Origin of the sequence: Actinoplanes italicus (assembly GCF_003001815.1) — a bacterium.
GTDB lineage: Bacteria > Actinomycetota > Actinomycetes > Mycobacteriales > Micromonosporaceae > Actinoplanes > Actinoplanes italicus.
The window spans coordinates 170,287-399,589 of record NZ_PVMZ01000001.1; the positions used below are offsets into that span (position 1 = coordinate 170,287).

Consider the following 229,303-nt stretch of genomic DNA (forward strand, 5'->3'; position numbering starts at 1 on the left):
AGATCGCGTCCGCACCCTTGGTCGCGCCGATGGACGGGAGGCACTCCGCGCCACCGCCACCGCCGAGCTCGTCGGTGAAGACCACCTTGGTGGCGTCGTTGTTGAACGTCGCCGAGTGCCAGAACGCGAAGTTCTCCGCGTCCCGGACCGTGGTGATCACCTTGGGGGCGTACGGCTTCGAGATGTCGATCAGAACGCCGTCGCCCATGCAGGCACCGGCGGCGATGTTCTTCTCCGGGTACGCGGTGATGTCGTGGCAGCCGGACGTCGTACGGCTGTCGGCGTCACCGGGGAAGCCGCCGTCCGGGAAGAGGACCGGAGCCGAGATGAGCTTGGCCTCGGCCGGCTTCTTCAGCGGAACGCGGACGATCGAGATCTTGTCGTGCGGCTGCTTGCAGTTCGGCAGGTCGACGACATCGAGGTTGTACGACGAGACGTAGGCGTAGACCGAACGGTCCCAGCCCTTGCCCGGCACCAGCGTCAGCGTGTGCGAGCCGCAGTCGGTCTTGACGGCCGAGACGTACTGCGGGTTGCGCGGGTCGCTGATGTCGAAAATCTTGATGCCCTCCCACCGCGGCGTCTCAGCCGGGGCGGAGTTCGGCACGGCGACACTGTTGCAGGAGTTGTCGCTGCGAATCGAATCGGTACCGAGGAACAGGAGGTTGCCGTAGACCGAGACGTCGTTCTGCGCACCGGGGCAGAGAACCTGCGAGATCTCCACCGGGTCACGCGGGTTCTTGAGGTCGTAGACGGTGAACCCGTTGTAGTTGCCCGCGTAGGCGTACCTGCCCTGGAATGCCAGGTCGGTGTTGAACGAGTTCTCCGCGGCGAACGCCCCGGACTTCGGGTCATTGTTGATCAGCTTGATGTTCGGGCTGCTGCGGATCTCGTCCACACCTGGGATGTCCGCCGGGTCGGCCTGGGCCGGGGCGGAGATCAGGAAGGTGGACAGAACCGCCGCCGCTCCGATGGCTGCCAGGCGCTTGAACCGCCCTTGTGGGGCAGGGTGCCTCATGAAGCTCCTTCCGGCTGCTTCCGGCTTGTTGCGGCACCGGTGACGCATGGCGAGTCGTGTCACCCGCACCCCCGGTGATAGCGATGTCGATCGTTACGATAACTGTCGCGGGCCGATCGTGGGGGCCGCCTGCCGGAAAGGAAATACATGCAACACCGACGCGCATGGGCCCTGACCGCCGCAACATTGGTCCTTCTCGGAACCATCGGGCTAACCATCGCCTCTCGGTCGGACGACGATCCCGAACCGGTGAGCGCGCCGTCCGCATCCTCCTCCCCGGCCCGGGTCATCGTGCCTGGTAAACCCGGTGAATCAGCGACCGTCACCGACTCCGACAAGGTGCAGGCTCCGAACGGCACGCCGTACAACGCGGCCGATGTCACCTACGCCCAGATGATGATCGCCCACCACGCCCAGGCGCTGGTCATGGCCGATCTTGCACCCGACCGGGCGGCTGCGGCCGGGGTCAAGAACATCGCGGGGCGCATCACCGCGGCACAGGGCCCGGAGATCTCGGTACTGCGAACCTGGCTGAGTGAGCGCGGGCAGCCGGAGTCGGACCCGGCCCACGATCACGCCACCATGCCGGGGATGCAGTCCACCGCCGCCGTCACCGAACTGACCGCGGCCCGCGGAGCCGACTTCGACCGCCGGTTCGTCGCGATGATGACCGAGCACCACCGTGGCGCGCTCACGATGGTCAGGGACCTCTTCAAGAGCGGCTCCGACGAGCGGCTCGCCAAAATGGCCAAGGAGACCGCCATCGAGCAGGACATCGAGATCCGGCGGATGGCCGACCTCGGGGTGAGCTGACCCGCGGCTCAGAGCAACATGCCGCCGGAGGCCTCGATCCGCTGGCCGGTGACCCAGCCCGTCCCCGGTCCGAGCAGGGCCGCGATCAGACCGGACACGTCGGACGGCTCGCCGACCCGGCCCATCGCGGTCAGCGCGCCGAGGTGTGCCCGGACCCGCTCGTCGTCACGTAGCTGACCACCGCCGAACTCGGTGGCGACCGGGCCGGGCGCCACCACGTTCGCGGTGATGCCACGCGGGGCGACCTCCTTGGCCAGGTACCTGGTGAAGACCTCGACGGCACCCTTCATCGAGGCGTACGCGGCGTAGCCGTCGCTGGTGAAGCGGGCCAGTCCCGTGGAGAAGTTGAGGATCCGGCCGCCGTCGGCGATCAGCGGGAGCAGCTTCTGGGTCAGGAAGAACACGCCGCGGAAGTGCACGTCGAGCATCTCGTCGAAGGCCTCGACCGGGGTCTCGGCGATGGAACCGGCCCGGCCCACGCCGGCGTTGTTGATCAGGAAGTCGAGGTCGGTCCGGTCGTACCGGTCGGCGAGCACCCGGCGCAGAGCGGTCTCGAATTCGTCGTACGACCCGAGGTCGCCGACGTGCAGCGGCAGCGCGACCGCGTCGATCTTCTCGCCCGGGTCGTTCCGGTACGTGTAGATCACCTCGATGCCGTTCTCGATCAGGGCCAGCGCGGCGGCCCGGCCGAGTCCGCGGTTCCCGCCGGTGATCAGGGCGATTCTGGGCATGGTGATGCCTTCCTTCGTCGAAAGGGTGGTGTCAGGCGCCGACGGCGGCGAGCAGCTGGAGCTTCTCGTGGCTCGGTGAGCCGGGCACCGCGGTGAAGACCAGCAACGTCTGGAGCTGGTCCGGGTCGTGCAGGGTCTGGCAGTACAGATCGAGCGGGCCGAGCTCGGGGTGCAGCAGCGTCTTGCGGCCGGTGTGGGCCAGGCCGATCTCGTGCCCGGCCCAGATGCCGGCGAACTCCTCGCTCGCCGTCAGCAGGGCGTCGACGATCTCCCCGGCCCGGCCGTCCGGCGCGCCTGCGTAGACCCCGCGCAGCTGGGCCGCGAAGATCCGGCCCTGCCGGTCGTGGTGCTCGGCCGGGTAGAGCCCACGCGACGCCGGGTCGGTGAACCAGCGGTACCAGGCGCTGCGGGCCAGGCCGGTGAACCGGGTCTCGTCACCGAGCAGGGCCCGTCCCGGCATGGTCTGCAGCAGCGTCTCGGCGTACCGGGAGAGGACTACGGCGGGGGTGTCGCCGAGCCGGTCGACGATCCGCATCATGCCGGGGGCGATGTGTTCGTCACGGGAGACCCGCTGCGGCGCCGCGTGCCCGCCGAGGGTGAACAGGTGGTCCCGTTCGGCGAGGCTCAGGTGCAGCGCCCGGGCGATCGCGGCGAGCATCTGCTCGGACGGCTGCGGCCCGCGCTGCTGCTCGATCCGCCCGTAGTAGTCGGCCGACATCCCGGCCAGCGCCGCCACCTCCTCGCGGCGCAGGCCGCCGGTCCGCCGCCGCGGCCCACGCGGCAGTCCGACGTCCTCCGGCCCCAGCGCCTCGCGCCGGGTCCGGAGAAAGTCCGCGAGTTGTGCCCGGTCCATGTCGTGCCTCTCCCGTCCCCGTCTCCGGCTGCTGCAACCAGCTTGGCCCGCCGGCACGGGCGGAGGAAGGACACGGGTATCCCGGGACCGGCGATCCCTGGACAGGGGTCAACCGCGCGGCAGCACCGCCCGGATCTGCTCGGCGCCCTCGCGGAGCAGCCCGAAGGCATCGGCGCTGAGCTCGTCGTCCTTGCGCAGGTCACGCAGCTTGTCCTCGAACTCCTTGATCTTGCGGGCGGCCTCCTTGGCCTTGCCGCGTTCGAGCCGGTCGGCGGCCTGCTCCAGACGGCGGGTCAGCGCGTCGGCGACGTCGTCGTCCAGCTCGCCCTCGTCCTCCAGGACGCCGATGACGGCGGCCAGGCCGGTGATCAGCTCGGCGGGCTGCGCCGGACGATCAGGCGGTGCGGTGGTCGGGGCCGCCTCGGGCTCGGGCTCGGTCTCCGGTGGAGACGACTCGGCGGCCTCCGAGGGCACCTCGGCCGGCGCGGAGCTCGGCGTGGGCGCCGCGACGGGCGCGGCCGGAGCGGGGTCGTCGTCGCCGGTGAACAACCAGACCACCAGTGCCAGCAGCACGACCGCCGACCCGGCGGCGATCAGAGCGGTCCGCCGGTGGTCGGCCGCCCGATACACGCCGCGCGGCTCCACCACCGGCATCTGGGCGGTGGGCTGGTGAAGATCGTGAGGCTCCGGCACGGCCGACATCATGCCAGGCCGCGGCCGAGGTGTCCCGGGTCCGTGCTCACAGGTGGACGGGCAGGGTGTACAGCCCGCGCAGCAGGGTGCCGGGCCGCCACGGCAACTCGTCGGGGTCGGCCGCCAGCCTCAGGTCGGGGAAGCGGTCGAGCAGCTCGGTGAAGGCGATCTGCGCCTCCAGCCGGGCCAGTGGGGCGCCGAGGCAGTAGTGGATGCCGTGCCCGAAGGCCAGGTGCGGGTTGCCGGTACGGTCCAGCCGCAGCTCACCGGCGTCCGCGAAACGGTCCTCGTCGCGGTTGGCGGAGAGCAGGACGACCACGACCGGCTCGCCGGCCTCGATCGTGACGCCACCGATCTCCAGGCGCTCGGTGGCGATCCGGAACGTCGACGTCTCCACCGGGCCTTCGAACCGCAGGAATTCCTCGATCGCGGTCGGCAGCAGGGTGCGGTCGGCGCGCAGCCGCTCCCAGCGCTCCCGGTCGCGCAGCAGGAGCCAGACGCCGTTCCCGATCAGGTTGACGGTGGTTTCGTGACCGGCGATGAGCAGCAGGAACACCATCGAGGAGAGTTCCTCGGCGGAGAGGCGGTCGCCCTCCTCGCGCACCTGGATGAGCCCGGCGAGCAGGTCGTCGCCGCCGTGCTCGCGACGGTCGGCGAGCAGTGTGCCGATGTAACCGACCATCGCCTGGATCGCCGGGCCGAGCCGGTCGCCGGCCAGCGCGCCGGCCACGATCACGTTCGACCACTCGCGGAAGGCGTCACGGTCGGCGGCCGGCACCCCGAGCAGCTCACAGATCACCTGGATCGGCAGCGGGAAGGCGAAGGCGTCGATCAGGTCGGCCTCCTTCTCATCCTGCAGCGCGTCCAGCAGCTCGGTGGTGATCTCCTCGATCCGCGGGCGCAGGCTCTCGATGCGCCGGGCGGTGAACGCGGCCGAGACGAGACGGCGCAGGCGGGTGTGGTCCGGCGGGTCGGCGGCGAGCATGTGCCGGGAGATCGGCGCGGTGATGCTCGACGAACTGGAACTCGCCGCGCCCACCGCCTGGAACGACTTGGACAACCGCGGGTCGGCCAGCGCCCGGCGGGCGTCGTCGTAGCGGGTGACGAGCCAGGCGTGCAGGCCGCTGGGCAGCTTCACCCGGCGGACCGGTCCGGTGCGGCGCATCCTGGCGTACACCGGATGGGGGTTGTTCTGGAACGCCGGGTCGGTGAAATCGATCTGGAGATCCTGCGTCATGACGCCCTCCGGGGCCGCCGGGAACCGGATTACGACGATACCCGTCGATACCGCTCCCTGGGGGCCGTGTCACTCAGAACGGGCGTCGGCAGACCGCCCGGGGAGCGCGCGGCGGGCGGATCGGCAGGCGGGGGCGGCGAGCGGCCGGCCGCCGCAGGCGGCGCGGTCGCGGTTCCGGCGACGCGACGACGATCACGACGTACGCCCGGGACTGTTCGGCATCGGCCACTGGTACAGATCACCTCCGGTAAGGCGTCCACTATCCGCCGTCCGGGCCGCGGGACCGCGCCGGTTCAGCCTTTCTTAATGATCATCTGTGCGAGAGGAAAGCAACCTCCGAATCCGCGGGACACCTCCGCCGACTACCCTCCTGGCAACCTCTCTCGCAGATGGAGTCACCGCGCCGCCATGTCCTTCCGCACCCTCGGATACCTCACCGTCGTCGCGTCGTTGCTGACGGCGGCCGGATGCGCCACGAGTCCCGAGCCCCGCAGCGGCGCCCGGCCCGCGACGAGTGCCTCGCCGCCGGCCCTGGTCGCGCCGCCGAACGCCGACGCCGGCGCCGGGACCGGCACCGAGTCGCTGTCACCCGTTCGGCCGAACATCGTGTTCGTCCTGGTCGACGACCTGTCGATGAGCCTCGTGCCGTACATGCCGAACGTGCGGAAGCTGCAGCGGGAGGGCACGACGTTCACCAACTACACGGTGACCGACTCCCTCTGCTGCCCGTCCCGCGCCTCGATCCTCAAGGGCCAGTTCCCGCACAACACCGGGATCGTCAAGAACCACGGATCGGACGGCGGGTTCCGGCTCTTCCACAGCCGCGGTCAGGAGAAGTCCACCTTCGCGACCGATCTGCAGGCAGCGGGATACCGGACGGCGTTCCTCGGCAAGTACCTGAACCAGTACTTCCCCGACCTGACCATGGGCACCGGCAAGCCGTACGTCCCGCCGGGCTGGGACCAGTGGTTCGCCGGCGGCAACGCCTACGGCAACTTCGACTACAAGCTCAACGAGAACGGCAAGGTCGTCCAGTACGGCTCGAAGCCGAAGGACTACATGACCGACGTCCTGTCGGCCAAGGCGAACGACTTCGTCGCCACCACGGCCGCGACCGGGCAGCCGTTCATGATCGAGGTGTCGACCTACACGCCGCACCACCCGTTCACTCCGGCGCCGCGCGACGCCGCCCTCTTCCCCGGACTGAAGGCGCCACGCACCCCGGCGTACGACCGGGTGCCGAAGAACTCGGCGTGGATCGCCCCCACCGCGAAGCTCACGAAGGTTCAGGTCGACCGGATCGACGGTGACCACCGCAAGCGGGCGCAGTCGGTGCAGGCGATCGACCGCATGATCGGCTCGCTGCGGGCCACCCTGTCCAGGGCCGGTGTGGCGGACAAGACCGTGATCGTCTTCAGTTCGGACAACGGCTACCACATGGGCGAGTACGCCATCCCGGCCGGCAAGCAGACCGCCTTCGACACCGACGTCAACGTGCCCCTCGTGGTGGCCGGGGCCGGGGTCGGCGCCGGGCGTCAGGTCGACCTGCTGGTGGAGAACATCGACCTGCGGCCCACCTTCAACGAATGGGCCGGCCTGCCCGCGCCGCAGGAGTCGGATGGGCAGAGCTTCAAACCGCTGTTGTCCGGGCCCGTCCCGGCCGAGTGGCGGACCTCGGCGCTCATCGAGCACCACGACCCGGCCACCGACCCGAAGGACCCGGACTTCCAGAAGGACTCGGCGAGCATTCCGCCGTCCTACGACGCGCTGCGCACCGCGACGTTCACCTATGTCGAGTACGTGGACGGCGCCGTCGAGTACTTCGACCGCAAGGCCGACCCGTACATGCTGAACAACATCGCCGGGACACTCAGCCAGGAACGGCTCACCGAGCTGCGCTCCGCGTTGCGCACTCTGGCCACCTGTGTCGGAGCTGATGCCTGCTGGAAGGCGTCCCGGGCGGTCAGCTGAACGCGGATCCCGGCCAGATCACGGGCTGCTGGCCGGGCATGTCCCGGCGGTTCACCACCGGGTAGACGCTGGAGTGCGCCTGCCACGTCGGCTGCGGGCGCGGGCGGCTCTCGGCGACGGCCCGGACCAGCGCCCGCAACACGTCCTGCAGGGCGACGTGCAGCCGGTCGTCGGTGACCACACCGGTCTCGTCGACCGCGGTCATCTCCAGCGGGATCCGGATGCAGGCGGGCCGCAGCAGCCGGGCGTTGCCGTGGCCGAGCACCGATTCGAGTGCGGCTCGGGCGCCGTCGTCGCGGCCGGGGCCGACCACGGAGAGCCAGGCGGCCGGTTTACGGTCCAGGTCGCCGCCGTCGACCAGCCAGTCGAGCAGGTTCTTCAGGCTGCCGGGCAGGGAGCCGGCGTACTCCGGGGTGCTGAACAGGACGGCGTCGGCCTCGACCACCCGGGCCCGCAGGTCGGCGACCGGGCCGGGCGGCTGCTCACCGGGGGCGAAGGCCGGAAGGTCACGCAGCCCGTCGTACAGGATCGTGGTGATCTCCGGCGGCGCGAACCGGGCCGCCGTACGCAGCGCCGCGGTTTGCAGGGACCCCTCCCGGGTGCTCCCCGAGATCAGCAGGACGCAGGTCATGTCGCCGACGATACGACCCCGAGGGGTCTGTTCCGGACGCCCGGAAGGGTGGTCGAGTGGCCGGTTTCCGACCCGCGTAACAAAGGTCACAGAAAGCATCAAAGGCCCCACCTGGATCAGGTGGGGCCTTTGAACCGTTGTGCGCCGCGTAGGACTCGAACCTACAACCCGCGGATTAAGAGTCCGCTGCTCTGCCAGTTGAGCTAGCAGCGCGTTTCGACGGGCAGAACACTAACACAAGCCCATCAGTCGTTAGCCGGAAGAGTGCGCCGCGTAGGACTCGAACCTACAACCCGCGGATTAAGAGTCCGCTGCTCTGCCAGTTGAGCTAGCAGCGCTCTGCCGTGCAACGAGGAAAACGGTAGCACGGCCTGTGAAGATCCTTGAAATCGGCCGGATACCACCGCAAGGGGGGTTCGTGACTTGCGTACATGCGTCAGTATGTCTGCGCTGAGAACTCAAGAACGGGGCCCCCACGATGGTTGACCTCCGCCGCTCACTGGCGGCGATCATGGCGATTGGCCTGATCGCTCCCCTCGCCGCGTGCAGCGACGACGAAAAGCCGACCCTCTCCGACCCGGCCGCGGCCGCGAGCGCCGGCCCCGGCGCCTCGGGCGCGCCGGTCACCGAGAGCACCACCGCGGCCGGGCCGGTCACTCTGGCCGTCACGCCGGCCGCGAACAAGAAGGACGTGCCGGTCAGCGCCGAGATCGGCGTCAAGGTCAGCGGCGGTGAGGTCACCTCGGTCACACTCACCGACGCCAAGGGCAAGGCGGTCTCCGGCAAGCTGCGCGAGGACAAGTCGGCGTGGGTGCCGGACAAACCTCTCAAGACCAAGCAGAAGTACGCCGCCAAGGTCGTCGCCACCGGTGCGGACGGCCAGAGCACCACCGCCAGCACGTCGTTCACGACGATGGGCGCGCCCGGCCGGGAGACCGGCACGGGCCTCTACCTCTTCGACGGCAACACCTACGGCGTGGCCATGCCGGTGGTCGTCGAGTTCAACCCCGGCATCAAGAAGGCCGACCGCGCCGCCGTGCAGAAGCGGATGTTCGTGGAGACCTCCCCGGCGCAGGAGGGCGTCTGGTCGTGGACCGCGGCCGGCACGCAGGCCTACTACCGTGCGGCGGAGTACTGGCAGACCGGCACCACGCTCAAGGTGCGGATCGGCGTCGGCGGTCACCCTACCGGCGGCGGACGGTACGGCGACCAGGACCGCTCGGCGACCGTGAAGATCGGCCGCAAGTTCGAGATGAGGGTCGACAACGCGACCAAGAAGATGACCGTCCTGCAGAACGGCCAGACGGTCAAGACGTTCCCGGTGAGCCTGGGCAAGAAGAGCACCCCGTCGTCGAGCGGTCACATGGTGGTGATGGAGAAGAAGGCAGCGACGGTCTTCGACACCACCGACACCGACGGCGCCGCCGGTTACCGCACCGACATCCAGTACGCCCAGCGCCTGACCTGGAGTGGCCAGTACATCCACTCCGCTCCCTGGTCCGTCGGCGACCAGGGCCGCCGCAACGTCTCGCACGGCTGCGTGAACCTGGCACCGTCGGCGGCCCGATGGGTGTTCGAGAAGTCCCTGATCGGTGACCCCGTCGTGGTGAAGGGCACCGGGGACAAGCTCGACTACGGCAACGGCTGGACGCCGTGGGACGTGAGCTGGGAGAAGTTCAAGGAGGGCAGCGCTCTCTGAGTCGCCCACGCGTGTTCGTTCTCCCCGGCGGGTACATCGATGGCGTTACACCGGTCACGGCACGAAACCGGGATTGGTGCGACGCTGAATTAGGAGCACTATTGGGCGCCGGGGAGAACGACGCCGTGAGGGGACCATGGAGATGGATGGAATTCGGTCGGCAGAGCGACCCGCCCGGGTCGGCCGTCGCGGCCGGCGACCGTGGCGTCTCGCCGTGGCCACGGTGCTCGCGAGCACGCTGCTGTTCACCGCCGCGTGCACGGGCGACGGCGACAAGGCCTCCTGGGAGGGCGGCGGCAGCCCCGAGAGCGGCACCAACTCGCAGTCGGCGGCGCCCGACCCCACGCTGAGCACCGTCGCGGTGACGTCCCCCGCGGCGGACGCCAAGAGTGTCGAGCTGTGGTCCGAGGTGAAGTTCACCAGCGAGGACGCGCAGAACACCGAGGTCACCGTCACCAACGCCAAGGGCGACGAGGTCAAGGGCACGGTCGACAAGGACGCCAACCTGTGGCGCCCGGCCGAGGGCCTGGCCTGGAACACGAAGTACACCGTGAACGTCAGCACGCCCGCTGCGGACGGCAAGACCAACACCGCCACCAGCTCCTTCACGACGATGAAGGAGCCGTCGAAGCTGGTCCGGGTGTCGAGCTTCCTGGCCGACGGGCAGAAGGTCGGCGTCGGCATGCCACTGATCATGAAGTTCGGCCGGGCCGTCCCTGAGAAGTACCGCGGTGAGGTCGAGCGCCGGATGGTCGTCACCGCGACTCCGGCTCAGGAGGGCACCTGGCGCTGGATCAGCGCCACCGAGGTGCACTACCGGCCGAAGGTGTATTGGAAGGCCAACTCGAAGGTCTTCTACGCGGTCAACCTCAAGGGCGTGAAGCTGGGCGACGGCTGGTACGGCCGGTCCAACCTGACCGTTGACCTGAACATCGGCCGCGAGATGATCATGACGGTCTCCAACAAGACCAAGAAGATGACCGTCAAGCAGGACGGCAAGGTCATCAAGACCATCCCGGTCAGCCTCGGCAAGTCCAGCACCCCGTCCTCCAGCGGCACCATGGTGGTGATGGAGAAGGCGGCCCACACCGTCTTCGACACCACCGACGAGGACCCGGTGAACGGCTACAAGACCCCGATCGACTGGGCGCAGCGGATCACCTACAGCGGTCAGTTCATCCACGCCGCACCGTGGTCCGAGGGCGTGCAGGGTCGCCGCAACGTCTCGCACGGGTGCGTCAACGTCTCCGAGGCGCTCGGCGAGTGGCTCTTCAACCGGACCCTGATGGGCGACGTGATCACGGTCTCCGGCACCGAGGAGAAGCTGAAGAACGGCAACGGCTGGACCAACTGGAACATGAGCTGGGAAGAGTACAAGAAGGGCAGCTACCTGAACTGACGTCTCTCCCCGGCGTGGACAGCGAGAAGGGCCCGGTCGATCCCGAGACCGGGCCCTTCTCGCTGTCCACGAGCCGCCGTCAACGAGCCGCTGTCAACGAGCCGGGAAGGCGCCCGTCACCGTGACCCGTCTCGTTCCCGCGGTGGCCAGCGCCCCGTAGGTGTCCGTGGCCGGATCACGCTCCCCCGCGGCGTGCTGGTACTGGGCGGCGAAGACGTAGCTGCCCGGCGCGAGGGTGCCCTGCTTGAGGCTGAAGCGGTACACCAGCCGGTTCTTCTCCTCCGTCACCGTCGACGTGATCATCGTCTCCGGTACCGTGCTCCATCGGCCGGCGTCCTTGACCCCTGCGGACTTCGCCACGTTGATCACCACCTCGAGGGCGCTGATCGTCTCCGATGCGGTGAGGGTCACGTTGCCCTGCGCCCAGGTGCCGACCGAGTGCCCGTCGACGACGGCCACCGAGCTGAGGAAGCCGTTGACCGGCTGCCAGCCCGGGGTGACCGCGGTGTTCCCGGGGGCCGGTGGATCCGGTTTTCTCACCCCGCCGTCGCCCTTGTCGAGGGGCGTTCTGCCGGACGGCGACGGTGTGGCGGTGGCGCTCGGTGTGGACGCGGACGAGCCCTCGGTCGCGGCCGGCGTCCGCTCCGGCTCCGGCCGGTCGCCGACCAGCCTGATCCCGGCGAACCCGGCGACCAGCGTCGCGACCACCGAAGCGGCGGCCGCCACCGGGCGCAGCGTCAGGGTCCACCGGCCGCGGGCTGGCTCGGAGCGGCGCTGGACGATCCGCGTCAGCATCGCGTCCCGGTCCGCCACATGCCGCTCGGCCTCGTGGCGCAGCACCGAGCCCAGATCGGGCTGGGGGCGCTCAGCCATGGTGGCCTCCCATCATCAGCGGCATCCCGCGCAGGAATTCACTCAGCTGGGCCGCGCCCCGTGAGGTGTGACTCTTCACCGCGCCGACCGAGATCCCGAGGATCGAGGCGACCTCACGCTCGGGCACGTCGAACGCGTAACGCAGGATCACGCACTCACGACGCCGCTGCGGAAGCCGTTGCAGGGCCGCGCGCACGTCCAGGACCGCGGGGGTGTCGCTCTCACCGCGGTCGCGGCGCAACAGGCCGAGCCGCAGCAGTCCGGTCCGTTCCCTGGTCTGCTTCTTGATCCATTGACGGGCCAGGTTCGTCACGATGCCGCGAGCGTACGCGGTCGGACTGTCCGCGGTCTGGACCCGCTCCCAGTGCCGCCACACCTCCACGAACGCGTCGGCCGCCAGGTCGTCGGCGGCCTGCGAGTCACCGGTCACCAGGTAGGCGAGCCGGGACAGGTCGGTGTGATGGTCGTCGAAGAACCGCCGGAAGGCGTATTCGGTGCCAAGGTCGGACAACTCACCGTTCCTGACCGTCAGGGGATACGGAGGGGACTCCGGGGACGACGTTTGATCCACTCCCCTGTGGCTCGAGAGGCTCGAAAGGTTGCGCGCTCCCACGAAAAAATTTCCGGCTTTCCAGCATGTGGGAGCGAGCCCACGAAAAACCTGGCAGCGCCTGGGCAAACGAAAAAGGCCCCGTCCGAAGACGGAGCCTTTCGCATGGGGTGATCGACGGGACTTGAACCCGCGACCCCCGGGACCACAACCCGGTGCTCTACCAGCTGAGCTACGACCACCATGCCATCACGGGCAATGAACTCCCGCGGTGCTGCCCAATCATAACGACTGCCCCCGGGGCCCCGTCGAGCGGGTTACCTACAGTTCGGCGGCGATGGCCTTGGCCGCCTCCACGTCGGGGCCGGGCTGCGGGACGAAGATGGTGCGGCGGTAGTACTCCAGCTCACGGATGCTCTCGCGGATGTCGGCGAGTGCGCGGTGCGACAGGCCCTTGGCCGGCTGGCCGAAGTAAACCCGCGGATACCACCGGCGGCACAGCTCCTTGATCGAGGAGACGTCGATCATCCGGTAGTGCAGGTGGGCGTCGAGCGCTGGCATGTCACGGGCCAGGAAGCCGCGGTCGGTGGCGATCGAGTTGCCGCAGAGCGGTGCGGTGCGCGGATTCGGCACGTACTCCCTGATGTATGCCAGGACCGCCTCCTCCGCCTCGGCCATGGTGATCGCCGACCGGCGCACCTCCTCGGTGAGGCCGGACTTGGCGTGCATGTCGCGCACCACCGGCGGCATGGCGTCCAGCGCCTCGTCATCGGCGTGGATGACCAGATCGACGCCTTCACCCAACACGTTCAGCTCCGGATCGGTGACAAGAGCCGCGACTTCGATGAGCTTGTCCTTGCCCAGGTCGAGACCGGTCATCTCACAGTCGATCCACACCAGAAGATCCGCCACGCCGACAGCCTACGCCCGGCAGGACGCCGCTGTTCGGCACGTACGGTGCCGCAGTCGCTCAACGTGCTGTTTGTCCGGTTTGTTGCCCTGACTTCCCACTTCGCCGATTGCCGGGTAAAGTGTACTTAACGGACGAAGCCCCCCTTCGGTTACTCCGTTCCCCCCGGTAATGGGCCCTCCGTGTCGGCAGCGCGGAGGGCTCATTCATGCCCAGACGATCTCCGGCTCCGAGCCCGGTGCCACGAAACCGATCAGCCGGGCCGCCTCCGCCTCCACTTCCGAGCGGTCCGCGGACGCCACCGGCCGGAACGACGAGATCTCGATCCGGGCTCCCTTGCGCTCCCAGGTGGCCGCCGCGAACCCGTCCACCAGGACCGTCGGGCGCACGATCGACCAGCCCGGCATCACAAGGCGCCGATCGTCCGGGTGCAGAATCCGCGACCGGTCCGCGTGACCCAGCACCGCGTTGTCGAACTCCGGCAGGAACACCACCGGCGCCGGACGATCCTCGTCGTCGATCGGGGCGTCCGGCAGGTCGTACAACTCGATGCCCTTCTCGTCCCTGAAGACCCGCAGCCGGGGGCGAAGCTCCTTCATCAGCGCGGCCAGACGCGTCAAACCGGACCAGACCTGGACGTCCTTGACCGACGCCGGCCCGAAGGCCGCCAGATAGCGCAACACCAGCGTCTCCGCGTCGGCCTCGGCGAGCGGCCCGCCGAGCCAGTCCTCCGCGAGAACGCATCCGATCCTCCCGCGATGCCCCCAGGTCCCGGCGGGCGGCGGATGAAGAAGAGCAAATCTGAGGTGTACGACGAAATGCAGCTCGCCGAGGTCGGCCTCGGGAAACCGCGCCGCCAGCCGACGCGCGATCTCCGGCCGGGTCAGCACCCCCTCGGCGATGATCTCCCGCCCCGCCTTCTCGAACGCGTCCGGATCACACCCGCCCAGCCGCCCGGCCCGGCCCGCCATCCGTTCCAGGGCCGGCTGCAGCGTCGGCCGCAGCCATCGGTAGTCCGCGCCGGAACTCAGATGCTGGGTGCCGCGGAGCAGTCCACTGCGCACCACGGTCCGGTCGTGCAGCAGGCCGGTCAGCTCCTCCATGCGGAAGTCCGACGACCGCGCCCACAACCCCAGGTAGGGCGAGTCCGACTCCTGTCCCTGCACCGCCACGAGATGCTCGACGATCTCCGCCGCCGGGCGCGGGATCCGCTCGGCGAGCAGCTGCCGCCGCAGATAGGTCCGATTCAGCACACGCGTCGAGAGCACCGTCATGCCTCTCACGCTATGGCGCTTTGCGGCCACTTCCTGACCGCAAAGCAAAGGGCCGCCCCTTCCGGGACGGCCCTGTTCTGCTCTCGGTCTAGCGCCCGGTGTCGTCCCCGCCCGGGTCGGGCTTCGGACGGTTGCGGCCGGAAACCGTCCGGCGGCGCCGGCGTTCGCCGCCCCCGAGCAGCTCGGCCGCCTCCTCGCGGTAGCTGAGCGGCCGGGCCGCCTCGCCGCTCTTCGCTCCGGCCGCTTCCGGTTTCCCGGTGGTCTCGCCCTTCTCCGGTACGGCCGGAGCGGTCCCGTCACCGGCCTGGCCGGTCCGGGCGGCCATCGACTCGGCCGCCTTGATCCATGCGGCGGGCACCCGTCGCGCGGCCGGAGCCGGCCGTGCGGTCGTGGGCTTCCCGCTGGCCCGGTTCTGAGCCCGCGCCAGCAGCTGATCGTCACCGGGCTTCCGTCCGGCCGCCTTCCGCGGCCGCCCGGGCGCCTTGTCCGCGTCCGGCCGCCGGTCACGATCGGCGTCAGTCACCGTCTCAGCCTCGCCCGGCGCGACGGCGTCCGTCACCGTATCTGCCTGCACCGGCTCCGCCGCGGTGGTCTCGGCAGTCGGGGCGTTCAGCGCCTTTGTCCCGGACGCCGCCACGACCGCCTTCTCCGCGGCGGCCCCGGGCTTCCCGCGGCCGGCTGAGGTCTGCGCCGCGATCTCAGGCTTCATGTTGCCGGCTGAGGTCTGCGCCGCGATCCCAGGCTTCATGTTGCCGGCCGAGGTCTGCGCTGCGATCCCAGGCTTCATGTTGCCGGCCGAGGTCTGCGCTGCGATCTCGGGCTTTACGTCGACGGCTGGGGTCTGGGCCGCGATCCCCGGCTTTCCTCGGTCGGCGGCCGTGGTTCCCTGCGTCGGAACCGGGGCGGGCTTCTTCGGCAGCGCCCCGAGACCGTCGGCTTCGACCGTGTGCATGGAGCGCCGTTCGCCGCCCGGCCGGGGCAGCGGCCGTGTCGGCTCCGGGCGAGCGGTTTGCGGCCGGTTCTCGGTGATCGTGGACACCTCGCGAGCCGTGACAGCCCGTTCCGGGGTCGCGGCGTTCCGATCGTCACCGGAACCTTCACGCTCGGCGGACGATCCGGACTGGTCTGGGATCAGGTCTCCGGCCTCCTCGGCGTGCAGCGACGCACGGGGGCCGGCCTGCCGCACGTTGGTCGTCGATCCGGTCGTGGCGCTGCCCGCCCTGCGGTCTCCCGGGCGAGGCGAAGCCGGACCGGCCGGAAGCGGAACGATGGGCTGCTGGGCCGGCTCTGATCCGCCTTCGGCCACGGCGGTCCCGGGCCGGGTGCCGCCTTCGGGCGCCGGCTGGGGTTCGGCCTTGCCCTCCGACAATTCCGACACGGATCCGCCTTCAGCCGGCCGCGCCGTCGCCGGGTCGTGGCCCGCCTCGCCTGAGCCGGTGGTGGAGGCCGTGACGGACGTTGGGTCGGCCGCGGCCTTGTCGTCGCGAGCGGCGACACCGCTCGTGGGGTTGCTGATCAACGGCCATTCCGGCGGTGAGCCGATCGTGCCGGGGACCGGCCCCGGGGTCTGCTGGTCACGCGGCGGGTGCTGGTCGGCGGTCCGTTCCGGTGGTGAAGCGTCGGCCGTGCTGACCAGGCCGGTCGCTTCGACGGCTGCGGTCCGATCCGCGCTGGTCGCCGGAGCCGGGTTCGCGGGCCGTTCGGCGGCGGGCTTCGGGGATGGCCGTGGGCTTGGACGGGGAGCAGGGCTCGGGACGATATCGGTGATGCCGGTGGCGATCCAGTCGGTCGCTGCCGGGCCGGTCCACAGTGCGATCCGCGAAGCGACAGGTGCCGTCTGTGCCGGGACCTGCTGCCCCGAGGCGGCGTCCCGGTCGGCAACGGTGCTGGTGCCGGCGGGGTTGTCGGCGCTGGCCGCGGTAACGTCACCGGCCGAGGTGCCGGTGTCGGCCGAGGTGCCGGTGTCGGCCGAGGTGCCGGTGTCGGCCGAGGTGCCGGTGTCGGCCGAGGTGCCGGTGTCGGCCGAGGTGCCGGTGTCGGCCGAGGTGCCGGTGTCGGCCGAGGTGCCGGTGTCGGCCGAGGTGCCGGTGTCGGCCGAGGTGCCGGTGTCGGCATTGGCGGCGGAAGCCGCCGAGCCGTCCTGGCGTGCCGCATCGGGAGTGGCATCGACGCGGCTGGTGGCCGAGTCCGGCTGCTGGATCTCTTGGAACGCCTTCTTCGCTGGGTGGCCCGATTCCGCGGTGGTGTCTCTCGCGGGGGTGGCGACCGGGGCAGCGGCGGCATGGACCCGGCCGGCGACTTCCGTGGGTGCCGTCGTGCCGCTACCGGCGGGTTTGGCAGTGGCCGGCTGATCGCCGGTGTCGCTGACCTCCGCGTCGTTCCCCTGACCGGCGGTTGCGTCGAGAATCGCGCCAACCGCCTGATCGACGGACCCGCTCAGCTCGGCGACGTTCGCCTTGTCGTCCGCATCTTCACGGGCGGGGGTGGTCGTGCGGCCGGTGAGGGTCGGTGTGTCCTCGAGGGTTTCCGGGCGGGTGTGGCCCGTGGCCGGGATCTCGCCGGTGTCGCGGCGGGGGGCGGCGATCGGGATGCGGGCGTTCGCCGACATGTTGCGGTTGCCGGGCTGGGTGGGTGTGAACTTGCCGGCGTTGCGGCGGGCGGCCTCGGCGAGGCGGGCGGCGGCCCGGGCTTCGGTCTGGCGGGCGCGTTCGGGCGCGGTCGCGGCCACCCAGGCGCCGACCGCTGTGGCCTGGAACTGCGGCAGATCAGCGGCGGTGGGGCGGCGCTCGCCGCGGCGGGACGGGACGGTGCCGGGCTGCAGTCCGGCGATGGCCGGGGTGTCGCCGAGCAGGTTGAGCGGCTGGCCCGGGGCCGGAGTGTGCGCACCTGCCGGTCCGGCGGGGGCCGAGCCTCCAGCGAAGGCGGCGGCCGAGCCTCCAGCGAGCGCGGCAGCAGAGCCTCCGGTGAGGGCGGCGGCCGAGCCTCCGGTGAAGGCCGAACCCGCGGCGAACCCGGCGGCCGCACCCACGCGACCGGCAGCGGAACCGGCTGGACCCGCGGAACCGGTAGGACCCACGGAACCGACAGGACCCGCGGCGGAACCCGCGGAAGCCCCAACAGAACCCGCGGGAGCCCCAACGGAATCGGCGGGACTGGCGGAAGCGGCCGGGCTCGCGAGCGAACCGGGGGAACCGGCAGGACCGGGAAAACCGGAGGCGGCGATCGCGGCGGATCCGCTGGCGGCCGGGGAACCGGACACCGGCCCGGCGGAGACGCCGTCGGCCGCATGGGTCAGGGTCGCGGCCCGGGCGGGTGTCGCGTCGAACGGGACGTCGGTGGGCGTACCGCTGGGAAGGGGGTTGGTGAGGGTTGCGGCGTTGAGCGGGACCGCCCGGCCGGAAGGGAGCTCCGGCGCGTTGGGTGGCCAGGCGAACTGCGGCAGCGCCGGAGGCCGGGGGCGGGAGTCGGCGAGGGTTCGGGGGCGGTGTGCGCCACCGGAGCGGCCGCCCGCGAAGTAGGCGAGGCCGCCGGGGAGCGGGAGCGGGGCGCCGATGGCGTGCATGAGTTCGGGGACCTGGCTGGGTTCGACGACGTAGACGACCTCGCGGCGGCGGCCGGGCCAGACCAGTACGGTCACGCCGAGCATGACCAGCAGGGTGCCGAGGGTGAGCAGCCCCCAGGTGCTGGGGCCGAGCCAGCCGGGGCGGATCTCGGCGATGGTGGCGAGGCGCATGACGGGGCCGCCGTCAGCATTCATCAATACCAGGCTGTACGGGCGATCGCCCAGCTCAGCGGGGGTGAGGCTGATCTGGCCGACGCCGCTGGCGGTCCAGAATCCCTGTTGTCCGGGTGGTCCGGCGGGCGCCTGGCGTCCACCAGCACGGGTCGTGGTGACGGGCAGGGCGCCGGTGCCGATGTCGACGGCGTCGATCTGGCTGAACGGGACCCCGGTCAGGTAACGCGCGACCTCGTCGGAGGGGGCGAGGCCGAGGAAGGCCCGGCCCTCGACGGTGGCGGCGGAGAGCCGCAGCTGAGTGTCGCCGATACGGGCGAACGGCACGTCGTCGCGCAGCAACTGGTCGATGTCGGGGACGATCACGGCGTACCCGGGGACGGTGAGCCGTTGCAGCTCGCCACTGAACGCGCCGCCGGGATCGCGGTGCTGCATGACCGCCCAGAGGCCGCCACCGGCCAGCAGTGCCGGCAGTCCGGTGGTCAGTAACAACATGCCGAGGATCGTGCGGAACACCCGCATCTGTGTCTCCCCCTTCCCGGGCGGTACTGCGGAGACCATACAGATGCAAATAACCCCAAAGTGGTCAAATGGGCACGCGTGCCCCCGATAGATATGAAACGCGGTCGTACGTCAGGAGATCTTGGCGGTCATGGTCAGGTTGCTCTGATCGATCTCGGTCGTCCGGGCGGTGAACTTGAACGTCCACTCCCCCGCCTGCGGCAGCGCGATGTCACCGATGGCGTGGAAGTCGGTGATCCGCAGCAGCGGGATCTCGATCGCCTCGATGCCCTTGGCCGGCAGCGACGCGGTCGCCTTCCACTCGACGACCGGCAGCGGCTTGCTGTCGAGCGTGTAGGCGTACAGATGAATCGAATTGTTTCCGACCTTGGCCGGGAAGACGCTGACCTGCAGCGACATGTTCTGGCTGGTGAGCGTCTCGGAGATCGTGCTCGGGGTGCTGGTGCCGACCTCGGCGGCCTGCACGGTCCTCGGCGGCGGCTCCTGGACCAGGAACGACGTCACCCCGAGGATCACCGCGATGATCGCCAGCTCGGCCATCACGATCTTGCGCAGCGGGCCGGGCGAATCCTCGGCCGCACGCGAGTTGACCAGCTTGCGGGAGAAGGCCGCGATGCCGATCACCACGGCCGCGAGACCGATCTTGGCGAGGATCATCCGGCCGTACGTGCTGTTGATCAGGCCATCGATGTTGGACACCTCGATCAGCGACTGCACCACGCCCGCGAAGATCAGCGCGCCGACCGCGGCCATCGCCCAGCGCGACCAGATCGGCAGGATCGCGCCGAGTTCGCGGCCGTTGGCGCGGGGCAGCAGGAAGCCGAGCAGCATCACCAGACCACCCACCCAGACGGCCACCGCGCCCAGGTGCAGGGCATCGATCACGACCGACACCCCGGCCACCGGGGAGGCCGTCGGGTGACCGGTCAGCGGCCACGTCGCCAGGGCCGCCACGCCCAGCACGCCGAGCAGCGCCAGGTCGAGCCGTGACTCGCCGCCGCCGGGACCGGTGAGCAGCGGGCGCAGCAGGAAGGCGGCGGCCGTGACCACGCCGAGACGGACCAGCATGACCGCCCCGAAGGTGCTGCCGAGCACCGTCCGGATGTCGTCCACGGTCACGTCGAACAGGCCGGAGCCGAGCGTGTACGGCGCCTGCAGCCACAGCCCGAGCAGGGTGCTGCCGACGACCAGTCCGATGCCGGTCCAGATCAGCCGGCCGGGTCCGCGCCGGTCCAGCCGGTGCGGCCACAGCAGCGCCAGGACCAGCACCGGGCCGACCAGGAGGATGAGTCCGGCGTACCCCAGATATTTTCCGACCGGGATCAGCGCCTTGACCACCGGGTCGACCGTGACGTCGGCCTCGGAGTCCGCCGACGGCGGCGTCGACGCCGCACCGACCGAGTACGTGATCGTGCCGGCCACCGGGTGGCTGTCCGCCGAGGTGACCCGGTAGCTGACCAGGTAGGTCCCGCGACCGCCGCCGGTGCGCAGCGGGATCGTCACCTCGGAGCCGCTGACCGTCGGCTCGCCCTGATCGGCACGGGAGCCGTCGGGCGCCAGCACGCGAATCTTGCCGGCGATGAGCTGGACCGACTCGCTGAAGGTCAGGGTCACCCGGTTCGGGGCGTCCGGCACCACCGAGCCGTTGGCCGGGTCGCTGGCCGTCAGGGCGGCGTGTGCACTGGCAGGAGCCGAGGTCAGCAGCGACCCGAAAACTCCGAACAGCAGCGCGACCAGCACAGTTGTCACCCGGCGGCGGTCCACGGTCATGACTGGCATCCCGCCATGGTTCCAGATCCTCGATCGAGGCGGCTGAGCGCGTACCATAACGCCTCGTGACGGCAGGTGACGGAGAAACGGACGAGACCACCGCACTGGCCTTGGCGGCCCGCGACGGTGACCGGGCGGCACAGGCCGCGTTCGTGCGCGCCACCCAGACGGAGGTCTGGCGGTTCACCGCCGCGCTGGTCGACCCGGGCGCTGCCGACGACCTGACCCAGGAGACCTTCCTGCGGGCGTTCCGGGCACTCGACACCTTCGCGGGACGCTCGAGCGTACGCACCTGGCTGCTCGGCATCGCCCGTCGCACCTGCGCCGACCACCTGCGCTCGGTGGTGCGCCGCCGGCGGCTCGACACCCGGCTCGCCGTGCAGGCCCTCACCGAGGCGCCCGTTCCCGATCCGGCACATCGGCTCAGCAGCGCCGACCTGCTCGGCCGGCTCAGTGAGGAGCGGCGCACCGCGTTCCTGCTGACCCAGGTGCTCGGGCTGTCTTACGCGGAGGCCGCCGAGGTCGAGGAGGTCCCGGTCGGCACGATCCGCTCCCGGGTGGCCCGTGCCCGCGACGAACTCATCACCGCGGTGGCACAGGCCCGGGCGAGTTAGGACTTCCGGCCCTTTCCTCCTCACACCCACGAGTCAGAATTGTCGGGAACCGGAACACGACGGACGCCGACCAACAAGGTGTGACCATGGAAACCGCACGGCAGAGCCGGATGCCGGCCGCCTGGCCGTGGATCTCCACGGTGGCCCGGCTCGGCCTGGCCGCGGTCTGGCTGATCGCCGGCGGCCTCAAGGTCGGTGACCTCGCCGCGTCAGCCCGCGCCGTCAACGCCTATCAGCTGATGTCCTACGACACCGCCAAGGTCGTCGGGGCCGTTCAGCCGTTCCTGGAGATCGCGATCGGACTGCTCCTGCTGTCCGGCCTCGCGACCCGGCTGACCGCCGCCATCTCCGCGATCCTCATGGTGATCTTCATCGCCGGCATCTCCTGGGCGTGGGCCGAGGGACTGCGGATCGACTGCGGCTGCTTCAGCGACGGCGGCGAACTGGGCGCCGGCGAGACCACCGCGTACGGCGTCGACATCCTGCGTGACGTGGTGTTCGTGGCACTCTCCGGACTCCTGGTGTGGCGGCCCCGGACCCGGTTCTCACTCGACGGTCTTCTCCTGGGGGAACGATGAGCAAGGGCAAGGACCGCGCCGCCCTGGCGCGGCAGGTCGTCGCCGACCAGAAGGCGGCCGAACGGCGCCGCGCCGTGACGCTGTGGACCTCCGTGGCGGTGGTCCTGGTCCTCTTCGTGGCCGGCCTGATCGGCTACACCACCCTTACCGGGCAGGACGAGGGCGAACTCGTCGTCCCGAGCGCGGCCGTCGACGACGGCTCAGCGTTCGCCGTCGGCAGCGGACCGGTCACGGTCGACGTCTACGAGGACTTCATGTGCCCGGCGTGCGGCAACTTCGAGCAGACCACCGGGCCTGCCCTCAAGCAGCTCGCCGGCGAGGGCCGGATCACCCTACGATTCCATCCCGTGGCGATCCTGGACCGGTTCTCGAAGGGCGCCGAGTACTCCACCCGGGCCGCCGCCGCATCCGCGGCCGCCGGACAGGCCGGCAAGTTCACCGAGTTCCACGACGCCCTCTACGCCAACCGGCCCGAGGAGAACACCACCGGCCTCACCGACGCGAAGATGATCGAGCTGGCCGCCTCGGCCGGGCTGACCGACGCCACTTTCGTCGACGCGGTCAACGAGGGAACGTACAAGGCATGGGCGACACAGGTCACCGAGAAGTTCTCCGCGAAGGGCTTCAGCGGCACACCGACCATCACGGTGAACGGCGAGCAGGTCACCGATCCCACGGCCGAGACCGTCACCCAGGCCATCGAAAAGGCCACCGGGTGAGACGGCTCCTCAACGCGCTCCTCGCGGTGGCCGGCGCGATCCTCGTGCCGGCCACCCCCGCGTTCGCGCACGCCGGGGACACCACCTCGGTCAGCGACTACCGGGTTACCGTCACCGGGCTAAGCAACCCGATGGACGGCGTCACCGTCCGGGTCGTCGAGGGCGGCGCGCGCCTCGAACTGCGCAACGACAGCGGACGGGCCGTCGAGATCCTCGGCTACTCCGGCGAGCCCTATCTCGAGGTACGTCCGGACGGCACCTACGAGAACACCGCCTCGCCCGCGACGTACCTCAATGAGACCCTGACCGGCGAGGCCACCGTCCCACCCGCCGCCGATCCGACCACCGCGCCCACCTGGCGCAAGATCTCCGGCGACACCGGGGTCCGCTGGCACGACCAGCGCACCCGATGGACCGAGGCCGCCCTGCCCGCCGAAGTCACCGCCGCACCCGACCGGCCGCACCGCCTCCGCGAATGGAGCGTGCCGCTGCGCGACCAGGTGCGCACGTTCGAGATCCAGGGCACGCTCGACTACGAGCCGCCCCCGGCGGCCTGGGCCTGGTGGTCCGGCGCGGCGCTGCTGGGCCTCGCCGTCGTCTTTCTCGCACGGCGGTGGTCCCGGTCGGCCGGTCCGCTCGCGCTCTTCGGCGGCCTCATGACCATGGCGTACGTGGTGACGAGCGCCCTGGACGGCGCGGGCTGGGCCGGCGTCCCGATTCTGGCGGCGCTGCTCGCCTGCGCGGCCGCCTGGCGCCACCCGCCGTTCTATCTGACGCTGGCCGGGTTCGTGCTGGCCGCCTTCGCCGGATTCGGAGGCGCCGACGTGTTCTTCGCCTCCGTGGTCCCCTCCGCCGGCCCCGGATGGTTCCCCCGGGCCGCGGTCGCGGTCGCCGTCGGAGTGGGCAGCGGCCTGGCGGTCACCGGAGTTCTCCGGCTCCGCGCCGCCCTGCCCGACCCCGTTCCGGCCTGAAATTCTCTTCAGACTCCCGCGATGTCGTCCACGTTCACGTTGACGGCCAGCACGTTCAGGCCGTAACCCTGAAGGGCCGCGGTGACCGCCTGCTGGACCGCGGCGGTGACCTCGGCCACCACCCGGCCGGCCTCCAGGACCAGCACCACGCTGACCGTCACATCGCTGCCGGTCACCTTCGCCGACACGCCGCGGCTCGCGTCGCCGACCGTGTCGAGGCCGACCTTGTCGAGAACGCTGTTGAAGAAGCGGGCCACGTCACCGCCCAGCTCCGCGACACCCGGCACGGCCTTCGCTGCCGCAACGGTGATCTTCTCGACGACCTCGCTGGAGACGGTGGTGGTGCCCGCCTGGGTCGTGGGGTCCGTAGCCTCGCTCATCGCGCTGATCTCCACTCTCGACGCCTGTGCCGCGCAGCGTACTTCCGCACGGTGCGACCGTGCCATCCCGGTCCGGGCCGGGAGAATCACGCGGAGGCTGGTACTCGGTGCGCAGAACGTCCTGCCGAATGGTGCCGTTTCCGTTCCCGACCGGCATTCCGGGATTCACTTCCGCCCCACCGGAATGGCCACGGAAACGGATTCCACAGGTGTCAATAATTGGCACAGCCGACCCCGGCCACGCATCGTCACCAATTGCTAACGTTCAGTCATTGCAATTGTTCGAGGAGGAGCGATGGACCATTACGGCGACGAACTCACCCTCCGGCTCTCCGGGATAGCCGACACCAGGCTCCTCGACGACGACGCCGCCCTCACCCGCTTCATGCGCGACCTGGTCACCCGCATCGGCATGACCGTCATCGCCGGGCCCCTGGTCGCCACCGAGCACGGCCCGCCCCAGAAAGCGGGGAAATCCGCCGTCGTCATCCTCGCCGAATCGCACGCCGCCATGCACACGTACCCACACCTACGGGAGATCTTCGTCAACATCTTCTCCTGCAAACCGTTCCGCGAAGAGGACGTGCTCAGCGAATTCCACCGCCTCGTCGGCGACTACGAGATCACCGAACGCACCTTCACCAGGCGCGGCGAGGAATGGCCCCGCGACCTCACCGCGGCACGACGCCTGTGGAGCGCGCAACGGATTCCCGGCTGATCCGCACTAGGGTCGGTTCCATGACAGACAACGTGCGTCTCAGCGCCGGCGACGCCGCGCCCGACTTCACCCTGCCCACCGACACCGGCGACAGCCTCACCCTCTCCGACCTGCGCGGGCGCAAGGTCGTGCTGTACGCATACCCGGCCGCCATGACGCCCGGCTGCACCAAGCAGGCCTGCGACTTCCGCGACTCGCTCGCCTCACTGCAGGCCGCCGGATACGAGGTCGTCGGCATCTCCCCCGACAAGCCGGCCAAGCTCGCCAAGTTCCGCGAGCACGACGCCATCACGTTCCCGCTGGTCAGCGACGAGGACAAGAGCACACTCACGACCTACGGCGCCTTCGGCGAGAAGCAGCTGTACGGCAAGACCGTCACCGGCGTGATCCGCTCCACCTTCGTCATCGACGAGAAGGGCGTCATCGAGCGCGCCCTCTACAACGTCAAGGCCACCGGGCACGTCGCCAAACTGCGCCGCGACCTCGGTCTCGACTGAGTTCCCGTCCCGCTGATCGGAAAAGTCAGCGGAAAAGCCCTAACTCCGGGCGACACCGGCCGATGGTGAGGACGATTCGCAATCCTTTCCGGCCCGGCGAATCCCGGATCTCACGGCGGCCGTCATGCGGTACCAACCCGCAAGGCGGCCGCCGTGCACGGTTTCCGGCTCTCCTTGCGCACACCCGCAACCCGGCAGGGGCAATCGACGGCCACCGAGAGACCATCAAAGGCACCGACCGTTTAGACTGCTGCCAACGAGTTGCCCCGACGGGCAAACGGGCGGAAGTGGCGTAACGGCAGCCGCGCCGGGTTTAGGTCCCGGTGTCCGAGAGGGCGTAGGGGTTCGAATCCCCTCTTCCGCACCACACTCTTCACCCTCGAGCGTGGTGACTTGCGGCCCGCATACGGGCACAGATCACCACATCCAGCGGGGCGCACTCTTGCGTGGCGACCTACGCCCACCCGCGAACCGCAACTCACCACACGCAGGCGCGAACCCGGCTGCGTGGCGACCTACGCCCACCCACGAACCGCAACTCACCACACGCAGGCGCGAACCCGGCTGCGTGGCGACCTACACCCACCCGCGAACCGCAACTCACCACACGCAGGCGCGAACCCGGCTGCGTGGCGACCTACACCCATCCGCGAACCGCAACTCACCACACGCAGGCGCGAACCCGCCTACGTGGTGACCTACGCCAACCCACGAACCGCAACTCACCACACGCGATGGCGGGTCGGCGTCAGCAGGAGGGGGCGGCCGGTTCGGCGGCGGCCAGGTCGACGGCAGGCTGATCGGCCGGGGTGTCGGCGGTGGCCGCGGTGGTCGACTCGGTCAGTGGGGCCGCCGTGGAGGCCGAGGGGGACGGCGCGGAGGGCTTGGCCTTGGCGGCGGCAGAGGTGCTGGGCTTGGCGGCGGGGTTCTTGGCCTTCTGGGTGGTGGTGACGGTCGTGGAGCCGCCGGTCATGCGGGTGCCGGTCTTCTGGACGGTGCCGGGGGACATCTTGATGCCGGTGACGGTGGTCGTGTTGCCGTACACATCGGTGATTTTGATCTTGTAAGGTCCCGGGCCCGCACCGGCGTCGATGAGCCAGTAGTTGTAGTCGGTGCGGTTGGCGGTCTTGAAGCTGCCGCTGCCGCTGGCCACCTTCACGGAGGAGAGCAGGTTCGCGTGGTTGTCGATGCGGGCCGCGAACCAGTACCGCGACGCGCCCTCCTTGATGCGCACGCTGATGGGCGCGGGGGTGGCGGGGTTGGTGACCAGCTTGTACTTGATCGGGATGATGCCGTCGATCTCGTTGCCGATCTTCTTGAACGCGGTACGGCTCAGATCGAGGTGGCCGGCGGGGCATTCGGGGCAGGAGTCGAAGACCTTGACGCGGACCTTGCCCTTGGGGCCGGTGACGTCGAGGTAGGCGCCGCAGGAAGCGCCTGACGAGTACTGCGACGGGCCGAGGGCGACGTAGAGGTCGTCGGCGGGAACCTCGAACGAGCAGTTGCCGGAAGTTCCGGCCAGGTCGTAGAAGGTGGCCTTGCCGGTTTTCTGGGTGGTGCTCGGTGGCGCGGCGCAGGCCGCCCCGCTGTCGTGCAGGAGCATGGCGACGCCGAGGATGCCGGCGATGACGGCGGCGCCGCCGGCGGCGAGCCATCGGACACTGAAGCGGGGTCGATGAGCACTCACGACCTGGCATCCTGCTCGCCGGGGGTCGCCGGGGGCAAATCTTCTAAGACACTCCTAAGGCGCTGTCACTCCTGCGTGTGGTCCAGGAGGGTGACGGGGTCGTCGATGCGGATGCGGGCGTTCTGGCCGGCGGGCAGTTCGGGGAGCAGGTTGACGGCGAACAGGAGCTTGTTGCCGATTCGGCGGTGACGGCCGAGGACGTGCAGCGGCTGGCGGCCGGTCTCGCCGGTCTCCTGGTCGATGGTGGTGACGAGGCATCGGCCGCAGGGCTGGGCGACGTGGAAGGTGACGTCGCCGATGCGGAGGCGGTGGCCGAGCCAGTCGTCCTCGGCCCAGGCGGGTGCGCCGGTGAGGACGAGGTTGGGGCGGAAGCGGTGGATGGGTACGGGTTCGTCGCCGCTTTCGGCGAGCCAGTCGTTGACGGCGTCGAGGGAGGCGGCGCCGGCGAGGGAGACCGGGTAGCCGTCGGCGAGGTTGCCGCCGTCGTCGGGCCGCCGGGTTCCGCTGATGGGGCGGGTGGTGGGATCGGGCTGCCAGATCAGGCGTGCGTCGCGGCCGAGGAGGGCGGACACCCAGGCGGTGTCGGCGATGCGGACGGGCAACGGTCCGAAGGAGCGGAAGATCCGTACCTGGATCTCGGGGCCGTCTACCGGCTCGGGCAGATCTATCTCGGACATTCCCGGGGCGCTGAGGCGGAGGCCACCGGGGCGTGGCCGGGCGGTGAGGCGGGTGAGTCCGGTGGCTTCGCGCTGGGTGATGCCGATGCCGTCGGAGTCGACGATCATCCAGCGGCGGTCGCCGGTGAGGCCCCACGGCTCGACCGTGACCTCGCTGTGGTCGAGGCGGTGGCAGCCCTTGACCGGGTAGGTGTGCAGCGAGGTGATCCGCATCCGGTAAGCGTTGCACACGGGGTATCGGCTGGCACTGACGATCGACTACGCTCACGCCCTCCACTTGATCAATTGCGCTCCTCAGGAGAGTTCATATGACCCAGACGGCCCACGGCGTGGCCCTGAAGCAGACCGGCGTCACCTATCTGCTGTGGTTCTTCTTCGGCTGGCTGGGCGTGCACCAGTTCTACCTGGGCAAGACCGGCCGCGGCATTCTGTACCTGCTGACGGTCGGCGTGTTCGGCATCGGCGTGCTGATCGACCTGTTCACCATTCCGGCGCAGGTACGCGCGGTGAACGCGCAGCGCGTGGCCGGCGTGGCCTGATTCCACAGCCGACTTCCCGACGGCCCGGACCTCTTTGGTCCGGGCCGTCTGCTGTGTACGGACCTAGCCTGGACGGATGATCGCGAGGATGTGGCGAGGCTGGGTGGCGACCGATCGGGTCGCGGAGTACGTGGCGTACATCGAGCGGACGGGGCTGGCCGGTTACCGGGCGACGCCGGGGAACCTGGGTGCGCAGATGTGGACCCGGGATCTGGGTGACGGCCGGGCCGAGGTGACGACTCTGAGCTGGTGGGAATCGCTGGAGGTGATTCGCGGTTTCGCCGGTGACGACATCGGGCGGGCGGTGTTCTATCCGGAGGACGACGATTTCCTGCTCGACCGGGAGACTACGGTGACCCATCACGAGGTGGTGGCCCGATAGCCCGCAGAGATGGCATGCTGGCTTTCTGAAAGATTTTATGCATAAGCTGCTGTAGTGAATGACGGAGCGGTCAAAGCGGCCGGCCACGTCCTGGATCTCTTTCAGGGCGCGCGCCTCACCCCCACGCAGCGGCGCATCGCGCACAGCCTGGTCGAACACGCGGCGAAGGCGGCCTATCTGTCCGCCGCCGAGGTGGCCGAGCTGGCGGGGGTGAGCCAGCCGTCGGTGACGCGGTTCGCGATGGCGCTCGGCTACGCGGGCTATCCGGCGCTGCGGCGGGAGCTGCGGGCGCTCACCGCGGACGCGCCGGCCGAGCCGGCCGAACAGAACGCGATGCAGAGTGCGGTGCACGGTGAAACGGAGCACCTGCGGCGCCTCGAGGATCAACTTCAAGATCTTGATGCGGTACGCCGGGCCGCCGCGCTGTTGAGCGGCGGTCGCCCGCTTCCGGTCCTGGGCCTGCGCGCCGCGGCTCCGCTCGCGGCGTACTTCGGGTATTTCGCCGCCAAGGTGTTCCCGGACGTGCGGGTGCTCGACGGTGGCGGGACGAGTCTGCTGGACCGGCTCGATCAGGCCCACGCGGACGGCGCCGGTGCGATGCTGGCCATCGTGCTCCCCCGTTATCCGCGCGAGTCGGTGGAGGCCGTCCGCGAGGCGAAGGCGGCCGGCCTGTCGGTGGTCGCGATCACCGACTCGGCGGTCAGCCCGGTGGCCGAGCACGCCGACGTGGTGCTGCCCGCCGCGGTGGGTACACAGCTCGTCTTCGACCTGCACACCGGCCCGATGGCGATGGCCATGGTGCTGCTGCAGGCGATGTGTGACGCGGCCCCGGAACCGGTGCAGCGGCGTCTCGAGGAGTTCGAGGCCACCGCCGCCCGCCGGCACATTTTCATGGCCTGAGGGAGGAACGATGTCGGAGATCCGGGCGCCGCGCGGTACGGCGTACACCGCGAAGGGGTGGCCGCAGGAGGCCGCCAAGCGGATGCTGATGAACAACCTGGACCCGGACGTGGCCGAGCGGCCGCAGGACCTGGTGGTCTACGGCGGGACGGGCAAGGCGGCGCGGGACTGGCGGTCGTTCCACGCGATCGTGCGCGAGCTGGACGAGCTGAAGGACGACGAGACGCTGCTGGTGCAGTCCGGCAAGCCGGTCGGTGTGCTGCGCACCCACGAGTGGGCGCCGCGCGTGCTGATCGCTAACTCGAACCTGGTCGGCGACTGGGCGACCTGGCCGGAGTTCCGGCGGCTGGAGCAGCTGGGACTGACCATGTACGGCCAGATGACGGCCGGTTCGTGGATCTACATCGGCACGCAGGGCATCCTGCAGGGCACCTACGAGACGTTCGCCGCGGTGGCCGCGAAGAAGTACGGCGGTGACCTGGCCGGAACCCTGACTCTGACCGGCGGCTGCGGCGGCATGGGCGGCGCGCAGCCGCTGGCTGTGACGATGAACGGCGGCGTCTGCCTGATCGTGGACGTGGACCGGACCCGGCTGCAGCGCCGCGTCGACACCCGCTACCTCGACGTGATCGCCGCCGACCTCGACGACGCCGTCGCGCGGGCGCTCCAGGCGAAGTCCGACCGGTCGGCGATCTCCATCGGTGTGGTCGGCAACGCGGCCGAGGTCTTCCCGGAGCTGCTGCGCCGCGGCGTCGCGATCGACATCGTCACCGACCAGACCAGCGCGCACGACCCGCTCAGCTACCTGCCGGTCGGCGTCGAACTGGACGACATGGCCGAGTACGCGCGGACCAAGCCGGAGGAGTTCACCGACCGGTCCCGCGACAGCATGGCCCGGCAGGTCGAGGCGATGGTCGGGTTCCAGGACGCGGGCGCCGAGGTGTTCGACTACGGCAATTCGATCCGTGGCGAGGCGAAACTGGCCGGCTACGAGCGGGCGTTCGACTTCCCGGGGTTCGTCCCGGCGTACATCCGCCCTCTCTTCGCCGAAGGCAAGGGCCCGTTCCGGTGGGCCGCGCTCTCCGGTGATCCGGCCGACATCGCCGCCACCGACCGGGCCGTGCTCGACCTGTTCCCGGAGAACGAGCCGCTGGCCCGGTGGATCCGGATGGCCGGGGAGCGGGTCGCGTTCCAGGGCCTGCCGTCGCGGATCTGCTGGCTCGGGTACGGCGAGCGGGACAAGGCCGGGGTCCGGTTCAACGACATGGTGGCGCGTGGGGAGGTGTCCGCGCCGATCGTGATCGGCCGGGACCATCTGGACGCCGGTTCGGTGGCGTCGCCGTACCGGGAGACCGAGGCGATGCTCGACGGCTCCGATGCGATCGCCGACTGGCCGCTGCTGAACGCGCTGGTCAACACCGCGTCCGGGGCGAGCTGGGTGTCGATCCACCACGGTGGCGGGGTGGGCATCGGGCGCAGCATCCACGCCGGCCAGGTGTGTGTGGCCGACGGGACGGCGCTGGCCGGGCAGAAGATCGAGCGGGTGCTCACCAACGACCCGGCGATGGGTGTGCTGCGGCACGTCGACGCCGGGTACGAGTCGCACTCGGCCGGCGGCGTCCAGATCCCGATGAACCGATGACTCTCGATGCGGGCATGACCGAGTTCGCCAAGCTGTGGGCCGAGATCGCACCGATCGGGCGGGCGGACAGCGGGGGCTACCTGCGGTTCGCCCTGACCGAGCCGGAGCTGACGCTGCGGGACTGGTTCCGGGCGCAGGCGTCGGCGCGGGACATGCTCGTGACCGAGGACGGCAACGGCAACCTGTTCGCTTGGCGGGGTGAGCCGTGGGCGCCGGGGACCGTGCTGACCGGGTCGCATTTCGACTCAGTGCCGCACGGGGGCGGTTACGACGGGCCGCTGGGCATCGTGAGTGCCTTTCTGGCGGCGGATCGTCTTGAGAAAAGCCGGAGGATCGGTATCGCGGCCTTCGTTGAGGAAGAGGGCGGTCGTTTCGGCGTACCCTGCCTCGGATCCAGGCTTTTGACCGGTTTCATCAAGCCAGACCAGGCCGCCGCGCTCAGGGACCGGGACGGGATCTCGTTCGAGGAAGCACTGGGTGCGCGGCCGGCCGGCCCCGAGCCGCGAATCGAACAAATCGCCGCGCTCGTGGAGCTGCATATCGAGCAGGGCCGCGCACTGGAGACGCCGGTCGGGGTGGCGAGCGCGATCTGGCCGCACGGCCGCTGGCGGATGGACTTCACCGGCGTCGGCGACCACGCGGGCACGACCCGGATGACCGACCGGCGTGACCCGATGCTGACGTTCGCGTTCACCGTGCTGGCCGCCAACAAGGAGGCCCGGCTGAGCGGCGCGCACGCCACCATGGGACGCGTCCAGGTCGAGCCGAACGCCACCAACGCCATCCCGTCGCTGGTCCGCGGCTGGCTCGACGCGCGGGCGGCGGACACCGCCACCCTCGATCGGGTCGTCGACGAGATCGTGCGTAAATCCACCGAGCGAGCCGGCCGCGACGGCACCGCGCTGGCCGTGACCGCCGAGTCGGTGACCGGGGAGGTCGCCTTCCACGAGGAGCTGGCCCGGCGGATCTCGAGCCTGCTCGGTGACGCGCCGATCCTGCCGACCGGGGCCGGTCACGACGCGGGGGTGATGTCCGCGCACGTGCCGACCGCGATGCTGTTCGTCCGCAACCCGACCGGCGTCTCGCACTCCCCCGCCGAGCACGCCTCCGACGCCGACTGCGAGGCCGGGATCGAAGCCCTGGCCAAGGTGCTGGAGGACCTCACATGAGGTCCGTCTTCCACGCGCGGCACGCCTGGCTCTCCTCTTCTCCCGGCTCTCCCGGCTCTCCCGGCTCTCCCGGCGTGACCGCTTCCTCCGGCGAAATCGCCGAGAATGTTCGGATCGAGATCGAGAACGGGCGGTTCGCGGCGATCATTCCGGATGCTCCGGCCGACGGCGAGTCGCTGCCGGGGCTGGTGCTGCCCGGACTGGCGAACGCGCACTCGCACGCCTTCCACCGGGCGCTGCGCGGCCGTACGCACAGCGGGCGGGGCAGCTTCTGGACGTGGCGCGACCAGATGTACGAAAAAGCGGCGACCCTCGACCCCGACGGGTACCAGGCGCTGGCGCGGGCCGTCTACGCCGAGATGGCGCTGGCCGGGATCACCTGCGTCGGCGAGTTCCACTACCTGCACCACGCGCCCGGCGGCGTCCGGTACGACGACCCGAACGCGATGGGCGCGGCGCTCATCCAGGCCGCCGACGAGGCCGGTATCCGCATCACGCTGCTGGACGCGGTCTACCTGACCGCCGGCGTCGACGGGGCACCGCTGCAGGGCGTGCAGGAACGGTTCGGTGACGGCGACGTGCTGCGCTGGGCCGACCGGGTGGCGTCGCTGCGCGCGGCACCGCACGCCGTAGTAGGAGCTGCCATTCATTCGGTACGCGCGGTGCCCGCCGGCCAGCTCGCGGCGCTGGCCGGCCGTGACCCGCTGCACGTACACCTCTCGGAACAGCGCGCCGAGAACGAGCAGTGCCGGGCCGTGCACGGCTGCACCCCTGCCGAGCTGCTCGAACGACACGGCATTCTCGGGCCCGGCACGACCGCCGTACACGCCACCCACCTCACCGACGGTGACGTGAAACTGCTCGGCGACAGCCGTACCGGGGTGTGCTTCTGCCCGACCACCGAACGCGACCTGGCCGACGGCATCGGACCGGCCCGGCGGCTCGCCGACGCGGGCTCCCCGCTCAGCCTGGGCAGCGACAGCAACGCGGTGATCGACCCGTTCGAGGAACTCCGCGGCCTGGAGATGAACGAGCGGCTGGCCAGCGAGACCCGCGGCCACTTCCCGGCCGCCTCGCTCGTCGCGGCGGCGGCCAACCACGCCGCCCTGGGCTGGGACGACGCCGGTGCGATCGCCGTCGGCAAGCGCGCCGACCTGGTCGCGGTGTCGCTCTCCAGCGTGCGGACCATCGGCGTACACCCCGGCCAGGCCGTTTTCGCGGCCACCGGCGCCGACGTCACACATGTCATCTCCGGCGGCCGGCGGATCGTCGCCGACGGCCGGCACACCCTGGTCGACGTTCCCCGCGAACTGGCGAAGGTCCTGTCATGAGCCTCCTTGTCACCAACATCGGTGAGCTGTTCACGAACGATCCCGGACTCGGGATCGTGCACGACGTGGCGCTCGTCGTCGACGACGACCGGATCGCCTGGATCGGGCCCGCCTCGACCGCGCCCGACGCCGACTCGCTGCTCGACGCCGACGGGGCGGCCGTGCTGCCCGGCTTCGTCGACAGCCACGCCCACCTGATCTTCGCGGGCGACCGGGCGGCCGAGTTCGGGGCGCGGATGGCCGGTCAGCCCTACACGGGCGGCGGCATCCGGACCACGGTCGCCGCGACGCGGGCCGCCTCCGACGAGGAGCTGCGCCGCAATGCGCGGCGCCTGGTGGGCGAGGCGCTGCGGCAGGGCACGACCACGATCGAGATCAAATCGGGGTACGGCCTGAGCGTCGCCGAAGAGGCCCGGTCCCTGCGGATCGCCGCCGAGATCGTCGAGGAGACCACCTTCCTCGGGGCGCACGTCGTGCCCGGCGAGTATTCGGATCGGCCCGACGACTACGTGGACCTGGTCTGCGGCGAGATGCTGGAGGCCGCCGCCCCGCACGCCCGATGGGTCGACGTGTTCTGTGAACGCGGCGCCTTCGACGGCGAGCAGGCCCGCGCCATCCTCACGGCCGGCGCCAAGCGCGGGCTCGGTCTGCGGTTGCACGCCAACCAGCTCGGTCACGGGCCCGGCGTGCGGCTCGCGGTCGAACTCGGTGCGGCCAGCGCCGACCACTGCACCCACCTCGACGACGCCGACGTGGACGCGCTCGCCTCGTCCGACACCGTCGCCACGCTCCTGCCCGGCGCCGAGTTCTCCACCCGGTCGCCGTATCCGGACGCGCGGCGGCTCCTGGACGCCGGAGTCAGCGTGGCGCTCGCCACCGACTGCAACCCGGGGTCGTCGTACACGTCGTCCATGCCGTTCTGTATCGCGCTGGCCGTACGCGAGATGGGTCTGACCCCGAGCGAAGCGGTCGCGGCAGCGACCGTGGGGGGCGCGACCGCCCTGCGCCGCACCGACCTGGGCCGGGTCTCGATCGGCGCCCGCGCCGACCTGATCGTCCTCGACGCGCCTTCCCACCTGCACCTGGCCTACCGGCCGGGCGTCCCCCTGATCCGTTCCGTCCTGCACAACGGGGTGCTGCAATGATCGTCACCGTCCAATCCACAGGTATCTCCGCCGCGGACGTGATCGCCGTCGCCCGCGCCGACGCTCACGTCGAGATCTCCCCCGAGGCGCTGGAGGCGATGGCCACGAGCCGGGCCATCGTCGACGGCATCGAGGCGTCCGGCCGGCCCGTTTACGGCGTGTCCACCGGCTTCGGTGCGCTCGCCAACACGTCGATCGAGCCGTCGCGCCGGGCCGAACTCCAGCACGCACTGATCCGCTCGCACGCCGCCGGCATCGGTGCGCCCATGCCGCGGGAGGTGGTGCGGGCAATGATGCTGCTGCGGGTCCGGTCGCTGGCGCTGGGCCGCTCCGGGGTCCGGCCGATCCTGGCCCAGGGCCTGGTCGACCTGCTCAACCACGACATCACGCCGTGGGTGCCGGAACACGGCTCGCTCGGCGCCTCCGGCGACCTGGCACCGCTGGCACACTGCGCGCTCGTGCTGCTCGGCGAAGGCTGGGTGCTCGCCAAGGACGGCTCCCGGATCGCCGGGTCCGAGGCGCTGCGCGGGGCTGGGCTGCGGCCGCTCGAACTGGCCGCCAAGGAGGGCCTCGCCCTGATCAACGGCACCGATGGCATGCTCGGCATGCTGCTGCTCGCGATCGCCGACGCCGGGCACCTGTTCGCCATGGCCGACGTGACCGCGGCCCTCGCCATCGAGGCGATGCTCGGCTCCGAACGGCCGTTCCTGCCCGAACTGCACGACATCCGCCCGCACCCCGGCCAGGCCGCGTCGGCCGCCAACATCCATCGGCTCCTGCAGAACTCGGCGGTCATGGACTCGCATCGGGACGACCTGGCCCACGCGGTGCAGGACGCCTACTCGATGCGTTGCGCCCCGCAGGTCGCCGGCGCCGCCCGGGACACCCTCGACTTCGTCGTCACCGTCTCCGGCCGGGAGCTCGTCTCGGTCGTCGACAACCCGGTCGTGCTGCCGGACGGCCGCGTCGAGTCGACCGGCAACTTCCACGGGGCGCCCCTCGGATTCGCCGCCGATTACCTCGCCATCGCGGCCGCCGAGGTGGGGGCGATCGCTGAACGCCGTGTCGACCGTCTGCTCGACGTGACCCGCTCCCGCGAGCTGCCGCCGTTCCTGTCGCCCGACGCCGGCGTCAACTCGGGCCTGATGATCGCCCAATACACGGCCGCCGGAATCGTCGCCGAGAACCGCCGGCTGGCCTCGCCGGCGTCGGTCGACTCGCTGCCCACCAGCGGCATGCAGGAGGACCACGTATCGATGGGCTGGGCCGCCGCCAAGAAGCTGCGCATCGTCCTGGACAACCTGACCAGCCTCCTCGCCGTCGAACTGCTCTCCGCCGTCCGGGGCCTGCAGCTGCGTGCTCCGCTCGTGCCGTCCCCGGCGGGCCGGGCGGCGGTGGCCGCCGTCGAACCGTTCGCCGGGGCACCGGGCCCGGACCTGTTCCTGGCCCCGGTCCTGGAGCAGGCTCGCTCGGTGGTCGCCGGCCCCTCGCTGCGAGCCGAGATCGAGAAAGCGGTGGGTCCGCTGCGCTGACGGCCCCAGCCCCGCTCCGCCAAGGGCCACTCCCCTCGTTCGTGCTGGCTGAACCAGCCGTCCGGTACGGCGGCGTGGCCCGACCGAGGGATCAGGGATGGCCAGCCGAAGCCGGCGGATCAGAGCAGGCGGCCCGGCCAGGCTGACTAGGCCGGGCCGGACAGGGCAGAGCAGGTCAGGCTGACTAGGCCAGGCCGGGCCGGGCCGGGCCGGGCAGGCAGGGCCGGGCAGGCAGGGCCGGGCAGGCAGGGCCGGGCAGGGCCGGGCAGAGCAGGTCAGGCTGACTAGGCCAGGCCAGGCCAGGCCGGGCCGGGCAGGCAGGGCCGGGCAGGGCAGGCAGGGCCGGGCAGGGCAGGCAGGGCCGGGCAGGGCAGGCAGGGCCGGGCAGGGCAGGGCAGGCAGGGCCGGGCAGGCATTCCGCCAACCTCAGCAGATCGGCAGGTGTGCGCCCTCGTCGCCCTTGGCCACCGCGCACCCGCCGCCAAACCGAAGAGCCGACGGCGATCTTGGGAGGTTATGGTCGCTGGGGCGGCGTAACCGCACAAGATCCCCCGCCGCTTCGCCGCTTCGCCTTCTTGGCAGCAGATCTAGTGAGATTCAGGGCGGGATGGCGGCCGAACCCCACAACATCCGCCGCACATAAGCGTCGGCGGGCGACGGCGCGGCGTGGCGACGGGCCACCGGCCAGCGACCCTCACAGATCTTGTGAGGTTTGGGCGGGACGCTTCGCCCAAACCTCACAAGATCTGTCGCTTCGGACGCGAACAGCGGGACTAACCGAGGCGAAATCCAATAAGTCTCTCTGCGACGAGCATCCGTGACGCAAGACTCCGAGAATGCCCCGTAGCCCGCCCGGGACAGCGGGGCCAGCTCGCGAGGGTATCGAGACAGACTCGGAGAGCGCCAAACCAACTCACCGAGCGCCAAGCCCAGCCGAGAGAGCGACGAGACCAGCTCGAGAAGCGTTGAGAGCAGCTCAAGAGGCGTTGAGACCAGCTCAAGAGGCGTTGAGACCAGCTCGAGAAGCCTTGAGACCAGCCCGAAAAGCGGCGAGACCAGCCCGAAAAGCGGCGAGACCAGCCCGAAAAGCGGCGAGACCCAGCTCGGGAAGCCGCGAGACCAGCGCGGAGAGCGCCAAGATGAGCCAGCAGCGCGTCGAGACCAGCGCGGAGCGCGTCGAGTGCCGACCATCTCAGGCGGGTCGGCGGCACTCGGGCTGCCTCCGCAGACAGAGTCACCAGCACATACCGCGAACCGCGAGGAATCAGGTGGCTTCCAGCGTGCGCAGCGCTGGGGACACTCGCAGCACCGCCGCTACCACCGCCACCGTGAGCAGGCCGCCACGATGATCACCGGGCGTGGACCGATCAGGGCGCCCGCGATGCCGTGGAGCAGGTTCGCTAGTTGTGGGCCGCCGAACAGCACCACCGTGAGTACCCCTTGGACGCGGCCACGGACGGCGTCGTCGGTGTGTGCCTGGGTGATCGCGTTGCGATGAGTGCTCAGGACGAAGTTGACGGCACCGCCCAGCACCAACGCCGTCAGCGCCAACGCGATGTGACTCGCCAAGCCGAGCAGGACCACCGCGAACCCCCAGGCGATCGCCGCCGCGGCCATCGTCCGGCCAGGATGGCGAGCCCGGGTGAAGGTGCCGGAGAAGAAGCCGGCCAGGAACACCCCGACCGGGTAGGCGGCGTAGAGCAGCCCGAGCATCGGACCACCACCGGCCGCGTCGCCGTAGGTGTGCCGGGCCAGCTCCGGAAAGAGCGCCACCGGCATACCGAACACCATGGCCGCTAGATCCACCGCCAGCACCGCCACCAACAGCGGACTCGCCGACAGGTAACGGAACCCGCCTACGCGCAACGCCGGACTCCGGGCTAGGCCCGACGACGCCGGATCGACAGCCCTCGGTCCTGCAGAAGCCGCCCGAGACCGGGATTTTGCAGAATCCCCGACCGGGACGACGAGTTTCACCGGGCTCCCGGCCAGAACGCTGGATTCCGCCGGACCCCCGACCGGGGCGAGGGGCTTCGTCGGACTCCCTACCGGAACGCCAGGTTCCACCACACCCACGACCGACTCAACAGATTGCGCTGGACCCCTGACCAGAACGCCAGGTTCCGCCACACCCTCGACCAAGCCGACGGGTCGCGCTGGACCCCTGACCAGGACGCTGGACTCCGCCGGACCGTCGGCTGGGGTGTGGGAACCTGGCGGCACCGCCGGCAGGCGGAACACCGCCCACAGGACCGCGAGCAGGGCGACCGCGTCGCAGAGGTAGAGCGTCTCCACGCCGGCCACCGGGATGAGCAAGCCGGCCAGGATCGGGCCGAGGATCGAGCCTCCGTAGCGGACCAGTGAGTTGAGACTGTTCGCGGCGGCCAGCAGCGAGGCTGGGACCAGGCGGGGCAGGACCGCTCCGGTGACGGTCGAGATCGCACCGAAGGTGAGGCCCTGGCCGGCCACCAGCAGTAACAGCACCGCAAGGGGACCGCCGACGGTCGCGTGCGCCCACAGGCCCAGATAAACGGCGGCCAAGGCAAGCTGGGCAGCCAGCAGGACACCACGCCGGTCACGCCGGTCGGCGAGGGCACCCGCACTGAGGGCGCCGGTGATCAGGCCGGCGAACGACGCCACGGCCGACCAGCCGATCGCGGCCGAGGAGCCGGTCGTCGCATACAGCTGGGCGGGAACCGCGACCACGCTGAGCGAGCCGCCGACCGCGGTCACCAGCGATGCAACCCACCAGCGGCGATAGGCGGGGATGCGCAGCGGGCGACGGTCGGCGAGTGCCGCCCTCACGCCGGCACCACGTCGGCCACCACCGCGGCGACGTTGTCGTCCGCCCCGGCGGCGTAGGCCAGGGCGATCAGCTCGTCGAGCACCTGCCTCGGGTCATCCGGTCCGGACAGCACCGACCACAGGTCGCCTGCCGACACGGCCGCCGCCAGGCCGTCGGAGCAGAGCAGGTAGCGGTCTCCGGCCGCCGCCTCGTGGAGGGACAGGTCGGGCTCGGCCGTCTCGGCTCCGGTCAGTGCCCGGACCAGCAGGGACCGCTGGGGATGGGCCACCGCCTCGTCCTCGGTCAGCTGCCCCTGCTCGACGAGCGACCGCACGTAGGTGTGGTCGGCGGTGATCTGACTCAGCATGCCGTCGCGCAACCGGTATGCCCGGGTGTCGCCGATGTGCGCCAGCGCCAGGCGAGAACCCGACCAGTAGAGCGCCGTCAGGGTGGTGGCCGCCTCGCCGCCCTCGATTTCACCGACCGCCCGGCCCGCGTCGCGCACCGCCTCGGCCAGGGCGCCGAGCAGGTCCTCGGCCGGCACCGGCACCGTCTCCAGTGGTTTGAGCGCCTCGACCGCGGCCGCGCTGGCCAGGTCACCGGCCCCGCCCCGCACCCCGTCGGCCACTGCCATCAGCCGTGGACCCGCATAGGCCGTGTCCTCGTTGCTGTCACGCACCGGCCCGGCCTCGGACCGTGCCGCGAACCGGATCCCCAGAGTCCCCATTGCGCTGCCCCTGCCTGAGAGATAGTCGACGAGGAAGGTGGCCAGTCGGCCGCGCTCCGCGGTCTCCGCCAGCACCCGATCCCAGTAGGCGCCGATCTGGGCCGCCTGCTCGGCCGCCGGCAGCTCGCAGACCCGCCGGATCTCGGCCAGTGGCATGCCGAGCCGACGCAACCAGGCGATCAGCCGGGCCTGTTCGAGTTGCTCCGGCGCGTAGAGGCGGTAACCGGAGGCGTCCTCGACCACGGCCGGTCTGAGCAGCCCGAGCTCGTCGTAGAGCCGCAGTGCCTTCGGCGACAGCCGGGCCGCCCGGGCGAACGCCCCGATCGTCAGCAGTGGCCGCACCGTATCTCCTCGTCCTTGTAACCGACGATGTCCCTGGAATCGACGATGTCCCTGGAACCGACGATGTCCCTGGAATCGACGATGTCCCTGGAACCGACGATCCCCCGAACCCGACGATGCCCCTGGAATCGACGATGCCCATCGGTCCCCGTGACCAGTACCGACGATGCTGGGCCTTCCCCCAGGGGCAAGGTCAACCCATCCCACCGACCGGTACGGCACGCATCCGGTAACCGAACGGCAGGGTGGTGGATCCGGTGTAGAGGACGACGCCCGCGATCAGGTCGTCGCCGAGCGGGTCGGCGATCCGGCGGATCCCGGAGAAGTAAGGCGTTCGTTCGCGACGGGTGTGCTTTCGACATGCGGCGCGGCGGGCTTACGCGAACCGAGCGGTGTCGATACGGGAGGCTGGGCTGATGATCCGACGTCACTCCGGGCTCGTCTTCGTCGAGCACTCGTTGTCCGTACCGCTGAATCATGATTTTCCGCAAGGACCGCACATCGAGATCTTCGCGCGGGAGGTGAGGGAGAACGATCCATCGGCCGAAGGCCGTCCGTTTCTGCTCTATCTGCAGGGTGGGCCGGGTAACCGGTCGCCGCGCGACCTGCCGGTGTGGCTGCGCCGGGCGACGCGGGACTATCGCGTGGTACTGCTCGACCAGCGCGGCACCGGGCTCAGCAGCCCGCTCTCCCGGCAGACCCTGGCCCGGGTAGCCGATCCGGCCGGGCACCTCACGCATTTCCGGGCCGACAGCATCGTCGCCGACGCCGAACTGCTGCGCGCGCACCTGGCCGGCGATCGGCCGTGGAGTGTGCTGGGGCAGAGCTTCGGCGGGTTCTGCGCGGTCACGTACCTCAGTTTCGCGCCGCACGGGCTCCGCGAGGTGATCATCACGGGTGGGCTGCCCGGGCTGACCGCGACGGCCGACGACGTCTACCGGGCGGCCTATCCGCGGGTGCTGGCGCACAACGAGCGGTACTTCGCGCGCTATCCGGACGACGAGGCGCTCGCCCGGCGGGTCGTCGACGCGCTGCGTGAGCAGGACGCCCGGTTGCCCGCCGGCGACCGGCTCACTCCGCGGCGGTTCCAGACGCTCGGCATCCATCTCGGCTCGAACGCCCGCTTCGATCTGTTGCACCATCTGCTCGAGGAGGCGTTCGTCGGGGACGAATTGTCGGAGATCTTCCTGCGCCGGGTGGACGCCGCGATCTCGTTCGCCGAACAGCCACTGTTCGCGGTCGTGCACGAGGCGATCTACGGGCAGGGCGCGGCCACCGGGTGGGCGGCGCACCGGGTCCGTGACGAGTTCCCGGCCTTCGACCTGGACTCCGGAGGTCCGGTCCGGTTCACCGGGGAGATGATCTATCCCTGGCTGTTCGAGGAGGATCCGGCCCTGATTCCGCTCGCCGCGGCGGCCGACCGGCTGGCCACCAAGAGCGATTGGAAGCCGTTGTACGACCCGGAGCGGCTCGCCGCCAACGAGGTGCCGGTGGCCGCCGCGATCTATTTCGGCGACATGTACGTGGACCGGGACATGTCGCTGGCCACCGCGGCCGCGATCGGCAACGTGCGGCCGTGGGTGACCAGCGAGTACGCCCACGACGGCCTGGGACGCGAGGAACGAGTCCTGGACCGTCTCCTGACGATGGTGCGGGACTAGCGGGGCAGTTCCTTGGCGATCACCTTGGCCAGCTCGCGGAACGCCTTGCCGCGGTGGCTGATGGCGTCCTTCTCGGAGGGGCTGAGCTCGGCGTTCGTACGATCTTGGCCGTCCCCGACGAAGATCGGGTCGTAACCGAAACCGCCCTCACCGCGCCGGTTGCGCAGCACCCGGCCGGTCTGACGGCCCTCGACCAGGTGCTCACGCCCGTTCGGCAGCACGAGAGCCGCCGCGCAGACGAACGCCGCACCACGGTGCTCGTCGGCCACGTCGGAGATCTGCGCCAGCATCAGGTCAAGATTGGCGTCGTCCTTGTCGTCGCCGGTCGTGCCGGACCAGCGGGCGCTGAACACGCCGGGCATGCCGTTCAGCGCGTTCACCGCGAGGCCGGAGTCGTCGGCAACCGTCGGCAGACCGGTCCGTTTGGCACCCTCACGGGCTTTGATCAGCGCGTTCTCACCGAAGGTGAGGCCGGTCTCGGGCACGTCCGGGTAACCCGGGAAGTCACCGAGGCCGACCAGCTCGATCTGGGCCACACCGAGGGCCGCGTCGAGAATGCGCTGCAGTTCGACCAACTTCTTCTTGTTGCCGGTGGCGAGAAGGAGACGGGCGCTCACGCGGCGAGGGCCTTCTGCTGCAGAGTGGCCAGTTCGGCGCATCCGAGCACACCCAGGTCGAGCATCGCGTCCAGCTGGGCCCGGCGGAACACGCCATTTTCGCCGGTGCCCTGCACCTCGACGAAGTCGCCCGCGCCGGTGCAGACCACGTTCATGTCGACCTCGGCGGTGACGTCCTCGTCGTAGTCGAGATCCAGCCGCGCCTCACCGCCGATCATGCCGACGCTGATCGCCTGGATCGAGGTGTGCAGCACCTTGTCGATCTTGCCGGCGAGCGCCTTGCGGTCGGCCAGCCAGGTGACCGCGTCGTGCAGCGCCACATAGGCACCGGTGATCGCGGCCGTGCGGGTGCCGCCGTCGGCCTGCAGGACATCACAGTCCAGGACGATCGAGTTCTCCCCGAGCGCCTTCAGGTCGATGCAGGCACGCAGGCTGCGCCCGATCAACCGGGAGATCTCCTGGGTACGCCCACCGACCTTGCCTTTGACACTCTCGCGGTCACCACGGGTGTTCGTGGCGCGCGGAAGCATCGCGTACTCGGCGGTGAGCCAGCCCAGCCCGGAGCCCTTGCGCCAGCGTGGCACCCCCTCGGTGACGCTCGCGGTGCAGAGCACGCGGGTGTTTCCGAACTCCACCAGCACCGAACCTTCGGGGTGCATGCTCCAGCGCCGGGTCAGCGTCACCGGTCGCAGCTGGTCGGCCGTACGGCCGTCGGGTCGCGCCATGCTACGTACCTTATGCGTAGCGTGCCGCGCCCGCTTCGTCCGCCCCGGATTCCCGTGCCGGGAAAGCGGTCCGCCGAGGCGCGGGCAATCCGTTGAGATACGCCGTGGACGGCACCGCCGGCCTGATCAGACCGGCGGCCGGAGCCGGATGCGCCTCGTGGGCCTGCAGGAAGCCGTCGACCGATTTCGGCCATCCATACTGCTCGGCCTGGGCTCGCGCGGAGGCCCTGCGCTCCACCCGGGGCCGTTCCAGCAGGCCGCTGACCGCGTCGGCGAACGCCTCGGGGGTGCCGGGCACGGCCACGCCACCGTTGCCGACCACCTCGGGCAGGGCGCTCTGCTCGTTCACCACCACGGGTGTACCGCAGGCCATCGCCTCCAGTGTGGCCAGGCCGAAAGTCTCGACCGGGCCCGGCGACAGTACGACGTCGGCGCTGGCCAGCAGCGCGGCGACGGCCGGCCGCTCGGAGATGTGCCCGGCGAACCGGACCGGCAGACGGGCCGCGCGGTACGCCAGCGCGGTACGCCGGGTGCCGTCACCGGCCATCACCAGTACCGCCGGCACCTTGCCGTTGCGCAGCGACGCCACCGTGTCCACGGCCAGCTCGGGCCGCTTGGCCGCGGAGAGCCGGCTGCAGTAGACCAGCAGCAGCTCGTCGGGACGCGCATACCGCGCCCGGACCGCCACGTCCATCTTGTTCGGGTTGAAGAGCTCGAGGTCGACGCCGAGCGGCACCTCGACCAGGTTCGGCGCGCCGATCCGGCGGAATTCCTCGGCGGCGAACGCGGTGGTGCAGACGATCGTGTCGAACGCCTCCGCGGTGCGCCGGTTGAACCGGTCGGCGAGGGCGTCACGTTTCGGCATGCCCCAGACGCCGAGCAGGCCGGCCAGGCTCTCGTGCGACACCATCATCGACCGGACGCCACGCTGCCTGGCCCAGTCACCGGTCCAGCGCAGAGTGGTGCGGTCGGAGACTTCGATCCGGTCGGGCTCCAGGCTGTCCAGCAGCTTGATCAGCTCGCGGCGGCCGGCGAGGACGCGGTATCCGCCGGTCCGTGGAAGCGGAGCGCTGGGCAGCGTGATGACACGGCCCTGCCTGGTCATCTTGTCCGAGTAGCGGCGGCCCGGGATGACGAGCACGGCCTCATGACCCGCGTCCTGGTAGCCGCGGCCGATGTGTCGCAGCGCGGTTCGCAGGCCACCGGTGTGAACCGTGACGAAGTTGGCCAGGCGAACGATACGCATGCAACAACTCCAAGGTCACGACTGCCGGTCTTGGCCCCCCGTACCGACTTATAGATCGTAACTGGCACCGGGGCGCACGACTTCCACCGGTCCCGCATAGGCAGCCGTGGCCGCCTCCACAATAGACGCTTCACTGGCCCAGGCAGGCACCAGATGGGTAAGGAGCAGTTTGCCGACGTCGGCTTTCGTCGCCGCTTCGCCGGCCTCACCGCCGGTCAGGTGCAGATCGGGCGGATTGACCACTCCGTCCTGATAACTGGCCTCGCACAGGAACATGTCGGCGCCGGCGGCCAGTCGCAGCAGCGCCTCGCACGGTGCGGTGTCCGACGAGTAGGCGAGCACGCGGCCGTTGTGCTCGACGCGTACGCCGTACGTCTCGACAGGATGGTTGACGCGGTCGACCGTGACCTGCAGCGGACCGATCGGGAACGTGCTCGGCTGAAGGCCGTAGAAGGTGTAGACGTCGTCGACCGGTTCGCCCTCGGTGCTGTAGGCGGCGGCGATGCGCTCGGCCGCACCGAGCGGGGCGTAGACCGGCACGGCCGGGAGCGGGCCGGCGGGGTCGTAACGGCGCACCACCACATAGGTGCACGCGTCCAGCATGTGGTCGCAGTGCAGGTGGGTGAGGAGGATGGCGTCGACGCGCCGCATGTCCGAGTAGCGCTGCAGAGCGGAGAGCGACCCGGAACCGAAGTCGATCAGGAGCCGGAATCCGTCGGCTTCCACGAGGTAGGCCGAACACGCCGACTCGGGGCCGGGGAAACTGCCGGCACAACCGAGAACGGTTAGTCGCATCCGGATCCCTTTGGCTCACACCGGGTTGCCCCACCCGACCGGCCTGCGCCCGACCTGAACCTCGTAGTACCGGACTTCGTAGACCAGTCAATCACGGAGCGAAGCGTACGCCGGGACCAGCGCTCGACGTTAACAACTGATCGATTTGTCGCTAAATCGACAACGCACATCACAGCACCCGTGACCTCGCTCATCACCTTTGCACCGTCACGTCCGGTGATCCACCCGCGTTGCTCAGGGTGAACGCTTCGGAAGATCATCCGCTGGAGGCGACGTGACCGCGGTCGACCAGAGTCGCACCACCCGTGTCGTGGTGCCCGCACAGCCGAATTCCGGGGTGTGGACCGCCGAAGAACCGGCGATCTTCCGCTTCCCGGCTCCCGACGACCCGCCGCCCGGCTCGGGGCGAATGCTCGCGATCGCCGTCTACGGCACCGTGCTCGGGCTCTGCGGTGTGGGTGTCGGGCTTTACGCGGTGATGGCGGTCTTCAGCGGGGCGCCCGCGTGGTACCTGCCGCTGCTGGCAGTGCTCACGATGCTGAGCGTGGCGCCGGTGGTGGCCGCGTTCCTTGCCATCCACCAGCGCACCCTGCCCTGGTTCCTGCTGCTCGGCGGGGCTCCGCCGATGGCGGTGGCCGTCTCGGTGGCCCTCGCGTACTAGCTCTCTAGGCCCAGAGCTGGCCCTCGAGGGCCTCCTCGGCCTCGTTCAGTGTGCCGCCGTAGGCACCGGTCGACAGGTATTTCCAGCCGGCGTCCGGCACCACGAAGGCCACGTCGGCGCGGTTGCCCGCCTTGACCGCCTCGTGCGCCACCGCAAGGGCGGCGTGCAGCACCGCCCCGGTGGAGAAGCCCGCGAAGATGCCTTCGACTTCGATCATTTGGCGGGTACGCAGAACCGCATCCCGAGTGCCCACGGAGAAACGCCGGGTCAGCACCGAGGCGTCATACAGCTCCGGAACGTAGCCCTCGTCGATGTTGCGCAGGCCGTAGACGAGTTCGCCGTACCGCGGCTCGGCGGCGATGATCTGGATGCCGTCGACCTTCTCCCGCAGGAACCGCCCGGTGCCCATGAGCGTGCCGGTGGTGCCCAGCCCGGCCACGAAGTGCGTGATCGTGGGCAGGTCGTGCAGCAGCTCCGGACCGGTCGTCTCGTAGTGCGCGCGGGCGTTCGCCGGGTTGCCGTACTGGAACAGCATCTTCCAGTCGGGGTGCTCGGCCGCGATCTGCTTGGCAGTCGCGACGGCCTGGTTCGACCCGCCGGCGGCCGGCGAGAAAATGATCTCCGCGCCGTACATCCGGAGGATCTGGGTCCGCTCGGCCGACACGTTCTCCGGCATCACGCAGACCAGCCGGTAACCCCGCAGCTTCGCCACCATGGCCAGGGCGATCCCGGTGTTGCCGCTGGTCGGCTCGAGGATGGTGTCGCCCGGGCGCAGGTGCCCGGACTCCTCGGCCTCGCGCACCATGAAGAGCGCGGCACGGTCCTTGATGCTGCCGGTCGGGTTGCGGTCCTCCAGCTTGGCCCAGAGCCGCACCGGCGGCGCCCCCTCGGGCACCGCCGGGGAGAGGCGGGGCAGGCCGACGAGCGGCGTGCCCCCGCACGCGTCCAGCAGGCTCTCGTAACGAGCCATCGGAGACAGCCTTCAGTCCGCTTTAGGGGCGGGGGCCGGGGTGGTCGGACGGGACAGACCGCCGAGCAGCGCCGCGGCCGCAGCGAAGCCGAGAGCGCCACCGGCCACTGCCGGGAGGATGGTGATCGAGTCGCCGTCCTTGACCTTGGCGTCGAGCGCGCCGAGGAAGCGGACGTCCTCGTCGTTGACGTAGATGTTCACGAACCGGTGCAGGCCACCCTCGGGCGTGATCAGCCGGCCCTTGAGGCCGTTGAACTTGGCGTCCAGGTCGTCGATCAGCTCGGTGAGGGTGTCACCGGCGCCCTCGACGATCTTGGCGCCGCCGGTGTAGCTGCGCAGGATGGTGGGAACGCGAACTTCGATAGCCATGGCTGTATCTCTCCTAGAGGAGTCGGACTTGAAAGGGCGAAAGGGTCGGTCGGGACGCTGTCAACGACAGCGACACTCATAGAAGACCGACGCCGGGCTCTGCCCGAACATGAACGACTGCACCGCTGCGGAAATCACGCCTTCACCGTCGCATCCACGATGTTGACCTCTTCTTCGGTCACCACACCGTCCACGATACGGAACGACCGAATCTCCTCGGAGTCCGGCTCGCGGGTCGAGACCAGGAGGTAGTGCGCGTTCGGCTCACCGGCGAACGACACGTCGGTCCGCGATGGGTATGCCTCTGTGGCGGTGTGCGAGTGGTAGATCACCACCGGCTCCTCGTCGAGGTCGTCCATCTCGCGCCAGACCCGGAGGTGCTCCATCGAGTCGAACTCGTAGAACGTCATCGAGCGCGCGGCGTTGTCCATCGGGATGTGCCGGGTGGGCACGTCACTGCCGATCGGGCCCGCGACGACGCCACAGGCCTCGTCGGGGTGGTCCCGGCGGGCGTGGGCGACGATCGCTTCGACGATCGCACGGTCGATGGTCAGCACGGTGTTCACATTACCGTGAGATTTCCCCGAACCCAGCGTGGCGGTTCCCACACCCGCCGACGCTCAGTCGATCTCCGGCAGCGCGTTCAGCAGGGATTCCTGCAGGTAGCCGAGGTACGCGTACACCGAGAGCTGGAACACCCGGCTCGAGCCGGCGTCCTCCAGCACGGCCTGGTCCAGCTCGTCGCTCAGATCGGTGTCGGCCTGGATCTCCAGCCGGGTGCCCATGGCGAGCCGGGCGTCGTTGATCGCGCGCAGCCAGGCCTCGGCGGCCTCGCCGTCCAGCCGGACCTCGCCCTCGCCCTCGTCCGGCAGGGCGGCCAGGATCGCGCCCGCCTGGTCGATCTTGCTGCTCTTGAGATCGCCCTCGGTGTAGAGGCGGAACTCCTGCGAGTCCTCCGGGAGATCGGGATAGATGTCCGGGAAGAGGCGGGACACCACCGGATCGGTGTGGTCCATCCCATCGGTCAGCAGGCCGACCACCTCAGCGGCCACCTTGCGCAGGACCCGCACCTCGTCGTGCGCGAACGTGGCGACACAGTGGCCGCCGCTGCGTCGGAACATCTTTCTACCCCACCCGCTTGTCGGGACCGGTCATCTCCTCAACCCCGGTCGACCGTGGCCCAGAGACCGTATCCGTGCAGTTGGTTGGCGTCCATCTCCATGCGCTCGCGCGCGCCGATCGAGACCACCGCCTTGCCCTTCGTGTGCACATCCATCATCAGCCTCTCGGCCTTTTCCTTGCTGTAGCCGAAGAGCTTCTGGAAGACCCAGGTCACATACGACATGAGATTGACCGGGTCGTCCCAGACGATGGTCACCCACGGCCGGTCCTCGGCCGGTACTTCCTGGATCTCCGGCGTCTCGACGGGAGCAACCTGAGGCAACGCCATGCCCACCATGGTGCCACCGGATCCGGCGAACCGGTGAACCAGGCATCCAACCGCTGCTCAACGGCCGCGTCGCGCCCCCTGCTCTCCCCCACAGGGGACAGCGGGGCCACGGGCGCAATAGGGTGGGACCCGTGGAGACGATCGCGCCGGCCCTGATGACCGATCAGTACGAGCTGACCATGGTCAGCGCCGCGCTGCGCGACGGCACAGCCGACCGGCAGTGCGTCTTCGAGGTGTTCGCGCGCCGGCTTCCCACCGGACGGCGCTACGGCGTGGTCGCCGGCACCGGCCGCCTCATCGAGCTCATCCGCGACTTCCGGTTCGAGCCGGGCGAGGTCGAATTCCTGCGTACGGCCGGAATTGTCGACGACACGGCGGCGAAATGGCTCGCCGACTACCGGTTCACCGGTGACATCGAGGGCTACAGCGAGGGTGAGCTGTTCTTCCCCGGATCGCCGATCCTGACCGTTTCCGGCAAGTTCGCCGAGTGCGTGGTGCTGGAGACGCTGATCCTCTCGGTGCTCAACCACGACTGCGCGATCGCGGCCGCAGCGGCCCGCATGGTCACCGCCGCCCGCGGGCGCCCGATCATCGAGATGGGCTCCCGGCGCACCCACGAGCACGCCGCCGTGGCCGCCGCCCGGGCCGCCTACCTGGCCGGGTTCGCCTCGACGTCGAACCTCGCGGCGGGTCGCGCCTACGGCATCCCCACCACGGGCACCTCGGCGCACGCGTTCACGCTCCTGCACGACGACGAGCCGGCCGCGTTCGCGTCGCAGGTGGCCGCTCTGGGCAAGAACACCACGCTGCTCGTGGACACGTACGACATCAGCCAGGGTATTCGCAACGCGATCGCGGTCGCCGGTCCCGATCTGCGAGCCGTCCGCATCGACTCCGGTGACCTGTCCGTACTGGCACAGCAGTCCCGGGAACTCCTCGATTCACTGGGCGCCACCGAGACGAAGATCATCGTTTCCGGCGACATGGACGAGTACTCGATCGCCACCCTGGCCGCCGAGCCGGTCGACATCTACGGCGCCGGCACGGCCGTGGTCACCGGTTCCGGCGCGCCCACCGCCAGCCTGGTCTACAAGCTCGTCGAAGTCGACGGCCGCCCGGTGGTCAAGCGCTCCGAGAACAAGGCGACCGTCGGCGGCCGCAAGACCGCGATCCGCCGGCACAAGCCCACCGGCACCGCCACCGAGGAGATCATCTACTCCCAGGGCGTGCCCGACCACCAGGCCAACGACCGGCTGCTGCAACGCACCTACGTCGAGGCCGGCGAGGTGCTCGACGCACCAGGTCTGCCGGAGGCGCGCGACCATCTCCGGCAGAATCTGATCTCCATCCCGTGGGAGGGTCTCAAGCTCTCCGCGGGTGACCCGGCCATCCCGGTCGTCATCGTTCCCACCGCCTAGGGGGTCACCGTGTCACGCGCTTTGATCATCGTGGACGTGCAGAACGACTTCTGCGAGGGCGGCTCCCTGCCTGTCGGCGGGGGCGCGGCCGTCGCCAAGGGCATCTCGCTGGTGCTCGACAAGGCCGGCGACCGCTGGGACCACGTCGTCGCCACGAAGGACTACCACATCGACCCGGGCTCGCACTTCAGCGAGCACCCCGACTACGCCGACACCTGGCCGGTCCACTGCGTCGCCGGCTCCACCGGCTCCGACTTCCACCCGGAGCTGGACACCGGACGCATCGAGGCGATCTTCCACAAGGGTGCGCACAAGGCCGCGTACTCGGGCTTCGAGGGCGCCACGGAAGCCGGCGAAACCCTCGCCGGGTGGCTGCGGGGCAAAGGGGTCACCGAGGTCGAGGTGGTCGGCATCGCAACAGACCATTGCGTACGGGCGACCGCGCTCGACGCCGCAGCGGAGGGTTTCGCCACCACCGTCCTGCTGGAACTCACCGCCGGAGTGGCCCGGGCCAGCACTGACGCCGCCCTCGAACAGTTCCGTGCCGCGTCCGTCGCGACGACCGGGAGCGCGATCGTTGACGCCTGAGATCCGGCCGATCGCCGACGCCGACTGGCCGGCGGTGTGGAAGATCGTCCACGAGGTGATCCAGGCCGAGGAGACGTTCCCGTTCGACCCGGCGATGCCCGAGACCGTGGCGCGGGAGGTGTGGGTCGAGAAGCCACCCGGCCTGACCGTCGTCGCCACCGACGGGCCTGAGGTCCTGGGCACCGCCAAGATGGGCACCAACCGGCCGGGGCCCGGCGCGCACGTGTCCACCGCCAGCTTCATGGTCGCGGCGTCGGCGCGCGGACGCGGCGTCGGTACCGCCCTGTGCCGCTACGCCGTGGACTGGGCGCGGCAGCGGGGCTACGCGGGCATGCAGTTCAACGCCGTCGTGGAATCCAACACGTCGGCAGTCGCGCTCTACCGCCGTGAGGGCTTCGAGGTCATCGGCACCGTCTCGAGGTCCTTCCAGCACCCGGTCCACGGCCGGGTCGGCCTGCACGTCATGTACCTCGAGTTCGATCCACCGGCATGAGTTTCCTGCTGCTGCACGGGTGGCAGAACCGGCGTCCGCCGGGTCACTGGCATCACTGGCTGGCCGCCGAACTCGCCGCGGCCGGACACGACGTCACCTATCCGCAGCTGCCCGAGCCCGACGAGCCGGTCCTTGCCGACTGGCTGGCCGAATTGCGTACCCACGTCGCCGCCATGCCCGGCGACGACCGGACCGTGGTGTGCCACAGCCTCGGCTGCCTGTTGTGGCTGCACGCCGCGGCCGCCGGTGAGGTGCCGCTGCTCGTCGACCGTGTCCTGCTGGTCGCACCGCCCGGACCGGACGTCGTCGCCGGTATCCCGGAGATCGCCGGCTTCCTCCCACCCTCGATGCCCGCCGGACGGCTCGACGCGGCGGCCCGCCACACCCGCCTGGTCTGCTCCGACAACGACCCCTACTGCCCGGCAGGGGCGTCGGCTGACTTCGGCGTACCCCTCGGCATCCCCACGATGGTCCTGCCCGGTGCCGCCCACCTGGACATGGAGGCCGGGTACGGCTCGTGGCCCTCGATCCGCGACTGGTGCCTGAGCGGCTCCCCCGACACACCGATCACCCGGCGGCCGGACTGACCCCGCGATAGTCGTTGATCGATACCATGGCCTGATGCTGAGACGAGGCCGGTGGTCCGACAGTCGCTACCGGTTGTCGTACCTGTACGCGGGAATCGGCGTCCTGCTGCTCGTCGCCGCCTTCGCGCTGCTCTACCCGGTACGCCACACCGAGGGGTTCGCGACCGAACTGCGAGTGGGCATCGGGGCCAACCTGATCGACCTGACGCTCGCGGTGCTCGTCCTTCAGCCGCTCGTCCTCTATCTGAGCCGCAACGCCGTGCGGTGGCGCAACCGGCTCGACTACCGGGGCGTCATCCGCCGGATCGAACGCGCCGACGACCGAGTCGACCTGTGGAAACACTGGACCGGCCTGCTGGAGCCACCCCACGAGGCCCGCTTCACCGCAGCGGTCCGGGCCGCCCTCGACCGCGACGTCCGCTTTCGGATCATGCTGACCGACCCGTCGTCACCCGACGCCGCCGCACGCGCCCGCCAGGTCGCACCGACCGACGCCATCGGGGCGATCAGGCAGAACATCGAACGCCTGGAACGGTTCGTCACCGAACTCCCGGCCCGGCACCGTTCGCACTTCGAGGTCCGGATCAGCGCGGCCGGCCCGGCGCACGCGTTCTACCGGGTGGACGACTGGCTGTCGTACGGCGTCTTCCGCGACCGCAGGGTCAGCGAGAGTTCCCAGCGCGAGGTCCGGGTGCACGGTGACCTGGGGGAGCTGGCACTGGAGGCGTTCGAGAACCGCTGGAACGGCACCGGACTGCTGAGCATCGCCGAGCACTACCGCATGCGCCTGCGGCTCACCGTGAACGAGACCACCGAGGAGTACGACCTCCCCTACGTCCTGCACGACGGCGCCCAGTGGGTGAACGTCAATCCGGCCGCGCTCCCCCACGCCTTCCACCCCGACCACCGGGTGTCGATACCGGGCGAAGGCCCGGACCGTTACGTGCTGGCAGCCGCCACCCAGGAGACCGTGGACCGGATAGCAGCCCTGTACACGGCGAAGTACGGCCCCGGAGACGGCCCCGTCCTCCTCCGTCTGACGGCCCACTGACCCGGCCACCTCCGCGGGCCGGCTCTCGCGCACCGGCTCACCGCCCGATCGCCATGCTGAAGCGGCGACGTGACAGCCGCCCGGGATCACCGGCGGTAGATGGTCTCCTGCTCACACGACGGGATCAGCATCCAGCGTCCCTCGTTGGAGCGGGTCATGGTGCTCTCTATTGATTCCGCTGGCATTGACCTACTCAGCTCCGGCTCGCGGGCCCGGCGGACACCGGCAATCCTGATGGAATCAGGGCCTCTGGAATCAGGTCGCGCCTTCCGCAGCGGTCACGTCGGGCAGGGAAGCCGCATGCCCGCTATTCGATCGGCCATCCATGCCTCGCGCACCCTTCACTGCCCGGAAGCAGCCGTAGAACACAGCCCGCCTCCGCCTCCGCCTCCGATCTTGTGGCGTTCGGCCGCCAATTCGACCCGAACCTCACAAGATCTGGTGGTCGCTGAGGCAACCTGCAGCGACCACCAGAGTCCCGGGTCCGCGGCGTCGGCGGAGGCTGGACAACCGCTGGCGCCGGGGCCCGTGATCGCGGCACAAGATCTGAAGCCGCGACGCCTGCCGCAAAATCAACTCCAGCGGCGGCATGCGATGCACAGGATCCAGCGAGATCAGAGAGCTTCCGAGGCAGGAGAGGCCGGAACGGACGAAGGCCCAGCCCCCGAGGCAGACGAGACCGGATCGGACGAGGGCTCGGCCTTCGAGGCAGACGAGACCGGAACTGACGAGGGCTCGGCCCCCGAGGCAGACAAGAGCGGATCGGACGAGGGCTCGGCCTTCGAGGCAGACGAGACCGGAACTGACGAGGACTCGGCCCCCGAGGCAGACGAGACCGAAACGGACGAGGACTCGGCCCCCGAGGCAGACGAGGCCCGGCGGCGGTGACGCAATTCGGTGGGGAGGACCAGTAGTGCCACCACGACGCCGACCGCGCCGACGGCGACGAACCCCCACTCCGGGCCCCACCGGTCGATGGCCAGGCCGGCCAGTGGGGCTCCGCAGGCGACGCCGACGGTCAGGGCCGAGTTGTGCAGGCCCATGGCTTCGCCTCGGGCGCCTGCGGGGATCATGCGGCTGATGGCGTCGCTGCTGGCGGTGATGGTCGGGGCGCAGAGGGAGCCCGCCGGGATCAGCAGGAGGGCGAGCAGGGCCCAGTGGTCGCCGCCGAGGCCGACCGGGATGGTGAGGATGGCCATCGGCGTGAAGAGCAGCAGGATCGGCAGGCCGCGGCGGACCAGGCCGTAGGCGAAGCCGCCGATCAGCGAGAAGAGTGCCCACAACGACAGGACCAGGCCGGCCCACTGGGTCTGGCCGGAGTCTCGCAGAATGGCGACGACGGCCACGTCGGTGCCCGACAGCACCAGGGTGGCGGCCATCGTGACGGCGAGGATGGCGACGAATCGGGGCTTGAGCCAAGTACGCCGGGGCACCCGCGCGGCGGAACCGGAGACCGGCGCCTCGTGGGCGGCACGGACCGGTGGGTCGAGCAGCCACAGCCCGATGCCTGCCAGCAGGATGCCGACCGCCAGGGAGAGCATTGCGGGCCGGGAGCCGGCGGTGGTGACGATCAGGACGCCGAGTGCGGGACCGGCCATGAACGACAACTCGGTGGTCATCGAGTCGAGCGCGAAAGCCGGCAGGCGATGCGACTCGGGAGTCAGCGCGGCGATCGCCTGGCGGGCAACCGAGAAGGCGGGCAGGGCCAGGAAACCGCCGACGGCGGCGACCGGAAGCAGAACCCAATACGGCAGGGCCTGTGCCACCAGCCAGTAGATGACCTCGGCGACCGTGGTGAGGACGAGAACGGGTCGCAGGCCCCACCGGTCGATCAGCCGGCCCATGACGGGCGCGCCGACCGAGCCACCGATCGTGGAGGCCGCTCCGACCAGGCCCGCCGCACCATATGACAGGTGAAGCCCTTCGACGACGTGCAGGGTGAGCACCACGGTGGCCGCCGCGATCGGGACGCGTGCGAGGGTGGCGACCACCAGCAGCGAGACGATCTTCGGCAGCGCGAGTGTTTCGCGGTAAGGCGTGAGTGACATGTTGGATCCTGACCTCCACCGCTCATCCTGCCGTGGGGGTACGACACAACGCCAACCCGTTATCGGCTGGATCCGCAGCTCAAGTCCCCGATGTGACGAGAGACGCACCCGGAACGGCGAACGGCCCGTACTCCGAGGAGTACGGGCCGTTCAGCGGAGGATCAACGGTCGGTCGACACGTCTTCCTGGTAGGTCGCACCGCCGTCGGACTCGGAGGTCAGCGGCCGGGCGCCGCCCTCGGGCGGGCCGGCGAGCGAGTGGCCGGCCGCCAGCTCCGGGAACTTCAGGTCGAAGGCGGGCCGCTCGGAGCGGATCCGCGGCATCCGGTCGAAGTTGCGCAGCGGGGGCGGGCTGCTGGTGGCCCACTCGAGCGAGTTGCCGTGGCCCCACGGGTCGTCGACGTTCACGACCTGGCCGACCTTGTACGACTTCCACACGTTGTAGATGAACGGCAGCGTCGACAGGCCGAGGATGAACGAGCCGATCGTGGAGAAGGTGTTCAGGAACGCGAACCCGTCTTCCGGCAGGTAGTCGGCGTACCGCCGGGGCATGCCCTTGGTGCCGAGCCAGTGCTGCACCAGGAACGTGCCGTGGAAGCCGATCATCGTGAGCCAGAAGTGGATCCGGCCCAGCTTCTCGTCGAGCATCCGGCCGAACATCTTCGGGAACCAGAAGTAGATGCCGGCGAACACCGCGAACACGATCGTGCCGAACAGCACGTAGTGGAAGTGCGCGATCACGAAGTACGAGTCGGAGACGTGGAAGTCGATCGGCGGCGAGGCGAGCAGGACGCCGGAGAGACCACCGAAGAGGAACGTCACCATGAAGCCGATCGCGAAGAGCATCGGCGACTCGAAGCTGATCTGGCCGCGCCACATGGTGCCGATCCAGACGAAGAACTTCATGCCGGTCGGGACCGCGATCAGGAAGCTCAGGAAGCTGAAGAACGGCAGCAGCACCTGGCCGGTGGCGAACATGTGGTGCGCCCACACGCTCATCGACAGCGCGCCGATCAGCAGGGTCGCGGCCACCAGACCCTTGTAGCCGAAGACCGGCTTGCGGCTGAAGACCGGGATGACCTCGGTGATGATGCCGAAGAACGGCAGCGCGATGATGTAGACCTCGGGGTGGCCGAAGAACCAGAACAGGTGCTGCCACAGCATCGGGCCGCCGGTCTCCACGTCGAAGACGTGGGCGCCGAGGACACGGTCGGCGGCGAGAGCGAACAGCGCGGCCGCCAGGAACGGGAAGACCATGACCGCTAGCAGCGCGGTGACCAGCATGTTCCACGTCATGATCGGCATCCGGAACATGGTCATGCCCGGGGCGCGCAGGGTCAGGATCGTGGTGATCAGGTTGACCGAGCCGAGGATCGTGCCGAGACCCGAGATCGCCAGGCCGACGACCCACATGTTGCCGCCGACGCCCGGCGAGTGCAGCGAGTTGCTCAGCGGGGTGTAGGCGAACCAGCCGAAGTCGGCGGCGCCACCCGGCGTCAGGAACCCGCCGATGGTGATCAGGCCACCGAACAGGTAGAGCCAGTACGCGAACGAGTTCAGCCGGGGGAACGCTACGTCCGGCGCCCCGATCTGGATCGGCACCACGAAGTTGCCGAACGCGAACACGATCGGCGTCGCGAAGAACAGCAGCATGATCGTGCCGTGCATGGTGAACAGCTGGTTGAACTGCTCGGGCGAGAGCATCTGCATGCCCGGCCGGGCCAGCTCGGCGCGCATCAGGAGTGCCATCAGGCCACCCAGCAGGAAGAACACGAAGGACGTGATCATGTACATGATCCCGATCTGCTTCGCGTCCGTCGTGCGCAGGATCCGAGCAAATGCCGAACCCTTGACCTGCCGCCGCACCGGGTATGGTCGGGTCGCGATCGGCGACGGCGCAACGGTCGTCACGAATTGCCTCCGTTGTCTCGTTCGTCCCTCTCGGGTTTCCCCGATGATCGGGCGTACCTCGGTGGCAGAATAGTCCCCCGTGGTCGTTCGGCCGTCGCGGGGTGACCAAACGTCAGACCGGTGACACCAATGCCCGATAGTGATCGGTGAACATGCGGGTGCCACGACGGCGGAGCATCGGGTCGCGCAGGGCCGGAGGGACGTCCCGGGCACGGTCGCGTTCCCGGGTGCGCTCGCGGACCTCCACACAGCGCGGCCGGCGACGATCCTCGTAGGCGCGCAGGGCCGCCGGGATGTCCTCTGCCGAGGCCCGCAACTCCTGACCGAGCACCCAGCCGTCCTCGAAGGACAGGGCGGCACCCTGCGCCAGGGTCGGCGCGGTCGCGTGCGCGGCATCGCCGACCAGCACGACCGGGCCGCGGGACCAGGACGGCAGGACGACCTCGTCGGTACGGGCGACCTGCACCTTCTCGATCTTGTCGAGGATCGCGGGGACGGGGCCGCCCCAGTCCCCGAACAGCTCCCGCAGCCGTTTCCCGGGATCCTCCGGGTTCGGTGCGTCCGGCGCGGTCTCGTCGGCGTGGCAATACAGCTTGCGCCCGCCCATCGGCATGACCACGAAGGACGAACGCCGGCCGAGCACCGCGGTCCAGTCGGTGAGCGGAGGGCCGCCGCTGACGACCGAGCGGTAGACGATCTGTCCGGTCGGCACGGCCGGACCACCGAGCCCGGCCTTGTCGCGGATCATCGAGCGGCGGCCGTCGGCACCGACGACCAGGTCGTATTCCGCGATGGCTCCGGTGGCGAACTCGACCTTGGCGGCACCCTCGACGATCTGGAGATCGCGCACCTCGGTCTCGAACCGCACCTCGCCACCGACACCGGTGAGCAGGACCTGCTGGAGGTCGGCGCGGGACAGTGCACGCGACTCGCCGACGCCGGCCCAGAGGGCGGCGACGTCCATCTCGAACAGATCGCGGCCCCGGGTGTCGAGGAAGGCCTGCCGGAAGATCAGATCGCCGAGAGGACGCAGCGGGATGTCGAGGCCGAGCAGTCGCAGCGCCCGCGAGGCGTTGCCGGGCAGATAGATGCCGGCACCCGGGACGACGCTGGCGGGCAGAGCCTCCACCACCTCCGGCCGGAAACCGGCGACGCGCAGCCCTCGGGCCGCAGCCAGGCCGGCGATGCCGGCACCCACCACGAGGATGCGCAAGCTCATCACACCAACGCTTTCTTGTCGATCTTGTCGATGGATACGCGTGGGAGCCAGAACATTACCGCCCGCAACCGCCTCGGGGAACACCTGCGACTAGGACGGGGTCCAGAATGGGCGCGTCGTCAGGTTGCGCGTCCTGTGGGGACAGCGCTGCGAAGGCACGACCCGCCCTGGCCAGGGCAACGGCACGGCGACGACGGTAGAAGCGGTGCACGGCACGCGGCGGGCGGTTCATGGCGACACCCAACCACCGGGGTACGACACTTTCGGTTGACCCGGCGAATCACATCGGTGTATTTCTCCCGGGCGCCGGGCAGACAATGGGGTATGACCGACCGCCTCGACGAGTACCGGCGCAAGCGGGACGCCCGCCGCACCCCCGAGCCGGTCCCGCGGACGTGGCGGCCGAGCACCGGACAGCGGTTCGTCATCCAGCAGCACCACGCCAGCAGCCTCCACTGGGACGTCCGGCTGGAACGCGACGGTGTGCTCGTGTCGTTCGCCGTCCCCCGCGGCCTGCCCCGCGATCGGGCCCGCAACCACCTGGCCAAGCACACCGAGGACCACCCGCTGGAATACCTCACCTTCGCCGGCGAGATCCCGGCAGGCGAGTACGGCGGCGGCCGGATGACGATCTTCGACACCGGTACGTACGAGGCCGACAAATGGCGTGACGACGAGATCGGCGTCACCTTCCACGGGGAGCGCACCAACGGACGCTATGTCTTCTTCCAGACCGGCGGACAGGACTGGATGGTGCGCCGGATGGATCCGGCCGAGCCCGGATGGGAGCCCATGCCCGAGGTGGCCGCGCCGATGCAGGCGACCGCGGCAGCGGGACTTCCCGCCGATGACGAGGACTGGGGATATGAGATGTCGTGGGGCGGGCGCCGCGTCCTCGCGTACGTCTCAGGAGGAAGATTGCGTCTCATCGACGGTGACGGAACCGACGTGACCAGATGGTTTCCGGAGATCCGGCCGTTGGGGCCGGCGCTCGCGCCGGTCGAGGCCGTGCTCGACGGTGAGATCGTCGCCTTCGACGGCATCCGTCCGGACCCGGATCTGCTGGCCCGGCGTGACGCGCCGAAGGATCCGGCGGCGGCGAGACGTGCCGCGGAGCGCACGCCGGTGCACCTTCTGCTGTACGACCTGCTGTGGCTGGAGGGTCACTCGACGGTCGAGTTCGTCCGTTACGCCGAGCGCCGCGAGCTGCTGGACGGGCTGTCGCAGGCCGGCCCCAACTGGCAGACACCGCCGTTCTTCTCCGGGGGCGGCGAGTTCGCCCTGGAGGCCGCCCGCGCCCAGGGCCTGCCGGGTGTCGTCGCGAAACGCCTGGACTCGCCCTATCTGCCGGGCCGCCGAAGCAGGCTGTGGCGCACTGTCCGAGCGTGAGCCCACCCCCGGTTGCCGGGGCGAACGGCGGCGGCGCAAAATGCGTGCGCCCGCTTTTCTGGAGTCCGGCACACACCGGCCGATGAGCCGGGCGGCCCAGTGAAAGGCGCGTTGTCAGCATGCACCCGGACCCGTCCCCGACCGCGCCCGTCGTGCGTGAGATGAGCGCCGAACTGTGGCGCTCGGCCGTCCGCGTGCTCGACACGAACTGGACGGGCGGGCACACCGTGCCGTCACGGACCCTCAACCCGCATCAGTGGAGCTGGGACACCGCGTTCACGGCGATCGGGCTGGCCTATGTGAACCCGGCACGCGCCTGGCGTGATCTGCGCACGCTGTTCCAGACGCAGTGGCCGGACGGCCGGGTGCCGCACATCGTCTTCGACCCGGACGTTCCGGAGGACGCCTACTTCCCCGGCCCGGCGTTCTGGAACATGCCGGCCTACGCCGGTCGGCCGGCTCAGGGCAGCACCGCGCTCGTCCAGCCACCGGTGCACGCGCTCGCCGCGTGGGAGGTGTACCGGCATGCGGCCGCGCACGGCGCCGACGCGGTGCAGCAGGCCCGTACCGAGCTGGGATGGCTCTATCCGCGTCTGGTGGCGCAGCAGGAATACCTCGGCGACCGGCGGGACGCCGGCGGTGGCGGGCTCGCCTCGATCGTGCACCCGTGGGAGTCGGGCATGGGCAACAGCCCGGCCTGGGACGACGCGCTGTCGGCAGCGCCGGCCGACCTCACGTTGCTGCCCGCCGGCCGCCGCGACCCGAACCTCTCGGACGAGGAGTACGCCCGGTATCTGGGCCTGGTCCGCGACTACCGGGACGGCGGCTGGTCGGACACCGACCTGATCGGGCGGCACCTGTTCGTCGTCGAGTGCCCGGGTTTCAACGCGATCCTCGCCACCGCCGAGCTGGCCCTGGCACAGATCGCCGGGGTGCTGGGCCGCTCCGGCGAGGCGAGCCGGCACCGCAAACGCGCGCAGGTCATCACGGCCGCCATCACGGACCGGCTCTGGGATCCGGACACCGGTTTCTTTCATGCCAGGGATGTACGGACCGGACGGCTCAGCCCGGCCCGCAGCGTCAGCGGCCTGTTGCCGCTGATGCTGCCCGACCTGGCGGCGCCGCAGGTGGCGGCCCTGCTGGAGGAGCTGTCCTCGCCCCGGTTCGGACTGCCGGCGCCCAGTTACGAGAGGACCGGGCCGGCCTTCGACACCCGTGGGTACTGGCGCGGCCCGGTCTGGATCAACGTCAACTGGCTGCTGCGCCGTGGCCTGCTGGTGCACGGCCGGCGACGCGAGGCCGAGGAGCTGAGCCGGCGGCTGGTCCGTCTCGTGCACCACCACGGCCACTACGAGAACTTCCAGCCGGAGGACGGCAGCGGCCTCGGCTCACCGGCCTTCAGCTGGACTGCCGCCCTCTGTCTGGATCTGCTGGCGGACCGGTCGGCACCGGCCTACGCCCGCGGAAGCCGCGGCTAGAAGATCACCACAGAGCGCAGCACGTCGCCGGTGTGCATCTTGGCGAACGCCTGCTCGACCTCGTCCAGCGCGATCTCCTCGGTGACGAACGCGTCCAGGTCGAGCCGGCCCTGCTTGTAGAGCTCGGTGAGCAGCGGGAAGTCACGCGTGGGCAGGCAGTCGCCGTACCAGCTGGACTTCAGGGCGCCACCGCGGCCGAAGACGTCGAGCAGCGGCAGCTCGATGGTCATCTCGGGCGTGGGCACGCCGACCAGCACCACGGTGCCGGCCAGGTCGCGGGCGTAGAAGGCCTGCCGGTACGTCTCCGGCCGGCCCACCGCCTCGATCACCACGTCGGCGCCGTTGCCGCCGGTCAGCTCGCGGACCGCCTCGATCACGTCGGACTCGCGGGCGTTGATCGTGTGGGTCGCGCCAAAGCCGCGCGCCCATTCAAGTTTCCGCTCGTCGGTGTCGATCGCGATGATCGTGGTGGCCCCGGCCAGGGCCGCACCGGCCACCGCGCCGTCACCCACACCACCGCAACCGATCACCGCGACCGAGTCGCCGCGGGTCACGCCGCCGGTGTTGATCGCCGCGCCGATGCCGGCCATCACGCCGCAGCCGAGCAGGCCGACCGCGGCCGCGCGCGCCGACGGGTCGACCTTGGTGCACTGCCCCGCGTGGACCAGCGTCTTCTCGACGAACGCGCCGATACCGAGCGCCGGTGACAGCTCGGTGCCGTCCTCCAGCGTCATCTTCTGCGCGGCGTTGTGGGTGGCGAAGCAGTACCACGGCTTGCCCTTGTTGCAGGCCCGGCAGTTGCCGCAGACGGCCCGCCAGTTCAGCACCACGAAGTCGCCGGGCGCCACGTCGGTGACGCCGTCGCCGACCGCCTCGACCACCCCGGCCGCCTCGTGCCCGAGCAGGAACGGGAAGTCGTCGTTGATCCCGCCCTCGCGATAGTGCAGGTCGGTGTGGCAGACCCCGCAGGCCTGCACCTTGACCACCGCCTCACCCGGTCCTGGGTCGGGGACCACGACGGTGGTCACCTCGACCGGTTTGCCCTTGCCCCGGGCGATGACGCCCCGAACCCGCTGACTCATCCCGCACGCACCTTCGACGTTGACTGGTCCGATCAGGACAGCCTTCCAGATCTCACCGGGAAACGGGACGGCTTCGCACCTCGAGCGGGCTCTCCAGCAACGCCTCGGCGACCTTGGCGAGCTGGCGCATCTGAGCCGTGCTCAACCGGTCGAAGATGAGCTGGTGGACGGCCTCGGCGTGGCCGGGCGCCGATGTCACGACCTTGTCCCAGCCCTCGTCGGTGAGCACGGCGATCTGCACCCGGCCGTCATCGGTGTCCCGTTCGCGGCGCACCCAGCCCTTCTCCTCCAGGCGGGCCACCACGTGGGAGAGCCGGGAGAGTGACGCGCTGGCCCGCTTGGCCAGCTTGCTCATGGCCAGACGCCGGTCGGGTCGCTCGGAGAGGGTCATCAGGACGAGGTAGCCCATGTGGGTCAGACCGGCGTCGCGCTGCAGTTGCGCGTCGAGCGCGGCGGGGACCCGTACGAGCACTTCGACGACCTGCCGCCACGCGCGTTGTTGCTCATCGGTCAACCAGCGAGGCTCGTCCATGGTGGCAGGTTAGTGGCGTTCGAACGTTACGGTAGTGCCCGGACAGCCGAGATCCAGCCAAGGCGTTACGGATGGCCCATCGATTCGATCGACTTCCGTGAACTTTGGCGGGTAGGCTGTCCGGGGACTTTAACCCCGACACGGCGCCGGAACCGGCTGGCTGGGGGGCCTCGGCCGGTTCCGGCGTCGTGTACCTAGGGCCTCATTCGGTGGGCGGTTCGTCCTTGCCCGCCTCCTCGAGAGCGTCCGCCTCTTCCTTGGTCTTGTGCACGGCGCCGTCAGCGTGCTCCGGCGGGCCGTAAACGGTGTACAGGACCAGCGGGTTGGGGCCCTCGTTGAGGAAGTTGTGCTTGCGGCCGGCCGGCACCACGACGAGGTCACCCTGCGCGACCTTGCGGGTCTCGCCGGAGATGACGGCCTTGCCGACACCGCTGACGAAGGTGAGGATCTGGTCCACCTCGTGGACCTCCTCACCGATCTCGCCGCCCGGCGGGACGGTCATGATGACGAGTTGCGTGTGTTTCCCGGTCCAGAGCACGCGGCGGAAGTCGGGGCTCTGCTCAGCGACGGTGGCGATCGTGAAGTGCTCCATGCCGCTGACGTTACCCGCGTCAGGTCCTCCGCAATCGGCCCGGAATCACCGGCGCCGGGCGTCCGATCAGATACCCCTGCACGTAGTCGACGCCCAGTTCACGCAGCATCCGCAGGGTGGCCTCGTCCTGCACGAACTCGGCGACGGTGTGTATGCCGTACGCCTGGCAGACCTGCACCAGCGCCCGCACCAGCACCTGGTCCTGTGGATTGTCGACCAGATCGACGACGTACTCCCCGTCGATCTTGACCAGGTCGATCGGGAAGAGCCGCAGGTAGCGGAAGGACGCATAGCCCGACCCGAAGTCGTCGAGAGCCAGGCCGCAGCCCAGGTCACGGACCCGGTCGGCGAACCGGCGGGCCTCGCTGAGGTTGCCGATCAGCGCGGTCTCGGTGATCTCGAAGGTGAGCTGCGCCGGGTCGACCCGGTAGCGGTCCAGCAGCTTCTCCACCTCGTTGGTGAGGCGGGGATCACCGACCGAGCGGCCGGAGAGGTTGACCTGCAGGCACAGTCCAGGCTGCTCGGCGGCAAGGCGCATGGCCCGCTCCACCACCCACAGGTCGATGTCGAAAATCGCGTCGAGCCGTTCGGCGGTGTCCAGCACCTGGATCGGCGACTGCGGGCCGTCGGTCTCGTCGAGCACGCGTAACAGCAGCTCGTGGCGGGTGACCTTGTTGCTCTGCAGCTCCAGGATCGGCTGCGAATAGAGCGTGAACCGGTCGGTGCCGAGCGCGTCGGCGACCCTGGTGCGGTAGGAGCCCTGCCGGTCGCGGACCGGCACCGGGTGCGCGACCAGGGTGAGCGCGCGGTCCGCCTCCCGGGACTGCCGCCAGGCCTGCTCGGCGTCGATCAGCAGGCCGTGGCTGCCGGCTTCGGCGTCGCGCTCGAACCTGACCAGACCGCCCCAGCAGTGGGCCTGCTCACCCAGCGCCGCGACCAGATCGCGCGCCTGCTCGCGGGCGGCGCGCCAGGTGGTACGGGCGAGCAGCACGGCGATCTCGTTCGGCCCGACCCGCCCGACCAGGTGCTCGGGGCGCGCCTTCTCCTCGACCAGCCGGGCCGCGCGGTGCAGCAGGTCGGCGTTGTGGTCGGGGCGGACCCCCTCGGCGGTGTCACCGGACTGGACCCGGACCACCAGCAGGGCCCCGCCTGCGCCGCGCAGCGCCCGGTCGACCTCGTCGGCGAACCGGGCCCGGATCAGCAGGCCGGTCGCCGGGTCGGGCTCGACCAGGGAGGCCTGCACGGTCTCGCCTCGCCGGGTGAGCCGGGCCGACTCGCGGCGGGCCCGCTCGCGCGCCGAGACGTCGCGGACCGTGCCGCGGATCCCGCGGACCGCGCCGTCCGGGCCGGCCATCGGCTCGATGCTGCAGTCGACGTCGAACCAGCCTCCGTCCGCACGCATCAGCCGTACCGTGGTGTGCACGGTGTTCTGGCTGGTCCAGGCCTCGGTGATGGCGCCGAGCGCCTTGGCGTGGTCGTCGCGGTGCACATGGCGGGCGAGGATCTGCCGGGTCTTGCCCTTCTCGGCGGGCAGGCGGCCGACCATCGCGGAGAACGCGGGCGACCAGACGAGCTGATCACCGGCCGCGGTGTAGGTGAACCACGCCGTCCGTTCGTCGGCGGGCTGCCGGGGCTCCGGGAGTGCGTGCGGCGGCGCGGGAGTCAGGCGCTCCCGTTCTTCGGGCACCGTCATATGCCGCCACCTCCCCCCTTGCGCACGGTCGCTCCCCCCGCCACCAGACCCCTCACCTATTACGACCTGTCACCGGGCCGTAGTAACAGTGGACGCAAGCGTCAAACTTTTGCCGAATCCGTAAGCAAGGCCAGGAGCTGCGAATTATCGCCCATCCAGAGGGACGAAACAACCGAATGGACGACCTCGTTCCCTTACATTTCCGTCGAAATACCCTTCGTTGCTCCATGACAGACAGTCACTACGTGTATTTGCGGTGGAACCTTACGCATTTCCCTACCCCGTTGCCACCGTCCACATGCACTCAACGCATCCGTCGATGCGCTTTGCGTGACGCTCCGACCGGCTAGACGGGAGTGATCTCCAGCTCATCGAGCCGCTGCCAGACCGGGCGCATCGCCACCTCCGGCTCCCGGGCGAAGACGCTGCCCCGGATGCGCACGAACACGCAGTTGCCGACCCGCTCCAGCACCGACTGCCGTCGCATGTCACTCTCCCACTGTTCCGGGCCCTGGTAGGCGTCGCCGTCGCACTCGATCGCGAGCCGCCGGCCGTCCGGTGCGTTCAGCACGAAATCGATGCGATATCCGCCGATCCGAAACTGCGGAACCGGCCGATAACCCCGGCCCACCAGCAACTTCAAAACCTCACGCTCGAAGTCGCTCTCGCAATGCGCGGAGGGATCGGTCGCCGCGGTCTCGGCGGGCAGATCTATGGCGTACGAGAGAAGCCGCCCCCTGGCATCATCGGCGAGAAGCGCCCCCGGCCGGACCGAGTGGAAGATCCAGAGCTGGTCGCGGGCACGGGACGCCGCCACGTTGATCCGCCGGTGGTAGTCGCGCTTGGTGAACGCCGCGATCCGCGGATCGTTCTCCGACACGACCATCGACACCAGCACCACGTCGCGCTCGTCACCCTGGAACGTGTACGCGTCACCGACCCGCAGCCGGCGGGCCTGGATCTCGTCCTCGCCGATCGCCTCCCGCAGCTGCTCCAGCAGCCACCCGGCCTGCCCGCTGCTGCTCAGCAGACTGATCACGCCAAGCGTCCGCCCGTCGTACCGGGGATCCGCCACGATCTTGGTGACCCGCTCGACCAGGGCGGCGGCCTCCTCCAGGTTCACGTCGCCGTACCCGGCCAGCGGCTTGCGCACGCCGTCCGCGCAGTGCACGGTCTGGATCGGGGGCAGCGCCGGCCGGTCCGCCCGCAACGGCCGGATCTTGCCGTCGTAGTAGTGCCGCGACGAGAACTCGATGATCTGCGGCACGCACCGGAAGTGCTCGGTCAGCAGGATCCGCTCGGGCGAACGGCGGACCGCGTGGTCGTACAGCGACGACTCCGGGTCGAAGTGCTCGGCCGACGGTACGCCGGTCAGATGCCGCTTGATCAGCCCGTTGACCGCGCCCACGAAGCCAAGCTGCGGGCCGATCTGCTGGTCGTCGCCGACCACCACGGCCCGTTCGGCCAGCGACAGCACCGGCAGAGCGAACAGGTCCGCCTGCGACGCCTCATCGACGATCACCACGTCGAACCGGGCGCCACCGGCGAACTGCTCGATCGCCCGGTCCACCGACATGACCCAGACCGGCACCGCGGTGACCGCCGACTCCATCGCCCGCTGCGCGTGGGCCTGCCAGGTCGCCGCGTTCCGCCCGGTCCCCTTGCCGATCTTGCGCAGAGCCGTGGTCCAGTCGGCCAGCGCGGCCCGCCGCCGGTCGTCGAGCGCCCGGGACACCTCCAGCCACGCCGAGGCCACCACCAGTTCGCTGGTCAGCCGGCGGATCCGATCACGTGCCCGCTCGACCCGGCGGGCCAGCACGGCCGGGTCGACGTCACCGACGACCCCGTCGAACCAGGTCTGTGCGCGCCGCCACTCCCACGCCTCGAGGCACGCCTGACCTGACACCACCGGGTGCTCGCCACCGCCGATCTGCGCGGCCCACTCCGGCGCCGCCACGGCCAGCCGACGGAAGGCCGCGTCGAATCGCATCACGTCCGGTTGCAGCAGCACCAGCCGGCGGACCTCGGCGATCGCGGCGTCCCAGTCGTCGAGCGTCTTCCACGCCTCGGCCAGGTGCGGCCACGCGGCCACCCGATCGGCGACCGCCTTCTCCACGGCCACCGTCTTCTCCAGGCCGAACACCTCGGCCACCGCCTCCAGCACCTCGGCCACCCCGGCCAGGCGTTCGGCGTCCACCGTCAGCTCCCGCTGCGGCATCAGCACCGAGATCCGGCGGGCCAGCGGCGGCCAGCGGTTCAGGTCGAAGTCGAGCGACTGGTTGGCGTCGGCGAGCAGGGTGCCCGCCCAGATCTCCGGGTCACCCCAGCCTCCGGCGGGCTCGGGTACGGCCAGCCGCTGCACCCACTCGAACCAGGCCTCGCCCAGCCGTTGACGGGCCTGCGCACGGCGTACCGCCTTCTGTGCCACATCGACGTCGGCGACGGTGCGCAGCGGCTCTCCGTCCACCCGCACCTCGTCGGCCATCCGGTACAGCCCGGCCTGCAGGATCCGATTCAGACCGCGGCCCGCCTCGAACCGCTGACGGATCTCGGCCAGCCGGGTGAGCAGCAGCTTCGGCTCGGCCAGGATCGGCTCCGGCACCACGATCCGATGCCCGGACACCTCCCTGGTCAGGGCGGCCAGCTCGGCGAACAGCGTCTCGGTGACGACCACCTGGTCGTTCCAGAGCGTGCGCCAATGCCCGTCGTCGAGCAGCCGGCCCAGCCGGTCGGTCCAGGTGCCCTCGCGCCGACGCAGCCACGACACGGCCTCGCGGAGCTCATTGAGCAGGCTCGCCATGCCGGCACGGCCCTCTACCCGTACCGCCGCCATGTCGACGCCCTGATCCGCCAACCGGGACAGGCTCTCCTCGGTCCGGGCCATCCTCTCCCGCCCTGCCGCCGCCGTGGCGGCATCCGGAAGATCGGAGATCTCCGGGAGGGGCCGCATCGCCGCGGCCCGATCCTCCGGCGCCAGCCGGGAGGCCAGTTTCAGAAGGGTCGCGAACTCCTCGATGGTCAGCGGCGCCGGGCTTGCGATCGGGTCCGGAATGCCACCGTGGGCCGCCGCGCGCTCCCGCAACCAGGCGCCGACCTCGGCGGGAAGAAGGGCAACCCCACCTATCTGGTACGTCTGAGCTTCGCTTTCGGCGATCAGCCGCAGTCCCGCCATCGCGGCGGTCAGCTCGCGCTCCGCCTCCTCGAGGTTGCGGGTGAGCCGGTCCACCCGGCGCTCCTCGGCGTCGGCGTCCAGCGTCGCCGCCCGGTCGGAGAGCTCACGTGCCGCCAGCTGCAGCTGCACCAGCTGGTCCGTGGTCCGTCCGAGCACCGCGAGACAGAGCGGCTGCACCTCCTCGGGCAGGCCGTCGCGCAGCACCCGGAGCGGCTCCTCCTTCTGCGCGACCACCAGCACCCGCTTGCCGTTCGCCATCAGATGGCAGATCAGGTTGCGGATCGTGTGCGTCTTGCCGGTGCCGGGCGGGCCCTGCACGGCCACGTTGCGGTGGTGCGCCAGACGCCGGGCGATCGACTCCTGCGCCTCGTTGGTCGGCAGCGGCATGAGCAGTCGCTCGCCCACCCGCTCCCAGGTCTCCGGCTTGTCGTCGGGCATCAGCAGGCGACTCGGCTCGTGCGCCACGATCGCGGCCAGCGAGCCGACACCGCCGAGCTCGCCGCCGTTCAGCCGGTCACGCATGCTCTCCAGGAAGCCACGCAGCTGGCGCTGCCGGGGGCGGGCGAAGAGGACCGCGACATCCCTGATGAACGTCTCGGCGACCGGCTTCCCGGCGGCCGCCTGCCCGGTGCCCGGCTTCTCAGCGCCCGCCTTCTCAGCGCCCGGCTTCTCGGTGCCCGGCTTCTCGGTGCCCGGCTTCTCGTCATCGGCGGCGATCACGTTCCGGTCGAAACCGAGCCGGGTCAGGGCACGCTCGAACAGCTCACGGCGGTCGACGTCGTTCCACAGATCGACCTCGACCGAGCCACCCGGACCGGTCAGCGCGGACAACTGGGCGAGATGACGCTCGTCCAGCCCGGCGAGCGCCTCGGCCTGCAGCCGGGACGGACCGGCCGGGGAGACCGAGATCAGCGCGCGGTCGGCGTCGTACTCGATCAGCACCGGGGTCGCGACCAGGGGATACCGGACGCGGACGCCGTCGATCGACGTCTCCAGGATCCCGTGCCCCCAGACCAGCTCCGTCGTGGCGGCGGCCATGTCGATCTGGTGCATCCGGTCGAAGAGCCGTCGGTGCAGCTCGCGGGTCTGCTCGGTGACAGTGCTCAGCCGCGACCAGGGCCGCCAGACCTCGTCCCGCCAGGTCGCGAAGTCCTCCCCCGTCTCACTCCCCGCCTCGGCCTCCGGCTGCGGCTCCGCGTCGGCCGTCACCTCGCCGCGCAGGCGGCGGCGCAGAGCGGCGGGCACCGGCGCCGGGCCGGGCATCTCCGGCCGGCCGACCCGCAACCAGGACGAGCCGTCGGCACCCGGACCGGCCTGGCAGTCCGGATGTGCGGGCAGCGCATGCAGCCAGTGGGCGTCGGCGGGCACGACGCGGGCCGGGCGCTCCATCTGGGCCCGGACGGCGAGCAGATAGTCGGCGACCGCCACGGCCCGGTCCCGGATCGTCGTGGGCGATTCCCGCTGCTCGGCCATCTTCCGGAGTGTAGGGCCTGTCTCGTCGATCTCGTGCAGGCCAGGCGTGGTCCGGACGTCCTCTCCGCTCGGGGCGGCGCATCCGCCCGGGATACCGCTATGGTGTCGCCGCTGATCTTGCATCGATGATCCTGGGGCTATACGTGACACAAGGCTGGGCGGAGATGGACGGAAACGGGAACTACTGGCCCGCGCAGCCACCGGGACTGCCGCCGGCGTTCTATCCCACGCCGGCTGATCCGCTGGTCAGCCCGGACTTCGCGGGATGGTGGCGGCGATCCTTCGCGCTGGTCCGGCGCATCTGGAAACCCGCGCTGACCCTGCAGGCGATCCTCGTCGTGCCGATGGCCGCCCTGCTCATCCCCTCCCAGCTGATGCTCGCCGAACAGCAGGAGAACCTGCAGGAGGCGGCCGTCGCGCGGCCCGGCGACATCGCGCCCCTGGCCGACGCGCTGACGGTCGGGTTCGCCTCCCTCGGCATGACCTTCGCCGTGCTCCTCATCTCCACGGTCGCCACCTCGATCACCGCCCGGATGGTCGTGCGCGCCGCCACCGGTCAGCCGGTCGGCCTCAAGGCCGCCGCCGCGTCGGCGCTGCGCCGGGTCCACGCCGTGATCGGCTGGCAGATCGTCGGCCTTCTCCTGGCCGGCCTCTCCGTACTGGCCTGTGTGCTGCCGGTGATCTACGTCGCCGCGGTGATCGCGATCCTCCCGGTCGTGGCCACCCTGGAACGCGGCACCGGGGTCGGGCGGTGCTTCGCCCTCTTCAACGCCGACCTGGGTACGTCAGTGTCCCGCGTCGCCACGATCCTCGGCCTCAACATCGGTGCCTCCCTGGCACTCGGCGTCGTCAGCGTCGCCCTGGAGATCATCGTCGGCGGAACCGCCGGCAACGTGGCGGGGAGCGTGCTCAACGCCCTGTACTACCTTCCGGCAGGGGTGATCCTCCCGCCACTGCTCGTCACCGCCTACGCCGACATGCGTGCCCGGCGCGAACCCTTCTCCACCGCCTACCTCGCCCCGGCCCCTGCCCCGACCCCTCAGCAGACCTGAAACCGCCCCTGCCCGACCCCTCAGCAGGCCCGGCCCGCCCCGAACCCCTCAGCAGGCCCGGCCCGCCCCCAACCCTCAGCAGGCCCGGCCCGCCCCCAACCCTCAGCAGGCCCGGCCCGCCCCCAACCCTCAGCCGGCCCGGCCCGCCCCCAACCCGACGCCTCAGCAGGCCTGATCCGCCCCCAACCCGACGCCTCAGCAGGCCTGATCCGCCCCCGCCCCCAACGCCTCAGCAGGCCCGGTCCTGCCCCGACGCCTCAGCAGGCCTGATCCGCCCCCGCCCCCAACGCCTCAGCAGGTTCGATCCGTCCCCGCCCCCTCAGCAGGCCCAATCCGGCCCCGGCCTTGGTCCCAGCCGCCCGGAAAATCCGGGGCCGGAGCGCAAGTTCGTCACCAGCACCACAACCACGGAATTCCACCGCGACCACCTGGTTCAGGCACGGCTCGCGAATCTGGTCCAGGAGCGCCTCCGGGGCCAGGTTCCCGGCTACCTAAGTGCCTCCACTCGCACACACCCACAGATCTCGGACGATCGTCGCCGCCAGCCAGATCTTGTGAGGTTGTGGTCGCTGGAACGGCGTAACCGCACAAGATCGCCCGCCGCTTCGCCGCTCCGCCTTCTTGGCGGCAGATCTAGTGAGGTTCAGGTCGAGATGGCGGCCGAACCCCACAAGATCTGCCCCACCGATGGCGGCCCGGCGCGGGGCGGCCCGGCGCGGGGCGGCCCGGCGCGGGGCGGCCCGGCGCGGGGCGGCCCGGCGCGGGGCGGCGGGGTGGCAGGTCGGGTCGGGGGCGGGCACCCGGCCACCCCGCGCCGCAACCATTTGACAGCGACCCACACAGATCTCGTGCGCGGCTCGTCGCCCTCTTCGGTTCTCCAGCCAGCCTCCCCGGCGACCATCAGCATCCAAGGTCCGCGGCGGCATCGCAGTAGGCCAGCCCTTTGGCGCGTCGCCGCACACCACGAGCGCCGCCACGCGGAAGGGCACCACCTCCTGGCACGCCGCCACACCATGGGCGCCGCCACGCCGGAGGACACCACCCCTTGGCACGCCGCCACACCATGGGCGCCGCCACGCCGGAGGACACCACCCCTTGGCACGCCGCCACACCACGAGCGCCGCCACGCCGGAGGACACCACCCCTTGGCACGCCGCCACACCACGAGCGCCGCCACGCCGCCGAAGGGCACCGCTTCCTGGCGCGCCGGCGGCCCCTCGACAGCACCATGCCCGCTCGCGCCGTTGCGAGCGGGCATGGTGCTGTCGAGGGCTTCCCGGCCTGCGGCCACTCAGGGAAGTCGAGCGTCTTCCTGCCAGCCGGTTCTCACGGGAACTGCATGCGACGCGGGCGCGGGATCACCGGCGGCGGCAGCGGCAGGTCGTCCAGATGACTCCAGCTCAGCGTGCCGTTGTCAGTGGACTTGATCTCTCCGAGGCAGGCGCGGAGCAGGCCCAGGTTGGGCGCACCCGCGTAGCCCGCGATGATCACCTCGGGTTTCGGTGCGATTCTCGCGACGGCGGCGCAGATCTTGGCGACCTCCCGCTCGTCGACCGCGTCCAGGGGCAGCGGCGCCTCCACCGGGGAGCGGCGCCACGGCGGCCCGAACCGGCGCAGCAACTCGCGGGCGAGACGGCCGAACGAGCGGCCGACCTCGGCGTCGCGCATGGAGACCCGGGCGGACTGGCCGTAACACCAGGGCACCACCACATGGCCGTTGATCAGAACCAGCTGATAGACCGACCGCGGAACGCTGATGATCTCGGCGCCCGGGAGCGTACCCAGGAAGAGCACGAGCTCCTCGTATGGAAGTGCCCACCGGGGATTCGCCAGTACCCGCTCCATGGTCTGGGTCATGGCCGGATGAGCGTGAACTTCACGGTCGATCGCCGTGCTCAACGCCTCCGGCACCCGTGTCCACAGTTCGTCGGCGACCTTGTCGCCGAACTGCTCGATAAGCCAATCACTCGGACCGACGAGAACGTCTGGACGCATTCCCCACCACCACCGTCCGTGATGCCGACGTCACTGCTGGCTAGAAGAGTTGCACTTCCAATGATCGACTGGAAGAGGGAAGAACGAGATCACAACAACAACCATGAATGAAATCGAACATGTCGATCAATGCGCAGCCACAACGGCGGAGCAGCGGGGCAGCGAGAGCCAAAAGATGCAACTTGCGCGCCCGGCCACAGGCGCAACTTGCACGACCGATTCGCTATTCGCGGGTACTCCATATTGAAGCCGAGAGTTATTTCCAAGTGGTGACAGGCGGGCAAACAACGCTTCACAGACCGTGATCAAATACCACGTCACCTGCGGCTCCGGCTGTCGCCGGGGCGACTCTCAGAGGGCCTGGCGTCACATGAGAGAGCTGAAATGAATTACAGTACGCGCGTCCCTTTTCATCTCCGCGACCCAAGAGGGCCTCCGCACGAGGACCTGACCCCACAGAGACGCCAGTCAAGTGTCAGATACCCGTCAGATCAATCCGAGAGATGCCGAGGTCGTCAGGCAAACGCTCTCCTGGGAGGAGGCTGAGGGTGGACTCTTCAGGACTAATCGGATCCGACGGTTTTTGCCTGCTTTGGTGGTATTCACGCTGGCTTCCCAATCTGGAGCGTTTCAAACCTCGCGTGGGGTAGATTTTCGGCCGCCTCAAGAATCAGAGGATCGATTTCGGCCGCACTATTTGACGCGTCGCCAATTAAGGTTGAAATGGCAACCACATCTGCTGATCCTCGGCGTAGGGCGTGATGTTCTCCGGAAACCACACCGGGCCCTTACCGCCTTCAGCGACGCCGAGCAGGAAGTCGTAACCGCGCACGAGCGCGACCGGCACCGGCGACGCCCGGGCCAGCTCGGTGAACAGTGTTCGAGCTTCGGCCAGCTGTCTCCCGCGGTCACCGATGGTGATGCCCAGGTCGAGCACCAGCGGGAAGACGTCGAGGAAGGACGGCTCGCCGGGACCGGCCAGTTCGTTGGCGCGCAGCTCCCCGCCTACCGCCCCGCCGCCCGGCAGCGGCCGGGACAGGAAGGTCTCACCCCGCCCGCCCCGGATGACCGCCATGCCGATCGCCGGAGCGATCGCGGCGGCGAACTCAGGCGGACTGTGCCGGGAATGGAAGTAGACGTGTTCTTGAGTGGACATCAGACATTGATCCTCTCCGCTGGGGCGCCTGTGCCGAAGTGGGGTTAGGGGCAAAGTGCTCCAGGCGTCGTCCGACCGAACGCCGTCTGGACTCGAAGCAAGGCAGCGCACGCCGGCTGAGCTCGTCCGGCACGTGAGCGGCTGGGATCGGAGTGAGGCAAGGACCGGGCGTCGTCCGGCCTCACCCGCCTGGACCACGTCCGTCCGCGGCTCGGCTGGACCACGTCCCTCCGGCCGCACCCGGCTGGACCACATCCGTCTGGCCGCACCCGGCTGGACCACATCCGTCTGGCCGCACCCGGCTGGACCACATCCGTCCGGCCGCGTCCCGGCTGGGCCACGCCGGCGCCCCGTCTACCACAGCGATGCAGAAACTAGCGATGCACCACGTCGTTCCGCCGCCGGGCCTGAAGCAGACCCGCCAGCCTCTCGCTCCTTGCCAGCAGCTGCCGCAGGCTGCTGATGAGGGCCTTCAACCATCGACTGATCCGAGCCGCCCAGAAGGCGCAGAGCGTCGCGACCCGCACCACCACCGCGGGAGCGCCCACGCCGCCCGTGGCGACCAGTTCGGCGGCACTCGTGATCAACCGGCCCACCACCGTTTCGACGGCGTCACGGATCATCAGCCGCACCGCGCCGGCCAGTCCGCCGCCCTCCTCGGTGATGGAGGCCGACGTACCGGCGGCGACACCGAGGGTCCGCAGCTCGCCGGTCCGGCGAGCGATCCACGCCCGGTACGCCTCCTCGGCCACCCCGTTCCAGCCGGGCACCTCCGCACCGACGGCCCGGGCCAGTTCCTCGGCCTCGGCCGAGAGCCGGCCGGCCACGTCACGCAGGCTCCAAGCGTGGGCGGCGATCCCGGCCGGGTCGCCGGCCAGCCAGTCGAGCGGCTCGGAAAGCGGCCGGACGTGCTCGATCAACCAGTCCACGCCGAGTCGCCCCAGGTCGCCGAGCGGGTCAGCCGTCAAGGACAGTCCGTCGAGCGCACCGGCCGCGTCGGCCAGCGCGCCGTCGATCCACTCGCGCCCCCGCACGCCGTCGGCGATCCCGCCCACATCCCCCGCGATCGCGATCTCGGCCCAGGCCTCCGAGATCATGGCGAGTCCCGACCGGCCCAAGAGGCGGCGGTGAGGCCGTCCCGTAAGACGGCGGTCCGGCCGTCGTCGGCGGTCTGGAAGGCGGCAGCACGTCGTTCGTCGGCGGCACGGTAGTCCCGGGCGGTCGTCCGCAGGCGGTCCCCGGTGTCGTACAGCCCCTCCGCGGCGGCGACGATGCCGGCGGCCAATGCGTCCTGGAGGTCACCGAGCCCTGGCGGAACCATCGAGCAGAGCCGGCCGTAGGCTCCCGGCCCGGCACGGACGGCCTGACCCCGCCTGCCCGCGGCGGCCACCCGGCCGGCGATCTCGTCGACGGTCCGGGCGTGTGCCGTCAGCTCGGCGTGATCGACCCGGACGACCTCAGACACGGCCGTCACCACCCGGGGCCAGGCGGTCGGTGAACGACTCGACGACCGCTCGGCCGGTGGCCGTGCCCGGCCCCATCGCCTCGGTGGTCGCGGCCGTCACCGCGGTGAGCAGAGCGCCACGCGCGATCCGCACGGTGGCCAGGATCTCCCGTGCGGTGACCGCGGCGGGCCGCTGCCGCACGGCTTCGGCGAGGTCGAGTCCGGTCAGGTCGCCACGCGCCCCGACCGTGACGGTGACCAGCCCGTCGGGGCTGCGGGCGGTCTCGCTGAGCCGTGCCAGCCGTGACTCCAGGGCGCGTGCCCGGGCGGCTCGCTCCTCGATCGCGCCACGCCACTCGTCGATCAGCCGCTCGGCGTCGCCCAGGCTTCCTCCGTCGAACATGCCCGCCTCCTCCATCCACCGTGATGACTTCGCGGCAGACGGTAGCGAGAACGACGGCAGCCTGGGGAAGGCCTGTGGATAACTACTCTCCGTGTACGCCCAACGTGTCCCAGGAGGAGCGGAAACGGTCCGGCGGCAGGTGCCATTCCCGCAGCACAGCAAGCAGTTCGGCCTCGTCGGCAGCCAGTGCGCGACGAAGGCGTACCGCTCCCAGATCGTGATCGTGGCCTTCCAAGCGGTCGGCTTCGAACTCCCAGTGCGCCACCACGAATCCGGCTCCTCCGGGGACGATGTGCACGAACGACCAGCGGTCGGGGCGAGAAGCCGGGACGCGTACGCCCAGCCGCCGGCCCACCCGGAGCGCGGTCAGCTCCGCGACCGGCCAATCCCATTCGCGCTCGCCCATGATTCCACCGACGCTACCGTCCGCGGTGTCGGAACGGATTCGGTCAGGGGCGGGCGCTACCGTGCCGGGGTGAGTTCCCACGCGCTCGTCAGCCCGGCCGAGGAGGCCGCGACCGTCATCGCCGCCGTCCTCCACGACCTCACCCACGGTGATCATCGCGGGGTGGTGGTCGATTCACCGCCCGGCGCGGGCAAGTCGACGCTGGTGGTACGCGCTGCCGGCGAACTGGCCGCCACCGGCGAGCCGCTGATGATCGTGGCGCAAACCAACGAGCAGGTGGACGACCTGATCGAGCGCCTGGGCACGCGCTCACCGGAGATCGGGGTGGGCCGGCTGTCGGCCGTCGACTACGAGCCGACGCCGCGGGTCCGGGCGCATCCGGCGTGCCGGGTGGCGGCCAAGGTCGCCGATCTGGGATCACCCCCCGTCACCATCGGTACGGCGGCCAAGTGGGCCACGGTCACCGAGGGCACCTGGCCGTGGGCGATCGTCGACGAGGCGTACCAGATGAGGTCCGATGCCCTGTTGCGTGTCGCCCCGCGCTTCGCGCGCGCCCTGTTCGTCGGTGATCCCGGCCAGCTGGATCCGTTCTCCACCGTGGAGGTCGAGCGGTGGATCGGGCTGTCCTGGGATCCGATGCTGAGCGCGGTGGCGGTGCTGTTGCGGCACAACCCGGAGCTGCCGGTGCACCGGCTGCCGGTGTCCTGGCGGCTGCCCGCGTCGGCGGCTCCCGTGGTGGCCGCGGCGTTCTACCCGTTCACCGGGTTCCGGTCCGGCACCGGCCCGGGCGACCGGACGCTGGCCTTCGAGCGGCCGGCGCGCGACGCGTTCGACGCCGTCCTGGACACCGCCGCCGCCACCGGCTGGGGTCTGCACGAGCTGGCGGAGCGGTTCACCGTACGGACCGACGCGGAGGCCGCCGCGGCCTGCGCCACCCTGGCCGCCCGCGCGCTGACCAGGGACGGAACAGCCGTCTCGGAAGCCGGGACCGGACCGCTCACCGCGGATCGGATCGCCATCGGCGCCGCGCACCGGGATCAGGTCGCGGTGATCCGCTCGATGCTGCCACCGGAGGCCGCCGATGTCACCGTGGACACCGCCAACCGGCTGCAGGGCCGGGAGTACGACCTGACCGTGGTGCTGCACCCGCTCTCCGGCCGCCGCGACGCGACCGCCTTCCACCTGGAGTCGGGCCGGCTCTGCGTGCTGACCTCCCGCCACCGGCACTCCTGTGTGGTGGTGGCGCGAGCCGGGATCGCCGACTTGCTGGACGCGCACCCGTCCACCGAGCCGGTGCACCTCAACGTGCCGGTGAAGTTCCCGGACGGCTGGGAGGCGAATCAATCGATGCTCGCCCATTTATACCGACAGTGACGTTACCGTTGACGGATGATGCGCGGCCGGGTCTACCACCCGATCCTGCGGCCCCGGCGGGGCGAGTTCACCGCACTGGCACACCTGTCGGCCGACGAGGCCGATCGGGTCACGCCCATTGTGGAGCTGGAGGCGGACGGCGTCGTCCTCCCGCTGGTCCGTGAGCTCCGGCCGCGGGTACGCGCGCTCGCCGTCGACTTCGGAGAGGTGCCCGAGGCGGGCCCCGATCCGGAACCGCTCGCCGAGCGGCTGGCCACACTCGGCCTCGGCATGGTCCCGGTGTTGCGGGCTCACGAGAGCGGCCCGAGGCTGGCCGCACACGGGCGGGCGGCCCGCCTGCAGCGGCACCGTGCCGTGCTGCGTATCCGGCCGCACGCGGACGCCGGGAACCCCGCCGAGGCGGACGCCGTCACCGAGCGGGTGTTGCGCGCCTCGGCCCTCGAGCCGGGCGAGATCGACCTGCTGATCGACCTCGCCGAGACGGCGTGCCTGGCACATGCCGCCGAGGTGGAGGACCGGGCCCGCCGGGTGCTGCGCTGGGCCCGGGGCACGCCGTGGCACTCGGTGAGCGTGGCGTCCGGCGCGATGCCGCCCAACCTGGACGACCTGCCGACCGACCGTCCCATCCCGGTGGGCCGGCTCGACGCCCGGATGTGGGAACGGCTCGGCGAACCCGGCGTGGGGTACGCGGACTACGGCGTCACATCCCCGGTCCGGCGCCGCGGCGTGCAGTACCACCGTCAGCTGCCGACGCTGCGCTACACCACCGAGCGGGAGTGGTGGATCTACCGCTGGGCGCGGCGGGGCGGCCGGAGCGACGACCGGTGTCACGACCTCTGCCGGACCCTGGTCACGTCGCCGCAGTGGCCGGCCGCCGGTGCCCGGTTCTCCTGGGGTGACGCCGAGATCGCCAAACGGGCCCGGACCGCACGAGGAGCGGGGAGCTCGGCCAGCTGGATCGCATGGAGCACCTCGCACCACATCTCGCATGTGCTCCGGACATGGCCCGGGGAGGGCTGATTGTCGTACGGTTGTTCTAATGTCGCTGACGACCGCCCTGGCGTACGCCCGGCACGGCATCCCCGTCCTGCCGGTGCACACGCCTGACCGGGGTGGAGCCTGTTCCTGCGACAAAGGAGCGCGATGCGATCGTTCCGGCAAGCATCCACGCCTGCGGCACGGCCTGAGCGAGGCCTCGACCGATCCCCATCAGATCCGGTTGTGGTGGGGATTCTGGCCGCACGCGAACGTGGGCCTGCGCACCGGCGTGATCATGGACGTGGCCGACGTCGACTCGGCCGAGGGCTGGCACGGGCTTCGCCGTCTGCTCGGCGGCTACGTCCCGGCCGGACCGCAGGTGCGCACCGGCTCCGGCGGCCGCCATCTCTGGTTCCGCCCGACGGGTTACGGCAACCGGGTCCGGCTGCTGCCCGGGCTGGACTGGCGCGGCTCCGGCGGTTACGTGCTGGCCCCGCCGTCCCGGCATGCGAGCGGCGGCGACTACCGCTGGATCCGCCGGCCCGCGGTAGCACTGCCCGCCGGCCCGGCCGCGCTGGTGGAGCTGATCGCCGGGCCGCCCGCGGCTCCGGTGTCCTGGCGCCCGGTCGCTCACCCGGACCGGTATGCGGAGGCCGCTCTCGACGCGGAGGTCAGCCGGGTCGCCGACGCCGTGACCGGCACCCGCAACGACACATTGAACCGGGCGGCCTTCGCCCTGGGCCGTCTGGTCGGGGCGGGCCTGCTCGACGAGTCACAGGTGCGGTGGGAACTGACGGCCGCGGCCCGGCGCGCCGGATTGGGGCGGGCGGAGATCCGCGCCACGATCCGCTCCGGGCTGACCGCCGGACGGCGCCAGCCGTTCGAAAACCGGCCGCCACACGCGGCCTGACGGCACCGGCCAAGCCGGAGAAACCGGCCGCCAAACGCGGCCTGACGGCACCGGCACCGCTGGAGAGGCCGGCCGCCACACACGGCCTGACGGCACCGGCACCGCTGGAGAGGCCGGCCGCCACACACGGCCCGACGGCACCGGCACCGCTGGAGAAACCGGCCGCCACACACGGCCCGACAGGACCGACGGGCCCGAGGCCGGGTGGCCGTCCCGCAACACCGGGGGCGTGTCCCCCGTTCGGGTGGGCCGAAACGGATGATCGGGTCACCGCGGGAGGGGCCCGCTCCCAGCCGCCCCCGGTAACCTGGCGGTCGAGACCGCGGGGGGCGATGGTGCTTCAGTGGGACCTGATCGGTGACGCCGAGCTCGGTGTGCTCGCCGATCCGCCGCGCCTGCGGTCGGTACGCCGGATCACCGGCGGCCCGGAGCCGGACGCCGCGTTCGACGTACCGGACGCCGCGTTCGACCGGGTCGCGATGCTGATCCACAAGCTGGTGGACGCCCCGATGGGCGCGGTCTGCCTGATCGACGAGGAGCACCAGTTCCTGGCCGGTCAGGTCGGTGTGCCGGAGCCACTGGCCTCGGCACGGCGGATGCCGCTGACCCACTCGTTCAGCCGGCACGTGGTCGTGGCCGGGGAGATGCTGGTCGTGACGGACGTTCGGGACGACCCGCGGATGCGGGACAACCCGATGATCTCCGAGATCGGCGCGATCGCGTACGCGGGGGCACCGATCACCGACCCGGACGGCCTCATCGTCGGCGCCCTCTGTGCCATCGACAACGAGCCACGCGTCTGGACCCCGAGCGAGGTGGCCTTGATCGGCGAGCTGGCCGAGGTCTGCTCGTCGGAGGTGCGCCTGCGCATCGCCCGCTCCGCGGAGGAGGAGGCCCGCCGTGCCGCCGAGTCCGCGCACCACCAGCTGGAGCTGCTGGCCGAGCTGACCGAGTCGCTGGCCGGCACGATGGACGTGGACGAGGGGATGCGCAGGCTCGGCGACATCGTCACGGCGACCCTCGCGGACTGGTGCGTGGTCGCGGTCGCCGACGATCCGGGCGGGCCGGCGCAGGTCTTCGCGGCACACTGTGATCCGGATCGTGCGGCCGACATGACGCGGCTCACCGAGCTGGCCGCCGGAGCCCGGTCCGACCTGCGGGCGTTGCTGATGGCCGTCCGAGGCCGGGGCCGGCCGGTACGCACGGCGGACGGTGCCACCGAGCTGCGGGACCGGATCATCGACACCGAACTGGCCGAGATCGCCACCCGGGCCGGATTCGGCGGCTCCCTGATCGTGCCGGTGGTGTCCTCGGTGCGCCGCCGCGCGCTGGGTGCGATCCTGCTGGTCAACCGCCCGGACAGGCCCGCTTTCACGGCCGCCGAGGAGTGGACCGCCGCCGAGATCGGCCGCCGTGCCGGTCTCGCCGTCGAGAACAGCCGGCTCTATCGGGAGCAGCGGCACATGGCCGAGGTGCTGCAGCGCAGCCTGCTCACCGAGCTGCCCGAGATACCGGGTGTCGAGCTGCACGCGCGTTACCTTCCCGCGCAGGACGGCGCGGCAGTCGGCGGCGACTGGTACGACGCTTTCGCTCAGCCCGACGACAGCGTGATGGTCGCGGTCGGTGACGTCTCTGGTCATGACATCGAGGCGGCCGCGACGATGGGGCAGTTGCGCAATCTGGTCCGCGGTGACGCGTACGGCCGCGATGAGGAGCCCGGCGTGCTGCTCACCGCTCTCGACCAGACCCTGCACGGGCTCCGGGTCCCGGCCTCGGCGACCGCGGTGCTGGCCAGGGTGCGCAAGTCCTGGTCCGGTTACCAGGTCGGGTTCGCCAACGCGGGTCATCCGCCGCCACTGCTGCTCCTGCCGGACGGCAACGTCCAGGTGTGGTGGGTGCCGCCGGAGCCACTGCTCGGCCTGCCGCCGCGGGAGCCGCGCACCACGGCCCGGCGGTTCGTTCCGGCCGGTTCGACGCTAGTGCTCTACACCGACGGCCTGGTCGAGGACCGTGACCAGCTGATTGACGACGGCATCGCGCGGCTGTCGGCGGTCCTACGGGAGTACGCCGCCAGGCCCGCCGACGAGCTGTGCGCCCGGCTGCTGGAGGTCGCCCCGCACCGCAGCGACGACATAGCCCTGCTGCTGGTCCGGCTGACCTGAGCCCCGCAGGTCAGAAGAGCCGGGGCCCTGGGCGGATGAGCCGAGCCCATCCTGGCGGCCGGGTGAGCCTGAGCCCTGCAGGTCGGATGAGCCGGAGCCCTCCGGTCGGCCTGTTGGCGGGCCTGGGTCGGTGTATACCGGCGGGCCGCCGTGGGTCCATGGTGTCTCGGACGCGTCCGGCAGGGCGCCGCCCGGGCGGTACGCCTCGCTGAGCGTCGTGAGGACCAGCCGCTCCCCCACCGTGGGGACGCTGCCGGGCTCGGCGACCAGTTTCCGGCCCATCCCGCCGGAGAGCTCCAGCAGGACGTCGCTCCCGTCGCCGGCCGGGCTGATCGAGACGACCCGTGCCTTCTGGGCGGGCCGGGCCGGCGAGGTCAGCGAGGTCCCGGGCTCGACCCGGACCGGCTCGGTGGTGTGCACCATGATCCGCGGACGCAGCACCGGCCGACGGCCGCTGTCGTCGACCCGATCCGGGTTGGCGAGAGTCACGACACCGGCGAAGGCGGCTCCGCTCAGCCGGTACTCGGCCAGCACCAACGGGTCGTCGAAGGCCCGCTGGACGGCGTAGCGGGCGGCCGCGTTCTCCAGCCGCTGCAGGCGGGCCGCCGCGGCGACCGCCCCGTCGCGGCGGGGCTGCGGCGGGCCGCCCTCGGCGAGGTTCTGCACGAAGGAGGTGAAGGCGTCCCGGTCGAGATCCCAGCGCAGTGAGACCCGCTCGCCCACCGGCATCCGGCGCAGCAGCGCGAGGGTCCGCCACATCCGCTCCCACGTGGGCAGAAGCAGGTCCTGCAGCACCTGTGGCAGCTCCGGAGCCTGTCGCTCGATCAGCGGCGCCAACACGCGGTTGTCGAACTCGGGGTCGGTGGCCGGTCCGGCGACGGGGCCGTTCTCGGCCGCCCGGGCCGCGGCCGCGCCCGACTCGATCCAGGCGAGCTGCACGCCGAACTGGGCGTCCTCGGCGCTGCTCTGCCCGGTCGCCCAGTGCAGGCCGAGCGACTGCACCGCGTTGACCAGCAGCGACGACCCGGGTACCTCGGCCGTGTTCGCGAAGAAGGTCAGCCAGCGTCCCAGCAGTGGCACGGCGGGCGGTACGGCGTACTCGCCCTCGGTCTTGAGGAATCGCGTGGAACGCCCGAACAGGCGCAGGAAGTCGACGCCGGCCGGGTTGGGGACCCAGATCTGGGGTGCGTCGACATACCGCTGGCGGACGTCTTTGCCGCGATCGACGGCGACGTCCTCGGTGTCGGTGGTGAACGAGCCTGCGTACTCGACGAGGATCTCGGCCAGGTCGGCGGCGAAGGCGAACCGCTCGTCGCGGTTGCGGGGCTGCGCGACGGCGAGCAGCCGCGGCCGGCCGGGGTCGGTGCCGATCATCGCGGCCAGCGGCGCGTTCGCCTCGCCGGCCATGACCAGCGGGATCAGCACCAGCGGGTGGTCGTGGACGTGCATGTGCCGCACGGTGGCGATGGGCTGTGCCCGGCCGGTCGCGGCGGCCTGGGCACGCGCGAGAGCGGTGAGGGTACTCAAGAAGCGGCCCCGGGAGCACCAGGAGCACCAGGAGGAACGACAGAAACCGCCACGGGAGCACCGGCCGGAAGGTCCCCGGCGCCGGGAGGAACGGGAGACAGCGCCTCGGACCGCAACCGCAGCGCGGCCTGGAGCATCGCGGCAGCCTCGGCCTGGTCCTCGGCGGGTTCGCGGCGGCCCTCGGCCAGAGCGAGCACCTCCCCGACGGACGCGATGCCGCCGAGCGACTCCCGGACCGACCGGCCCAGGGCTGCCGTGCTCCCGCCCGCCTCGCTGCGGCAGTAGACGGAGAGCTCGCAGGCGGAGAGGCACTCCGGCGCGTAGCGGGCCTCGACATGGGAGAGCGCGGCGGCCAGGTCGGCCGGTTCGAGCGCCGTGTCGAAGGTGAGCCCGGCCGGCAGTTCGTCGATCAGGTCGGTGACCGAGGCGAGCCGGGACAGTTGCCGCCGCAGGGTGGAGAGCTGCTTGCGGACGTCGAGGACGACCGCGGTGGGGCGCATGCTGAAGCCGGCCGGGCAGACCAGCACGACCTCGTGACTGACCAGCGATGGGTCCTGGCCGAGGCGTTCCAGCAGATCACGCAGGGCGAGCACGTAGACGGCGGCCTGGACGGCGGCACCGGACACCTTGGCGCTCTCCGCCTGCCCGTCGATGATCGCGAACGACTTGATCTCCACGACCTGGAGGCGGCCGTGGTGGGCGTACGCGATGAGGTCCGGTTCGAGATAGACGGTCTGGCCGGCCACCTCGAGGGTGAGCAGCGGGTGGTCGATGAGCGCCGAGCGGGCGTCGGCGAGCACCTTGACGGTCCGTTGGTGCCGGTCACCCAGGGAGTCGGCGCCCAGGTCCTGGTAGTCGAGGCCGGCGTCGGCGGCGAGCACCTCGCGCAACAGGGCGCAGTCATCGGACTTGAGCATGGCCTCGAAGGCGTTGCCGCGGGAGAGCGCGAAGCGGGACTGACCGAAACTGCCGGGGAAGCCGACCCGTTCGGCGAGTTTCTGCTTGTCGATGCCGGCCGCGTCGAGGACGGCCCGCCGGTTGCAGCCCGGGTTGCCGGTGAGCGCGGCGATGGTGCGCGCGTTGTGGCGCTTGGCGCGACCGGAACCGCGCAATTCGTCCAGTCTGGTGCTGTGCCCCATGGGAAGCTCCATAAGGAGATTGACTCTAGATCTTCAACCGGGTCGCGGCAATTCACCCACGAGAGGTGAATAAATCGCACATATCAGACACAAACCCGCCCACGCGCTACGTTCGGGACATGCCGAAGGCCATCTGGAACGACGAAGTGATCGCCGAGAGCGACGACACGGTGGTACTCGAGGGCAACCACTACTTCCCCCTCGCCAGCGTCCGCGAGGACGTGCTCATCCCCTCGGACACCCACACCGTCTGCCCGTGGAAGGGCAGGGCCTCCTACTACTCGCTCCGGGCGGACGGGCAGACGGCCGCGGACGCCGCCTGGTTCTACCCCGACCCGAAGCCGGACGCCAAGGCCGTACGCGATCGGGTCGCGTTCCGAAGAGACGTCCTGATCCAGGCCTGACAAGCGTCCCGAACGAGACTTGAACTCCGGGGGCCCGCTCACGTGATCCGTGGGTGGGCCTCCTCGATCTTCGTGACCTCCAGATAGTCCAGCATGTCCCGCTGCTCCTCCGGGGTGAGCGCACCGAACGCCGCGTACGCCTCCTCGCGGGCGTGCGTCGTCTCGGCTGCCAGCAGCGCGATGATCGCCGACCAGGCCAGTGACACCCGGTCGAACAGCCGCGCCCGGCGCAGTGAGGTCAGACGCGACAGCATCGCCACCTTGGTGGCCGCGTCGTCGTCGAGCGCGATCCGGTCGCAGAGCTCGAAGAGGGCCTTCCCCCGATAGGGGTGCTCGGACTCGATCAGCCGCGCCAGCTCGGCGTTGTCCATCCGATCCACCGGCGGGGCCGGGCCACGCCTCGGCAGCGAGGGGCTTGGTTCACCGTGCACGACTATCGCGTCCGCTCTCGAATCCGTTGCCAGGGGCCTGGTGCGGCAACGTCGGTGTGTGATGAAAGGTCGGGAACGACGGCGCCGGCATCACCGGCTCGTCGACATCGACCGGGAAACCGTCCGGCATCGCGTCCCCGCCGGCGCGTGGGCCGCCGTCCTCGGCGACCCGCTCTCCATCAAGCACGTTATAGCCCTCCGTTACCGACTTACCGTGATGAAAACCCATGAGATCACGCTCGCGCAAACCCGGCGAGCACTCTCCTTGGTGACTTCCCCTGGTCACTCGACCCGACGACCGTTGTAACGCCACCGCAACGCATCGATTGACCCCGGAGTTCCTCACTCAAAGTGACCCGAAGAACTCAACCGCGCCCGGCGCAAACCGATCTGACTCGCCGGAGGTGGATCGTGGGTCGCAATGCTCTCTGGGACCGGGTTCGTGTCGTCGTCGACGACACGGTGGTGGTCGCGTCGCTGGTACTGCTCGCCTGGCCGGTGGCCGATCCCGCGCAGCCCGGTGGGCTGGCGGGTCGCGTCATGCCGCTCCTCGCGGCGCTCTGCCTGGGCCTCGCCGTGCTGCTGCTGGACGGCCGTCGCGGCGTTCTGCGGCATGCCACGGTGGCGGCCTCGCTGGCCGTCGCGGGCATCCGGCACGTCACCGGTGATCTTCCCCCGGCGGCGACCTGGCTGGTCCTGGCGGTGGCGGGCGCCGGCGTGCTGAAGCAGTTCCTCGGCAACCGGATCGATCCGGACCGGAACCGGCAGCAGACACTGCTCGCCCAGCAGGCCTTCCGGGACCCGCTGACCGGGCTGGGCAACCGGCGGATGTTCCTCGAGTACGCCGAGGAGGTCCTGGCCGAGCCGTCCCGCACCAAGACCGCGGTGATCGTGGTCGACCTCGACGGCATGAAGGATGTCAACGAGGTCCTCGGGCACGCGGCCGGCGACGATCTGCTGCGCGCCGCGGCCGACCGTCTCGCCGTGAACGTCCGCGCCAACGACACGGTTGCCCGCCTCGACGGCGACGAGTTCGTGGTGTTGCTGCCCGGGCTGGAGGACGAGCACGCCGCGGTCGCGGTGGCCGACCGCGTCCTCACCGAGCTCCACCGTCCGCTGCAGGTGGGCGGGGTGGCACTGAGCATCCGGGCCAGCGCCGGCGTGGCGATCACCGACGGGCTCGACGGCCTGGACGGGGTGCTGCGCCGTGCCGACCAGGCTCTGCTGCGGGCCAAGCGGGACGGCGGCGGGGTGGCCCGCCGGTTCGATCCGGTCCTGTTCGCCAAGGCCGAGCAGCGCCGCATCGCCGAGCAGGATCTGATGCGCGGTCTGGAGGCCGGCGAGTTCGAGGTGCACTACCAGCCGATCGTGGACCTGGACAACGGTGGCATCACGGTCGGGGTGGAGGCGCTGGTCCGCTGGCGTCACCCGGAGAAGGGCCTGGTTCCGCCCGCGCTGTTCCTGGATCTGGCCGAGCAGCTCGGCCAGGTGCCCAAGCTGGGTGGCTGGGTGCTGGAGGAGGCCTGCCGGCAGGCGATGGACTGGCAGAACCGGTTCCCCGGCTTCGAGATGAACGTCAACCTGTCCGCCTCTCAGCTCACCAACCCGCGTCTCGTGGACGAGGTGCGCGAGGTGCTGGCCCGGACCGGCCTGCCGCCGCAGGACCTGGTGCTGGAGCTGACCGAGTCGGTGGCGCTGACCGACCTGGTCGAGTCGGCCCGGGTGCTCAGCGCACTCAAGGAGCTGGGTGTCCGGATCGCGCTGGACGACTTCGGCACCGGCTTCTCCTCGCTCAGCCACCTCAGCACCCTGCCGGTGGACGTGGTCAAGATTGACCGCTCATTCGTGCAGGCGATGCCGGAGACGGGCGGCGCGTCGGTGGCCGAGGCGGTGCTGCACATCGCCCGTACCTTCAATCTCTCCCCGGTGGCCGAGGGCGTCGAGGACGCCGGGCAGGCGGAACGGCTCAAGGACCTGGGCGCGGGTCGGGCCCAGGGTTACCACTTCGCCAGGCCGATGCCGGCGCTCGGCGTGACCGAGCTGCTGGACAAGCAGTCCGTCGAGGTCGTCACGGCCGAACAGCTGTGAGCTCGTCGACGGCCGGCAGGTGCTTGCCGGCATAGAGCATGAGGCTCAGGACCGCACCGAGGATGGCCAGCCCGCCGGCCACGTACCAGGCCATGGTGTAGTTGCCGAACTGGTCGCGGACGAGACCGGCGGCGGTGGCGGCGGCCGCCGCGCCGAACTGGTGCGAGGCGAAGACCCAGCCGAAGACGATCGCTCCCGACTCGCCGAAGTACTCCCGGCAGAGCGTGACGGTCGGCGGCACGGTCGCCACCCAGTCCAGCCCGTAGAAGAGGATGAAGATCAGCATGCTGGGGTGCGCGGTCGCCGCGAACAGCGACGGCAGGGCCAGCAGCGACAGCCCGCGCAGCGCGTAGTAGGCGCCGAGCAGGATCCGGCTGTCCACCCGGTCGGTCAGCCAGCCGGACGCGATGGTGCCGGCGATGTCGAAGAGCCCGACCAGCGCGAGCAGCCCGGCCGCCGTGGTCTGCGGCATCCCGTGGTCGTGCGCGGCCGGGATGAAGTGCGTGCCGACCAGTCCGTTGGTGGTCGCCCCACAGATCGCGAAACCACCGGCGAGCAGCCAGAACGGTCGCGTCTTCGCGGCGTCACGGAGGGCGCGGAGCGCGTTGCCGGCGGCGCCTCCGGCCGGCTTCGCCGGCATCACGATCTCGGTGGCTCCGAGGGCGGGCATGTTCAGGTCCGCGGGGTGGTCCCGGAGACGCCAGAAGATGAGCGGTACGACGAGAAGCGCGGCCACCGACACGGTCAGCGCCGCCGTGCGCCAGCCGTCCGACTCGACGATCCGCGACAGCACCGGCAGGAAGATCAGGTTGCCGGTCGCGCCGGCGGCGGTGAGCACCCCGATGACGATCCCGCGGTGCCGGACGAACCAGCGGTTGGCGATGGTGGCCACGAACCCGAGAGCCAGCGACCCGGTGCCGAGCCCGACCAGGACGCCCCAGCACAGCATCAACTGCCAGCTCTGGGTCATCCACAGCGTCAGGCCGGAGCCGGCCGAGACGAGCAGCAGCGCGGCCATCGCCACCCGCCGGATGCCGAATCTGTTCATCAGTGCCGCGGCGAACGGCGCGGTCAGGCCGTAGAGCAGCAGGTTCACCGAGACGGCGGCCGAGATGGTGCCGAGGGACCAGCCGAACTCGTCGTGCAGCGGCTGCAGCATGACGGACGGGGTGGCCCGGAACCCGGCGGCACCGAGCAGGGCGACGAAGGTGACCGCGGCGACCGCCCAGGCGGGATGGAAACGTCTCACGACACCGATCCTTCTGCTTTCCGGGCCTTCGGACGAGTGGCCGGAGAGCCATGATGCGCAAGAATCGAGCCATGAAACACCGGATTGCGGTCCTGATCCTCGACGGCCTCGTCCCCTTCGACCTGGGCACGGCCACGCAGGTGTTCCTCTCGGCCAGGGACGAGAACCTCAAGCGGCTGTACGACGTACGCGTCTGCGGCGCCGGCCCGGTCACCACTGAGGTGGGTTTCACCGTCGTCCCCGACCACGGGCTGGACCTGCTCGAGGTCGCCGACACGGTGATCGTCCCAGGAATCCACCAGGGCGGCCCGGTCACCGACGGATCCCTGCCCGCCGACGTCCGTGAGGCGTTGATCGCCGCCGCGGCCCGGGGCGCCCGGATCGTGTCGATCTGCACCGGCGCCTCGGTGCTCGCCGCGGCCGGCCTGCTCGACGGCCGCCCGGCCGCCACCCACTGGGCCTGGGCAGAACGGATCGGCGGCCTCTATCCACAGGTCGCGTGGGACTTCGACGTGCTTTTCGTGGACGACGGGAACGTGCTGACCTCGGCCGGTGTCGGTGCCGGGGTCGACCTGTGCCTGCACATGATCCGTGGCGATCACGGGGCCTCGGTCGCCAACCGGGCGGCCCGCCGCTGCGTGGTGCCACCCTGGCGGGACGGCGGACAGGCGCAGTACATCGAGCGTCCGATCCCGGTTGCCAACGGGGTCGGCACCGATCAGACCCGGGCCTGGGTGCTGGATCGACTGGCCGAGCCGGTCACGCTGGAGGAGATGGCCGGGCACGCCCGGATGAGCGTCCGCACGTTCACCCGCCGGTTCCGGGACGAGACCGGGCTCAGTCCCCGGCAGTGGCTGCTCCGTCAGCGCGTCGAGCACGCTCGCATCCTGCTGGAGTCGACCGACCTGGCGGTCGACGCGGTGGCCCGCCGCTCCGGGCTCGGCAGCGCGACCGCCCTGCGCCAGCATCTGCACGCCACGATCGGGGTGGCGCCTTCGGCGTACCGTCGCACCTTCCGTCATTGATCTTCTTTCCATTGATCTGTCGCCTCAGTTCGGCGGGAAAGTGTCCGACTGGTTTCTTGAGCCCTCTTCTCCACCCCGGCCGAGGAACCAATGGATCAAACCTTCCGCCCGCTGCTCGACGCTCTCAAACAGATCGGTGTCGACCCCGACGCGGTGGACCGGGCCGCGGCGGAGGCACAACGTAGCGGTCGGCCGGTCCGTGCCGTCCTGATCAACGACCAGGTCGTCACCGAGGAGCAGCTGACCCAGGCGGCCGCCGCCGCGTTCGGCATCAACACCCTGGACCTGGTCGGCTTCACCCCCGATCCGCAGGCACTGAAGCGGATCCCGCTGCCGGTCGTGCTGCGGCACCGGGTACTCGGCCTGGCGATCAACGACGGCGAGCTGGTCGTCGGTGTGACCGACCCGGCCGACGTGGTGGCCCTCGACGACGTTCGCGCCGCCACCGGCATGACGATCCGTCCCGTGGTGGTGGCCCGCAGCGAGGTGCGGCGGATCATCGAGAAGCTCCAGCGTGAGGGCGCCGACCTGGCCGATCTGGCCGACGCCGGGCTGGACGACCAGGCCGGCATGTCCGCGCAGGCGACCAGCACCGACGACGCGCCGATCGTCCGCTACGTGAACAGCCTGATCGAGCAGGCCGTCATGAACCGTGCCTCCGACCTGCACCTGGAGCCGACCGAGGACGACATGCGGGTCCGGTACCGCATCGACGGCGTGCTGCACGAGGTGGACCTGGTGCCCCGTGGCGTGATGAACGCGCTCATCTCCCGAATCAAGATCATGTCCGGGGTGGACATCACCGAGAAGCGGATCCCACAGAACGGCCGCATCTCCGCGCAGATCCGCGACCGGGTGGTCGACCTACGTACCGCCACGCTGCCCACGGTCTGGGGCGAGAAGATCGTGCTCCGCGTGCTCGACACCGGCGGCATCGACCTGGACCTGGCAAAACTCGGCTTCACCCAGCACAACCTGGATCGCTTCAGCGCCTCCTTCACCAAGCCGCACGGCATGGTGCTGGTGACCGGGCCGACCGGTTCCGGCAAATCGACGACGCTGTACGCCACACTCGGCAAGATCAGCCGGCCGGAGGTCAATGTGATCACGGTCGAGGATCCGGTGGAGTACCGGCTGCGCGGCATCAATCAGGTACAGGTCAACGCGAAGGCCGGGCTCACCTTCACGGCGGTGCTGCCTGCGATTCTGCGTACCGACCCCGATGTGGTCCTGATCGGTGAGATCAGGGACGGGCACACCGCGCAGATCGCCGTCGAGGCCGCCCTCACCGGTCACCTTCTCCTCTCCACTCTGCACACCAACGACGCCCCCGGCGCGGTCACCCGTCTCACCGAGATGGGGATCGAGCCGTTCCTGGTCGGCTCCTCGCTGGACTGCGTGCTCGCCCAGCGCCTGGCCCGGCGCATCTGCGACTGGTGCAAGGAGCCGTACGCGCCGACCGAGGAGGAGGTGCTCGGCGCCCGCTGGCCCCTGGAGGACCTGCCCTTCCCCCAGGTGCTGTACAAGCCGATCGGCTGCCGGAACTGCGCGAACACCGGGTACAAGGGCCGGATCGCGATCCACGAGGTGATGCCGGTGAGCGCCGAGATCGAGTCGCTGACCATCCGGCGGGCCCCGGCAGGCGAGATCCGCGACGTCGCGGTGAGCCAAGGGATGTACGACCTGCGCGCCGACGGGCTGGCCAAGGCGGCCGGCGGACTGACCTCGATCAGAGAGATCTCCCGGGTAGCCGTATAGCACCGGTTTCGCTACTAAACCAGGTCCCGGTGGTGCCGATTCAACAGGCGTCGGACACACCGAGCACGGACCTGGGAGAACAGATGGACACGCTCCAGCACGACGCACGCCAGGCGGGTTCCGCCGCCGCGTCAGCGGACGACCTGGACGTGCTCGACTCGATGCTCATCACCCTGGTCGAGTCGGGCGGCTCCGACCTGCACCTGACGGTCGGCTCCCCGCCGATGATGCGGGTGCACGGCTCGCTCCGGCCGGTCCCCGGCTACGGCAAGCTGAACACCGCGGACACCGAGCTTCTGGCCCGCGCGGCCGTCTCCCCCGCCCAGTGGGAGACGTTCCTCGCCGATCAGGAGATGGACTTCGCGCACAGCATCGTCGGGGTCTCCCGTTTCCGGGGCAACCTGTACCGCCAGCGGACCTCGTGCGGCGCGGTCTTCCGGGCCATCCCGCACAAGATCAAGCCGCTGGACGAGCTCGGCATGCCGGAGTCGGTGGCCCGCTTCGCCCACCTGCCGCGTGGCCTGGTCCTGGTGACCGGCCCCACCGGCTCGGGCAAGACGACCACCCTGGCGTCGCTGCTGGACCTGGCCAACCGCAGCCGGGCCGACCACATCATCACCATCGAGGACCCGATCGAGTTCCTGCACCCGCACAAGCGGTCCGTGGTGAACCAGCGGGAGGTCGGCACCGACACCGACACCTTCGCCTCGGCGCTCAAGCACGCGCTGCGCCAGGACCCGGACATCATCCTGGTCGGTGAGCTGCGTGACCTGACCACCACCTCCACGGCGCTGACCGCCGCGGAGACCGGTCACCTCGTGATGGCGACCCTGCACACGCAGAGCGCCACGCAGACCATCGACCGTGTCATCGACATCTTCCCTCCGCATCAGCAGCTGCAGATCCGTGCCCAGCTGGCGGCAAGTCTCCAGGGCGTGATCACTCAAGCCCTGGCGCCGACTGCCGATGGAAAGGGCCGGGCCGTGATCTGCGAGATCCTCACCGCCACCCCGGCCATCCGCAGCCTGATCCGGGAGGGCAAGACGCACCAGATCCCGTCCTTCATGCAGGCCGGTGGGGCCGACGGCATGCTCGCCTTCGACCAGCACCTGGCCGAGAAGATCCGGGAGGGCAAGGTCGCCATGCAGGCCGCGCTGGAGATCTGCCACTCCCCCGAGGAGCTCAAACGGCTCGTGGGAAAGGGCTGATCGATGCCGGCCACCAAGACGTTCACCTATCACGCGATCGACGCCAGCGGCAAAAAGGCCAAGGGCACGATCGAGGCGCCCACCGAGGCGGCCGCCACGCACATGCTGCGCCAGCGCGGCGAGGTTCCGCTCGACCTGATCGAGGCGGGTCAGGGTCTCCAGAAGGACCTGAAGATCCCCGGCCTGGGCAACAAGGTCAAGCTCAAGGACCTCGCGGTCTTCGCACGGCAGTTCGCCACCATGACCGCGTCCGGCATGTCGCTGCTGCGGTCGCTGTCGATCCTCGAGGAGCAGACCTCCTCGCTGCCGCTGAAGAAGGCGATCGGCGAGGTACGCACCGACGTGGCCACCGGCGCGGGTCTGTCCGCGTCGATGGCCAAGCACGACCGCGCCTTCCCGCGCCTGATGATCGCCATGATCCGGGCCGGCGAGACCGGCGGCATGATCGACAAGGCTCTCGAGCAGATCGCCGACAGCCTTGAGAAGGACACCGCGCTCCGCGGCAAGATCAAGGCCGCGCTGACCTATCCGGCGATCGTGCTCGGCTTCACGTTCGTGATGATCGCCGGCGTCCTGATCTTCATCGTCCCGATCTTCGAGGCGATGTTCAAAAGCCTCGGCGGCGAACTGCCGGCGATCACCCAGTTCCTGGTCACCGCCAGCCACAACATGGGCTGGATCGGGCCGCTGGTCCTGGGTCTGATGTTCGGCACGAGCTTCTTCTACAAGCGGCAGATGCGTAGCAGCGAGGAATTCCGCCTCAAGGTCGACACGATCAAGATCAAGCTCCCGGTCTTCGGCCCGCTGCTGCGCAAGCTCGCCATGAGCCGCTTCTCACGCAACCTCGGCCTGCTCCTGAACGTCGGCGTTCCGGTCATGCAGGCGCTCGCGGTGGTCGGCGAGACCACCGGCAACGAGGTGATCAATGCCGCGATGAAGGACGTGCAGTCGACCGTTCGTGACGGTCAGCCCATGTCCTCGGCGCTGCGGCATCATCCGATCTTCCCCGAGATGGTCACCCAGATGATCGAAGTCGGAGAAGAGAGCGGTCAGATCAGTCAGATGCTCGACAAGATTGCCGACTTCTACGACCGCGAGGTCGATGAGGCCGCGGAATCACTGACCGCATCGATCGAACCCATCATGGTGCTCGTCATGGGCACCGTGGTCGGCGGCATGGTGATCTGCCTCTACCTGCCGATGTTCACGATCTACCAGAACATCCAGAACTGACGGCGGACGCAAGGAAGCGTCCTGCCGCATCCCCGGCCGACTCCCGACGGCCGAAGCAGCACCCGGGCACCCGAGCCCGGTCACCCCTTCCCCGCACCACCCCATGCCCTGGAGGCACCCCGAAATGAAGCTTCACGACGTCATCACCCGTCTCCGTGCCGGCAAGAAGAACGACGAGGGCTTCACCCTCATCGAACTCCTGGTCGTCGTGGTGATCATCGGTGTCCTCGTCGCGATCGCCGTCCCGGTCTACCTGAACTACCGCCAGGGTGCCGCCGACAAGTCGGCCCAGTCCGACGTGCGTGGCGCGATCTCCGCGATCGAGCAGTTCTACACCGAGAACGGCAACAAGTACCCGACCGGCACCCTCACCGAGAACAACGTCGACGGTGACAAGCCCTCGCTGAAGATGTCGACCGCCACCGACGCCAAGGTGATCACGCTGTCCGACAAGACCCGCCTCACCTACGTCAACGGCGGCACCGCGAGCCCCGGCACCTACAAGATCTGCGCCACCAACTCCGGCGGCAGCGGCAAGGTGTACCTGTACGACAGCCAGGCCGGTGGATCGGTCAAGGAGGCCCCGACCGGTGTGACGGTCGTCGCCTGCGCGTGACGCACTGAATCCGGGTGGCGCCGACAACGGCGCCACCCGGAGCACCATCCCCGACGACGAGCCCGAGGAGGACACCGTGCCCGGGACCCTGCTGTTCGGCATCGTGGCCCTGTTCGGGCTCGCCATCGGTTCGTTCCTGAACGTCGTGATCCACCGGGTGCCCCGCGACGAGTCGCTGGTCCACCCGGCCTCGCACTGCCCGCAGTGCGGCAACCCGGTCCGGGCGCGGCACAACGTACCGGTGCTCGGCTGGCTGATGCTCCGCGGTAGGTGCGCGGACTGCGGTCTGCGGATCAGCGCCCGTTACCCGCTGGTCGAGGCCGGCACGGCGGCCCTGTTCGTCGCGGTCGCCGCCCGGTTCGGCTGGTCCTGGGAACTACCCGCCTACCTCTACCTCGCCGCCGTCGCGGTCGCTCTCACGATGATCGACCTCGACGTGATGCGACTCCCCGACAAGATCGTGCTCCCCTCGTACGGCGTCGCGGTCGCCCTTCTCACCCCGGTCTCGATCGCCGCGGGTGACCCGGGCGCTCTGCTCCGCGGCGGCATCGCGGCGATCGTCCTCTACGTGCTCTACCGGGTGCTCGCCACCTTCGGCATGGGCGGCGGTGACGTGAAACTGGCACCGCTGCTCGGCTTCTACCTCGGCTGGCTCGGCTGGGGCGCGGTCGCGGTCGGCGCCTTCGCCGGGTTCCTGCTCGGAGGCCTGGTCGGCGGCACGCTGATGACGCTGAAGCTGGCCTCCCGCAAGACCCGGATCCCGTTCGGCCCGTACATGCTGGCCGGTGCCTTCCTCGCGGTCTTCGCGGCGGCCCCGCTCGCCGGCTGGTACACGAACCTGCTCCTCCCCGCCGCCTGACCCACCCCGCCGCCTGACCCACCCCGCTGAGAAGGAAGGAAGACCGATGGCTGGCTCAACACCGATCGGGCTTGACATCGGCTCGACCTCCATCCGGGCCGTGGAAGTCCGTCGCAACAAGGACGACTACACGCTCATCAACTTCGGCCAGTTCCCGCTGGACCCGGGCACCGTCTCGGCCGGCGTGGTGCAGGACCCCGGCACGGTCACCGCCGCCCTCAAGCAGCTCTGGGCCGCCAGCAAGTTCGCCACCAAGAAGGTCACCCTCGCGGTCACCAACCCGCAGCTGGTGGTCCGCGAGACCTCGGTGGCCAACCTGCCGCAGAGCCAGATGCGTCAGGCGCTGCCGTTCCAGGTCAAGGAGCAGTTGCCGCTCGCGGTCGAGCGCTCGCTGCTGGACTTCTACCCCCTCGAGCAGCCCGGCGAGAACCCGACCGTGCGCGGCCTGCTGATCGCCATGCCCAAGGACGCGGTCCTCACCATGGTCCAGGCGGTGCAGAAGGCCGGCCTCAAGGTGACCGGTGTCGACCTCGCCTCGTTCGCCATGCTGCGCTCCGCCTCGCGGCTCGACGCCCAGGTCGAGGCCATCGTGGACATCGGCGCCAACATCACCAGCGTGGTGGTCCATGCGGACGGCGAGCCGCTGTTCGTCCGTACCCTCCCGCGCGGTGGCGCCGAGATCACCGAGAACATCGGCACCCGGCTGGGCCTGCCGACCGTCGAGGCCGAGGCGCTGAAGTGCCGGTACGGCCTGCACGGCGACGGCAACCCGGACACCGTGGCCGCCCTCGTCGACGCGGTCCGCCCGCTCTCCAGCGAGCTGCGCAGCTCGTTCACCTACCTCGCCTCTGGCGAACGCCAGAAGCAGGTCACCCGGATCGCGCTCTGCGGGGGCAGCGCCCTCATGCCCGGCCTCGCCGAGCATCTCCAGGAGCAGCTCGGCGTCCCGGTGATGTACGCCGACAACGCGTCCCGCCTCCGCGACACCCGCAAGGCCCGGGAGCGCGGGTTCGACAGTTTCGTGCCGTCGGCTGCGGTGTCGATCGGCCTCACCCTCGGAGCGAGCCGATGACCACCACCGCACTGATGCCCGTGGACCCCTCGGTCTCGCCGCAGCAGGCGGCCCGGGTCCTCACCATCCGCGCCGACCTGATGCCCCCGGAGATCCGGGACGGCCGGCGATCCCGGAAGGTCCGCTCGCTGATCGTGTTCGTGGTCCTCCTCGTCGTGGCCGGCCTCGGCGCCTGGTACTGGCAGGCGACTCTCGCCAAGCAGACCGCCGACGACGAGTACGAGCAGATGTTCCAGAGCCTCACCACGACCCGTGCGGCGCAGAAGACCGACGAGTTCAGGACGCTCGTCGAATACCAGGACGGCGGTGAGACGCTCGGCAAGGAGCTGAGCGCCGTGCTGGCCAAGGACCTCTCCTGGACCAACCTGATCAATCTGATCGGCGACACGGCGTACGACGAGAAGGTGGCCGTCACCGAGATCAACGGTGGCCTGGCCGACATCGACAGCGAGTCGGCGGCCTCCACCGGGACGATCGGATCGCTGGACATCGCCGGCGCGGCCCTGGACAAGCGCCGCGTAGCCGACTTCGTCAACAAGCTCGGCACCCTCGAACACGTGACGAACCCGTTCGTCACGAGCGTCACGTGGGAGAAGGACAAGAAGATCTACTCCTTCTCGATCACGGTGACCGTGACCGACAAGGCGCTCTGCGGCCGTTTCACCGCCAAGTGCCCGAGCGGAGGTAAGTGATGACCGCACGCCGTATGGATCAGATCTGGCTCTTCGGCGGCCTGGCCCTGACCATCCTGCTCGTCGCCGGTGGCTGGTTCATGATGATCAAGCCGCAGTACAACGCACGGGACACCGTCCACGGCGACACCGCCACCACCCAGACCCAGCTCATCACCGAGCAGAAGCGCCTGGCCGAGCTCAAGACGGAGCTCAAGAAGATCAACCAGTACAAGAAGACCCTGGTCACCGCGCAGCAGGCCATCCCGCACGACAACACGACCAACCGGATCCCGGAGTTCCTGAAGCAGCTGCAGACCCTCGGCGCCAAGTACGACGTCGAGGTCAGCGGCTACGGCGCGACCGGTGAGGAACTGTCCAAGACGACCAGCACCGTGACCCTGCTGCCGATCACCCTCAACATCGAGGCCGTCAAGGTCGAGAACATCCTGAAGCTCGTGAAGCACCTGCAGACCGAACAGCCGCGGGCCCTGCTCATCGAGACCGCGAAGCTCGGTGAGGGCGACATGGGCTGGGAGCTGTCACTCACGCTCAAGGCCTTCATCACCTCGACGGAGACCGCGACCGTCAAGTCCTGACCGGAACACCGAAAGCCCCTGCTTCCCCACGGAACAGGGGCTTTCGTCGCACCCGGACCGCAACCGAACAAACCTCGCCGGCCATCCGGCCCGGCCGATCAGGCAGGTGCAGACCCAGGAGGGAATCCCCGCATGAACCAGAACCTGATCCTGATCGCCGACGACGACTCCGACGCCCGCGATCTGCTCACCGTGACCCTCGAGTCGGCGGGGTACCGCGCGCTCGGCGCCAAGGACGGGAACACCGCGGCCCGCATCCTCACCGTCGCCAAGCCGGTCGGCATGATCACCGACGTACGGATGCCGGCCATGAACGGCATGGAGCTGTGCCAGCTTGCCCGCAGCACCCCGGCGACCCGCGACATGGCGATCCTGATGGTCTCCGGCAACAACCACGCCTACGACGTGAAGGCCGGCCTGAGCGCGGGCGCCGACGGCTACCTGTCGAAGCCGATCACCCCGCGCGATCTGGTGGCGCAGCTGCAGGCCCTGATCAGCCGCCGCCACCTGGGCGCCTGACGCCGGCCGGACCCTCTCGACGAAAAGCGCTTTCCTGTGCGATTCCTCTAGATCGCCAACAAACCCTCGCTTCTGTCCGAAAAGACGGTTATCGTTACGCCCGGCCCGTGCCGTTCCCCCCGTAACGGCACGGGTCCCAAGCCTCGTGCACGGCCGCCGAGCGCGCCCGTCGTACACAATCGGCACTCAAACCCGGCCCACCTAATGCCGAACCCAGAACACAAACCGCGACAACACCCGGGCTAAGCGAAACAGCCGGGTCGGCGAAACCTGCTCGCACACCGCGACAACCAAGGTGGGGTAAGCCGAACCTAAACGCACACGGCGACCACAGCCGGGGTAGGCCGAACCAGAACACACACGGCGACCACAACCGGGGTAAGCCGAACCAGAACACACACGGCGACCACAACCGGGGTAAGCGGAGCGAGAACGCCTACAGAGCCCACCGTGACGCGGGGTTTCCGGGGGCTCGGCCCACGGAGTAGATATGACGAGGGCGACCCGGTTCGCGCTTTCCGCGAACACAGATCGCCCATCGCTCTCGTGGAGCTGAGGGGACTCGAACCCCTCACCCATCGAGCCGTTGACCTGCGCAAAGTCTATCGCCGCTGCTCAGCCTATGTCTATGCGTGCTTCATTGTGTCTCTTGATGTACCTCTGTGACTCACGCTGCTACCTGGGTAACGGCCGAATCTCCGGGGCGAGATGATGATCCCGAGCGCTAACGTCTCCAGCGTGTCGACGTCTGAACTGTGGCGGCCGCTGTCCGCTCGCCGAAGCGGGAACCAGCAGTGGCACCCGAGAGTCTCTCCCGCCCTGGCCGCTGAGCTACGGCAGTGGATCATCCTTGCTGGCCGAGACATCAACAGCCGGGACCTCGATCGCGTTCCCGTACGTTTGGCCATCCGGCTGGAATGGGATCCCGAAAAAGACGGCGACGACGAGTTCCTGGAACCGCTCGACCATCATGACTGGGTCCGCTACGCGCTGGCCAACTCGGTGCCCGACAGGGGACTGCCTGACGTGGTCGACGCTTTCCTGGACCTGCTCCCGGTCCTCGGCCCGGGTCCGAATCGTGCCGACCCGCTCCCGATCCAGATGATCGCTGCGATGAACGCAGTGAAGCGCGATCACCGGAGAGACCTACAACAGCACCTCGACGACGCCAGGCTGATCTACCGCATCTCCGAGGACGGACGCCGTCTCGTACGCCGTACAGAGCCGGCCAGCGAGATCGCGCTCACGGATGCAAGCACTGCCGTCGACCAGATGCCCGCGTCCGGATCGGCCTCGGACTTCCTGCTCTCGGCGTGGGCCGCCCTGAACGGACTGCATCCGGACGCACCGCGGGCGTACAGCGACGCCATCAAGGCCGTCGAGGCGGCAGCGCACTCAATCGTTCAGCCCAACCATGGCACGGCCACCCTCGGCTCCATGCTCGGTGAGTTCCGGAACGCACCGCATCGATTCACGGCCAGCATCGGAGACCCCGGAACCTCCGCTGGCGTCGAGACGGCCTTCGCCATGATGACCGTGCTGTGGAAAGGGCAGACCTCGCGGCACGGAGGGCAACTTCCCACCCGGCTAGAGACGGAGGCCGAAGCACGCGCCGCGGTTCACCTCGCCACCACACTGGTCGCATGGTTCGCGACGGGTATCGTCCAGCGCCAACCCTGATATCGCGTGCACGCCGAAGGGCGGCCGGCATACCGCCGACCGCCCTTCTCTGCTACTTATGTGCTCTAGAACAGCCCGGGATGCGGCTGCTCCGCGAGCTCCAGTACCTCTTCCTCTCCGCGGGTCTCTCGCTCCCACCACTCGGCGAACATCCGCCGATGGCACCAGCCGTCCGGCTTCGAGAGGTCGCAGAAGCAGAGCAGGACCAGGCGGTCAGCCCCCGCTCTGTCCGAGATCTCCAGCAGCTCGTCCTCGATGGCGTCGAGGCCTCGCGCGTCGAGCATCCCCATGTACTGCTCCCGGTAGAACGCCTCGTTACCGAGCCTCACCATCTGCCAGGTCGGGGAGATCAGCTGTGCGTGCCCAGCCAGCTCGTACGCCAGCTTGAACTGGGGAAACCCGACCGTGGTGCGGACCGGTGCCCCCTGACTGGGCCGGAATCGCTGGTAGCGGCTCGTGTAGAGGATCATTCGCCCTCCCGTGGGGCGGAGGTGGGTTCGCCGGCGTGCTGCCGGAAGAAGCCCACGATGCCCGGCATGACCTCAGCGAGGTAGTCGCCGAGCCGGTCGACGGCCGCGGCGACGACCGCTGGTGGGCCGCTGACGTAGAGCAGGTCGAGTTCCACCGGGTCGCCGCCGGCCCGCAGCGGCGGCAGGGGCAGCACGGCCCGGGCTGTGACTCGGGGGGCAATGACGAACTCGCCGTCGCCACCAACATCGACGAACTGGGTCGTCACCTGTTTCTCCTTTCGATGCGGTGGCGGGGCTGCCACCGGCGTCGGCACACCATCCTGATTCGCTGCACCCGCAGCCTCCGTGCCGTGTCGACGTCCGCGGTTCGGCGGGCAGCGCGCCGCTTCACCGGCCGCCTCCAGCCCACGGGGCCGGCCACTTCGGCCGGCTCATGCGGTGCCCGCCCGGCGTTCGACGCGTACCCGCCCGGCGACAAGCTCGGACGCGTCGGGCAGCGGCACGATGTCGGGCGCTTCCAGCGGGACGACCTCGATGCCGAGCCACGTGCGGGCGTTGTGCATCAGCAGCTGCTGCTGCTGCGCGCGGACGTGCTGGATGCCGTCGAGGTACGTGCGGTGTACAGCGAGTCTGCCGAGGGCGTCGGAGTCGGTCCGGCCGAGCAGCGGGGCGATGACTCGCTGCTGGATGGCCTGGGCCGCCTCGTCGGCTTCGCGAAGCGCGTGGTCGACGCCGCGGAGCCGGGCCGGGTGATCAATCGCGTCGACCACGGCCATGGCGAGGGCCCGGACCGCGGTGGGGCTCAGGTGCGCCCCGATCTCGACGCCGACGCGGGCGAGCGCCGCGGTGGCGAGGGCGCGGGTCTGGTCGTAGCTGGGCAGCTGCGCCCGGATCCAGCCGACTTCAGCTTCTTGCTGTTCGGTCACCGGCTTCCGTCCTCCTGTGGTGTATGCCGCAGCCATGCGACTGCGACCCTACATCTCGTGGCCACTGTGGGCCTCCTTCCGTTGGTGCATCTCCACGGACACCGCGCGCCGTTAGTCAGACCGTCAGAGCACCGCTTGCGCGGGGACCGCGCCCCGTCCGGCCACTTCGCGACTGATGCAGCACAGGTGTATACACTTATTCTACAGATTGATGCGTCGCCAAGCAAATGAGACCCTACATGTCAAGCGCCTGCAGAAACGCGCGTTGAGCCGAGGCACGTCAGGTGGTGATCGATGTACCGCTGGCCTCGATACCGGGCCAAGTCATCGCCGGCCAGCCGCTGCGCGCGCCATCGGCCTCGCTGCCGCATCACCTGGATAATCCCGGCCGGATGCGGCTCGCCGTCCAGGACCAGGTGCCGCCATGGTCCGGAGCTGATGAACAACACTGGCTCCCCACAGCCGCACTTGCTGCGTTGTGGCTTCTCAAACACGCTTCCCCCTTTCACAGGTTCAGCGCCCGACGCTGCTCGTCGGTGAGGGCTGCACGCGCCTTGTCGACGAGCGGGCCGCCGTCACAGGCGAGGCAGAGCAGAACCGGCACTCCGCCCTCACCCCGACGCACACGCACCGTCGACCGCCGGCATACCCCACAGTCCGGCAACCCGTCGGCACCCTCGACCCGGTTCACGACGGGCGCCTGGCATTCACGCGCCTCACGCTGAGGCACGCTACTACACAATGGCATTGCGGCCCTACACCTCAGACCGCACAAACGGGCGGCGCCCCGCACCAGTCTGGTGCGGGGCGCCGCGTCAGATCATCAGACGGTCTCGGGCACCGGCGTCAGGTCGACCAGCTCGGTGGGGACCTCGACGACGATCGCCTCAGGGTTCAGGTCCACGGTCACAGCGGCCGCCAGCGCCTTGGCCCTACGCAGGTTGGTGCTCAGCTTGCGGGCCGCGCCCGTGAGGTGCGCGATGCGCTGCTCGTAGGCGCCGATGCCTCCCTCGGCGCCGGCGAGCAGGCGCGCGAGGTCCTCCACCTCCATCGCGCCGAGTTCCTGCAAGATTTCGCCGGCCTTGGCCAGCTGGTCGATCTTGCCGACCACCTTCTTGCGTTCGGTGCGGATCTTCTCCTGCTCCTCCTCGGAGTGAGCCGACTCGTCCAGCTCGAAGAAGGACTCCTGCATCTCGACCTCCCTGCAGGCTTTCGCGTACGCCTCAGCGTCGCTGGCGCTGGAGAAGTCGCCGCGGGCGAACTTCTTCAGGAACACGCGCTGCTGGTCCGGCGAGAGCCGGTGCACGTACCAGGCCGCGTTGACACCCAGCTGCCCCTTGGCGACCAGCTCCTGCAGCTCAGGCACCAAGCCGAGCAGGTCGATCCGCCACCCGACGTACGGGGCGCTCTTGCCGTAGAGCTCCGCGATGTCGACGACCTCCCAGCCCTTCTCCTTGAGGCGGGCGTAGGCCTTGGCTTCCTCCATGTGGTTCATGTCGACGCGGTTCACGTTCTCGGCGACCTGCGCGACGAATGCGGCGTCCGCGTCCAGGTCCCACACCATCGCGTGCAGTTCAGCGAGTGTCGGCGCCAAGTCCTCGGCCGGGATCTTGGTCAGGCGCGTGATGTCCTCGTCGGGCATCTGGGAGGCACGCCACCGGCGCTCACCGACGACGACCATGTAATGGCCGGACCGGTCCGTCTTGCGCACCGCGATGGGCTGGAGCTGGCCGTTCTTCCGCATCGACACGGCCAGTTCGGCCAGCTTCAGCTCGTCGAACTCCTCGCGCGGCTGGTCCGGGTCCCGCTCGATGCGGGCGACCGGGATGGTGCGCAGGACCGGCTTCTTGACTGCCATTTCTCGTTCCTCCACGTGAGCTGTACGGAGCATTTCGTACAACTTCATTCTATGAGAGAAACGATCTTGCGTCTATATTTTATATACAGTAGCGACGCATTTTAGCTGGCCAGAGCCGAGGCGATTGTGCCCACCGGACTTAGCACAGTGGACACTTGGTGTACGACAGCACCTACCGCCATCGCGGTGGGCGCCACCAGGCGGACAACTGGGCCCAGCCCGGCGCACAACACTTCCGCGACCTCCTTCAACTGCTCGTCACTCATCTCGACCTCATCCACTGATCCTGACTCCACCTCGGCGGCAATGCGGCGCGAGAGGTTGAGCACCTCGATTTCCCGATCCCGATCCCGTCCCACTACGGCAACTCCCGGCTGCTGCGCATTCCCCCGCGCGTGCGTGCTCGATGATCGTACAGAAGCATTGCGACCCCACACTCCCCATAGAGAGGGCCGCCCACACATCTTGACTGAATCCAGACTGCAAGATCGTCTAGCAAACCGGACGGGTACGGCAATCGGCCCAGTCGGTCACGATCCCGACACAAACAGACGGTTGCGCCGCCAGGGCCGAATCCGCTAACAGGTAGCGCCTTTCCGGGTACTTAGCGCTATTTCCACACGAATTCCAGCCGGTCCTTGTCCAGGCCGCTCGACCCGCGCACAGAGGCAGGTTTCACGATCACCTTGTCCAGGACCAGACCGATCAAATCACGACGGCGTTCCAGCGGGGCGTCGACCCACCACTCCGCGAGGCCGTCCGCCGTCGTCGCCGGCAACTCCTTGAGCCGCCTCTGCTGCTCCAGCTGTTCATTGAGCTGTTGGATCTCCGTATTCGCGCGGTTCTCGATGGCCTTGAGGGTGGCCATACTGATGCCGCGCGTCACGTACTCCTCGCGGGCCTCGCTCACGCGGCCCTTGATGGCCGTGATGGCCTCCTCCACGCTTTCCTTGCCGCCGGCAGCCACACCCACGGCCGTAGCCAGGCGTTCCCGGACCTTCGGCGAAGCGAGGCGTGCGAGCACCCGCGTGGTCACTTCCTCCTCCAGAGGGCCGGCCGCGATCCGCAGCCGCCCGCACCCGTAGCTCGGGCTGGCCTTGCGGCACACATATCCGCGGGTCCCCGCGGAACTGGGCTGGGTGTAGAGGGTCTTCCCACAAAGGTGCGTTCCATCGCCGTCCGAATCAGGCAGCTCGCGCCCACACGCAAGTTTGCCGCCGGACAGCAGATACTTCGGATCCTTCGAGCTGGGCCCCTGCTTACGGCTTGGATCGTCCAGCAGAGCGACCAGTGCCTCGTGATCGGCGATGTCGAGGATCGGCTTCCACGGAGCCGGCACCACCTCTCCGCGTTGGATCTTTCGTCCGGCCAGCCGCGGGTTCACCATGATCCGCTTCATCGAATTCTGGGTCCATTGATTGCCGGCCGAGGTCAGCACGCCTCGGTCGCGTAGGTCGGCCACGCAGGACCGCATGCTCTCCTTCTCCTGAAGCAGGCGGCGCGCGAGTTCACGAATAATCGCCGCCTCCTCGTCAACGATCTCGTCTTCTTTGTCATATCCGTAAGGACGCACCCTTGTTCTCCACGTTCAACTGTTCCGACTCCCATGCACATGCACGTGCACCCGACCCCAACAGGCGCGAGCTATACGGTAACAGTCCTCTACTGTTTCCCTCTACATACAGCGACGTGTGCGCGACCGGCACAGTTGTGCCATCCCGCGATGTGGACCCCACAGCACAATGAGCACGTTCCCACAAGTGGAAAAGAACCTTCACAGACCAGATCGCCGCGCCGCGGGGGTCTCGGCGAGCTCCCGAACGTGACGAAAACGCCATACCAGCAGGCAACGCGCACACGTTTGCCAGATGACAACCAAAGTCATGAATGCAAGCGAGGGCTCAAGGTGCCCCCCTTCGGCACCTTGAGCCCTCGTTCTGTGCGCGCTGCGGCGCACAGCGGCGGACCGGCCAGTGAGCGTCCCCCGACAGCCACCGGACCATGTCCTGCACAGGACACCGATCGTGCCCTGTGCGGTCTCATTGAAGCATTGCGACCCCCTATGCCGCCAGCGGGTGCTGCGGCATTGCTAAATTCGCAGCCCGTGACTGGCGGTTACGACACGCCCGATAGGACACGTCCTCGAACTGTTGTACGAACTTCGCTTAGCCGGTCTCGCCCCCATCGCTCGCCCCGCTCGCATTGGGCCCCCAGTTCAGCCCCGGTAAGAGGGTGTCCGGCCGCGTCCGCTGCAAGGGCTATGCGATAGGCGCGCTCGAAGCGACGGCGCGTCTCATCGGGAAATCGGTCTAGTCCAGCCGCAAGGGCGTCCGGCAGCGGGGCATCCGACTTCCACGGCAACGGCAACGGCAACGGCACCGGGTCCGGCATCGCCGGCAACGGCACCGGGTCGGCATCCGCCGGCACTGCCGCTGCCGCTTCCGGCAACGGCACCGGCCCGGCATCCCCCGGCACTGCCGCTGCCGCTTCCCGCGCCGGGTCAACCGCCGCCTCCGGCGGCAACGGCACTGGATCCGGCTGTGGCATTGCCGAGACAGCGAGCGGCATCGGCATCGGCGCTGGCCGTGCCGCCTCCTCGGCAGCCATTGCCGCACGCCGTTCGTACGCCAAGGCCATCAAGCTCACCGACGCCACGAGGATGAGCCCGTCCGCGGACAGCGGCAGCGTGCTCGCCGTCAGCCAGTCCTCCCCCGCCTGGAGCGCCAGGCCGCGCATGTGGCGGTAGCTTGCCGTTGCGGCAACACCGGCAACGATGGCGGTGCCCAGGTAGCGGGCCCAGGCGAGCACCCAGAACCGCGGCCGCGGCGTGTGAGCCAGGACCTCGACGACCAGCAGCAGCGCCACCGGCGCCCACCCGGCGATCGTTCTGCCGGCCACCGTGGGGGTGGCGTGTGCGACGTTTGCCGCCAGCGAGGCGGCAATGCCGATCACCATCGCCGTCCAGGCAACGACCCAGGACAGAGTGGTCGGGCGCTGTGGCGTTTCCGGCAACGATGTCTTCTCCACGTGAACGTTCACCATTGCCTACTTCGTTGCCGCAGCCGCGGCCGCGTTGGTCGGTTCTGGCCCATGGGCCGGTTCGGGTCCGGCCGAGCCGACCAGGGCTGGACGCACCGGCCGGTTGCCGGCCGATGCGATGTCGAACAGAGTTTTCACCTGGTTTCCTCTCGTACTGTCATGGAACAGCGGCCCACCGGCTGGCCCGGTGGGCCGCTGGAACGCAACTGCGTAGTCCGCTGAGCTGGTCACCCGCCTTCAGACCGCGCCACTTCCGGGGAAGCGTCGGGCCTCCAGCTCTGCCGCTTCGGCATCGAGCCAGCGCGTTTGCCGTTGGCGCCGCGGGGACCTCACCGGCCGCGCCGTACCCGGCTCCTTCACCGGCCGCGCGAGTCGGCCGTCCGGCGAGGTGCGCTCCGCGCTGCATGAGCCGCACCGGATCGTCAGCCACACCAGCCCGCGGCCCCGGTCGACCGAGCCCCACAGCGCACCAGCGCAGGCGCATGTGCCGACCGGTCGGCCGTCACGTACCGCCGCGGTGAACAGCGCGATGTCCAGACGCCCGTCATGCATCAGGTCCTGGTCCACGAGCATCAGCCGCTCCCCCGGACGGGGCGCGGGGCCGGGCACACGCCGGCCCCGCGCCGTCCATCAGTGCTCAGCCGCCGGCAACGCCAGCAGGTCCGGCAGGGTAAGGACGCCTTCGCGGTATGCCGCTGCCACCCGATCGCGGCCTGCCGTCTTGAACGTCAGCGTCGTTCCGCCCGGCCCAGGCGGAGTCACCGTCACGAACTCCAGGACCACCCCGGTCCGCGGATCGGCCGCCTTGCCGTCGACGACCTCGAGACGGCCCAGCAGTGCCTTCCGGAACGCCGGGCGCACCGACTCCACGGTCTCGACCTCCGTCGGATACTCCCGTTTGCAGTACGCGAGCAGCTGCCGCTCGTCGACGTCGACCTTCTGCTTGCTCTGCGACTGGGTGAGCTGCGCAATCGTGTCGCCGGTCGGCAGCTTCAGCTCAACGGTGGCCACACCCAGCGAGCCGTTCAGGTCGGCCAGCTCACCGTCCGCCTCGGCTCGCGCCTCTTCGTAGGCGCCCTTCACCAGCTCGGCGAGCACCTTGAGCACCGCCGCGCGCACGCCGGCCTGCTGCACGTTGCTCATGCAGCACCAGCCTGCACGCGGGCCTCGTCTGCGCTGGAGCTGTCGAGCGGCACCGTCTCCAGAGAACGCGCCGCTGCGATCTCGGCGCCACGCGCATTGAACGCCGAGCGCATCCTCTGCGTTTTGCCGAGCCGTTGTGCCCGCTGCCAGAGAATCGCGAGGTCCTCCCGCGACGACGCCGCAGCCAGAGCCTTGTCCCAGTCGACTTCCCTTGGCGGCTCGCCGTTCTCCAGCCAGTCCGTGATCTCGCCGGCCAGTTCGTACCCCGGCTTGTGGAACACCCGGTCGGCGAGCCCGTCACACCGTGACTTCGTGACCCGCAAGTAGTGCTCCATGTCGATGTCGCCGACCAGGTCGAATTCAAACTCAAGGCCGTCGCGTTGGTCGGGCTGCATCCCGAGCTTGGCCACCTTCGATCGCCCGTCGCTGCCTTCCACCAGCTCGTATCGCTGCTTGGAGCGCATGCACACCACGACATGGCCAGGGAACGCCATCAAGGCCTCGATGTAAGCCCGTTCGACCGGACGGGCATCCCTCCAGCCATCCATCGAGCGACCGCCGTGCAGGCGCGCGAACTGGTCGACGAGCTCCAACATGCCGCCCGGCCCGAACCAGTAGTGCGAGAGGCTGTCCACCATCAGCGCCGGGAACCCGCCGTCGGCGGCCTCGTCGATGAATTCGACCAGCTGCCGAGGGTCGTACTTCACCGGGGAGACCTTCGCGAATCCGTAGCCACCGGCCTCGTCGGGGGTCATTTCGCCGACGCCGGGCAAGCCGAGGTTGGCGGCGTACTTGTCCGCCGAGTCCCGCTCGGTGTCGATGAAGGCAATGCGCTGCATGCCGTCAGCGACGGTCACGGCGCCGGTGAGGGCGTACAGCAGCTTCAACCCGGTCAAGGTCTTGCCCGCACCGGACGGCCCGGCCAGGGCGATCCTGGCTTTCGCCTTGGTGCGGGTTGCTGGCATGAATCGTGTCTTCAACTTTCGTCCCTTTCCACGTGAACGATACGCATTGCTGGGCGGTCGCAGTTAGCGACTGAGACCGCACATGTCACGGGCAAAAGAAGACGCCCGTGCACTGCCCGCAGGCGAGGCACCCAACGGCGGCCGGAAGGCCACAATGGACACAGTGAACGGGTACCCATAGGTCGGTGCATCCCGTGTCGTCCTGGTGCCTCCAGTCGTCTCCAGCGGGCTTCAGGAGGCCGCCGCAGTTCTCGCACTGTGCGATCTCCGGTTGTGCTGCGGCAGTCATCCCGCTCCCCTCCTTTCCTGGTTCGGCACGGCCGCGAGGTGCCGGTCGTGCAGCGGGGCGCTTTTGGTGCAGCCGGGCCGCGCGCAGGTCCCGTTGGGCCCTTCGATGTACGGGTGACCGATCCGGCTGGAGCGGCCAACACCGTTTTCTTGTTCTCTGTATGGTCTGCGTCCGGTTGGCGGACCAACTCGGTCCGGGAGGCGGACCAGTTCTAGTTCGGCAGTCGGACCATCCCAGTCACTTTCTGGTCCGCGTCCCGGACCAGAAATCACGGCCCCTGCCCTAGCTGGTCCGCGCGTCGGACCAGCCGGCCGCTTCGAGTCGCGGCGCGCTGGTCCGGCTGCCGGACTAGCGGTGCCGTCCGCGATCATCCGCTCGAGCACATCGGGCGGCACCTGCATCTGGTAGACGGTGCGCGACTTCTTCCGGCGCGCATCGGTCACGGTGGGCCGCTTCCGCACGACCCACCGGTCCTCCAGCTTGTTCAGCCAGTCAGCGATCGTGGAGCGGGCCAGCCCGGTCGCCCCCTGGAGGGCGGTGAGGCTGGGGGTGTACCGCTCGGGGATCTTGGCGGTGTCGTGATCCGTCCAGGTGAGCAGGGTCAGCACCAACTGGCGGCCGGGTGGTTCGAGGCCACAGTCCTCTCGTTTGACGGCACGCTCGACTGTCCATCGGTCGACCATCCACGGCGACCTTCCTGTGTACCGCCGCAGGGCACCACACGCCGTGCTGGCGTACGATGGCCCGGCGACCCTGATTCCGATTGGGCGCGTCTCCACCGGCCCCGCCAGATGACCGCCTGGCGGGGCCGAGACGTATCTCGGCACCCTACACCCGAGATGAGGGGTCGCAATGGTTGTCTGTGACCGCATAGCTATGAGTCAGCCTCCACTGGGGCCTCGTCCGCGTCCTCGACTGCCGCGACCCCACTGCCGCCCTCGGCCTCGCCGGACGGCGCGTAGAGACCCCAGGGGTCCCAGACGATCGTCCGGCCGGTGTCCTCGGCGAATTGGTAGATCGTCGGGAGCCGCCAGGCCGGGTTGCCACTCAGCGGCGCATCCGCCTCCGGCAACACCCCGCGGTTCTTCCACTGGTAGGGCGTGTGTCCCGCCGCACCGAACATTCGGCCGATCTCCTTGAGACCGACGGTGGGCGACATCGTCAGCGGCTCGTCACCGATCAGCTGCTCCGCAACCTCGCGTGCCTTCGCCTTCAACTGCGCTCTCGTCACCTTCAACGTTCCAATCCCTTCCCCGCGGCACTGTCGAGAAACAATCTACAGTCAGCGCCGCAGGGAAGATCAGACCGCGGCTTCCGCCGCCAGCTCCGGCATCAGGTCCAACAGCCCGGACGCGTAGGCGATCAGATCGCCGCGAGCGTCCCGCAGATCCACGGCCCCCTCATGGTCGAGCCCCCGGGCCGGGCGGGGCGGCAGCTCATCGGCCAGCGGCGCCGTGAAGTCGCCGGCCAGCAGCTGGGCCCAGTGATCGCCACACGTCCGGGGCACAACCACGAATCCGACCTGCTCGATCCGCAACTGCTCCAGCATCAGGCGCGTCGCGGCCAGGTTCCGGGTCACGTCGGCCACGACGAGCACCACATCGCATCGCCGGGCGGCGGCCAGCCGCATGGGGTCCAGGTCCCGGCCGAAGTCGATGATCACGACGTCAGCCGCGACCTCGTCCATCGCGGTCGCCAGAGACGCCCCGCTGAACTCCAACTCGGCCCGGTCCAGGACCTTCAGGCGGTCCGGCCGCTGGCGGGTGTAGCCCTCCTTGATCCGCTTGGCGATCCCGGCACTGAGCCGGTCGCCGTCGAGCAGCAGGGTCGGCCGGCCGGACAACGCCGCAGCTCCGGCTAGCGACACTGCGAGCGTCGTGGTCCCGGCACCGCCGTGCCCGCCGACCACGCCGACCCGCAGCGCCGTACGGGGGCCAGCGTCGCGGGCCTGTTCCGCGAACTCCCTGAGCAGCTCCGCGTGGTGCGGGAGCTCCAGGACAGTGACGTGCTCATATCGCCACGCCAGCCGCTCGCGGGTCTTGATGGCGTTGAGCCCGAGCAGGCCGACCGTCACCAGGTACGTGTCCCGACGCGCCGGCATCCGCTTCATCAGCTCCTCGGCGCGCCCATCGACGACGACCATCGCGGCCTCTTCCCAGACTCGGGCGTCCGGGTAGTCAATCACCGTGATGTCGGCATCGCGAAGGTCCCCCAGAACCTCCATGACGTCCTCCACGAAGGTGGGCACATGCGGCACCACCAGAATCCTTCCCATGCATCCTCCCAGCTAGAGCGCACGTTGTGTGTACATTTATTCTACGGTTGATCCAACCAGAGTGTCAAAGTTTTATATACAGTCCTGCTGCTGTTGGCTGGCCATCACGCAGGCCGCTATCCTGGGGTCGTTCATTCCACGTGAACGCAGAACGGCCCCGGACTCCGGTCCGGGGCCGCGCTGTATCTACACGCCCGTCATGCCACAACCGCCAGCCACTGCACCGGCACCGCCGACCAAGCAGCACTCGCCGTGCCCGTCAGGTGCAGATTGAAGCCGGTCGCCGTCACCGCAACCGCCCGCGACGACCAGCCTGCTGCTGGCGTCGTCGACGCGATGTTCGTGAAGACCCGCGGAGCAGCGGCGAACGGCTTCGGGAAGTTCACGCCCAGCGTGAAGTTCGTCGCCGCGGCGAACGTCACCGTGGCTGTTCCGCTCATCCCGAACAGGGCCGCTGGCGCACCAGCTCCCGCAGTTCGGCCGCCTACCCACCCGACGATGTGGCTTCCCGACGGCGGTGTCGTCACGATCATCACCCGCTCACCGGCGGCGACCGGACCCACCATCGACACCACCCGAACCGCCGCGGTATCACCGTCGAGCCGAGCACGGATCGTCCCCGTTGGCTCGACCTGGGTGACCGTCGCCGGCCTGAGCCGCCATCGCAGGCCCAGCCGGTCCAGCTGGCCATACACAGCCAGAGCGAACGCTTTCACCTGCTCCAGATCGGGGCCGTCCATCACGACTCGCCCTCGGCGCCCGGGTAGGCCCGGCGCAGTGTGTGCCGCATCTCGCCGCCAGGCGTCAACGGCATCTCCCAGCCGATCTCCAGCCACAGCTGCCCGTTCCAGCGAATCACGTCGTAGCCGTCATGGCGGGGGTCCGGGACCGTGGACAGCTCGACCATCTCGTAGACAGCCGCCTGCAACCCGAATGTCCGCGCATACAACTGCGCCTGCCGTGCGGTCGGCACCTGCACCTCGATCACTTTCGGTAGCACGACCCCGCGACGGCTGATGCTGTGCGGCGCTGTCGCCGGCACATCCCACCGGCCAACCACCGCGGCGGTGCCGCCATCGCCGAGATCGTTGGAGATCACCACGAACCGATTCGGCGCGTTGAGAATCTCCGACGAGCGCGACAACGAGCTCCGCAGCACTCGACCGGTCACGTCGAGGTCGATCGTGGGCGCCCGGGCCGCCGGGTCGAACGCCTGCACCACCCGGAGCCGACCCCGGTGGTCGAACCACGGTTTCAGGTAGCCGCCCAGGGTCGCCAGGTCCGCGAGGGCGCTCCCGCGCGAGGTGCCGGCCGTCCAGGAGTTGCTGCTGACTTCCGTCGTCGCCTCGATCATGACGTCGCCGATCGGTAGCCCTTCGAGAAGGCTGCCGATCGCCAGGTCGACGGGCCGGCCGCCGGCGTCGATCCCGGTCTCCAGTTCCTGGTCGACCACGAACATCTCGTCGAACAGCGTGAGTGTGGTGGTGCCGCCGCTCGTCGTTTCCGCCACAGGGTCGTCGACGACGAGGTACCGGCCGAGCGGGTATGTCGTGTGCGTGCGGCCGCCGACGATCATCGCGATTTCGATCCGGTCGACGAGGGGATCAAGGTTCACCGCGTCGTCCGCGTCGATGACGAGGCCGTTCACTCGCCGCGAGATGATCGAGGTGGTGTCATGGGCCAGCGTCGGCGCCGACGAACGCAGCGGCGACAGCCGGCCCTTCCGCCGGCCGGTGAGCCCGTTCACGACCTCGAACGTGTACGTCAACGCCCGCTGGCCGAGCCAGCCCGGAAGGTCGAGCGGGTCAGCCGGCGCAGATGCCACGACCATCGACCTTCCACTCGTATCCCAGCGCATCGACGAACTGCGTCGTTCCGGGAGGCTGCGCTTCAAAGTCGGGGCTGATCAGCACCGGCCCGTCAACCCCGCCGAGCAACTCCGCCCGCATGAGGGTGACCGGCCCGGACAGCGTGATGCCGAACTCGCCCCAGTCAGATGCGGGCGGTTCCGCGTCGTCGGTCACTGTGCGCATCAGCTCCCAGGTGACCCCGTCGGTCGACCGGTACAGGTCGGCGCGGCTTTGCCCAGCGACATCGCTTTTGGTGCGGTGGACCCAGCGCAGCCATTGACGCTGGCCAGTGACGACTTTGAGGTCTGCCGTCGGTACCTCCCAGTAGAAGTAGTTGGTGTCGTAGACGTCTGCGCGGACCTGGTCGGAGCCGACGTTCAGCCACCAACCCGACGACGACATGTTCGTGCCGTAGGTTCCGTAGTGGCGGAACGAGAACCACCACGGGTCGTCACCGGTGGGTCTGAACTGCAACCGCAAGTCCAGTTCCGCCGGGCTCCTGAACACCTCGAAGGTGTCCACCTCGAAAGCGAGCGCGGAGTTCGTCGTATTGGCGTCTGGCGGGCCGGCGGCCACCCCAACGCGGCCAGCTGCCGGGAACGCCGTATCGATCACGGTGCCCAACGTCTGGTAGGGCCGGTGTCCGTCGAGCCACGCACCGACCTGCAGAACGTCACCGACGGCGCGGACCTGAAGCCAGTACCAGGTGCCTACGGTCCAGTTGACGGGTTCGTACCCGTTCGCTCCATACACCTTGACCGGGACTTCTGTGGTGCTCATCGTGACTGTCGCGTTGACGATCCGCTCCAGGTTCACCTTCAACATTCCGTCGGTCGCGAAGGTCAGGTTGCCGCGGTAGTAGTTGGATCCGTCGACGCGCCGGAAGAACAGGCCGACCTTCTGGTTCGTGCCGGCCGGCGCCGCGGTGATCCTGGCCTTCACACGAACCGCCACATCAGCGGAACCGACGGGATTCGCCGTCACCATCCGGATCTCGCCGGTCTGCGGGCTGATGTATGCCTCGTCGACGTAGAGCAGATGCGTCACGGGCGGCGTGCCCGTCATCGCCACGTTGACGGAGGCCCGGGCCGCGTTGGCGGGAGCTGCGGCGGCGGTGGAGAGCCGGGTCCAGGTGTTCGCAGCCAGCGTCACCGCCGAGGCCGTCGCCGTCGACAGGTACACATTCGCGGCGTCGAACCAGTTGATGCTGATCGTGACGGTGCGCGCGACAGGGCAGCGCACTCGGGCCGCGGCCCGCCACGAGTCGCCCGGCGACACACCCGTCGCGTAGTCGCTTTCCATCCGGGTGGTCGCGGTCACCCCGTCTGGGGTGAGCAGAGCGGCGCCGAAACCCTCGAACACCTGAGCCTGCTGCCAGCCGAGTGTGGCGCCGAAGGGCGTCCACGAGGCGGCATTCGCGTTGAACATCGGGTTGGCGTTCCGCCAGTCGGCGATCACCATGCGGCCCACGGATCCGGTCACGTTGGCCCGCTCGGCGCGGCCCGCCGTCCGCTGCCACGCCAACGCCGGCGACTCCATCGACCCCCACCCGTCGGCGACGACCCGCGTGAACGTGTCCTGGGCGATCACCGTCTGAAACGTTGACGGGCGGGCCGGCGCCACAGCTTCCACCTGGACAGCGCGTCCTTCCGGCCGAAGTCCTTCGCACGGCGGATCACCCCCGGCCACCGGGGCCGGCGTCCCGGTCGTCTCGACCACCGTCATCTGGGCCAGCTGCAACTGGCCGCCGGACGGTCTCCGCCGGACGGTGCCGGACGGCACCACGATCGCCGAAAGCCAACGGCTGGCCAGTTCGTCGCGCACACACACGTACGGCACCGTGTCCCAGGCAAGATCCCGCAGCGCACCGAACCCGCGGTCGAGCGCTTTCGGCGCGACGGCGACAGCGTTGACCAGGACAGTCCGGGTGAACTCAACACCGCCGCGCTCGAGTGGCCGGTGCGCAGTTCGGAAGTCTCGGCCAAACATGTCGCGCCATTCGACCTGGCTCGCTTCACCGAACGTGAATTCCTCGACCGGGTCGCCTCCCCACGACATGACGTAGGCGGCGTTCGCGTCCGGGTCGTGGTTGCTCGTCAGGATCAGTACGCCGGCGTCGCCCGACACTCCAGTGACGCCCGGGGCGGGGATCTCCACTGGGGCTGCCGTGGTCCATGGCCCGGCGAGACCCGCGCGGTGCACCGTCCGCACCCGGTAGCGGGTGGGCACTCCGACGCGGGCTTCGTAGTCGTCGATCGTGGTCACCTGTGGCCACCGGATCGCCGCGATCGTCTCCCACTCGTCGGAGGACATCGTGTCGTCCTGCCGCTGCACCTCGTAGTGGCCCCACCCGGAGACCATCTCGGAGTTGATCGGCTCCCACTCCAGCCGGTGGAAGAGGATGCCGGTCGGTACCGTCCCGGTCGGGCGCCCGCATGCCTCGTCCACCACCGCCAACTCTTGGACAGCGGGAGTCACGGTCAGGCCGGATACCAGGTCCATGTCCCGCAGCAGCATCACCGTCAGGTCGGAAGACAGGTCGATGACGTTCGGCTTCCCATATCCTGTTTCTCCCTGGTAGGTGGCCAGATTCGCGGCGGCCGTGGCCACCGAGAGCACGTTCTGGTCAGCGCCGAGGATGTGCCATGCGGCCTCCGCCCCGGCCATCGACTTGAATGCGATTTCGACCGGATTCCCGCTGCCCGTGAGCTGCACCGGAGCGTTGAGCCGGACCAGGACTTCCCGCCAGCCGTTGCCGAGGTCCGGTAGCTCATGGAACTCGTCGACGCTCACCTCGCCGAACTCCGCCCATAGGACGTCCGTAGCTCCGGTAGGGGTGATGCGGCCGACTCGCAGCGGATCCCGTGTCGTCTCCTGGCAGCGGGCGTAGAACTTCACCCAGGGGTAGGTGCCGGCGTCGGTGTCGATGATCCGCTGAAGGACCGCGGCCAGCCCCAACGAGCTGTGGGCGTTACCGACCGCCCTCGACCGGTAGACGTGCGAACCGGGGTCAACCTGGTTGCCCACACGCATCAAAGCGATCGGCGGCATCATCTCCGTGCGCTCCAGCGTCGGTGCCGCCCCGGGCCGGAGAGTCTTACGGACCACGACACCTTCGAGACCGCGGAACGGTTCGGTCGAGCCCAGCCGGTCGAGCGCAACCGGCACAGGGGACGCCACCGACAGGGAACCCGAATAGGCCTGCCCGATGGTGACCGCGTAGGGCGAGCCGGGTGTCAGCCCCGGCAGGTAACCGAGGTTGTACTCCACCTGAATGAGCGGGATGTCGAGATAGCTGGTGCCGTCTGGCAGGAGCCCGATGCCACCGGAGATGTCCAAGCCGCCAGCACCGACCCGGTTCTCCTGACCGTAGGTCACTTCCAAGGCCACGTAGTGGATCTGGAATACCGTCCCGGCAGGTACGGACGCCGACGTTCCGATCCGCACGTTGATGTTCGTGCCGCCGCTGGCCGACATGGAGTCCAGGCCGGCCATCGGGGTCGGTGACCACGTCCGGCTATCCGCGGACCACGGAAACCGCCATGCGGTCTGCGCTGGCGTCTGAGTCGGTGACCACCACGGGTTCAGCTCACCCAGCCGGGCCCGCCGGATGACGGTGCCCGCAGCTTGCGATGCCGGGCCGGTCACCGTGTCGTCCATGACCCAGTTCACGTTCGCGGATGGCCGTTCCAAGCCGATCGTGACGGCCCCGGGGTACTGGTCGAACGGCCCGGAGATCGCGTACACCACGGAAACGTCGAGGATCCGCTGGTAGTCGAGCTTCGTCTGAACTTCTGCCGCGGCCGTCCCGAACCAGAACCGAATGGCAGCGTTCGGGCCGGTGATGATGACGTGGCCGGCGTCGGACGGGTTCACGACCGCGTCTTTGAAGGTGGCCGCGCCGCCGCCGGCCGTCGCGCCAGCAACTGCCGTGCTGGTTGTGCACGGGATCAGCAGAGTCCGGGCCGGGCCGATCAACGCCGGTTCGCCGTCCGAATACACCTGCGCGGTCAGCTGCTTACGGGTCGGCTGACCTGGTGTTGCTTGAAGGAACAGCTGCACTGACCGCAGATCCAAGTCGTCCGGGTTGTGTCCGGAACGGAACCGGTAGCCGACCTCGATCGAAGGGTCCAGGAGCACCTGGTCGGCCAGCAGTGGAGGCCACTGCTGGCCGACAACGTACGGCCGGTCAGGGTTGTAGGTGTCCACTTAGATCGTCCTCACGGTTGTTGCGACACTGCGGCGTGCCAGCGCCCGCTGCACGCCCTCACCGACCGAGCGGCCCGTCTGCACAGCTTCGGCGCGGGTCGGCACGACTCCTTGGAACACGACCTGGATCGAGCCGGGCCCGAAGACAACGGACCCGCCGCCGTCGCCGAGCAACCGGCTCAGGCCGGACTGCTCAGCCAACTGCCGGGCTCGCCGGGGTCGGGTCAACGGGATCACCACCTCGTCGCCTGCCTCACCACCGACCATCAGCGTCGGGCGGCGCAGGATCGCGCCGTTGGCGAGCATCGGGATCCGCGGAAGGCTGCCCGGCAGCACGTTGTCGATGTTCGCGATTCCGGAGTTGATTGCCCCGATGATCCTGTTCAGCTGCGACTTGATGGTGCTGGCGATCGCCGTCGCGATCTTGCCGAGCGACGGCACCTTGCCGAGGCCGTCGACCAGCTTCTTGATCAGCGCCTTGCCGGCGTCGAGGAACCTGCCCGCGTAGCCGGTGATCTTTCTCGGAATGCCACCGATGTGCGACAGGATCGAGTTGAACCCGGACACGGCCGCATTCCTGCCGGCCGTCACCGCGTTCCGGAAGGTCGTCGATAGGCGGCTGCCCAAGCTGGACAGCGCGGCCACGGTCCGACCCGCTAGGCCTTGGGCGTACGAGACCACTGCCGTCACGCCGCTGCTGAAGACTTGCTTCGCCCCGGTGATGGCACGCGACACCAGATCACGCAGCATCCCCGGCAGGTTCTGCGCTGCGGTGACGACCTGGCCGGGCAGCTGGGTCACGGCGTAGATGATCAAGCCGATCGCGACGCCGAGCGCCTGCAGCGCCAGCTTCCCGGCCGACGTGAACAGCTGCCACAGCTGCTGAGGCAGGCCGGCCAGGAATGAGCCGATCTTCCCGGGCAGCTCGGCGAACCAGCGGCCCAACGTCAAGAAGAAATTCGACACGGCGGTCCAAGCCGACGAGAACGCGCCGCCGATGGCAGAACCGACGCCGGCCCAGTTGATGCTGCTCAGCCAGCCTGCCACCTTGGCCAGCCAGCCGGCCGCCGACGCCAGCGGGGTCACCAGGAACGTGATGACGTTGGCGATGCCCCGAATCAGGGGGGCGACCGTCTTCGCGATGAGCAGGCCCGTCACCCCGGCCCCGAACCGGATCAGTGGTGCTGCGACACCGACCAGCGCGGTGGCGAGCTGCACGGCGATTTGGTTCAGCGGCGCCAATGCTGTCACCACCTCGAGGACGGGGCCGAGCAGTGAGATGAGCACCGGCACCAGCGGCATCACCGCCTCGACGAGCTTGGCGACCAGCGGCCCGGCAGCGGCCAGTGCGGGGGCGAGCGACGCGCCCAGGGCTGCGGCGATCTGCCCCAGCGGGGGGCCTAGCTGCGTGAACAGCTGGACGAGTAGCTGGGCGACCGGCGCGAGCACCGCGCTCAGGGTCTGCGCGATCTGGCTCAGGATGGGAGCCAGCGCGGACACCAGCGGGGCGAGCAGCGGGCCGAGGGCGGCGAGCACCTGGGTCAGCGGGCCGGCCAGCGCCGCGACCAGCTGGCCTACTACCGGGAGCAGGGGCGCCAGGGCGGACAGGATCGAGCTGATCACGCCGCCGAGGGGACCGAGAGCAGGGGCGATGGCCTGCACGCCCTGCGAGAGGCCCTGGACCACGGCGACTAGGCCGGGGCCGAGGGCGGCGATCGCCGGGCCGAGGTTTGACGCGACGGCCTGCAACGCGGGCACGACGGCCTGAGCGATAGGCATCAGCGCTGGGGCCAGCTGCCCCGCCGTGGTGAGCAGCGTCCCGAACACGCCGCCGACGCCGGATGCGACGGTGCCCAGCGCGGTGAACACGCTGGTCAGAGCCGCGCTGCCCTCGGCGGACTCGAAGAACGCGCGGAGCTGGTCCGTCACCCGGACCAGCCCACCGAGTAGGCCACCCCCGACGGACGTGGCCGCCGCCTGGAAGACGCTGGACAGGATGCCGCCGACGTTCTGCGCGATGTCGCCGAGCTGCCGCAGCACCGCGACGGCGTTGCTCAGCCACGCTGCGGCCTGCCCAGACTGGGCGACCTTGCTCAGCCACTCACCGAACTTCGTGGCCGCGTTCCCGGCGCCGACGCCGAGTTGCGTCATCAGCGGCAAGCCGATGCCGGTGATGTCGCGGAGCCCGGTAAGGACGGGCCCGGTCGCCGCAGCGAGGCCGGCCACACTGGTTCGAGTCGCCGCGAACACCTGGTTCAGGACGCCAACCGTCGCGGATTCGCGGGCGAACTCCAAGGCGCGGCGGGCAGCGTTTCCGTACTCGGTGGCGATCCCGGCGAGGCCGACGCGCAGCGGGCCGGCGAGTACGGTCGCCGTCGACTGAATCTGGCCGACCAGCTGCCCGGTGAAGGCGTCCTGCGCCGCCGTCTTGATGCTTTGCAGCGCGGGCGCGACCTTCTGCACCTCGCGGGCGAGGCTCTGGGCCTTCGGGGACAGGCCCTCCATCGCCTTCTCCAAGGCCTTCGCGTCCCCGCTGGCCGCGGCGGTCATGGCCTCGCCCAGCCCGGCGGTGGCCAGCCGGGCTGCGCCGGTCGCGGCCGCGTAGACGCCGATCGCGGCGGGAAGGGCTACTGCAGCGCCGCCGACTTGAGCCAGGGAGCCGGCCAAGCCGATCAGCTGGGTGGAGGCGCCTGCGGCGATCGCGCCGACGCCGGAGATCTTGAAAGCGCTGGTCAGGCCACGGGCGAGGTCCGGTGCAAACTTCCGGACATCACCGACGATTTCGATGTACGCGCGTCCCAGTGCCACATGATCAGCGTAGGCCAAGATGCGGGGTAACTATATTTCACAGTAACCCTACATTTCATGGGCCGGGAGCTGCGCGAATGCAACGGGGAACCTCGGTGACGCCCCGAGGTCCCCCGTCATCCCTTTTCAGCCCGACCCGTCCCGCACACCAGATCAGAAGCTCAGCGTAACCGGACAAGCACTTGCGTCAATGCACCTGCTCATATCATCGGCAGCGCCACGTAGGTACGCTCGGCAGTAGTGCCAATCCGGCACTGTTCCAGCCAAGGAAGAGGACAACTTGAGCAGCAGCCCGCTCGTGCGGCGCCTCCGCCTCGGCGCCGCCCTCCGGGACCTCCGCAAGGCGGCAGGCAACATCTCCGCCGAGGAGCTCGGCAAACGGCTCGGGTGGAGCCGCATCATCGTCACCCGGCTGGAGAGCGACGACGAGCGCAAACCCGATGTCGGCAAGGTGATGTCCTACCTCGAAGCCTGCGGCGTCGACGAAGCCGACGAGCGGTATCGCACCCTCGTACGCGTCGCCCGCGACGCCGCCGAGACAGGCTGGTGGGAGACGCGGCCCTACGCGCGCATGGGCGCCCGGCTGGCACGCATCGCGAACCTGGAGACCGGAGCGAAGGAGATCCGCGAATTCCAGCTCGTCATGTTCCCCGGCCTCGTGCAGACGCCGGCGATGGCCCGGTACCTCGCAGAGGTAGCCATCGCCGAAGGTGACGCCATCGACCTGGAAACCAACCTGGCAGCCCGCAAACGCCGCCAGGGCATCATCACCGACCCCGACGGGGCGGACTATGAACTCATCGTCGAGGAACAGGCCATCCGGCGGCTCATCGCACCGGCGAACATCATGGCCGAGCAGCTGGCACACGTCCTGACCCTCGCCGAGAGACCGAACGTCACCGTACGAGTGATGCCGGTTGACGCCCGGCTCGAAGGTCTTCCGCCTCGTACTCCGTTCGGTGTGTACTCCTACGCCGATCCGGGCGACCCCACAGTCGTCGCGGTCGACACGGTGACCGAGGACCTTCTCATCACCGAGCCTGGCCCGGCGGACCGGTATGTGCGGCTGTGGAAGCGGCTGCACGACGCCGCACTATCCCCCAAGGAGAGCGCGGAGTTCATCTCCACGGTGGCCTCATCCCTGCCCACCGAAGCCCGACCCTGAAAGGCACACCAACATGATCGACCCAGAAGCTCTGGTCGAGAACCAGGTTGCTCTGGCCGCTGCGTACGGCGACGTCGTTGGCGTCAAGTCGTCGCGGAGCGCTGGAGACTCCAACTGCGTCGAGGTCGGCACGGCCGCCGACGGCACCCGCATCCTCACCGACTCGAAGCTCGGCACCAACTCGCCGCGCCTGGCGTTCACCCCGAGCGAGTGGGTGGCGTTCCGCGAGGGCGTCCGAAACGGAGAGTTCGACTAGGACGCGCACAGCACTACCAACCGAGGGGCCATCCGCGATGCGGGTGGCCCCTCGCCCGTTTTGGTGACACCTGATCCGCGGATTCCACTTGTGATCTTCACCCGAACGGTGCCATCCTGGCACTGTTCCACAGCGGATCAGCTCCATAGCTGATTCGTTCCCGTCAGGATCTGTTCCCCGGGGGAGGGCAACGATGAGCACCGACGACCCGAAACGCGACATCCTCGCGTACGCCGGCGTCTCGCAGCTCGCCGCCGGCGTGCAGACGTACGAGGCCCATCGGCCCGGCCCCGACGGGTGTGTCTGCGGCAAACAGGCATGCCGGTCCCGCCTCCACGCCACCAAGCTGCTCAACGCTCTCGGCGTGGACGTCACAGCACTCACACCCGCCCACGCCGCGCAGAGTCCATGGCGTGGGCCCCGGGTAGCCACCGTCGGCGGGTCCCCAGCCCCGGCGTCGGCTGGCTCGCCGAAGTCCGGTCGTGGCGGATTCGTGGTCGTGGCGCCCGACGATTGGTCGGCGCGGGCCGGGAACGGAAGCGCACAACGCGATGGTTCGCCCGCTCCGTTCCCGGCCCACCCTCGGACAGGAGACGTTCGATGACGACAGCCGCAGCAGAGACCGCCACGGTGACGCTGCCTGCGAACGCCGTCCCGTCCATCGACCCGTACCTCATGCGGGGGTTGCTGTGGTGCGCGCACTGCACCACGCTCATGGCCCCGGGCGATCCGATCTTGGACACGTCCAAGGGGTCGCCGGTCTGGCGGCTGGCGTACACGTGCGGCGGCTGCGACCGCAAGGCCGACGCCGGGATCGTCGACGAGACCGTATGGCGCCGGGTCATCGCCCGCGCCAACGTCAGGAGCCTCGCCCCGCAGTACCGCCAGTGGATCGTCCGGCAGATGCTCGCCAAGGTGAACCTCACCATCGACGGCAGAAACCTTCAGTTCCTCTGGTCCATGTAGGCCCCCGCCGGTCGTCCGAGGTCCCGCACCCTAGGCGGCCGGTGGGCTTGAACCACGCCACTCCCCAACACACGGGCAGGGTGACGTGAACCGGCCGGTGCCCGCCCCGCCACGGCGATGGGGCACCGGCCGGCCCAAGCACCCGGGTAGGACGGCCCGGGTGGGCGGGCGCATCGACCTCCTTCACGCCCCAAACGATGCGCCCGCCACACCAATCCGGGTGTGCTCTCTTCGCGTTCGCCCGCTACCGTGATCACGTCTCCCCCGACAGCCACCGGCATCCGTGATGGCTGTCGGGAGGCACCGTGACACTGGACATCATCAGCCGCGCCGAATGGGGCGCCCGCGCACCTCGGGGTCGGGACACCGTCTCCTGGTCACAGCGGACCGGCTTCATGGGGCACTACAGCGCCGCATCGGCGAGCCAGTCCGTCCGCGAGATCCAGAACTTCCACATGGACACGCGCGGCTGGTCAGACATCGGCTACAACTTCCTGATCAACTCGATCACCGGCAAGGTGTACGAGGGCCGAGGCTGGACCACAGTCGGCGCTCACTGCGCCGGCTACAACACCGAGAACATCGGTGTGTGCATCATCGGCAAGGACAAGGCCGGGGTGCAGGACGTCTCCGACGCGGCCCGCCGCAACTTCAAGCTGCTCTACGAAGAGGCCGAACGGCGTAAGGGCGGCAACCTGGTCCTCCGCGGCCACCGGGACCGCGGCTCCACCACCTGCCCCGGCGACGAGATCTACAGCTGGCTGAAGGCCGGCCTGCCGATCGTCGGCGGCACCCCCACCCCACCGAAGCCGGCCCCAGGGAAACCCGCCCCCGGCCCGGCCGTCGCGTTCCCGCTGCCCGACGGCTACTACTTCGGTCCGGCGTCCGGCGGCGACCGGTCCGTGTCCGGCCAGCACCAGCGGCGATTCGTCGGCAAAACCGACCGGCAGTGGCTCCAGGAGTTCGGGCGGCAGCTGACCCGGCGCGGCTGGTCCATCGGTAAGGGCCACACCTACCTTGCCGGCGCCGGTAACGACGGCATCTACGGGTCCGAGTACACGGCGCTGATCCGGGCGTTCCAGAAGGACCAGAGCCTCGGCGTCGACGGCCGGCTCGGCAAGAAGACGTGGGACGCCGCCTACCGCAACCCGGTCGGTTAGGGGACGCCCATGGACCCGGCCCAGATCGCCGCCCTCATCGGGGGCGGCTCGGCCGCCGGCATCGTCGTCGACCGACTCATCACCTGGCTCCTCAGCCGCAGCCAGCGGGAAGTGACCCTCGCCGACCTGAGCACCCAGATCGCCGAGCGTCAGCTCAACCGCATGGAGGCGCAGATCGCCGGCGCCGAGAAACAGGTCGCCACCGCCAACATCACCATCGCGGAGCTGCGCGCCGAAGTGGCACAGCTCCGCGCCGAACTCGCCGCCCGGGCCAATGTCACCGCCGAGCGGGACCGGCTCCAGGTCGAGAACACCGCGCTACGCGCGCAAATCCTGCAACTCACGGGAGGCACAGCATGAGCACCACCAGCCCATCGGTTCCGAACCCCACCACGACCGGCGTGGTCGTCTCCGTCACCATCAAGGCGGTCCTCCTGGCACTCGCCGCGCTCGGCTGGGTTCCGATCGCCGACGAGGCCATCGCCGAGGTCACGCTCGCCATCGCCGCAGTCGCTGACCTGCTCGTGTACTTCGGCCTGATCAAGCCGAAGGTCAACGAGCTCCAGGCCGCGGCCGCCACCGGCACAGGCACCAGGTAACACCGGATCAGCACGAGGGGCGCCCACCAAGCAGGTGGGCGCCCCTCGTCGTGCTACTACGCCGGCCGGACCGCCATCGCCGCGGCGAACGACCGGTCAGTTTCATCGTCCGACCACTCGGGCCGGTCCTCCAGATCGGCTGACGCCGGCGGTGCGGCCAGCGCCTGCTGGAACTTCGCCACATCCTTCTCGTCGCCGCCTTCCACCCACCAGGCGTAGATGACGTCGAGCAGCGACGGCAGCGGCAGATGCAGCGGCTCCCGGCCGGTCCGCATCAGATAGGTGCCGTGGAACTCGGACCAACGGTGGACCGCGAGGGTCAGGAGCCGCTGCCCGACCCAGTAGGGCGGCCGGACCACTCCTCGCACACGTACTCGAAGATCTCCATCGCCTGACTGAAGTCGAAGCCGTCGCTGCTGTCGAGCAGCCTCCGCCGGAACACCCTCTTACTTTCGTCCTCCAGGACCTGCTCGAAGAAGTCGAGCACAGCCGCCACCTGGTCCTCGGCGGATCGGCTCGACGACGCCGCGGCCAGCAGGTAGGCCAGCTGCGCTTCCTTCGGCGCCCGGCACGTCATCGTCACGCCGTCCAACGTGAACGGCACATCCGGTAGCGCCCCGTCGGCTCGCTGGGCGGTCTTCGCCGCGGTGGTGAACTCACGCATGGGTGTCCTTCCCTATCGAACGATGCGGAACCCGGCCGGGACCGCAACCTCTTCCATCGCTTCGCGCAGCCACGGCTGCGCCCGCGTGCCCGGGTGGTGCACGACCGTCGTGAACACCACCCCTCCGCCCTTCTCGAAGCGGAGAACACCACCCGCCCGGCGGGGCCGGATGGTGTGCGGGCCTGTGCCGTCGTGCACGTACTGCGCGTACTCGACATCAGTGGTGACGAACCCGTAGACGGCGCCGAGCCGCACCCCGACCTCCTCGCGGTGCGACGACCGCAGCCGGCCGGTGTCGACGGGGCACTTGAGTACCGCCCGCGTCCGGACCCGGCGGGCCACACCGCGCACGAACGTCACTACCGGCCCGGTCGGCCCCTGCAGCAGGTTCCGCACCTCGCTGTTGTTCAGGTCCAGCCGGGCCTTCACCCGCACGGTCACGGCCGGGACTTCCGCCGGGCGGAAGCAGCGACCGGCGGGCCTGCAGCTCCCTCGGCCGGTATCGGATCCGGGCCCGGGTGCGGGGCGGGCGCCGGCTCGTCCTCGGGCTGCGGTTCCTGAGGCGGCTGCGGCGCCGGCACCGTCAGCTCCGGCTTCACCGACATCACCTCGACCAGTTCGTACCGGCCGAGCTGCACCAGCAGCGCCACGTTCGGACCCCACTCCACGATCAGCACCTGGCCGCGTGCCTGGCCTGGCATCGCCACCAGCACCCGCACCGACACGGCCGTCCCGAACGTGATGTCCTGCTCCATCGCTACTCCTCTCCGCACACGCACGCGCGGGTCAGTACCGTCACCAGCAGTTCCTGGCCGACACAGCCGCCGGACGGGCCGACGTTCGTCTGCTCCCCGATCGCCACCTCGTCCACCTCCTCGAGGCCAGGCAGCCCGCACAGCACTGCCCGCCGGATCCGCCCGGCGTCGTCGGCCAACGCGAACGCCGATGCCTCCAACTCGGCACCGGTCGGCGGAACACCGGCGTCGTCCTCGCTCGGCGCGCACCGGGCACTGCCCACGCCGAGTTCGACCGCCCAGTACAGGCCGCCGAGACAGCCGTCAGCGGTGACCGCGGCGGTCCGCGCGTTCGGGAACTCGCCGGGATCGCTCGGGAAGACCCGCACGATCCGCACCCACGCCAGACCGGCACAGCAGTCGTCGATCGCCACGTCCCGGCCCGGCACCACGGCCACGGTCGCCGGCGGCCCGCCGACCGCGCCGGCCAGCTCGCCGCCGATCAGGTTCCGCACCGCGACGGCGACCGGCCACGCCACCTCATCGGCGGATGCCATCACCTGAGTCACGATGTCCGCCCGCGCGGGTACGTCATGTCCGGGGACCACACCACCGAATCGCGCGGCAACCGGTGCGGGTTCACCGCCGCCAGCCACTGGTCCACCTCGGGCAGGCCCGTCATGCCGTCGCGGGCCAGCTGCGCTGGGTCGAGGAAGGTGCGCTGCACGCCCTGCCGCACCACGGACTGCACCCGGCGCGGCAGCCGGCATTCACGGTCCGCGGTCATCGCCTTCCCGAGCTCGCACGCCATCTGCCCGGCCGCCCATTGTCCGCCCGGCGGCACCGGCACTCCCCGCCGGTAGGACACGACGAACGCGCCTGGCTCGTCGTCGGCGACGGTCAGGTCCTGGCATTCCGGCCAGCACGCGCCGTCGATCCGGACCAGCCACCGGCGGTCGTGCACCACGTACGCGCTCGACGGGATCGGAAGCCCATCGACGGCGACCGCGGTGATCTCATGCACCGGCCCTGCCAGGCCGACCTCGCACAGTTGAGGCGTGCACGAGCAGCCTCGCCGCGAGCAGCCACACCAGGAGCGGGCCGCCCACCCGAACGGCAGACTCGGCAGCAGCGGCTCCAGCCGCCAGAAGTCGGCGCCGCTGGGAGACGAACGGCGGCACGGCCTTACCGTCAGCGTGGTGAGCCCGAACCGCCGCCCGGACAGGATCCACAGCAGCTCCCCGGCGACCGCGGTCGCGGCGGTCCGAATCTGCTCAGGTAGGGCATCCCAGCCGGTGCAGCCGCTCAGGTTCAGCGGCCACTCCGCTGGGCCGATCTGCACCGGCACAGCTCTGTCCCCCCGGCCTACGCGAACGGCACCACGGCGGACTTGTACCGGGTGACCCCGGTGGTTCCGTCCGTGATCGTCACCAGGTAGGTGCCGGCCGCCGCGTACTTGTGCGAGACGTTCCCCGCTTGGGCGGGGCCCGGCGACACCGCGCCGTCGCCCCAGTCGACTGTGTACGTGTTGCCCGGCGCGGCCGGCACGAACGACGGGGTGAACCGCACCGTCATCCCGGTAGCGTCGGTGGGGTCCTCGACGAGCGGCCCGTCGGCGGGGCGCGCTGCGATCCCCGGCGACGGGGCCGGCGGCGGCAGCATCGTCCAGTCCACGTGCAGCAGGTCCCGGTCCCCGATCGGGTCGGTCAGCTTCACCACGCCGGCCGCGCGCAGGTACACGTCGTACGGACCTTCTCCCCAGCCGCCGCCGTCGATGGCCTTGCCGGACAGGGTGAAGTTGGCTGCGCCGTTCTCGATCGTGAAGTCGGTGACCTGCCCATCGATCACGTTCGGCAGCAGGAAGTACCCGAACCGGGGGCGCTGCACCGCCGAGCCGGGCGCGCACTTCTTCTGTGCGGTGCCGGACCACAGCTCGAACGCCACCGCGCTGTCCAGGTTCAGTTCGCTGGTGACACGCATGCCGGTGGCGACGCCGTTCTCGTCGAGGACCAACGGCATGTTGGACCACAACCCGAACAGCTCGGGGTCGACACCGCACACGGTGATCGTGACGTTGTAGAACTTCACCCGGCGGCGGCCCGGCTCGTATACGCAGGCGTCGCCGTCGGCGTTCTTCTGTTCGATCTCGTCGCCATCGTCGAACTCCGGCTCGTACTCGACGGACACGAACCCTTTGCTGATGACGTGGACCGGCCAGCCGTTCACCAGCACCGGGTTGCCGCACACGTCGAGCTGCGTAAGCCGCAGCATCTTCCCCTTGACCGGGGTGTCCCTCACCGCAGACATCGGAACATCCTCAACACGCTCAGGTGGGATGCCCGGCCCGCAGCCAGCGGCGTTACCCGCTCAGCGTAGCCCAGTGGTCGCCAACGAGGATGGGGCCGCACTGGTGCAGTGCGGCCCCATCGGGATGCCGGGCTCAGCCCGGCCGGACTACGTGGTGCCGGTCAGTGCGCGGACGTGCGCCGCAACCGCGTTGAGCAGGGCGACCGTCGCCCGTGACTCGTCCTCCGAGCCGGGGTCACGGCCGATGTCCACGGCTCCGGCATGGTCCCAGGCCGGGTGCCCGAACTCCGTCTCGGCGGATGTCTCCACCAGCTCCCGGCCCTCGATCCGGAAGTACGAGCGGTGACGACCGAACCCGATCATCGCGTAGACGCGATCGTCGGTGTCACGGCCGCAGCCGCGGTCGCCGCTCCAGGATCCGGACGTCACAGGGACACGGGTGGCCGCCACCACCTCCTCGATGTCGTAGTGGTCGTCGTGGTTCCACAGCTCGAATGTCTCGCCGGCAGCGAACTGTGTCGCTAGCTCATCGAGCAGCTCCGCCACCCGGGCCGCGTCCGGCTGCTCATGCAGCGGATTGGGCGTCAGGCACAGCTCCGTCTTCTCGTCGCGGACGTCGTACGACGGACCACCGGCCTTGCCCTCCCAGTTGCTGCGGAGAATCACGAAGGCCCGGCCTCGGACGGTCACCACTTCGACGGGTACTTCCGGAGCGCTCATAGTTCGGCCCTCACCGCTTCTTCGAGTCGGGTGATGCAGGGCCCGCAGGTCAAGGTGCGGGGCACACCCTTGGCGATGTTCCACAAGCCCTTCTCCACGGTCTTGCAGGAGATGCAGCGCAGCTCGTACTCACGCGGCATCACCAGGCCCTCCACCTGGTCGGAGACCGCCAGGTTGACGGAGATCTCCTCGCCGATCGGCTGGCCGCCGAGCATGAGCCGTGCGGTGAGTGCCCCGGCGTCCTCGGCGCCGGGAAACAGACGCCACGACACGACCACCAGGTGCAGTCCGAAGGCTCGCACCTGGTCGTCCTTCTCCAGCGCTGTCGGCGGGTACGTCTGGTTGTGGTCGTCTCTCATGCCGCCGCCTCGAGCGCCCACTGCCGCCGCACCTCGATGTCAGCCGACATCCGCGGGTTCGCGGCCGCCAGTACGGCCGGCACGAAGGTGGCGACGTGATGCCACCGTCCGTGCGCGGCAGCGTAGACGTGCAGGGACTCAGCCTGGCTGTCCCACAGGTAGGCCCACAGGGCGCCACTGTCGGGTTCATCCGTCAGCTCGTAGCGCCTGGCACCGTGGGCGTTGCTCAGGCTGTGTGCTGTGCCCACCTCGCACACGAACACGTACTTCCGCCGGTCGAGGTCGGCGGCGTACCGAGTCCAGTGAATGTTCGTCACGATCGCCGCCCAGTCGTAGTCGAGCAGCAGCTCGATGAGCTCCTGCCGCAACTCCGAGTCGGCCTCGTGGACCAGGTGCTGCAACTGGCCGACCATCCAAGTGGGCTGGCCGTTGGCGTCGACGGGACGCGCCCGGAAGGCACGCCCGCCGAGCAGGAACTGCCCGACGATCGCGCGCATCACCAGGTACCCCGCATCCGGGCCTCACGCAGTGCGGCCCGGTCGCCGCCGGTCAGGTCGGACAGGTAGTAGGGGCCGCCGTGCGGGTCGAGGCCGAGAAGCGAGACTTCGTCTGCTTCCAGCTCTTCCCAGATGTTTGCGATCTCTGCCCGCGGGATGCCGTATCGCTCAGCGATGATCGCCGCGTACCGAGCCTCTGCTGACTGTTCGCGCTGGCGCTGGTAGCCGCGTTTCTGCACTTCCAGCACCTCGGCGCGGGGCAGGGACGGCAGGTCGGTGATCGGCCAGCAGGCCCAGGGTTCCCACACCTGGCCACCTTTCAGCAGGTCCACCCCCAGGTAGACGTGCAGTCGGCGGCCTCCGAACAGGTACGCCCACTCCCGGTCCCAGACCTGCCCGTCGCCGATTGCGGCAGTGGCGGCTGGGTAGGTCGCGAGGTTCGGGCTCGGGATGAGCGTGATCTTGGCCGGCCGGTTCGCGGTGCCGGTGTGCAAGTGGATACGTTCCCACGCGCAGCCCAGCAGCTCCTCGACGGCGATCTGGTCGTCGCCTCCGCAGACCTGGAAGACCAGGTGGCTGAGTGCCGGCACGATGACGTCCGGGCAGCCGTCGTAGTGAACGGGCCTGGCTTTGTAGCGCCCGTCGGCGCCCTCGACGCCGATCAATGCTCGAAGACCCATGATTACCTCCACGTGAACTTGGGTCTACCGACGAACACCTGGACGGTCCCTTTTGAAAAATGTAACCGCCCAGGTGGAAGCTCTGCGAGCTCCGTACCGGAGCCGGACGAGCCCGGCCCCGCCTACGCAACTAGCAGGTCTGGCCGTGCGGGCATCCCGGCAGGCACGGATCGGCGAAGTGCTCGCCGCAGTGACGGCAGGTGTCGCGGATGGTGATGCAGCCGTAGGCGCGGGCGCACGGCGGCTCGACCACCGCGGCGCTCACGATCTCCTTGTGCCCGCTGTAGAACCAGCGGATCTCCAGCTCCTTGCCGTCCGCGCTCGGGTCGAAGGCGAGAACTTCGGCCGACGCCGGGCCGCCCTCAGCGCGGGGCCTGCGAATCAGGACAGTGGCGCCAGCGTCGAACGTCGGGTTTCTCATGACACTCCTACTGCTTAAATAGACTTAATGTATACATTTATTATACGTTACGAGCGGCCGCCTGTACATATTTTATATACAGGTGGCCGCGGTGCGGCCGCACGTCAGAACAGCCGACCCTGGCTGTAGGCGGCCTCGGCATCGAAGGTGTGTGACGCCGGCGGGGGCGGCGGCTTCGGCATTCGCGCCTCGGCATCCGCCAGGTGCCGCATCAACGGACTCTTCGGCAACGGCAACCCGAGCAATTCCCGGACCAGCGCGAACTTGCGGGCCATCTCCCACAGCCCGGTCACCTCGTCGATCGCCGCCTGCCGCGACTTCAGGGCCTCGTCCATCCAGTCGAGAAGCAGCCCGTCACCGCAGCCGACGATGACCCGTGGACCCATCCCCCACAGGTGCATGTTCACGGCACAGCAGGCGGCCGCCGCCCAGTCGATGTCGTTGGCCCACCACTCGCTCACGGCCGGGTCGACGCCGCGCCGGCGCATCGACCGGGCGGCGCCGAGCAGCATGGTCCCCGTGCCGGCGCACGGGTCGAGGATCCGGCTGCCTGGCTTGGCGTCGGGCGCGAGCATGGCCTCGCTGAGGGTGGCTGCCTCTTCGGCGCCTTCCGTGTCGCCGAGGTCGCCAACCCGGGACATTTCCCCGATCATGTCGGTGACGTCGACCGGCGTGAGGAACTGGCCGAGCCCGTTCCGTGCACTCTTGGACCGCAGGATCTGCAGGAGCATGCCCAGCAAATCGGCATCGTGTCGTCGCCACTCGACGCCAGTGAGCTCCAGCAACCCTTTGCGCAGGGCAGCATGCCCGACCGCTTGCGCGGCCTTCAGCCGGTGCTCGTCGCGATCGTCTTCGAGCCACTTCCACAGCGGCTTAACCCTGGGCAGTAGGTCCGGCCGCAGGATCGCGAAGCGGCTCCACAGCTCCAGGAGCAGCGCTGCGAAGCCGTCGGGGTCGAGGTTCATCGCGAGCTCAGCGGGGTCCGGGCCGTCCGGGTCGGCGCGGCCAACGAGGGCCAAGCCGGCCACCACACCGAGCGGCACCTCGATCCGGCTTCCGCCGAAGTTGTTGTGCCAGGCCTCGTCGACCGCTTCGCCAATGACCCGGGCGTGTTCTCTCGTGTTGCTCGGGATGGCCAGGCGCGTCTTTGTCGCCACAGGGCGACACCTCCTTCAGGAATGGCGGCGCCCCCGCCGCCTGGCAGGCGACGGGGGCGCGGGAGGGACGCGTCAAGCCGTGGTGGGCGCGTCTCGGACGGGCAGGGGCTCCAGCTCGACGGCGGCGGCATCACCGGTGAGGGCGGCGACCGCCGGGTCCGGCTCGATCGACGGCGACCGGCCGAGCGACTGCCGGGACCGGTGCAGCGCCCAGTCGAGGCCGCATTCGCAGCGGCACGGCTGCTGCATGTGCTGTCGGAGGCAGGTGCCGTGGTCGCCGGCCGCGCATCGCACGCACGAGCCGTAGCGACTGAACAGGTCGGCGATCCGCTCGGCGATGCGCGGATGGACCTCCCACAGTCCTGCTGTCTCGTCGGCCAGCACGATCTGGTCGTTGATGGACAGCAGCATCACCGTCGGCACCACGAAGTTGTTGCCGCCGACCACGACGAAGCCGAGGCGGATGCCGACCATCTCCAGCGTGATGCGCTCCAGCTGGTCGTCGACGCCGACGACCTCGCCGTAACTCGCCATGGAGTCGACGAGCGTGGCCATCCGGACTCGATGCTCGCTGGTCACGACCAGGGTGGCCGACCTTTCCATGTTCTCCACGTGAACCTCCTGCATCCAGTTCACAGCGCCTTGCTGTATACATTTATTCTACGTGGAGATCGGCCGAGCGTACATATTTTGTATACAGCACGAGGCCGTGTAACAGGCCACACAACGCACTGCGCCGCCCCACCGGCTGGGAAGGAGACCGGCGAGACGGCGCAGCTGATCCGACGCCAGACGCGCTACGAGCCGCCGCCCGCCCGCGCCCGCGACGCCTTCGCCGGGCGCCTACTTCCGCCTCCAACGTCCGCATCGGACCCACCGGCCTCCGCCTCGGCCGGAGCCTCACCGGGCCGCACCACCGCACGCCCCTCCACCTGCTCACCGGTGCCGAGCACCGCATCAGCCAGGTCATCCGGAACCTCGTACGCGATACCGAGCGCCCCCTGCGTCACCGTGGCCACCTCGCCATGCCGCTCCGGTCCCGCTGCATCGAGCAGCGCCCGCGCCAACGTCCGCGCATCGTCACGGTCTGCCGGAAAGATCGTCGCCACCATCTCTTGCCTCCTCCAGCCGGCCTACGCCGACAGCTGTACCTGCACGGCGGCGGCACCGCCGCTCCACCCGACTGTGTAGAAACGCTCCACGATCGCGAACACGCTGTTTGTGGTCCGGTCGTGCGCCTGCTCCAGGCGCGGGCCGACGATCGCGGACCGCCGCACCATCACCGGCCCGGTCGCGTACAACCAAGCCGTACCGGCCGCCGGGGCGGCACCGGTCGGTCCCACCCCGGTCGTATGCGCGAAAATCACCGGGTCGCCGAGCGGGGCAATCAGCCGGGCCGAGTCCGGCCGTACCAACGATCGCTCCGTCAGAACTCCGGCCATATGCCGGGGAGCCCAGATCACGCCGAGCACGCCGGTCTTGTCGGAGATCCATTCCTCCAGCAGTCCGATGCCGTGCGCGAGTGGCACCGCTGCCCCACCGAGGACCTGCGTCGCCGCGTCTGCCAGCCGCGGACGGTTACCGGCGGCGCCGGTCCAGGCGTACTGCTCCAACGACTGCTGCTCAACCAGCCCGAGTCGGGCCCGGGCCCGCTCCACATGATCGTCGCGGCCCACCAGGTCCGCTTGGATGCCCGTATAAAGCCGCACCACCGGACCGGCCTGCGCCACCGCCACACCTTCGGGCAGCGTCTTCGCCGGCCGAGCCGGATCAGACGCCGCAGTGGTCGTCGCCGACGCGGGCGCGTCGACCAGGTTCGGCTCCCACAGCACGCCGGCGTTGAACTCCCGCTGGTCCGCCGGATCGACCAACGCGGCGGCCGAAAACAAGCCGTGCCGGTACGGAGTCGTCGCCGGCGCCGGCACAGTGACGAAGGGCTGAGTCACCCGTCACCTCCTCCAAGGCCGGAGGCCGCGCCAGTCACCGGCGCGACCTCACACGGGTGGATCAGGCCGCCGCCGCGCAGTCGAACGTCACCGTGGAACCGGTGACGCCCGTCGGGCACAGCGGGATCGACAGCTTGTAGCTGGCGTAGCAGCGCTTCACCAGCAGACTCGCCTGCTCCGAGAACACGGCGATGTACTCGTTGTCCCGCAGCCGGGTGCTGTCGTAGACGGCAGACAAGTCGATGATCGGCTTCTCGCCCTTGACCCAGGTGCCCGGCGCGTACAGGAGCACGTCCACGGTCGCCGGCCACTGACCGACAGGGGTGGCACCGCCGAACCCGGCCCCGGCCTGGCTGGTGTAGCCGTCCTGCCAGTCGTACACCCACTGGACCCGCAGGCCGCGGCGGCTGAACCAGGCGTTGATCTGCTCGTCGGTGATGTCGAAGTAGTTCACCCCGGCACGGCGGGACATGTCCGCGCGGATCCAGTCGAGCAGCCACAGCGGCGCCGGCATCTCCAGGATGCCCTTGCGGCGCATCCGGTACCGGTACCGATAGTCCGCAGCCGCGAGGCTGATCCCGCCGAGCACGCCGGAAGTAGTCCGGTCGCCGTCGATGTCGGAGCCCAGGGTCAGCGTGAACGCGGTCGTGTTCGCCGGAGCCGTCGCCATCTTCGCCAGGTAGCGAGCGTTCATCTTGTGCTCATGGGCAGCCATCGCCCGCCGGACCACGTCCCGGGTGAGCTCCGGCCACACCGCGTTCTGCACGATGTCGTGCTCGATCTGCACCCCATCGACCTCGAGGCGGGTCTCCGCGAACGACGGCACCGGCACCCGGTACGACGGCTTGTCCGTCCCGGCCAGGCTGTCGGCCTCTGTCTGCACGAACCCCACCGCCGAGTACAGATCACGGAAGTCCAGGTTGTTCGGGTACTTCACGCCACCGGCACGCGGCACCGAGATCGCGGGCAGGTCGACCAGGCCCTCGTTCGTTTCCAGGCCCTCACACAGCTCCCAGATCGTTTCGCTCGGTGCGCCCCACCCACCAGCAGCGACAAGGTTGCCGCCGTTGAGCCGCTGCTCGCTGGCCGCCTTCTCCACCACGTCGAAGTCGTTGAGGCCCGCGCCGGCCACCAGCGACTCGCTCTGGGGCAGCTCGACCCGGACGACGGTCTGCTTGATCCGGGTTTGCACGGCGGACCCGAACGACGGGAATCCCGCGAACTTGTCGTCGAACGCGGAAGCGATCTCGTCGACGCTGCTGAACCGGTGCCCGTGGGGAACGTTCGGGACGTCCGCTGCGGCCCGGAAGACTGCGTGCCGGCCGGCGCCGGCCACCTTCGGCTTCGGCTGCCGCCGGGCCGCCCGGCGGGCGAGCGACGCCACCACCGCGGGAGCAGGCTCGACCGGCTCGGCCTCGGGCTGCACCTCGCCCGGGTCAGCGGCATCGCCGTCCGGATCTCCGGCAGACTCGAGCACCTCATCGTTCTCGGGCTGCTCGTCGTCTGCGCCGTGAACCGCGGCGGCCAGGCCATCGAGTTCGGCGACGACCTGCGCGGCCGCGTGCTCGATCCGACCTCGCTCGGCGCGGACCTCCTGCACGAACGTGGCGAGACCACGCAGCCGGACCAGGCCCTCACTGCTCAGTTCAGGGTCATCGCGCAGCGAGTCGAACGCCTCCACGGCGTCCTGCTCCAACTGCGTCAGGGTCTCCAGGTCGAGGCCGTCAAGGCTCTCCAGGATCTCGAATGCCACCGGTGGCTCCTCAGCACGGAAGGGATCTCTCCCGACCGGCCCGCAGCCAGCATCGGCGTAACAGGCCCAGAGTAACCCAGACCCGCGCGCGCATGATCCCGGCGACCAGTGACCGGTGATTCACACCAGGCCGCCCGCACGGCCCGATTGGCACCTTTTGCTCCGCTTGGTTCCAGTGCCGTCCCAAAATCCCTGTACTTTTCTCGGGGCGCCCTGATTGCACCCCCGACATCTCGGGGGTGCGCCGTCCGGCCTCTTCTGGGTTTTGGCGTCACATGGATGTCTCACGTTGTCTCGCATCCAGCATCGCATGGCTTCCCATAATGGCACCTGGGAGCGCATCAGTAGCCACTTCTGATCGCAGCAGTAGGCGACGGGGTGAGCTAGGGTTTCGACCCATGAGCAACCCGTTCGAAGGCATCAAAGACGAAGATCCACTTGACGGTCCCGCCACCCGCACGCGATTCCTCGACAGCGCCAAGCGCGGCTTCGCCCCGCTGCGCAAGATTTTCATCCAGCAGCCGGATACCGAGGAGAACCGGGCGTCGGTGCTGGCCAAGATGGTCACGGCTCGCCAGGAGAACGCGCTGGACGCGCTTCTGCTGCTCCACGCGCTTGAGCCCGTCCTCGACCGGGACAGGCCGCTGCCCCTCGCCACCTGGGCACGGATGCTGAGTTCCGAGGGGAACCGCTGGAGCACGCAAAACGTCGGCCGTGCCTTCGAGGCTCTGGAGAAGCGGAACTTGGTGGCCAGGGAAGCCAAAGGCCGCGGCCTTCTTGTTCTCCCCCGGCTGGAGGATGGGTCAGACAAGGAATGGACCCGGCCGGGTTCGGACAGCACCACCATCGGCAAGGGCTACCTGACCATTCCGTACACGTACTGGACTAGCGGGCTGGCGGACCGGCTCGCCATGCCCGGCAAGGCCATGTTCCTGATCTTGCTCTCGGAAACGACGCAGAAGCCCAACTTCGCGATGGCCGTCGCCCGGGCCCAGTCCTGGTACGGCATCTCGGAGCGGACAGCCGAGCGGGGCTACGACGAGCTCCGGAAGCAGAAGGTCGACGACGGGATGCCGCTGCTGCTCGAGCACACCCAATGGGTCGCTGACCACCGCTCTCCGACAGGAAAGCGCGAGGTTCGCCATCGGGCGCTTTCCGAGCCCTACAGCCAGGCTGCTCGTGCCGAACTCCAGCGAGCCACCGCAACCGCGGCACGCCGCGGGTCCAAAACTCAGTCCGACACTCCGCCGAAGCGGAAGCGGCTGAAAAGGAAGCTCACCGGCAACAAGGCCGGCGGGAAGAAAGCGGAGACGGTCTCCGCGTGACAGAAAGGAGAGGCACCGTGTGTATTCGCGGGGGGCCGGAAGAGGAGCCTGCACCAGGTGACCACTGCATGTGGTCGGCGGTGCAGGCTGCCATCGCCGGCGGATGGTCGACAACCGTCCGCTTCATCGCGATCATGACGGTTCCAGCCGTCCCGATCGCCATGCTGGGAGCCGGGCCAGACACCCCGCTCACAGCTGTGATGCGTTTCTTCTTCTAGCAACAGTACGACGGCGGATGCCGGCAGTCCAGACGACTGCCGGCATCCAGCCGGGCACAGCAACGCCACGAGCAGGCCATTCGTGCCCGCATTCACCTACCGCTGCACGGGCCGGACAGTTCCTCCGCCCCCGGCGCGCGCGTTCGCCACGTCGGCGTCGGTCCTCGTGGCGTGCTCACTCGATGCGCGGCCGGAGCCGTCCTCGAACGAGAGCACGTACACCGTGGTCCTCCGCTTCTGCCCACAGCCGCAACCCATGTGCTTCCTCCTACTCCGTGCCGTGAACCGTGGCGACAAGCTGAGCTACCAGGCTGCTTTTGTCCCGCCCGATCCGGGCGGCGATCATCTCGACGGCGGCCGCGGTTCGGCTCCGCTCCCGTTCGGCGGCGAACTCGGAAGCGACGGCCCGGCTCACCGCGGCGCTGATCGCCGAAGCGGACAGGCCTGGCGCGTCAGCGACCTGGCCGGCCGACGGCCGCCACCCGGCCCAACCGGACGCGACCATCGAATAGGCGCGCTGCCCCGACGCGCGGCCCCGCACCACCGGGAAACCACCGACGTTGACGCACAGCGCGGCCACGAGCTGACGGGCGCCGCCGATCCACCGCCAGTCACCGGACAGGGGCGAGCGACGCAGCATCTGCACCTGCTGCTCAGTCGCCTCCGGCACGAGGGAGCCGGACACCCAGATGCCATACGCATCCCGGCCCGCTCGAACCACGGCGACCTGCGCGCCGGTGTGGTCGTAGTGCTCGATCGCCCGGGCTGCTGACGCGGCCAGGTCGGCGTGGCCGATGCTGGCCGTGATGTGGCCGACCGCGATCAGCTCACCCTCAGCCGTCTTGATCTCCGGCCGGTGGAACCAGTCGAAGCCGCCTTCGGCCGGCGGCAGTACGCACTGGCCGCCGGTCAGGAACGACAGGTGGCAGTCGTTGTCCGCGAGGTGCCCGTACACGCGCCCTTCGGCGGTCACGGTGATCGGGGTCAGCTCGGCCAGGCCGGGATCGTCGAACCAGATGCGCGGCGGGTACAGCGGGCCGGCCTGTTGTCGGGCCGCGGCGGCCAGCACCGGCGCCTTCTCCACCTCCTTCTCTGTCGACGGCTCCTCGTCCTCCTCGTCGTCGGCGGGGTCGTCGGCGAGTTCCAGACGGGCCTCCATGAACGCCTGTGTGCCGACGAGCGTGACCGCCATGACCCGGCCTTTCGTCACCGTCACGTACGGTTCATCGCCGGACTCCATGAAGGTGTCCCACTCGTCGTCGGACATCTCCTCGATCGGCTTGCCGTCGCCATCGGTGTACTGGAACTCGAAGTCGTCCAGGTCCACGCTCGGGAACAGCACACCGGCGCGCAGCAACTCCAGCGCCTCGGCAAGCTCCGGCACGGCGTCGATGAAGTCACCGGATCCGACCAGCTTCGACTTCTGGACCTCCGCCTTCATGATCCGGCCGATCGTCACCGCACCTTCGTGGCCGGGCGCGTCGGCGCGTGCCCATCGCAGCGGCAACGGCAGCTCACGGAACGACCATTCGCCGTCCGGCGAGAAGATCCGCCGATCCCCCGATCGGGCACCCAGTGGCGCCAGCGTCCCCTTCCAGCTCGCCATGCTCGTGCCCCCACCCTTCGCGGCCGCGGCCGCTGTCACCGTGATGTCGAAACCCATGGCCCGGTTACGGTGGGGCCATGGGTGCTCAGCGACCGAGGGCAGCGGCTCATTCGCCGGCACCTCGATCATCGTGCAGCGGCAGTTCACGACCTGCCCGGCCGGTCCTGCCGGGTCGCCGGGGAACCGCATCGGCTGTCCACCGACCATGAACACTCCGTCGAGCGCGACCCGCTGCCCGTCGGCATCACGATGGTCGTGCCGAGTCCGCTGGTCGTGGGTGGACACCCACACCTTGTCCAGCCGTTCGTCCAGGGCCTGCTCTGCGGTCAGCCACGCCGTCAACGTGCCGGCGTTGTACGCGCCGATCGTCTCCGTGCGGGCGATAGTCACCGCCCGGTCGGTCCAGGCGCGCTCGCCGAGGAGCGCCTCGATCGCGTCGCGGATGACCGGTATGCTCGCGCCCTCCCCGGACAGCTGCGCCACCGTGTCGGTGACCTGCTGCCACGCCGAGTCCGGCACGCCGACGAGCCGGTTCGGCAGCTGCGCCAGGTATTCGTCCTTCAGCTGCTCCACTCGGATCAGGTCGATGTTCCCGCCGGCGTCGACGACGCCCGCCTCGTACACCTGCCCGGCGGCCGGCATCAGGTGGATCGTCATCTCTTCCAGCCACGCCTGCCCGGCGCCGGCCAGCGCCGACGGGTCCGGCTGCAGCGCCCCCGCCGCGGTGACCGTAGGCAGGGTGACCGCGCGGGCCCGGCGCAGGAACGCACGAAGCGCGGCCCGGGCCGCGCGTTCCATGCTCTTCTCGGCGGCCAGCACCCGCGCCTCGTGGTCGAGACGCAGAGGCAGCCACGGGTCGTCAGCCACCGCCGCCCCCGAAGATCCGCCGACGCCGGTCCACGTCGGCCGGTTCGCACACGTGAGCCAAGGTCAGCAGGTCGGGCTGGCCGTCAACGAGCGCCGACGTCCAGCCGCACGCCTCGCAGCGCATCCACCGAACCGGGTAGCAGCCGCGGCCCCGGCCGGACCGGATGCACGCGTGCCCGGCCATCTCGACGAGTTCCGGCTCGATCCCCGTCGGCGCGGTCATGCTGGCATCAGCTCCCCAACTGCCCGGCCGGACAGGTGCTCGCGCAGCTGGTCGACGTCGTGCCTCGCACCGGCGATGAGTAGACCGCCGACGTACGCAGTCAGCACCATCGTCAGATGCTGCGCGTCGACACCGAGCCGCTCCGCAACGTGCGGCACCGTCGCGAACGCGCCGGTGAGCAGCTTGCCGAGCTGCGACTTCGCGGCGGGCCTGACCGTGTGCAGCTCCCACGGCTCCAGCGCCGAATGCTGGTAGCGGGCCCGGCCGAGGTGCCGCTTCCCGGCGGTCTCCAGGGCACGCAGCACCAGCGCCTCGCACGCGGCGATCAACGCTTCCGTCCGGGCCGGTTCGCTGGCTGCGGTGACGGCGGCCTCGGGCGGGCCACGGTCCTCGGTGTCGCCAGACGATGGCTCTTCCAGCGCGGGCTGATCGTCGGCGGCTGGCTCCACCGGTCCGGGCTCCGGGTCCGCGGTCCGGGCCAGGATCTCCGGGTCCAGGGTGATGTCGATTCCGGCGACCTGCAGAAGCCGCGGGATGAGGTGCGGGCCGGACGCCGGCACGGCCCGGATGATGTCGAGCAAACGTCGCAACTCGCGCTCCGCGTCCGTCGGGGCGTCTTCGTTGCCGAATCCGGTCTCGCGGCGCAGTGCTTCGCCGCTGATCTCACCGAGCCCGTACAGGTCTTTCGCGTCGCCGCCCTTGTCCGGGGTTTGCGTCAGCTCGGACGTGTCGTACCAAACCACCCAGAGGCGCGGGTCGTCAACGACGCCCTCCAGAGCCGGCCACAGCATCTGTTGGGTGAGCGCCGCACAGACCAGTTCCAGCTTGCTCTCGACGTGGTACTTGATCGTCGCTTCGTCCGTCATCCACGCCGACCAGTGGTTGGCCTGGCTCATACCGAGCAGCATCTCCGGCGGAGCGTCAAGGCCAAGGGCGAGACGGCGGATCGCGCCGTCCAGCATCGACGGCACTGACGCGCTTAGCTCGGTGGCGAAGCTGAGCAGCCGCGCCTTCTCCAGATGCTCGGCGGGGCCCTGCACGACGATCGGCACGAGCGCGGCCACCGAGTCCCGATCTTTCACCGCGGTTGTCATCGCCTCCGTCAGCGCAGCCAGGAACGTCGACACTCCGTCTTCCGGGTTGGCCTCCGACTCCGGCGCTGCGAAGGTCAACTCGTTTGGGATCATCAGGATGCCCGCGCCGGCGAGCCGCGAGTCAATCTGGCTCTGCACGTACTGCGTCAGCCGCTCGATCAGGCGCAGCACACGGAGGTTCGCCTGCGCCTGCGATCGCGGCAGAGCGTGCTTGCGTGGGTTCGGTACCCAAATCCGCACGATGACTGTCTCGTCCGGCACCAGCTCGCGTGGGCCGTCGCCAGGGTCGATGACGTAGACGCCCTGCCGTTCCTGGAGCTCGTCGACCGATGCGATCAGCCACGTCTCGCGGTCAGTCGGGGTGCCGTCCGGGCTGCGTTCCACCTCACCGATCAGGTAGCACTCGCCGGGCACCCCGAGTTGGATACCGATTTCCTTAAGTAATTCGGCCTGCTTCGACGGGCCGCCCAGCAGGCTGTCATTCACGCCCTCCGGCGCTTCGTCGGGTGACTCGACGGGCCGGCCATCGTCGTTAACCTGCGTGACGTACAGGCGTGCGCGGCTCATCGCCTTCGCGATTAGATCCACTACGAAGCTGAACTCGCCGCACTCCTCATAGTGTCCCCACGCCTCTTCTTGCCACGCCTGCTTCGTGATCCTCCGGAGTGTGGACCCGGAGTCGTAGCGCAGCCGGGCCGCGGAGGCGACCACCGCGGTTGCCCGCCCGATGTCCGTGGCGACGTTCGGCTTGCTTCCCCACCAGGCCATATGTTCAGTCCTCCGGCTCGGCGCGCACGAGCAGGCCGGTGACGTGCGAGAGCGCGAGAGCGACGGTGGGCACGTCCAACCACCACCAGCCGGACCATCGGGGTAGCGACGACGCCGCCCACCAGGCTGCGGCCATCGGCACGGCGGTCCAGATCGACATGCACCATCGGCAGAACAGCAGGTAGAGCAGCAGACTCTGGTCAGGCAGGCGGCGCGCTGCCGCCATTCGGAGCGGCTCGGTGATCTTGTCCGCGCAGATCAGCCGAGTGAGGCGGGCAGCAGCAAGTGGCACCACGGCGAGTTCGATCAAGAGCAGCACACATGTAATCATAACAATGTCATTGTGACCGTACAGGCGATCGAGTCTCTCGCACTCCACGATTCCGCTCAATCTGCAACGTGGACCTGCCGCGCTATAGCCCATGAACCCTGCATGGGCCCACGTGTGCTTCGACATCACGCCGGGGCATGAGCTGAGTCTGATGGCCCAAGATCGAGCGCAGCATCCCTTAGCGGAGATACATGGACCCGGTTAAATAGCACCGACTGCCGTCGCGGGTGCTCGTTCATCTTGGTTGAAGGTTGCATGATCCGCGTTGGGGCGCCCGGTCACCGCTGCTCGGTCTTCTCTCTGATGGAGTGGGATTTTGGGATGACTTTGCCGCGTCCAGCGGCGGATGACATGCTGGGGGCATGACGTCAGTTCCCGCTCCGGTTGGTGACATCTTCACGATGTGCCTGATCGCAGTGACGGGCCTGGCGGTCGATGACCGGCTCTGTATGCGCGGCGTCGCCTGCGATTGAGCGGTATGTGTTCGCTCTCGCGTGGAGGCGCCTTCAGGGCCCTTGTCGAGCGTGAGTCGAGGAAGTGTCGTCGATGCGTACGGTTTCCGTTGTTTCTTCTGTCAGCGCGTCTCCGGTTGCCGGTGCGCCAGGGCGGACTGACTCTCGTCTGGTAGCTCGGTGGACGGCGGTGTGGCGAACCGCGGTGGTGGCGGTCCGGGCAGCTCACCGGGCATCCGTACCGTTCTGAATCCTGTTCGCGAGCGCAGGTAATCCCACCTGTCGCGTTGGCGGCGGACGTGGATGCCGCCGATCAGGTCTGCGGTGAGGGCCTGGCTGCGCATGATGTGGGCACAGGCCGTCACCGTCACGCCCGCGGCGAGCAGGTGGCGGACGGTGTCGGCGTGCGGGCTGATGGCGGCAACTGCTCCCTGGCATGGCCCGAGGGGTGTGGTCTCGCCGAGTTCGGCATGCAGGTGGCGATGTTGCACAATATGGCTTGCTGGTTGGCGGGATCGGCGTCGTTGAGGTGGATCACGACGCAGGGCCCGGCTGGGTCGGTGCTGTCCCTTACGGACTCTTGCTGTCAGGCGCGGCCGCGCAGCATGAGATTCCAGTACAGTGCCGGCAGGCCGTAGCGCTTGAGGTACCACATGTCTTTGCGTTCGCGGGTGGTGTCGATGAACGGGATGCTCGGTGCGGGTTGCAAGGTGTAGTCGAACTCGGCGAGCAGCATCTTGTCGCGGGCGGTGGTCAGCGGGCACGACGCGTACCCGTCGTAGGAGGCGGGCAGCGGGCGGCCTTTGATGGTGGCGGTGAGGTTGCGCGCGACGACGGGGGCCTGTTTGCGGATGGCGGCGCCGGTTTTGGAGTTCGGGGTGTTGCCGGCGTCGCCGAGGGCGTACACGTTCGGGTAGCGGGTGTGCTGCATCGTGTGTTTGTCGACCTGGACGTACCCGGCTGGGTTGCCGGGGTCGGCGAGGCTGGTGGCTTTGAGCCAGTCGGGGGCCGATTGCGGCGGTACGACGTGCATCAGGTCGTAGCCGATGGCTTGTTTGCTGTCGTCGCTGTGGTCGACCACGATGGCTTGGCGGCCGGCGCCGTCGACTTCGACGAGTTCGCTGTTCTTGTGGACTTCGATGCCGTAGCGGGCGACGACGCGTTCGAGTTCGTCGGCGAAGACTTTGACGCCGAACATGCCGGGGGTGGGCAGGACCATGACGACCCGGATGTCGTTCAGGACGCCTTGCTGGCGCCAGTAGTCGGCGGCGAGGTAGGCGATCTTCTGTGGGGCGCCGGCGCATTTGATCGGCCCGGCGGGCATGGTGAACACGGCGGTGCCGGAGCGCAGGTTACGGATCAGCTCCCAGGTTTTCGGGGCGGTGGCGTAGGTGTAGTTGCTGGACACCGCCGGGGTGTCCATGCTGCCGGCCATACCGGGGATCTTGTCCCAGTCGAGTTGGATGCCGGGGCACACGACCAGGTGGTCGTAGCTGATCCGGGCGCCGGTGCCGGTGGTGACGATCTGATTGTCGGCGTCGATGGACGCGGCGGAGTCCTTGATCCAGGCCACGCCTTTGGGCATCACGGAGGCCTGCGGGCGGGCGCTTTCCTTCGCGGGGGCGCAGCCGCCGCCGACCAGTGTCCACAGCGGCTGGTAGTAGTGGGTGTCGGCGGCATCCAGCAGGGCGACGTCGGGTGCCTGCGCGTGGCGTAGCCGGGCGGCGACGTCGATGCCGGCGCTGCCGCCGCCGATGATCAGGATCCGGTGGTGGATGGTGGATGTGGGCATGACGGTGCCTCCGTTGGGGTGAGGTCGTCGGCGGACACGATCCGTCGGCGTGATCGGTGTGGGGCGGTCAGGACTCAGCCGGTGGCCTGGCCGGTTTTCACGGCGGTGGCGTACTCGTCGTCGATGAGGACGACGTCGTGGCCGGCGCGGTCGAGCACGCTCGCGGCGATGCTGGCGCGGAAGCCGCTGGCGCAGTGCACCCACAACGGCCCGGACGGCACCTCGTCGAGGTGATGCAGCAGCGAGTGCAGCGGCAGGTGGGCCGAGCCGGGCACCGAGCCGTGGGCGCGTTCGTCGTCGCGGCGCACGTCCAGGACGGTGACCGGGTCACCGGCCTGCTGCGCGGCGGCGAGCTCGGCGAACGTGGCGCGGCGGTAGCCGCGGGTCTCGTGGCCGTCCGCGAGTTGCTGCAGGGTGCCGACGGCGCTGCCGTCGGGGCGGTCGATGCCGATGCGCACGAGCTGGCGCTGGGCGTCGGTGATCTGCTCGGCACTCTCGCCGATCAGGGTCAGGGAAGTGCCCCACGGGATCAGCCAGCCCAAATACGTGGCGAACTGCTGGCCCAGGGCGATCCCGACGGTCCCGCCCAGATGCTCCGCGGCGTAGGCGGTGCGGTCACGCAGGTCGACAACCCACTCGCCGGCGCTGATCCGCTTGCTCAGCTCAGCCGGGCTGACCTGCTGCGGCGCGGACAGGTCGACCGGGCCGGCGCCTTCGCGGTTGCGGGCGCCCATGTGGGCGTAGTAGGCGGGGTAGGCGGTCAGCCCGGCCACCAGTTTCGCGACGAAGGTGTCCTCGTCGGTGGTCAGCGCGTCGTTGCGGGTCTTCTCCTGGCCCATGGTGCTGTCCGCGCCGCCGGCGGCGGACCCGGAGGAGCAGAAACTGCCGAACCCGTGGGTGGGGAAGATCCGCGCGTCGTCGTCGACGAGCCGGGCGAGGTGGTGCGCGGAGCGGTACTGCGCGCGGGTGAGTTCCTCGGTGCGGGCGGGGTCGACCAGGTCGGTGCGCCCGACGCTGCCGTAGAGCACCGATCCGCCGGTGAACACCGCCGCCGGGCCGTCCGGTCCGGTGACCACATAGCTCAGGTGGGTGTCGGTGTGCCCGGGGGTGGCGACCACCAGCACCTGCATGTCGCCGACGGTCAGCCGGTCACCGTCGGTGACGGCTTGGCGGTCGAAGGCGACCTTGTCGGCGCTGTTGACCGCGTATGGGGCGTGGTGCTGGTGGGCCAGTTGCAGGCCGCCGGAGACGTAGTCGTTGTGTACGTGCGTCTCCACCACCATCGCGCAGCGCAGCCCGTGTTCGTCCAGTACCGCCTGCAAACGGTCCAGGTCACGCTGTGGGTCGATGACGATCGCGACCTGCCCGTCGTGGGCGATGTAGCTGCGGTCGCCGAGCTCGTTGGTCTGTACCACTGCGACGTCCACCACGACGAAACCCCCACCTTGCCATTGAGTCCGAATGTCCGTACATTACGTGGTGTCAGCGTGAACGGCAAGACGAGCGACGAATCGAGGGCCGATGGCAGCCACCGCACACGGGCCGCAGCCGGTGGACCGGGCCAGCGCGATGCCGCTGTGGGCCCAGCTCCACGCCGACCTGCGACGCCGCGTCGACACCGGCGAGTTCACCACCGCGTTCCCGGGCGAGCTGGCGTTGATCGAGCAGTACGCGGTCAGCCGGCACACCGTCCGCGAGGCCCTGCGCCGGCTGCGTGACGAGGGTGTGGTGGTCGCCGAACGTGGCCGCCAGCCGCGCCTGGCCGGCACCCCGGAGATCGAACAGCCGCTCGGCGCCCTGTACAGCCTGTTCGCCGCTGTCGAAGCCGCCGGTCAGGACCAGCACAGCATCGTGCGTCGCCTCGACATCCGCGCCGACGGTGTCGTCGCCGTGCGCCTCGGCCTGGAGGAGTCCACCCCGCTGCTGTACCTCGAGCGGCTGCGGCTGTCCGACGGTGAACCGCTCGCCGTGGACCGGGTGTGGCTGCCCGCCCACGTCGCCGCGCCACTGCTCGACGCGGATTTCAGCCATACCGCCCTGTACACCGAACTCGCCGCGCGCTGCGGGATTAGGCTGACCGGTGGCCGGGAGAACATCCGCGCGGTCGTGCCGACCCGCGCCGAACGCGCGCAGCTGGGTATCGACGACACCGTCGCCGCGTTCGCCATCGAGCGGCTGTCGGAACATCACGGACAGCCCCTGGAATGGCGCACCACCCTCGTGCGCGGTGACCGGTTCAGTGTGACCGCCGCGTTCACCGCCCGCACCGGCTACCGCCTCGACGTCACCGGCCCGGCGCCCCGCCAGCGCCGCCGGCCGCACGCAGCCACCCTCACGGAGACCAGATGAGCGCCCCTGACAGCCCCGAGGTCGACGCCGCCACCGCCGAGAAACTCGTCCGCGACGGCAGTGCCGTCCTCGTCGACGTCCGCGAACCCGACGAATGGGCTGCCGGGCACGCCCCGCACGCCCGGCACCTGCCCCTCGGCGTGCTGAACCCGGCCGACGTGCCCGGCGACCGGCCGGTCATCGCGGTCTGCCGTTCCGGGAAACGCTCCGCCGTCGCCACCGGCAGACTGCGTGACGCCGGCCTGGACGCCCGCAACCTCACCGGCGGCATGAACGCCTGGGCGCAGGCCGGCCTGCCGGTGGTCACCGACGACGACCGCCCGGGGACCGTGGCATGAGTCTGCTCGCCGCCGCCGGCCTCGGCCTGCTCATCGGAGCGGTCCTGGGCGCGCTCGGCGGCGGCGGCGCCATCCTCACCGTCCCCGCCCTGGTCTACCTGCTCGGGCAAACCCCGCAGGACGCCACCACCAGCAGCCTGATCATCGTCGGGCTCACCGCCGTGGTCGGCGCGATCGGGCACGCCCGGTCCGGGCAGGTGCGCTGGCGCACCGGCACCGCGTTCGGCGTCGCCGGGATCGCCGCCGCCGTCGCGGGCACCGCCGCCAACCGGCACGTCGACCCGCAGGTGCTGCTGCTCGGCTTCGCCGCGCTGATGACCGTCGCCGCGATCGGCATGCTCGCCCGCTCCCGCCACGAACCCGACCACCAGGACCCGCCACCGCAGCCGCCCGCGCCGGCCGGCCACCGCGGGGCCGGCACCGCGCAGCTCACCCGGCCCGCCCCGGCCCCCGCGCGGGCCCGCACCATGACCGCCGTCAAGATCGTCGTCGCGGGGGTCGCCGTCGGGTTCCTCACCGGTTTCCTCGGTGTCGGCGGTGGCTTCATCATCGTGCCCGCCCTCGTGCTGGTCCTCGGCCTGCCCATGCCGATCGCCGTCGGCACCTCGCTGCTGATCATCGCGATCAACTCCGGCGCGTCGCTGGCCGCCCGCAGCGGCACCGCCCACTTCGACTGGCAGATCATCATCCCGTTCACCCTGGCCGCGATGGCCGCCAGCCTCGCCGGCAAGAAGATCGCCGACCGGCTCCCGCAAACCGTCACCACCCGCGCGTTCGCCGTGCTCATCCTCGCGGTCGCCGCCTACACCGCCGGGCACACCCTGCTGGCGACCTGAACTCATCTGATCGAAGGAGAACTTGTGACCACCTCGACCCCGGACCGCGTCGACGTCGCCGGACTGCGCCAACGCCTCACCGGCACGGCCCCGGCCAGCGTCATCGACGTCCGCACCCCGGCCGAGTACGAGACCGCCCACATCGACGGCGCGATCAACGTGCCCCTGGCCGTCATCGAAAGCCACGCACCGCAGGTAGCTGGCCGCCTCGACGGTCAGGTCGTGCTGATGTGCCAGTCCGGCACCCGCGCCGAACAGGCCCGCCGCCGACTGGCCGCCGCCGGCGCCGACGGCCTGCACGTTCTGGACGGCAATGTCGAGCAGTACGCCGCCACCGGCGGCGACGTCGTCCGCGGACGGGCCCGCTGGTCGCTGGAGCGGCAGGTCCGGCTGGTCGCAGGAACCCTCGTGCTGGCCGGTATCACCGCCGGGCTGCGGGTCCCGAAAGCCCGCTGGCTCGCTGCGGGTATCGGCGCCGGGCTGACCGTCTCCGCGCTCACCGACACCTGCACCATGGGCCGTATCCTGTCCGCCCTGCCCTACAACAGTGGCCCCCGCGACCGCACCGCGGACGAGATCATCGACCGGCTCCCCGCCACGACCGCCTGACCTGCGCGCCGTAGCCGTGGAAACCGAGATCCGCCCGGCCGGCGACTTCCGGGCGCAGATCATCGCCTGGAGTTTCGTCGCCGCCCAGCTGCTGCTCATCCTCGCCGTCGCCGCCGCGCCCACCGGACCGCGCTGGTCGGTACCCGGGCCGGTGCGGCTGCTGGGCGTGGCTGTCGCCGTCGCCGGTGTGGTCCTGGCGGCGGTGGCCGCGGCCGGGCTCGGCCGCGGTCTGACCGCCTCCCCGCTGCCCAACGGCGCCGCGCGTCTGCGCACCACCGGGTTCTACCGGCAGGTGCGGCATCCCGTCTACAGCGGGCTGCTGCTGGCCGCAACGGGCTGGGTCGTGGCCTCCGGCAGCCTTCCCCGCACGCTGGCGGCGCTCGTGCTGGCCGTGCTGCTCACTATCAAGGCCCGCTGGGAGGAAACCCAGCTCACCGCCCGGTTCCCGGACTATCCGGCCTACGCCGCCCGGACGCCGCGGCTGCTGCCCCATCTCGGGTCGCGGTCACGCCAGCGCCAGCACCCGCAGCAGTAGCCGCGCCGCCTCACCACCGCCGTCCACCGCCGCCTCGATCGCCCGCGGAACATCGAGATCGGCCAGTAGGGCCGCGGTGACCGCAGCCGTGGCGTCGGCGTCACCGAGACGGCCGGCTGCCGCGTACAGCTGCTCGAGCCGGGCCGCCGCAGTGTCCAGATCGGCGGGGCGGTACTCCCACGCCGACCGCCACGGCCGGTCGAGCAGCAGCAGCCGCACCGCCGCCGGAGAATGCGCACCCAGCAGGTCCGCGACCAACGTCAGATTGCCGGTCGACTTGGCCATCTTGGCGCCGTCCTGGTGCACCGCGCCGACCTGCAGACGTGCCCGCGCGAACGGTGCCACCCCAGTTACCGCCTCGGCCATCGCCGCCTGATAGGCGTGGTGCGGGAAGACCAGGTCCTCCCCGCCGGCGAGCACGTCCACACTCGCGCCGAACACCGACAGGGCCATCGCCGCGCATTCCGCGTGCCACCCCGGCCGGCCCGGACCCCACGGGCTCGGCCACGCCGGCTCACCGGCACCCGACGGCCGCCACACCGCCACGTCGAACGGATCATCACGACGAGGGTCCTGCGGGTCGTCGCCGTACTCGGCGCACCGCGCGAGCGCCTCCTCACGCGACAACCCGGACCGGGCCGCGACCTCGGCACCCCGGAAGTACACGAAACCGTCCCGCAGATACCCGGCACCGCCGGCCAGCAACGCCGCAGCGAGCTGCTGCACCGCTTCGACGTGATGCCGGGCTCGTGGCTCGTGCGCCGGACGGCGCACGAGCAACGCCGTCATGTCCTTGTCGAACAAGAACTCCTGCTGCAACGCGAACTGATCGACGTCACTACCGCGCGCCCCCGCCGCCCTGGTCAGCACATCATCGACATCGGTGACGTTACGGCTAGCGACCGTGACGACCCCGCACAGCCGCCACACCGACGCCAGCAGATCCGACCACACGAACGTCGCCGCGTGCCCCAGATGCGTCACGTCGTACGGCGTGATCCCGCACGTGTACACCCGCGCCGTACCAACCACCGGCACCGCCACACCCGCCAGCCGCAACACCGCCCCCTCACCCTCACCTCGGGCGAGACCGAACGACGAAACCGGGGCAGCCACGCTGTACGACGTCATGGCCCCATCATGCATCCACCGACGCGGCCTGTGCTGTCACACCAGCTTCGTCCGCCACCAGGGCCGGCGGCCGAGCCGGGCCCAGCCTGGCTCAAAGGCGTGAGCGTCGTGGGCTCGCCGCCCGTCCTCTCGGACACCCGGCGCACGCACCAGGAACTACTTCGTTCTCATCGGCCGGTGCCCGCTTCGCTGCTGTGGTTATCCTCGGCGGGCAGCGCCGCCGGCGGATCGGTCGCCGGTCGCCCAGACTGGCGGGAGGCGATCAGGAAAGCCACCGCGGTGAGAAACACGATGATCGAGGTCCACACGTTGAGCCGCAGACCCAGGATGTGGTTGACGTCGTCGACCCGCAACGACTCCACCCAGACCCGTCCCAGGGTGTAGGCGGCAATGTAGAGCGCGAAGACCCGGCTGCCGGTGAGCCGGAATCGTTTCTCGGCCCAGATGAGCAGGAAGAAGATCCCCACGCACCACAGCGACTCGTACAGAAAGGTGGGGTGGTAGAGGGCGACGTCGGGGGTGCCGGCGGGACGGTTGCCGGGATCGATGAGCAGCGCCCAGGGCACGGTGGTGGGGCCGCCGAAGAGCTCCTGGTTGAAGTAGTTGCCCCATCTGCCGATCGCTTGGGCGAGGACCAGCCCGGGGGCCACCGCACCGGCGAACGCGGCCAGCGAGATGCCGCGCCGGCGGCAGCCGATCCAGGTACCGACGGCACCGAGCGCAACGGCCCCCCAGATCCCGAGGCCCCCTTGCCAGACGTACAGGGCCGCGATCGGGTTCCGGCCTGGCGCGAAGTACAGCTGCGGATCGGTGATCACGTGGTACAAGCGCCCACCGATGATGCCGAACGGTACGGCCCACACCGCGACGTCGATGACGTCCTCGGCCCTACCCGACCGCGCAACCCAGCGTCGCTGAGTGATCACGACCGCCACGACGATACCCAGAAGGATGCACAGCGCATACGCCCGCACCGGGAACGGGCCCAGGTGCCACACCCCCTGCGACGGACTGGGCAGGTAGGCGAGACTCATCGATTCCTCCACCCGCGTTCGCGGTATCTGCCGGTCCCGCCACCGGGAGCGATCACCGCCCAGTATCGACGGCGGCCCCCTCAACACAGCGTCCGGGTCCGGCCAGGCGCAAGAGCCTCGCGACGACCGATGGAACAGCCGCGGCCGGGTGACACGGCAACGACAGGCGAGGCCGATCGGGCGTCACACGCGGAGGCCGCCGCACGATCCCGAAGCCGGTGGGCGTTGCGGTAGCAGCGATAGCGACCTGCTCGTGAGAGCCGCCACCGCGCCGGTTGCCGTCCTCCTCCGGTCGCTGCTCAAAGCTCCCATTGCCTCCACAAGCAGCCGAGAGCGGGCAGCCGCAACGGGACCGTGAGAATCGACGGTCGCCGTTCGGGCATGGCCTTGGCCGGCATCGCACCTCGGCTGCCGCCGCCCCGCTGGCCGTCTACCTGCTCGCCCGCGCCCCGCGCCGTCCGTCCGCAGCGGTGACGCGACGGCACGTCTGGCGGTGACGGGTCAGACCGCGGCGGGCGCGGCCGTGAGCTGCCAGGCGGCGTAGCCGCCGAGCAGGTCGGAGGTGTCCGGGTGGCCGGTGGTGCGCAGCAGGCTCGCGGCGACCGACGAGCGGTAGCCGCCTGCGCAGTGCACGACGACCGGCCGGTCGTCGGGAATCTCGGTGAGGCGGCGGGGCAGTTCGGCCAGGGGGATGTGTGCCGAGCCGTCGATCGCGCCGTTCTCGCGTTCGCCGGCGGTCCGGACGTCGAGGATCACGGGTGGCTGCGGGCTGTCGAGGGCGGTGCGCAGGTCGGCGGCGGTGACCCGGCTGGCGCGGGTGAGGTCGGATGCCATCTGCGGCAGGGCGGTCTCGGGTTCGCCCAGGTAGCCGAGAACCCGGTCGAAGCCGATGCGGGCCAGGCGGATGACGATCTCCTCAGCACGGTCCGGGTCGGCGACCACGAGCAGCGTGTCGCCGGGCTGGGCGACGGTGCCGGCGGTCTCGGCGAACCGGCCGTCGGCCGGGATGTTCAGCGCACCCTTGAGGTGTCCGGCGGCGTAGTCGTGCGGGTCGCGGGCGTCGATGACGATGGCGCCCGCCGCGCGGGCGGCGGCGAAGTCGGTGACGTTCAGCGCCTGCGGGCCGGTGGTGTGGTCGAACAGGTCGCGGGCCTGGCGGTTGAGGGCGGCGTCGAAGGCGAAGTAGCCGGGGGCGGTGGGCTGTCCGGCGGTGACCAGGGTGAGGAACTGCTCGACGCTCATCGGGGCGCAGGCGTAGTTGGTGCGGCGCTGTTCGCCGATGGTGGACTGTCGTTCGGTGGACAGGTTCTTGCCGCAGGCGGATCCGGCGCCGTGGGCGGGGAACACCCGCACCTCGTCCGGCAGAGCCATGAGTTTGCGCTGCACGCTGTCGTAGAGCATCCGGCCGAGTTCGTCGGCGGTCACTCCGGTGGAGGCGAGCAGGTCGGGCCGGCCGACGTCGCCGATGAACAGGGCGTCGCCGGTCAGCACGCCGTGCGGCACGGTGTCAGTGGCGTGTTCGTAGACGAGCACGCTGATCGACTCCGGGGTGTGGCCGGGGGTTTCCAGGATCTGCAGGGTGACGTCGCCGAGGCTGATGCGCTCGCCGTCGGCGAGTTTGCGGATCTCGTATTCGGTGTCGGCGCGCTGGCCGTAGCCGATCCAGGCGCCGGTGGCCGCGGCGACTTCGAGGTGACCGGCGAGGAAGTCGGCGTGGAAGTGGGTGTTGATGACCCCGACGATGCTCAGCCCGTGGGTGCGGGCGTCGGCGAGGTATTCGCCGATGTCGCGGCGCGGGTCGACGAGCACCGCCTGGCCGGTGGTCTCGTCGGCGATCAGGTACGACGCCTGCGACAGGCAGTCGAGGTAGTACTGCGTGAACAGCATGGTCAACTCCGGTGGTCGGTGGGGTGGGGTCTCGGGGTGGGTCAGGCGAGCCGGCCGGGGCGGCCGCCCTTGGCCTGCAGCGGCATCCCGGCGCTGGTCCAGGCGCGCAGGCCGCCGGTGAGGTCGTGGACCTGCCGGCCGTCGCGGGCGAGCAGGGCGGCGGCCTGCCGGGAGCGGGCCCCGGACCGGCAGACGGTGATCACGGGCCGGTCGGCCGGCACGTCGGCGAGGCGGGAGGCGACCTGGCCGAGCGGGATGTGCCGGGCCCGCGGGGCGTGCCCGGCGTGCCACTCCGCGGGTTCGCGGACGTCGAGCAGCACTGCCCCGTCGGCGATCAGCGCGGCGGCCTGCTGCGGGTCCACGGACCGGTACGGCTTGCGGAACAGCTTGGTGAGCAGCGCGGCTACGGGCATCGGAATCCCCTTGGGTCTTTGAGTGGAGTGGCAGGTGCGGGCCTGGCACCTTTCCTATCGGATACCCCTGGGGGTATCTGAGGAAGACAGTTGTGGTGTGCGCCGCAACGCGGGGAAGCGCGGGTCAGGCCGTGACGGGGTTGATGATCGCCTGGATGGCGACGAACGCGGCGATGGCGATGACGAGCCAGGCGAAGGCGCGTTGCAGCCGCCGGGTGGGCAGCCGGCCGGCGATCCGGCCGGCCGCGAGGGAGCCGGTGACGGCGGCGAGGGTGAACGCCGCGGCGATGCGGTAGTCGATGGCCGTGTCGCCGGCGTGTGCGGCGAATCCGGCGGCCGAGTTGACGACGATGATGACCAGCGAGGTGGCGACGGCGGCCGACATGCTCAGACCGAGCAGCAGCACCAGGGCGGGAATGATGAGGAAGCCGCCTCCGACGCCGAACAGGCCGGTGAGGAAGCCGACGCCCAGGCCCGCGGCGATGGACTTGGGGAGGCAGCCACGCCAGTTGATACCGCCGCCGGGCAGGGCGCAGTCGCCGCCGGAGTCGTCGGTGCCGCCCAACATCCGCCACCCGGCGACCACCATCAGCACGGCGAAACCGGCCAAAACCAGCCGCGGGTCGAGCAGCCGGTTGACGGCGGCACCGGCGAACGCCGCGGCGGCGCCGGTGCCGCCGACGATCCCGGCGATGCGCCACTGCACCAACCCGGCCCTCAAGCGCGGGAGCAGGGCGGTGGCCGACGAGATGCCGACCACCAGCAGCGAGGTGGGCACGGCCGCGGCAAGGCTCAGGCCGGCGCCGTAGACCAGGGCGGGTACGGCGAGGATCGAGCCGCCGCCGCCGAGCAGGCCCAGCAGGACCCCGATCAGGGCACCGAACCCGACCGCCGCGATCATGTAGGCCCATCCGCTTGCGGCCGACCCGAAGCAGGCCGCAAGCGGATGGCGCGGAGACCCGGCATCGGATTACCGCCGGTCGCCGGTCAGGGCGGTGACGACCTGGTCGAGGTCGGTGCGGGGGCCACGGTTGTACGGCAGCTTGGACAGCAGCATGCCCATGGCGCAGGTGTTGCTCAGCGCCGCGAACGTCAGGCCGGCGCCGATGAATGCGGCCACCCACTTCACCGGCTCGAACAAGGTGCTGGCCAGCACCGCGAGCAGGACGATGCTGCCGGCGACCAGACGGACCTGCCGTTCCAAATCCCAGCGGGGTGTGCCGGTGGTGACCGGCGCCTGGGCGGCCTGCCAGGCGGCGATGCCGCCGGTGAGCACCCGCAGGTTCGGCAGACCCGCCCCGGCGAGGGCCTGCTCGGCCTGGCCGGCGCGTTGCCCGGAGCGGCAGACCAGCACGACCTGCTCGTCGAGGTGATTGCGCAGTTCGTCGCGGTGCTCGCGTAGCAGGTCGAGCGGCACGTTGTAGGAGCCGGGGATGTGCGCGGTCTCGAACTCGGCCGGGGTGCGCACGTCGATCAGCCGCGGCGTGTGGCCGGTGGCGAGCAGGTGCTGCAGGGCGGGGACGTCGAGGGCGGCGGGGGTACTGGTGGGCGTGGTCATCGGGTGCGGTGCTCCTGTTTCAGTTTCCGGGGACAATGGGCAGGCCGGCGTCGGCGGCGGTCGGGTAGGCGTCGTCGATGTGCACGACTCGGTGGCCGGCCCGTTGCAGCAGGCTGGTGGCGGCCGCCGCGCGGTAGCCGGAGCCGCAGTGCACCCAGACGGTGCCGGCGGGCACATCAGCGAGCCGGTGCGGCAGGTCGGGCAGCGGGATGTGGACGGCGCCGTCGATGTGGTCGGTACGCCACTCGTTGCTCATCCGCACGTCGAGCAGCACGTCGACGCCCGGCAGACCGTGCGGCGGGGTGCCGGCGCGGGCGGCGGCCAGGTCGGCGAAGGTGGCCGTGGTGAGCTGAGTCAGGCGGGTGTCGTCGCCGCCGGCCCACTGCTCGGGGCTGCCGGTGGCCGCGGCGGCGGGCCGGTCGATGCCAATGCGGGCCAGTTCGCGCTGGGCGTCGGCGACCTGCTGCTCGCTGTCGCCGAGCAGGGTGATCGGTGCACCCCACGGGGCCATCCAGCCGAGCCAGGTCGACATCGGCCCGTCCAGACCGAAACTCAGGGTTCCGGCCAGATGCCGGTCCGTGAACGCCTTGCGCGAGCGCAGGTCGACCACCCACTCGCCGTCCGCGATCCGGGTCGCGAGTTCCGCCGGGTCGGCGGCGGCGATCGGGGTGAGGTCGATCAGGTCCGCGCCGGCGGTGTTGCGGGCGCCCATGTGCGCGTAGTACGCCGGGTAGGCGTCCAGCCCGGCCAGGGTCTGGCCGACGAAGTCGTCGGTCTCCAGGCGCAGCGCCGGGTTGGCGGTGCGTTCCCGGCCGATCGTCGACTCCGGCGCGTCGGACTGGGTGGCGGAGCAGAAACTGCCGAAGCCGTGGGTCGGCCACACCTGCGCGCCGTCGGGCAGCAGGTCGGCCAGCCGCCGCACCGAGCTGTGCTGGTGCTCGGCGAGGGTGTGGGCGTGCTGTTTGCCGAGCAGGTCGGTGCGCCCGGTGGTGCCGAACAGCAGCGATCCGCCGGTGAACACCCCGACCGGCCCGTCGGTGTCGTCCAGGATGTACGACAGGTGGTGGAAGGTGTGCCCGGGCGTGGCCACCACCCGCAGCCCCATCCCTGCCGACACGCTGACCTCGTCACCGTCGGCCACCGGCCGCCGCTCGAAGCCGACCTCGTCATTTGCTGCGACCAGGTAGGTGGCGCCGGTCAGCTGGGCGAGGGCCAGGCCACCGGAGACGTAGTCGTTGTGCAAGTGCGTCTCGGCGACGTGGGTGATCCGCACGCCGAGCCGGCCGGCCAGGGCCAGGATCCGGTCTATGTCACGTTGCGGGTCCACCACGATCGCGACCTGCCCGTCGTGGGCCAGGTAGCTGCGGTCACCCAGGGACGAGGTCTGCACGACCTCCACACTCAGCTCAGTCACGTGTTCTCATCTCCTCGTTCGAAGGCGGATCGGGTTCAGCGGCCGGTCTCGACCGGGTGCCCGGCCCGCTGCCAGGCCTCGGTGCCACCGGCGAGGGACTGCACCCGGGCACCGGCCGCATCCAGCAGCTGCGCGGCGGTCAGGCTGCGGGCCCCGGACTGGCACACCGTCACCACGTCCTGGCCGGCATACCGGGCGGCGACCGCGTCCAACTGGTCGAGGGGCACGTTCACCGCGCCCGGGAGGTGACCATCGGCGTACTCGCCGGGGCCGCGGACATCCAGCAGCACCCCGCCGGTGCCGTCGCGGCGCAACTCTTCCACCTGAATCTGTCGCACAGTCATGTCGCCACTCCCGTCAGTGCATACCCCAGGGGGTATGCGAAAGGCGTAATACGGTCAAGGTCTCGCCGAGCCCACCGCCCTTTGCGGGGCGATCACCTCGGGTGGATCAGGAGAGCGACAGGAACAGCTTCTCCAGCTCTTCCTCGCTCATCGGCGGCTCCTCGCCGCGCCCGCGGGCGGCCTGGCACTCCCGCATACCCGTGGCGATGATTTTGAAGCCTGCCCGGTCGACGGCGCTGGACACCGCGGACAACTGGGTGAGCACCCGCTTGCAGTCCTCACCGTTCTCGATCATCGAGATTACCGCGCCGAGCTGCCCCTGCGCCCGCTTCAGCCGGGTCAACGCGTCCTTGAGCAGGACCGGACTCATCTCCACGAGTACCCACCTCCACAACCCAATATACCCCCAGGGGTATCAGTTCGGGCCGGGCGGTGACCCGCATCGCACCCCAGGACCTCTGCTCGACGCCCTCGGCACCGTGACCAGACGCTCGCGGCCTACCGCCACGACGCGTCAGCGGACCGCGGAAGCATGATCGGCCGGCATCGGTTCGGGCCTGCGGGTGCGTGCCGGCATTGTCCGGCGTGAAGCGTGCGATGCGGCCTCGCCGGCGGGCTCACGCGAGCCTTGTTGTCGCCTGCGACGCGGCCGCCAACCCGCGACGAGAGCCGCCGCGAGCAGCAGCTCGGCGATGTCGCCGCCGTAGTACATCAGGGTGCCCCCGCCCTGCCGCTGCACCGCCGGCACCGGCAAATCGACGTAGGCGCCGGCGTACATCAGTTGCGACAGCACCGCGTGAAACGCGATGGCCACGCCGAGCACGACCAGCCGCGCCGGCACCGACGGCCGCCGCGGCGCCGGATCAGGACCAGCCACCACCCAGGCGAACAGATACCCGGCCAGCAGGAAATGCACATGCACCAGCAGATGCAGTCCCGGATCCCGCACCGTCGCCACATACAACGGCGTGAAATACAGGACCGCGAGCCCGCCCAGATTCAGTATCAACGCCGTCACCGGATGGGCGACTACATGCATGACCCGCGTGCGCAGCAACCGGCCGACCGTCCGGCCCACCGGCCGCGGCAGCGTGCGCAGCAGCAGGGTCACCGGGGCGCCGAGGACCAGCGCTAGCGGTGCCAGCATGCCGACAAGCAGATGCTGCACCATGTGGGTGCGAAAGTCACCAGCCGGCCACGGCCACCCGGCGGGGGTGAGCCCCGCGACGAGCAGGGCGCAACCGCTGAGGAACAGCGCGGTGCGCCACCAGGGCCAGGGCCGGCGGCTCACCGTCGCCAGCACGTCGTAGCCGACCGCGGCGACCACGACGAGCAACAACAGCAGGCCGCCGTCGGGGCTGTGCGCGTGGTTCACACCTGGTCGGCGTGGTCGTGGGCGGGGGCGCCGCGCTGCAGCAGCCAACCACCGGCGACGAGCACCGCACCGAGGGCGAGGAAGCCCAGATCCCACCACAGCTGGTACGGGCCGCCGTGCACGTGGTGGATGCCGAGGATGTGATGGTCGACCACACCCTCGACCAGGTTGAACAGGCCCCAGCCGACCAGGATCCAGCCCCACAACGCGCGTGACGCCCACAGCCGGGCACGGCCGGTGGTGATCCGCGAATAAAGCAGGCCCAGCCCGATCAGCACGGACAGCCAGGTAGCGGTATGGAACAGCCCGTCCCAGACGGTGTTCATCTGCAACCCCGGCACCGTATCCGCCGAGTAGTACTTGATCCCCACGCGATCGGTGTCCGTGCTGGTCAGCATGTGATGCCACTGCAACAGCTGATGCAACAGAATCCCGTCGAGGAAACCACCGAGGCCGACACCCAGGATGACGCCAGGCAGACCGATCCCGCCCCTCTTACGCTCCGCAGGCTGATGCGACCGACTGAACCAGCTTGAGGCTGGCGCCCTGTTCGTGCCGCCATGATCGACTCTGCCCGCAGTCTCACCGGACGTAGTTGCAGCCATCAGATAACCCCCTCTCGGCGACGCGGCGCACCGCCATCACGCTGGATACCCCCTCCAGTTCCCGCCATGCCGCACGCTCCCCGCGTTCCATATGCCGCAACCATGGGCGGGCGGGGCTTCAGAGAAGTGGCCGCAGGGACGGCACGCTCGTGACTGAGCTGCCGTATTGGCCCTCCCGGGCGTCGTTGGCGTTCAGGCCGCGGCGACCCTGCCGGTAGTACACCGCGGCGGGTAGCTCTTCAATACGTGTGAGGCGTGCGGTGACCTGCGAGTGGAGCCGTCGATCAGCATGGCTGCGATGTGGCCGCCAGGCGCCCTCATCGCAGCAGCACGGGAACCGCACGAGCACGACGCGAGGTCGCCTGGGAGGGAGCCGCCGCGGGTGCCGCGAGCGGCGCATGTCGGGTCACAACTCGACACAGCCGCATGGACCGGAAACCTCGCTGGCTCGGCATTCGAGCACTTCGCGCGGGTGCCGTTGCCACGGAGCCGCACACGCAGATCACCCGGCTGGGAATGCGGAGCGAGGCGTTGAGGGCACTCATTATTCGAGATATCCACGCGTGTTCCAAGGTTGCATCCCCTTCCGCCTTCGCCTGGCAGGTCCCACCGGCTGGCATTAGGCGGGAGCAGGGGCAGAGAGATTCACCCGTTTGAGCGGCCGCCTACCTGCATAGATGGTCTCCATCGCTCGTGTCGGCGAAATTACCTTCCCGCACTGCCTTGTGATCTTCGCCATTACGGTGCCAGTCTGGCACTGTTCCAGATTTAGGAACAGTGCCAGAAGCGATCTGTATGTAACTTGCACGGTACCGAACAAGATCTGTACCGAACCGGGACGGCTACCGGAGGCAGCAATGGCTTTTCCCAGCGCTAAGGCGGCACGGTGCAGTCGCCGCCAGCAGCAGAACCTCTCTCGCGCCTCTCTTCTGAGGGGCCGGCCGTGAAGGCCCTCATCGCACCTACTAGACCGAGGCTGGCATGGCCGGAAGGTCACCCCGCAGAACGGCCGTCTTGGCGTTGCCGCGCCTGCAACGTGCCGTGGCCATGCCAGCCCGCAGTCGTGGGCTTGGCTGTCGAGCTCGGATCGGGCTCGGCGTTCGACGTCCGGTGCTGGTCCTACTACGACCTCGCCGTGGCCGATCTGGGCTACTCCGATGGGCCGTCGATAATCCGACGGTTCATCCACGACCCGCGGGCCGCCCTTCCGGCCGAACTCGGGTCGTGACCATGCCGCCGCTGCGTCCGCTCACCAAGCCGGAGTCGGCGGAGGCAATGCGGCAGACCCGACAGAATCTTGCTGCCACCGAGCAGTGGCCAGAGGGCACCCTGGATAACTGCGACAAGCTCGCGCTGCGGTTCCCCGGCTGGCTGATCTGGTTCCAGAGCGAGCGGACCGTAGGTGGCCGCTGCCACGCCGCGGTCTACGTGGCGTCCCGCTGGACAGTGCACGACGGCCACCGCCAGTTCCAGGCGTCCGACCCCGACGGCTTGACCGCGCTGATCGAGGCACACGACTACCCTCCGCCGCCCGCATCGTAGGCGCGGGCCCAGGAATTCCCGCCTCGTGTTCCCCCGTGCACGAGGCGGGCCCACCCCTCGAAGGAGGTCTCCCGGTGTTCCAGGCGATCATCAGCCCGCAGGAGGACCAGTTCGTCGCCGTACGACCTGGCCATGACGCAGCAATGCAACTGCCCGCGGCCTTCTACGCCGCGCTCGCCGACCTCGCCGATGAGGACGGCGCCGTTCCAGACTGGTTCGCGGACGCTGCCGCTCAGGCGTGGGCGATGGACTTCCGGGATCGGCCGGTTCGAGACGTGCTCATGGTTCGGGAACCCTCCACGCTGCCGGTGACATACAGCCGGGCGTCGTGGGAGATCAACCTCGGCTGCAACTTCTCCTGCGAGCACTGCTATCTGGAGCAGCGACCGTTCGCCGGCATGACGCTGGACCAGAAGCTCCAGACGCTGGCCGTGCTCCGCGACATGGGCGTCCTGTGGTTCCAGATCACCGGCGGCGAGCCGTTGATCGACCCGCACTTCGCCGAGTCGTACCGGGCAGCCCACGACGCCGGGATGATGGTCGAGGTTCTGACCAACGGCTCCCGACTGGCTCGACCCGACATCCTCGACATCTTCGTGGGCCGCCGACCCCACAAGATCGTCGTCTCGCTGTACGGGGCGAGCGCCGAGACCGCCGCCGCGCTGACCAATACCAAGAACGCGTTCCAGCTGACGTACAAGGGTCTCGTCGCGGCCGCAGCAGCCGGCTTGCCTGTCGAGGTCACGATCATCATCACCAAGCACAACATCGCCGAGCTGGACGAGATGCGCGTCCTGGTGCGGGACCTTGGTTTCCCCGCCAACGAGTTCGGGTCGATCTCACCGACCTACACCGGTAGCGGCTCCACGCTGGACGCGCAGACTCCCGGATACCTGGACAAGTCCTCGATCTTCCAGGGCTGCCCGGCCGGTCACACCAGCTTCCACGTCGATCCGCACGGCAACGCCACGATGTGCAAGGTCGGTCGGGAGAACCCGATCAACCTCGTTGCCGAAGGCCCCGAGGGGCTGCTGCGTCTGCCCGCGATCGCAGACGCCCAGATGCTTCGCACAGGCGGATGTACGGGCTGCAAGCTCTCATCCACCTGCCGGGTATGCCGCCCCATGGCGAAGGTGTACCAGGAGGCGGAGGCTCCACTCAGTTACTACTGCCAGCACGGGAACTAGGAGGACACCATGAGCGCAGTTCAGGTTCAGATCACCCGCCGCGAGCCGGCCGCGGCCCCGACCGTCGCCTCGCCCAAGTCGCGCACGGCGGAGCCGGCCGGGATCGTCATCACCACGGTCGATCAGATCTCCGCGGGCAACCAGCGCGGCTGCGGCGACGACAACCCGTACAACTGACCATCCGCCAGCACTAGCTGAGCGTCCCGGACCGCCATCGCGCCATGGGCGTGGCGGCCCGGGGCGCTCCCCGCCGTTGAGGACCCCAACCTTGTCTCACACCCGCATCGACTACTGGCAACTCCCACGCACCGTCCGCAACCGCGTAGCGGACGCGATCGGTGCCGTCTCCTCTGCCGAATCGGCCAGCGAAGGGCTGAACAGTGCCGTTGCCGCGGTACTGCGGACTGCCACCCGCCGGTACTTCATCAAGGCACTGCCGACCGAGCACCGCTGGGTTTGGACCCAGGCGCGAGAGGCTGAGGTCGCACCGTTCGTGGCGGACGTCGGTGCCCCACTGATCGCCCGCATCGTCGAGGACGGCTGGGACGTTCTGCTCTTCGACGCTCTGCACGGCCATCAAGCCGACTACGCGCCCGACTCGATCGACCTGCCTCATGTCGCTCGACTCGTCGCGCGGATCGGTGAGATTCCGTGCCCGGACATCGAACTACGGCAGGCGGAACAGCGGCTGTCCGCATTCACCGACGAAGCAAATCTGCACTACTTCGGTGGCAACACCCTGCTGCACACCGACCTCAACCCGGCCAACGTGATCGTGGGCGGCTCTGGGGCTCGAATCGTCGACTGGGGGTGGGCGACCAGGGGCGCCGACTGGCTCAACCCCGCCTACTTGGTGACGTGGCTCATCGTCGCCGGCCACGAGCCGAAGGAGGCCGAGTGGTGGGCGGAGCAAGTGCCCGCCTGGCAGACGGCGCCGGTAGCGGGCGTCACGGCTTTCGCGGCAGCGAACGCCGTGATGTGGGCTACGCACGGTGGCACTGATCCTGATCCGTGGACGAAGCAGCTGGTTGACGCGTCCGCCCGCTGGAGCTCCTACCGCGGGATGCCGCCATCCGCCGCCGGACCACGCAGCGCATGAGCACAGCGTCACAGCCCGGTGGCGAGTCGGACCGGATCGCGGTCTGGGAGGGCTCCACGGTCATCGGTTACGTCAGCTCCGGCACCATCGACGGGGTGACCAGGTGGCATAGCTGGCGGGACCGCACGGACACTGTCGGCTGCGGTGCACACCAGGATCAGGTTCAGGCTGAGCGGTACCTGCTCACTCTGGCCGGAGGGACCCCCGCTGCCACACCGAGCTCGGCTGACGCAGCGACTTCGTCAGCCGGTTCCGGCAAGAAGCCCGTCAAGAAGGTCAGCCAGCGCGGGGTGTGAACAGCTCCATCTGGCCGCGGGTCTCCGGTCTCCGCGCTGGTCGGGCCAGCACCTTCTTCAAGCACGTCGGGCCGTATCCGGTGTACCGGGACGTCACCGAGTGCAGGGCACGTCCGCACCCGCCTTGGCACCAGACCGTGCCGTCGTCCTCTTCCCGGCTCACGCCGCGGTGGTTCCGGTGACGAGGCCAGCCCGGTCGAACCGGACGCCGGGCCCGACGATCACGGCGCCCAGGGCTTCGACGGCTCGGGCCCGGGCGGACACCTGCTGCGGGGTTGGGCCGAGCGCGTCGACGGCGTGCACGGCCACCACGTCGGCGTGCGCGGCGCGCAGGTCCTCGAGGACGGCCTGCCAGCACAGTTCGGCGTGCCCGGCCGTGCCGTACTCGGCAACGACGATCAGTCCCCGCCTGGTGCACCAGCCGCGCAGGTGTGCGGCGGCGCCTTCGGTGGTGGCGCGGCCGCCGGAGCGGGGCCGGCCGTAGAGGACAGCGCGACGCTGTCTCCAGGTGCGGTTCTGCGAGTTCCAGATGGCCTGCTCGCGGAGCCGGCCGAGGTCGGGGCCGGAGCCTGGCACGTCGGAGTTGCACCGCACCCACGCCTCGGTGGCCGGGTCCCAGGTGATGTGCCAGCCGAAGTCTCGGCACTCGTCATGGCCTGGCCACCGGCCGTCCCACGTGGCGTTTCCGCAGTCGTGGTCGAGCGGCGGGGCGTGCTCGCTGTGGCAGCTGGCTCGGGGCATCCCGGTGTGGAGGCATTCGACGGTCAGGCAGGTTTGCGTGTGGGTCTCGCCTCGGGTGACACCGCAGTCGGGGCAGGTTGCTCGGAGCAGTCTCGGCGTCGTCACGACGAACCTCCTAGACGGTCGCAGTGTCATTGCGTCGCATCAAGCCTCGATCATGCCGTAAACGCCGGCGGCGCGGCACCCCGGGCAGGGGAACCGCGCCGCACGTCGACCAGCGTCAGCCGCTCACTCCTCCTCGTCGAAGTCGTCCTCGTCGTCGAAGTCCTCGTCCTCGTCGACGCCTTCATCGGCGGCGATCGCCGCCGCCACAGCCGGGTCGATAGCGTCAACCGCCGGCGCTTCCTCGCGCGCCTTCTCGGCCGCGGCACGCCGCGCCTTCTCCGCGTCGTCGTTCTCCACCCATTTGACGAGCCGTTCGCGCGCCTCGGTCTCCACCTCGGCCAAGCCGTACCCGTTGGCGAGCAACCTGTCGAGGAACGCAAGCGCCCGACGCTTGTCGTTGCCGTATCGGCCGTTGATGGCGTCGGCAAGGTTGTCGGCCTCGGCGGCGAGCCACATCGCGATGAGGATGCGGTTGAGCCGGTCCGCCCCAGCGCCGTTGACGTCGAGGATGTCGCCGCCGGCAAGCCCTCGGATCAGCTCCTCGTCACCACGCCGGAGCGCATCCGGCTTCGCCACCGTTTGGCGTAGCGCCTCCACGAGCAGCGGCTTAGTCGACTTCGCGTTGCCCCACGTGCGGATGATGAACTGGTCGCGGAGTTCCTGGGCATCGGTGATCCTCTGCTCAAGCTCCCCGTGCAGGCGCTGCTTCTCCTGCGCCTCCGCCAACTGCTCCGCGGTCTTGTAGTTGGTGCTGCCGCGCCGTTTGTATCCATGCGCCTCCGGGTCGAGGCAGACGATGATCGCGGCGGCCGAGGAGCCGTCCTTGTCGACGAACCCGGCGAAGCCGGGTTGAGCCTTCACTTCGTTGACATCGATCGGCTCGTCGTCGGCGGTCCGCAGCGACGAGACTGAGGCGGCCTTGCAGTCGTACGGCCAGCCCTTGGGCCGTCTGATGACGTTGACGCCGGCAGCGGCCAACTCCTTGTACAGCCGCTGCTCATCCTGCCGAACCCTTGCCCGGCGCTCCTCCTCGTCCAGCTGATGACGCAGCGACCACGAATTGCCGATCTTCCGGATGAGCCGGTCCATCGCATCCGGGTCGGAGTCGAACTGCCTCATCCGGTGGGCGTCCCGCAGATCCAGCTCACCGTTGTCGGCAGCCTTCAGTGCGGCGTCACCGAGCCTGACGAGCTTGAGGCTCGCCTGCACCGTTTCAACCTTCCGGCCGACGCGCTTGGCGATCATGCTCGGGTCGAGCCCGAACAACTCCAGCTGCGCGTACGCCTTGGCCCGCTCGGTGGGCGTCAGGTCCACGCGCTGGTCGTTCTCGACCAGCATCGACACCATTTGGTCGAGCTCGCCGCCGGCGGCGTCGGGGTCAACGAGGCAGGGCACGGCTTCCCGCTTGCCGGCCGGCCAGTTCCCGTCGTCGAGGACCTGCGCGGCCGCATTGGCTCGGCGCCATCCGGCCAGGATGCGGTAGCCGCTCGCGTCGGGAAACACGGTGAGGGCCTGGACGACGCCGACCGAAGCGATCGACGCCTTCAGTTCGGTGAGGTCACCGAGGTTCTTGCGCGGGTTGTTCGGGTGCGACAGCAGGTCGCGCGGGTCGATCCAGGCCAGGTAGGGCCCGCCGCCTTCCGGGGCGGCGCTCGACTGCTCGGCCGAGGTGGTGACGTGGGGCTCCCGGACGGCGGGAACCGCAGCTTCCTCGGCGGTCTCGCCGGGGCGCTCAATGGTGGCTGCGTCAGCCATGGTATTGCTCCTTCTCCACGTGAACAGCAGTTTGCTGTATACATTCATTCTACATTTAAGATCACCTATGCGCCAGTCGATTCCAGCCGCTTGAGCTGCCAAGACGCTTATTTCACCTAGGTCTGTTTCACCTAGTACACTTAAGGCATGACACGACAGCCGGAGCGGATAACCGCTCCTTTCCTCGATGTCGTGCAGGCGTTCCTCGACGCAGGAGATGACGAGCTGCACGGCTGGGCGATCATCAGCACCACCGGCCGGGCCGGACCGACCGTCTACAAGATCCTGGAGCGCCTCACCGACATGGGCTGGGTCACCGCCCGGTGGGACGACCGCCCCGCCGAGCCCAACAAACCGCGACGCCGGTACTACCGGCTCACCGGCGAGGCGGTTCCCAGCGCCCGCGCCCTGATCGCCGAGCGGCGCACGCCGCAGACCCGCGCCACGCTGCGGCCGGCCTTCGGCGGAGGACTCGCGTGAACCAGATCTGGCTCATCGTCGTGATCCCCGTGGTCCTCAGCCTGCTCGTCAACGAGTTCTGCGACCTCTCCCCGTGGCTCGCGAAGAAGCTGATCCCCCGGGCTGCCAGGCTCTGGTCGCTCGGCGATCTGGATACGGCCGAAATCCTCGCTGAGGAATGGGCGGCCGTCATCGATGACGTGCCCGGCAAGCTGACCAAGCTGGGCCAGGCCGTCCGCTTCATGGGCGGCGCCACGTGGCGCTACCAACGCTGGCAACTCACGACCAAGTACACCCAGCTACTCGTGGGGCTTTCCAATTTCCTGAGTCGGGTCATCAGCTGGAACGAGAAAAAATCGGCGTTCTTCCTGAACGACCTTGCCGAGATGCGCGCACGCAGCAAGAACCAGGGAGCCGTCCCGGCGCCAGACACGGTGAAAGCCAAGGTGATTATTCCGCTGGCAGTACAGGTCAAGGGCCAGGGCAATGTCAGCGCCGAGGCTGCGCTCTTCCACGGCGATCCGGGTCAGATCCCGCCAATCGTCTCGTCGAACGGCGATTCCTGAGCCCGTCACCGCGGGCCCGCCCTTCCGACGGGGCGGGCCCGGGCCAGGGGCGACGCCACGGTGGCCCGGCGAGATTCCTTCGACCGCAGGTAGGTGACGCCGTGCACCAGCGCGTCCAGGCGGTCCGGCGAGTCCCCGGACTCCGGAGTCCACGTGGTCAGCTGGTCCTCCATCTGCGGGAACGCGCCGACGTGGTGCACGCGGGGCGGCTCGACTTCGTACCGCGCGGCAACTGGTTCGGCGCGCACCCGCTTGCTGACGCGGGCCTGCACCACATCCAGCGGCGGGTCACCGCCGGGTAGCAGGCCTTCCTTCTGCATCATGGCCCAGGCGTCGACGAGGATGTCCCGCATCCACGCCGACGAGCCTTCGTAGATCACGAGGTCCGCGTCGACGTCGAGGTAGCACTGCCAGATCCGCCGGGCCGCGGCCATACCGGCGATCCGCATCGACCGGTCCGCGAGCACGTAGTGGTCGCCGTCCTCGCCTCGACCGACCGCGACGATGCCGGTCTCGTCGCTCGTCTCCGACACGGTGTCCGCCGGGTCGACCGACACCACGGTCCGGACCAGCTTCGGCACGTCGTCCTTGTCGACGCGGCCGGCTTCGATCCACGCGTTCTTCCACAGCGCGCCCTCGACGTCGTCGAGCATTTCGGCGTTCAGCTCTTGCCGGCCGAGCCGGGTGCCGGCGTACTGCTCCATCAGCTCTTCGAGTGCTTCGGCGGAGAGGTTCGCCGCGTTGTCCAGGGTCCGGCCGCGGGTGATCACGACGCGGGGTCGGGTCTTTCGTGCCGCCTGCTTCGCTGCGCGGGTGAGCAGCTTCTTCACGTGCGGCAGCGGCTTCGGGGTCGTCGAGATGACCATGTGCGGGTCCTGTGCCTCGCGGAGGCAGAACCAGGTCATGTCGAACACGCCCTGCGCGGACTGGACCGGCCATGCCGCGTACTCGTCGAGCCAGGCACCGTCGAAGTCGTAGCCGCGCAGGGTGTCCGGGTCCTGTGCGCCGAACCCGCGGATGATCGCCCCGTTGGTCAGCTCCAGGTACGGCTCGCTCTTGTTGAACGTCCGCACGAGCCTCGGCGGGATCACGGCGAGCAGGCCGGCCCGGCGCGCGTTGAAGCAGACGTTGAACACTTCGCGGTGGGTCTTCGCGATCACCGCGTAGTGGCCGCCGGGTCGACCCTCGGCCCACTTGCGTACCGTCTCGGCGCCCGTGCGGGTCTTCCCGAAGCCGCGGCCCGCGAGCAGCATCCAGATGCGGTAGGCGCGGTGCGGTTCCAGCTGCTCGAGCCGGGCGTGCCGCGGCCAGTCGAAGCGCAGCTGTTCCATCGCGTCGGTCGCCGCCTGGAGGTAGGCGGCGAGCTCCGCATCCGTCATCAGCCGCGGGTCCGGGTACGCGAGCGTCACGGTTCAGAGCCCCAGCTGCATTGGGCCGGCGCCGTCCGGGGCAGGCCCGGCGGCCGTCTCCTTGACGTCTCCGACGGCGACCAGGACGAGACCGGCGAGGACCACCGCCAGGATCAGCGGCAGGCAGATCGAGGCCGGGCCGAGCATCCGCCACCCCTGCACGGCGACCACGCCGGTTACGGCCGCCCAGCTGCCGCACAACACCGACCACCAGAAGGCGTGCTTCCAGGTGCGGCGGCGCACGTCGTGCGGCTGCCACGCCTGCCGGCACGTCCAGCACCGGCACGGGTAGTCGCCGCCGCCGAGCGGTGTCGGCGGGTGGGACGCGACGGGGGCAGGCAGCGCCACCATTTCCTCGAGGACCGGGCGTGCCGGCACGGCTGCGGTGGCAACGAATCGGCCGGGCGCGGCCGGGCGGCGGTGCCGGAACGTGGCCCGGCGGGTGCGGGGGCCTCTACGGACTCGGCGGCTCATCGGGTTCCTCCTCGTCGTCGTCGCCGGACTCGCGGCCGTTGTGCACGCCGGCGCGCTGCTGCGCTTCGGCGACCAGCGCGCGGAAGAAGGCGGCGCGGGCGTCTTCGGGCATCTCGGCGACTTCGGCTTGGATGGGGCCGCCGTCGGGGCCGGTGTGCGCGGTCGTCGAGTCGGGCAGGCCCAAGGCGAGGCGTTCGACCCGGGTGGCGACTTCCAGCCACCGCGCGATGTCGCTGGGGGTGAGCTTCTGCGCGTCGAGGGACTGGAGGCGGGCGACGATCTTCCCCTGCAGCGCCGCGGCGATCCGCGCGTGCCGTTCGGCCATGTCCTTGCGGCGTTCGCCGAGGAGTTCGCCGTACAGCCGGTCCTGTTCGGTGTCGAACGCGCGGGCACGGTGCACCCACCTCCACTGGCTGGCCAGCTTGTGGAGGTAATCCCGGGACTTGTGGACCTCGGTGGCGACCTTCGCGACGGTGCGGGTTCGGCCCATGTCGCGGTAGATCGCGAAGTACGAGTAGGCCCGATCAGACTCTTTCGGCTGCCTGTCCCAGGGAAGCAGTGCTGGTTCGTCCACAATCACCCCCTCCAGCGAACCAGAGTTGGACGAACGTAGCCCCAGCCGTAGAATGAGGAGCACGGTGGCTTCTGCGCCACCGGTTTCTCCTGTCGCATGTCGGCCACGCACGACGCGGTGACACAGAGGGACAAGGCGATCGTCACGCAGATTCCCACCACCGTGCTGCATCCAATCCGGTGGTCGCGTGGGATCCGCCGAGATTGTGGGCAAGCACCATGAGCCGTGACTACATGGCCAAGAGAGTGGCGAAACGTAAGGGAATCAGCTATGCCAAGGCATTGCATCTCCTGCGTCCAGCCGGTGCCGATGAGTGGGAACCCTCGCAGGACGACCTCCTTAATGAGGCAATCCAGGCAGCATGCGAGGAGCTCACCGGCAGAAGGGCCGGTAGCCGTACCTTCGACTTCGGCGAGATCGGCAGGCCTGGCTTCTGGGCTGAAGACGTAACGATCGACGTGGCTGACCCCGATCTTGATTCGGTAACTACTGACGGTTCGGGTGGCTCGGACGGGTGGCTCTACGTCAACGTGCGATTCAGCTTCCTCGGTTATGTGCACAAGAGCGACGTGCACAACTACAGCGCCAAGGTCGTCGAGTTCGACTGGAACGATCGCTACTCCCAGGTGGCGTTCACTCCCGATCAGGCGTGGACCTTGCGCTGGAATTGCCACATCCTTCCTCTTCAGCCTTACGTGCAGCCGGAACTGACTTTCGACTGTGTGCTGGAGCCAGTGATCGAACCGTTCTCCTTCGGCGGTTGAGCCAAGAGGTGCCCGCTGTTGCGTCGAGAGCGTGAAGGCAGGCACCTCTCACTCCGTCTGGCAGTGGGCGGCGAGCAGTTCCAGGGCACGCCACCGCTGGTCCGCTGGAACGTCGCCATCGCGGACGAGCTTGTCGACGGCACGGGTGACAACGGCGGCCGCGTCGGCTGGCATGGTGCGAGTGCCGAGCATCGTTTCGATCGGGACGAGCCGGTGCGCGTTGCCGATCGGTTCGGTGGTCTCGGGGTCGTACCAGACGCCCTCGCGTAGCTCGTCCAGGTGCCGCTCGAACACGGCGAGGATCAGACCGAGGGCGGTGGCGACGTTGCCGACGTTCGCCGCGGCGTGCGCGGTGCCGAGCGCGTCGAGGGTCGGCTCGTAGTCGCGGTAGGCCGCCATCCACCGTGCGTCGGCCTGCACCAGCTTCTTCGCCTCGTCGAAAGAGGCGCGTGCTGCGTCCAGTTCGAGTGGCAGGAAGGTGAGCATCACCGTGGCGAAGTCGAGGTTCGCTTCGGACAGGCCTTCGAGGTCCACCTTGGCGAGCAGGTCGAGTTGCTTGTCGTCGAGGCCGGAGTAGGCCCGCCAGTCGACGTCGTCCAGTTCCTCGTACAGCGCCTTGAGCGTGGCCGGGTCGTCCTCGCCTTCGATGGCGTTGTGGGACAGCTGCAACGCCACCTGCCGGGCCCGGGTGAGTTCCTGATCGACGAAGATCGCCGGAACTTCCGGGAGGCCGGCTTCAATGGCGGCCATGGTGCGGTGGTTACCGGAGAGGACCACCCTGCGGTCTCTGGCGGTGTCGTCCCACACCAGTACCGCCGAGGTGAGCGCCCCGTCGCTGCGGACGTTCGCCACGAGCCGGTCGAAGGTCTCCTTGCGCATGAACCGGGCATTGACCTCCAGCAGGGTCAGAGTGCGCGGGTCGACCATCCCGTACCGCAGGTTGAGCGGCTCCTGGGCGTCGGTCATCGGGCGTCCTTTCCGTGGCGGCGCTTCCACTCGGCGAGCGCCTCGTTGAGGGTCCAGCCGCCGAGCGGGCCGCCGTATTGGAGCTGGAACCGGTGGATTTTGTCGGCCGCTGGCTCGGTGCGCTTCTGCAGGCGCACCCCGGGGATGCCGCGGCCGTACTTCGCCGAGTTCGGGTTGTTGGTGAACGCCGTGGTGGACCAGCCGGTGAGCCGCTTCGACAGCGACCGCTGGAGCAGTAGTTGCGCTTCTCGGGAGGCGGCGGCCATCACGATCAGCTTCGCGAGGCGCCGGTACCGGCTCCAGGAAACCGGGAAGTCACTCATCAGGTAGGCGGTACTCGGGTCGAACTTCGGTGGCAGGTAGGCGAACGCGCCGACGAGCTTGCCGGCCACGCTGACCCCGCAGGCGAGCAGCGGCGAGCCGGGCAGGATCGTCTTCGACATGAACTGGGACCGGATCCCGGAGAACTGACCGCCGGTGAGCACGTGGATCGCCATTGTGTCGCCGAGTTCGTCGGTGGGCCCGATCTTCGGCATGAAGATCGGGGCGACCTGCTGGACGGGGGCGACGATCCGGCGGGCGCCCGAGCTGGCGTACACGTAGATCGGCAGGCCACGGTTGCTGGTCTGCACGACACCACGCAGCCACGGCCGCAGCTCGTCGCGGGCGATGTGCAGCCCGAGGATCCAGTGTGGCCGGTCGAGCACCGCCCCGATGATCTGCTCCTTGCCGTCCTCGTCGAGCGTGTCGTATTCCGGCGCCGGCCAGTCGAAGAAGTCGTCGATGCTGGCGAACTGCTGCTCGTAGTCGCCGGCGTAGAACGGCGGGAACATCGCCACGGGCGCGTCGGCCGGGACGACGGTCTCCAGGTACTCGCGGACGTCGCCGCAGTAGTAAGAGGCGAGCCGGGTCGTCAGGGCTTCGAGCTTGCCGACGGTCCTGGCGTGCATCGTCGGGAACTGGCCGATCGTCGCCCGCATCATCCGCTCGTAGTAGACGCCGGACCGGCCGACGTACTGGAGGAACCGGGTTCCGAGCATCAGGCTGGCCAGCAGGTCGGTGTCAGTGCGGAGGTACGGCTCCAGCCAGGCCAGGTGCTCGCCGCCGGCGTCGTTGAGCGTGTAAGGCAGTGGTTGACCGGCGAGCCACCAGCCGAGGGCGCTCGAGTACGACTGGACGTCGTTGCCGTGGATCGGGCGCTGTTCGCCGGGACGGCTGTGCAGCACCCGCTCGATGGTGAAGTTGCCGGAGCAACCGACATACAGGTCCGTGGCGGGCCAGCCGTCGGCGTGCTCGTAGATGATCGACCGCAGGTCGCTGGGGATTGACCCGTGGAACACCCGCACCACCTCTCGTGTGGCCGGGCTGTGGAGCGCCGGCCAGGGATCGAACCTGGGCCTCCGCCGTGGTACGGCGGTGTGCCACCAGCAGCACTTCCAGCGCGCAAACATGTATGTGAGCAGTGTCCATAGTAACCGCACAGGCGAACGACACAATAGCTGGCCAATGGCTTGTGTCGGGGCGTACCGCTGCGTGCCGCGCTGTATTAAAGTGAGGTCACAGTTACATTGCACGACATACATGACGGGGAGCGCCGTGGAGCAGAAGTACACGTACGCCGAGGCCGCCGCCAAACTGGGCATCGCCGACACGACGCTGCGGCACTGGGTCTCCAGGGGGCGCATCTCGCACCAGAAGCTCGGTCGGTTCGTGCGCTTCACCGACGACGACCTCGCCAGCGCCTACCAGTCCGTCCCGGCATTGGTCGGCACACCGAACGGCCGACGGCGACGCTAGTGGCTGGCTCGACGCACCACCGACGGCACGCCTATCAACGCCGGCCACAACTCAAGTAGCCGCCAAGCCCAGAGGGCTACAGACCTTGTCGCCTTTTGAACATCGCGCTTCAAGCCCTCCAGCGATGGGCTCCTTAAACAGGTAACTATCATGAGATTTACTGATCTTGACAGCGCAGTAGTCCACGGGCCAAAGTAGGGAGGCGCTTGCGTTGTCGAAAACTAAAGTCCATCATGCTTGAGGCGCGACCAGCGCTGAAGTTGGGACTTGGGGGTTAGGTTGTCATCTTGGGTGGACGACTGCTTTGGACAGCTGGCAGATGGCTTGCGCAAGGGGGTTGCACTCGGCCTCTCCGTCTCCAACGAGGAGGCGGCGAACGAGTTCGCGGCTAGCAAGTTCAAGAAGCCGCCGGTCTACGGCACGGCTCGCTACTACTACGGGCTGGACGCGGTTGCTTACGCGCTGAGGACTTCTCTCGGCGCTTCCGTCGTGTCCTTCTACGGGCGGCCATACGCGATGGTCGACGGTCGGTTGATCTACCCGTGGTGCTTCGGGAACGCCGCTACGGTCCACCACCATGATGTTCCGGTGAAAGTTGTGTCCCAGTTCAGGCAAGATCTCTTCGCGGCGCGAACCGCGAGCAGGGATCGCGCCCAAATGTGGATCGACTTCGCATCTCAGGGTGAAGACGGGGGTCCCGCCATCAAGGGCCCTACTCCAGAAGAGCTGCTTTCCACCGACCCCAAAGCGGTGCTGGTTGCCTACGCCTCCAATCCGCGTGCCGGCCTCCTGAAAGTGATTCTGGGCGACGTTGAGCTGTACCCGGACGGGCACATGCATTGGAATCATGAAGAGGAGATCATTCTTGAGAACGCCCTAGCGGGAGATCTTAGTCTCACTCGGAACGCAATAGCCGAGAGCCTCCAGAGCTTCGATTCTCGCCCTGAGCCGGACGTCGACCTCAACCTGCATGAGGAAGACGCCGATGCGGGGGAAAATATAAAGGAAACATACTATGAAGACCCCGAGCGACCGGACGACGAAGAAGGTAACGAATCTTCCAACGCTGTTTGATGAAAAAATCGCCAATCAAGCCGGACTCTCAAGTGAGATGTTCGACGGAGCGCGGTTGACTCAGGCTCGCCAGTTGGCTGCCCTCACAAAGAGGGCGCTTGCCGACAGGGTCGGGGTTTCTGCTGCCGCGATTGGCCAATACGAGTCGGGAACCATTAAGCCTCGGCCAGACCTCGTTATGAGGCTGGCCGAGGTACTTGCCGTTCCCGTCCGCTTCTTTGCGTTCCGAAGTGGGCGCCCCCGAGCCATCCTTGACGTTTCCATGGCACACTTTCGGAGCTTGCGCTCGACACGATCCTACGAACGTGAGCGTGCCGCAGCCTTCGCTGCTCAAATCTGGGAGGCGACGCACGCTCTAGAACAGTGGGTCCGGCTTCCCGCCCCCGACCTTCCGGGATGGCTGGGCGGCGAGGTGGTGCCCGACGTGCCAGAGGACCCCGCTGCGGCGGCGCGGGCAGTCCGGCGTCGATGGGGCTTGGGCACTGAACCAGTGCCGCATATGGTTCGCCTGCTGGAATCCAGGGGGATCGTTGTCGCCGTCATGCCTTTCTCGGAGGCCGAGCGAGTCAAGGCTTTCTCAACCTCGCGGTTACAGCGGCCAGTCGTGGTGCTGTCGTCCGACAAAGACGACGTATATCATCACCGATTCTCTGCTGCGCACGAGCTGGGACACCTAGTGATGCACGGTGAGGCGCAGCCGGGGGACCCAGAGCATGAGCGTGTGGCGAACGCTTTCGCTGCCGAGTTCCTAATGCCAACCGCTTCAATCTCGGCGAGCCTGCCGACTAGGGTCGACTTCAGTCAGTACGCGCGATTGCAAACTTTGTGGGGGGTTTCTGTAGACGCATTACTGTATCGAAGCAGGGAACTCGGCCTGCTTCGTGATGTACCATATCGCCGCGCTTGGCAAAAGCTAGCCGATCTTCGCTCAGCAGGAATCATCCAGACCGAACCAGTTTCTCGCTACAGCGGGGAGCAGCCGGTTCTACTGAAGCGGGCGCTGGAGCTAGCAAGGAAGAAGGGCTTGACCCTCGAAACGCTAGCCGAAGAGATCGACTTCAGCGTTGAGATGATAAGTCTTTACGTCGGTGTCGACGAAACTCCAGACTTGCCCCTAGTCAATGTGGTGGATCTGGAGCATGAGCGAATGACACGCCGCCGAGGAACGGTTAGCACCCCGGCGAAGTCGTGATGGCAGCTTGGCGCCCACGTGCGGCCGCAGGATGTTGTTCGGGTCCTGAAACCAAGCCCTAGACCGAACCGTGTTACTTGACGGGCGGCGAGCATGACGCTCGCCGCCCGTTTCCGTTCGGCGCTAGGCAGCCGTACGGGATGAAGGCAGTAGGGTGCCGATCGTTGTGGCGACAGCTGCCACTGAGGCCGCGTGGGGTAGATGTACTTGTCGTAGAGCGTCTTCACGCTTTCGTGCTCGGCAATGTGCTGCATGGCCTTCGGGTCGACGCTTTGGCTGGCCAGCATCGTCAGGGGACGGTGCGGCGTCCAGGCCGCGCTCCTGCGACGCTTACGCAGCGCTTCGCTTAACCAGTCGTCCTGCACAGATTCACCCTCCCTGAGTCAGTACGAAGGACTAGAGCGACGTACATGACCCTACGAACCACACATTTGGGCAGTAAAGAAGGCCTCAACCAGTCAACGTGACCGTATGGCGCTCGCCGGTGCGATGGCTTTTGACGCCTGTCGCCGTCAGCTGGACTGTTGCGCCCGCACAGCAGATCTCGTCCGGCACGGTGACAGCTGTGACTGCAAGCGTCCCGTTAGCGTCGGCAACCGGAGCGGCAAGGAGGTACGGCCCATCGAACTTCCGCAGGTTGCCGCCTGCGAATAGCTCGACTCTGACCTCCTCTCCACTGATATACCCAGACCCCTGCACGTTCAGCGTCGAACCCGGCGCCGCGTCTGTCACTGAAATGGTGACTTGTGCCGATGGACGGGTAGTCACCGCCGGCTCTGAGCTAACCAAAGTCGGCGCCGGTTTCGTGACGCTTGTCGAGCTAGTTGGTTCCGCTGTGCCGTTCGAAGGCTTACTGCTTTCGGCGTAGGCAACGACCAGCAGGAGGACGGCTGCTGGGATCAGCGCGCACATAGCCGTGGCGTAGGGCTCTCGGACGGCCCAACGGCGGGTCTTGCTGGCTTTCGGGCTCGACCGGGGCATTGCCCCAAGGGCCAAGGTGCACGTCGCAGCAAGGGCAGCGAGCCAGATCGACGACTCGAGGCCCTCCCGCTGCCAGAGAGCCGTTGAGATAACGACTCCGATGAAAATCCCAATGAGGATGGCCATTACAGCGCGTACCGAGAGCATCTTCACCGGCTCGTCCTTGGGCGGTGTCAGTTTCGCAAGCACTTCTGATGGGGTCAGCGGCGTCCAAGCCTCGCGGGCGGCGGTGATCCGGGCGCGGGCGGCCAGATACCGAAACTTCGGCGTGTCCGGGTAGAGAAGAACGAGCTGTTCCAGTTCGGCCACGGCGGCCGGGGTACCTCGTTCGGCGAGCGTCATCAGTAAGCGATCACGTATATCACCGATTCTTTCCCGCAAACTCACGATGTGCGCCCCGCTGACATTTGGATCATCTGCGGAGGGAAACAACTCCTCGACCACTTGCCAGAACTCCACCTGCTGCTTCTCGTCCAGCATCGCTAGATCGAGTGATGCATCCTCGGCGAGACTTTCGACGATCTCCTTTGCAAGGGCTGGACTCTTGACCATGGCGTCTCGTAGCGGCGGCCACGCTCGTGCGCCGAGAATGTGGATGGCCGACGAGGCGAGGCGCCCTGCCTTCAGGGAGTTGGCCTCGGCGAGGCCCAGTTGCTCGCCGAATAGCGCAAGCGCCGCTTCCGAGTCGAGTTTCGCTAGGACTTCATACGCGACAGCCGCGGAGGCGGTGTCAGTTACATCGCTGGTGATTAGCTGACCAAGCCACGCACCATCCTGAGCCGTCAGAAGGGGAGCGACTCGACGGAGCACGACCTGCCCCGCTCCAGGACGGCCGGCGACCTCGGTAAGAATCGCCGCGAGCAGGGAGTCATGGGCTCTGTCGTTCACCCACTTCATCGGGATCTGTAGCGGTTCCTCGTCAGGGCCGAAGAACGGTCCCCCGACTAAGGCAGGTACCCAGAACTGCCAACGGCTGGTCTCTAGATCCGGGGTCTTACCCAGGTCGGCGAGCAGCACCATTGCCTGCACGCCGGTATAGGCACCCCGGTTAGACCTTCCGGTCCCTAGAAGATTCTGCCCGTTCTCTGTCGCGACTTGGAGGTAGCCCTTGGCGGCCGCCACAGCTGCCGCTTGCTGCTCGGCGGATAGCAGGGACCACCCGCGCAAGTCGGTTATCCGCACCTGAGGCAGCTTCGGTGGCTGGCCGGCTTCTCCAATGTGCCGTATGTAGTGGCAGAAGATGAGGAAGGCCCTCTCCTGCGGAAGCTGCAGACCATCGAGGAGATTCGTTAGTAGCTGTGAGTCCGTCGGCGGTGACTCCGCCTCGTCATCGGACTCGAGATCAAGATCTTCCGGGACTGGCTTTACTGGGCGAAGCAAGGGCCGTGCTATCAGCTCAGCGAATGGGGTGTTTCCCGGGACCGCAGCTAGAACCGAGCGGTGTTCCGGCCGCTCGCGGTCGAAGAGCATAAGGGTCCAGGGGCGCCAGCGTTCAGCATCCTCGCTGGTGGCGGCCATTGCTCCATTCATTACGACCCAGGGGAGGTCTTCGGCGTCAAGCAGACCAACACCCCTGAAGGCCCAGGTCGCTGAGCCATCCAAGCGATTGTGTAGCACGGCAACAAGGTCACGGCGGGACTGACGTGACAGCTCGGGCAACACGGCATTTCGGGAGTCAAAGAGTCGGTGGCGGTGTTCGAGCCGGGCAACGACAACGTTTATGACCGCTGCGAACATCTCCGGCTCTTGCAGACGGGACAGGCCAGTGATCAAGATCTCGTCACGGAGTTCCTCCGTCTGTCCCGCAAGACCACGGAGGGGTGGCATGCCCGGCGACATGCGGACGGTTACGTCCTCTACCCAGTTCAGCGACTCGCGGAGTTCCTCCGTGCTCAACGTGCTCTCACGGAGGATATCCGGGAGGTCCAGCCGCAAGAACGTTGAATAGCTGCCGACCAGGTCAGCGTTTCGCTCATCACGTAGGCGCCACAGCACGTCCTGCAGCGGAGCGCCGCCTCGCCGCAAGGCGCGAAGTCCAAGCCCAAACAGCTCGTCATCCTCATCGGCTTCGGCCGGCACGTCGAGAAGCCTCGTCAGCGCGGCAACATCTAGCGGATCGGCAAAGTCTAAGACGCCGTACCCAGCGGCCACCCGAACCGATGTCGGCTGAGAAGCATCCACCGACAGGGACGCCAGAGTGGCGCTTAGGCCGTACCGGTTGTTACGCCGGGCGATGAGTACCGCTAGAACCCGAGCATCGGTGCCGCTTGTTTGGTTGGACCAAACGTCTTGGAGCCGACGGTCGATGCCGTCGTAGGTGAGTCCGCCAAGTTCGTGCGTCGAGTATTGAAGGAACTCGCTTCGGCCAGCCAGCCTAAGGAGGCTGTCGACCAGGACTTGCCGGTACCCCGGGTCGATCAGTTCGACACGGCTACGGATAAATGCGGCCGGATCGCGCTCGATGAGAGCACCGAACCGCTCCGGTGCCAGCGCGGCCAACCAGGCAGCGATTGCCTGCACCTGAGGAGCCAGAAGACCTTGCTCGCCACCAAGAAGCTCGTTGACGCAATCCAGGGTGATGCCCGTACTGACGATGTGGTTCGCAGCGAGGTACTCGGCGAGCATCTGGTGCTCGAACCTCATCAGCTGGGGGCCGGCGCCGTCGAACAACCGGGTGGCCAAGACCTCGGTGAAATGCTGCTGCGGCGATTGAGGCAAGCAATCATCTGCTGTTAGGTCCTCGGGACCGCCCTCACCTTCGAGTACGAACGTCGAACAGCCGCTAAACAGAGCAACAAGTGCCAACACGCCTGCGTCGGCGAGGTAGCGCCGTTCTTCGTGTGGCAGCAGAGGGTTCCGTCTGAGTTCGTTCGGCTCTCGTACTCGCCGTCGGCAGACCGCACCATAGAGCTCGGCCTGGGAGCCGGGGAGCGAAGGAGGATCCGCCGAGGACGCGGCGAACTCCTCGACTAGAAATACAAGCTCCACGGGATTGCGGGCAAGATCCACAATGCCGGATCGCCGCAGTTCGTCCAGAAAGTAGCGCCCGTCGACTCCAGCGGACCGTGCGAACTCCTCGATGTCGGTGTCCACTAAAGGGACAAGATCGTAGATCTCGACAAGGTCGAACTGTTGCCGCAAAACGAGTTCGACCCCAGGCAGCCATCCAGCGCTTCGACAGCTGACTGCCACGTGAACGTCGGACGGCAGACCTTCCAGGGCCTCTTCGATCGCCCCAGCGAGAACCCTCGGGATGAGCGGCGACTCATCGGTGGCGTCCAGTGCAAGAAGTCGGGGTTCAGGGGCGCTCTGCTTCCCCAGCGCTTTCGCGATCCTGCCCCGCAAACCGTCCTCGGTGCTGCTACGACCGACCTCAACAAGCGCGGCGTTCGCACCCCAGGTGGAAACCAGAGCCTTCAGTTCGGTGGTCTTCCCGCCACCGGGCGGGCCGAGGAGCACTACGCATCTGTGACGTACAACGTCGGGAAGTCGGACAACTCCCGCGATATCAGCACGGTCATAGGCCAGCGCGGCGTCGACATCGATCTGCGGGCCATCGTGACGCCGACTTCGCCAATAGCGGGGAGCCCGGTGAGGGCGGGTCGGCATCACGACGGCATTGTAGGAGATAGAAGGTCTACATCTGCCCGCTCATCAAGCGAGATCGGGTATCGCCGGGCTACGCGGCCGTGTAGAACGTCGGCAAAAGGGTGCCGATGGCTGCGGCGGCAGCCTGCCGCTGGGCCTGCGTGGGGTGGATGTAGTTGTCGTACAGCGTCTTCACGCTCTCGTGCCCGGCCATGTGCTGCATGACCTTCGGGTCGACGCCTTGGTCAGCCAGCATCGTCAGGAGGCTGTGTCGGAGGCAGTGCGGCGTGATGTGCTTCGCCAGGCCGCGCCCCTGGGCCTTGGCGAGCACGGGCAGGTAGACCCGCTCACGGAACTTCGCGTGATCCCACGGGCCGCCGCCGGGCCGAGTGAACACCAGGTCGTCGAGACGCTTGCCGGCGACGAGGCGACGCAGCATCTCGACGATCGCGGGCGGGATTGGGATGCACCGGTCGTCACCCGCGATGCTCTTGGTGTAAGACCGCAGTTCCCACGTGTCGCCGTTCTCGGAACCCCGGGCGAGGACCTGCGACGGCCGAAGCTCAGCGGCGGCGAGGTCGATGTCGCGCACCCGCAGCCCGGCCAGCTCGCCCCAGCGCATCGCCGTCGCCATGCCGAGCATGAGCAGATCGGCGCCGATCGGATGCACCTCGTAGGCGCAGCTCAAATACAGCTGGATATCGGCCTCGGTCGTGATGACGTCACGCTTCTTCTTTCGGCCCTTCGGCAGCTCCAGTCCGTCCATCGGGTTGCCAGCGATCAGTGGCGGTTTGCGGCCCGGCTGCATGGCGCACGCCGCCTTGAACGTCGGGACGATCACGCCGCCCCGGATGTTCGCGATCGTCTTGCGGCTGAGGCCCTTAGCTTCCATCGCGTCCTGCCACGCCTCCATGTGCTCGTACTCGATCACGTCCACACGCATGTGGCCGAAGTACGGGACGACGTGGTTCGCCAGGTTGGACCGGTAGCGGCGTTTCGTGTAGCCCTCGACACCGCGCTTCCTGGCGATCTGCTTCTCCGCGTACTCGGCGAAGGTCGGCATCTCATCGACGGCGGGCGCCGGCGGCCGCGGCTCCTCGGGCGCACCGGCCGGTTGGGGCGCCGACGAGTCCGATGCCACCGTAAGCGGCATGTGCTTCGCCAGCCACTCGACCTTTCGCTCGATGAGGTCCGCGAACCCGTAGCGCGTGAGCTCCTCATCGGCGGGCCAGCACTCACCGCATGCTTCGACCAACCCCTGAAGTCTCTTCGCCTCGGTGTGGTAGTCGAGCGTCACCGGTACCTGTTTGCCGTCCTGACGCCACACGACTCGCCATCGGACCGTCCGACCCTTGTTGGTCGGTCGTTTCTGAATCGACGCCACTCGTCCTCCACGTGAACGGGCGGCCCCTCGCTGGAGGCCCGCGGGCGCACCCATGTATGCGCCGCAATGCGATTGCAACCGTACCGGTGATTGAGCGGCATGATCAAGCCGCGTTACCTGGGTGCTACCTGCGGGGTGGGATTCCCCTAAGCAAAAAGAGCCGCTGACCAGTAAACTTCCTGGTCAACGACTCTTTGTTAAAGGGTGGAGCTGAGGGGACTCGAACCCCTGACCCCCACACTGCCAGTGTGGTGCGCTACCAGCTGCGCCACAGCCCCTTGCCACTACTCACTACATCCCCGGCGGTTTCCCCCGGGCACGCTGGAAATATTACACACCCCGCGAGGGCCCCCCGAAGCACCCCCCTCAGTTGAGGGAGACATCCGGCGGGAAATGGGCGACCGCTGCGAGGATGTCGCCCTGACGGCGCAGGACCATGGCCCAGAGGTCGTCGGGGCGTTCGACGAAGGGGTCGCCGGGCAGGGCGTCGAAGACGAACCAGGAGCCGGAGGCGATCTCGTCCTCCAGTTGGCCGGCCGACCATCCGGAGTATCCGGCGAAGACCCGGATGCCGGCCACGCTCTCGCGCATCCGCTCCGGGTCGGCGGAGAGGTCCAGGGTGCCGAGTGCGCCGCTGACAGGATGGAAGCCGGAGAGCCGCTTCTTGAACTCGGGCTTGGTCCTGGCCAGGCAGATCGCCGACTCCGGCTGGACCGGGCCGCCCTCGAAGAGGACCGCGGGGTCACCTGCGAGATCGCCCCAGTTGCCGAGGACCTCGGCGACCGGGACCTCGGTCGCGCGGTTGAGCACGACCCCCAGCGCGCCGCCCGTCTCGTGGGCCACCAGTAGTACGACCGTCCGGTCGAAGTTGGGGTCCTTGAGGGTGGGCGTGGCGACGAGCAGCTGACCGGTCATCGACTCCACCGACCGGCCTCCGATCCGCTGCTGCTCACCGAACACGTGTTTACCGCCGTCCAGTCGACGTAGCCATGTCTCGCACATTAGCTTGCGATTCCGGCCGCAGATAAGGTCTGGACATGAACCCGCCACCTACGGCAGCAGAGATCGGCGTCATCGGCGGATCGGGGCTTTACGCGCTCCTCGACAACGCCACCGAACACGAGGTCGACACCCCGTACGGCCCGCCGTCGGACCGGATCACGGTGGCCGAGGTGGGCGGCCGCCGGGTGGCGTTCCTGCCCCGGCACGGCCGTGACCATCGGTTTCCCCCGCACCGCATTCCCTACCGGGCCAATCTGTGGGCGCTGCGTTCGCTCGGCGTACGCCAGATCATCGCGCCCTGCGCGGTCGGTGGCCTGCGGCCGGAGCTGGGTCCGGGCACTTTCGTGGTGCCGGATCAGCTGATCGACCGGACGAGTGGGCGCGAGCAGACGTTCTACGACTCGGGCGCGGTGCACGTGTCGTTCGCCGATCCGTACTGTCCGGTGGGTCGCTCCGCGGTGCTGGATTCCGCCGAGCGGGTGAGTGCCGTCGACGGCGGCACCATGATCGTCGTGGAGGGTCCGCGTTTCTCGACGCGTGCCGAGTCGCGCTGGTTCACCTCGATCGGCGGCACGATCGTCAACATGACGGGTCACCCGGAAGCGGTGCTGGCTCGCGAGCTGGCGCTCTGTTACACGGCGATCGCCCTGGTCACCGATCTGGACGCGGGCGTGGAGGGTGAGCACGGCGTCACCCAGGACGAGGTCTTCTCGGTCTTCGCGGAGAACACGGCACGTCTGCGCGACGTCCTTCTCGATGCGGTGGTCAAGCTTCCAGCGACGCGCTCATGTCCCTGCAAGGACGCCCTGGCGGGCATCAAACTGCCTTTCGAGCTTCCTTGATCGTACGGCTACGCGCACCGGGCCGGAGCTGAGTCCGAGGTGGGGAACCCGGTCTCAGCCCCGATGCTCGTCAGACGACGGCGCAGTTCGCGCCGTTGAGTGTGAACGCGGTGGGCTTGGCGGCACTGCCGGTGTGGGTGGCCTGGAAGCCGAAGGTCTGCGACCCGCCGGCCCCGATCGTGCCGTTGTAGGAGACGTTCGCGGCGCCGACCGCCCCACTGGACGGGCTGACCACGGCGTTCCACGCGTTGGTCACGGTCTGCCCGGTGGGCAGGGTGAACCGCAGCGTCCAGCCGTTGACCGTGGTGGTGCCGGTGTTGGTGACGGTGACCGACGCGGTGAAGCCGGTGCTCCACGAGTTGACCGCGTACCCGACCCGGCAGCCACCGGCCGGTGCGGGCGACGACGGAGCCGGTGAGGACGGGGCGGGCGAGGACGGGGCCGGTGACGAGGGTGCCGGCGACGACGGTGACGGCGTGGTGGTGTCGAGTCCCAGGAAGTGCACGGCGGCCGCCGCGTCGACCGGGAGGTTGTGGCTGACGCCGTTCATGCTGATGGCCTCGACCGGGGCGGTGTCACCCGTGCCGCCGTACCGCGTGCGGGTGTTTCCGCCCTGCGTGACGGTGGACGACGGGGTCTGGGTGAGCCCGTGGACGTTGGTCCACTGGTCGATCTGTTCACCGAAGTTGGGGTAGCGCAGGATCTCGTCGTTGGTGCCGTGCCAGGTCTGCATGCGCGGCCGGCGGCCGGTGTAACCCGGGTACGCGTTGCGGACCAGGTCACCCCACTGCTGCGGGGTCTTGGTGACGAGACCGTTCGCGCAGTCACTGTTCCATTCGGACCCGTTGGTCGTCGCGAAGCAGCCGAACGGCACCCCGGCGAACGCCGAGCCGGCGCTGAACACGTCGGGGTAGAGGCCCAGCAGCACGTTGGTCATCATGGCGCCGCTGGAGACGCCGGTCGCGACGATGCGGTCCGGGTCGACGGGGTAGCGGGCCCGCACGTAGTCGATCATCGACTTGATGCCGACCGGGTCGCTGCCGCCGCCGCGGGTCAGCGCCTGGGGGGAGGCGACGTCGAAGCACTGGCTGCTCCGGGTCACCGACGGGTAGATGACGATGTAGCCGTAGCGGTCGGCGAGCGAGGCGAACTGCGATCCGCTGTAGAACGCCGGCCCGGTTCCCGTGCAGTAGTGGACGGCCACGAGCAGACCCGGCCGGGGCGCCAGGTTGTCGGGCACGTAGACGTACATCCGAAGGTTGCTGGGGTTGGTTCCGAAGCCGGTGACCTCGGTGAGCGCGGCCGCGGCGGCCGGCTGGGGCATGCTGACCGCGGCGAGGGCCGCCATCAGCGAGGTGACGATCGCTGCGAGCAGGATCTTGAGTCTCGGTCTCATGGGGGATTCCTTGCGGGGATTCGTGGGGACGAGGCGCTTGCGCGCGGGAGGTCTGCTCCCCACGTCATCCCCCCGACGCAAAGCATCGACAAGTATGTATCGATCCCGGCGGGCGCGCCAGCGGCGTCCCAGCCCCGTATGATCCCTCCCACTTCTCCGCACAGCGATGGGCCGGTGGAACGTCGTACTCCGGCGAGGACGATCCATGGCCGTCGAAGGGACCCCCGGTGATACGACCACAACTCCTCAAATCCGTCGGCGCGCGCGTCGCGGCGGTGGCTCTGCTGCTGGCCGGGGTGGCCGGTGGCGTCCAACTGGCGCGACACGGCGGAGACGACGGGCCGGGCACAGCCTCCAAGGAGGCGGTGGCCGCCGCCGAGCAGGCCGCGATCCAGCGTGAGGCGAAGCACGCCGCCGACCGCGCGGCGCGGGCCGAGTCGGAGCGCACCGCCGCGCTGAAGGCGTCCAGCATGGCCAAGCGGGCCGCCGCCGATGCCCGCTCCCTGGAGGCGGCGCAGAAGAAGGCGACCGCCGAGAAGAAGGCCGCCGCCCAGCGGGCCGCGCAGACAGGCCCGGTGCCCTACACCGGCACGATTCCGGCCGCATGCAAGACCTTCAGCGGCAGCCGTGAGATCGGGTGCGCTCTGATGATCAAGGCCGGGTTCGGGTTCGGCGAGTTCTCCTGCCTGAACAAGCTGTGGGACCACGAGAGCGGCTGGAATTACAAAGCCACCAACCCGGGGTCGGGCGCGTACGGCATTCCGCAGGCCTATCCCGGTGACAAGATGTCCTCGGCCGGCTCCGACTGGAAGATCAGCCCGGCGACCCAGATCAAGTGGGGTCTCGGCTACATCAAGGGCCGGTACGACTCGCCGTGCGGCGCCTGGAACCACTTCCAGAACAACGGCTCCTACTGACAGGGGTACGCCCCGGGCTCCAGCCGAGCCCGGGGCGTTCCGTGACCGCCGGCGGCGTCAGCCGAGGGTCACGTCGACCCGCTTCGCGCCGGAGGCCGGGACGGCGACCCTGGTCGCGGCGCTCTGGTCGGACGCGTGGTCGTACCAACCCCTCTTGACGATGTTGCCCTCACCCGTCGCCAGCCAGCTGATCTTCACCTGCTGGCTGCCGATCACCGGCATGCGGTACGTCCCGCCGGGCCCTTGGGCGTAACTGTCGAATTCGGCCATCTGGTCACCGGTCACCGCGTTGATCGCGGTCAGCCGCCAGCCGTCCGCCGGCAGCCCGGCCGGGATGGTGACCTTGCCGGTCAGCGCCGCTCCACGACTCAATTTGATGTTGTACGTCGCCGATGCGCCCGCCTTGACCGGAATGTGTACGGCCTTGAACCGGTTGCCGACGTTGCCCGACCACTGCCGCGGATGTCCGTTCGCACTGAACGAGAGCGGCCACGCGTACGGCCCGAGTTTGCCGAGCGTGTACCGTCCCCGGCTGTCGGTGCTGACGTCGTGAATGGGCCCGGAGCCGAAACTCCACGCGGTGAACGAGACGTTGGCGTCCTCGATCGGCGTGCCGTCCGAGCCCTTCACCACACCGGTGATCGATCCGGCCTGATCGAGCCGCGCGGCCGGCGCCGTCACGGTCCGGTCGGCCGTGACCACGATCCGGGCCGCCGCCCGCTGGTCACCGGTGCCGCCCGCCGGCCCCACCCACTGATGGCCGTAGGTGCCCGGCGCGACAGCGAAGGCCGCGTAGGTCCCCGGCGCCAGAGCGGCGGTGGTCACCCCGCCCCTGGAGCCGGTGCAGTCGTCGTAGCCGTCCGGCAGGCCGCCCCGGCCGGCCGTCATCAGGACGAAGCAGGTCTCCCCCACCGCAGCGCCGGTCTTGCGGTCGGCGGCGGTGAGCGACACCTTGCCGCCCTTGGCCAGCGGCACCGTGATCGTGGCCGTCTGACCGCTGACCAACGTGACCGGGTTGTCGTCGTCCCGCAGGAAGTAGGTCGCCTCGCCCGGCAGGACGTCGACGACACCGGCGCCCGGAGACAGATCGGCCACGGTGGCCGTACCGCCGGTGGCGCAGCCCTGGTCGTACCCGCCATCGGCCTCGACCTGCACACAGAAGTCGGTGACCGGAGCACCGGTCACCTCGTCGACCGCCTTGACGGCAAGCGTCGCGCCGGTCAGCCAGGTCTCGTCCACGGTGACCGAGGCCCCACCGTCGACGGTGATCACCGCGGCGTCGTCACGGCTGGTCTTGCCGTACGCCCATTGCGTGCGCGAATACGCCGGGTTGGTGAACGAGATCTGGTATTCACCCGGGTAGACGTCGTCGACGCGCCAGGTGCCGTCCGGCCCGGTCGTGGCGCCGTAACCGCGCTGGTCATCGGTGGACGTCACGTTCACCTCGAAGCCCGCCTTGGGTGTGCCGTCCGCCCCGGCCAGTCGCCCCGACACCGACGCCGGCTTGAGCACCGAGTCGTCAGCGACCACGGTCTGCCCGGCCACGACGGTGAACACCGTCGCCTTCGAGCGGTCGACCGCCCCCGGAATGTACTGATCGGGCCCGTTGAGATCGGCCTGGAACCCGACGACGTACTCGCCCGGCAGAGCAGGGAACGAGTAGTCGCCCTGGTCGTCGGTGTAGCCGCCGTACATCTGACGGTCACCCTCGAACAACTGCACCTGGGCCGAGACCAGCGGACCGCCGTCGGCAGTGGTCAGCCGCCCACGGACCGTCCCGGTCGCGAGCAGCGTCTCGTCCAGCTGAACAGACGCCCCCGCCGCCACGCTGTAGGTGTCGGCGTCCCCCTCACGAACCGCCTGCGGCGCCCACTGCCGGGCCGAGTCCGGCCCGAAACCGACACGATGGTCCCCCGCCCAGACGGTCACCGCATACCGCCCGGCGTCGTCGGCGTAGGTGTAGGCGTACGAGTCGTGCGTGAGATCGTGCACGTTGACCTGAACCCAGGACGCCGGCCCGCCGTCGGCCCCGGTCACCGTGCCCGAGACGACACCCGCGGGCAGCCGCCGCTCGTCGACGGTGAGCGTCCCGTCCGCCGGCACCTGATAGAGCCGCCCCGCCTCCTGGTTCAGCTCCCCCGGCGCCCACTGAATCAGCGACTCGGTCTGGAACGACAGGCGGACCGCGCCTTCCGGCACCCCCGCCAGCAGATAGTGCCCCTGGGCATCGGTGGACGCCCCGGCGAGATAGGAGCCGTCCTCGTCCCAGGCCACCACGAAGGCATCCAGAATCGGTGCCCCCGCATGGTCCAGATAGACGCCGTCGACGTTGCCCGCTGCGGCGGCCGCCGCAGCGGGAACGGATATACCACCAACCATCAGCAGCCCGGCGGCGACCACGCCACCGAGCCGAACCAGAAGTGATCTGTTCACCAGAGCCCCCATGACAAAAGCGACAGGCGACCAAGACAGGTATCGATCGATCGCCACCCGCCGCAGCATAGGCCGACTCACGCCCTGTCAGACACCCGGCGCGAAACAAGCTGTACAAATAAGAAATGGGGCAACCGGAACACAGCCCCTCAGCTCAGCCATCGCCTCAGCTAACCGGTTCACGACGCTTTGCCGGATAATTGCACTGAACACGTCGAATAATCAGTATTGGCCCGTGCCCCGGCACCACACCCACGGCCAGCCACCGTCAGGCGACAACCTGGTCGCCGGTCCGGCAGATCGGCCACCCGACATCCCGAGCCGCTTTCTCGACGCTCCGCCCGCCGACCTACCTGCCCGGCGGCCATACGCGTCCCTCTGCCGGCTCGCCTGACGGGATCTGTCCGCCCACTTGACCACCCGAGATCACGTGCCGACAGGCGTCGGCGAATCTTGTGCAACATTCGTCGGCCCACCGTCGCAATTCGCTCTGCATCGGTCGGCGCCGGTAAACCTTGACCCCTATTTCCGGGCAGGACGACCTCGAGCGGGGACGACGAATTGCACCCAAGATCCACAGTGAACGGTTGGAGTGCTCAAGATCCGCGAGCAGGCAATAGCGCAGCCGGAGAGGCACCAGCACACAAGGCCCGCGCGAGACGAGACGCGCGAGCCGATGGAAGGCTTCCACTGTCGAGGTCCGGCCCGCCAGCCGTATCTGAACCCGAAAGCCCCGGTGCTATCACGTGGCCCGCATACGGGCCGTCGGGCGTCGGTCCCATCCTCAAAAGCTCGCTGGACACCTTCGTGGATCAAAATCTGAACGAGCGGTGGCCGACCCGACGCGACCGGCCGTCGTCTCCCGTCCGCCCGCCATCGAATGACCTGGTTGCGATGATCGGGCGGCACTGGTCACAGAGGGCCGGGCCAGGGCCGGAGCCGCAGCCGATCCTTGGAGTCACGTCGTTCGCCAGGCACGGCGGGCCCGGGCGCTCACTAAAGCTGATGTCGGACCAGACCGGACTCGCACAGATCCTGCCGTCGTCCCATTCCCGGAGCTCCCCGTGGGTGCGGAGGGGAAGGCCCAGCGCCTGCGCGGCCGGCCGGACGGTCTGGATCGCGCGCCGGTACGGGCTCGACCAAACGGCCGCCGGACGCGGCTCGGTCAACCGCGTGACCAGGTCGAGCGCCTGCTGGAGGCCCTCAGTGGTCAGCGGCCGGCTGACCTCGTCCGGACCGTCCGCGGTCGGCGGCACGGACCGGGCATGACGAACCAGAACGACATCGGTGTGCACCGCCGAACCTCCGATCGCGAAGTGATCAGTCGAGGCGGCCCTGCGGGTCGTGCGGATTCCGTGGCGCCCGTCGCCGCCCTCATCGAGCCGCCAGGCAAAGACGACGCCTGCAGCGCCCCGCCACCACGGATGTGATCCGCGCTACAGCAGGGAGAGCGCCCACACGATTCGAATGGTCTCATGCTGCCCGCTGACGGACATGTGCACACCGATTGGTCGTGGGACTGCGAGCCCGGCGACATGGAGGCCAGCTGCGCTCAGGCGTTGAGGCTGGGTTTACCGGCCGTCGCCTTCACCGAACATCTGGACTTCACTGTCTGGACCAACGTGGAACCGGCGCCGGACGCCCCCGCAAAGGTGACCGGCCTGATCACCGAGGACGGGACACTGACCCCGCCACCACTCGACGTCGACGGCTACCTGTCCTGCATCCAGCGCTGTCGCGAGAGATTCCCCGACCTGCTGATCCTTACCGGGGTGGAGGCGGGCGAGCCGCACTGGTACCGGGACCGGTTCGCCACGGTCCTCCAGGCCGGACAATTCGACCGTGTACTCGCCTCCGTGCACACCATTCCGCTGGGCAAAGGACTCAACGAGCCGGGTGAGCATTTCGCGCAGCGCCCGGCCGCGGATGCGGTCCGCGACTACCTGACCGAGATACCACGGCTGGTGGCCGGCTTCGCCGGCTTCGAGGCCCTCGCCCACATCGACTTCGTCAGCCGGTACTGGCCGGCGTCCGCGGGCCCCTTCAACCCCGTGGACTTCGAGGAGGAGTTCCGGCACGCGCTGACAGCGCTCGCGTCCACCGACCGGGCATTGGAAGTCAACACCAACCGCAAGCCGTTCCCGGAGATCGTCCGATGGTGGCGCGAGGTGGGAGGCAAGGTGATCACCTTCGGCAGCGACGCGCACGACCCGGCCTTCGTCGGCCACGGTTTCGGTGAAGCGGTCGCATTGGTCGAGACGTTGGGCTTCCGCGCAGGCCGCCACCCGTATGACAGGTGGTACGCCTGACGCAAGAGAACCACGTGGAGGTCCAAGGCTCGCCCCCTGAGCAGGAGAACGAAACGGCCCCTGGTTCGCCTTGAGCCTCAGCAAACTCAGTCGCGAACAAGGGCCGTCAGCTGTGGAGGTGGCACTCGCCTACTTGAACCGGGACGGTCCAGACCGAGCAACTACGCGCAACCTTGATCAGTAGTGATATCTGGCCTGCACGATGATCAAATTGTCGCCGCGAACCGTGTAGACGAGCCGATGCTCGTCAGTGATCCGCCGGGACCAGTAGCCACTGAGGTTCTCGGTCAGGCGCTCCGGCTTCCCGATCCCCTGTCCAGGGTCACGCAAAGCCTCTTCGATCATCCGATTGATCCGACGAAGCGTCTTCGGCTCGCCTGCCCAAGACGTGTAGTCCTCCCAGCCCGTCTTGTCGAGGGCGACGTTCACGACGCCTGACGCCCCGGCTCCTCGGTACCGGGGATCAAATCCCGCCGCTCGAATTCACCGGCCTCCACCCTGGCCACGCTATCCATCAGTCGCCTGGCGTTCGCCGGCGACCTGAGCAGATACCGCGTTTCCACCATTGATCGCCACAGATTTTCGGGCACGAGGAAGGCAGTGCCCGACTTCGAGACGATCTCCACCGCCTCCTGGTCGGCGGCATCGCGGGTGCCGGTAAGAGCGGCATTCTCAACGTCATCATCGGCAACCTGGTCGCCTGCCCCGACGTCGTGCTCTGGGGCATCGACCTCAAGGGCGGCATGGAGCTGGGTCCCTGGGCACCCTGCCTCGCCCGGCTGGCAACCACCCCGGCCGAGGCAGAGACGATGCTGCGGGACGCGGTACGGGTGCTCGAAGCACGTGCCCGCGCGATGGCCGAGTCGTCGTCGCGGCTCTGGATACCGACCGAGAGCACGCCCGCGCTTGTCATCGTGGTGGACGAGTACGCGGAGCTTGCTGAGCAGTCCCCCGCCGCCGTCGAGTACGCGGACTCGATCGCTCGTCGTGGCCGCGCAGTCGCCGAGACCCTGCTCGCGGCAACCCAGCGTCCGACCCAGCAGGCCATGGGTAGGGGCGCCATCCGTTCACAGATGGACGTGCGGGTATGCCTGCGCGTCCGTGAGCGCCGGGACACCGACCTCATCCTCGGTCAGGGCATGGTGGCGGCCGGCTGGCACGCACACGACCTGGACGCACCCGGAAAGTTCCTCGTCTCCGCCGAGGGCTTCAACCATCCGCGTCGTGCTCGCGCCTACCTGGTGACCGACGACGACGTCCGGGCCACCGTCGAGCGGTACGCAACCGATCGCCCGGACCTGGACTGCCTGTCGGCCGATGCACTGGCTGAAGAGGCCTACGACGGCGTGATCGTCGATGAGACCGACCCCGGATCGGTCCTCTGGGCGGCACTCAACGAGGCCCCCGAGCACGGCCTATCCGTCCCCGAACTCATGCGAATGACTGGAATGAGGCGCACATGGATCTACGACCGACTCCAAGCTCACGCCACGCAGGTACGCCGAGGGCGTTGGCGGATGCCAAGGGACGAGTCCGATGGATAGTCCGCGCGGACGTCCGTCTCCGCGCACGCGTCTGCGCAGCAACAGGCGCGGACGGACGACGGACGGATGAATGGACGCGAGCCCCGCCCGAAGCGGCGACGTCGGCCCGTACGTGAGATTCGCATCGATCCTGAAGTCCTCGCGCGAGTGCTCGTCACGATCGCCGAGGAGATCAACCGAGGAGGAACCCGAGATGGCGCAGACTCAGCGCCACCACGACCGGCCGGCGAGCACGAACAAGCGCGCGTTCAGCTATCTGCGTGTCTCGTCGGCCGGGCAGGTCAACACCGACTACGACCCTGAGGGCATCTCGCTGCCCGCACAGCGCACGGCAATCCAGCGCCGCGCAGCGGAGTTGGGCGCCGAGATCGTTGCCGAGTTCGTCGAGCCCGGCCGCTCCGCGACGACCGTGGACGGCCGGCCGGTGTTCCGGGAGATGATGGCCCGGCTCAAAGCCGAGAAGAACGTCGACTACGTACTCGTCTACGCCCGGTCCCGGCTGCACCGGAACAGCATCGATGCGGCGATCACCAAGCGGGATCTCCGCAGTGCGGGCGCCACGCTGATCTCGGTTATGGACTACACCGAGGACTCGGCGATCGGCGACCTGGTCGCCACGGTGCTCGACGGGGTCAACGAGTACCAGTCCCGCGCGTCGGGTGCGGACATCGCGTACAAGATGGGTCAGAAGATCATCCGAGGTGGGTCGGTGGGCCGCGCGCCGATCGGCTACCTCAACGTGAGAGAGACGTTCGAGGGTCGCGAGGTCCGCACGGTCGCGGTCGACCCGGTCCGCGGTCCGTTGGTTCGGATGGCATTCGAGCTGTACGCCACCGGCACCTACGGCTTCCACGCCTTGATCGAGGCTCTGACCGACGCCGGCCTCCGGACCAAGCCGACCAAGCGCTTCCCCGCCGGAACCCCGATCTCCCTCAACTCACTCGGCAACCTGCTACGGGACCGGTACTACCTCGGGTACGTCGCTTACCGCGGAGTCGAGTACCAAGGTCGACACGAGCCGCTGGTCACGCCGGAGCTCTTTGATCGGGTGCAACACATGCTGGAGACCCGTCGGGCCGGCGGTGTTCGCGAGCGCACCCACAACCACTACCTCAAGGGCGTCGTCTGGTGTCACCGGTGCCAGCGTCGCCTGATGATCATGAGGGGCAAGAGCCACACCGGCGATCTCCACTTCTACTACTTCTGCCGCGGGCGCCAGCAGCACGCCTGCGACCTGCCCTACCTGCCGGTCGCCCGAGTCGAGACCGCCGTGGTCGACAACTACGCGACGATCATGCTGCCCGCGGACCTCCGGGCTCAGCTCACGTCACGTATCGGCGAAGTGCTGTCCGAGTCAGCCGGGACCAGCGCCGAGCTGCGCAGCCGGATCAAAGATCAGCTCAAGACACTCGACCACCAGGAGGATCGGTTCCTCGACCTCGTCGGCAATCCCGACTGGCCGCAGGACAAGATCGGGGCGCGGCTGAGAAAGATCCGCGACGAACGGGACCGGTTGGCCCGGCAGCTCGACGACTCGGATACTCCGCGGCTCGATGCGGCCGGCGAGACGATGCTCTACCTACTCGACCTGCTCGCTGACCCTCAAGAGCTGTACCGCCGGGCTGAGCAGCAAGGAAGGCGCGTACTCAATCAGGCGTTCTTCGCCAAGGTCTATTTCGACGCCGACGAGGCAGGGCCGTACGTCGCGGCCGACGAACTGTCGGACCTGGTGTTGCCGCTGGTCAACGAGGCGAGAAACGAAAGCGGCGGCACCGATGGTGCCGCCGCTTCGAGCGAACTCTCCCCCGCTGTCGCGGGTTCAAGTAAGCCCTCTCTCGTGGAGGTGCCGGGAATCGAACCCGGGTCCTTCGTTGCTTTGTCAGGGCTTCTCCGAGCGCAGCTCACTATGCCTCTACTCGGCCCTCCGACTCACGTGAGCAAGTTCGGATGACGGGCCCAGTCACTGATTGATCTCGCCGCCGGGTCCCCGTGACCGGGACCCATTGGCCAGCCTCCTAGCTGATGCCGGTAGCTGGGACGGAGGCGCTCCCAGACCGACAGACCACGCTACTTGCCTCAGGCGGCGAGAGCGTACTGGTCAGCGTCAAACTTATCGTTGGCGCTTATAGTTTTCCGACGACCGATTCTCGAGACGACGTCGGCTTCCTCGGCTCGCTTCCCCTGTCTCCACGTACGAAGTCGAAACCAGTCACCCCCATGTCTGTGTCACAGCCTGGCAATCTTAGCTCATCCGACAGGCGCCGCCACCGACGGCGCACGAGATCGGATTCACCGCGCCACCGACGTCCTTCGAGCCCTGGAAACCGGCGGTGATCGAGGCTCCGGCGGCCAGCGAGTTGCCTCGTAGCGTGATCGTGCCGCCGCCGGCGCTGACCGAGGCGTTCCAGCCGCCGCGGACCTCGACGTCGGCGTTCGACGGGTAGGTCAGGGTGACGGTCCACTCGCGGGCGGCCGGGCCGTTGTTGACGACCCTGACCGCCGCGATGAAGCCGTCGCGCCATACGGCACTGGTGGAGTAGGTGACGGCCAGGGTGTTCGCGGCCGGCGAGGGTGACGGTGACCTGCTGGGCGTACGGCTGGGGCTCTTTGAAGGTTTGGGCCTGCCCGACGCCGAGGACGACACCGACGCCGAGGGGGACGGCGAGGAGGAGGCGGAGCTGCTGACCGAGGCCGAGGGGGTGAGCGAGGGCGTCGTCGAGGCGGCCTCGGTGGTCGGCACGGCGGAGGGCAGCGATTCGCCGGCGGCCTGCAGGGCGGCGCTCGGCTGGACCAGCAGCGGCTGACCGGCTGTGCCCGACCCGCCGGCGACCACGGCGATCCAGACGACGAGGGAGAGGAGCACCGCGGCGGCGGAGCCGAGGACGAGTCGAGCCAGGATGAACTGGCGGGAGGCGTGCTTCGCCAACGGGTAATTCTCCCTCGCGACAGCAGGACGAGCGACAGCAGGACGAGCGACGGCAGCGGGTCAGGTCCGGATCATGGGACCTGGCGGGCGAGGATACCCCGTCAGTCCATGCCCTTGGCACGGCGGCCCATTGCCCGGTTGATCTCCCGCTGGGCGTCCCGGCTGGCCATGTCCTGCCTCTTGTCGTAGCTCTTCTTGCCCTTCGCGACGCCGATCTCGACCTTGGCGTACCCGTTCTGGAAGTAGACCGAGAGCGGGACCAGCGTGACGCCGTCGTCGCGCAGCTTCCCCAGCATCTTGTGGATTTCTTCGCGATGCAGCAGGAGTTTGCGCGGGCGGCGGGGCTCGTGGTTGGTCCAGGTGCCCTGCGTGTACTCCGGGATGTGCATCCCGTGCAGGTAGATCTCGCCGTTCTGCTCGTGACCGAACGCGTCGACGAGCGAGGAGCGTCCGGCACGCAGCGACTTCACCTCGGTGCCGGTGAGGACCATGCCGGCCTCGTAGGTGTCCAGGATGGTGTAGTCGTGGTACGCCTTGCGGTTGGAGGCGACCAGCTTGCGACCCTGTTCACGTGGCATGAGGGAGAAGACTACCCGCGGATCAGCAGAGACAACCGGGCAGGTAATTCAAGGGATTCCTGGGTACGCCGCCGAACCGCGTCTCGAAGTGCAGGTGTGCCCCGGTGGAGGCGCCGGTGCTGCCGACCCGGCCGATCACCTCGCCCCGCCGGACGTACTCGCCGACGTGCACGTGGATCCGGGACTGGTGGGCGTAGCAGGTCGTGAATCCGCTTCCGCTGAGCCGGCCGTGGTTGATGCACGTGTACCGGCCGTAACCACCGTTCCAGCCGGCCTGGATGACCCGTCCGGATGCGGCGGCCCGGATGGGACTGCCTGATCCGGCCGCGAAGTCGGTACCGGCGTGTAACTGCCAGACCCGGTAGTACGGGTCGAACCGACTGCCGTAGTCACTGCTCTTCCACCCGCGTACCGGCATGAGGAGGTTGCCGCCGGGATATCGGCTCCCGACGCCACCCCGGTTCTCCCATCCGCGCATCGCCGACCTGGTGCGCTGCTCGTTGCGTACCGCAGCCCGGTATTGAGCCAGAACGGTGGAACGCTGTGCTTCGGCGGCCCGTAGCGCGGCCTGCCGGGCGATCACCAGGTCGTCGAGCTTGTGCCGGGCGCGGATCGCGGCGGCCTGGGCGGACTGCGCGGCGCGGAGCTTGTCGACGGCGGCGCGCTCGGCGGTCTCCGCGGCGCGTTTCGCGGCGCCGGCCCGGTCCTGCGCGATGCGGGCCTCCCTGCGGGCGGCGAAGAGGGTACGGACCTCCTCCTGCTCCCGGCTCACGATGTGTTCGACGATCCCGAGACGGTCCATCAGGTCCTGTGGCCCGGAGGCCCGGGCCAGCAGGTTGAACCTGGTGAGCCGGCTGCCCATGTAGCTGGTGCTGGCGATCTCGTCGACCCTCTCGCGGGCCTCGTCGAGCCGGCCGGCCGCGGCCGTGTAGTTGTCGGCGACCCGCTGGTACTCGCCGCGGGTGGCGTCCGCGTTGCGCCGGGCGAGGTCGGCCTGTACCCGGGTGGCGACGACCACGCCGCGGGTGGTGGCCACCCGGTTCTGCGCTGCCGGGAGTGCGGCGGTGGCCCGGGCCAGGTTGGTCGCGGCGGTACGGGCGGCGGCGCTCGCGTTCTCCAGAAGGGCCTCGGCGCGGCGGACGGCACGCGAGGCCTCGTCGTTGCGATCCGTGGCCGAGGCGGGCCGGGGTCCGGTCAGGACGATGCCCGCCATCGCCACGATCCCGAGGAGACAGAGGCAGGCGGCGATCAGGCGATCAAGTCGGCGATACCTCACCGGGCCACGCTACCGCGACCAATCGTCCGCAAAGCCCCAAATCGCCCGATGGCCGCAACCCTGTCCGGGTTGCGGCCATCGGCGTACTCACGATCGGGTCGGCTGAGGCGCGCCCGCGTCAGACCTTCAGGTAGAAGCGCAGGGTGACCCAGGCGGTGACCGCACTGACCAGCGCCCCGACGCCGGCCAGCAACGGCAGCATGAGGACCACATTGCCGTTCGGGATCGGTGTGAGGATGGTGGCGAGCGCCTGGAGCTTGCCGTCCAGCAGCACGATCTTGGAGATGAAGAGCGCCACGAAGCCCAGGATCGCGCCGATCAGACCGGCGACCACCGCCTCGAGCACGAACGGCGCCTGGATGAACCAGTTGGACGCGCCGACGAGTTTCATGACCGCGACTTCTCGTCGTTTGCTGTAAGCGGCGACCTGGATGGTGTTACCCACCAGGAGCAAGGCGGCCACCGCCATGAAGCCCGCCACGATCAGCGATGCCAGCTGGATCGAGTTGAAGATGTCGAAGACCTCTTCGAGGATGTCGCTCTGATCGATGATCTGCTTGATGCCCGGCAGCTTCTCGATCTCCTTGGCGAACGACTCGTAGTTCTCCGGGTTCTTGAGGCGAACCCGGTACGACTCCGGCAGGCTCTCCGCGTTGATCGCGTTCACGAAGTCCGGCGAGTCGGCCCAGAGCGTCTGGAAGCGCTTGAGAGCGTCCTCCTTGGTCTCGAAGGCCTTGTCGGCGACCAGGCTGCTGTTGGTGATCGCCTGATCGATGGCCTGTTTCTCACCGTCGGTGATGCCGTCGTTCAAGAAGATCGAGACCTGGATGTTCCCGTAGTAGGCCTCCTTCATCAGGTCGACCTGCATGTAGAGAAGCACGCTGGCACCCAGCATGGTCAACGAGACCGACATCGTGATGATCATGGCGATCGTCATGGTGACGTTTCGCCACAGGCCCACGAGGACCTCGTTGAGTACGTACTTCACGCGCATCGGGGGGATCCTTCCAGGACTCCGCGTGTCACAGCTTCAGCTTTCTTTACGAGGGCGGAGCCGGGCCTAACCGTAGACACCGCGCGCCTGGTCCCGGACGATCCGTCCGCTCTCGATCTCGATGACCCGGCGGCGCATCTGGTTGACGATGTTGGAGTCGTGCGTGACCATCACGACCGTGGTGCCGGTCCGGTTGATCCGGTCCAGCAGGCGCATGATCTCGATCGAGGTGTCCGGGTCGAGGTTACCTGTGGGCTCGTCAGCCAGCAGGATCAGCGGACGGTTCACGAACGCCCGGGCCACCGCGACACGCTGCTGCTCACCACCGGAGAGCTCGTGCGGGTAGCGGTGCTCCTTGCCGCCGAGGCCGACCAGCTCGAGAACCTCGGGCACGACGCGACGGGCGACGGCCTTGGTCTTGCCGATCACCTCGAGGGCGAAGGCGACGTTCTCGTACGCGGTCCGGTTCGGCAGGAGCCGGAAGTCCTGGAACACGCAGCCGATCGAGCGGCGGAAGTGCGGAACCTTCCACGACCGCAGAGTGGTCACATCCTTGGCGTTCACCACCACCTTGCCACGGGTCGGGGAGACCTCGTGGAGCAGCAGCTTGATGATCGTCGACTTACCTGAACCGGAGGGGCCGATGAAGAAGACGAACTCACCCTTCTCGATCCCGACGCTGACATTGTCCAACGACGGCCGAGACGCCTTCGGATACGTCTTCGTCACGTTCTCGAGCTGAATCACGGGACTGGAGTCTACGCGGTGTAACGAAATCGCCAACCCCGCCGGGGTCGGGAATATTCACGACCTGCAGTAACGGTACATACGTGCGCAACCCCGCCTGACTTACCGTTCAGGCAAGGTTGCGCTCGGTCACCGCTCGCGTCAGGAGGCAACCTGATTCTGCTTGCGCCAACGGATACCCGCCTCGATGAACCCGTCCACATCGCCGTCGAAGACCGACGAAGGGTTACCGGTCTCGAACTCAGTGCGCAAATCCTTCACCATCTGGTACGGGTGGAGGACGTACGAACGCATCTGGTCGCCCCACGATCCGGTGGTGTCCTGCCGCAGATCATTCATCTTGGCCTGCTCCTCCTGGCGTTTGCGCTCCAGGAGCCGGGCCTGGAGGACGCGCAGGGCGGCCGCCTTGTTCTGCAGCTGCGACTTCTCGTTCTGACACGAGGCCACGATGCCGGTCGGGATGTGGGTCAGCCGGACCGCCGAGTCGGTGGTGTTGACGCTCTGCCCACCGGGACCCGACGAGCGGTAGACGTCGGTACGGATCTCGTTCTCGGGGATTTCGATGCTGTCGGTCTGCTCGACCACGGGCATCACCTCGACACTGGCGAAGCTGGTCTGCCGGCGGCCCTGGTTGTCGAACGGGCTGATCCGCACCAGGCGGTGGGTGCCGGACTCGACGCCGAGGGTGCCGTAGGCGTACGGCACCTTGACCGTGAAGGTCGCCGACTTGAGGCCGGCCTCCTCCGCATACGACGTGTCGTAGACCTCGGTCGGGTAGCCGTGCCGCTCGGCCCACCGCAGATACATCCGCATCAGCATCTCGGCGAAGTCGGCCGCGTCCACGCCGCCGGCTCCCGCACGGATCGCGACCAGGGCCTCGCGGGAGTCGTACTCCCCGGAGAGGAGGGTGCGGACCTCCATCTCCTCGACCGCCTTGGCCAGGGTGACCAGCTCCTCGCCCACCTCGGCGACCGAGTCGGCGTCACCCTCGGCCTCGGCCATCTCGAGCAGGATGCCGGCGTCGTCGAGGCGGGAGCGCAGGCGCTCCAGCTTGGAGATCTCTCCGGAGACGTACGCCAGGCGGCTGTTCACTTCCTGGGCACGGGCCTGGTCGTCCCAGAGGTCCGGCGCGGAGGCCTGCTCCTCGAGGTCCGACTTGTCCCGGCGCAGCTTGTCGACGTCCAGGACGTTCTCGATGTTGCGCAGGGTCGCGTCGAGGGACTTCAGTTGCTCGGGAAAATCGGCAGCGCTCACGACAATCAAGACTACGCCGCCCGGCCAGATTGCTGGCCGGGGCGGTCCGTTCAACTCGTGGGAACTGCCTTGAGCCAGCTGAGAGCGGCCTTGTGATAGGCGACCGCGAACTCCAGCGCCGCCGCGCCGAACGGGTCACCGTTCTTCTTCGCCTCCTTGGCCTGCTCCTTCGCCATCGCCATGGCCTCAGCGTGGTACTGGTTGGCGTTCGAGTAGAGCGACTGCAACTGCTCCCCGGAATGCTGCTGGCCGAAGGCGACCCGGAGAGCGACCGGGTTGCGCAGCGCGTCCCGGCCCGGGCTCTCGGCGAGCCAGCGGGTGAAGGCACGTTTCCCGGACGCGGTGATGGCGTAGGGCTGACTGGATCGAGGGCCCGGCTTTCCGAGGCGGACGTACCCCATTTCGGCGAGTACGGGTAGTTCGCGGTAGACCTGGCTCCGCGTCATCGACCAGTAGGGCCCGAGGCGGCGTTCGGCAGCCGCCATCAGCTGACCGCCGGTCATAGCCCCCTCATGGAGGAGGCCGAGAAGGGCAGCCGCCGTCGGATTGATTTGGAAGTCGGGCATGCCTAATAAGCTGCCACTTTGTCGCGCCGCCGTCCAGGATTTAGCCCGATCCGTCCAGTTTGCGCCTCCACAAACGACTGTCCCGCACAGACAGTCCGACAACGAGGGTGCGCTTCGGGCGTTTCGCCGTTGTAAACCGCGTTGACCAGGTAATATGGCGCAGGCAAACGGTCAGACAACACGTTGCGGGCAGGAAATGCGCGAAAACCCGCGATTCGCCGTGCGAAACCAGACATTCGTTGCCTTCCGCCCCACCACTCACGGCGTGTGCAAATGGCGTCGTCCCGCGGGGCTCCTCACGGGACGGCCAGGCGGGTGCGTACGGGCCGGGCGGTTACCCTGAGCCCCATGAGTGACCGCCAGACCGCCCCGGAGATCGTCGAGGAGTCCCGGCTCACCGTGGCGCTGATCGCGGTGGCATCCGTCGCCTGGACCGCCGCGATGCTGTGGTCGGCCCGGGCCAGCATCACCAGCCGGGCGGACGCGGCGATGGAGGTGACCTCCACGGCGTACGCACTGCCCGGTGCCGTCTCGGCCGTCCTGGTCGCCGGCGCGGCCGTGGCGCTGCTCGTGCTCACGCTTGTCAGCGGCCGACGGCCGCTCGGCCCGACCGTCCGCTTCGCCGTGGCCACCGGCTCCGGTCTGCTCGTCGGCCTGGCCGCCGCGATTCCGATCTTCACGATCAACACGCTCGGCACGATCTACGCGGCGGTCGGTGGCACCCTCGCTGCGGCGGCGACCATCGGCGGCGCACTCGCGGGGCTGCGGATCCCCCGGGTCGTCGCGGCCGTGGCTGCGGCGTCGGTCGGGGTCTTCCTCATCGGATTCGTGCTCAACCTGTTCCAGGAACCGGTGCTCGACGCTTTCGGGGCCGGCGACACCGAGTCGTCCGCCAACGCGGCGCAGTGGTTCTCGTACAGCCAGGCCGCCCTCAGCGGACTGGCGGCCGGGATCATCTCCTACCTGCTGCTGCGGCGGGCCGGCGAGGGTGTCCGCTGGCCGATGTACGCACTCGCCGGAGCCGGCCCCGGCCTGCTGCTCGTGATCGGCGAGCTGCTGTCGCGCACCGCCGGCGCGGAGGTGCTGGAGCTGGCCGGCAAGGTGAGCGAGCTGGAGAAGACGGTCCAGGAGCTGCTCAGCACGGCGCGCCTCAACAACGCGCTGATCGTCGTCTTCGCCGGCGCTCTGACCGCGATCGTCGCGGTGGGCCGGACACTCGGCCCGGCCGCGGATTCAGCCGAGCCCGAGGCCGCCAAGCCCCAAGCTGCGAAGCCCCAAGCTGCGAAGCCCCAAGCTGCGAAGCCCGAAGCCGCGAAGCCCGAAGCTGCGAAGCCCGAGGCCGAAGAGGAGCCTCAGAGCAGTTCGTCCAGCTCGGAGACGGCGTACCACTCCAACTCGTGATCCTCGGCGCCGTCGACGGTGAACTGCGCGTCCGGGTCGCCCGCCAGAGCCTCCTCGACCACCTCGGCGGCGGCCGCGACCGACTCCTCGGCCTCGGCGCCGTCGACGTGGATGCTGGCCAGCTCGGCCAGGCCGACCGCCTGCGGTAACCGGACGGTGCTCGATCCGAGCTCGGTGTCCTCGCGGACCAGGCTCGCGGCCGGCACGTCGGCCGAGAGCACCACCCGGCGGCGCGGCGCGGCCGGGTCGTGGCGGAGCAGCTGCAGGGCGCCCTGGGCGGCACGGGTGAAGGCGACGTACTCGAGCTCCTCCTCGTCGCCCTCCGCGTACCACTCGCGGAGCGCCGGCGTCACCGCGTGCGCGATCGCCGCCTGATCGCCGAGCCGTCCGTCGGCCCGCAGCGAAGCGAGCATCGGCAGCGTGGCCGGCACGTAAACCCGGACCAGATCGGTGATCGGCACGTCTTTCCTCCTGCACACGGCACGTTCTGCGGTCCCGGACAGTACACCGTCATCGCGGCCGGGGAACGCACCGTTCCACCGGGCGTCTCCGGATCGTGGCGGCGACGAGCCCGGCGCAAGCATGCCACAGTAAACGGTGGCAAACTGAGGCTGTCGATAGGAGGGTGTCGTGCCGGAGCCCCGCTTCCTGCTGCTGTCCGACGTGGCGGCCGAGCTCAACGTGTCCGACTCGCAGGTCTATCACATGGTCCGCGGCGGCGAGCTGCCGGCAATCAAGATCGGCGGCCGTGGTCAGTGGCGTGTGGAGCGCGCCAAGCTGGAGGAATACATCGCGGGCAAGTATGCGGAGACCGCGGCCTGGGTTCGCGACAACCCGCTGTCGGACCGCGAGACGGATTGACCGGGTCGGCGGCTTTTGCGCCTCTTCCCGGATCGATGACCACCGCTTGTCGCCTCGTCCGACGCTGAGCCAGACTCGAAGCTATCGGAAGCAAACGTAGGCAAACGCAAGGATTGGCGGTGGCGATGCGCTCGACCCTCGAGGCCGCACCCACCGGGCCCCGGGCGGCGATCCGCCTGCGCCCGGTTCCCCGGTTCGAACCCCCCTACGACGACGAGACGACGTCACAGCCCTGGGCCACGACGTCCCGGCAGCTCGCTCTGAACTGGCCGGCCGACGAGGGGCGGGAGCCGCCGGAGCCACCGGCGACCGCGTCACCCGTCGTCGCCGGGGCCTCCGGTGACGCGAAACTGGCGGTCCGGCGATTCGTGCGTCTCTGCGTCGAGGTCCTCAACGGATTCCGGCCCGCCGCCCACCTCCGCCGGATGGCGCTGCCCGCCGGAGCGGCCGAAGTGGTGACCCAAGGGCTCGCGGGGGCGCGCCGAGCCGCCTCCCTCCGTGGCGGCATGAGCCGGGCCGGTGCTCGTCACCAGCGCCGGCCCACCCCGGTCGGCGTGATCGGCGTGAAGATCTGCGAGCCCCGATCCGGCGCTGTGGAGGTGGCGGTCACCCTTGTCACCGGTGACCGGACGTGGGCCATGGCGTTCCGGCTGGAGCTGCACCAGCAGACCTGGGCCGCCACGGCGCTGCTGATCATCTGAGACTCCCGGGGCGGCCGGCAGCGAACCAGGCGGCGGCCGTCCCGGGCACAATCACTGAGCGGCGGCCTGGGCCGCGTGGCCGCGTTCGCCGTAGCCCAGGCCCGCCGCAGCCCAGACAAGAGACCCGGCCCGGAAAGAGACCCGGGGCCCGGAAAGAGACCCGCGGCCCGAAAAGGGACCCGCGGCCCGGACAAGGCCCCGCGGCCCGGAAAGAGACCCGCGGCCCGGACAAGGCCCCGCGGCCCGGACAAGGCCCCGCGGCCCCGACAAGGCCCCGCGCCCCGGGAACGAAACGGCCCGCGCGATCCGGCCGGAGCCGGGCCGCGCGGGCCGTGACGAGAGAGGGGATCAGACCGCCCCAGGTGCTCCGTGGCAGCGCTTGTACTTCTTGCCCGAGCCGCAGTAGCACGGCGCGTTACGCGACGGGCCGTTCGACTCCGACTGACCGGCGGACCGGTTCGACCGGGAGCCGGCACCGGTGTGGGCCGGGTTCGCCGGGATGGGCGAGCCGCCCGGGCCGATCGCGACCGGCGCCGAACCCTGCTGCTGGACCTGCGGGCCGCCGCTGCCGGCCTCACCGTCGATGGTCGGGGCGGTGTACTGCAGGTTCTGCGGGCGGCTCGGCGTGTTGAGGCCCTTGGCGTGCACCTCGACGCGCTCCGGCTCGTCGTCCGGCACCTCGCCGACCTTGGGCAGCTCGAAGGCCTGGCTCGGGTCCAGCGTGACGGTGGGCGCCTCCTCGACCTGGACCTCCAGGTTGAAGACGAGACCGACGGCCTCCTCCTTGATGCCCTCCATCATCTGGTTGAACATGTCGAAGCCCTCGCGCTGGTACTCGACCACCGGGTCGCGCTGCGCGTAGGCCCGCAGGGAGATGCCCTCCTGGAGGTAGTCCATCTCGTAGAGGTGCTCACGCCATTTGCGGTCGATGACCGACAGCAGAACCTGACGCTCCAGCTCACGCAGCGCCTCGGCGCCGAGCTCCTCCTCACGGGCCTGGTAGGCGGCCTGCGCGTCCTGCTTCAGCTGCTCCAGCAGGAACTCCTGGTCCACCGAGTTCCGCTCACCGCCGGACTCCTCGACGATGTCGTCGATGGTGAGGGTCAGCGGGAAGAGGCGCTTGAGGTTGGTCCACAGGTCGTCGAGGTCCCAGTCCTCGGCGAAGCCGTCGGCGGTCGCGGCCTGCACGTAGTCGGCCACCACGTCGTCGATCATGCTGGTGATCTGGTCGTGCATGTCCTCGCCGTCGAGCACGCGCTTGCGCTCGGCGTAGACGACCTGCCGCTGCTTGTTCATGACCTCGTCGTACTTGAGGACGTTCTTGCGGATCTCCGCGTTCTGCGCCTCGATCTGGGTCTGCGCGTTGCGGATCTGCTTGCTCACCATCTTTGACTCGATGGGAACGTCCTCGGGGATGTTGAACCGCTCCATGACGGCCTCGACGGCGCCCGCCCGGAACCGCTTCATCAGGTCGTCCTGCAGCGACAGGTAGAACCGGGACTCACCCGGGTCGCCCTGCCGGCCGGAGCGGCCGCGGAGCTGGTTGTCGATGCGGCGGGAGTCGTGCCGCTCGGTGCCGAGCACGTAGAGACCACCGGCGGCCGTGACCTCGGCGGCCTCCTGCTCGGTGGCCTCCTTGACCTGCGGGAGGATCTCCTCGAGAGCCTTCGCGTACTCCTCCGGGCTCTCGACCGGGTCGAGGCCGCGCTGGTGCAGCTCGGCCGCGGCGGTGAAGTCCGGGTTGCCGCCGAGCAGGATGTCGGTGCCACGACCGGCCATGTTGGTCGCGACGGTGACCGCACCCTTCCGGCCGGCCTGGGCGATGATCGTCGCCTCCTGCGCGTGGAACTTCGCGTTCAGCACGCTGTGCGGGATGCCACGACGGCGCAGCAGCGTGGAGAGGATCTCCGAGTTCTCCACCGAGACCGTGCCGACGAGGACCGGCTGGCCGGTCGCGTGCCGCTCGGCGATGTCCTCGATGACGGCGTTGAACTTGGCCTGCTCGGTCTTGTAGATGACGTCCGGGTGGTCGATCCGGATCATCGGGCGGTGCGTCGGGATGCTCACGACGCCGACCTTGTAGACGCTGTTGAACTCGCCGGCCTCGGTCTGCGCGGTACCGGTCATGCCGCCGAGCTTCTCGTAGAGGCGGAAGTAGTTCTGCAGGGTGACGGTCGCCAGGGTCTGGTTCTCCTGCTTGACCTCCACCCCCTCCTTCGCCTCGATGGCCTGGTGCATGCCCTCGTTGTACCGGCGGCCGTGCAGGATGCGGCCGGTGAACTCGTCGACGATCAGGACCTCGCCCTCGGGGCTGACGATGTAGTCCTTGTCGCGCTTGTACAGCTCCTTGGCCTTGATGGCGTTGTTCAGGTAGCCGACCAGCGGGGTGTTCACCGACTCGTACAGGTTGTCGATGCCGATCCGGTCCTCGACCTTGCCGACGCCGCGCTCGGTGACCGCGATGGTCCGCTTGGCGACGTCGACCTCGTAGTCGCCCTCGCCGTCCTTGCCGGGCTGCAGGCGGGCCACGATCTGGGCGAACTCGCCATACCACCGCTGGGAGTGCTCGGCCGGGCCGGAGATGATCAGCGGGGTCCGCGCCTCGTCGATGAGGATCGAGTCCACCTCGTCGACGATCGCGAAGTTGTGCCCGCGCTGCACCAGCTCGGTCTTCGACCAGGCCATGTTGTCGCGCAGGTAGTCGAAGCCGAACTCGTTGTTCGTCCCGTACGTGATGTCGCACTGATACGCGGCGCGGTGCTCGGCGGCCGGCCGGTTCGGCAGGATCACGCCGACGGTCAGGCCGAGGAACACGTGCACCCGGCCGACCCACTCCGCGTCACGCTGGGCGAGGTAGTCGTTGACCGTGATGATGTGCACGCCCTTGCCGCTCAACGCGTTGAGGTAGGCCGGGAACACACCGGTCAGGGTCTTGCCCTCACCGGTCTTCATCTCCGGGATGTTGCCGAAGTGCAGGGCGGCACCACCCATCAGCTGAACGTCGTACGCCCGCTGGCCGAGGACCCGCTTCGCGCCCTCGCGAGCCACCGCGAAGGCCTCGGGGAGCAGCGAGTCGAGAGTCTCGCCCTCCTCGTAGCGTTCCTTGAACTGCTGGGTGCACTCGCGCAACTCGTCATCGGTCAGGTCGACGTAGTCGTCCTCGATCGAGTTGACCGCGTCCGCGATCGCCTTCAGGCGTCGCACCATGCGGCCTTCGCCGGCGCGGAGGATCTTTTCCAAAATCGACACGGGTCAACGCTCCCCTAGACAGTCTGCCGAACCATCGTAGGCACCTCCCCCCGGCACCTGTGACCCTGGCCTCCGGTGAAACTCGCAAACAGAGCGAAAGGCACCGCAAAATTCGCTGAGAGCGCAGCGCTTCGCCGCGTTCGAAACCTGTTTGGCGGCCGGGCGCGTCCCGGCGAGGATGGCCGTGTGGATCAGAAACCCGAAATCCGGCTCGAGGACGCGGGTCCCGGCTCCCGCACCATCGTCGACGAGACCGGCGCCGTTCTCGGCGGCCTCACACTGACCGGCGAGCGGCTCGAGTTCCGGGTGGAGCCGTGGGCCCGGCGACGCGGTGTGGCCACCGCCGCGGTCCGCGAGTTCAGCCGGTCCGCCCTGGCGGGCGGCCTGGAGCGGCTCGAGCTGCTGGTCCCGTGGGACGTGCCGGCCGCCCAGCGGGTCGCGCTGTCGGCCGGTTTCACCCGCGAAGGCGTGCGCCGGGGCGACCCGGAGTTGCTCGTCTACTCCCGTCTGTCGGGCGACCCGGAGGGGCCGTCTCTGCGGCTGCTGCCGGATCTGCCCGGCGGCGAGCTGTCGGACGGGGTGATCACGCTGCGCCCGCTCGGCGCGCAGGACGTCGACTTCTACACCGAGCTGCACAACGTGCCGGACGTGATCGCCACCTCCGTGCCACCCGAGCCGAAACAGGCCGTCGAAATACACCGCCGCTGTGTCCGGGCGGAGGCGCACTGGCTGGCCGGCAACCGGGCCGACCTGGTCATCGTCGAGACCGCGTCCGGGGAACGCGCCGGTGAGATCGATCTGTACTACCAGGAGCCGCCCACCGGTCAGGCGATGATCGGGTACAGCATGCTCCCGGCGTACCGTAAAAGGGGTTTCACCTCGCGCGCCGCGCAGCTGCTCGCCCTCTGGGTCTTCGCCGAGACGGGCATCGCCCGCCTGATCGCCGGCACCCTTCCGACCAATGTCGGCTCGCAGCGAGTGTTGGAGAGCGCGGGCTTCACACGCGAGGCGTACCTCAAATCGCGGCTTCCCGGCCCGGCCGGCAGACGCCTCGACGACGTGCAGTTCGTGCTCCTCGCCGAAGACCTGCTCGCGCAGGCCTCCGGCTGGGAGACCGACTCACATGCCTAGGCTGAGAATGCCGTAGTCGTAGCCACGACGGCGATAGACCACGCTGGGCCGGCCGCTCTCCTTGTCATGGAACAGGTAGAAGTCGTGGCCGACGAGCTCCATCTGGAAGAGAGCGTCGTCGACGGTCATCGGCTCGGCCGAGTGCTCCTTCTCCCGCACGATGCGCCACGGCTGGTCCTCGTCGTGCTCGGTCGGCTCGGTGTCGAGGGCCGGTTCGGTCAGCGTGGCTGTCCGACCGTGCGTCAGATCGGTGGGGAGATTCGCGGTGGCTGCGGCGACGGAGACCGGCGCGTGCCGTCCGCGGTGCACTCGGCGCCGGTCGGCGGAGCGGCGCAGCCGGGCGTCCAGTTTGTTGATGGCGCAGTCCAGGGCTGCGTAGAAATCCTGTGCCTGGGCCTCGGCGCGTACCACCGGCCCCTTGGTCATGACCGTGATCTCGACACGCTGGCAGGTGTCGGACTGTCGCGGGTTGCGTTCGTGGAAGAGCTCCACGTCCGCCCTCATCAGCTTCTGGTCGTAACGCTCGACCTTGCTCAGCTTGTCGGCGACATGCTCTCGATAGTGGTCGGGAACCTCTACGTTGCGGCCCTTGACGACAATGTCCACTCGTGACCTCCCCCAACGATGTGCGCTTCCGGACGCCGATTCGCGGCGCGGCCGGGCTACCTGGGTGAAAACGCCGCATCAAGATCAACTACCGGATGCGGTCTATGGGAGTGAGACGACTCCTTTCCGGTGAGGCGGAATGCTCCCGGCGGCGGATAAGCCTGCGCGCTTACCCTCGTCACCTAGACGCTAACCCGCCTATGCCCGCCAGTCACCCCTCGTTCGGGATACCGGAAGGCTGACCTTCGGCCCTATCGGCGGACCGGGGCACGATCACAGTCAAATGCGGCGGCTGATCTTGCGCAGTTCTGTCGCTGCGAGCACCGCGGCACCTGTGACCTGCATGTCCGCCTCCTCAAGCCGGCGTGCCACCGCCGCCAACGTGGCGCCGGTGGTGACGATGTCGTCCGCCACCACAAGCGTGCCTCGGGATCCGCCGTCGCGTTGCAGAACGCCGATTCGGGCCGTCATTCGCAGCGAATTGACAGCTACAGTCGCTCGTTCGGATGTCTCCAATGACGTTGAGTCAGGCCGGGGCAGCGCACGAAGCGGCTGTACGACGTTCACCCGGTATCCCGCGGCCCGCAACCGGCGGGCCGCGTGATCGGCCAGACGCGCCATGTGATCGCCGTACCGCTCCCGCCGGGCCGCCGCGGTCGACGGAACCGGCACCAGGGTCACCGGACGGTCCGGCGGCGCGAGGGCGGCGACCGCACCGGCCAGCAGCGCGCCGAGCGGTCCGGCGAGGCGATGACGACCTTTCTCCTTGTACGCCAGAAGCGCGCCCCGCAACGGTCCCGAGTACGGTCCGACCGCCACACAGGCCGGGAACCCGGCCGGCGGCGGAGTCGGCGAGGCGACCCGCGGCCGCAACGTCTCCAGCGCCACCACACAGGTCACACAGGTTCCGTACGTGAGCCGCACCCGCTCCGCCCCGCACCCCGCGCAGGCGCCGGGCAGCACCAGGTCGGCGAGCTCCGCGAGAACCATGTCAGTTCAGGTAGAACGGCGCCTGGGGCACCACGTCGGGGCGCGGCTCGCCCACCTGTCCGGCCAGTTCCTTCGCCAGTATCTGCACCGGCGAGGAGAGCGCCTCCCATGCGTTGGGCCCGGTCGAGTAGAGCACCGTGCCGACGTTGTTGCGCCGGGTGATCGGGTTGGCCGGGTAGGTGGTGAGGTAGGTGACCTTCTCCTCCTTGCCCATGTCCTCCAGCACCGGTGACTTCAGCGCCGCGTCGATCGACAGGTAGGTGATCGAGATCAGCTGATCGGGGGGCAGCACACCGGCCACCGCCAGCCAGCCCTCGCCGCTGAAGTCCACGGCGGTGACCGTCGAGAACGGCGAGAAGATCTGCTCCAGGGCGGTGAGTGCCATCCCGTCGCCGCTGACGTTGAGCACCGCCCGGTAGAGCCGCCCGCCGACCACCAGGGCCACCCGGCGTCCGTCCGGGGCCACCGTGATCGCGGTGATCGCCCCGGACGGGCTCGACCACGCGACCTCCTGGGCCGGGCCGCCCTTCGCGCTGAAACGCCAGAGCCGGCCACCCGCGATGATCAGTCCGAACGCCCTCTCGGCGCCCGCGGCCGGGGTGACGGCCCAGACCGGGTTGCCCATGCCTGCGGGCAGGCCGGGGATCTCGGCCGGCTTGGTCTGCGAACCGAGCGGGGTGTTGCCGACCCGGAGCCGTTCGTTCTTGCCGGAGCCGGTCACCAGGGCCACGAAGACGTGTGTGTCGGACGTGCCGAGAGCCGCCCGCGAGACGTCCTTGTTGGCCTCGGGCGCGAGGCCGGGCACCAGGTCCGAGCTGGGCCGGGTGGATTCGACCAGCCGGCGGACGGTGCGGTCGTAGATCACATACCGCTCCGGGGTGGGCACCAGACGGGCGGCCGGGTTGCTGGCGAGGAAGTCGTCACCGGAGTAGGTACGGGGTTCCTGGTGGCCGACCACGAGTTCCAGGAACTCCGGCAGACGGGTCCGCAGCGACCACTGGAGCTGCTTGCGGAGCCGTTCCATGGCCTCGTCGGCACCCTCGGTCGGTACGGCCTGCGCGCTCAACCTGATCTCGAGCCGATCGTCACGGATCGCGGGCACCTTGTTCTCGAGCTTGGTGTCTTCCGGCAGGGGCTCGACAGCGTCCTGCAGCCACGGGGCGGGACCACCGATCAGCCAGTTCAGGATGATCGTCGGCTCCTGCTCGATCGGCACGTCGCTGAGCAGGTAGCGGACGTCCGGCACCAGGCCGGTGCGCTCGGAGTTCCAGAAGTAGATCGTGCGCTCGTCGTAGAAACTGTCCAGCGCCGTGTCGCTGAGCAGGAGGTACGGTGGCGCCTGGCGTACGTAGAGGCCGTCGTCGGCGGCCTCTTCGAGCTGCAGTTCGAACGTGCCTGTCTCGGGCTCCGTCGACGGCTCCATGAGGCCGTTCTTACCGAGCGTGCCGAGCATCTGGTACGGGATCCGGACGGTGTCCCGGCCGGGTTCGACCGCCACCTTCCCGGTCAGCCGGATCACGCGCGGCGCGGCCGGCGGTTTGAAGCCCTCCTGCGCGTCCTTCGACATGAACTGCTTGACTCGCTCGACGGCGCTGTCGTAATCGCCCGCGGCGACGCTGAGGTAGTTGTTGACGAACTCGGCACGGTCGTTGGTCGAGTCCCGGGTGATCCGGCTGCGCAGGCCGCTACCGCCCGACGAGGTACCGGTGGACGGGCCAGGCCCGACCACGGTGACGTCCGAGTTGTCGGGGATCCCGCAGCCGCCCAGCAGCAGCACGGCGACGGTGACGCCCGCCATTGCGCGACGACCCATCAACTCACCTCCGCGGTCCGGTCCCGGGGAATCAACGGCAGCGGCGCCGCCACCAGCCGGTCGCCCGCCCGCACCGGCAGGGTGAGCCGGAACTGGGCGCCCTCGCCGGGCGAGCCCCACGCCTCCAGCCAGCCGCCGTGCAATCGCGCGTCCTCCACACTGATCGAGAGGCCGAGGCCGGTGCCGCCGGTCTGCCGGGCCCGGGACGGGTCGGCCCGCCAGAACCGGTTGAACACCAGGCGCTCCTCACCGGGTTTCAAGCCGATCCCGTGATCGCGCACGGTGATCGCCACCGCCGCGTCGTCGGTCGCCATGGTGATCTGCACCGGTTTCGCCTCGGCGTGCTCGACGGCGTTACCGACCAGGTTACGCAGGACCCGCTCCACCCGCCGTGGGTCGACCTCGGCGATCACCGGCGTGTCCGGCAGGTTGAGCTCCAGCTCGACCCCGGCCCGCTCGGCCAGCCCGGTGAGCCGCTCGGTCACCCGCTCGAGGATCGGCACCAGGTCGGTGTGCTCGGCGTCGAGCGCGGCGAAGCCGGCGTCGAACCTGCTGATCTCCAACAGGTCGGTGAGGAGCTCCTCGAAGCGGTCCAGCTCGGCCTGCAACAGCTCGGCGCTGCGGGCCACCGCCGGGTCGAACTCCTCCCGCTCGGAGAAGATCAGGTCCGCGGCCATCCGTACGGTGGTCAGTGGTGTCCTCAGCTCGTGCGACACGTCCGAGGTGAACCGTCGCTGCAGGCGGGACATCTCCTCGAGCCGGACGATCTGCCGCTGCAGGTTGGCGGCCATCTGGTTGAAGGCGGCCGCCAGCAGGGCCAGGTCGTCCTCGCCGTTCACCTTCATGCGCTGGTCGAGCAGGCCGGCCGAGAGCCGCTGGGCGGTCCGGGCGGCGACCCGGACCGGGGTGACGACCAGCCGGGTCACCAGGGCGGCCACCACGCCGAGCAGGATCACGAGGGCCAGGCCGGTGGCCAGCACGGTGGTCCGCATCAGGTTGGCGTCCTGGTCCTCGCTGGTCAGCGGCACCATGTAGTACAGCTCGACCTGCCCGAACCTGGTGGGCACCGGTGATCCGTACACCAGATATTTGGTGGTCTGTCCGTTGATCTCGGCGGTCCGGATCTGTTGCCTGACGCCGCCGCCGTCGCCGGAGACCGCCCGGATCATCTCCGGAGTGATCAGGTCACGGGTGTCCACGGTCGGTGGCACGGCGACGGCCGAGAGATCGGGGTAGCCGTCCGCGCGGATCGAGATCACCGTGTCGCCGCGGGACGACGACTCGCCGTCGAACAGCTCGTTGACCAGGTCCTTGAGCGCGCTCGGCAGCTCCGGGTCACGGCCCTGCGGATAGAGGGTGAGCTGGTCCTGGGCGTATCTCACCTTGGTGGTGAGCGCTGCCCGGGCCTCGTCATCGGCCCGTTTCAGCAGGATCTCGGCGCTGCGGTCGGCGATGAAGCCGCCGAATGTGCCGACCAGCAGGCTGGAGGCGACCAGGGTGATCGCCACCACACGCAGCTGGAGTGAACGGCGCCAGGCCCTGCGGGCCGGCGCCGTGTATCGCGTCAGATGCCGGGCGAGCACGCGCCACCAGCGGCGCACCAGTCGAAGGGCACGGCGCAGGGGCATCGGAAGCCAGGCAGGAGCACGCATCTCGCGGCAAGGTTAGCCGCTCCCGGGGATCAGCCGGTGCCCGCCTTGTAGCCGACACCACGCACCGTCAGGATGATCTCCGGCCGCTCCGGATCCGGTTCGATCTTGGCGCGCAGCCGCTGCACGTGGACGTTGACCAGGCGGGTGTCGGCGGCGTGCCGGTAACCCCAGACCTGCTCCAGCAGCACCTCGCGGGTGAAGACCTGACGCGGCTTGCGGGCGAGCGCGACCAGCAGATCGAACTCGAGCGGCGTCAGTTTCACCTCCTCGCCGTCCCGGGACACGGTGTGCGCCGGCACGTCGATGGTGATCTGGTTGCCGGGCGGCCCTATGGTCAGTGTCTCCGGGGCGGCGTCCTCACCACGGCGCAGCCGGGCCCGCATCCGGGCGACCAGTTCCTTGGGCTTGAACGGCTTCACCACGTAGTCGTCGGCCCCGGACTCCAGGCCGAGCACCACGTCGACGGTGTCGCTCTTGGCGGTCAGCATGACTATCGGGACACCGGACTCGGCCCGGATCGCCCTGGCCACGTCGATCCCGCTCATCCCCGGAAGCATCAGGTCGAGCAGCACTATGTCGGGGCGGTTCTCCCGGAAGGCGGCCAGCGCCCGTTCACCGTCCGCCACGAATGATGGCAGGAAGCCTTCGCTTCGCAGGACGATGCCGAGCATCTCGGCCAACGCTGGGTCGTCATCGACGACCAGTACCCGGGCTCTCATGCGGTCCAATATTGCACTGTCCTCCCCGTCTTCGCGTTACCTGGGGGCCGATCTTGCCGGGGAGCCTACTCCTGGACGTAGAAAAACGGGCGGTCCCGGTCCGGGACCGCCCGTGGCGCGGGGTCGATTACGCGCCGGGCCGGTCGAACTCGCCTGCACGGACTCCGGCGAGGAAGCCGGTCCAGTCCGGTGCTTCGAATGTGAGCACCGGACCTGTGATGTCCTTCGAGTCGCGCACCAGCACCGCCGATGGCGCCCCGGCGACTTCGACGCAGTGCCCGGCGGCGCCACTACGGCTACTCTTGCGCCAGGTCAGCATGGTGTCCTGCATGATCATCTTCCTTCCGTGGAATTCCTTTCCATTGGACCCCACGGCGAGGAGTCAACGGCCGATCCGATCCCTCGTCTCAGCGATGGCCGTTCGGCTCTCTTCTGGCGACAATGAGCGTTCCTGCAGGTCATCAAAGGCATCCCGATACACGTCGATCTCCTCCGGCTTCACCCGGAAGAGGCCGCCGGTCAGCCCTTCGATGTGCACCACCGGTGACCTGGTCCCGGGCGCGAACTCGAGCACCATGAAGGACTCGATCAGTCCGGCGTGCGCTCCGGCGTGGAACGGCAGGATCAACAACTCGACGCCGGGGCGGCTGCTCGCCTCGTGGAGCCGGTTCAACTGGCGGCGCTGCACGTCCGGCCCGCCGATCTCGCGCAGCAGGACTCCCTCGTCGATGACGATCCGCAGCTCGGGCGGCGGGACCCGGCTCAGCGTGTTCTGCCGGCCCATCCGCAGGGCGAGCCGGCGCTGGATGATCGCCGAGTCGTCGATGTCCGCGCCCGTCTCGATCACCGCCCGGGCGTACTCGTCGGTCTGCAGCAGGCCCGGCACCACCTGGGCCTCCCACTCGAAGATCCGGACCGCCTCGGACTCCAGGGTCAGATATTCGTCGTACGGATCCGGAACCGACGACCGGTACGGCGTCCACCAGGCCCGCGCCCGCCCGCGATGAGCCAGGTCACGCAGCCGTCCACGATCCTCCACCGCGACGCCGTACAGGGTGAGCAGCCGGTCCAGGTCGGGCTCGCTGATGCCGGTGTGCGCCGTCTCGATCCGGCTGAGCTTCGACTCCGACCAGCCCAGTGCCGTCGCCACGTCGACAGCACGGCGCTCACCGCGGAGCCGGCGCAGTTCACCACCCAGCTCCCGGCGCGCTGTCGATGTCGGCCTCGCCACGCGACCAACCATATCTTTTGCAAGTTGCACAGAGGTCTATGCACTTGCAAGGTCTTTTAGTACCGGTAGTGCTCCGCCTTGTACGGCCCCTCGACCGCGATACCCAGGTATGCGGCCTGCTCTTTGCTGAGTTCGGTGAGCTTCACCCCGAGGGCGTCGAGGTGCAGCCGGGCCACCTTCTCGTCCAGCTTCTTGGGCAGCACGTACACCCCGACGGGGTACTCGTCGGTCTTCGTGAACAGCTCGATCTGCGCGATCGTCTGGTTCGAGAAGCTGTTGCTCATCACGAACGAGGGGTGTCCGGTCGCGTTGCCCAGGTTCAGCAGGCGGCCCTCGGAGAGCACGATGATCGAGTGCCCGTCGGCGAACCGCCACTCGTCGACCTGCGGCTTGATGGTGATCCGCTCGACGTCCGGGCGCTTCTGCAGCCCCGCCATGTCGATCTCGTTGTCGAAGTGCCCGATGTTGCCGACGATCGCCTGGTGCTTCATCCGGGCCATGTGCTCGTGGGTGATCACGTTGAAGCAGCCGGTGGCGGTCACGAAGATGTCGGCGGTGGCGACCACGTCGTCGATCGTCGCCACCTGGTAACCGTCCATCGCGGCCTGCAGCGCGCAGATCGGGTCCACCTCGGTCACGATCACCCGCGCGCCCTGCCCGCGCAGCGACTCGGCACAGCCCTTGCCCACGTCGCCGTACCCGAAGACGACCGCCACCTTGCCGCCGATCAGCACGTCGGTGGCCCGGTTGATGCCGTCGATGAGCGAGTGCCGGCAGCCGTACTTGTTGTCGAACTTCGACTTCGTCACCGAGTCGTTCACGTTGATCGCCGGGAACAGCAGTGTCCCGGCCTGCTGCATCTCGTACAGCCGGTGCACGCCCGTGGTGGTCTCCTCGGTGACCCCCTTGACGCCGGCCGCGGTCCGGGTCCACCGCTTGCCGTCCTCGGTGAGGCTCCGGCCGAGCAGCTTCAGGATCACCGCGTACTCCTCGGAGTCCGCCGTCTCCGGCGACGGCACCACGCCGGCCCGCTCGAACTCGGCGCCCTTGTGCACCAGCAGGGTCGCGTCACCGCCGTCGTCGAGGATCATGTTGGGCGCCTCGCCGTCCGGCCAGAGCAGCACCTTCTCGGTGCACCACCAGTACTCCTCGAGCGTCTCGCCCTTCCACGCGTACACCGGAACCCCGCGCGGCTGCTCCGGCGTGCCGTCGCGCCCCACCACGATCGCCGCCGCCGCGTGATCCTGGGTCGAGAAGATGTTGCAGGACGCCCAGCGCACCTGCGCGCCCAGCGCGGTCAGTGTCTCGATCAGCACCGCCGTCTGGATCGTCATGTGCAGCGAGCCGGTGATCCGCGCTCCGCGCAGCGGCTGCTTCGCCCCGAACTCCTCGCGGAGCGCCATCAGGCCGGGCATCTCGTGCTCGGCCAGCTCGATCTCCTTACGGCCGAACGCGGCCAGAGACAGGTCCGCGACCTTGAAATCGCCCTCGGCGAGCATGGCGGTCATGGCAGATCTCCTGGGTTCTCGGCATCCGAAGCAGCGGTTCACTCTAAGCCGATCAAAGGCCGCAAAACCCTTCTTTCGTACGACCTGAGCGGCCCCTCCGAACGCACCACCGCCATGCCCACCGCTCCGCGTGGTGACCCGCGGCTCACCGGCGGACGTAAATCACCACACTGCCGGGCCCACCGCCCCGCGTGGTGACCCGCGGCTCACCGGCGGACGTAAATCACCACACTGCCGGGCCCACCGCCCCGCGTGGTGACCCGCGGCTCACCGGCGGGCGTAAATCACCACACCGCCGGGCCTGTGCGCCCGCGTGGTGATTCGGGGCGCGGACCGGGCCGCGAATAGCGAACGGGGCGACAGGTCGAAACCCGCCGCCCCGTTCATCCCCCCGGTTTGGTACCGCGCGCGTCCGTGGGACCCCCCGATCACCAATGACGCTGCGTGCTCTTAGATTCACACTCCGCAACCATCATGTCAAGTTATTTGCAGAAATTTCGGGCACGGATGCTCGACAAACGGTTACGGGGTGCCACCGTTCCGGACTACCCCTGAACGGTGGGTACCGCCGCCACGAAGAGCCGCCCGGTCCCCGCGACCTTGATCGCCCCGGCGGCGGCCGGCACATAGGCGGCCGCGCCCGGACCGAGCTCGACCGGTGTGCCGTCCTCACTCTGGCCGGCGAACACGGTGCCCTCGGTGCACAGGACGATGCGCGGACCGCGGGTGGGCACCTCGATCGGCGGCCGGGTGCCGTCCAGCTCGATCCGGTGCAGGACGAAGTCACCGACCGGGACCGTCCAGGTGTCCACGCCCGGCTCGACCGGGGTGGCCGGCAGCAGCGGATCCTCAAGCACCTCGAAGCGCAGCACCCGCATCAGTTCGTCGACATCCACGCGCTTCGGGGTGAGCCCGCCACGCAGCACGTTGTCGCTGGCCGCCATCAGCTCGACGCCGAGACCGCTCAGGTACGCGTGCAGGTTGCCGGCCGGCATCCAGATCGCCTCGCCGGGCGCAAGCCGGACCAGGTTGAGCAGCAGGGCGACCAGCACGCCCGGGTCACCGGGATAGTGGTCGGCCACATCGGTGGCGAGGCGGAACGAGTCGGCGTGCTCGTGGCCGTCCGGGATCGCCCGGGCCGCGGCCACCACGTCGTCGACCAGGGCGGCACGGTCGCCGACGGGCCAGGTGAGCAGCAGCCGGACCGCCTCGGCCAGGTCGCCGGCGTGCAGGGCGGTCACCACCGGTTCGAGCCGGGGCAGCTGGAACCCGCTGATCACCGCGGCCGCGACGGCGGGACTGCGGAAGCCGCAGAGCGCCTCGAACGGCGTGAGCGCCACCAGCATCTCCGGCTTGTGGTGCGCGTCGGTGTAGTTCTTCGGCGCGGCCGGATCGGCCTCCTGACGGGCGTACGCCTGCTTCGCGTACTCCGCATCGGGGTGGGCCTGCAGAGAGAGGGGGGCGGCGGCGGCAAGGACCTTCATGAGGTACGGCAATCGCGTCCCGAAGGTGCTCACGACATCGTCGCCGAGCTGCCCCGCCGGGTCGTCGCCGATCAGTCTGATCAGGTCGACCGGCCCATCCGGGCCCGGCACGGTGGACGGGTCGCCGGGATGCGCGCCGAGCCACAGTTCCGCTTCCGGCCCCTCGGTGGGGGCGGGACGGCCCTGCAGCTCGGCGATCGCGGTCCGGGAACCCCAGGCATACGGCCGGATGACTCCGGTCAACGGATACACGGTCATACCCGGCAAATTAGCAGTTGTCAGGCACCCTCGGGGTTACTGGCGGCTCTCCGGGATCGGGTTGGAGAGCTCCTTCATCTCGCTGATCGCCGGTACGGCCATCGGGTCGAGACCGTGCGCGAGCGCGAGGTAGAGCGAGGCGTAGTCGGGCACCGCGACCAGCGACGCGAGCCGCTCCAGCGACGAACCGCCCTCCGCCGTGAGTACGTCGCAGCGCACGCCGCGCCGTTCGGCGAGCGTCTGGATGGCGTCGGCACGCCGCTCCTCCACGGCCACCGGCTCGTCCGCGTCGTCCTCGGGGTTCAGACCGCCGTCGCGGAACACCACGAGCCGCAGCCGGGTCAGCTCCTCATCGGCGTCGTCGTCCGGGTCGGCGAAGATGTCTCGTGACGTCTCGGCCAGGCCGCCGAAGACGCCGTCGAGCAGACCCACCCGGCCCCGGCCGGCCTCGCCGAGCGCACCGGCCATCACCGGGTAGCGGGCGTTGGCGGCCAGCGTGTCGGCGAAGCGCCGGGCCGCGACCGTGGCCAGCGGCGAGGAACCCCAGACGATCGGCACCGAGCCGGCCAGCCCGAGGGCGAGCTCCTTGGCCGGGTTGACGAACGAGTCGGCACCGGCACGGCACCGCTCGGCGTCGGCGTCCAGGCGGGTGGCGGTCTCGGCGATGTCGGCCTCGGCCAGCTTGGCCAGGCCCAGCGCACGGCCGGCGAACAGCACCGGGATGGTCAGGCCCCAGAGCGTGGCCCGGGCCGGGGCCCGCCGGGGCACGCCGATGAACGGGGCGCGGGCCCGCTCGGCCAGCGCCTCCAGGTCGGAGCCCGGATTGCCGATGGCGACCAGGCGTGCACCGCGACGGGCGGCGGCCTCGGCGGCCGCCAGGGCCTCCGGGCTGCGCCCCGAGGCGGAGACGGCGATCACCACGTCGGCGGCACCGACCCAGCCGGGCACGCCGGCGCTGCGGTGGCCGATGATCGGTACCGGACAGCGGGGCCCGGCCACGGTGGACAGGATGCTGCCGGTGAGCCCGGCCGTGCCGATACCGGCGACGACGACGGCACGCGGGCGGCCCTCGTCGGCGAGCATGCTGAGGTCGACCTCGGCGGCCAGCGCCGCGGACTCGCGGACCTGGGCGCCGGCCGAAGCCGTGGCCCGCAGCATGCCGCCCGGGTCGTTGTCGAGCATCGACTTCTCGTCGTTGAGCAGCGACTCGTCGGCGATGCGGTGTCCGTTGACCCCCGCGGAGCCGTTCCGTGGGCCGGCCATCACTTGCCCTCCTCAACAGCCGAGTCCGAGCCCGAGCCCGAGGCGGAGCCGGAGCCCGAGGCGGAGCCGGAGCCCGAGGCGGAGCCGGAGCCCGAGGCGGAGCCCGAGGCGGAGCCCGAGGCGGAGCCGGAGCCGGAGTCCGAGGCGGAGCCGGAGTCCGAGGCGGAGCCGGAGTCCGAGGCGGAGCCGGAGTCCGAGGCGGAGCCGGAGTCCGAGTCGGCCGGCTTCTCCACCGACCCGTTGCCGAGCGGCCCGGCCGAGGGCGACGAAGCGCCGGCCGGGGCCGCCGAGGTGGCGGCGGCCGGGGCGGCGGCCGGGGCGGTGTCGGCCGTGGCGGCCGCCGAGCCGGGCTCGCGCGCCTCGTCGAGGAGCAGGATCGGGATGTCGTCCCGGATCTCGAAGATCCGGCCGCACTCGGTGCACGTCAGCGTCTGCGCGCCCGCGTCGTACTCGAGAGGCGCGTGATGCGTGTCCGGGCAGGCCAGAATCTCCAGCAACTGCTGATCGAGCGCCACCGACGTACTCCTAATCGCCGCGAAAGAACTGGGTCGACGCGATCCTATCCACGAACGATGGCCAGAACCTCGTCACGCAGTTCCGCCATCCGATCCGCGTCGGGAGCCTCCACGTTGAGGCGCAGCAACGGCTCCGTGTTGGACGCACGCAGGTTGAACCACGCACCGCCGCCGACCTGCACGGTCATGCCGTCCAGCTCGTCCACCGCGGCGCCCGGGAACGCGTCCCGGACCGCGGCGATCTTCGCGGGCACGTCGGTCACCGTGGAATTGATCTCACCGGAGGCGGAGTAACGCTCGTACTCGGCGGCGAACTCGGACAGCGGCAGCGGCTGCCCGCCGAACGCGGCGAGCACGTGCATGGCGGCGAGCATGCCGGTGTCGGCGAACCAGAAGTCACGGAAGTAGTAGTGCGCCGAGTGCTCGCCGCCGAAGACCGCGTTGGTCGACGCCATCTCGGCCTTGATGAACGAGTGGCCGACCCGGCTGCGTACCGGCTTGCCCCCGTTCTCGGTGATGATCTCGGGCACCGCGGCCGAGGTGATCAGGTTGTGAATGATCGTGCTGCCCGGGAACTTCGCCAGCTCGCGGGTCGCGACCAGCGCGGTGATCGCGGACGGCGAGACCGGGTCTCCGTTCTCGTCGATCACGAAGCAGCGGTCGGCGTCGCCGTCGAAGGCCAGGCCGATGTCGGCTCCCTGCTCGCGGACGGCCTTCTGCAGGTCGACCAGGTTCGCCGGGTCCAGCGGGTTGGCCTCGTGGTTGGGGAACGAGCCGTCCAGCTCGAAGAAGAGCGGCGTGATGGTCAGCGGCAGGGCCGGGAGCACCTGGTCGCCGAGAACGGCCGGGACGGTGTAGCCGCCCATGCCGTTGCCCGCGTCCACGATGACCCGCAGCGGCCGGATGCCGGACAGGTCGACCAGCGACCGCAGGTGGGCCGCGTAGTCCTTGAGGACGTCACGCTGCTCGACCCGGACCGGGCCGTCGGCCTCCGCGTTCAGGTCGGCGAGCAGCTGCTGGGCGCGCTGCCGGACCACGACCAGGCCACTGTCCTGGCCCACCGGGCGGGCGCCGGCGCGGCACAGCTTGATGCCGTTGTACTGGGCGGGATTGTGGCTCGCGGTGAACATCGCGCCGGGCAGGTTCAGCGCGCCGGAGGCGTAGTAGAGCTGATCGGTCGAGGCGAGCCCGATGTTGATCACGGCGGTGCCGGCCGCGTTCACCCCGCGGGCGAAGGCGGCGGCCAGGCCGGGACCGGACTCGCGCATGTCGTGGCCGATCACGATCTGATCCGGCTGGTCGCCGGACTCGCGCAGCATCTCGACGAACGCCGTGCCGATCGCCCGGGCCACCGTCTCGTTGAACTGGTCCGGGACGGTTCCCCGTACGTCGTACGCCTTGATGATCTGCGACAGATCAGACACTGCTCACCCCTGAAAGAAAGTCCCCTTTGGCCCGAGGGTAACGGAGTGTCGGGTACCCCCAGGTTTCAACCGCGGGACCGGTCCGTCATCTCAGCCCATCCCTGCACAGACGGTCCGCGGCCCTCGTCGTCTCGGGCAGCCGATAGCGCGGGGCCAGCCGGAGTGTCAGCTCACAGGCCGGTTCCAGGCCGATCCGGTGCCCCACCGAGACGAAGACCGGCTTCACCCCGGCCTGGGTACGCAGGACGGCTCCGACCGTCTCCCCCGCGTCGACCAGAGCCGAGCGGGCACCCCGCGGCTCGCCGACCGGCTCCCAGTCTCCCACCAGCCGGGTCTTCCCGACGCCGAACGCCGGGAGATCGGTCAGCACGCCCAGATGCGCGGCGAGACCGAACCGGCGCGGGTGCGCCAGCCCGTGCCCGTCACAGATCAGCACATCGGGGCGCACGGTCAGCCGATCGAGGGCGTCCATCAGCGCGGGCACCTCACGGAAGGCGAACAGGCCGGGGATGTACGGGAACGCGGGCCGCCCGCGGACCACGGCGGTGTCGGCGACCGAGAGGTCGGCGGTGTTCAGCACCACGACCGCGGCGGCGAGCCGGTCGTCGTCCTCCGAGTAGGCCACGTCCAGCCCCGCCACGGTCGCCGGAGCCAGGGGGCCGTTCCCGGAGACGACACGGGACCGGAGATCGTCCTGGACGGCAAGGGCTTCTTCCTCGGTACGGGGCCACGGCTGCACGCCCGAACAATAGTTACTGTTGTCTCTTGCGGTGACGCGGGTCACGATGGGGCAGGAGGTGCTGCCGGTGAACCCGTGGCTTGCTCTGACCCCTGGAGACGATCCGGCCGAACGGATCCGTCAGGTCGGCCGCGCCCACGAGAGATTCCTGGCCGGCGAGCGCAGGCCCGGACACATGCGCTCCGTCGTCGCCGACTCCTGGCTCCGCTCGGCGGCCTTCGTCAAGGCCGACGACACCCCGCCGATCGAGCTGGCCGACGACGACCTGGAGGCCTACCGGTCGGCGCACCCGCTCGCTCAGGTCATGCCGATCTTCCGTGACCTGCTCGGCGGACTGGCCGAGGACGGCGACCACATGATGGCGGTCTGCGACGCGCACGGGCGCCTGCTCTGGGTCGAGGGGCACCCTGCCACGCTGCGCGGCGCCGCCTCGATGAACTTCGTGCCGGGTGCGCGCTGGGACGAGTCGCACGCCGGGACGAACGCGCCCGGCACCGCGCTCGCCGTCGACCACGCGCTGCAGATCTTCGCGACCGAGCACTTCAGCCATCCGGTGCAGCGGTGGACGTGCGCGGCGGCCCCGGTGCACGATCCGGGCACCGGACGGCTGCTCGGGGCCATCGACGTCACCGGTGGCGATCACCTCGCCAACCCTCACAGCCTGGCCCTGGTCCGCGCGACCGCGCTCGCCGCGGAGGCGTACCTGCGTGGGGTCGTGAAGGTCCCCCGGAAACCGCACGTCGCGGCACTCGGCCGGGACGAGGCCGTGCTCGCGTTCGACGGCCGCAGCATCCGGCTCGGCCGGCGGCACTCGGAGCTGCTCGTGCTGCTCACCGTGCATCCGGAGGGGCGCACCGGCGACCAGCTCGGCTTCGACCTGTACGGCGACGACGTGAACCCGGTTACGGTTCGCGCCGAACTGTCCCGCCTGCGCCGCATCCTCGGCCCGGAACTGCTCGACTCCCGGCCCTACCGGCTGCGCGCCGACGTGGAGGTGGACGCGGGCCTGGTGGGCCGGCTGCTGGAGCAGGGGCGCACGGCGGACGCGCTCACCGCGTACCCGGGAGGGTTGTTGCCCGGATCGGACGCCCCCGGGATCGCGCGGCTGCGCCGCCGCCTGGACGACCGCCTGCGCGCCGCCGTGCTCGCCGAAGGCGACCGGAGTCTGCTGCAGACGTGGCTGAACCGGCCGTGGGGCGCCGACGACCTGGAGATGTGGGAGGCCTACGCGGCGCTCGCCCCGGCCGACCCGGTCGCGGCACGCCGGGTCGCCGCACTGACCCGCGAATACGCGTGCAACGTTCCTGCAACGTGGGCGTAACTAGGGTCCGCCTCAAATGAGGAGGCGAGACCGTGACCATCTACACCCCGCCCGGTTCTGAAGGCTCGATCGTCAGCTACCAGTCCCGTTACGACCACTACATCGGTGGCGAATACGTCCCGCCGGCCAAGGGCCAGTACTTCACCAACCCGTCCCCGGTCACCGGTCAGATCTTCACCGAGGTCGCCCGCGGCACGGCCGAGGACGTGGAGAAGGCCCTGGACGCGGCACACGCCGCCGCACCCGGCTGGGGCCGCACCTCGCCCACCGAGCGCGCCAACATCCTCAACCGGATCGCCGACCGGATGGAGCAGAACCTCGAGAAGCTCGCCGTCGCCGAGGCCTGGGAGAACGGCAAGGCGGTACGGGAGACGCTCGCGGCCGACATCCCGCTCGCGATCGACCACTTCCGCTACTTCGCCGGCGCCATCCGCGCGCAGGAGGGCACCGCGGGCGAGCTGGACGAGGACACCGTCGCCTACCACTTCCACGAGCCGCTCGGCGTGGTCGCGCAGATCATCCCGTGGAACTTCCCGATCCTGATGGCGGTCTGGAAGCTGGCACCCGCGCTGGCCGCCGGCAACGCGGTCGTGCTCAAGCCGGCCGAGCAGACCCCGGCCTCGATCCACTACCTGTTCTCGCTGATCGGCGACCTGATCCCGGCCGGTGTCGTCAACATCGTCAACGGCTTCGGCGTCGAGGCCGGCAAGCCGCTGGCCAGCTCGAACCGGGTGGCCAAGGTCGCGTTCACCGGCGAGACCACCACCGGTCGCCTGATCATGCAGTACGCCTCCGAGAACCTGATCCCGGTCACCCTGGAGCTCGGCGGCAAGAGCCCGAACATCTTCTTCGAGGACGTCAGCCGGGCCGACGACGACTTCTTCGACAAGGCGCTCGAGGGCTTCGCGATGTTTGCGCTCAACCAGGGCGAGGTGTGCACCTGCCCGTCCCGTGCGCTGATCCAGCAGGGCCACTACTCGGACTTCCTGGCCGCCGGCGTGAAGCGGGTGGAGAACCTGAAGCAGGGCAACCCGCTCGACACCGACACCCAGGTGGGCGCGCAGGCCTCCAACGACCAGCTAGAGAAGATCCTCTCGTACCTCGACATCGGCCGGCAGGAGGGCGCGCGGGCCCTGGTCGGCGGCGCCAAGGCGGAGATGCCCGGCGACCTGGCCGGTGGGTACTACGTGCAGCCGACGATCTTCGAGGGCCGCAACAACATGCGGATCTTCCAGGAGGAGATCTTCGGGCCGGTGGTCTCGGTGACGCCGTTCGGCGACTTCGACGACGCCATCAAGATCGCAAACGACACGCTGTACGGGCTGGGCGCCGGCGTATGGACGCGGGACGGCAACCAGGCGTACCGGGCCGGACGCGCGATCAAGGCGGGCCGGGTGTGGACGAACTGCTACCACCTCTACCCGGCGCATGCCGCGTTCGGTGGCTACAAGCAGTCCGGCATCGGCCGGGAGAACCACCGGATGATGCTCGACCACTACCAGCAGACGAAGAACCTCCTGGTCAGCTACTCCCCCAAGGCTCTCGGCTTCTTCTAGACATGGCCGCCACCCGAGTCGACGTGACCCCTGCGGCTGCCGACATGATGCGGCAGCTGCGGGGACAGCACGGCCCACTGATGTTCCACCAGTCCGGCGGCTGCTGCGACGGCAGCTCGCCGATGTGTTACCTCGAAGGCGAGTTCCGTACCGGCGGATCCGACGTGCTCTTGCAGTCTCTGGCGATCGAGGGGGTGCCGGAGCCCATCACGTTCTGGATGTCGGCCTCGCAGTTCGCATTGTGGAAGCACACACATTTGACGGTGGACGTGGTCCCCGGTCGCGGCTCCGGCTTCTCGCTGGAGGCGCCCGAGGGCGTCCGGTTCCTCATCCGCTCCCGCCTCCTCACCGAGGCTGAGCTGGCAGAACTGGGCTAATCCGTTCGAGGGGCGGGGTCATGCCGACCCCGCCCCTGGCCGTGTAGACCTTTCGGACATTTACCCCCTTGACCGCACCCCATCGGTGACGAGCGATCGGCTTCGGGCGAAACTTGACGCATTACCGGTTTCGCGCCAATCAACCACATCGATTAGCGATCAGCGACGATCCGAGGCATCCTCGGCACTCGCACATCGACCCCGGGGAGGTCTCCTTGATACGGCTGTCGCATACCCGGAAGGCTCTCGCGATCAGCGTCGTACTGATCATGACGGGTCTCATCGGCCAGGCGACCGCGGCAACCACCACCGCGCAGCCGCAGGCCTCCTCGGTCCCACCCTCACCCAGCGCGCCGGTCTCCGCCGCCGCCTCCGCGCCGGCATCGGCGCCGACCGCCAAGCCGTCCCCGTCGCCGACGACGCCACGCACCGAGAACACGTCGATCGCCCAGATCAGCACCAAGCCGAAGGGCCGGACCGGACCGGCCGGGAGCTTGCTGGTGACCGGCACCAAGGGCGTCGCCCTGACCTTCGACGACGGGCCCGACCCCGACCTCACGCCGAAGCTGCTCAAGCTCCTCGCCAAGGAGAAGGTGAAGGCCACGTTCTGCCTGGTCGGCACCGAGGCGCGGCGGCACCCCGAGCTGGTCAAGGCGATCGCCTCGGGTGGGCACAGCTTCTGCAACCACTCCTGGAACCACGACCTCAAGCTCGGCAAGCGGTCGAACCACGCGATCCGCGCCGACCTGGAGCGGTGCAACGCCGCCATCCGGGCCGCCGTGCCGAACGCCAAGATCCGCTACATGCGGGCCCCCGGCGGCAACTTCACGCCGAGGATGGTCAAGATCTCCGCCGAGCTCGGCATGCACTCGATCTACTGGAAGGTCGACCCGCGCGACTGGGAGCAGGCTCCCGGCGTCTCCCGCGAGGCCCACAAAAACAAGATCATCCGGATCGTCAAGAAGCACACCGGGCCCGGCGCGATCGTCCTCTCCCACGACTACGCCCAGCCGGCCACCATCGACGCCTACCGGGTCCTGCTGCCGTACCTGCGCAAGCGCTTCCAACTGGTCGCCCTCGTCTGACACTCCTGGCGTGGCGGCCTACGGCGCATCCCCGATCGCGGGGGTCACGCCACCGCCGCCCAAACCCGCTTGCGTGGTGACCTACGCCCACCGGCGCGCCGCAACTCACCACACAGCCCCCACCTCGACGCGACGTGGTGACCTGCGCCCACCGGCGCGCCACAAGTCACCACACAGCCCCCACCTCGACGCGACGTGGTGACCTGCGCCCACCGGCGCGCCGCAACTCACCACACAGCCCTCACTCCGACGCGACGTGGTGACCTGCGCCCACCGGCGCGCCACAAGTCACCACACAGCCCTCACTCCGACGCGACGTGGTGACCTGCGCCCACCGGCGCGCCGCAACTCACCACACAGCCCCCACCCCGACGCGACGTGGTGACCTGCGCCCACCGGCGCGCCACAAGTCGCCACGCAAGAACCGGCCACGCCCGGCGTCGGTCGCCATGGCCGCGAGGGTGTGCGGGTGCGGCTGGAAACGCGTCGGCCGTACCGCAGCGAGGGGTTGAGACGACGCGAACCGCAAGCCCGCCGCAAACCGTGAGCCGACGCGAAGGTGGGGGTGCGGGCGGCTGCCGAGACAGTGGTGAGACCCAGTTGCCGGGCCTCAGTGGGAGGGCGGAATCACCCGGAGGTGGCCTCGCCGGCCGGTCTGGTGTCCCGGAGTGTGGTCGGTCTCGTCCGGGCGCGGGGTGAGTGGACGGGCGGCCTCGCGGACGGCCTCGGCGAGGGCGACGAGATCGTCGGTGGTGGGGGGTGGGGGTGCGAAGTCGCCGTCGTGGCGGACCAGTTCCCAGCCTCGCGGGGCGGTGAGGCTGCGGGCGTGCGTTTCGCACAGGTCGTACGTGTGGGGTTCGGCGAACGCGGCGAGGGGGCCGACGACCGCCGTGGAGTCGCCGTAGACGTAGGTCAGCGTGGCGACCGCCTGTCGGGGACAGCCGTTCCGGGAGCAGCGCCGTGGTGACCTCACGGCGGCAACTTATCTCCCCGTTCGCGATTCTGGGTCGTGTTGCCTCGCGACACGCCGACCGGGGCGTATCACGATTCGGCGATGTTCGTTGAACACGCCGCCTCGTCGGAGGGAATTAACGGCGCGGACACACGATGAGAACGGGCTGACCACGTCTGTCGCCCCGGTGGGGATACGCTGGCCGCGTGACCACCAGCCCCGAACGCCGCCGCACGGACGGCAAGGCGACGCGCAAGCCCGGTCCGGGGCATCCCGCGCGCCGGGACCGGCACGGGCGCGGCCTGCGTGGCCGTCTGGTGCCGGCGACCGTGCCGCTGGCCCGCACGAAGGCGGAGATCTTCGACGACCTGGTGCTGGACACCGTCGAGAGCCTGGAACGCCGCTATGCCAAAGAACTGGCCGGCGTGGAGTTCGCGGTCGAGGATGTGCCGCCGGAGCTGAACGTCTACGACTCGGACGTGCTCGAGGACGGCGAGGTACCCCTGGCCCGGCTGCTGCCGGGCCGTCCGGGGCGGCATGAGCTGCCGCCGCGGATCGTGCTGTACCGGCGCCCGCTGGAGTTCCGGGCGATGGATCGGGAGGACCTCGCCGACCTCGTCCACGATGTGATCATCGAGCAGGTTGCCAACCTGCTCGGAGTGGATCCCGACGAGTTGGCTTAGGCGACCCGCCGCTTCAACTTGCGACGTTCACGTTCGGACAGTCCACCCCAGATGCCGAAACGTTCGTCATGGCCGAGTGCGTACTCCAGACAGTCGGCCTTCACATCACAGCGGCCGCAGATGCGCTTCGCCTCGCGCGTCGAACCACCTTTTTCAGGGAAGAACGCTTCGGGATCGGTCTGTGAACACAGTGCCCGTTCCTGCCACTCGGGCGCGTCCCCGAGCAGGTCTACCCCTTCAACCTGCGTCGTTTCCATCGGCGTGCCTCCAAATTCCGCGCCGGCATGAAGCCAGCGCTGACCCCCCACGCACGCGGCGTGTTTTTGTGGGTACGACGCCTTTGTGCCACATCGTCCCCACAACCCCACCAAAATTACACGCGTGTAAGACGTGCGTCGTCAAGCCGAACCTGCTAAATGGCCCCGTTTACCGCACGTGTGAGAACGGATCACGGGGCCGTTGCAGCCCTATCGCTTCAAGCCACCGGAAGGTAACGCGAAGCCCTGCCTTCGCGTCCAATTTAACCCGTTTTGTAATCTAGCGGCACCGGGTCCCCCGACCCGGGTCCGCCGAATGGATCATGCCCGGGGTGATCTCCCGTCAACCCGCCCACCACAGTGAATGAAGATCGTCAGCGTCGTCCGTACACCGTGGTCCGTTCCACAGCCGGACGTCCCGCGGCCGCCGCCAGCTCTTTCAACTCCGCGACCGTCCTGGCGGACCCGTGTTCGGAACCAGCCATCCGCGAAATCGTTTCCTCCATAAGGGTGCCCCCGAGGTCGTTGCAACCACCGTTGAGCATCACTCGCGTTCCCTCGTCGCCGAGTTTCACCCAGGAGCACTGGATGTTGTCGATCCGGCCGTGCAGCAGCACCCGGGCCATCGCGTGCACGACCCGGTTCTCCCTCCAGGTCGGACCCGGCCGGGCGATGCCGGCCAGATAGATCGGCGCGTTGGTGTGGACGAACGGAAGCCCCACGAACTCGGTGAACCCGCCGGTCACGTCCTGGATGCCGGCGAGCACCCGGAAGTGGCCCAGCCATTGACGCGGGTGGTCGACATGGCCGTACATCATGGTCGAACTTGATCTGATCCCGACCTGATGGGCCGTGGTCACCACGTCGACCCAGGCGGACGCCGGCAGCTTGCCCTTGGTGAGCACCCAGCGCACGTCGTCGTCGAGGATCTCGGCCGCGGTGCCGGGGATGGTGCCGAGCCCCGCCTCCTTGAGCTCGGTCAGCCACTCCCGCAACGAGACACCGGCCTTCGCCGAGGCGGTGACGATCTCCATCGGGGAGTACGCGTGGACGTGCATCCCGGGCACGCGTCGCTTCACGGCACGAACCAGATCGGCGTACGCCGTGACGGGCATCTTGGGGTCGATGCCACCCTGCATGCAGACCTCGGATGCGCCGTCCCGCCACGCCTCCTCGGCCCGGTCGGCGACCTGCTCGACGGAGAGCCGGTACGCGTCGGCGTCCTTCTCACGCTGGGCGAACGCGCAGAACCGGCAGCCGACGTAGCAGACGTTCGAGAAGTTGATGTTGCGGTTCACCACGTACGTGATGTCGTCGCCGTTGACCGACTTCCGCAGGTCGTCGGCGATCCGGGCAAGCTCGTCGAGGGCCGGGCCGTCAGCGTTGAACAACGCCATCGTCTTGTCCTCGTTCTTCTCCAGCAGAAGCGCGCCGGGGTCCTCGGAGGCCAGCTTGAGCGCGGCGACGACATCGGTCGGCATGCTCGCCGGAGCGCTCTTGACGTGCGCGGCCACCTCGTCCCAGTCGCCGTAGACGTGATCGAAGTCGGACCGGCGGTCCTCGGTGCGGCCCTCGGTGTCGATGCTCGCGTGCAGGTCGGTGCGGCCGGTGCCGAACGCGTCGTCCGGCTCCTGCCAGGGCAGGCCGGTGGGTAGCACATCGGCGCCGAGCCCGTCGGCGGTGGAGAGCGCGGACACGTGAGCTTTCAGCCGGGGGTCGAGCCAGCCCTCGTCACCCCGCCGGACGTACTCCGGATAAATCGTGAGTCTTTCCCGGAGCTCGAACCCTTCCCTGGCCGACATTTCGGACAACAGATCGATCTGCGGCCACGGGCGCTCGGGATTCACGTGATCGGGTGTCACCGGGGATACGCCGCCCCAATCGTCGATCCCGGCCCGCAGGAGCAGCGAGAACTCGTCGTCGATGAGGTTCGGCGGGGCCTGGATCCGGGCTCGCGGTCCCATGATGATGCGCGCCACGGCAACCGTGGCGGCCAGCTCGCGCAGCTCCGCGTCGGGCATCCCGCGCATCGCCGTGTCCGGCTTGGCGCGGAAGTTCTGCACGATCACCTCTTGGATGTGCCCGAACTCACGGCTCACCCGCCGGATCGCGAACAGCGAGTCGACCCGCTCGGTCAGGTTCTCCCCGATGCCGATCAGGATGCCGGTGGTGAACGGCACACCGACCCGGCCGGCGTCGTCGAGGACCCGCAGCCGGACCGCGGGCTCCTTGTCGGGCGAGCCGTAGTGCGGTCCGCCCTTCTCCGACCACAGCCGGGTGGCGGTGGTCTCGAGCATCATGCCCATGCTGGGCGCCACCGGCTTGAGCCGCTGCAGCTCGGCCCAGCTCATCACGCCCGGGTTGAGGTGCGGCAGCAGGCCGGTCTCCTCGAGCACGGCAATGGCGCAGGCGCGCACGTAGTCGAGGGTGGAGTCGTACCCCCGCTCGTCGAGCCACTGCCGGGCGGCGGGCCAGCGCTCCTCCGGCCGGTCGCCGAGAGTGAACAGCGCCTCCTTGCAGCCCTGGGCAGCACCCTGACGGGCGATCTCCAGGACCTCGTCACGCTCGAGGAACGGCGCCGGCAGCTTGTGCGGCACGGTGGCGAACGTGCAGTAGTGGCATCGATCCCGGCAGAGCCGGGTCAGGGGAATGAAAACCTTGCGGGAGTACGTGACCACGCCCGGCCGCCCGGCCTCGCGCAGTCCGGCGTCCCGGATGCCGCCGGCGATCGCCAGCAGCTCGTCGAATTGTTCGCCGCTCGCCGCGAGCAGCGCGGTCGCCTCGTCGACGTCGATCGCTTTTCCGTCAGCGGCGCGGCGCAGTGCGCGGCGGATGCTCGCCTCGGTCGGTACCGGTTCCACGTTGACCTCTACCACGCAAAGCAGCCTAGGCCGGAATCGTTTCGGCTGCTGCTATGGTCACGGGCCCGGAATCGTGTCACATGACACGTTCCGGGCCCGGGCGGGTCAGCTGCGGGGCGGATCCTGATCGGCCGGGCCGAACCCGGGCCGGTCCTCGGGCAGCACCTCGGTGCGGTCGGCGGGCGGCGGCGGCACCGGCTGTGTCGGCTCGGCGAACGGAACGGCCGGCGGCGCGGACGAGGGCGGCGGAGGCGGCGTAGCACCCCAGCCGGGCGGCGGCGGAGGCGTCGGAACGGCGGGGTAGTGCCCGTACGGCGAGGCAGAGCCCTGCCCATAGGTCGCGGGAGGCGCACTGAACGGCTGCGTGGCGACCGGCGGCGGCATCGGGGTGCCCGGGGGTACCGGACCCGGCGGCGGGGCGCC

218 protein-coding genes, 6 tRNA genes, 1 other RNA gene and 3 pseudogenes (2 of these 228 running past the window's edge) are annotated in these 229,303 nt (G+C 69.3%); 85 read left to right on the plus strand and 143 right to left on the minus strand.

Going from position 1 to position 229,303, the window contains the following annotated elements; all coding sequences use genetic code 11:
- Window positions 1–1,015, minus strand: partial view of an LVIVD repeat-containing protein gene (locus CLV67_RS00845; RefSeq protein WP_106315199.1) — the 5' portion only. Its footprint begins 419 nt before the window's first position; 1,015 of the gene's 1,434 nt are visible here — the first part of the coding sequence; the start codon lies at window positions 1,013–1,015; its stop codon lies beyond the left edge, outside the window.
- Between the two features lie 249 nt (window positions 1,016–1,264).
- On the opposite strand from CLV67_RS00845, the gene CLV67_RS00850 reads away from it, so the two are divergent.
- A complete protein-coding gene (locus CLV67_RS00850) occupies window positions 1,265–1,828 on the plus strand; it encodes a DUF305 domain-containing protein (protein ID WP_239166158.1) in 564 nt (187 codons plus the stop codon).
- A gap of 8 nt (window positions 1,829–1,836) precedes the next feature.
- On the opposite strand, the gene CLV67_RS00855 is transcribed toward CLV67_RS00850, so the two are convergent.
- The 4 genes from CLV67_RS00855 to CLV67_RS00870 form a co-directional block, all read right to left on the minus strand.
- The gene (locus tag CLV67_RS00855) at window positions 1,837–2,559 is read right to left on the minus strand and encodes an SDR family NAD(P)-dependent oxidoreductase (protein WP_106315201.1); all 723 of its coding nucleotides are present in this window, start codon (window positions 2,557–2,559) and stop codon (window positions 1,837–1,839) included.
- Between the two features lie 31 nt (window positions 2,560–2,590).
- Window positions 2,591–3,412 carry a helix-turn-helix transcriptional regulator gene (locus tag CLV67_RS00860; RefSeq protein ID WP_106315202.1) on the minus strand — a complete coding sequence of 274 codons (822 nt, stop codon included), beginning with the start codon at window positions 3,410–3,412 and terminating at the stop codon, window positions 2,591–2,593.
- A gap of 108 nt (window positions 3,413–3,520) precedes the next feature.
- Window positions 3,521–4,105 (minus strand): FIMAH domain-containing protein, encoded by a 585-nt coding sequence (locus CLV67_RS00865; RefSeq protein WP_146168943.1) that lies wholly within the window; start codon window positions 4,103–4,105, stop codon window positions 3,521–3,523.
- A 46-nt stretch (window positions 4,106–4,151) separates the two neighbouring features.
- Window positions 4,152–5,342, minus strand: coding sequence for a cytochrome P450 family protein (locus tag CLV67_RS00870; RefSeq protein ID WP_146168944.1), 1,191 nt, complete (start codon window positions 5,340–5,342; stop codon window positions 4,152–4,154).
- 408 nt (window positions 5,343–5,750) lie between these two features.
- Here CLV67_RS00870 and CLV67_RS00875 point away from each other — a divergent pair, with 408 nt between their 5' ends.
- Complete coding sequence (locus CLV67_RS00875; RefSeq protein ID WP_106315204.1) at window positions 5,751–7,313, plus strand: sulfatase family protein; 1,563 nt, start codon at window positions 5,751–5,753, stop codon at window positions 7,311–7,313.
- Here CLV67_RS00875 and CLV67_RS00880 read toward each other — a convergent pair.
- From CLV67_RS00880 to CLV67_RS00890, 3 genes are all read right to left on the minus strand, one after another.
- The gene (locus CLV67_RS00880; protein WP_170153713.1) at window positions 7,306–7,944 is read right to left on the minus strand and encodes an NADPH-dependent FMN reductase; all 639 of its coding nucleotides are present in this window, start codon (window positions 7,942–7,944) and stop codon (window positions 7,306–7,308) included. The two genes, CLV67_RS00875 and CLV67_RS00880, sit on opposite strands and share 8 nt — an antisense overlap.
- Before the next feature lie 140 nt (window positions 7,945–8,084).
- Window positions 8,085–8,157, minus strand: a tRNA-Lys gene (locus tag CLV67_RS00885).
- Window positions 8,158–8,209: 52 nt separating this feature from the next.
- A tRNA-Lys gene (locus CLV67_RS00890) sits at window positions 8,210–8,282 on the minus strand.
- 140 nt (window positions 8,283–8,422) lie between these two features.
- Between CLV67_RS00890 and CLV67_RS00895 the strand changes: the two genes are divergently transcribed.
- Window positions 8,423–9,643: a L,D-transpeptidase gene (locus CLV67_RS00895; RefSeq protein ID WP_106315206.1), complete on the plus strand. Its 1,221-nt coding sequence runs from the start codon at window positions 8,423–8,425 to the stop codon at window positions 9,641–9,643.
- A gap of 142 nt (window positions 9,644–9,785) precedes the next feature.
- Window positions 9,786–11,042 (plus strand): L,D-transpeptidase, encoded by a 1,257-nt coding sequence (locus tag CLV67_RS00900; protein ID WP_106315699.1) that lies wholly within the window; start codon window positions 9,786–9,788, stop codon window positions 11,040–11,042.
- A gap of 93 nt (window positions 11,043–11,135) precedes the next feature.
- On the opposite strand, the gene CLV67_RS00905 is transcribed toward CLV67_RS00900, so the two are convergent.
- The 7 genes from CLV67_RS00905 to CLV67_RS00935 form a co-directional block, all read right to left on the minus strand.
- Window positions 11,136–11,915 carry a hypothetical protein gene (locus CLV67_RS00905; protein WP_106315207.1) on the minus strand — a complete coding sequence of 260 codons (780 nt, stop codon included), beginning with the start codon at window positions 11,913–11,915 and terminating at the stop codon, window positions 11,136–11,138.
- Window positions 11,908–12,426, minus strand: coding sequence for a SigE family RNA polymerase sigma factor (locus CLV67_RS00910; RefSeq protein WP_170153714.1), 519 nt, complete (start codon window positions 12,424–12,426; stop codon window positions 11,908–11,910). The genes CLV67_RS00905 and CLV67_RS00910 overlap by 8 nt, the downstream gene beginning before the upstream one ends.
- A 205-nt stretch (window positions 12,427–12,631) precedes the next feature.
- Window positions 12,632–12,707: transfer RNA gene (locus tag CLV67_RS00915), tRNA-His, on the minus strand.
- 79 nt (window positions 12,708–12,786) lie between these two features.
- Window positions 12,787–13,377, minus strand: coding sequence for an oligoribonuclease (gene orn / locus CLV67_RS00920; RefSeq protein WP_106315209.1), 591 nt, complete (start codon window positions 13,375–13,377; stop codon window positions 12,787–12,789).
- Between the two features lie 204 nt (window positions 13,378–13,581).
- Window positions 13,582–14,649 carry a winged helix DNA-binding domain-containing protein gene (locus tag CLV67_RS00925; RefSeq protein ID WP_106315210.1) on the minus strand — a complete coding sequence of 356 codons (1,068 nt, stop codon included), beginning with the start codon at window positions 14,647–14,649 and terminating at the stop codon, window positions 13,582–13,584.
- A gap of 88 nt (window positions 14,650–14,737) precedes the next feature.
- The gene (locus tag CLV67_RS52585; RefSeq protein WP_211304150.1) at window positions 14,738–18,904 is read right to left on the minus strand and encodes a hypothetical protein; all 4,167 of its coding nucleotides are present in this window, start codon (window positions 18,902–18,904) and stop codon (window positions 14,738–14,740) included.
- Between the two features lie 111 nt (window positions 18,905–19,015).
- Window positions 19,016–20,683 carry a copper resistance CopC/CopD family protein gene (locus tag CLV67_RS00935; RefSeq protein ID WP_106315211.1) on the minus strand — a complete coding sequence of 556 codons (1,668 nt, stop codon included), beginning with the start codon at window positions 20,681–20,683 and terminating at the stop codon, window positions 19,016–19,018.
- Between the two features lie 56 nt (window positions 20,684–20,739).
- Between CLV67_RS00935 and CLV67_RS00940 the strand changes: the two genes are divergently transcribed.
- The 4 genes from CLV67_RS00940 to CLV67_RS00955 all read left to right on the plus strand — a co-directional run bounded on the left by CLV67_RS00940 (window position 20,740) and on the right by CLV67_RS00955 (window position 23,556).
- Complete coding sequence (locus CLV67_RS00940) at window positions 20,740–21,288, plus strand: sigma-70 family RNA polymerase sigma factor (protein ID WP_106315212.1); 549 nt, start codon at window positions 20,740–20,742, stop codon at window positions 21,286–21,288.
- A gap of 86 nt (window positions 21,289–21,374) precedes the next feature.
- A complete protein-coding gene (locus CLV67_RS00945) occupies window positions 21,375–21,866 on the plus strand; it encodes a DoxX family protein (protein WP_239166157.1) in 492 nt (163 codons plus the stop codon).
- Entirely contained in the window at window positions 21,863–22,585 is a 723-nt protein-coding gene (locus CLV67_RS00950) for a DsbA family protein (protein WP_106315213.1), read from the plus strand. Before CLV67_RS00945 ends, CLV67_RS00950 begins: the two co-directional genes overlap by 4 nt.
- Entirely contained in the window at window positions 22,582–23,556 is a 975-nt protein-coding gene (locus CLV67_RS00955; RefSeq protein WP_106315214.1) for a hypothetical protein, read from the plus strand. Before CLV67_RS00950 ends, CLV67_RS00955 begins: the two co-directional genes overlap by 4 nt.
- Window positions 23,557–23,564: 8 nt before the next feature.
- On the opposite strand, the gene CLV67_RS00960 is transcribed toward CLV67_RS00955, so the two are convergent.
- Window positions 23,565–23,936 carry an Asp23/Gls24 family envelope stress response protein gene (locus CLV67_RS00960; RefSeq protein WP_106315701.1) on the minus strand — a complete coding sequence of 124 codons (372 nt, stop codon included), beginning with the start codon at window positions 23,934–23,936 and terminating at the stop codon, window positions 23,565–23,567.
- Between the two features lie 295 nt (window positions 23,937–24,231).
- On the opposite strand from CLV67_RS00960, the gene speD reads away from it, so the two are divergent.
- The 3 genes from speD to CLV67_RS00975 all read left to right on the plus strand — a co-directional run bounded on the left by speD (window position 24,232) and on the right by CLV67_RS00975 (window position 25,518).
- The gene (speD, locus tag CLV67_RS00965; RefSeq protein WP_106315215.1) at window positions 24,232–24,654 is read left to right on the plus strand and encodes an S-adenosylmethionine decarboxylase; all 423 of its coding nucleotides are present in this window, start codon (window positions 24,232–24,234) and stop codon (window positions 24,652–24,654) included.
- A 20-nt stretch (window positions 24,655–24,674) separates the two neighbouring features.
- On the plus strand, window positions 24,675–25,151 hold the full coding sequence (gene bcp, locus CLV67_RS00970) for a thioredoxin-dependent thiol peroxidase (RefSeq protein WP_106315216.1): 477 nt from the start codon (window positions 24,675–24,677) through the stop codon (window positions 25,149–25,151).
- A gap of 281 nt (window positions 25,152–25,432) precedes the next feature.
- Window positions 25,433–25,518: transfer RNA gene (locus tag CLV67_RS00975), tRNA-Leu, on the plus strand.
- Window positions 25,519–25,899: 381 nt separating this feature from the next.
- On the opposite strand, the gene CLV67_RS54135 is transcribed toward CLV67_RS00975, so the two are convergent.
- Together CLV67_RS54135 and CLV67_RS00985 are read right to left on the minus strand one after the other, a co-directional pair.
- Complete coding sequence (locus CLV67_RS54135) at window positions 25,900–26,838, minus strand: expansin EXLX1 family cellulose-binding protein (protein ID WP_275414888.1); 939 nt, start codon at window positions 26,836–26,838, stop codon at window positions 25,900–25,902.
- Window positions 26,839–26,903: 65 nt separating this feature from the next.
- On the minus strand, window positions 26,904–27,728 hold the full coding sequence (locus CLV67_RS00985; protein ID WP_106315703.1) for an MOSC domain-containing protein: 825 nt from the start codon (window positions 27,726–27,728) through the stop codon (window positions 26,904–26,906).
- Between the two features lie 95 nt (window positions 27,729–27,823).
- Here CLV67_RS00985 and CLV67_RS00990 point away from each other — a divergent pair, with 95 nt between their 5' ends.
- From CLV67_RS00990 to hutH, 8 genes are all read left to right on the plus strand, one after another.
- Complete coding sequence (locus CLV67_RS00990; RefSeq protein WP_203736960.1) at window positions 27,824–28,054, plus strand: TM2 domain-containing protein; 231 nt, start codon at window positions 27,824–27,826, stop codon at window positions 28,052–28,054.
- A gap of 76 nt (window positions 28,055–28,130) precedes the next feature.
- Window positions 28,131–28,436 (plus strand): antibiotic biosynthesis monooxygenase family protein, encoded by a 306-nt coding sequence (locus tag CLV67_RS00995; protein ID WP_106315217.1) that lies wholly within the window; start codon window positions 28,131–28,133, stop codon window positions 28,434–28,436.
- Between the two features lie 54 nt (window positions 28,437–28,490).
- Window positions 28,491–29,336: a MurR/RpiR family transcriptional regulator gene (locus tag CLV67_RS01000; protein WP_106315218.1), complete on the plus strand. Its 846-nt coding sequence runs from the start codon at window positions 28,491–28,493 to the stop codon at window positions 29,334–29,336.
- A 10-nt stretch (window positions 29,337–29,346) separates the two neighbouring features.
- Complete coding sequence (gene hutU / locus CLV67_RS01005; protein WP_106315219.1) at window positions 29,347–30,978, plus strand: urocanate hydratase; 1,632 nt, start codon at window positions 29,347–29,349, stop codon at window positions 30,976–30,978.
- Window positions 30,975–32,147 (plus strand): allantoate amidohydrolase, encoded by a 1,173-nt coding sequence (locus tag CLV67_RS01010; RefSeq protein ID WP_106315220.1) that lies wholly within the window; start codon window positions 30,975–30,977, stop codon window positions 32,145–32,147. The genes hutU and CLV67_RS01010 overlap by 4 nt, the downstream gene beginning before the upstream one ends.
- Window positions 32,144–33,478 (plus strand): formimidoylglutamate deiminase, encoded by a 1,335-nt coding sequence (locus CLV67_RS01015; RefSeq protein ID WP_106315221.1) that lies wholly within the window; start codon window positions 32,144–32,146, stop codon window positions 33,476–33,478. The genes CLV67_RS01010 and CLV67_RS01015 overlap by 4 nt, the downstream gene beginning before the upstream one ends.
- Window positions 33,475–34,623 (plus strand): imidazolonepropionase, encoded by a 1,149-nt coding sequence (gene hutI, locus CLV67_RS01020; RefSeq protein ID WP_106315222.1) that lies wholly within the window; start codon window positions 33,475–33,477, stop codon window positions 34,621–34,623. Before CLV67_RS01015 ends, hutI begins: the two co-directional genes overlap by 4 nt.
- Entirely contained in the window at window positions 34,620–36,155 is a 1,536-nt protein-coding gene (gene hutH / locus CLV67_RS01025) for a histidine ammonia-lyase (RefSeq protein WP_106315223.1), read from the plus strand. The genes hutI and hutH overlap by 4 nt, the downstream gene beginning before the upstream one ends.
- A gap of 1,314 nt (window positions 36,156–37,469) precedes the next feature.
- On the opposite strand, the gene CLV67_RS01030 is transcribed toward hutH, so the two are convergent.
- Together CLV67_RS01030 and CLV67_RS01035 are read right to left on the minus strand one after the other, a co-directional pair.
- Entirely contained in the window at window positions 37,470–38,960 is a 1,491-nt protein-coding gene (locus CLV67_RS01030) for an MFS transporter (RefSeq protein ID WP_106315224.1), read from the minus strand.
- Window positions 38,957–40,009 carry a MerR family transcriptional regulator gene (locus CLV67_RS01035; protein WP_239166156.1) on the minus strand — a complete coding sequence of 351 codons (1,053 nt, stop codon included), beginning with the start codon at window positions 40,007–40,009 and terminating at the stop codon, window positions 38,957–38,959. Before CLV67_RS01035 ends, CLV67_RS01030 begins: the two co-directional genes overlap by 4 nt.
- A gap of 416 nt (window positions 40,010–40,425) precedes the next feature.
- Between CLV67_RS01035 and CLV67_RS01045 the strand changes: the two genes are divergently transcribed.
- Window positions 40,426–41,670, plus strand: coding sequence for an alpha/beta fold hydrolase (locus CLV67_RS01045; RefSeq protein ID WP_106315225.1), 1,245 nt, complete (start codon window positions 40,426–40,428; stop codon window positions 41,668–41,670).
- Here the strand turns inward: CLV67_RS01045 and rdgB are convergent.
- From rdgB to CLV67_RS01065, 4 genes are read right to left on the minus strand one after another with little or no spacing between them, the layout of a single operon-like run.
- Window positions 41,667–42,287, minus strand: coding sequence for an RdgB/HAM1 family non-canonical purine NTP pyrophosphatase (gene rdgB, locus CLV67_RS01050; protein ID WP_106315226.1), 621 nt, complete (start codon window positions 42,285–42,287; stop codon window positions 41,667–41,669). The genes CLV67_RS01045 and rdgB overlap by 4 nt on opposite strands.
- Complete coding sequence (rph, locus tag CLV67_RS01055) at window positions 42,284–43,012, minus strand: ribonuclease PH (RefSeq protein ID WP_106315227.1); 729 nt, start codon at window positions 43,010–43,012, stop codon at window positions 42,284–42,286. The genes rdgB and rph overlap by 4 nt, the downstream gene beginning before the upstream one ends.
- 10 nt (window positions 43,013–43,022) lie before the next feature.
- Window positions 43,023–44,258, minus strand: a complete 1,236-nt coding sequence (locus CLV67_RS01060; RefSeq protein WP_106315228.1) for a glycosyltransferase — start codon at window positions 44,256–44,258, stop codon at window positions 43,023–43,025.
- A 48-nt stretch (window positions 44,259–44,306) separates the two neighbouring features.
- Complete coding sequence (locus CLV67_RS01065) at window positions 44,307–45,053, minus strand: MBL fold metallo-hydrolase (RefSeq protein ID WP_106315229.1); 747 nt, start codon at window positions 45,051–45,053, stop codon at window positions 44,307–44,309.
- Between the two features lie 274 nt (window positions 45,054–45,327).
- Here CLV67_RS01065 and CLV67_RS01070 point away from each other — a divergent pair, with 274 nt between their 5' ends.
- Window positions 45,328–45,714, plus strand: coding sequence for a hypothetical protein (locus CLV67_RS01070; protein WP_106315230.1), 387 nt, complete (start codon window positions 45,328–45,330; stop codon window positions 45,712–45,714).
- 4 nt (window positions 45,715–45,718) lie between these two features.
- Here the strand turns inward: CLV67_RS01070 and CLV67_RS01075 are convergent, their stop codons facing one another.
- From CLV67_RS01075 to clpS, 5 genes and pseudogenes are all read right to left on the minus strand, one after another.
- Window positions 45,719–46,684 (minus strand): PLP-dependent cysteine synthase family protein, encoded by a 966-nt coding sequence (locus tag CLV67_RS01075; RefSeq protein ID WP_106315231.1) that lies wholly within the window; start codon window positions 46,682–46,684, stop codon window positions 45,719–45,721.
- 12 nt (window positions 46,685–46,696) lie between these two features.
- Entirely contained in the window at window positions 46,697–47,053 is a 357-nt protein-coding gene (locus CLV67_RS01080; RefSeq protein ID WP_106315232.1) for a MoaD family protein, read from the minus strand.
- A gap of 60 nt (window positions 47,054–47,113) precedes the next feature.
- Window positions 47,114–47,610 (minus strand): annotated as a pseudogene (locus CLV67_RS01085) (M67 family metallopeptidase).
- A gap of 63 nt (window positions 47,611–47,673) precedes the next feature.
- The gene (locus CLV67_RS01090) at window positions 47,674–48,174 is read right to left on the minus strand and encodes a DUF2017 domain-containing protein (RefSeq protein WP_106315233.1); all 501 of its coding nucleotides are present in this window, start codon (window positions 48,172–48,174) and stop codon (window positions 47,674–47,676) included.
- A gap of 38 nt (window positions 48,175–48,212) precedes the next feature.
- Window positions 48,213–48,503, minus strand: a complete 291-nt coding sequence (gene clpS, locus CLV67_RS01095) for an ATP-dependent Clp protease adapter ClpS (RefSeq protein ID WP_106315234.1) — start codon at window positions 48,501–48,503, stop codon at window positions 48,213–48,215.
- A 131-nt stretch (window positions 48,504–48,634) separates the two neighbouring features.
- Between clpS and CLV67_RS01100 the strand changes: the two genes are divergently transcribed.
- Genes CLV67_RS01100 through CLV67_RS01120 form a run of 5 tightly spaced genes read left to right on the plus strand, consistent with a single transcriptional unit; the run spans window position 48,635 to window position 52,640 of the window.
- Window positions 48,635–49,921: a nicotinate phosphoribosyltransferase gene (locus CLV67_RS01100; RefSeq protein WP_106315235.1), complete on the plus strand. Its 1,287-nt coding sequence runs from the start codon at window positions 48,635–48,637 to the stop codon at window positions 49,919–49,921.
- A gap of 9 nt (window positions 49,922–49,930) precedes the next feature.
- Window positions 49,931–50,509, plus strand: coding sequence for an isochorismatase family protein (locus CLV67_RS01105; protein WP_106315236.1), 579 nt, complete (start codon window positions 49,931–49,933; stop codon window positions 50,507–50,509).
- On the plus strand, window positions 50,499–51,002 hold the full coding sequence (locus CLV67_RS01110) for a GNAT family N-acetyltransferase (RefSeq protein ID WP_239166155.1): 504 nt from the start codon (window positions 50,499–50,501) through the stop codon (window positions 51,000–51,002). The genes CLV67_RS01105 and CLV67_RS01110 overlap by 11 nt, the downstream gene beginning before the upstream one ends.
- Window positions 50,999–51,589, plus strand: a complete 591-nt coding sequence (locus CLV67_RS01115) for an RBBP9/YdeN family alpha/beta hydrolase (RefSeq protein WP_106315237.1) — start codon at window positions 50,999–51,001, stop codon at window positions 51,587–51,589. The genes CLV67_RS01110 and CLV67_RS01115 overlap by 4 nt, the downstream gene beginning before the upstream one ends.
- Window positions 51,590–51,623: 34 nt before the next feature.
- A complete protein-coding gene (locus tag CLV67_RS01120) occupies window positions 51,624–52,640 on the plus strand; it encodes a hypothetical protein (RefSeq protein WP_146168945.1) in 1,017 nt (338 codons plus the stop codon).
- A gap of 614 nt (window positions 52,641–53,254) precedes the next feature.
- On the opposite strand, the gene CLV67_RS01125 is transcribed toward CLV67_RS01120, so the two are convergent.
- The 3 genes from CLV67_RS01125 to CLV67_RS01135 all read right to left on the minus strand — a co-directional run bounded on the left by CLV67_RS01125 (window position 53,255) and on the right by CLV67_RS01135 (window position 57,817).
- Window positions 53,255–54,688: an MFS transporter gene (locus tag CLV67_RS01125; RefSeq protein WP_106315239.1), complete on the minus strand. Its 1,434-nt coding sequence runs from the start codon at window positions 54,686–54,688 to the stop codon at window positions 53,255–53,257.
- A gap of 161 nt (window positions 54,689–54,849) precedes the next feature.
- On the minus strand, window positions 54,850–56,598 hold the full coding sequence (gene ctaD / locus CLV67_RS01130) for an aa3-type cytochrome oxidase subunit I (protein ID WP_106315240.1): 1,749 nt from the start codon (window positions 56,596–56,598) through the stop codon (window positions 54,850–54,852).
- Window positions 56,599–56,710: 112 nt separating this feature from the next.
- Window positions 56,711–57,817 carry an FAD-dependent monooxygenase gene (locus CLV67_RS01135; RefSeq protein ID WP_106315241.1) on the minus strand — a complete coding sequence of 369 codons (1,107 nt, stop codon included), beginning with the start codon at window positions 57,815–57,817 and terminating at the stop codon, window positions 56,711–56,713.
- A gap of 324 nt (window positions 57,818–58,141) precedes the next feature.
- Here CLV67_RS01135 and CLV67_RS01140 point away from each other — a divergent pair, with 324 nt between their 5' ends.
- Both CLV67_RS01140 and CLV67_RS01145 read left to right on the plus strand, forming a co-directional pair.
- Window positions 58,142–59,206 carry a DNA polymerase ligase N-terminal domain-containing protein gene (locus CLV67_RS01140; protein ID WP_106315242.1) on the plus strand — a complete coding sequence of 355 codons (1,065 nt, stop codon included), beginning with the start codon at window positions 58,142–58,144 and terminating at the stop codon, window positions 59,204–59,206.
- 161 nt (window positions 59,207–59,367) lie between these two features.
- Window positions 59,368–60,684 carry an amylo-alpha-1,6-glucosidase gene (locus tag CLV67_RS01145; protein ID WP_146168946.1) on the plus strand — a complete coding sequence of 439 codons (1,317 nt, stop codon included), beginning with the start codon at window positions 59,368–59,370 and terminating at the stop codon, window positions 60,682–60,684.
- On the opposite strand, the gene CLV67_RS01150 is transcribed toward CLV67_RS01145, so the two are convergent.
- From CLV67_RS01150 to CLV67_RS01170, 5 genes are all read right to left on the minus strand, one after another.
- Window positions 60,681–61,766, minus strand: coding sequence for an S-(hydroxymethyl)mycothiol dehydrogenase (locus tag CLV67_RS01150; protein ID WP_106315244.1), 1,086 nt, complete (start codon window positions 61,764–61,766; stop codon window positions 60,681–60,683). The two genes, CLV67_RS01145 and CLV67_RS01150, sit on opposite strands and share 4 nt — an antisense overlap.
- A gap of 52 nt (window positions 61,767–61,818) precedes the next feature.
- Complete coding sequence (locus CLV67_RS01155) at window positions 61,819–62,298, minus strand: MarR family winged helix-turn-helix transcriptional regulator (RefSeq protein WP_106315245.1); 480 nt, start codon at window positions 62,296–62,298, stop codon at window positions 61,819–61,821.
- A gap of 202 nt (window positions 62,299–62,500) precedes the next feature.
- A complete protein-coding gene (locus CLV67_RS01160; RefSeq protein WP_106315246.1) occupies window positions 62,501–62,890 on the minus strand; it encodes a cupin domain-containing protein in 390 nt (129 codons plus the stop codon).
- Between the two features lie 19 nt (window positions 62,891–62,909).
- A complete protein-coding gene (locus CLV67_RS01165; RefSeq protein WP_106315247.1) occupies window positions 62,910–64,583 on the minus strand; it encodes an EAL domain-containing protein in 1,674 nt (557 codons plus the stop codon).
- A 346-nt stretch (window positions 64,584–64,929) separates the two neighbouring features.
- Window positions 64,930–69,228 (minus strand): AAA domain-containing protein, encoded by a 4,299-nt coding sequence (locus CLV67_RS01170; RefSeq protein WP_106315248.1) that lies wholly within the window; start codon window positions 69,226–69,228, stop codon window positions 64,930–64,932.
- A gap of 164 nt (window positions 69,229–69,392) precedes the next feature.
- Between CLV67_RS01170 and CLV67_RS01175 the strand changes: the two genes are divergently transcribed.
- Window positions 69,393–70,280 carry a hypothetical protein gene (locus CLV67_RS01175; protein WP_106315249.1) on the plus strand — a complete coding sequence of 296 codons (888 nt, stop codon included), beginning with the start codon at window positions 69,393–69,395 and terminating at the stop codon, window positions 70,278–70,280.
- Window positions 70,281–71,606: 1,326 nt separating this feature from the next.
- Here CLV67_RS01175 and CLV67_RS01190 read toward each other — a convergent pair.
- From CLV67_RS01190 to CLV67_RS01215, 6 genes are all read right to left on the minus strand, one after another.
- Window positions 71,607–72,275, minus strand: coding sequence for a hypothetical protein (locus tag CLV67_RS01190; protein ID WP_106315251.1), 669 nt, complete (start codon window positions 72,273–72,275; stop codon window positions 71,607–71,609).
- Window positions 72,276–72,987: 712 nt separating this feature from the next.
- Window positions 72,988–73,431 (minus strand): hypothetical protein, encoded by a 444-nt coding sequence (locus CLV67_RS01195; protein ID WP_106315252.1) that lies wholly within the window; start codon window positions 73,429–73,431, stop codon window positions 72,988–72,990.
- Between the two features lie 374 nt (window positions 73,432–73,805).
- Window positions 73,806–74,528: a WXG100 family type VII secretion target gene (locus CLV67_RS01200; RefSeq protein ID WP_106315253.1), complete on the minus strand. Its 723-nt coding sequence runs from the start codon at window positions 74,526–74,528 to the stop codon at window positions 73,806–73,808.
- Complete coding sequence (locus CLV67_RS01205; protein ID WP_170153716.1) at window positions 74,525–74,896, minus strand: type VII secretion target; 372 nt, start codon at window positions 74,894–74,896, stop codon at window positions 74,525–74,527. Before CLV67_RS01205 ends, CLV67_RS01200 begins: the two co-directional genes overlap by 4 nt.
- Complete coding sequence (locus tag CLV67_RS01210) at window positions 74,889–75,278, minus strand: YbaB/EbfC family nucleoid-associated protein (protein ID WP_106315708.1); 390 nt, start codon at window positions 75,276–75,278, stop codon at window positions 74,889–74,891. Before CLV67_RS01210 ends, CLV67_RS01205 begins: the two co-directional genes overlap by 8 nt.
- Window positions 75,279–75,360: 82 nt before the next feature.
- Window positions 75,361–75,684 carry a hypothetical protein gene (locus CLV67_RS01215; protein ID WP_106315255.1) on the minus strand — a complete coding sequence of 108 codons (324 nt, stop codon included), beginning with the start codon at window positions 75,682–75,684 and terminating at the stop codon, window positions 75,361–75,363.
- 69 nt (window positions 75,685–75,753) lie between these two features.
- On the opposite strand from CLV67_RS01215, the gene CLV67_RS01220 reads away from it, so the two are divergent.
- The 4 genes from CLV67_RS01220 to CLV67_RS01235 all read left to right on the plus strand — a co-directional run bounded on the left by CLV67_RS01220 (window position 75,754) and on the right by CLV67_RS01235 (window position 81,108).
- Window positions 75,754–77,058, plus strand: a complete 1,305-nt coding sequence (locus CLV67_RS01220; protein ID WP_239166153.1) for an AAA family ATPase — start codon at window positions 75,754–75,756, stop codon at window positions 77,056–77,058.
- Window positions 77,059–77,073: 15 nt separating this feature from the next.
- Window positions 77,074–78,078 (plus strand): beta family protein, encoded by a 1,005-nt coding sequence (locus tag CLV67_RS01225; RefSeq protein ID WP_106315256.1) that lies wholly within the window; start codon window positions 77,074–77,076, stop codon window positions 78,076–78,078.
- A 19-nt stretch (window positions 78,079–78,097) separates the two neighbouring features.
- Window positions 78,098–78,946, plus strand: coding sequence for a bifunctional DNA primase/polymerase (locus CLV67_RS01230; RefSeq protein WP_106315257.1), 849 nt, complete (start codon window positions 78,098–78,100; stop codon window positions 78,944–78,946).
- A gap of 332 nt (window positions 78,947–79,278) precedes the next feature.
- Window positions 79,279–81,108: a SpoIIE family protein phosphatase gene (locus CLV67_RS01235; protein WP_106315258.1), complete on the plus strand. Its 1,830-nt coding sequence runs from the start codon at window positions 79,279–79,281 to the stop codon at window positions 81,106–81,108.
- Here CLV67_RS01235 and CLV67_RS01240 read toward each other — a convergent pair.
- Both CLV67_RS01240 and CLV67_RS01245 read right to left on the minus strand, forming a co-directional pair.
- Complete coding sequence (locus CLV67_RS01240) at window positions 81,001–82,635, minus strand: hypothetical protein (protein ID WP_239166152.1); 1,635 nt, start codon at window positions 82,633–82,635, stop codon at window positions 81,001–81,003. The genes CLV67_RS01235 and CLV67_RS01240 overlap by 108 nt on opposite strands.
- Entirely contained in the window at window positions 82,632–83,774 is a 1,143-nt protein-coding gene (locus CLV67_RS01245) for a hypothetical protein (RefSeq protein ID WP_239166151.1), read from the minus strand. Before CLV67_RS01245 ends, CLV67_RS01240 begins: the two co-directional genes overlap by 4 nt.
- Before the next feature lie 119 nt (window positions 83,775–83,893).
- On the opposite strand from CLV67_RS01245, the gene CLV67_RS01250 reads away from it, so the two are divergent.
- On the plus strand, window positions 83,894–84,178 hold the full coding sequence (locus CLV67_RS01250) for a DUF427 domain-containing protein (protein WP_106315259.1): 285 nt from the start codon (window positions 83,894–83,896) through the stop codon (window positions 84,176–84,178).
- 38 nt (window positions 84,179–84,216) lie between these two features.
- Here the strand turns inward: CLV67_RS01250 and CLV67_RS01255 are convergent, their stop codons facing one another.
- Window positions 84,217–84,549, minus strand: a complete 333-nt coding sequence (locus CLV67_RS01255; RefSeq protein WP_106315260.1) for a hypothetical protein — start codon at window positions 84,547–84,549, stop codon at window positions 84,217–84,219.
- Between the two features lie 49 nt (window positions 84,550–84,598).
- Window positions 84,599–84,856 (minus strand): hypothetical protein, encoded by a 258-nt coding sequence (locus CLV67_RS50870; RefSeq protein WP_146168947.1) that lies wholly within the window; start codon window positions 84,854–84,856, stop codon window positions 84,599–84,601.
- A 164-nt stretch (window positions 84,857–85,020) separates the two neighbouring features.
- Here CLV67_RS50870 and CLV67_RS01260 point away from each other — a divergent pair, with 164 nt between their 5' ends.
- Window positions 85,021–86,697 (plus strand): putative bifunctional diguanylate cyclase/phosphodiesterase, encoded by a 1,677-nt coding sequence (locus CLV67_RS01260; protein ID WP_106315261.1) that lies wholly within the window; start codon window positions 85,021–85,023, stop codon window positions 86,695–86,697.
- Here CLV67_RS01260 and CLV67_RS01265 read toward each other — a convergent pair.
- Window positions 86,678–87,946 carry an MFS transporter gene (locus tag CLV67_RS01265; RefSeq protein WP_203736954.1) on the minus strand — a complete coding sequence of 423 codons (1,269 nt, stop codon included), beginning with the start codon at window positions 87,944–87,946 and terminating at the stop codon, window positions 86,678–86,680. The genes CLV67_RS01260 and CLV67_RS01265 overlap by 20 nt on opposite strands.
- Window positions 87,947–87,999: 53 nt before the next feature.
- Between CLV67_RS01265 and CLV67_RS01270 the strand changes: the two genes are divergently transcribed.
- The 11 genes from CLV67_RS01270 to CLV67_RS52590 all read left to right on the plus strand — a co-directional run bounded on the left by CLV67_RS01270 (window position 88,000) and on the right by CLV67_RS52590 (window position 99,186).
- Window positions 88,000–88,971, plus strand: a complete 972-nt coding sequence (locus CLV67_RS01270; protein ID WP_106315710.1) for a GlxA family transcriptional regulator — start codon at window positions 88,000–88,002, stop codon at window positions 88,969–88,971.
- Between the two features lie 90 nt (window positions 88,972–89,061).
- Window positions 89,062–90,729: a GspE/PulE family protein gene (locus tag CLV67_RS01275; RefSeq protein ID WP_106315263.1), complete on the plus strand. Its 1,668-nt coding sequence runs from the start codon at window positions 89,062–89,064 to the stop codon at window positions 90,727–90,729.
- A gap of 83 nt (window positions 90,730–90,812) precedes the next feature.
- A complete protein-coding gene (locus tag CLV67_RS01280; RefSeq protein ID WP_106315264.1) occupies window positions 90,813–91,937 on the plus strand; it encodes a type IV pilus twitching motility protein PilT in 1,125 nt (374 codons plus the stop codon).
- A 3-nt stretch (window positions 91,938–91,940) separates the two neighbouring features.
- The gene (locus CLV67_RS01285) at window positions 91,941–93,170 is read left to right on the plus strand and encodes a type II secretion system F family protein (protein ID WP_106315265.1); all 1,230 of its coding nucleotides are present in this window, start codon (window positions 91,941–91,943) and stop codon (window positions 93,168–93,170) included.
- A 124-nt stretch (window positions 93,171–93,294) separates the two neighbouring features.
- Entirely contained in the window at window positions 93,295–93,786 is a 492-nt protein-coding gene (locus CLV67_RS01290) for a type II secretion system protein (RefSeq protein ID WP_106315266.1), read from the plus strand.
- A 76-nt stretch (window positions 93,787–93,862) separates the two neighbouring features.
- Window positions 93,863–94,645 (plus strand): prepilin peptidase, encoded by a 783-nt coding sequence (locus CLV67_RS01295; protein WP_106315267.1) that lies wholly within the window; start codon window positions 93,863–93,865, stop codon window positions 94,643–94,645.
- 46 nt (window positions 94,646–94,691) lie between these two features.
- The gene (gene pilM, locus CLV67_RS01300; RefSeq protein WP_106315268.1) at window positions 94,692–95,717 is read left to right on the plus strand and encodes a type IV pilus assembly protein PilM; all 1,026 of its coding nucleotides are present in this window, start codon (window positions 94,692–94,694) and stop codon (window positions 95,715–95,717) included.
- Window positions 95,714–96,409 (plus strand): PilN domain-containing protein, encoded by a 696-nt coding sequence (locus CLV67_RS01305; RefSeq protein WP_106315269.1) that lies wholly within the window; start codon window positions 95,714–95,716, stop codon window positions 96,407–96,409. Before pilM ends, CLV67_RS01305 begins: the two co-directional genes overlap by 4 nt.
- Window positions 96,409–96,987, plus strand: coding sequence for a hypothetical protein (locus CLV67_RS01310; RefSeq protein ID WP_146168948.1), 579 nt, complete (start codon window positions 96,409–96,411; stop codon window positions 96,985–96,987). The genes CLV67_RS01305 and CLV67_RS01310 overlap by 1 nt, the downstream gene beginning before the upstream one ends.
- Before the next feature lie 132 nt (window positions 96,988–97,119).
- Window positions 97,120–97,506, plus strand: a complete 387-nt coding sequence (locus tag CLV67_RS01315; protein ID WP_106315271.1) for a response regulator transcription factor — start codon at window positions 97,120–97,122, stop codon at window positions 97,504–97,506.
- A gap of 708 nt (window positions 97,507–98,214) precedes the next feature.
- Window positions 98,215–99,186: a hypothetical protein gene (locus tag CLV67_RS52590; protein WP_203736953.1), complete on the plus strand. Its 972-nt coding sequence runs from the start codon at window positions 98,215–98,217 to the stop codon at window positions 99,184–99,186.
- 65 nt (window positions 99,187–99,251) lie between these two features.
- Here CLV67_RS52590 and CLV67_RS01325 read toward each other — a convergent pair whose 3' ends face one another.
- The 16 genes from CLV67_RS01325 to CLV67_RS01400 all read right to left on the minus strand — a co-directional run bounded on the left by CLV67_RS01325 (window position 99,252) and on the right by CLV67_RS01400 (window position 119,018).
- Complete coding sequence (locus tag CLV67_RS01325; RefSeq protein WP_106315272.1) at window positions 99,252–99,656, minus strand: hypothetical protein; 405 nt, start codon at window positions 99,654–99,656, stop codon at window positions 99,252–99,254.
- Window positions 99,653–99,922, minus strand: coding sequence for a hypothetical protein (locus tag CLV67_RS01330; protein ID WP_106315273.1), 270 nt, complete (start codon window positions 99,920–99,922; stop codon window positions 99,653–99,655). The genes CLV67_RS01325 and CLV67_RS01330 overlap by 4 nt, the downstream gene beginning before the upstream one ends.
- A gap of 165 nt (window positions 99,923–100,087) precedes the next feature.
- Window positions 100,088–100,582 (minus strand): hypothetical protein, encoded by a 495-nt coding sequence (locus tag CLV67_RS01335; protein ID WP_106315274.1) that lies wholly within the window; start codon window positions 100,580–100,582, stop codon window positions 100,088–100,090.
- 823 nt (window positions 100,583–101,405) lie between these two features.
- Window positions 101,406–102,440 carry a ParB/RepB/Spo0J family partition protein gene (locus tag CLV67_RS01340; RefSeq protein WP_170153717.1) on the minus strand — a complete coding sequence of 345 codons (1,035 nt, stop codon included), beginning with the start codon at window positions 102,438–102,440 and terminating at the stop codon, window positions 101,406–101,408.
- Window positions 102,441–103,050: 610 nt separating this feature from the next.
- The gene (locus CLV67_RS01350; protein WP_106315277.1) at window positions 103,051–104,013 is read right to left on the minus strand and encodes a recombinase family protein; all 963 of its coding nucleotides are present in this window, start codon (window positions 104,011–104,013) and stop codon (window positions 103,051–103,053) included.
- Window positions 104,014–104,555: 542 nt separating this feature from the next.
- Window positions 104,556–105,482, minus strand: a complete 927-nt coding sequence (locus tag CLV67_RS01355; RefSeq protein ID WP_106315278.1) for a DUF2637 domain-containing protein — start codon at window positions 105,480–105,482, stop codon at window positions 104,556–104,558.
- 234 nt (window positions 105,483–105,716) lie between these two features.
- On the minus strand, window positions 105,717–106,052 hold the full coding sequence (locus CLV67_RS01360; protein WP_146168949.1) for a hypothetical protein: 336 nt from the start codon (window positions 106,050–106,052) through the stop codon (window positions 105,717–105,719).
- 57 nt (window positions 106,053–106,109) lie between these two features.
- The gene (locus tag CLV67_RS01365; RefSeq protein ID WP_106315280.1) at window positions 106,110–106,622 is read right to left on the minus strand and encodes a hypothetical protein; all 513 of its coding nucleotides are present in this window, start codon (window positions 106,620–106,622) and stop codon (window positions 106,110–106,112) included.
- A complete protein-coding gene (locus CLV67_RS01370; protein WP_146168950.1) occupies window positions 106,619–107,602 on the minus strand; it encodes an AAA family ATPase in 984 nt (327 codons plus the stop codon). The genes CLV67_RS01365 and CLV67_RS01370 overlap by 4 nt, the downstream gene beginning before the upstream one ends.
- A 270-nt stretch (window positions 107,603–107,872) precedes the next feature.
- Window positions 107,873–108,559 carry a hypothetical protein gene (locus tag CLV67_RS50875; protein ID WP_146168951.1) on the minus strand — a complete coding sequence of 229 codons (687 nt, stop codon included), beginning with the start codon at window positions 108,557–108,559 and terminating at the stop codon, window positions 107,873–107,875.
- A gap of 191 nt (window positions 108,560–108,750) precedes the next feature.
- The gene (locus tag CLV67_RS01375) at window positions 108,751–109,113 is read right to left on the minus strand and encodes a hypothetical protein (protein WP_146168952.1); all 363 of its coding nucleotides are present in this window, start codon (window positions 109,111–109,113) and stop codon (window positions 108,751–108,753) included.
- A 63-nt stretch (window positions 109,114–109,176) separates the two neighbouring features.
- On the minus strand, window positions 109,177–110,151 hold the full coding sequence (locus tag CLV67_RS01380; RefSeq protein ID WP_146168953.1) for a CpaE-like family protein: 975 nt from the start codon (window positions 110,149–110,151) through the stop codon (window positions 109,177–109,179).
- Between the two features lie 197 nt (window positions 110,152–110,348).
- Window positions 110,349–110,891 carry an H-type lectin domain-containing protein gene (locus CLV67_RS01385; protein WP_106315284.1) on the minus strand — a complete coding sequence of 181 codons (543 nt, stop codon included), beginning with the start codon at window positions 110,889–110,891 and terminating at the stop codon, window positions 110,349–110,351.
- A complete protein-coding gene (locus CLV67_RS01390) occupies window positions 110,891–111,976 on the minus strand; it encodes a hypothetical protein (protein WP_239166149.1) in 1,086 nt (361 codons plus the stop codon). The genes CLV67_RS01385 and CLV67_RS01390 overlap by 1 nt, the downstream gene beginning before the upstream one ends.
- Window positions 111,957–116,210: a hypothetical protein gene (locus tag CLV67_RS01395; protein ID WP_106315286.1), complete on the minus strand. Its 4,254-nt coding sequence runs from the start codon at window positions 116,208–116,210 to the stop codon at window positions 111,957–111,959. Before CLV67_RS01395 ends, CLV67_RS01390 begins: the two co-directional genes overlap by 20 nt.
- Complete coding sequence (locus CLV67_RS01400) at window positions 116,211–119,018, minus strand: phage tail protein (RefSeq protein WP_106315287.1); 2,808 nt, start codon at window positions 119,016–119,018, stop codon at window positions 116,211–116,213. It abuts the gene before it with no gap.
- A gap of 280 nt (window positions 119,019–119,298) precedes the next feature.
- Here CLV67_RS01400 and CLV67_RS01405 point away from each other — a divergent pair, with 280 nt between their 5' ends.
- From CLV67_RS01405 to CLV67_RS01430, 7 genes are all read left to right on the plus strand, one after another.
- A complete protein-coding gene (locus CLV67_RS01405) occupies window positions 119,299–120,183 on the plus strand; it encodes a helix-turn-helix domain-containing protein (RefSeq protein ID WP_106315288.1) in 885 nt (294 codons plus the stop codon).
- A gap of 13 nt (window positions 120,184–120,196) precedes the next feature.
- Window positions 120,197–120,439 (plus strand): DUF397 domain-containing protein, encoded by a 243-nt coding sequence (locus tag CLV67_RS01410; protein WP_106315289.1) that lies wholly within the window; start codon window positions 120,197–120,199, stop codon window positions 120,437–120,439.
- Window positions 120,440–120,632: 193 nt separating this feature from the next.
- Entirely contained in the window at window positions 120,633–121,043 is a 411-nt protein-coding gene (locus tag CLV67_RS50880; protein WP_146168954.1) for a hypothetical protein, read from the plus strand.
- A complete protein-coding gene (locus tag CLV67_RS01415) occupies window positions 121,040–121,405 on the plus strand; it encodes a hypothetical protein (RefSeq protein ID WP_146168955.1) in 366 nt (121 codons plus the stop codon). Before CLV67_RS50880 ends, CLV67_RS01415 begins: the two co-directional genes overlap by 4 nt.
- Before the next feature lie 311 nt (window positions 121,406–121,716).
- Window positions 121,717–122,565: a peptidoglycan-binding domain-containing protein gene (locus tag CLV67_RS01420; protein WP_106315712.1), complete on the plus strand. Its 849-nt coding sequence runs from the start codon at window positions 121,717–121,719 to the stop codon at window positions 122,563–122,565.
- Between the two features lie 9 nt (window positions 122,566–122,574).
- Entirely contained in the window at window positions 122,575–122,925 is a 351-nt protein-coding gene (locus CLV67_RS01425) for a hypothetical protein (protein WP_106315291.1), read from the plus strand.
- Window positions 122,922–123,164 (plus strand): hypothetical protein, encoded by a 243-nt coding sequence (locus tag CLV67_RS01430; protein ID WP_106315292.1) that lies wholly within the window; start codon window positions 122,922–122,924, stop codon window positions 123,162–123,164. The genes CLV67_RS01425 and CLV67_RS01430 overlap by 4 nt, the downstream gene beginning before the upstream one ends.
- A 56-nt stretch (window positions 123,165–123,220) precedes the next feature.
- On the opposite strand, the gene CLV67_RS01435 is transcribed toward CLV67_RS01430, so the two are convergent.
- The 17 genes from CLV67_RS01435 to CLV67_RS01515 all read right to left on the minus strand — a co-directional run bounded on the left by CLV67_RS01435 (window position 123,221) and on the right by CLV67_RS01515 (window position 134,402).
- The gene (locus CLV67_RS01435) at window positions 123,221–123,532 is read right to left on the minus strand and encodes a hypothetical protein (RefSeq protein ID WP_146168956.1); all 312 of its coding nucleotides are present in this window, start codon (window positions 123,530–123,532) and stop codon (window positions 123,221–123,223) included.
- Window positions 123,484–123,828, minus strand: a complete 345-nt coding sequence (locus tag CLV67_RS01440) for a hypothetical protein (protein ID WP_106315294.1) — start codon at window positions 123,826–123,828, stop codon at window positions 123,484–123,486. Before CLV67_RS01440 ends, CLV67_RS01435 begins: the two co-directional genes overlap by 49 nt.
- 12 nt (window positions 123,829–123,840) lie before the next feature.
- Window positions 123,841–124,269: an HK97 gp10 family phage protein gene (locus CLV67_RS01445; protein ID WP_203736952.1), complete on the minus strand. Its 429-nt coding sequence runs from the start codon at window positions 124,267–124,269 to the stop codon at window positions 123,841–123,843.
- The gene (locus CLV67_RS51640; protein WP_170153718.1) at window positions 124,266–124,583 is read right to left on the minus strand and encodes a hypothetical protein; all 318 of its coding nucleotides are present in this window, start codon (window positions 124,581–124,583) and stop codon (window positions 124,266–124,268) included. The genes CLV67_RS01445 and CLV67_RS51640 overlap by 4 nt, the downstream gene beginning before the upstream one ends.
- Window positions 124,584–124,585: 2 nt before the next feature.
- Window positions 124,586–125,119 carry a hypothetical protein gene (locus CLV67_RS50885; protein ID WP_146168957.1) on the minus strand — a complete coding sequence of 178 codons (534 nt, stop codon included), beginning with the start codon at window positions 125,117–125,119 and terminating at the stop codon, window positions 124,586–124,588.
- 8 nt (window positions 125,120–125,127) lie between these two features.
- On the minus strand, window positions 125,128–125,904 hold the full coding sequence (locus tag CLV67_RS01460) for a hypothetical protein (RefSeq protein WP_146168958.1): 777 nt from the start codon (window positions 125,902–125,904) through the stop codon (window positions 125,128–125,130).
- Between the two features lie 23 nt (window positions 125,905–125,927).
- Complete coding sequence (locus CLV67_RS01465) at window positions 125,928–126,869, minus strand: PKD domain-containing protein (protein WP_146168959.1); 942 nt, start codon at window positions 126,867–126,869, stop codon at window positions 125,928–125,930.
- Window positions 126,870–127,016: 147 nt separating this feature from the next.
- A complete protein-coding gene (locus CLV67_RS01470) occupies window positions 127,017–127,589 on the minus strand; it encodes a hypothetical protein (RefSeq protein WP_106315298.1) in 573 nt (190 codons plus the stop codon).
- Window positions 127,586–127,948: a hypothetical protein gene (locus CLV67_RS01475; protein WP_106315299.1), complete on the minus strand. Its 363-nt coding sequence runs from the start codon at window positions 127,946–127,948 to the stop codon at window positions 127,586–127,588. The genes CLV67_RS01470 and CLV67_RS01475 overlap by 4 nt, the downstream gene beginning before the upstream one ends.
- On the minus strand, window positions 127,945–128,445 hold the full coding sequence (locus CLV67_RS01480; protein WP_106315300.1) for a hypothetical protein: 501 nt from the start codon (window positions 128,443–128,445) through the stop codon (window positions 127,945–127,947). Before CLV67_RS01480 ends, CLV67_RS01475 begins: the two co-directional genes overlap by 4 nt.
- Window positions 128,445–129,125, minus strand: a complete 681-nt coding sequence (locus tag CLV67_RS01485; RefSeq protein ID WP_146168960.1) for a hypothetical protein — start codon at window positions 129,123–129,125, stop codon at window positions 128,445–128,447. The genes CLV67_RS01480 and CLV67_RS01485 overlap by 1 nt, the downstream gene beginning before the upstream one ends.
- 130 nt (window positions 129,126–129,255) lie before the next feature.
- Window positions 129,256–129,546: a hypothetical protein gene (locus CLV67_RS01490; RefSeq protein WP_106315302.1), complete on the minus strand. Its 291-nt coding sequence runs from the start codon at window positions 129,544–129,546 to the stop codon at window positions 129,256–129,258.
- A 104-nt stretch (window positions 129,547–129,650) separates the two neighbouring features.
- On the minus strand, window positions 129,651–130,703 hold the full coding sequence (locus tag CLV67_RS01495; RefSeq protein WP_106315303.1) for an N-6 DNA methylase: 1,053 nt from the start codon (window positions 130,701–130,703) through the stop codon (window positions 129,651–129,653).
- A 72-nt stretch (window positions 130,704–130,775) separates the two neighbouring features.
- Window positions 130,776–131,315, minus strand: a complete 540-nt coding sequence (locus CLV67_RS01500) for a hypothetical protein (protein WP_146168961.1) — start codon at window positions 131,313–131,315, stop codon at window positions 130,776–130,778.
- Window positions 131,316–131,500: 185 nt separating this feature from the next.
- On the minus strand, window positions 131,501–131,815 hold the full coding sequence (locus tag CLV67_RS01505) for a hypothetical protein (RefSeq protein WP_106315305.1): 315 nt from the start codon (window positions 131,813–131,815) through the stop codon (window positions 131,501–131,503).
- Between the two features lie 21 nt (window positions 131,816–131,836).
- On the minus strand, window positions 131,837–132,649 hold the full coding sequence (locus tag CLV67_RS01510) for a hypothetical protein (protein WP_106315306.1): 813 nt from the start codon (window positions 132,647–132,649) through the stop codon (window positions 131,837–131,839).
- A gap of 61 nt (window positions 132,650–132,710) precedes the next feature.
- Window positions 132,711–134,402 carry a major capsid protein gene (locus CLV67_RS01515; protein WP_239166147.1) on the minus strand — a complete coding sequence of 564 codons (1,692 nt, stop codon included), beginning with the start codon at window positions 134,400–134,402 and terminating at the stop codon, window positions 132,711–132,713.
- A gap of 398 nt (window positions 134,403–134,800) precedes the next feature.
- Between CLV67_RS01515 and CLV67_RS01520 the strand changes: the two genes are divergently transcribed.
- Entirely contained in the window at window positions 134,801–135,727 is a 927-nt protein-coding gene (locus CLV67_RS01520; protein WP_106315307.1) for a hypothetical protein, read from the plus strand.
- 486 nt (window positions 135,728–136,213) lie between these two features.
- Here CLV67_RS01520 and CLV67_RS01525 read toward each other — a convergent pair whose 3' ends face one another.
- From CLV67_RS01525 to CLV67_RS01550, 7 genes are all read right to left on the minus strand, one after another.
- Window positions 136,214–138,418: a phage minor head protein gene (locus CLV67_RS01525; RefSeq protein ID WP_106315308.1), complete on the minus strand. Its 2,205-nt coding sequence runs from the start codon at window positions 138,416–138,418 to the stop codon at window positions 136,214–136,216.
- A complete protein-coding gene (locus CLV67_RS01530; RefSeq protein WP_106315309.1) occupies window positions 138,411–138,641 on the minus strand; it encodes a hypothetical protein in 231 nt (76 codons plus the stop codon). Before CLV67_RS01530 ends, CLV67_RS01525 begins: the two co-directional genes overlap by 8 nt.
- The gene (locus tag CLV67_RS01535) at window positions 138,638–140,503 is read right to left on the minus strand and encodes a hypothetical protein (protein ID WP_106315310.1); all 1,866 of its coding nucleotides are present in this window, start codon (window positions 140,501–140,503) and stop codon (window positions 138,638–138,640) included. The genes CLV67_RS01530 and CLV67_RS01535 overlap by 4 nt, the downstream gene beginning before the upstream one ends.
- 4 nt (window positions 140,504–140,507) lie before the next feature.
- A complete protein-coding gene (locus tag CLV67_RS01540) occupies window positions 140,508–140,822 on the minus strand; it encodes a hypothetical protein (RefSeq protein WP_106315311.1) in 315 nt (104 codons plus the stop codon).
- 586 nt (window positions 140,823–141,408) lie between these two features.
- Complete coding sequence (locus tag CLV67_RS50890) at window positions 141,409–141,777, minus strand: hypothetical protein (RefSeq protein WP_146168962.1); 369 nt, start codon at window positions 141,775–141,777, stop codon at window positions 141,409–141,411.
- Window positions 141,778–141,872: 95 nt separating this feature from the next.
- Window positions 141,873–143,078, minus strand: a complete 1,206-nt coding sequence (locus tag CLV67_RS01545) for an NAD(P)/FAD-dependent oxidoreductase (RefSeq protein ID WP_106315312.1) — start codon at window positions 143,076–143,078, stop codon at window positions 141,873–141,875.
- Between the two features lie 74 nt (window positions 143,079–143,152).
- Window positions 143,153–144,508 (minus strand): MBL fold metallo-hydrolase, encoded by a 1,356-nt coding sequence (locus CLV67_RS01550; protein ID WP_106315313.1) that lies wholly within the window; start codon window positions 144,506–144,508, stop codon window positions 143,153–143,155.
- A gap of 139 nt (window positions 144,509–144,647) precedes the next feature.
- Here CLV67_RS01550 and CLV67_RS01555 point away from each other — a divergent pair, with 139 nt between their 5' ends.
- The 5 genes from CLV67_RS01555 to CLV67_RS01575 are packed head-to-tail and all read left to right on the plus strand — an operon-like array spanning window position 144,648 to window position 147,745.
- Window positions 144,648–145,427: a GntR family transcriptional regulator gene (locus CLV67_RS01555; RefSeq protein WP_203736957.1), complete on the plus strand. Its 780-nt coding sequence runs from the start codon at window positions 144,648–144,650 to the stop codon at window positions 145,425–145,427.
- Window positions 145,424–145,765 (plus strand): rhodanese-like domain-containing protein, encoded by a 342-nt coding sequence (locus tag CLV67_RS01560; protein ID WP_106315315.1) that lies wholly within the window; start codon window positions 145,424–145,426, stop codon window positions 145,763–145,765. The genes CLV67_RS01555 and CLV67_RS01560 overlap by 4 nt, the downstream gene beginning before the upstream one ends.
- Entirely contained in the window at window positions 145,762–146,601 is an 840-nt protein-coding gene (locus CLV67_RS01565; protein ID WP_106315316.1) for a sulfite exporter TauE/SafE family protein, read from the plus strand. Before CLV67_RS01560 ends, CLV67_RS01565 begins: the two co-directional genes overlap by 4 nt.
- A gap of 24 nt (window positions 146,602–146,625) precedes the next feature.
- Window positions 146,626–147,210, plus strand: a complete 585-nt coding sequence (locus CLV67_RS01570; RefSeq protein WP_106315317.1) for a rhodanese-like domain-containing protein — start codon at window positions 146,626–146,628, stop codon at window positions 147,208–147,210.
- Window positions 147,211–147,226: 16 nt separating this feature from the next.
- On the plus strand, window positions 147,227–147,745 hold the full coding sequence (locus CLV67_RS01575) for a methyltransferase family protein (RefSeq protein WP_170153719.1): 519 nt from the start codon (window positions 147,227–147,229) through the stop codon (window positions 147,743–147,745).
- Here the strand turns inward: CLV67_RS01575 and CLV67_RS01580 are convergent.
- From CLV67_RS01580 to CLV67_RS01630, 11 genes are all read right to left on the minus strand, one after another.
- A complete protein-coding gene (locus CLV67_RS01580) occupies window positions 147,716–148,876 on the minus strand; it encodes a cysteine--tRNA ligase (RefSeq protein WP_106315319.1) in 1,161 nt (386 codons plus the stop codon). The genes CLV67_RS01575 and CLV67_RS01580 overlap by 30 nt on opposite strands.
- A gap of 167 nt (window positions 148,877–149,043) precedes the next feature.
- The gene (lgt, locus tag CLV67_RS01585; protein ID WP_106315320.1) at window positions 149,044–149,910 is read right to left on the minus strand and encodes a prolipoprotein diacylglyceryl transferase; all 867 of its coding nucleotides are present in this window, start codon (window positions 149,908–149,910) and stop codon (window positions 149,044–149,046) included.
- 501 nt (window positions 149,911–150,411) lie between these two features.
- Entirely contained in the window at window positions 150,412–151,797 is a 1,386-nt protein-coding gene (locus CLV67_RS01590; RefSeq protein WP_106315321.1) for an MBL fold metallo-hydrolase, read from the minus strand.
- Between the two features lie 41 nt (window positions 151,798–151,838).
- Window positions 151,839–152,210: a rhodanese-like domain-containing protein gene (locus tag CLV67_RS01595; RefSeq protein WP_106315322.1), complete on the minus strand. Its 372-nt coding sequence runs from the start codon at window positions 152,208–152,210 to the stop codon at window positions 151,839–151,841.
- 124 nt (window positions 152,211–152,334) lie between these two features.
- The gene (locus tag CLV67_RS01600; RefSeq protein WP_106315323.1) at window positions 152,335–153,111 is read right to left on the minus strand and encodes a sulfite exporter TauE/SafE family protein; all 777 of its coding nucleotides are present in this window, start codon (window positions 153,109–153,111) and stop codon (window positions 152,335–152,337) included.
- A 69-nt stretch (window positions 153,112–153,180) separates the two neighbouring features.
- Entirely contained in the window at window positions 153,181–153,768 is a 588-nt protein-coding gene (locus CLV67_RS01605; protein WP_106315324.1) for a rhodanese-like domain-containing protein, read from the minus strand.
- A gap of 19 nt (window positions 153,769–153,787) precedes the next feature.
- Window positions 153,788–155,182: an MBL fold metallo-hydrolase gene (locus tag CLV67_RS01610; RefSeq protein ID WP_106315325.1), complete on the minus strand. Its 1,395-nt coding sequence runs from the start codon at window positions 155,180–155,182 to the stop codon at window positions 153,788–153,790.
- A 35-nt stretch (window positions 155,183–155,217) separates the two neighbouring features.
- Window positions 155,218–155,526, minus strand: coding sequence for a rhodanese-like domain-containing protein (locus tag CLV67_RS01615; RefSeq protein WP_106315326.1), 309 nt, complete (start codon window positions 155,524–155,526; stop codon window positions 155,218–155,220).
- Between the two features lie 106 nt (window positions 155,527–155,632).
- Window positions 155,633–155,896 carry a metal-sensitive transcriptional regulator gene (locus tag CLV67_RS01620; protein WP_373873132.1) on the minus strand — a complete coding sequence of 88 codons (264 nt, stop codon included), beginning with the start codon at window positions 155,894–155,896 and terminating at the stop codon, window positions 155,633–155,635.
- 144 nt (window positions 155,897–156,040) lie between these two features.
- On the minus strand, window positions 156,041–156,901 hold the full coding sequence (locus CLV67_RS01625; protein ID WP_203736951.1) for a cytochrome c oxidase assembly protein: 861 nt from the start codon (window positions 156,899–156,901) through the stop codon (window positions 156,041–156,043).
- Complete coding sequence (locus CLV67_RS01630; protein WP_106315328.1) at window positions 156,898–157,506, minus strand: DUF2243 domain-containing protein; 609 nt, start codon at window positions 157,504–157,506, stop codon at window positions 156,898–156,900. The genes CLV67_RS01625 and CLV67_RS01630 overlap by 4 nt, the downstream gene beginning before the upstream one ends.
- A 1,069-nt stretch (window positions 157,507–158,575) precedes the next feature.
- Between CLV67_RS01630 and CLV67_RS51645 the strand changes: the two genes are divergently transcribed.
- The 6 genes from CLV67_RS51645 to CLV67_RS01655 all read left to right on the plus strand — a co-directional run bounded on the left by CLV67_RS51645 (window position 158,576) and on the right by CLV67_RS01655 (window position 161,630).
- Window positions 158,576–158,734: a hypothetical protein gene (locus CLV67_RS51645; protein WP_170153703.1), complete on the plus strand. Its 159-nt coding sequence runs from the start codon at window positions 158,576–158,578 to the stop codon at window positions 158,732–158,734.
- A 2-nt stretch (window positions 158,735–158,736) separates the two neighbouring features.
- Window positions 158,737–159,048 (plus strand): hypothetical protein, encoded by a 312-nt coding sequence (locus CLV67_RS01640; protein ID WP_106315330.1) that lies wholly within the window; start codon window positions 158,737–158,739, stop codon window positions 159,046–159,048.
- A gap of 74 nt (window positions 159,049–159,122) precedes the next feature.
- Window positions 159,123–160,235, plus strand: a complete 1,113-nt coding sequence (locus CLV67_RS01645; RefSeq protein WP_106315331.1) for a radical SAM protein — start codon at window positions 159,123–159,125, stop codon at window positions 160,233–160,235.
- Between the two features lie 9 nt (window positions 160,236–160,244).
- Window positions 160,245–160,412 (plus strand): hypothetical protein, encoded by a 168-nt coding sequence (locus CLV67_RS51650; protein WP_170153720.1) that lies wholly within the window; start codon window positions 160,245–160,247, stop codon window positions 160,410–160,412.
- Between the two features lie 91 nt (window positions 160,413–160,503).
- Complete coding sequence (locus CLV67_RS01650; protein ID WP_106315332.1) at window positions 160,504–161,334, plus strand: protein kinase family protein; 831 nt, start codon at window positions 160,504–160,506, stop codon at window positions 161,332–161,334.
- Window positions 161,331–161,630, plus strand: a complete 300-nt coding sequence (locus CLV67_RS01655; protein ID WP_106315333.1) for a hypothetical protein — start codon at window positions 161,331–161,333, stop codon at window positions 161,628–161,630. The genes CLV67_RS01650 and CLV67_RS01655 overlap by 4 nt, the downstream gene beginning before the upstream one ends.
- A gap of 159 nt (window positions 161,631–161,789) precedes the next feature.
- On the opposite strand, the gene CLV67_RS01660 is transcribed toward CLV67_RS01655, so the two are convergent.
- Window positions 161,790–162,476, minus strand: coding sequence for a recombinase family protein (locus CLV67_RS01660; RefSeq protein WP_146168963.1), 687 nt, complete (start codon window positions 162,474–162,476; stop codon window positions 161,790–161,792).
- Between the two features lie 123 nt (window positions 162,477–162,599).
- On the minus strand, window positions 162,600–164,279 hold the full coding sequence (locus CLV67_RS01665) for a ParB/RepB/Spo0J family partition protein (protein WP_106315335.1): 1,680 nt from the start codon (window positions 164,277–164,279) through the stop codon (window positions 162,600–162,602).
- A gap of 99 nt (window positions 164,280–164,378) precedes the next feature.
- Here CLV67_RS01665 and CLV67_RS01670 point away from each other — a divergent pair, with 99 nt between their 5' ends.
- Window positions 164,379–164,711, plus strand: a complete 333-nt coding sequence (locus CLV67_RS01670) for a PadR family transcriptional regulator (protein ID WP_106315336.1) — start codon at window positions 164,379–164,381, stop codon at window positions 164,709–164,711.
- Window positions 164,708–165,256 carry a hypothetical protein gene (locus tag CLV67_RS01675; protein ID WP_106315337.1) on the plus strand — a complete coding sequence of 183 codons (549 nt, stop codon included), beginning with the start codon at window positions 164,708–164,710 and terminating at the stop codon, window positions 165,254–165,256. The genes CLV67_RS01670 and CLV67_RS01675 overlap by 4 nt, the downstream gene beginning before the upstream one ends.
- A 5-nt stretch (window positions 165,257–165,261) precedes the next feature.
- Here CLV67_RS01675 and CLV67_RS01680 read toward each other — a convergent pair whose 3' ends face one another.
- From CLV67_RS01680 to CLV67_RS01690, 3 genes are read right to left on the minus strand one after another with little or no spacing between them, the layout of a single operon-like run.
- Entirely contained in the window at window positions 165,262–166,665 is a 1,404-nt protein-coding gene (locus CLV67_RS01680) for a terminase large subunit domain-containing protein (protein ID WP_106315338.1), read from the minus strand.
- Window positions 166,666–166,668: 3 nt separating this feature from the next.
- Entirely contained in the window at window positions 166,669–167,139 is a 471-nt protein-coding gene (locus CLV67_RS01685; RefSeq protein WP_146168964.1) for a hypothetical protein, read from the minus strand.
- On the minus strand, window positions 167,120–167,713 hold the full coding sequence (locus CLV67_RS01690) for a hypothetical protein (protein ID WP_106315340.1): 594 nt from the start codon (window positions 167,711–167,713) through the stop codon (window positions 167,120–167,122). Before CLV67_RS01690 ends, CLV67_RS01685 begins: the two co-directional genes overlap by 20 nt.
- A 218-nt stretch (window positions 167,714–167,931) precedes the next feature.
- On the opposite strand from CLV67_RS01690, the gene CLV67_RS01695 reads away from it, so the two are divergent.
- On the plus strand, window positions 167,932–168,477 hold the full coding sequence (locus CLV67_RS01695) for a hypothetical protein (protein ID WP_106315341.1): 546 nt from the start codon (window positions 167,932–167,934) through the stop codon (window positions 168,475–168,477).
- A gap of 48 nt (window positions 168,478–168,525) precedes the next feature.
- Here the strand turns inward: CLV67_RS01695 and CLV67_RS01700 are convergent, their stop codons facing one another.
- The 3 genes from CLV67_RS01700 to CLV67_RS01710 all read right to left on the minus strand — a co-directional run bounded on the left by CLV67_RS01700 (window position 168,526) and on the right by CLV67_RS01710 (window position 170,886).
- Window positions 168,526–169,443, minus strand: a complete 918-nt coding sequence (locus CLV67_RS01700) for a ParB/RepB/Spo0J family partition protein (RefSeq protein ID WP_106315342.1) — start codon at window positions 169,441–169,443, stop codon at window positions 168,526–168,528.
- Complete coding sequence (locus tag CLV67_RS01705) at window positions 169,440–170,783, minus strand: putative antirestriction adenine methyltransferase (protein WP_106315343.1); 1,344 nt, start codon at window positions 170,781–170,783, stop codon at window positions 169,440–169,442. The genes CLV67_RS01700 and CLV67_RS01705 overlap by 4 nt, the downstream gene beginning before the upstream one ends.
- Window positions 170,784–170,811: 28 nt before the next feature.
- A tRNA-Gly gene (locus CLV67_RS01710) sits at window positions 170,812–170,886 on the minus strand.
- 138 nt (window positions 170,887–171,024) lie between these two features.
- On the opposite strand from CLV67_RS01710, the gene CLV67_RS51655 reads away from it, so the two are divergent.
- From CLV67_RS51655 to CLV67_RS01725, 3 genes are all read left to right on the plus strand, one after another.
- Window positions 171,025–171,240: a helix-turn-helix domain-containing protein gene (locus CLV67_RS51655; RefSeq protein ID WP_170153721.1), complete on the plus strand. Its 216-nt coding sequence runs from the start codon at window positions 171,025–171,027 to the stop codon at window positions 171,238–171,240.
- Between the two features lie 291 nt (window positions 171,241–171,531).
- Window positions 171,532–172,314 (plus strand): hypothetical protein, encoded by a 783-nt coding sequence (locus CLV67_RS01720; protein WP_106315345.1) that lies wholly within the window; start codon window positions 171,532–171,534, stop codon window positions 172,312–172,314.
- Window positions 172,256–173,506, plus strand: coding sequence for an XRE family transcriptional regulator (locus CLV67_RS01725; protein WP_106315346.1), 1,251 nt, complete (start codon window positions 172,256–172,258; stop codon window positions 173,504–173,506). The genes CLV67_RS01720 and CLV67_RS01725 overlap by 59 nt, the downstream gene beginning before the upstream one ends.
- Window positions 173,507–173,956: 450 nt before the next feature.
- On the opposite strand, the gene CLV67_RS01730 is transcribed toward CLV67_RS01725, so the two are convergent.
- The 4 genes from CLV67_RS01730 to CLV67_RS01745 all read right to left on the minus strand — a co-directional run bounded on the left by CLV67_RS01730 (window position 173,957) and on the right by CLV67_RS01745 (window position 180,374).
- The gene (locus CLV67_RS01730) at window positions 173,957–177,946 is read right to left on the minus strand and encodes an NACHT domain-containing protein (protein WP_146168965.1); all 3,990 of its coding nucleotides are present in this window, start codon (window positions 177,944–177,946) and stop codon (window positions 173,957–173,959) included.
- Between the two features lie 220 nt (window positions 177,947–178,166).
- Entirely contained in the window at window positions 178,167–179,372 is a 1,206-nt protein-coding gene (locus tag CLV67_RS01735; protein ID WP_170153722.1) for a tyrosine-type recombinase/integrase, read from the minus strand.
- Window positions 179,373–179,664: 292 nt separating this feature from the next.
- Window positions 179,665–179,737 (minus strand) — tRNA-Ala (locus tag CLV67_RS01740).
- 88 nt (window positions 179,738–179,825) lie between these two features.
- The gene (locus tag CLV67_RS01745) at window positions 179,826–180,374 is read right to left on the minus strand and encodes a YqgE/AlgH family protein (RefSeq protein WP_170153738.1); all 549 of its coding nucleotides are present in this window, start codon (window positions 180,372–180,374) and stop codon (window positions 179,826–179,828) included.
- A 122-nt stretch (window positions 180,375–180,496) separates the two neighbouring features.
- Here CLV67_RS01745 and CLV67_RS01750 point away from each other — a divergent pair, with 122 nt between their 5' ends.
- Complete coding sequence (locus CLV67_RS01750) at window positions 180,497–181,303, plus strand: S-methyl-5'-thioadenosine phosphorylase (protein WP_106315349.1); 807 nt, start codon at window positions 180,497–180,499, stop codon at window positions 181,301–181,303.
- A gap of 70 nt (window positions 181,304–181,373) precedes the next feature.
- Here the strand turns inward: CLV67_RS01750 and CLV67_RS01755 are convergent, their stop codons facing one another.
- Window positions 181,374–182,699: an extracellular catalytic domain type 1 short-chain-length polyhydroxyalkanoate depolymerase gene (locus CLV67_RS01755; RefSeq protein ID WP_106315350.1), complete on the minus strand. Its 1,326-nt coding sequence runs from the start codon at window positions 182,697–182,699 to the stop codon at window positions 181,374–181,376.
- Window positions 182,700–182,926: 227 nt separating this feature from the next.
- On the opposite strand from CLV67_RS01755, the gene CLV67_RS01760 reads away from it, so the two are divergent.
- Window positions 182,927–183,616, plus strand: coding sequence for an aggregation-promoting factor C-terminal-like domain-containing protein (locus tag CLV67_RS01760; RefSeq protein ID WP_106315351.1), 690 nt, complete (start codon window positions 182,927–182,929; stop codon window positions 183,614–183,616).
- Window positions 183,617–183,673: 57 nt separating this feature from the next.
- Here CLV67_RS01760 and CLV67_RS01765 read toward each other — a convergent pair whose 3' ends face one another.
- Both CLV67_RS01765 and CLV67_RS54665 read right to left on the minus strand, forming a co-directional pair.
- Window positions 183,674–186,049, minus strand: coding sequence for a carboxypeptidase-like regulatory domain-containing protein (locus CLV67_RS01765; protein ID WP_170153723.1), 2,376 nt, complete (start codon window positions 186,047–186,049; stop codon window positions 183,674–183,676).
- Between the two features lie 812 nt (window positions 186,050–186,861).
- On the minus strand, window positions 186,862–187,344 hold the full coding sequence (locus tag CLV67_RS54665; RefSeq protein ID WP_106315353.1) for a histidine phosphatase family protein: 483 nt from the start codon (window positions 187,342–187,344) through the stop codon (window positions 186,862–186,864).
- Window positions 187,345–187,524: 180 nt separating this feature from the next.
- On the opposite strand from CLV67_RS54665, the gene CLV67_RS01775 reads away from it, so the two are divergent.
- Window positions 187,525–188,358, plus strand: coding sequence for a PHP domain-containing protein (locus tag CLV67_RS01775; RefSeq protein WP_106315354.1), 834 nt, complete (start codon window positions 187,525–187,527; stop codon window positions 188,356–188,358).
- A 177-nt stretch (window positions 188,359–188,535) separates the two neighbouring features.
- Here CLV67_RS01775 and CLV67_RS01780 read toward each other — a convergent pair whose 3' ends face one another.
- Both CLV67_RS01780 and CLV67_RS52595 read right to left on the minus strand, forming a co-directional pair.
- Entirely contained in the window at window positions 188,536–188,787 is a 252-nt protein-coding gene (locus CLV67_RS01780; RefSeq protein ID WP_106315355.1) for a Txe/YoeB family addiction module toxin, read from the minus strand.
- Entirely contained in the window at window positions 188,784–188,984 is a 201-nt protein-coding gene (locus CLV67_RS52595; RefSeq protein ID WP_203736949.1) for a type II toxin-antitoxin system Phd/YefM family antitoxin, read from the minus strand. Before CLV67_RS52595 ends, CLV67_RS01780 begins: the two co-directional genes overlap by 4 nt.
- A gap of 87 nt (window positions 188,985–189,071) precedes the next feature.
- On the opposite strand from CLV67_RS52595, the gene CLV67_RS01790 reads away from it, so the two are divergent.
- Both CLV67_RS01790 and CLV67_RS54670 read left to right on the plus strand, forming a co-directional pair.
- Window positions 189,072–189,902 (plus strand): hypothetical protein, encoded by an 831-nt coding sequence (locus CLV67_RS01790; protein WP_346265164.1) that lies wholly within the window; start codon window positions 189,072–189,074, stop codon window positions 189,900–189,902.
- A gap of 193 nt (window positions 189,903–190,095) precedes the next feature.
- A pseudogene (locus tag CLV67_RS54670) lies at window positions 190,096–191,124 on the plus strand (recombinase family protein); the annotation flags it as partial.
- Between the two features lie 613 nt (window positions 191,125–191,737).
- Here the strand turns inward: CLV67_RS54670 and ssrA are convergent.
- From ssrA to CLV67_RS01845, 8 genes are all read right to left on the minus strand, one after another.
- Window positions 191,738–192,119: a transfer-messenger RNA gene (gene ssrA / locus CLV67_RS01810) on the minus strand.
- 25 nt (window positions 192,120–192,144) lie between these two features.
- Window positions 192,145–192,828: a cellulose binding domain-containing protein gene (locus tag CLV67_RS01815; RefSeq protein ID WP_106315357.1), complete on the minus strand. Its 684-nt coding sequence runs from the start codon at window positions 192,826–192,828 to the stop codon at window positions 192,145–192,147.
- A gap of 101 nt (window positions 192,829–192,929) precedes the next feature.
- Entirely contained in the window at window positions 192,930–193,406 is a 477-nt protein-coding gene (gene smpB, locus CLV67_RS01820; protein WP_106315358.1) for an SsrA-binding protein SmpB, read from the minus strand.
- Between the two features lie 22 nt (window positions 193,407–193,428).
- Window positions 193,429–194,682, minus strand: coding sequence for a M23 family metallopeptidase (locus tag CLV67_RS01825; RefSeq protein WP_106315359.1), 1,254 nt, complete (start codon window positions 194,680–194,682; stop codon window positions 193,429–193,431).
- A gap of 118 nt (window positions 194,683–194,800) precedes the next feature.
- Window positions 194,801–195,676, minus strand: coding sequence for a permease-like cell division protein FtsX (ftsX, locus tag CLV67_RS01830; RefSeq protein WP_106315360.1), 876 nt, complete (start codon window positions 195,674–195,676; stop codon window positions 194,801–194,803).
- Between the two features lie 66 nt (window positions 195,677–195,742).
- Window positions 195,743–196,423 (minus strand): cell division ATP-binding protein FtsE, encoded by a 681-nt coding sequence (ftsE, locus tag CLV67_RS01835; protein ID WP_106315361.1) that lies wholly within the window; start codon window positions 196,421–196,423, stop codon window positions 195,743–195,745.
- A gap of 141 nt (window positions 196,424–196,564) precedes the next feature.
- Entirely contained in the window at window positions 196,565–197,677 is a 1,113-nt protein-coding gene (prfB, locus tag CLV67_RS01840; protein WP_106315362.1) for a peptide chain release factor 2, read from the minus strand.
- A gap of 50 nt (window positions 197,678–197,727) precedes the next feature.
- Window positions 197,728–198,243, minus strand: a complete 516-nt coding sequence (locus CLV67_RS01845) for a PadR family transcriptional regulator (RefSeq protein WP_106315363.1) — start codon at window positions 198,241–198,243, stop codon at window positions 197,728–197,730.
- Window positions 198,244–198,591: 348 nt separating this feature from the next.
- Between CLV67_RS01845 and CLV67_RS01850 the strand changes: the two genes are divergently transcribed.
- Window positions 198,592–199,644 carry a hypothetical protein gene (locus tag CLV67_RS01850; protein WP_203736948.1) on the plus strand — a complete coding sequence of 351 codons (1,053 nt, stop codon included), beginning with the start codon at window positions 198,592–198,594 and terminating at the stop codon, window positions 199,642–199,644.
- Here CLV67_RS01850 and CLV67_RS01855 read toward each other — a convergent pair.
- The gene (locus CLV67_RS01855; protein ID WP_203736955.1) at window positions 199,596–200,057 is read right to left on the minus strand and encodes a DUF6912 family protein; all 462 of its coding nucleotides are present in this window, start codon (window positions 200,055–200,057) and stop codon (window positions 199,596–199,598) included. The two genes, CLV67_RS01850 and CLV67_RS01855, sit on opposite strands and share 49 nt — an antisense overlap.
- Window positions 200,058–200,274: 217 nt before the next feature.
- On the opposite strand from CLV67_RS01855, the gene CLV67_RS01860 reads away from it, so the two are divergent.
- Together CLV67_RS01860 and CLV67_RS01865 are read left to right on the plus strand one after the other, a co-directional pair.
- On the plus strand, window positions 200,275–200,505 hold the full coding sequence (locus tag CLV67_RS01860) for a helix-turn-helix transcriptional regulator (protein WP_106315364.1): 231 nt from the start codon (window positions 200,275–200,277) through the stop codon (window positions 200,503–200,505).
- 125 nt (window positions 200,506–200,630) lie between these two features.
- Complete coding sequence (locus tag CLV67_RS01865; protein ID WP_106315717.1) at window positions 200,631–201,206, plus strand: Rv3235 family protein; 576 nt, start codon at window positions 200,631–200,633, stop codon at window positions 201,204–201,206.
- A 348-nt stretch (window positions 201,207–201,554) separates the two neighbouring features.
- Here the strand turns inward: CLV67_RS01865 and secA are convergent, their stop codons facing one another.
- Window positions 201,555–204,455: a preprotein translocase subunit SecA gene (secA, locus tag CLV67_RS01870; protein WP_106315365.1), complete on the minus strand. Its 2,901-nt coding sequence runs from the start codon at window positions 204,453–204,455 to the stop codon at window positions 201,555–201,557.
- Window positions 204,456–204,641: 186 nt separating this feature from the next.
- Between secA and CLV67_RS01875 the strand changes: the two genes are divergently transcribed.
- Entirely contained in the window at window positions 204,642–205,586 is a 945-nt protein-coding gene (locus tag CLV67_RS01875; RefSeq protein WP_239166144.1) for a GNAT family N-acetyltransferase, read from the plus strand.
- Here CLV67_RS01875 and hpf read toward each other — a convergent pair.
- The 13 genes and pseudogenes from hpf to nfi all read right to left on the minus strand — a co-directional run bounded on the left by hpf (window position 205,575) and on the right by nfi (window position 219,788).
- Window positions 205,575–206,192 (minus strand): ribosome hibernation-promoting factor, HPF/YfiA family, encoded by a 618-nt coding sequence (hpf, locus tag CLV67_RS01880; protein WP_106315367.1) that lies wholly within the window; start codon window positions 206,190–206,192, stop codon window positions 205,575–205,577. The two genes, CLV67_RS01875 and hpf, sit on opposite strands and share 12 nt — an antisense overlap.
- A gap of 279 nt (window positions 206,193–206,471) precedes the next feature.
- Complete coding sequence (locus tag CLV67_RS01885) at window positions 206,472–207,182, minus strand: ComF family protein (protein ID WP_106315368.1); 711 nt, start codon at window positions 207,180–207,182, stop codon at window positions 206,472–206,474.
- A gap of 1 nt (window position 207,183) precedes the next feature.
- Window positions 207,184–208,995: an LpqB family beta-propeller domain-containing protein gene (locus CLV67_RS01890; protein WP_106315369.1), complete on the minus strand. Its 1,812-nt coding sequence runs from the start codon at window positions 208,993–208,995 to the stop codon at window positions 207,184–207,186.
- The gene (mtrB, locus tag CLV67_RS01895) at window positions 208,995–210,623 is read right to left on the minus strand and encodes an MtrAB system histidine kinase MtrB (RefSeq protein WP_106315370.1); all 1,629 of its coding nucleotides are present in this window, start codon (window positions 210,621–210,623) and stop codon (window positions 208,995–208,997) included. The genes CLV67_RS01890 and mtrB overlap by 1 nt, the downstream gene beginning before the upstream one ends.
- A gap of 53 nt (window positions 210,624–210,676) precedes the next feature.
- Window positions 210,677–211,366 carry an MtrAB system response regulator MtrA gene (gene mtrA, locus CLV67_RS01900; protein WP_106315371.1) on the minus strand — a complete coding sequence of 230 codons (690 nt, stop codon included), beginning with the start codon at window positions 211,364–211,366 and terminating at the stop codon, window positions 210,677–210,679.
- A 127-nt stretch (window positions 211,367–211,493) separates the two neighbouring features.
- On the minus strand, window positions 211,494–211,697 hold the full coding sequence (locus CLV67_RS01905; RefSeq protein WP_106315718.1) for a DUF397 domain-containing protein: 204 nt from the start codon (window positions 211,695–211,697) through the stop codon (window positions 211,494–211,496).
- A 51-nt stretch (window positions 211,698–211,748) separates the two neighbouring features.
- Window positions 211,749–212,597 carry a helix-turn-helix domain-containing protein gene (locus tag CLV67_RS01910; protein WP_106315372.1) on the minus strand — a complete coding sequence of 283 codons (849 nt, stop codon included), beginning with the start codon at window positions 212,595–212,597 and terminating at the stop codon, window positions 211,749–211,751.
- A 56-nt stretch (window positions 212,598–212,653) separates the two neighbouring features.
- On the minus strand, window positions 212,654–214,105 hold the full coding sequence (gene ahcY / locus CLV67_RS01915; RefSeq protein WP_106315373.1) for an adenosylhomocysteinase: 1,452 nt from the start codon (window positions 214,103–214,105) through the stop codon (window positions 212,654–212,656).
- A gap of 545 nt (window positions 214,106–214,650) precedes the next feature.
- On the minus strand, window positions 214,651–215,847 hold the full coding sequence (manA, locus tag CLV67_RS01920) for a mannose-6-phosphate isomerase, class I (RefSeq protein ID WP_373873131.1): 1,197 nt from the start codon (window positions 215,845–215,847) through the stop codon (window positions 214,651–214,653).
- A gap of 36 nt (window positions 215,848–215,883) precedes the next feature.
- A complete protein-coding gene (locus tag CLV67_RS01925) occupies window positions 215,884–217,110 on the minus strand; it encodes an SIS domain-containing protein (protein WP_106315374.1) in 1,227 nt (408 codons plus the stop codon).
- A 353-nt stretch (window positions 217,111–217,463) separates the two neighbouring features.
- Window positions 217,464–217,625 (minus strand): annotated as a pseudogene (locus CLV67_RS01935) (Trm112 family protein); the annotation flags it as partial.
- A 44-nt stretch (window positions 217,626–217,669) separates the two neighbouring features.
- Complete coding sequence (locus CLV67_RS01940) at window positions 217,670–219,049, minus strand: phosphomannomutase/phosphoglucomutase (RefSeq protein ID WP_106315375.1); 1,380 nt, start codon at window positions 219,047–219,049, stop codon at window positions 217,670–217,672.
- Window positions 219,050–219,134: 85 nt separating this feature from the next.
- Window positions 219,135–219,788: a deoxyribonuclease V gene (nfi, locus tag CLV67_RS01945; RefSeq protein ID WP_106315376.1), complete on the minus strand. Its 654-nt coding sequence runs from the start codon at window positions 219,786–219,788 to the stop codon at window positions 219,135–219,137.
- Between the two features lie 46 nt (window positions 219,789–219,834).
- On the opposite strand from nfi, the gene CLV67_RS01950 reads away from it, so the two are divergent.
- The 4 genes from CLV67_RS01950 to CLV67_RS01965 all read left to right on the plus strand — a co-directional run bounded on the left by CLV67_RS01950 (window position 219,835) and on the right by CLV67_RS01965 (window position 224,127).
- Window positions 219,835–221,109 (plus strand): GAF domain-containing protein, encoded by a 1,275-nt coding sequence (locus CLV67_RS01950; RefSeq protein WP_106315720.1) that lies wholly within the window; start codon window positions 219,835–219,837, stop codon window positions 221,107–221,109.
- Window positions 221,110–221,141: 32 nt separating this feature from the next.
- Window positions 221,142–222,665, plus strand: coding sequence for an acetaldehyde dehydrogenase ExaC (exaC, locus tag CLV67_RS01955; RefSeq protein WP_106315377.1), 1,524 nt, complete (start codon window positions 221,142–221,144; stop codon window positions 222,663–222,665).
- A 2-nt stretch (window positions 222,666–222,667) separates the two neighbouring features.
- Window positions 222,668–223,042: a DUF779 domain-containing protein gene (locus CLV67_RS01960; protein WP_106315378.1), complete on the plus strand. Its 375-nt coding sequence runs from the start codon at window positions 222,668–222,670 to the stop codon at window positions 223,040–223,042.
- A gap of 269 nt (window positions 223,043–223,311) precedes the next feature.
- Window positions 223,312–224,127: a polysaccharide deacetylase family protein gene (locus tag CLV67_RS01965; RefSeq protein ID WP_239166140.1), complete on the plus strand. Its 816-nt coding sequence runs from the start codon at window positions 223,312–223,314 to the stop codon at window positions 224,125–224,127.
- Window positions 224,128–224,737: 610 nt separating this feature from the next.
- On the opposite strand, the gene CLV67_RS01970 is transcribed toward CLV67_RS01965, so the two are convergent.
- On the minus strand, window positions 224,738–225,100 hold the full coding sequence (locus CLV67_RS01970) for a DUF3499 domain-containing protein (RefSeq protein WP_106315379.1): 363 nt from the start codon (window positions 225,098–225,100) through the stop codon (window positions 224,738–224,740).
- 185 nt (window positions 225,101–225,285) lie between these two features.
- On the opposite strand from CLV67_RS01970, the gene CLV67_RS01975 reads away from it, so the two are divergent.
- Entirely contained in the window at window positions 225,286–225,762 is a 477-nt protein-coding gene (locus CLV67_RS01975) for a metallopeptidase family protein (protein WP_106315380.1), read from the plus strand.
- Here CLV67_RS01975 and CLV67_RS01980 read toward each other — a convergent pair.
- From CLV67_RS01980 to CLV67_RS01990, 3 genes are all read right to left on the minus strand, one after another.
- The gene (locus tag CLV67_RS01980; RefSeq protein ID WP_106315381.1) at window positions 225,759–226,019 is read right to left on the minus strand and encodes a WhiB family transcriptional regulator; all 261 of its coding nucleotides are present in this window, start codon (window positions 226,017–226,019) and stop codon (window positions 225,759–225,761) included. The genes CLV67_RS01975 and CLV67_RS01980 overlap by 4 nt on opposite strands.
- 374 nt (window positions 226,020–226,393) lie before the next feature.
- A complete protein-coding gene (locus tag CLV67_RS01985; protein WP_106315382.1) occupies window positions 226,394–228,880 on the minus strand; it encodes a bifunctional FO biosynthesis protein CofGH in 2,487 nt (828 codons plus the stop codon).
- A gap of 105 nt (window positions 228,881–228,985) precedes the next feature.
- Window positions 228,986–229,303, minus strand: the end of a protein-coding gene (locus tag CLV67_RS01990; RefSeq protein WP_106315383.1) for a hypothetical protein. It continues 558 nt past the right edge of the window; 318 of the gene's 876 nt are visible here — the last part of the coding sequence; the start codon falls outside the window, past its right edge; it ends in the stop codon at window positions 228,986–228,988.

Coding starts and splice junctions, on each gene's coding strand:
- CLV67_RS01980 (WP_106315381.1), bottom strand. CDS start 226,019: ATGGAAACGACGCAGGTTGAAGGGGTAGACCTGCTCGGGGACGCGCCC.
- CLV67_RS01170 (WP_106315248.1), bottom strand. CDS start 69,228: ATGGCCGAGCAGCGGGAATCGCCCACGACGATCCGGGACCGGGCCGTG.
- CLV67_RS51650 (WP_170153720.1), top strand. CDS start 160,245: ATGAGCGCAGTTCAGGTTCAGATCACCCGCCGCGAGCCGGCCGCGGCC.
- CLV67_RS01670 (WP_106315336.1), top strand. CDS start 164,379: ATGACACGACAGCCGGAGCGGATAACCGCTCCTTTCCTCGATGTCGTG.
- CLV67_RS01885 (WP_106315368.1), bottom strand. CDS start 207,182: ATGGTTCTCGCGGAGCTCGCCGACCTGGTGCTGCCCGGCGCCTGCGCG.
- CLV67_RS01615 (WP_106315326.1), bottom strand. CDS start 155,526: ATGACTGTGCGACAGATTCAGGTGGAAGAGTTGCGCCGCGACGGCACC.
- pilM (WP_106315268.1), top strand. CDS start 94,692: ATGGCTGGCTCAACACCGATCGGGCTTGACATCGGCTCGACCTCCATC.
- CLV67_RS01485 (WP_146168960.1), bottom strand. CDS start 129,125: ATGGGTCTTCGAGCATTGATCGGCGTCGAGGGCGCCGACGGGCGCTAC.
- CLV67_RS01255 (WP_106315260.1), bottom strand. CDS start 84,549: ATGGACAACGCCGAGCTGGCGCGGCTGATCGAGTCCGAGCACCCCTAT.
- CLV67_RS01245 (WP_239166151.1), bottom strand. CDS start 83,774: ATGGGGCACAGCACCAGACTGGACGAATTGCGCGGTTCCGGTCGCGCC.
- CLV67_RS01620 (WP_373873132.1), bottom strand. CDS start 155,896: ATGAGTCCGGTCCTGCTCAAGGACGCGTTGACCCGGCTGAAGCGGGCG.
- CLV67_RS01465 (WP_146168959.1), bottom strand. CDS start 126,869: ATGTCTGCGGTGAGGGACACCCCGGTCAAGGGGAAGATGCTGCGGCTT.
- CLV67_RS00860 (WP_106315202.1), bottom strand. CDS start 3,412: ATGGACCGGGCACAACTCGCGGACTTTCTCCGGACCCGGCGCGAGGCG.
- CLV67_RS01665 (WP_106315335.1), bottom strand. CDS start 164,279: ATGAATGTATACAGCAAACTGCTGTTCACGTGGAGAAGGAGCAATACC.
- CLV67_RS01045 (WP_106315225.1), top strand. CDS start 40,426: ATGATCCGACGTCACTCCGGGCTCGTCTTCGTCGAGCACTCGTTGTCC.
- CLV67_RS01140 (WP_106315242.1), top strand. CDS start 58,142: ATGACCGACCGCCTCGACGAGTACCGGCGCAAGCGGGACGCCCGCCGC.
- CLV67_RS01865 (WP_106315717.1), top strand. CDS start 200,631: ATGCGCTCGACCCTCGAGGCCGCACCCACCGGGCCCCGGGCGGCGATC.
- CLV67_RS01340 (WP_170153717.1), bottom strand. CDS start 102,440: ATGGCAGTCAAGAAGCCGGTCCTGCGCACCATCCCGGTCGCCCGCATC.
- CLV67_RS01115 (WP_106315237.1), top strand. CDS start 50,999: ATGAGTTTCCTGCTGCTGCACGGGTGGCAGAACCGGCGTCCGCCGGGT.
- CLV67_RS00895 (WP_106315206.1), top strand. CDS start 8,423: ATGGTTGACCTCCGCCGCTCACTGGCGGCGATCATGGCGATTGGCCTG.
- CLV67_RS01325 (WP_106315272.1), bottom strand. CDS start 99,656: ATGATCCTCTACACGAGCCGCTACCAGCGATTCCGGCCCAGTCAGGGG.
- CLV67_RS01725 (WP_106315346.1), top strand. CDS start 172,256: ATGAAGACCCCGAGCGACCGGACGACGAAGAAGGTAACGAATCTTCCA.
- CLV67_RS01965 (WP_239166140.1), top strand. CDS start 223,312: ATGACGGGTCTCATCGGCCAGGCGACCGCGGCAACCACCACCGCGCAG.
- CLV67_RS01015 (WP_106315221.1), top strand. CDS start 32,144: ATGAGGTCCGTCTTCCACGCGCGGCACGCCTGGCTCTCCTCTTCTCCC.
- speD (WP_106315215.1), top strand. CDS start 24,232: ATGGACCATTACGGCGACGAACTCACCCTCCGGCTCTCCGGGATAGCC.
- CLV67_RS01075 (WP_106315231.1), bottom strand. CDS start 46,684: ATGGCTCGTTACGAGAGCCTGCTGGACGCGTGCGGGGGCACGCCGCTC.
- CLV67_RS01475 (WP_106315299.1), bottom strand. CDS start 127,948: ATGAGAGACGACCACAACCAGACGTACCCGCCGACAGCGCTGGAGAAG.
- CLV67_RS01235 (WP_106315258.1), top strand. CDS start 79,279: ATGGTGCTTCAGTGGGACCTGATCGGTGACGCCGAGCTCGGTGTGCTC.
- CLV67_RS01195 (WP_106315252.1), bottom strand. CDS start 73,431: ATGTCCACTCAAGAACACGTCTACTTCCATTCCCGGCACAGTCCGCCT.
- CLV67_RS01545 (WP_106315312.1), bottom strand. CDS start 143,078: ATGCCCACATCCACCATCCACCACCGGATCCTGATCATCGGCGGCGGC.
- CLV67_RS00870 (WP_146168944.1), bottom strand. CDS start 5,342: ATGACGCAGGATCTCCAGATCGATTTCACCGACCCGGCGTTCCAGAAC.
- CLV67_RS01155 (WP_106315245.1), bottom strand. CDS start 62,298: ATGGACGAGCCTCGCTGGTTGACCGATGAGCAACAACGCGCGTGGCGG.
- CLV67_RS01415 (WP_146168955.1), top strand. CDS start 121,040: ATGACGACAGCCGCAGCAGAGACCGCCACGGTGACGCTGCCTGCGAAC.
- CLV67_RS01640 (WP_106315330.1), top strand. CDS start 158,737: ATGCCGCCGCTGCGTCCGCTCACCAAGCCGGAGTCGGCGGAGGCAATG.
- CLV67_RS00935 (WP_106315211.1), bottom strand. CDS start 20,683: ATGCCAGTCATGACCGTGGACCGCCGCCGGGTGACAACTGTGCTGGTC.
- CLV67_RS01490 (WP_106315302.1), bottom strand. CDS start 129,546: ATGAGAAACCCGACGTTCGACGCTGGCGCCACTGTCCTGATTCGCAGG.
- CLV67_RS01275 (WP_106315263.1), top strand. CDS start 89,062: ATGGATCAAACCTTCCGCCCGCTGCTCGACGCTCTCAAACAGATCGGT.
- CLV67_RS01470 (WP_106315298.1), bottom strand. CDS start 127,589: ATGAGCGCTCCGGAAGTACCCGTCGAAGTGGTGACCGTCCGAGGCCGG.
- CLV67_RS00905 (WP_106315207.1), bottom strand. CDS start 11,915: ATGGCTGAGCGCCCCCAGCCCGATCTGGGCTCGGTGCTGCGCCACGAG.
- CLV67_RS01385 (WP_106315284.1), bottom strand. CDS start 110,891: ATGGACGGCCCCGATCTGGAGCAGGTGAAAGCGTTCGCTCTGGCTGTG.
- CLV67_RS00880 (WP_170153713.1), bottom strand. CDS start 7,944: ATGACCTGCGTCCTGCTGATCTCGGGGAGCACCCGGGAGGGGTCCCTG.
- CLV67_RS01505 (WP_106315305.1), bottom strand. CDS start 131,815: ATGGTGGCGACGATCTTTCCGGCAGACCGTGACGATGCGCGGACGTTG.
- CLV67_RS01925 (WP_106315374.1), bottom strand. CDS start 217,110: ATGGCCGGCCCACGGAACGGCTCCGCGGGGGTCAACGGACACCGCATC.
- CLV67_RS01700 (WP_106315342.1), bottom strand. CDS start 169,443: ATGACCGACGCCCAGGAGCCGCTCAACCTGCGGTACGGGATGGTCGAC.
- CLV67_RS01175 (WP_106315249.1), top strand. CDS start 69,393: ATGGACGGAAACGGGAACTACTGGCCCGCGCAGCCACCGGGACTGCCG.
- CLV67_RS01600 (WP_106315323.1), bottom strand. CDS start 153,111: ATGATCGCGGCGGTCGGGTTCGGTGCCCTGATCGGGGTCCTGCTGGGC.
- CLV67_RS01165 (WP_106315247.1), bottom strand. CDS start 64,583: ATGACGGTGCCCGAAGAACGGGAGCGCCTGACTCCCGCGCCGCCGCAC.
- CLV67_RS01590 (WP_106315321.1), bottom strand. CDS start 151,797: ATGCTGTTCACGCAGTACTACCTCGACTGCCTGTCGCAGGCGTCGTAC.
- mtrB (WP_106315370.1), bottom strand. CDS start 210,623: ATGCCCCTGCGCCGTGCCCTTCGACTGGTGCGCCGCTGGTGGCGCGTG.
- CLV67_RS01655 (WP_106315333.1), top strand. CDS start 161,331: ATGAGCACAGCGTCACAGCCCGGTGGCGAGTCGGACCGGATCGCGGTC.
- CLV67_RS01065 (WP_106315229.1), bottom strand. CDS start 45,053: ATGCGACTAACCGTTCTCGGTTGTGCCGGCAGTTTCCCCGGCCCCGAG.
- CLV67_RS00925 (WP_106315210.1), bottom strand. CDS start 14,649: ATGACGGTGCTCTCGACGCGTGTGCTGAATCGGACCTATCTGCGGCGG.
- CLV67_RS52590 (WP_203736953.1), top strand. CDS start 98,215: ATGATGATCCCGAGCGCTAACGTCTCCAGCGTGTCGACGTCTGAACTG.
- CLV67_RS01090 (WP_106315233.1), bottom strand. CDS start 48,174: ATGTTCCGACGCAGCGGCGGCCACTGTGTCGCCACGTTCGCGCACGAC.
- ahcY (WP_106315373.1), bottom strand. CDS start 214,105: ATGACCGCCATGCTCGCCGAGGGCGATTTCAAGGTCGCGGACCTGTCT.
- CLV67_RS01285 (WP_106315265.1), top strand. CDS start 91,941: ATGCCGGCCACCAAGACGTTCACCTATCACGCGATCGACGCCAGCGGC.
- CLV67_RS01430 (WP_106315292.1), top strand. CDS start 122,922: ATGAGCACCACCAGCCCATCGGTTCCGAACCCCACCACGACCGGCGTG.
- manA (WP_373873131.1), bottom strand. CDS start 215,847: ATGACCGTGTATCCGTTGACCGGAGTCATCCGGCCGTATGCCTGGGGT.
- CLV67_RS01960 (WP_106315378.1), top strand. CDS start 222,668: ATGGCCGCCACCCGAGTCGACGTGACCCCTGCGGCTGCCGACATGATG.
- CLV67_RS00960 (WP_106315701.1), bottom strand. CDS start 23,936: ATGAGCGAGGCTACGGACCCCACGACCCAGGCGGGCACCACCACCGTC.
- CLV67_RS00950 (WP_106315213.1), top strand. CDS start 21,863: ATGAGCAAGGGCAAGGACCGCGCCGCCCTGGCGCGGCAGGTCGTCGCC.
- CLV67_RS01425 (WP_106315291.1), top strand. CDS start 122,575: ATGGACCCGGCCCAGATCGCCGCCCTCATCGGGGGCGGCTCGGCCGCC.
- CLV67_RS01605 (WP_106315324.1), bottom strand. CDS start 153,768: ATGACCACGCCCACCAGTACCCCCGCCGCCCTCGACGTCCCCGCCCTG.
- CLV67_RS01315 (WP_106315271.1), top strand. CDS start 97,120: ATGAACCAGAACCTGATCCTGATCGCCGACGACGACTCCGACGCCCGC.
- CLV67_RS52585 (WP_211304150.1), bottom strand. CDS start 18,904: ATGCGGGTGTTCCGCACGATCCTCGGCATGTTGTTACTGACCACCGGA.
- CLV67_RS01210 (WP_106315708.1), bottom strand. CDS start 75,278: ATGTTCGACGGAGGAAGCCTGGGCGACGCCGAGCGGCTGATCGACGAG.
- bcp (WP_106315216.1), top strand. CDS start 24,675: ATGACAGACAACGTGCGTCTCAGCGCCGGCGACGCCGCGCCCGACTTC.
- CLV67_RS01215 (WP_106315255.1), bottom strand. CDS start 75,684: ATGGGCGAGCGCGAATGGGATTGGCCGGTCGCGGAGCTGACCGCGCTC.
- CLV67_RS01230 (WP_106315257.1), top strand. CDS start 78,098: ATGTCGCTGACGACCGCCCTGGCGTACGCCCGGCACGGCATCCCCGTC.
- CLV67_RS01595 (WP_106315322.1), bottom strand. CDS start 152,210: ATGCCCGTAGCCGCGCTGCTCACCAAGCTGTTCCGCAAGCCGTACCGG.
- CLV67_RS01305 (WP_106315269.1), top strand. CDS start 95,714: ATGACCACCACCGCACTGATGCCCGTGGACCCCTCGGTCTCGCCGCAG.
- CLV67_RS50880 (WP_146168954.1), top strand. CDS start 120,633: ATGAGCACCGACGACCCGAAACGCGACATCCTCGCGTACGCCGGCGTC.
- CLV67_RS01360 (WP_146168949.1), bottom strand. CDS start 106,052: ATGCTCGTGGACCAGGACCTGATGCATGACGGGCGTCTGGACATCGCG.
- CLV67_RS01190 (WP_106315251.1), bottom strand. CDS start 72,275: ATGCGTCCAGACGTTCTCGTCGGTCCGAGTGATTGGCTTATCGAGCAG.
- CLV67_RS00855 (WP_106315201.1), bottom strand. CDS start 2,559: ATGCCCAGAATCGCCCTGATCACCGGCGGGAACCGCGGACTCGGCCGG.
- CLV67_RS50875 (WP_146168951.1), bottom strand. CDS start 108,559: ATGGTCGACCGATGGACAGTCGAGCGTGCCGTCAAACGAGAGGACTGT.
- ftsX (WP_106315360.1), bottom strand. CDS start 195,676: ATGCGCGTGAAGTACGTACTCAACGAGGTCCTCGTGGGCCTGTGGCGA.
- CLV67_RS00985 (WP_106315703.1), bottom strand. CDS start 27,728: ATGCGGATCACCTCGCTGCACACCTACCCGGTCAAGGGCTGCCACCGC.
- CLV67_RS01290 (WP_106315266.1), top strand. CDS start 93,295: ATGAAGCTTCACGACGTCATCACCCGTCTCCGTGCCGGCAAGAAGAAC.
- CLV67_RS50885 (WP_146168957.1), bottom strand. CDS start 125,119: ATGGCATCCGCCGATGAGGTGGCGTGGCCGGTCGCCGTCGCGGTGCGG.
- CLV67_RS01905 (WP_106315718.1), bottom strand. CDS start 211,697: ATGCAGGACACCATGCTGACCTGGCGCAAGAGTAGCCGTAGTGGCGCC.
- CLV67_RS01440 (WP_106315294.1), bottom strand. CDS start 123,828: ATGCGTGAGTTCACCACCGCGGCGAAGACCGCCCAGCGAGCCGACGGG.
- CLV67_RS01410 (WP_106315289.1), top strand. CDS start 120,197: ATGATCGACCCAGAAGCTCTGGTCGAGAACCAGGTTGCTCTGGCCGCT.
- smpB (WP_106315358.1), bottom strand. CDS start 193,406: ATGCCACGTGAACAGGGTCGCAAGCTGGTCGCCTCCAACCGCAAGGCG.
- CLV67_RS01280 (WP_106315264.1), top strand. CDS start 90,813: ATGGACACGCTCCAGCACGACGCACGCCAGGCGGGTTCCGCCGCCGCG.
- CLV67_RS01535 (WP_106315310.1), bottom strand. CDS start 140,503: ATGGCCTGGTGGGGAAGCAAGCCGAACGTCGCCACGGACATCGGGCGG.
- CLV67_RS51655 (WP_170153721.1), top strand. CDS start 171,025: ATGACGGGGAGCGCCGTGGAGCAGAAGTACACGTACGCCGAGGCCGCC.
- CLV67_RS01520 (WP_106315307.1), top strand. CDS start 134,801: ATGAGCAACCCGTTCGAAGGCATCAAAGACGAAGATCCACTTGACGGT.
- rph (WP_106315227.1), bottom strand. CDS start 43,012: ATGGCGCGACCCGACGGCCGTACGGCCGACCAGCTGCGACCGGTGACG.
- CLV67_RS01160 (WP_106315246.1), bottom strand. CDS start 62,890: ATGGAGCACTTCACGATCGCCACCGTCGCTGAGCAGAGCCCCGACTTC.
- CLV67_RS01555 (WP_203736957.1), top strand. CDS start 144,648: ATGCCGCTGTGGGCCCAGCTCCACGCCGACCTGCGACGCCGCGTCGAC.
- CLV67_RS01145 (WP_146168946.1), top strand. CDS start 59,368: ATGAGCGCCGAACTGTGGCGCTCGGCCGTCCGCGTGCTCGACACGAAC.
- CLV67_RS01580 (WP_106315319.1), bottom strand. CDS start 148,876: ATGACGTCGTACAGCGTGGCTGCCCCGGTTTCGTCGTTCGGTCTCGCC.
- CLV67_RS00875 (WP_106315204.1), top strand. CDS start 5,751: ATGTCCTTCCGCACCCTCGGATACCTCACCGTCGTCGCGTCGTTGCTG.
- CLV67_RS00900 (WP_106315699.1), top strand. CDS start 9,786: ATGGATGGAATTCGGTCGGCAGAGCGACCCGCCCGGGTCGGCCGTCGC.
- CLV67_RS00990 (WP_203736960.1), top strand. CDS start 27,824: ATGACCCAGACGGCCCACGGCGTGGCCCTGAAGCAGACCGGCGTCACC.
- CLV67_RS01250 (WP_106315259.1), top strand. CDS start 83,894: ATGCCGAAGGCCATCTGGAACGACGAAGTGATCGCCGAGAGCGACGAC.
- CLV67_RS00995 (WP_106315217.1), top strand. CDS start 28,131: ATGATCGCGAGGATGTGGCGAGGCTGGGTGGCGACCGATCGGGTCGCG.
- CLV67_RS01120 (WP_146168945.1), top strand. CDS start 51,624: ATGCTGAGACGAGGCCGGTGGTCCGACAGTCGCTACCGGTTGTCGTAC.
- clpS (WP_106315234.1), bottom strand. CDS start 48,503: ATGGCGTTGCCTCAGGTTGCTCCCGTCGAGACGCCGGAGATCCAGGAA.
- CLV67_RS01365 (WP_106315280.1), bottom strand. CDS start 106,622: ATGAGCAACGTGCAGCAGGCCGGCGTGCGCGCGGCGGTGCTCAAGGTG.
- CLV67_RS01060 (WP_106315228.1), bottom strand. CDS start 44,258: ATGCGTATCGTTCGCCTGGCCAACTTCGTCACGGTTCACACCGGTGGC.
- CLV67_RS01850 (WP_203736948.1), top strand. CDS start 198,592: ATGAGTGACCGCCAGACCGCCCCGGAGATCGTCGAGGAGTCCCGGCTC.
- CLV67_RS01225 (WP_106315256.1), top strand. CDS start 77,074: ATGATGCGCGGCCGGGTCTACCACCCGATCCTGCGGCCCCGGCGGGGC.
- CLV67_RS01200 (WP_106315253.1), bottom strand. CDS start 74,528: ATGATCTCGGAGGCCTGGGCCGAGATCGCGATCGCGGGGGATGTGGGC.
- CLV67_RS01080 (WP_106315232.1), bottom strand. CDS start 47,053: ATGGCTATCGAAGTTCGCGTTCCCACCATCCTGCGCAGCTACACCGGC.
- CLV67_RS01480 (WP_106315300.1), bottom strand. CDS start 128,445: ATGCGCGCGATCGTCGGGCAGTTCCTGCTCGGCGGGCGTGCCTTCCGG.
- CLV67_RS01750 (WP_106315349.1), top strand. CDS start 180,497: ATGAACCCGCCACCTACGGCAGCAGAGATCGGCGTCATCGGCGGATCG.
- CLV67_RS01560 (WP_106315315.1), top strand. CDS start 145,424: ATGAGCGCCCCTGACAGCCCCGAGGTCGACGCCGCCACCGCCGAGAAA.
- CLV67_RS01565 (WP_106315316.1), top strand. CDS start 145,762: ATGAGTCTGCTCGCCGCCGCCGGCCTCGGCCTGCTCATCGGAGCGGTC.
- CLV67_RS01745 (WP_170153738.1), bottom strand. CDS start 180,374: ATGACCGGTCAGCTGCTCGTCGCCACGCCCACCCTCAAGGACCCCAAC.
- CLV67_RS01125 (WP_106315239.1), bottom strand. CDS start 54,688: ATGTCACTCACGCCTTACCGCGAAACACTCGCGCTGCCGAAGATCGTC.
- CLV67_RS51640 (WP_170153718.1), bottom strand. CDS start 124,583: ATGGAGCAGGACATCACGTTCGGGACGGCCGTGTCGGTGCGGGTGCTG.
- CLV67_RS01695 (WP_106315341.1), top strand. CDS start 167,932: ATGAGCCGTGACTACATGGCCAAGAGAGTGGCGAAACGTAAGGGAATC.
- CLV67_RS01950 (WP_106315720.1), top strand. CDS start 219,835: ATGGGGCAGGAGGTGCTGCCGGTGAACCCGTGGCTTGCTCTGACCCCT.
- CLV67_RS01310 (WP_146168948.1), top strand. CDS start 96,409: ATGACCGCACGCCGTATGGATCAGATCTGGCTCTTCGGCGGCCTGGCC.
- CLV67_RS01270 (WP_106315710.1), top strand. CDS start 88,000: ATGCGCAAGAATCGAGCCATGAAACACCGGATTGCGGTCCTGATCCTC.
- hutI (WP_106315222.1), top strand. CDS start 33,475: ATGAGCCTCCTTGTCACCAACATCGGTGAGCTGTTCACGAACGATCCC.
- hutH (WP_106315223.1), top strand. CDS start 34,620: ATGATCGTCACCGTCCAATCCACAGGTATCTCCGCCGCGGACGTGATC.
- mtrA (WP_106315371.1), bottom strand. CDS start 211,366: ATGAGAGCCCGGGTACTGGTCGTCGATGACGACCCAGCGTTGGCCGAG.
- CLV67_RS01630 (WP_106315328.1), bottom strand. CDS start 157,506: ATGGCTGCAACTACGTCCGGTGAGACTGCGGGCAGAGTCGATCATGGC.
- CLV67_RS01135 (WP_106315241.1), bottom strand. CDS start 57,817: ATGAGCTTGCGCATCCTCGTGGTGGGTGCCGGCATCGCCGGCCTGGCT.
- CLV67_RS01685 (WP_146168964.1), bottom strand. CDS start 167,139: ATGAGCCGCCGAGTCCGTAGAGGCCCCCGCACCCGCCGGGCCACGTTC.
- CLV67_RS01855 (WP_203736955.1), bottom strand. CDS start 200,057: ATGCTCGCTTCGCTGCGGGCCGACGGACGGCTCGGCGATCAGGCGGCG.
- CLV67_RS01890 (WP_106315369.1), bottom strand. CDS start 208,995: ATGGGTCGTCGCGCAATGGCGGGCGTCACCGTCGCCGTGCTGCTGCTG.
- CLV67_RS01355 (WP_106315278.1), bottom strand. CDS start 105,482: ATGGTGAACGTTCACGTGGAGAAGACATCGTTGCCGGAAACGCCACAG.
- CLV67_RS01845 (WP_106315363.1), bottom strand. CDS start 198,243: ATGCCCGACTTCCAAATCAATCCGACGGCGGCTGCCCTTCTCGGCCTC.
- hutU (WP_106315219.1), top strand. CDS start 29,347: ATGTCGGAGATCCGGGCGCCGCGCGGTACGGCGTACACCGCGAAGGGG.
- CLV67_RS01150 (WP_106315244.1), bottom strand. CDS start 61,766: ATGAGTCAGCGGGTTCGGGGCGTCATCGCCCGGGGCAAGGGCAAACCG.
- CLV67_RS00945 (WP_239166157.1), top strand. CDS start 21,375: ATGGAAACCGCACGGCAGAGCCGGATGCCGGCCGCCTGGCCGTGGATC.
- CLV67_RS01530 (WP_106315309.1), bottom strand. CDS start 138,641: ATGACCGCGCCGACGGGGATCGAGCCGGAACTCGTCGAGATGGCCGGG.
- lgt (WP_106315320.1), bottom strand. CDS start 149,910: ATGAGTCTCGCCTACCTGCCCAGTCCGTCGCAGGGGGTGTGGCACCTG.
- CLV67_RS01755 (WP_106315350.1), bottom strand. CDS start 182,699: ATGAGACCGAGACTCAAGATCCTGCTCGCAGCGATCGTCACCTCGCTG.
- CLV67_RS01380 (WP_146168953.1), bottom strand. CDS start 110,151: ATGGGAAGGATTCTGGTGGTGCCGCATGTGCCCACCTTCGTGGAGGAC.
- CLV67_RS01775 (WP_106315354.1), top strand. CDS start 187,525: ATGCTGCCCGCTGACGGACATGTGCACACCGATTGGTCGTGGGACTGC.
- CLV67_RS01010 (WP_106315220.1), top strand. CDS start 30,975: ATGACTCTCGATGCGGGCATGACCGAGTTCGCCAAGCTGTGGGCCGAG.